Here is a 166868-nt window from a genome sequence, read left to right as displayed (position 1 = left end):
CCCTAGTCCCCCTGATAACGGAGCGTGTGCGTGGCGCCGGCGTCAAGCGCCAACGCCTCGGTCAGCCAGGGCAGCGTCTCGGTCAGCGTTTCGGCCAGGGTCCACGGCGGGTTGATGATGAACATGCCGCTGCCGTGCATGCCAAAGCCGTCCGCCGACGGTCTACGCACGGTGAGCGTGACGTCGAGCCAGCGTTTGACCGGCAGCTTTTTCAACGCGTCGGGCAGGGCGCGCATCTCGGCGCGCTGCAACAGCGGATACCAAACGGCATACACGCCGGTGGCAAAACGTTTCAATCCTTCCGCCAGCGCCACCGGCACGCGCAGATAGTCCTGCTTGTCTTCGTATGGCGGGTCGATCAACACCAGGGCGCGCCGAGGCGGTGGCGGCAGGATGGCCTTGATGCCCTCGAAGCCATCGGTCTGTTGGATCAGGCAGCGGCGGTGGCGCCCGGCGAAGTTGTCTTGCAGCAGGCGGTGGTCGCTGGGGTGCAGCTCGAATAGGCGCAGTTTGCCGCTTTGCGCCATCACGCGGTCGGCCACGAGCGGGGAACCGGGGTAGCGCGTCAGCCGGCCATCGGGGTTGAAGCCCTCGACGACCTCCAAGTACGGCCGCAGCGCCGGCGGCAGATCGTCCCGCTGCCACAGCCGGGCAATGCCGGCGGCGAACTCTGCGTTTTGGCTGGCGTAGCCTTCGTCCAAGGCGTACAAGCCGGCGCCGGCATGGGTGTCGATGTACCAGTAAGGCGCGTCCTTTTGGCCCAAGTGTTGCAAAAGCAGCACTTCAATGGCGTGCTTCAACACATCGGCGTGGTTTCCGGCATGAAAGGCGTGGCGGTAGCTCAGCATGGGTGTTTTTCTTCAATCAAACGGCCCAGATTGTAACGGAAATGCCATGTCTTTCGTGTATCCTGCATAGGTATCTTCATTAAAAGCTAATTTATCAATTCCATCGTCATAAGCTGACTGATCCGCGTCAAATAAATCTCCTTTTGCCTAAGCAAAATACATTGCCAATGTTGCGCAGATATCTTCATCGGAAGAGAATACGGCAACGTTGGACGATGGCCTATAGTTCTTGAGTTGCGACAGTAAACACCCTGACAGCAGATACTGATAAGCTGCTCAGTGTTTACAGGTTTCCTGTGGGAAACTACAATTTCGGCCCTCAGAATGTGCTGATGCTTTAGTGGCATCGTCCCGGGTTCCGCTCTCTAACGCGGTGTCGTCTGGGGTCGATGCGGTGACATGCCGTTGGCATGGAGGCCGAAAACACCTGACCCTGGCTCGAGGTGACGCATGCTTCGGGCTTGCTCTTTTTGAGAGTGTGCCGGTCAAGCCAATCCAGGCTTGGCGCACATTTCCTATCACCAACGATGCGAGTTGATAAAGATGAAAATCGAACTGAAACGTGTGAGCCTTGCCGTTGCCGCGGCGATGATGGCGTCCTCCGCCTTTGCCGCCTTCGCTCCCGCCGTCGTATACGACCAGGCCGGTAAATTCGACAAGAGCTTCAACGAGGCCGCGTACAAGGGTGCAGAGCAGTTCAAGAAGGAAACCGGCGTCGCTTACCGTGACGCGCAAATTTCCTCCGACGCGCAAAAAGAGCAAGTGCTGCGCGACATGGCTCGCAAGAATATGGATCCGATCGTCGCTGTGGGCTTCTCCTACACGCAGGCTGTCGAAACCGTTGCCAAGGAATTCCCCAAGACGCGTTTCGTGATCATCGACTCGGTCGCCAAGGGTCCGAACGTCAAGAGCATTCTGTTTAAGGAACAGGAAGGCTCCTTCCTGGTCGGCATGGCCGCCGCCATGAAGTCCAAGACCAATACCGTCGGTTTCATCGGCGGCATGGACGTACCGCTGATCCGCGCCTTCGCCTGCGGCTATGTGCAAGGCGTTAAGTACGTCAACAAGGACGACAAGGTCATCCAAAACATGACTGGCACCACCCCGTCCGCCTTCAATGACCCGGCTCGCGGCACCGAATTGGCTAAGAGCCAGTTCGACCGTGGCGTCGACGTCGTCTTCGCTGCCGCCGGCGGCACCGGCCTCGGCGTGCTGCAATCCGCCAAGGCTGCCGGCAAGTACTCGATCGGCGTCGACAGCAACCAAAACTATCTGCATCCGGGTTCCGTGCTGACCTCCATGGTCAAGCGCGTCGACATCGCCGTGCACAACACCTTCATGGACGCCAAGAACAATACCTGGAAGCCGGGTATCGAAGTGCTGGGTCTGAAGGAAAACGGCATCGACTGGGCGCTGGACGCCAACAACCGCCCGCTGATCACGCCGGATATGGAGAAGCGCATCAAGACCGCGCGTGCCGCCATCATTTCTGGCAAGATCAAGGTCGTTGACTACCGCGCCAACAACAGCTGCCCGGTACAATAAGTCCGTAGCATCACGGGAACGCAGTGATCCCGAAACGGCCACGCCTGCCCTTGGTGGCGTGGCCGTTTGATTTGTGCGGGAAAATCACAGGGCAATCAGCATTCAGGGAATACAAGAATGACCGACTTAGCCATCGAGTTGATCGGCATCTGCAAGAGTTTTGGCGCCGTCGCGGCTAACCGCGATATCGACATGAAGGTCGCCAAGGGCTCGATCCATGGCATTATCGGCGAGAACGGAGCGGGGAAGTCTACCCTGATGAGTATCCTCTACGGGTACTATCAGGCGGATACCGGCACCATCCGCGTCAATGGCAAGGATGCGCATATCCGCAACAGCCAGGAGGCGATCCGCCTCGGTATCGGCATGGTGCACCAGCACTTCATGCTGGTCGATACCTTCACAGTGTTGGAAAACATCATTCTGGGCGCCGAAGGCGGTCTCGTGCTCAAGCGTGGGATTCAGGAAGCGCGCGCCCATCTTAAAGAGCTCAACCGGGAGTACGGTCTGGAGGTCGACCCGGATGCCATCGTCGGCAAACTGGGCGTCGGTCTGCAGCAGCGGGTGGAAATCCTCAAGGCGCTGTATCGCGGCGCCGACGTGCTGATCCTGGACGAGCCGACCGCCGTGCTGACCCCGCAGGAGGCCGACCACCTGTTCCGCATTCTGCGTACGCTCAAAGAGCAGGGCAAGACGGTTATTCTCATCACCCACAAGCTGCGCGAGGTGCTGGAAGCTACCGACAATGTCAGCGTGATGCGCGGCGGCCAGATGGTTGGCAACGTGCGTACCTGCGACGTCGATCGCGCCGCGCTCGCCGACCTGATGGTGGGCCGCAAGGTCAATCTGCAAGTCGACAAGGCGCAGCGCGAGCCGGGCGAGGTGGTGCTGTCGGTCAAGGACCTGAATCTGACCGACCGCCGTGGTGTCCGTCTGTTGAAGGACATCAATCTGCATGTGCGCGCCGGCGAGATCGTCGGCATTGCCGGGGTGGCCGGCAACGGTCAATCGGAATTGCTCGAGGTGCTGGCGGGCATGGTGCAGCCGACCTCGGGCGAGATCGTCTATAAGGGCCAGAACCTCGGCACGCTCAAATATCGTCAGCCGAAGGCGGCGGTATTGCGCCGGCTCGGCATCGCCCACGTGCCGGAGGACCGTTCGCGCGAAGGGCTCGTCAAAGCTTTCTCCAACTACGAAAACGCCATCTTGGGCTATCAGTGCGACCGTTCTGTCTGCAAGGGGCCGTTCTATAGCCGCAAGGCGTTGGTGGCGCGGATGAATACGCTGATCAAACAGTTCGACATTCGTCCCGACAATCCCATGCTGCGCGTGGGTCTGCTGTCGGGCGGCAATCAGCAGAAGGTGGTGCTGGCGCGCGAAATCTACGCCAATCCCGATCTGTTGCTCGTCGGTCAACCGACCCGCGGGGTCGACATCGGCGCCATCGAGTTCATTCACAAACGCCTGATCGAATTGCGCGATGCCGGCAAGGCGGTGTTGCTGGTGTCGGTCGAATTGGAAGAAATCATGTCGCTGTCCGACCGCATCCTCGTGATGGCGGGCGGTCAGATTACCGGTGAAATGGCCGGCCAGGAAGCAACCGCTCCGGCACTTGGCCTGCTGATGGGCGGAGGAGACAAGCATTGAAGTTCGGTCAACCATCCACTTTGCCGCGTTGGGCGCAGCTGACGATTCTGCCCGCGCTTAACATTTTTGCGGCGCTTTTGGTCACGGGGCTCGTGACCTGGCTTATCGGCGAAAATCCGCTCGAGTGCTTGAAACTGCTGATTCACGGCGCTTTCGGCTATGGCGAGGGCATCGGTTACACGCTGTTCTACACGACGGACTTCATCTTTACCGGTCTTGCGGTGGCGGCGGCGTTCCACGCCGGCCTGTTCAACATCGGCGGCGAGGGGCAGGCGTATCTGGCTGGCCTTGGCATCACCCTGACCGTGTTCGCGTTCGACAAGGTGCTGCCGTTCTGGGTGCTGATGCCGCTGTGCCTGATCGCCGCCATGGCGTTCGGCGCCGCCTGGGCCTATATTCCGGCCTGGCTGCAAGCCAAGCGGGGCAGTCACATCGTCGTGACCACCATCATGTTCAACTTCATCTCGTATTCGTTGATGCTGTACTTGATCGGTCACCAATTGATCGAGCCGGGCTCGCAAAACCCCACCACCCGCGAGTTCGGCCAGAACGCGTGGATGCCGGCGATGCAGGATATCCTGGCCGGTATCGGCATCCATATCCCGAATACGCCGCTCAACGGTTCGTTCTTCCTGGCGCTGATCGCTTGCGTCGCGTTCTATCTGGTGGTTTGGCATAGCCGTTGGGGTTACGAGCTGCGCACCGTGGGCACCAACGAGCATGCCGCGCGCTACGCCGGCATGAACGTGACCAAGATCATCGTCTTGGCCATGTGCGCCTCCGGCGCGCTGGCCGGCCTGTCGGCGGTCAACGAACTATTGGGCTCGACCCACCGTATGAACGTGCTGTTTACCAACGGCATCGGCTTCGTCGGCGTGGCCGTGGCGCTGATGGGACGCAACCATCCGGTCGGCATTTTCCTGTCGGCGCTGCTGTTCGGCGCATTGACCCAAGGCGGGCTCGATCTGTCGTTCGCCAAGCCGATGATCACCCGCGAAATGGTTTTGCTGATCGAAGGTCTGGTGATCCTGTTCTGCGGTGGTCTGGAAAACCTGTTTGAGCCGATTCTGGCTATGTTCTTCAAGCGAGGGAAATGACATGGAACAGTGGATCAGTCTTCTCGGTTCGACCATCCGCGTCTCCACGCCGCTGGTATTGGCATCGCTGGCCGGCCTGTTTTCCGAGCGCTCCGGCGTGGTGGACATCGGTCTGGAAGGCAAAATGCTGACCTCGGCGTTCGCCAGCGCGGCGGCGGCCTACGTCACCGGCAATCCCTGGCTTGGCCTGATGGCCGGCATGTTCGCCGCCATCTTGCTGTCGATGATGCATGCGCTGGTGTCGGTGACCTATAACGGCAACCAATTGATCTCCGGCATGGCGGTCAACACCATCGCTTCCGGCATCACGCCGGTACTGGGGCTTGCCTGGTTCCAGCAAGGCGGCAACTCGCCGCAGCTCGACGATGTGGCCCGCTTTCAAGACATTACCCTGCCGTTCGCCGATTCGATCTCCCGCGTGCCGGTCGTCGGCCCGATCTACAGCGGCATCCTGTCCGGTCATTGCATCCTGGTCTATCTGACCTTCCTGGTGGTCTTGCCGGTGGTGACCTGGGTCGTGTATCGCAGCCGGTTTGGCCTGCGCCTGCGCGCCGTGGGAGAAAACCCGCATGCCGCCGATACCGCCGGTATCTCGGTTGCGCGTGTCCGCTACTTGGCATTGCTGTGCAATGGCATGCTGTGCGGCATGGCGGGCACGTTCCTGTCGGTCTATCAGACGGGCTCGTTCATCAAGGAAATGACCGCCGGCAAGGGCTTCTTGGCGTTGGCGGCGCTGATCTTCGGCAAATGGCGGCCTGCTTACGCCATGCTGGGCTGCCTGCTGTTCGCCTTTGCCGACTCGGTGCAGATCCGCTTGGAAGGCGTGCCGCTGCCGATCATCGGCGAGATCCCGTCGCAGTTTATCCAGGTGATTCCGTACGTGCTGACGGTACTGCTGCTGGCGGGTTTCGTCGGCCGCGCCGTGGCGCCGAAAGCCATCGGTATTCCGTTCGTCAAATCGCGCTAAGCACGCGTTGGCGATTTGCTAGCACGCTGAAGCCGGCCTCAAGGGCCGGCTTTCAGGCTGTTGATTTAGTGGTTTGTAACGGTATCGGAGGGCCCGGCAAAGCCGGGCCTCAGTTGCAGCTTACTGATTTCGCAGCCTGTCCATCGAGTCCCAATCCCCCCGCCCTTGCCTTGCAAGGGAGCCTCCGCTTCGCGGAGAAGGGTTTGTCAGCACGCTGAAGCCGGCCTCAAGGGCCGGCATTTTATTTGTGGCGTTGTCTGATTGGCGATATTGGTTGGCCGGATTTATTTGCTGCGACATCATAAAATGAGAACGTATTTCATTACCCTTGCCCACGGTGAATCATGACCAACAAGATCCAGACGCTGGCCGCCTCTCCGGCCGGCAAAGCCGCAGGCGGCACCGTGATGGCGATTTTGGTTGCCATCAGTTTTTCCCATTTGCTCAACGACATGATGCAGTCGCTGATCTTCGCCCTCTATCCGATGCTCAAGGTCGAGCATCATCTCAGCTTCGCGCAGATCGGCCTGATTACGTTGACTTACCAAATCACCGCCTCGCTGCTTCAGCCGGTGGTCGGCCTTTACACGGACAAGCGTCCGCAGCCGTATTCGCTGGCGGTCGGCATGGCGTGCACGCTGGGCGGCCTGTTGCTGTTGTCGAAGGCGGACAGCATGCCTTCCCTGTTGCTGGCCTCGGCCATGGTGGGCATGGGGTCGTCGATCTTCCATCCGGAATCGTCGCGTGTGGCGCGCATGGCGTCCGGCGGCCGGCATGGCTTGGCGCAGTCGGTGTTCCAAGTCGGCGGCAATCTAGGCACGTCGCTCGGCCCGTTGCTGGCGGCTTGGATCATTTTGCCGCGCGGGCAGGGGAGCGTGGCGTGGTTCGGCGCGGCGGCGCTGGTCGGCATGCTGGTGCTGACCGCCGTCGGCAACTGGTATCGCCATCATCAGCGCGCACAGGCCAAGAAACCGGCGGTGGCGCGACCCGATAACGGCTTGTCGCGCGTGCGCGTGCTGTGGTCGCTATTTATTCTGGCGATGCTGATTTTCTCCAAATATTTCTATTTGGCGAGTCTGACCAGCTACTACACGTTTTACTTGATCAGCAAATTCCATCTCAGCGTACAGTCGGCGCAGATGCATTTGTTCCTGTTCCTGTTCGCCGTTGCCGCCGGCACGTTGATCGGTGGTCCGGTCGGCGACCGCATCGGACGTAAACGGGTGATCTGGGGGTCGATTCTGGGGGTGGCGCCGTTTACGCTGCTGATGCCGTATGTCGGCTTGATGGGTACCGAAATCCTGTCCGTGGTGATCGGTCTGGTGCTGGCTTCCGCCTTCTCCGCGATTCTGATTTATGCGCAGGAACTGGTCCCGGGCAAGGTGGGCGCCATTTCCGGCTTGTTCTTCGGCTTTGCCTTCGGCATGGGCGGTCTTGGCGCTGCGGCGTTGGGGACGCTGGCCGATCATACCAGCATCTTTTTCGTCTATAAGGTGTGCGCGTTCTTGCCGCTGTTGGGGTTACTGACGGCCTTGCTGCCTGATTTGCATGCACGGCGCCGGGCGCCAACGGCGAATCTGGTGGCGGACTCGCGGTGAGTTCAAATGGCCCGGCGGATACCGGGCCGTTTGTTGTTCGCGGTCACTTCACGGCGGATAGCGGGGTCAACCGGCATTGGCCGGAGACTTGGCCGGCGCGGATACCGGAAATCGACATGTTGGCGCTCAGTTGACCGGATGGCAGGTCGATATGGTAGTCATTGGTCGATTGATCCAGTGTCAGGCTGAAGCCGATCTGTTGCGGTCCGACTTGGACATTGTGCACGCGGATCGGCACCAGGTCGGGGCGGCGGATCGAGCCGTTGTTTTCGTCGATGACAAACACGATATCAGACATTTTTAGCGGGATATCGCCGGAGTCGGTGAGCCGCAGCGAACGGGAGCATTTGGCGCTGATGAGCGGGTGGACGGCGTTGCCCGCCGCCAGCGGCATGAAGCGGAGCGAGCTCGCGGCATAGACGATGTTGTCGCTGCCGGTGCTTTGTCCTTGGCAGTCCTCGATGATGCGCGTTGTACCCACATCCCATTGGTAGTGCCGGTCGATAAAACCATGCACCGGCGTGCCGTCATTGCCGGCGATATGGTAGCTGCCGTCTACTGCCGCGGCAGGCGGCCCGAAGTGATGCTGCGCCCAATCGTAGAGGTTGCTGCAGTGGTCGAGCTGACCATCCTCCCCGGGCGAGTAGACAGTGAGTTGCGCTACGGGGGCGCCATTGTCCGTGTGGGTGTCCAGCGTGGCTTGCCAGTCGATGCCATCGAGCCGGAACGCCTGAATGCGATCGTGTGAGAGATTGCCGCTCTGTTTGCCTAGATAGCTGAGCCAACCGTGGTCCTGCCATACCGTCGAGCTCGCCGCTTGCGCCCAGTCGAGTTGGCGCCATTGCGCCGGGTCGCCGAGGAGCTCGGGGAGCGGTCGTCCGGCGCCGACGCTTTGCGCCAGCCATGCGCCGCACAATAGCGCGGTGAGTAAACGTAGTGAATTGTTCATACGAATCAACTTCTTGCGTTAGTGTCTGGCTGGCCGGTCAAGCCGCGATCCGGCGTTGCAAAAAGGAAAGACGGAGAGTGTAACAGGGTGCGGCCAGGGTCACCATGACAAAAATCGCCCATGCCGCAGGCACGGCATGGGCGATTCTTAGTTACTGGGTATGATGTTGCATCTCCTGCGCTCGCCGGGCGCAAAGACGGAGTTTCGAGACGTGGGAGCTGATTTCGTTGAACCGTCCTTCCTCCATGGCTTTTTGTGCCGCACGGCTAATCTGCACCTTCCATGTCTCGGAGCAAGGCAAGGCTGTGCTGTTGATGTCGCGATCATGAGCTAACGCCGGCAAACTCAGTGAGGCGAGTAGCGGCAAGATGAGGGTGTAATGAAGCGTTGTGCGCATCGTGAACCTTTCGTCTATTCGTGTTCGCTTGGCGATCCATGTGCCTGATATTTTGCGTTGGCCTGCGCGGCGCGTGCAGAGCAACCCAACAGATGCTTCCATAGCTCGGTCTCACCCTCCTCATCTTCCGTCCCCGCCTGAATAAGGTGCTGGGAAATCGCGAGTGATTTGGACGAGCAATTAAACGGCGGCGCGGCACGGTCAAAGATCGATGCCTGCGCTGGCAGACTGAGGCCAGCGAGCAGTGCCAACGCTGGGAAAAAGCGGGAATGAGGCTTCATGGGAATTCCCCTTTTATTGATCCGTTGATGTGGCGGCGTAAAAGCAGTTGACCGACTCTTTGAGTAACCGCGAGCCCGACGCGGTGTCCTGCTTGTGCAATGCCGCTGACCAATCGGCGCGCCGTTTGGCTTGCGCAGCTTCAGAGCAATCTTGAGGGTTGACGTCCTGGTGCGGGAAGGTGGCGGAATGGGCCGGCAGCCCCAAGCAGACGGCGAGGAGGAGCGGCAAGCTGCGATAAATCGGCATGGTGAAATCCCCTATGGGAGTGAATGACCTCCGTTAGGTCCATGCGATAGGTTCGTAGTTTGCAGCGGAAGACCGATCCGCTAAGGGAAAAAAGGGCTGAGGTCGGCCGGAATGCCGATCAGGCGGTAATGTGCGGGTAGGGCGTGGCCGTCAGGCGCTGGTGTTGATGATCTCGGCGATGCGACCGGCATCGGGCCGCGCGCCAAGCACGCTGACCGCATGGGTCGCTGGATCGACCTCCAACATGAAGGCGGGTTGGGATGGAATGCCGGCGGCACGCAGTTGGGCCATGAGCGTGGCGTCGGGGAATTGCAGCTGCGGCGTCGCCGCCGAGACGGTCGCCGTCGCAGGTTGGCCCTGTGAGAGCGCGACCGCCTGAGCGGAGAGGGTGACGTGCTCGTCTTGCTGGCCGCCGGTCGTTGCGGTGTCGGCGGCCGTGGCAGGTTTTGCCGTCGTGGCGGCAATCTCTGTCGTACTTAAGGGGGCCGAACTGCCGCCATATGCGGCCATGGCAACCGAAAGCGTCGTATTCATGGCATGAGCGCGGGTTAAGGGTTGTTGTCCTAACCGTTGACTCAGCAATTAATATGCCAGGCCCTAAACCTCGAACGATTCGCCGGTGGCGAAGAAGGCGCCGCCGGCGATGTAGTGCAGCGTGCGGCTTTCCTGTGAGGGAAAGTGCCAGCGGCCTTCGCTGTACAAAGCGGGGTCCGCCCAAGCGGCGGTGACTTCGGCCAGAAACAGATCGTAGCGCTGCTGCATCGCCGTTTCCGGCAGTACGCGGCATTCAAGCCAGGCGGCGCAGCCGGACAATAACGGTAGATCGCTGTCGCCGAGGAAGGTGTCGAGCCCGAGGGCGGCGTATTTGTCGCCGTCGCGGCCGGAGTGCGATCCGACTGCGAGAACTTGGCTTGCGATGGCTCTGGTCGGGATATTGAGCGCAAACCGGCCCGATGCTTCGATCAGTCCGCGGCTCCATGTGTTGCGGTCGATCACGACCGCAACCTTGGGTGGATCGAAATCGAGCGGCATTGCCCAGGCGGCGGCCATGATGTTGCGTTCGCCTTGATGCGCGCTGGTCACGATGGTGACCGGGCCATGGTTGAGCAGGCGATAGCATTTGGCCAGTTCGACGGGCTCGTGGCGGGGTGTGAGGGTCATGGCGTTCTCGCTGTCATCGATGCTTGTCCTTGCTAGGCAGGCGGGGTTTAAGGCGCATAGCCGGCTTGTTGGTATACCCGGGCGATTTCTCCTGACTCGCGCAGGTTGTCGAGCAAATTGTTCAGGCGCGTCACGAGCGCCTTAGGCGTGCGTGGATGGCAAGCCAGATACATCTCGGTGCGATTGAAGACCAGCACCGGTTGGATCTGATTCTGCAGCCCTTGCTGGCGCAGAATATACTCGCCGATCAACTGTCCCGTCGCCCAGAAAGCGATGTGGCCGCTGAGTAGCTTGCGCGGATTGAGATCGTCTTTCGATGTGGCATCCACGTTGTAACCTTTGGCGCTCAGATAACTGACGATGGCATCGCCTTGGTAGGTGCCGATCGGGCGCAGGCCGATCTGCTCGAGACGATCGAGCCGGCCGGCGGGCGCTTTGGCGAACAGCACCCAGTCGTTGAAGACCAGTGGACCGATCCACTGATATGACGCTTCGCGTTCCGGTGTGCGCGACATGGAAAACACGCAATGGTTTTCGCTGGTGCGCGCCTCGGTGATGGCGCGTATCCAAGGTTCAACGGTGATGGTGTAGCCAAGCCCCGCCTTTTGCATCAATAGCTCGACGATGCGGGTGGAGATGCCGGTGATCTTGCCGTCGGCGCCCATGCCGTTGAAGGGCTGGTACGATTCGGTCAGGAGGGTTAGCGTGGGGGCCGCAAAGGCTGTTTGAAATAAAAAGGGTATGACTATCAGCCACTTGCGCATTGTTTGGTCGCTGCCTCAAAAGGAGTGAGTAATATACACGTAATGGCGTACCCTGTCTGTGCAGCATAGGCAAGTGGATCGCTGCCGGTTCTAAGTCTAGACGGCCTTTGACCGGCAATAAGCTTTATATTTCATAAGCGGGCGGTGATTGCCCGCTTTCTGATATACCGCAAAATTTGTGCCTCATGAAGCATGCACAATGCTTGGAAACGCTCTTATTGAGGACAAAATGGACAATATTCTCGAACGGTTCTTCCGCTACGTATCTGTCGATACCCAATCCGATCCCAAGGCGGATCGCGTACCCAGCACCGATGGCCAGCTGAATTTGGCGCGCGGTTTGTTCAAGGAGCTGACCGAACTGGGATTCGAAGAGGTTACGCTCAACGAAAAGGGCTGCGTGATGGCCACGCTGCCTTCCAATGTCAATTGGCCCGTGCCGGTTATCGGCTTCATCGCCCACCTGGATACGTCGCCCGACGCCAGCGGCAAGGGCGTCAAGCCGCAGGTGGTTGAGAACTATCGTGGTGGCGATGTCGTGCTGGGCACGAGCGGCGAAGTGCTGTCGCCGGCACGTTTCCCGATGTTGAACAAGTTGATCGGCCATACCTTGATCACCACCGACGGCACGACGTTGCTGGGGTCGGACGACAAGGCCGGCATTACCGAAATCATCACCGCCATGCTGCGTCTGCGCGAGCAAAATCGTCCGCACGGTTCGATCCGTTTCGCCTTTACCCCGGACGAGGAAATCGGCAAAGGCGCGCAGCATTTCGACGTCGAGACCTTTGCGGCTGAGTGGGCATATACCGTTGATGGCGGCGGCGTCGGCGAGCTGGAGGCGGAGAACTTCAATGCCGCTTCGGCCAACATCAAGATCTATGGCAACAATGTGCATCCGGGCAGTGCCAAGGATGTGATGGTCAACGCGATGACGCTGGCGACGCGCATTCATCAAAAGCTGCCTGCAGAGGAAACGCCGGAGCGGACCGAGGGCTATCAGGGCTTCTATCATCTGATCTCGCTCAATGGCACCGTTGAGCAGGCGGAGATGAATTACATCATCCGTGATTTCGACCGCGATAGCTTCGCGGCGCGCAAGGCGCGCATCCAGGAGATCGCGCGCGAGGTGCAGGCGGGTCTGCCGAGCGATTGCCGCATCGAGGTGACGTTGAAGGACTCGTACTTCAATATGCGTGACGAAGTGGCGAAATTCCCTCACGTTGTCGAGATTGCGCGTCAATCGATGGTGGACGTGGGCGTCGAGCCGGAGATGTGCCCGATTCGTGGCGGCACCGACGGCGCGCAGCTGTCGTTCCGTGGTTTGCCGTGTCCGAACTTGTTTACCGGAGGCTACAACTTCCACGGCAAACATGAGTTCGTGACCTTGCAAGGCATGGAAAAGGCGGTGGCCGTGATCGTGCGGATTGCCGAATCGACCGCCGAGCGCGCGCGCTGAGCGGTGTGACTGGCTGTATCGACACGGGCGCCTGGGGCCTGTCTGCAAACTATTTGTGAACTGCGCTGGCCTGGTAAATGGCCAGATGCTAGGCGGGGGGCGCAGGCCTTAGTCATTCTAAGGCCAAGCCGCCCAACGACGCAGATGGCCGTTTACCAGGTCAGCCCTTCGGGGCCGGTATCCGCCGGCGCATCGCGTTGTCGCTTGCAGACAGGCCCTAAGGGCGCCCGTGTTGCGTTCAATCGTCGTAGCAGTTCTTGCCCGCCAACATCGAACAGGTCAACGGCCGGTCCGGTGCGAGCCAAGGCTGCGGCTTCTCTTGGCGCAGCTTTTGCAATGCCTGGTCCTTGCCCACCCATTCGCTGTTGGCCTGAATGTATTGTTTACAGGCATTGCGGTATTGGTCTGCCAGCGACAGGGCGTACTCATCCAACGGTGTGGCGAAGTTGTAGTTGTTCTTGCGGTAAGTCTGCAAGCCGTCGTCCAGGGTGGCGGTCAAGCTTTGCATGCGCGCCAGCCAATTTTCCGCCGCGTACTGATCCTGATTGAAATACTGCGCCGCCGATTGCCAGGAAACTTGGGTCTCGCGCCGTTTCAGCTCGACGTATTCCCGCGCCAGGGTTTGCGTTTTCAAGTCGTCCGGCTTGATGTGACTGATGGGCTTGAAGGCGCGCATTCCCTTGGGAAGCGGGCAGGTGAGCGATTGGCGTGTGGCCAGCGCCTTGAAGTACGTGGCGTCGGTGACGTCCTGTTGTTGGTCTTGCTCGGTGGTGCTGCCTGAGGCATCGCAGCCAAACAGAAGCACCGTCGATAGTGCGGCCAGCAGTGTCCGTGGATTTTTCATGGAGATACCCGCCTTTTTCCCTGTCATCATAACAGAGCGTTAGGTCGTGAGCATCATGTCATGGCGTGTTCGGCGCTCGCTCGTCCGGTTCGGTGGGGCACTGCGCCGCAGTGCTTTGTGCGGGCTGCAGCGCGTTCAGACGGCCGATCTCCTGCTCTAGAACGTCGATATAGGCAAGCAGGATGCAGGATACGGCTCGTTGCTGCTCTCCGGCCTTATCGGATGGTTCGTATTCTGTCCAAAACCGGGAGAGCGCAATGGCCTCCTGCAAATCAAGCATCAATGTTGGTTTCATGCGGGCCTCGTGGGAGGGGCTCTATGATCGGTTGGTCCAACGCTCGTTCTTGTTAGTTATATCACGCTGTCGGTGAAATGACATGTAAATATCTATTGAAATCGTCATCTGAAAAAATGTCCATAATGAACACCTTACATTAAAAACATATTATTTAAAGTGTTGTTACATGGTGGACTTCATCACCATTTGGCATTATCTTGCGTGATAGTTTCACAACGATGGCATGGCTCCTGCCGACCGAAGTAGGCGCGGCATCGATGGCAATTGCTAGCGCTAGTTATGCCAATGTGATAATAAATACGGTGATTGGTTGCCATGGAGATGACCGTGCCCGGAGCGCGTCCGCGCGAATTGGCCGATGCCACCACGATGCTGCTCCAGCTGGCGCAGGGCGAAAGCCATGCCGAGCAGCTGCTCCAGCTCCATTTGGCACGTCTCAACGCGCTGCAGCCTCAGCTTCATGCCGCGAGCCATATCTTGCGCGAAGACGCCATGCGCCAATGGGAGGCGGTGTCGTCCGGGCCGCTGACCGGTCTGCCTTGTTCGCTAAAGGAAACCATCGGCATGGCCGGCCAGCCGGTGTATGCCGGATCGAACTATATGCGCCCATGGGTGCCGACGCGGGATTCGCCGGTGGTGACGCGGCTCAAAGCGGCGGGCGCGGTGATCGTCGCGCGCGGCAATGTGCCCGAGTTTGCCATGACGGCCGAAACGACCAGCCCTCGCCACGGTGTCACGCGCAATCCGCTCGCGCCGGAACGGACCGCCGGCGGTTCCTCGGGGGGAGATGCCGCGCTGGTCGCGTCGGGCGCGGTGGCCTTTGGCATCGGCTCCGATATCTTAGGCTCGATCCGTATTCCCGCCGCCTGCTGCGGAGTCGTCGGTTTCAAGCCTTCGTCCAGTGCCGTGCCCAAGCAGCACAGCTGGCCGCAGATCGATGGGTTTACCGACAGTTGGCTCGCCATTGGCCCGATCACGCGTTCTGTGCGGGATGCACGGCTGGTGTATCAGGTGCTGGCGCAGACGGCCTTGCCAACGGTGCCTTCCCTTGAGGGGCTGCGCCTGATTCGGGCGGAGGGCTTTCCGTTGCAGACGCTGTCACCGTGCATCGACCAGGCATTGGCCGCGGCACGCAAGGCGCTGACGGTGGCTGGCATGCAAAGCGAGGGACAGTGTTTCGACGAGGTCGCCAGTTTGCAGGATTTGATCGCGCCGATGATTTTGCACGACATGCAGGCCGACTGGTATGAGGCGCTGGAGAGCGGCGGGCGCCCGTTTCATCTGCTGGCGGAGGCATGGCGCCAATTGACCGGCCGCCCCGGCATCGACCATGGACTGTTCGTCTGGCTGCTGTATGGCGCGACGCTCGGGCGTTTTGCCATCCCGCGCAGCGCCGCGCACGCAGCGCGGCTGGTTGGCCGTTTTCAGACCGTGCGCGAACTCTACCGCGACATGCTGGGGCACGACGGGATCTTACTGTTGCCGACTATGGGGTGGCTGGCGCCGCCGCATGGCGAGATGAACCGCCGCACGCTGCGCCCCGGGCTTAACCGGCAAATCAGCCCGCTCGCTTTGTGCAACTACGCGGATCTGCCCGCCATTGCCGTGCCGGCCTGGTCGTTTGCCGATCCGGTCAGCGGCCTGCCGCCCAGTCTGATGCTGGTGGCGGCGCCAGGGCAGGAGGCGCGGCTATTGGCCGTGGCGGAACGGGTGGAGCAAAGCGTCAACCCATGTTGATGCGGGCTTACGGGCGTGTTTTGAAAAAAGTGATCGGCGCCGTCGCCGGGATGTCGCTCGGCGGTGGCGATTTGAGAATGTGTTTTTTCATCTTGCCCATCACGTGCATCTCGCATGGGCGGCAGTCGAATGTCAACGTATAGGTCTCGCTGCCCGATTTGAGAATGAGCGGATCGGCGCGCACTTGCCCCATGACCCCCTTGACCCCTTTGGCTTGCTTCGGACACAGATTGAAGCTGAAACGTAGGCAGTGCTTGGTGATCATCAGGCTGACCTCGCCCGGCTCCTGGTGCGCCTCGTAGGCCGGTTCGGCCACGTCGACACCATGGCGGCGGTAAAACCGCCAAGCCAATTCGTTGTAGATGTTGGCCAGATAGCTCAGCGTGGTGGCGGGGTAGCGGGGCGGTGGCGCAACGGCCGCTTTGCGCGTGGGGCGCTGCCAAGCGGCAAGCCGCGCCGCTTCCAGGTTTTCCACCGCTTGGCGCCGCAGTCCGTTGATGGCCGATGCCGGCACGAACCAGGGCTCGCGCAGGTCGAGCCGAATGTCGTGGGCGATAAAACGGGTGTTGCCCAACTTGCCCAGCGCGTCGATCAAACCCTGTCGCGCGCGTTCCGGGTCCTTGGCGGCGGTCAACGCGGTCGACAGCTTGGCGGTGGCGCAGCAACCGTCGGTATCGGTGAGCGTCAGCACGAGGCCGTCCTCGCTCTCCGATAGCGCGACCCATACGCCGACGCGCCGTTCGGCCGACGGTTTCAATAGCGCCAGCTCCCAGGCATGGTCGCGGTTGCGGCAGATCTCCATGCCAGGCTTCAAACCGGCCAGCAGCGCGGGGTCGTTCGGCTGGCCGCGCCACAACGGCACGCCCTCGGCGTCGTGCCCGGCCTGCTTGACGGTGTTCAGCTGCATGCCGATCACTTCGCGCTTCTTCAGGTAATTGATGCCGTCGCCGTTGCTCATCGTCTCGGCCGTGGCGATTTCCAGCCAGTCCGGTCCGACTTGATGCGCGTGGCCAAGCGTCACGCCGACAAACTTGGGCGAATCGAACGCGCCGATATCCGGTTGGCGGCCGGTGGCGAAATAGTCGGTGCCGCCGCGATGAAAGGTTTTGTCTGGGTTTGGCGTGAAAAAGATCTCGCTCGTGCCGCTCGATGCCGGTGCAAGCTCCGGCCGGCGTTCGAACAGCGCGTCCAGCAGCAGCCGGTAATGGGCGGTAATGTTCTTGACGTAGCTCGCGTCCTTGTAACGGCCTTCGATTTTCAACGAGCGTACGCCGGCGTCCAGAAGCGCTTCCAAATTCGCGCTCTGGTTGTTGTCCTTCATCGACAGCAGGTGCTTGTCGAATGCCACCACGCCGCCCTTTTGGTCGGTCAGCGTATAGGGCAGGCGGCAGGCCTGCGAACAATCGCCCCGGTTGGCGCTGCGGCCGGTCTCGGCATGGCTGATATAGCACTGGCCGGAGAACGCCACGCACAACGCGCCGTGGATGAAATATTCGAGTGTGGCGCCACCGGCGAGCCGCTCGGCGATGGCGCGTATTTGCGCGATCGACAGTTCCCGCGCCAGCACCAGTTGCGAGAAGCCCGCGTCGGATAGGAAAAGCGCCTTGTCGGTATCGCGAATGTCGCATTGCGTCGAGGCGTGCAGCTCGATCGGCGGCAGGTCCATCTCCAGGATGCCCATGTCTTGGATGATCAGCGCGTCGACGCCGGCGTCGTACAGTTGCCAGACCAGACGCCGCGCCGCGTCCAGCTCGGCGTCGTGCAAAATGGTGTTGAGCGTGACGAAAACGCGCGCATGGTAAAAGTGAGCAAAACGCGTGAGTTCGGCGATGTCGGCAACGCTGTTGCAAGCGTTGTGCCGCGCGCCAAAGCTCGGTCCGCCGATGTACACGGCATCTGCGCCATGCAGGATCGCTTCGCGGGCGATTTCAACGGTTTTGGCGGGGGCTAGCAATTCGACCTGATGCGGCAACAAACTCATGGAAACATCCTGCGATGACGGCGTGGGGCGGAAGTATAACGGAATCAGCGGGTTGTGCGCGACTGCCAAGAGGGCGGCGTTGCTATTTCAGGTACGATTTGATGACCTGCAGCACGACCTCCAGGTCTTTTTGCCGCTGCGCTTCGTCAGGCTGGTCCACGAGATGAACGCTCAAATGCCCTTCGATCACGGCGGCCATCAAACCGTTGACCGCGCCGCGGATGGCGGCGATCTGCTGTAGCACGGCGCTGCATTCGGTGCCGTTGGTCAGCTGTTTTTCCAGCGCGGCGGTCTGGCCGCTCAGGCGGCGGACCCGCGCTAGCAATTTCGCTTGATCGCGTATGGTGTGCGACATGAATTTTCCTTGGCGGTGCGTGCGGCCAGCATAGCACATCGATACAGGGGGGTAGTATTTTTATACTGGTGGGGAGTATACTGAAAGCACGTCATCCTTCCAGACCGGAAACCGGTATGTTGAACTTTTCTCAGATGCTTCTCGGTGGCAATGCTTGGCTTTTCGTGCCGAGCGCCATTCTGCTCGGCGCGTTGCACGGCTTGGAGCCGGGGCATTCCAAAACCATGATGGCGGCGTTCATCGTCGCGATCCGCGGCACGGTTGGCCAGGCCATTTTGCTTGGGTTGTCCGCCACGCTGTCGCATACCGCCGTGGTGTGGCTGGTGGCGATGCTGGGGTTGCGGTTCGGCGGGCGCTGGGCTACCGAGGCCAGTGAGCCGTATTTCCAAGTGCTGTCGGCGGCCATGATCCTGCTGGTTGCCGGTTGGATGCTATGGCGCACCTGGCGCGAGCAGCATGGCCATGGGCATGACCACCCGCATGCGCATCCTCACCCGCATGATCATGGGCGCCATTCGCACCGTCATACGCAACCGGCGCGGCACGCGGGGGTGGGCAAGTATCGTTCGGTGACGGCGCAAGACGCTTTGGCCACATTCGAACGGATCGTGGGCCACGCGCAGGATGCGCATGAGCGTGCTCATGCGGAGGACATCCGCCGCCGCTTCGCCAACCGGGAGGCAAGCACTGGCCAGATCGTGCTGTTTGGTCTCACGGGCGGCCTCGTGCCTTGTCCGGCATCGATTACCGTGCTGCTGCTGTGCCTGCAATTAAAGAAAGTGGCGCTCGGCGCCACGCTGGTGTTGTGCTTCAGTATCGGTCTGGCGTTGACCATGGTCGCCACCGGTGTGCTGGCGGCGTTGAGTCTGAAGCATTTGTCCGATCGTTGGCGCGGCGCGGGCGAGTTTGCGCGCAAGGCGCCGTATTTCTCCGGCGCGCTGATCGTGCTGGTGGGGTTGTCGGTGGGGTACGCCGGGCTGAGGCAGCTGCTGTGACGTTACAGCTCGCCGGTGATCGCGCGCATCAGCTCGTTGAAGCTGGCATACGTCGGCAGAGCGGATTCATCCGCTTCGGCGGTCGAGGGCAGGCTGCCGCTGCCGAAAAACGGCACGTCGTCCGGCAGTTTTCCCTCGCGGGCTATGTAGCCCAATAAGGCGCGAATAGCTTGCGACAAGGTCAGGCCTTCGCGCTGTAGCACGCGAACAGCCTGTGCCTTGACTTCGGCATCGATGGCGGCGCTGACGGTGGTGTGCATGATAATGCTCTGCAGGGTAATGATGCGTCATTATGTGGCGTCGGTGAACGGCGGCGTGTTGATCTGCCTCTAGCTTTTTGCCGGATGGCGGCACTTTTATACGCGCATGTCGCTTTAACCTTTGTGGACGATGGCGTGGGCACGGTGTTATACTGGCTGACCACATCTGGGGGCGACCTGGTTTCGACGAGGGTTGCAAAGCGGATGAGGGCATACCGGGATTTCAGTTACCCCGTAAAACGCTGAAACTGTAATAACCGCAAACGACAACGTTTACGCTCTGGCCGCCTAAGGCCGGACTCTGCAGCGGCTCGCTGATGGGCCGTGGAGGCAACTCCCGCAGAGTCACTCTACATCAGCTCGCCTTGGTTCGGGTTACTTGATCCGGGGTTAAACTTAGGTAACTCGCCTCAAACCAGCCTGCCCGTCGGCGGGGGAGAGGTTAAACTCAAACGACACGGCTAAGTATGTAGAACTCACTGCAGAGGGCTTTCGGACGCGGGTTCGATTCCCGCCGCCTCCACCAGTTGCAACAAAAAGCCTTGTGAAAACAAGGCTTTTTTATTGTTCGTTCCACGGGAATAATCATGCGCCGCCGTTATCTGGCGCCTTGGAGAGTCCCTTGATCACACCGAAAATTCTGATTTCACGGCTGGCCGCGCGCTTGAATGCCCTGTTTGGGCGCGGCTTGGTGGCGACCATCGCCTTGTTGGTGCTTGCTGGGCTCGCGCTATCCGCCGCCGCGCTATGGTATGTCGGCTCGGCAGCACCCTCCACGCTGATCATTGTCAGCGGCCCCAAGGGCAGTGTGTTCGACCACACTGCGCAACGCTACCAGCAAATCCTCGCACGCGAAGGTGTGACCGTCCGCATCGTGCCCACCGGCGGTTCGGTCGACAATTTGCGCTTGTTGAAAGACGCGCATCAAAAAGCCGATGTGGGTTTCGTGCTGGGCGGCGAGGCGGGTGCGGTGGCCGACGGGCGGCTTGTGTCGTTGGGCAGCATCTCGTATCAGCCGCTGTTGATTTTTTATCGTGGCGAACCACGGTCGCTATTGTCGGATTTCAAGGGTGGACGGCTCGATATCGGCCGCCCGGGGACGGGGACGCGGGAACTTGCGCTGACGTTGCTCAAACTGAACGGCATCGTCCCTGGCGATGGCACGCAGATGATCGAGTCGTTGCCTGGCGACGCGGTGGATGCGCTGCGTCATGAGCGTATTGACGCCATCTTCGTCATGGGCGACTCCGCCTCGACCGATATGATGCGCGAACTGCTGCACACACCCGGCATCCGCTTGTTCAATGTCACGCAGGCGGATGCTTATACGCGGCGTGTCAGCTATTTGAACAAGCTGGAGCTGCCGATGGGTGTGCTCGATGTCGGCAAGAATATCCCGCCGGAGACGACCGAGTTGATTGGCCCTTCGGTCGAGCTGGTCGCCCGTGCCGGGCTGCACCCGGCGCTGTCCGATTTGCTGCTCGACGCGGCGCGTGAGGTGCATGGCAAGGCCGGCGTGCTGAGAAAGCAGGGCGAGTTTCCTTCCGCGGTCGAGCACGAGATTCCGCTAAGCGAGGATGCGCGGCGTTACTACACATCGGGTAAGAGTCTGCTTTATCGCACCTTCCCGTTCTGGCTTGCAGGTCTGATTGCCCGCGCGCTTGCCGTGATCGTGCCGTTGGGGTTGTTTCTGATCCCGGCGCTGAAGATGGCGCCAGCCATCTATCGCTGGCGTATCCAATCGTCGATTCATCGCTGGTATCGCGCACTGCTCGATCTGGAGCAAGAAGCGCATCGGCGGGCCGACGACATCGAGCGTCTGCGCGAGCTGGCGCACCATCTGGATCACATTGAGCGGACGGTCAGCAAAATCAGTGTGCCCGCCGCATTTGGCGAGTATTTGTATGGCTTGCGCGGCCACATCAAATTCGTGCGCGAGCGCTTGCTCGAGCGCATTGCCGCCGCGGAGGACGTGGCCTGATCTTGCCGCGCGCCCTCGACAAGTCGTTGCATCGACGGTAACTGTTCAGGTTTGCTTGGGTTGCTCGTCATGTCAACGATTCGAAGGAGATGTCGCCATGTCCCTCCATGCTCGGCGTTTTTGCGCCGCGATGGCGCTATGCGGCGCAGCCGCGCAAGCTGAACCGCTTGCCGGTTTTCAAGATATTGCCAATGCCTTGGCGCGCGGCGGTCGCGTGACGGTTGCGCTGGATTTGGCGCGATGCCAGCGCGGCAGCGGCCAGCCAGGGCCTGCGATCCGGGCGGGGCTGGCGCTGACGAGCTATATGAATTTCGGCGCGCGCATCGTTTTTTCCGACTCCCATTTCACCTTGCCGCCGGCGCAAACGCGCCCGGTGGTCGAGTTCGTCCGTTATGAGCTCGATGTTCAGGGGGGATTGGCGCTGACCAGTACCGAGTTCGAATTGCCGGGCTATGTGCAACGGCAGAAGCGTGTTCTGCGCTGCTCGCTGGGGCGCGGCGCGGCGTTCTTTGCCTCCTAGCGGATGAGGCGGGCGGGTCGGCGCGCGTGGTCATTTTCTGGTAATCTGTTCTGACATTATTTTCCTAATATTGCCATGATAAGAACAGAAAACCTCAACATCGAATCGTTCGATCCGATGCCAACTCCCGATGAAATTCATCTGCGCCTGCCGCTGTCCGACGACTTGGCCGCGCGGGTACTGGCTGGCCGGCAAGCGCTACAGCGCATTCTCGATCGCGAGGATGCGCGCAAGTTCGTGATCGTCGGCCCCTGTTCGATTCACGACCCGGTGGCGGGGCTCGATTACGCGCGCCGGCTCAAGGACCTGGCGGATGAGTTGTCCGATGTGCTGTATCTCGTGATGCGGGTGTATTTCGAGAAACCGCGCACCACCACGGGTTGGAAAGGATTCATCAACGATCCGCGCATGGACGATTCCTTCATGATCGACGAAGGCGTATTGCGCGCGCGCGAGTTTCTTTTGGAGGTCAATCGCTTGGGGTTGCCTGCTGCGACCGAAGCGCTGGACCCGATCGCGCCGCAGTATATCGGCGATTTGATTGCTTGGACGGCGATTGGCGCACGCACGTCGGAGTCGCAAACGCATCGCGAGATGTCGTCGGGACTGTCCACGCCGGTCGGATTCAAAAACGGCACGGACGGCTCGGTGTCCACGGCGGTCAATGCGATCATGTCGGCGTCGTATCCCCATAGCTTCCTTGGCATCAACGGCCAGGGACGGTCGGCGATCATCCGTACGCGCGGCAACCGCTATGGCCATCTGGTCTTGCGCGGCGGTGGCGGCCGGCCGAACTACGATAGCGTCAGCGTGGCCATGGCCGAAGCGGCGTTATCCAAGGCCGGCTTGCCCAGCAATATCGTGATCGATTGCTCGCATGCCAATTGCGGCAAACAAGCTGCGTTGCAGCCGTTGGTGGTGGGAGATGTCTTGCGGCAGATCGAGCATGGCAATAGCAGCATTGTCGGGTTGATGTTGGAGAGTTTTCTTGAGGCCGGCAATCAGCCGTTGACGGACGATTTGTCGTCGCTACGCTATGGCTGCTCGGTTACCGACCCTTGTCTGGACTGGGAGACCACCGAAGCGACGTTGCGCGAGGCGGCTCAGGTGTTGCGCGCAGGTTGTGAGTCCACTGCGGTGGTTACTCACAGATGCTGTGGATAACGCTGTGGGCAAATGCGGCAAGTACTTGTCCGATCGTCCAGGTTGCCGGGCGGTCAAATTTTGGGCATCGCGCGCGGAATAAATTGAAATACGGTATATATAGTTTATACTGTTATGGTTTTCCGACACATAGGGGTATGCGATGAAAGCAGCGAACTCGGCCGTCAAACCGGCGGCCGCTGAACCGGCGCCGGCAAAGGCCGTAGCCGCCAAGCCGACTACCAAGCCCGCGGCCGCTAAGCCGGCTCCGGCCAAAACGGTGACGACAAAGCCCACGGCCACCGCCAAGCCAGCGGCGGCGAAGCCGGCAGCAAAGCCCGTTGCGGCCAAAACCGCGGCAAAGCCTGCCACGTCCAAGCCCGCTGCCGCTAAGCCGGCGGCAAAGCCAACTGCCTCCAAGCCGATTGTCGGCAAAGCCATTGCCGCGAAGCCAGTGATTGAAACCGTGCCCGTGGCGCCGGCGCCGGCGGTGCCGGCCAAGGTTGACGCGGATGCCCGCGCCAAGAAAAAGGCGAGTGGCAAGAAGCACAAGCTGGTGCGCGATAGCTTCACCATGCCGGATGGCGAATATCAGCAGATCGCCGCGTTGAAACAGCGTGTGCTGTCCGTCGGGCATGAAGTGAAAAAGAGCGAGTTGTTGCGTGCCGGGCTCGCGGCGCTGAGTAAGTTGACCGATGCCCAGCTTGTGCAGGCGCTGTCGCAGTTGGAGAAAATCAAGACCGGCCGCCCGGCCAAGTAAGTGGGGGCCGCAGGTGACAAAAGGGGCTTTGGCCCCTTTTTCTATGGCGTATCCGGCGCGGCGGGATGCATGAGCGACTGCAGTAGCTGGTCGGTGGCGGCTTGCGCCACGATTTCTTTGCTGCTGTGGTCGTACAGAACCGAGCCGATGGCAATCATGCTAAAGAGCTCCTCCTCTGTCAGCTTGGGTGCGATCTGCGCCAGGGTGACGGCATAGAGCGCCGGAATGGCCGCCCATTTGATCTGCTCACTGGTTTTTGCCTGAATCATGAAGCTGAGAATCTGAGAGGCATTCATGGCATGCTTCGGTGAGAATGTTGCGTCAAGGCTACCATATTTTGTGCCGACAAGGGCCGTTTGCCGGGAGCGGTGCTTAAGCGGCCTGTCATCAGCGCTTTATTCTTTTGGAATATACTGGTGCCGGCACTTTTGCCGTGAAGATACATGAGGGGGGCAAATGACGATCCGCATTGCGGCTCTGGCCGGCGCCTTGCTGGCGTGGTCTGGCGTGCTCATGGCGGCTGATATGCCGACCGATACGGGTTTTGATTACTACCTATTGTCGACGCAATGGATTCCGGGCTGGTGTCAGAGCGGCACGGCCGGCAAAAGCGGCGCTGATCTGGATGCGGCGCAAGCCTGCCGGGCCGATCTGCCACCGCTGATGTTTCATGGCTTGTGGCCGGAGCGCAAGGATGGCAGCTATCCTCACGACTGCCACGCCGTGCCGCCGCTGGACGCGGCGCGCTTGACTTTCGCCAATCCCTATCGGGCCTATTTGCGTAATGCCGATGCCTTCGTCGACCATGAGTGGGGTAAACATGGCACCTGTACGCCGTACTACCAGCCAGGCAGCGAAGCGCATGACGCGACAGGCTATTATCGTCAGGTGAATCGCTATTTCGGCGATGCTTTGGCCGTGTTTGAGCAGATCAAGACGCCAACGTTGACGGAAACGGCCTCGATCGAGGAGATCAAGCAGCGCTTTGCCGACCTGAATCCGCGCTATCCGGTGACGGCGCAATTCGCGACCTGCGACAAAAATCCGCAGCAAAAGAAGTTTTTGACCGGGTTATGGCTGTGTGTCGATGCCGGCATGAAGGCGATCGCCTGTCCTGCCGGGCTGATGAAATACGAAAACTGCCAGGGTGACGTGCACACGCGTTGATGGGACGCCCAGAAGCTGAAACGGCCGCAAGCGCGGCCGTTTGTTTAGGGTTGTGTTTTTTCCAGCCCCAGGAATTTCATTCGCTCGTAGCCGGCGTCGGTGAGGACCAAAAAACGGGCCTTGTACGTCTCCACCCAGCCTTTTTCGAACAGCGACGTCATGCCTTGTTCCATGTGGTCGACTTCGGGGCTAAGCCGGCGCAGTCGCGGCGAGAACAACACCGCCCCGACCGGTTGCCCTGCCTTGGCGTTCTGCTGCGCGAAGATGTTGAGCAAGAAGCGCTCGGCGGCGGCCAATTCCGCCGCGCTCAGCGGCGGCGGCGGTTCAGGGTCCGGGCCGAAGATCTTGTCGATGATGCGTTTGAAGAGTGAGGCCATGTTCGCTTCCTGAAGAGCAAATCGATACATCTACTATGCCATTGCGGCGCGCGAGCCTTCTTGACGCATCTCAGGCTGGGCGCAAAGGCCCATTAGAACTGCAGCTTCTTGCAAGCCGGGCAACGAAACATCTGGCCGGCGATGGTGCTTTCCTCGTTGAGTCCGCGGTGCCCGCAGTGGCGGCAGGCGCGTTGTTCGCTCGGGGCGTTTGCGTTGAGCGAATCTTTTTTTCCCCACGAGGATGGCGTGATCAGCCGGCGGCTGACGGTGTTGCGATGGGTGGACATGCATGCTCCCTGATAAGGTTGTGTTCCTTTGCGCGGGGTGTGTCCGCTCTGGGGCGGCTGTGCCGAATACGCGCAGCCGCTCAAAATAGCAGGCTGCGCGTGGATTGACAATGGACAGCCCGCCGCGTGAGCGGCGGGCGAGGGGGCGAGGGGGCGTTAGACTTTCTGGGATTGCAGCAGACCGACTTGCTGCAAGAACCCCTCGACCTGGCGCGCGCTATCCTTGTCCAGGTCTTCCAGGATTGTACGTGCCAGGCTCAGGTAAATCGTTTGTCGTTCGTCGGCGGTCTTACGGGCGTAGTGCTGCTGCAACTGGTCCATGGCCTGGGTGGCCATGGACAGATCCTGCCGTAACGCCGCCTTGCGTACCGTCGCTGGAAACTCCAGCAACCAGCGCTCCATGTGCATGATGGCGCCCTCCTGACGAATTACGTCACGCGTGATCCATATGTCATGGATCATAGAGGTACTATAGCCGATGGCGGCCTGTTATGCGCATGAACACCGCGACGCGAATGGCCGCTTTAGTGCCACAACTTGCGATATTCCCCCAGCAGGCTTTGATGCAGGCGGCTGTGCTCGATGTTGGCGCCGAACTCGGTCAAGCCGAAAAAGCGCGTTTCGCCGGCCAGCAACCGTTGCGCCAATGCCACGGTGTCGGCGCCGTAGAGCAGGGTCAAGCTATGCTCGGCGTCGCCCTGCAAATCGAGCAGCGCGGCAATGGCACGGTAGACCTTGTGGCGCTCGGCCGGCATGTGGCCCAAGTGACGGATCCAGTCGCAGCCTTCGCGAATGCCGTCCTCGTCTCCCAGCGCCAAGGCGAGCAGCGTTTTGAGTTCGCCTACACGCAGTTCCTTCCAGGCGCTGTCCGCGTCGGCAGCCACGCCGATCAAGGCCGGGACCGGGCGCAGGTCGTCGAGCCCCAAGTCGTCGAGGTGGTCCCGCAACGCTTGGCATTCCGCGTCCGATAGTGCCGGCAAGCGCAACAGGTAGGGACGCAGCCGATTACCGGCGCTGTTGTTCTCCCATTCCAGTTCTTCCAGCGGATAAATCTCGGACATGCCGGGCACCAGGATGCGGCAAGCGTAGACGCCGAGGTGGGTGAAATCGGCGATGTAGATGTCGAAGCCGGCGCGGTGGATGCAATCGCTGATCCAGTGGTAGTCGTCGGCCGTGGTCTGGCTGAAATTCCAGTCGCAGAAATCGAAGTCCGGCGTGTCGCCGAAATAGCGCCAGGCGATGACGCCGCTGGAGTCGACGAAATGAATCTCCAGGTTTTGCGGATCGGCGACTTCGTCCAGATCGAAGCTGGGCTCGGGGAAGCCGTCCAGCTGCGCCAGCGCGCGGCCTTGCAACAGTTCGGTCAGCGCGCGCTCCAGCGCGATCTCGAAGCGCGGATGCGCGCCGAAGCTGGCGAACACGCCCTGATCGCGATGGTTGAGCAGGGTGACGTTCATCACCGGGAATTGGCCGCCCAGCGAGGCGTCCTTGACCAGGATGCCGAAACCGGCGGCGCGCAAGCCGCGGATGCCGGCGGCGATCTTGGGGTAGCGGGCGATGACGTCTTCCGGCACGTCCGGCAGACAAATGGCTTCGCGCAATACCTTGAATTTGACGTGGCGCTCGAGAATCTCCGACAGCGCCTGGGTGCGTGCTTCCGGCGGGGTGTTGCCGGCGGCCATGCCGTTGCTGACGTACAGGTTGCCGATGATGTTGATCGGGAACCAGGTGGTGGCGTCATCGCGCTGGCGGATGTACGGCAGTGCGCAGATGCCGCGCGCATGATTGCCTGAGTTGAGCTCGACGAGCGCGTCGGCCGGAATGCGGCCTTCCGGGTTGTACAGGGCCTGCAACTCGGCGTTGAGCAACTCGGCCGGCCAGGCATCGCCGTCCCTTAATGGGAACCAGCGTTCCTGTGGGAAAAACACGTGTTCGCGGCGGGCAATCTCCTCGCCCAGATAATAGTGCGACCAGAAGTAGTTGTTGCTGACCCGTTCGAAGAATTCGCCCAAGGCGCTGGCGCGGGCAGCCAGTTCGCTCGCGCCCTTGCCGTTGACGTAGATCAGCGGACAGTGCTTGTTGGCCAGGTGAACCGACCAGACGTTGTCGACCGAATTGAGCCAGCATTGCTCCTCGACCTCCAGGCCGAGTTCGGCGAGCCGGGCCATGAGCCGCGCGATGGTGGTTTCGAGCGCGGCATCCTTGCCCGGAATGAAGTGTTCGTTTTGCGACATGTAAGGTTTCTCTGGATGCAATCAGCGACGACCGCGATTGTTCTGTTTCTTGGCCGGCGGCCGCGGCTCGCCGGTATGTTTGGTGTGCGCCGGGTTGAAGCGCGCGTTGCGTTCGCGCGCGTCGCGGCCCTCGGCCGGCTGCCGTGGCGGAATCAATTGTTGCTTGCCGTAGCCGATCAGGTCGTCCCGCCCCATGGCCATCAGCGCGTCGCGCAGCATCGGCCAGTTGTTCGGGTCGTGGTAGCGCAGGAACGCCTTGTGCAGTTTGCGGCGCTGGGCGTCGCGCACCACGTCGACTTTCTCCGAGCTGCGCGCCAGTTTCTTCAGCGGATTGCGGCCGGTGTGCCACATGGTGGTGGCCAGCGCCATCGGCGTCGGCACGAAAGCCTGTACCTGATCGAGCCGGAAATTGTGGCGTTTGAGCCAGAGCGCCAGGTTGAGCATGTCCTCATCGGTGGTGCCCGGGTGCGCGGCGATGAAGTAGGGAATCAGGTACTGTTCTTTGCCCGCCTGGCGCGAGAAGCGCTCGAACAGTTCCTTGAATTTCTCGTAGGTGCCGATGCCCGGCTTCATCATCTTCGATAGCGGCCCGGTCTCGGTATGCTCCGGGGCGATCTTCAGGTAGCCGCCGACATGATGTGTGACGAGTTCCTTGATGTACTCCGGCGAACGCACCGCCAGGTCATAGCGCAAGCCCGAGCCGATGCTGATCTTCTTGACGCCGGGCAGCGCGCGCGCCTTGCGATAGAGCTCGATCAGCGCGCTGTGATCGGTGTTCATGTTCTCGCAGATGTCGGGGTAGACGCAGCTGAGACGCCGGCACGAGCTTTCGATCTTCTTGTCCTTGCACGCCAGCCGGTACATGTTGGCGGTCGGGCCGCCCAAATCGGTGATGTGACCGGTGAAGCCGGCGGTCTTGTCGCGGATTTCCTCGATCTCGTGCAGGATCGATTCATGCGAGCGGCTCTGGATGATGCGGCCCTCGTGCTCGGTGATCGAGCAGAAGCTGCAGCCGCCGAAGCAGCCGCGCATGATGTTGATCGAAAAGCGGATCATTTCCCATGCCGGGATGCGCGCGTCGCCATAGGCGGGGTGGGGGTTGCGCGCGTAGGGCAGGCCATAGACGTAGTCCATTTCCTCCGTGGTGAGCGGAATCGGCGGCGGATTGAGCCAAACGTCGCGCTCGCCATGCAGCTGCACCAGCGCGCGCGCATTGCCGGGATTGGACTCCAAGTGCAGGGTGCGGCTGGCGTGGGCGTAGAGCACCGGGTCGTAGGCGACGGCTTCGAAGGCCGGCAGCCGCACCACGGTGCGGTGCCGCGCATCGCGCCGCGCGGCCACTCGCTCGTGCAAGCTCATGAAACGGATCGGCTGCGCACCCGGCGCGGCCGGCTCGGCTTGCGCCGCGGGCTCCATCTCATAGGGGTTTTTGTGGGTATCGACCACGCCGGGGACGTCTACGGTGGTCGAATCGATCTCGTGCCAGTCCTCGTTGGGGCGCCAGCCATGTTGCGCCATGAAGGCCGTGCCGCGAATGTCGCGCATCTCGGACAGCTTTTCGCCGCGGCCGGCGCGATGGGCGATCTCGATGATGGCGCGCTCGGCGTTGCCGAAGACCAGCAGGTCGGCTTTGGACGTTACCAGCACCGACGGCCGCACCTTGTCGCTCCAGTAGTCGAAGTGGGCGATGCGGCGCAGGCTGGCCTCGATGCTGCCGATGAGCACGCCCACGCCCGGGTAGGCTTCGCGGCAACGCTGCGCATAAACGCTGGCGGCGCGGTCGGGCCGTTTGTCCGGGGCGGCGTGCGGCGTGTAGGCGTCGTCGGAGCGCGGCTTGCGATCGGCGGTGTAGCGGTTGATCATCGAGTCCATGTTGCCCGCGGTGACGCCATAAAACAGATTGGGTTTGCCGAGCCGGCGGAAATCCTCGGCGCTTTTCCAGTCGGGCTGGGCGATGAGGCCGACGCGGAAGCCTTGCGACTCCAGCAATCGGCCGATCAGCGCCGCGCCAAAGCTCGGATGGTCGATGTAGGCATCGCCGGACACCAGAATGATGTCGCAGCTGTCCCAGCCCAGCTGATCCATTTCAGCGCGGCTCATCGGCAGGAACGGGGCGGTACCGAAGCGCTCGGCCCAGTACTTGCGGTGGGAAAAAATCGGTTTTGGCGTGGCGTATTCTTGCGTCATGACAACTCGGGTTTTCAAGCAGACGCGCATTGTGCCAGATTTGGCCTGCGACGATAAGCAAATATAGTCTTTTTTTTCAATGCGCTATTTCGCATTGAGACGTGAGAGGGACTGTTCGGCGCACCGTTCCCGGCCCCGCTTACGGCGCCGGGTCGCTATAGCGTTGGGCGATCTCGAGAAAGTCGCCGGCAATGGCGACGAAGGCGTCGACCATGTCCGGGTCGAAATGTCTGCCGCGCTCGGCCTGGATGCGTTGCACCGCCTCGCTGTGCGCGAAGCCCGGCTTGTAGACGCGGCGAGAGATCAGCGCGTCGTAGACGTCGGCGATCGCCATCAGGCGGGCCGCGACCGGTATGTCGTCGCCGGTCAAGCCGTCCGGATAGCCGCTGCCGTCCCACTTCTCCTGGTGGCGGTGCGCGATTTCGCGCGCGAAGCGCAGGAAGCTGCTGGGCGTGTCGAGCAGTTTTTCCGCCGAGGCGATGGCGTCGCGCCCAAGCACGGTGTGGCTCTTCATGATCTCGAACTCTTCCGGCGTCAGCTTACCGGGTTTGAGCAGAATACGATCGGGAATGCCGACTTTGCCGATGTCGTGCAACGGCGCGGATTTGTAAATCAGGTCGATGTTTTCGTCGCTGAGGAAGTCGCGGAATTTCGGATGGGGCTGCAGTGCCTGCGCCAAGCGACGCACATAGTGCTGCGTGCGCCGGATGTGCTGGCCGGTGTCGCTGTCGCGCGTTTCGGCCAGCGACGCCATGGCGACGATGGTGACGTCCTGAATGACCTGTACTTCGCGCGTGCGGCGTTCGACTTCGCGCGCGAGGTACGCGTTGGTGTCGGCAAGAAAATCGTTCATCGCCTTGAGCTTTAGGTGCGTCTGGATGCGCGCCAGCACGATGGCGGGCGATATCGGCTTGGTGATGTAATCGACCGCGCCGGCGGAGAAACCGCTTTCCTCGTCTTCGATGTCGACCCGGGCGGTGAGAAAAATGACCGGGATGCCGCAGGTGCGCGGATCGTCCTTGATGAGGCGGCAGGCTTCGAATCCGCCGATGCCCGGCATCATGATATCGAGCAGTATCAGATCCGGCAGGCTGTCGTGGCGCAGTATATCCAGCGCCGCTTCGCCGCTGTTGGCGAGCAAAATGCGGTAGCGCCCCTTGAGCAGCTCGCTCATCAACGTGAGATTGATTGGGGTGTCGTCGACGACCAGAACGGTCTGGCGCTTGTCTGGCTCGGACACTTGCGTCATGTGTGATTGCTCCTCGGCGGACCGTTCGCGGGGTCCATTGTTTTAGGGCCTGTCTGCAAACTATTTGTGAACTGCGCTGGCCTGGCAAATGGCTAGATGCTAGGCGTCGAGTGCTCGTCGCGCGGTGGAGACGGCCTCTGCCAATTGTTGTTCGAATTGCGATAGCGGCGCGGCGGTTTCTCCTCCCGTCACGATCCGTTGCTCCAAATCGCGCGCCGCGGTCTGCAACGCGGCCATCCCCAGACTGCCTGCGATGCCTTTGACCGTGTGCGCGACGCGCGCGGCCGCGTTTACATCGTTTTCCGTCAAGGCTTGAGACAGCCGTAGCGCAGCATCCGCCTCGTTGTCGATGAATACCCGTAATAATTTCAAATATAGCGCTTGATTACCTCCGACGTGTTGTAAACCGCTATGTTGCTCCAGGCCGGGCGAGACTGCCGAAGGCGTGGCGGAGGGAGGGAGCCAGCGCGCCAGCGTTTGGTAGAGCTGAGCGGGGTCGATCGGCTTGGCGATGTGGTCGTTCATGCCGGCGGCGAGACAGAGTTCGCGTTCGGTGGCGAGCGCGTGGGCCGTCATGGCAATGATCGGTATGGGCCGGATGCGCGCGTCGGCGCGGATGCGCCGCGTGGTTTCAAGGCCATCCATCACCGGCATCTGTACGTCCATGAGGATGGCGTCGAAAGTTTTGGTCGTCAGCACGTCCAGCGCCGCCTGACCGTCGAAGGCTTGGGTGATGGCCGCGCCGGTGCTTTGCAGTAGTTCCACGGCGATCAGGCGGTTGATTTCGTTGTCTTCCACCAGCAGGATCCTGGCGCCGTCGAAGCGCGGTATGGTTTCGGCGTCGCTGTGCGCCACCGTGGCATGCTCGGCGCCGAAAATGCTCAGGATGACGTCCAACAGCGCGGATGGGCTGACCGGTTTTGCCAGGAAGGCGTCGATGGCGAGGTTTTCCGCCTGGCCGCGCACCTCCTCGCGGCCGAACGCGGTCACCATCACCACGCGCAGCGTCGGATCGACGGCGCGTAATTGCAAGATGGTGGCGAGTCCATCGAGCCCTGGCATCTTCCAGTCGACCAGCGCCAAATGAAAAGGCCGGTCGCTCACGGCCTCCCGTACGGCACAAATCGCCTCGATGCCCGAGGCGACGGCCTCCGTGTCGAAACCGAGCACGCTCAGTTGCTCGGCCAGAATCGCGCGCGCCGCGTCGTGGTCGTCCACCACCAGCGCCCTTCGCCCGCGGACTTCCTGCGGCAAGGTGCGGTGCGGCAGGGCATCGGCGCTCGGCAGACCAAAGCGTGCGTGGAACCGGAGGGTGGTGCCTTCTCCCTGCGTGGAGGTGACCTGGATCGTGCCGCCCATCAGCGCCACCAGCCGCTGAGCGATGGTGAGCCCCAGGCCCGTGCCGCCGTAACGTCGAGTCATCGATTCGTCTGCCTGGGTGAAGGAGTGGAATAGACGCTGGGTTTGCGCCGGCGTCATGCCAATGCCGCTATCGCGGACCTCGAAATCCAGGATCACCTGGTCGCCTTGCGGTTCGCGCCGCCGGATGGTGATGACCACTTGACCGGATTCGGTGAATTTGACCGCGTTGCTGGTCAGGTTGGTCAACACCTGAGCCAGGCGCAACGGGTCGCCCACCAGTTCCTGGGGAACGTTCGAGCCGGTGTCGAATAGAAACTCCAGCCCCTTGTCGGCCGCGGCCTTTCCCACCAGGGTGGTGACGTGGGTCAGCACGTCGTCCAGGCGAAAGGCGACAGCTTCTAAAACCAGTTTGTCGGCCTCGACCTTGGACAAATCCAAAATGTCGTTGATGACGGCCAAGAGCGATGTGCCCGCCTGATGGATCTTGGTCAGATAGTCGTGTTGCAACGGAGTGAACTCGGTGCGTTGCAGCAGGTGCGACAAACCGATGATGGCATTCATCGGCGTGCGGATCTCGTGGCTCATGTTGGCGAGAAACAGCGACTTGGCTTGGGTGGCGTCGTCGGCCAGGCGCTTGGCGCGGGCGAGTTCGGAGGCGGTTACCGTTAGATGCGCATACAGCCGGCCATTTTCCAGCAGCAACATGATCAGCACGAAGCTGGCCGACATCAATCCATAGACACGACCGGCATAGAAGCCGAGGTCGAAGCGTTTGGCATTGAAATAGGTCGAGAGCGCGATGTCACACAACCAAACGCATAGCACCACCATCAGCCATAGATCGAGCAGCGTGCCGTTACGCAGGCGCGCCAACAGCGCCAACGCCATGAGGCACATCAGCAGAATGACGCCGACCACGATGCGCAGCAGCAGCGCGTAATGCGTGCCTTGCGGCTCGATGACGATCAGCACCGGCAAGAGCGCATTCCCGCGCGTGGCCAGCGTTGCCAGGGCGGAGGCGATGGCGATGGTCGCGACGATGCTTAGCGGGATGAGGCGGTTGACCGGCCACGTCGCCTCGCGCGCGCCGTCCGCAGCCCCGCGCAGCAAGGCATAGACGATGATCAGCAGGGGAAAGCCGCTGTGCCAGAACATATACAGCCAGACGGTGGTTTGCGGGCCGGCGCCCATGAGCCCCGTCTGGCTGAACAAGCCTGGAAAGCTGGCCGTGTGGAATGCCGCCATGCAGGCGGTGAACAGGTAGCCGCACGCCAGGATCAGCAGCGCGCGGGTGCGTAGAATGCTGAATTGACCGAACAGCAGCACGGCGGTGATGACGTCGTTGACGATCAGCGCGGATTGGTAGATGGGAATGAACGCCCACACCTTGGTCACTGGTATTTTCGCGAACGGCACCAAGCCCAGGAGGATGATCAGCGATAGCGCCACCATGCCCAATGCCCATCGCCTCGCGACCGGCGTTGCCGCCACAGTCGAAATGAATGAGTGTCGCTCCTGCGCGGACACGAACGTTGCGCTCATGAATCGGCATGCCCTTTACGGAGAAAGACGCGCCTCGTTCTCGAACCGGTGCGCCGGCATCATTCCCCTTGATGCACAAGGGAATGACTTCGATGACGTTAGGGTTTTATGTAAAAATTTATAGCTTATTGTCGTTGTACTGACAAGCGTGGCGACGACGCGCCAGCGGGGTGCGCTGGCGCCATGGCATCAGAGGTGGGCAAGCAGGTCGAGCGGCGTCGCGATGTGGATGTCGGCGCCCCATTCGTCCGGGCGGTCGCTGTCGGCGATGTAGCCCCAGGCGGCCAGCGCGGTGCGCATGCCGGCATTGCGTCCGGCTTGAATGTCGCGTTCGGCGTCGCCGACATAAAGGCAGTCGCGCGGATCGAGACCGATGCGTTCGCAGGCGTAATGCATCGGCCGCGGATCGGGTTTGGCGACGCCGACCGTGTCGCCGCTGACCACGACGCGGGGCGCTACCGGGAAGGGCAGCGTGGGGATCAGCCGATCGGTGAAGCGCATTGGCTTATTGGTGATGATGCCCCACGGCAATCCGCGCTGGTCGAGCGCGCCGATCAGTTCCGGCACGCCGTCGAACAGACAGGTGCGGTCGGCGAAGCTGTGATCGTAGTGGTCGAGAAAGCGCGCGCGAAGCTCGGCAAACCCAGGATGGTCGGGGTGGATGCCGAAGCCGAGCGCGATCAGCGCCCGTGCGCCGTGCGAGGCGATGGGGCGGATCAGATGGTCGGGCTGTGCCGGCCGGCCTTCCTCTGCCAAAAGGCGATTGAGCGCCGAGCCGAGGTCAAGCGCGGTGTCGGCCAGCGTGCCGTCCAAATCGAACAAGACTGCTTGGGTCGTCATGATAGTGGGTGGTGGGCGGAAAACGCGAAGTCTACCCCTCGCGCCTTCCGCGTCACAAGCGCGCCGTCAGGCGTTTTTGCCGAGAAACAGCCGGTAAGCCGGATTATCGGTCTCCTCGACGTAGGGATAGCCCAACTGGTCGAGGAATTGTTGGAACGCCTCATGGTCCCGCGCGGGCACCTGGATGCCTACCAGCACCCGGCCATAATCGGCGCCGTGGTTGCGGTAGTGGAACAGACTGATGTTCCAGTCGGTGCGCATCGCTTCCAAAAAACGCATCAGCGCGCCGGGCCGCTCGGGAAACTCGAAATGGATTACCCGCTCGTCGCGCAGCCCCGGGGCGTGGCCACCGACCAGATGGCGGATGTGCAGCTTGGCCAGCTCGTTGTCGGTCAGGTCGATGCCTTCCAGGCCTTCGCGCGCCAGTTCGCTCAACAACTGCGTGACATCCTCGCGTTTGCTGATCTGAATGCCGACAAAGACATGCGCGGTCTTGTCGTCGGCGTAGCGGTAGTTGAACTCGGTAATGTTGCGCAGGCCGACCAGGCGGCAGAAACGTTTGAAGCTGCCGGGCTGCTCGGGAATCGCCACGGCGATGATCGCCTCGCGCCGCTCGCCAAGCTCGGAGCGTTCCGATACATGGCGCAGACGGTCGAAGTTCATATTGGCGCCGCTATTGATCGCCACCAGCGTCTGGCCGCTCGCGCTCTCGCGCTCGACGTAGGCCTTGATGCCGGCCACCGCCAGCGCGCCGGCCGGCTCGGTGATCGAGCGCGTGTCCTCGAAAATATCCTTGATGGCGGCGCAGATGGCATCGGTGTCGACCAGGATGATCTCGTCCAGGAGTTCGCGGCAGAGGCGGAAGGTTTCCTCGCCGACCAGCTTGACCGCCACGCCATCGGCGAAGAGGCCGACGTCTTTCAGTTCGACACGATGGCCCTGGCGGATCGACTGGCTCATGGCGTCGGAATCGACCGGCTCGACGCCGATCACCTTGATTTCCGGTTTGAGCCGCTTGATGTAAGCGGCGACGCCCGCTGCCAAGCCGCCGCCGCCGATGGGGACGAACACCGCGTCGATATGGCCCGGGTGTTGGCGCAGGATTTCCATGCCGACGGTCCCTTGGCCGGCGATGACGTCCGGATCGTCGAACGGCGGAATGTAGGCGGCGCCGGAGGTCTTTTCCAACTCGACGGCGTGCAGGTAGGCATCGGAGAACGAATCGCCGAACAGCACCACGTGGCCGCCGCGGCGGGTCACCGAGTCGATCTTGATTTGCGGGGTGGTGACCGGCATGACGATCGTGGCCTGACAGCCCAGCTTCTGCGCGGATAAGGCCACGCCTTGTGCGTGGTTGCCGGCCGAGGCGGTAATGACGCCGCGCGCGAGCTCTTCGGCCGTGAGTTGGGCCATTTTGTTGTAGGCGCCGCGGATCTTGAAGGAGAACACCGGCTGCAGGTCCTCGCGCTTGAGCAAAATGCGGTTGCCGCAGCGGCGCGACAGGATCGGCGCGTCCTCTAGGGGGGATTCGATCGCCATGTCGTAGACGCGCGCGGTCAAGATGCGCTCTAGATAATCTCTATTCATTTCTCTTTGTCCTGTAATTCTCATTTTGTCTCAACAGATTAACAGCATCGACCAGGGACCGAAAGCCGCATGCTGCGTCGCATCATGGCATCGGCTGTCGGGATGGCTGGCGCGCGGTGTATAATGCTTGCCGCATGACACCGGTTGCCGCCGGCTTGCGTTGCGGCCAAATGGCCGCATCTGAAGGCGATAGACCGGTCCGCAAGCGAAAGAAGACGTAATGACCCAGCCCAGCAAGGAACTCCTCGAATTCCCCTGCCGTTTCCCGTTGAAAATCATGGGTGAACGGCACGACGCGTTTGCCACCACCATCTACGAGGTGGTGCGGGTGCATGCGCCCGACTTGGCGCCGCACGATGTGGTGCAGCGCGAAAGCAGCAGCGGACGCTACCTGTCGCTGACGGTGACCGTGACGGCCACGTCGCGCGCGCAGCTCGATACCATCTATCTCGCGCTGACCAGCCATCACATGGTCAAAGTGGTGCTGTAGTGGCACGCGCGATCAAGTTTCTCGGCCTGGTGGATTACGAACCGACGCTGACGGCGATGAAGGCCTTCACCGACGCGCGCGACCCGGCCACGCCGGATGAGATCTGGGTGCTGGAGCACCCGCCGGTCTATACGCTCGGCCTCGCCGGCAAAACGGAGCATCTGTTGCGCACCGATATGCCGATTCCGGTGGTGCGCACCGATCGCGGCGGCCAGGTGACCTATCATGGCCCGGGGCAACTGATCGTCTATCCGTTGATCGATTTCAAGCGCATGCATATCGGCGTGCGCGATCTGGTGCGCCGGATCGAACAGACGGTGATCGATACGCTGGCCGAGTACGGCGTGCGCGCCAACGGCGACGTGGCGGCGCCCGGGGTGTATGTCGATGGCGCCAAGATCGCCTCGCTCGGCCTGCGCATCAAGAACGGCGCCGTGTACCACGGCCTGTCGCTGAATGTGGACATGGACCTGACCCCATTTGGCTGGATCAATCCCTGCGGTTACCCGAATCTGCGGGTCACGCAATTGAAGGACCTCGGCGTCAACGCCTCGATCGACGAGGTGGCCGAGCGGTTGCTGCCGCATTTGGCGCGACAGCTGACGGTTTGAGGAGGAGAGTGGCTTGAAGCAGGACGACATCACGGGCATCAAACAGAAAGGCGCCGACAAGACCGCGCGCATTCCGATCAAGGTGGTTCCGCTGGCGCAGAAGCTGAAAAAGCCGGAGTGGATCCGCGCCAAGCTGCCCAGCGGCGAGCGCTTCAACGAGATCAAGGCGATCCTGCGCTCGCAAAAGCTGCACACGGTCTGCGAAGAGGCGACCTGTCCGAATATCGGCGAGTGCTTCAGCAAGGGCACGGCTACCTTCATGATCATGGGCGACATTTGCACCCGCCGTTGCCCGTTCTGCGACGTCGGCCATGGCCGGCCCAATCCGCTGGACCCGCTCGAGCCGCAGCACTTGGCCGAGTCGGTGTTGGCCATGCGTCTGCGTTACGTGGTGGTGACCTCGGTCGACCGCGATGACCTGCGCGACGGCGGCGCCGAGCATTTCGCCCAGTGCATCGGCGCGATCCGCGCCCAGTCGCCGTCAACCCAGATCGAGGTGCTGGTACCCGATTTCCGCGGCCGGCTCGATCTGGCGATCGACGTGTTCGCGCAAACGCCGCCGGACGTGATGAACCACAATCTGGAAACCGTGCCGCGTCTCTATAAGCAGGCGCGTCCCGGCGCCGATTACGCCCACTCGCTGCAGCTGTTGCGCGATTACAAGGCCATGCGCCCCGACGTATTGACCAAGTCCGGCCTGATGGTCGGCCTGGGCGAGACCGACGAGGAAATCCTCGAGGTGATGCGCGACTTGCGCGCCCACAACGTCGACATGCTGACCATCGGCCAATACCTGCAGCCGTCCGACGGCCACTTGCCGGTGCTGCGCTACGTGCATCCCGACACCTTCGCGATGTTCGAGCGCGAAGCCTACGCGATGGGCTTCAAACACGCGGCGGTCGGCGCCATGGTGCGTTCCAGCTACCACGCTGACGTGCAGGCGCATGGGGCGGGGGCGTAGGCGTTTACTGATAGCCTTCCTAATCAACGCCGACGATGCCGTCGGCGTTTTTTTATGGTGCGACCACGCGAACTTGTTCCGTGCGTTAAGTGCGATTACTTTGCCATAGCCCAAGAGGGTGATTGTACGAGGAGTACGCATGAGTGGCATGGTGATCTTTCAGCCCGAGGCCGGTGATTCGGTGTCGGTTCGTCTTGACGGCGAAACGCTATGGTTGACGCAGGATCAGATGGCCGAGCTATTTGGCCGTGAGCGTTCGGTGATTACGAAGCACTTGAGAAACATATTTCGCAACAAGGAGTTAGCTGAAAGCTCAGTATGTGCAAATTTTGCACATACTGCCGCAGATGGTAAGAGTTATCGAACCTTGCACTACAACCTGGACGCCATCATCAGCGTTGGCTACCGGGTGAACTCAAAGCGTGGCACGCAGTTCCGTCAATGGGCGACAAGGGTGCTGCGCGATCATTTGACGCAAGGCTGGACGCTGGATCGTGCCAGGATGCAACGAAACGCTGCTGAGTTGGAAGCGGCGCTGGTGTTGGTGCGTAAAACCGCTCAGACGCCTGAACTGACGGCGGATACGGGGCGGGGCTTGGTCGAAATTGTGAGCCGCTACACGCAAACCTTCTTGTTGCTTCAGCGCTATGACGAAGGCCTGCTGAATGAACCCAATGGCACCCCGGGCGGCACGCTGCCAACGCCAGATGAGGCCCGCCGGGCGCTGCTCACACTAAAGGTGGATCTAATGGCACGGGGTGAAGCCGGCGATCTCTTCGGCCGCGAACGGGATGATGGACTGGCGTCCATTCTTGGTAATCTGGACCAGACCGTGTTCGGCCAGCCAGCTTATGCCACGGTAGAGAGCAAGGCTGCGCACCTCTTGTATTTCGTCATCAAAGACCATCCCTTGTCGGACGGCAATAAGCGCAGTGGGGCATTTTTGTTCGTCGATTTTTTACATCGAAATGGCGCGTTGCTGCGCGAAGGCCAATTGGTGATCAACGATATCGGCCTGGCCGCGCTTGCTTTGCTGGTGGCGGAGTCGGCACCAGCGCAGAAAGAAACCATGATCCGTCTGGTTGAGAATATGTTGGCCGGACCATTGTGAGTCCCTGCCTGTTGTTTTTCATCGCGACGTCCATGGCTTCGTTTGTGTAGGAATCCATCTCTGCCGTCTGCCGCAAAATCTGCCCGATTCCTAAGCGACATGAAGGCTTTTCCGATAACGCGGCCGGGCCGTTGACGCTAGGATGCCAGGACCCTATTGTCCGCTCGTCGTGCATCCGCATGATGGGTTAGCAGCCCAACTACACATATCTCATCGTGGCACTGTCAGTAGATGGTGCGTGCTCGTTTGGCAATGCTTCTTTATGGCGGGCCAGGCGGGGGACACCTTCGGGTGTGCCGGTTTGGTATGTGTCCGGTCTGCTAACCACGCCTTGGCTCGCCCCCTTCTAGCAGAAAGGGAGGCTGGTTTGACGAAACACATACTCAAGGAAGCCTTGCCATGATGAACAGCACAACACCTATTTCTTCTTCCCTTGCATTGCAAAGTGATCTGCGCGACATCCAACGCAATCTGAACGTGTTGATCCGGCAGTTGGATCGCCCTGGCGAACGCTACAGCAGCGCCACCACCGCCATGCTGATGGCGGCGATGGGGCAGAAGCTGACGCTGCTGAGCCACGCGCTCAACGACTAGCCCGCGCGATTGATTCGGTTCGCAGGCGGCCACGGCCGCCTTTTTTTAATGGGCTAGTGGGGCCATCGTCGCGGGAAATGCAAAACCCCGCAGAGCGTGTTGCTGTGTGGGGTGAGGGTGCGAGCAGCCCCTTAGGCGCGCATCAAGGCATCAGCATCGATCCATGCCTGCAGAGCCATCGAGGGAGTGGGTGAGAGGCGATGCTCTTCGATCGCGGCAAACGTCTTGGCACAGGGGATTAAGCCATCACGGGAGAGAATGCCTCCTTTGGCATAGCCCACTGCCATCACTTCGCCGCGATGGACAAATTCGAAGCGCATATAACTCCAGTTCCCTGCCCAGGAAACCACCGAAAAGCGCAGCTGGTAACTGCGCCAGGGTTTGAGGCCACGACGAAAAGCGATCATTGCACCGCCCAGCACCGGCCGCCAGCCCCGCTTAAGCGCTTGCCGCAAAAAACCGCATCGCGTCATGTATTCGATCAGGCCCAAATCGACAATGGTCATGTAACGGCCATTATTCATGTGTCCGTTGAAATCCAGGTCATTGGGCAATACCGTCAATGCCAGTTCGATCACATCCCCGATTTGAATACGAGATTTGAAGCAGGCGCGGATCCAGGTATACAGCAGTCGCAAGTACAAATTCATGGCAGCCTCCGGCGAGAACCCGTTCCCATCATGGTCCGTTGACAGCGCGTCCGGTCCGGGTCGCCTTACGTACGATCTCATCGGCGACCCGGCGTAACGCCGTCTGTGTTTGGGCGTCGAGAAACGCCTGGACAAAATCCTCTACCGGCAGCGCGTCAACCTCGGTAAAAACATTCGACAGATCCTGACGGCTAATGGCGCGAGTGGAGCGCATGCTGTGCGCCGGAAGCGCCAGCAAGGCTTCCAGCCGTTGCACGGCCAAGTCCAGCAATGCCTCCGGCTCAGCCAACTCATCCACCAGCCCGATGTTCAAGGCTTGCTGCGGCGTGAGAATCCGACCGAAGACCAGCATCTGCTCGGCCTGACGCACGCCCACCGCCCGGCGCAGCGGCAACTGGAAACAATCCGGTAATGCCACGCCGGCACGGACTTCATTCAGGCCGATACCCCAGTTGCCTTGTGCCATGAGGCGATAATCGGCAAAGAGCGCCAGCAGAGTGCCCGACGCAAGGCAGTGGCCGGTAATGGCGGCAATGGTCGGTATGGGGCTGCGCGCCATCGCGCAGGCAAGATCGAACACGGCGTGCCAATAGTCATGCACGGCGGCCACATCGCTTTGCAGTAGCGGAATGAGATCGATGCCGGAAGAAAAAAAACCGGGCACGCCAGACAATATCAAGCCTTGCCAACCCTCGGCCTCGGCCTGCTCGTAGGCATGCCGCAGCGCGCGCAGGGTTTCCAGATCCATGAAATGCGCCGGTGGCTTGGCAATACGTAGTTCGGCGATGTGATACGAACTCTGAAGCGGAAGAATGTCGAGCATAGGAAGCCCCCTTGCAGCAGCAAGATAGTGAAAGCAGTCAGGAAACCGCCGCGGAGGCTTCCACGGCGGAAGAAGCGCGTTCAGTCAATGATGCCGTAGCGCTTGCACCATTCGTTCACGTCCCGAAAACGGATTTCATTCAGTTTTCGATTGCTTTCCGATTGGCGAATTTCTGCAATCTTCTGCGTTTCGTGCGGCTGTATCGGGAACTCAAACGAGGTAAAGCGGGCAATCTCGGGCATATAGGTGTATTCGTCGACCAGGAACTGATAGCCCTTGCGGAAAAATGCCTGTACTTGCTTGAATTCATCGCCCGGCGCCTGAGCAAAATAGTTTTCCACCACGCTCTTGGCAAAGGCGATGTGCCGCACCTCCTCCATGTGATGTTCCTTGAACATGCTGCGCGTCAGCGGGTCGATACCCTCGTGTTGCGTTTGATAGATCGAGTTCAGTTCGGCGAACCACTCGATCAGCAGATTCCACAAAATACCGTAGACAGGGTGCAGCACCGGCAACTGCGATTCAAACTGAGAAAACTGCGGAATGCTTTCCGGATGGCTCCACAACGGTAGGTTCGCGACTTCCAGATAGCGGCGGAACATCAGCGTGTGCACGATTTCCTCGCGCGAGAAAATCATCAGGTACTCGCGAATATCCGGTGTCAGCACGTCGTGATACTGATTAACGTACCCGACGTACAGCACCGGCAGCGCCTGCTCCAGCCAGATGAAGTACGAAACGTCGCGTGAGGTTTCCAGCCACAGTACTTCGTTCTTTTGCTCAGGTGTCAGCTGATCCCAGTACGGCGTACCATACATCCATGCTGCTTGTTCGAGTTTGGGCAGATTGGCGCGGTCCACCCCGCATTGCCAATCCACAACGGAATCCAGCATCAGTAACTTGCGGTGCGAAGCCCCGATCAAGGTGCGCACCATCTTGCGGCTTGGATCGTCCATGACGATCGGATTGCTTTCTTGTAGCGTCGCTTCCATCTCGTTTTTCCTCGTGTGTGTGAAGCAATCAGTGGGAGACTCCCTCAGGACGGCTGCTGCTCTTCGCGCAACGCGCGGCGGAGAATCTTGCCGACGTTGGTTTTTGGCAGCTCGTTGCGGAATACGATATAGCGGGGTTTTTTATAACCGGTCAGTTGTTCCTTGCAGAATTGCAGCAGCTGCTCCGCGTTCAGCGCGGGATCGCGCGGCACCACGAACAATTTGACCGCTTCGCCGCTCTGCGCGTCGGGCACGCCGATACAGGCGCACTCCAGCACGCCGGGGTGCGTGGAGATCACGGCTTCGATCTCGTTCGGATACACGTTGAAACCGGACACCAGGATCATGTCTTTTTTGCGGTCGACGATGCGCACGAAGCCGGCGGCGTCCATCACGCCCACGTCTCCCGTACGGAAAAAGCCGTCGGCGGTCATCACCTGGGCAGTGTCCCGCGGGCGGTTCCAGTAGCCGCGCATCACTTGCGGCCCGCGAATGGCGATTTCTCCCGCCGAGCCGGGCGGCAGATGATTGCCGCCGTCGTCCAGAATCGCAATGTCGGTGGAGGGGATCGGCAAGCCGATGGCGCCGGTAAAGCCCTTGATGTCTGGTGGATTGAGCGTCGCGCAAGGCGAGGTTTCCGTCAGTCCGTAGCCTTCCAGAATCGGCGTTCCCGTGACCTTTTGCCAACGTTCGCTGGTGGTGGCGAGTACGGCCATGCCGCCGCCGAGCGAGATCTTCAATTGAGAAAAATCGACCCGCGCAATCCCGGGTTGATTCAGCAAGCCATTGAACAGCGTGTTGACGCCAGGGAAGAAATGCACCCGGTGCCGCGCCAGGGTTTTAACCAGCCCCGGCATATCGCGCGGATTGGGAATCAGAATGGCGTGCGCCCCCCAATGCGTCCCCATCATCATGCAGGCGGTCAACGATAGGATGTGATACAGCGGCAGGGCCGACAAAATCACCAACTGCCCCTCGACCCGGCGCAGCACGACGCCAGCCCAGGCATCGTTTTGCAGCATATTGGCAATGATATTGCGATGTGTCAGCACCGCTCCCTTGGCTACCCCGGTGGTGCCGCCGGTATATTGCAGGAAAGCGATGTCCTCGTGTCCCAAGTCCACCGGCTGCAACGGTAGCGAGTGCCCCTTCGCCAGCGCGGTTTTTAGCCAGACCGCCTGCGGCAACCGATAGGGCGGCACCATTTTTTTTACTTTGCGCACCACCAGGTTGGTCAGCGGGCCTTGCAACGGTCCAAGCAAATCCCCCAGGCGGGTCAACAGCACATGACGTACGCTGGTCTTGGCCAGCACCTCCGCCAGCGTCGAGGCAAAGTTCTCCAGCACAATGATGGCTTCGGCGCCGGAATCATTTAGCTGATGCAACAATTCGCGCGGCGTATACAGTGGGTTAACGTTGACCACCGTCATGCCGGCACGCAAGATCGCCGCCACGGCCAGCGGATACTGCAGGATGTTTGGCATCATCACGGCCACGCGGCTACCGCGCATCAGGCCGGCGGATTGCAGCCAGGCAGCCAGGGCGCGCGACTGCTGGTCCAGCTCGCCGTAGCGCATGCTGTGCCCCATGCAGCTGTACGCCTTGCGTTGTGCGTGCTGCTGAAACGACTGCGCCATCAGCTGCGTCAGTGACGCATAGGCCGCGGGGTCGATCTCCGCGGGCACGCCCGGCGGGTAGGATTTAAGCCAAATCCGGTCATTCGCCATCGCTATCCTTTCATGGTTGGTTTGTGGAAATGCGGTTGCTCACTGATTTGCCTGGGCGGTCAATCGGGCCTCGACCAACATCTGGGTACGCTGATCCGCGCCGGGTCCCGCTTGTAATTCCAGGGCATCCAACGACAACGGGCGCCCGTCGACGGAGATCGCCGCCACGCCGGCGACGGCAAGCCCCGTCGCGCGCTCGGTCAACACCAGGCGCGGCCCGTCCTCCCCCGGTTGCCAACGCTCGCCCCAGGCGGTCATGGCAATCAAAATCGGATAGAGCGCCTCTCCCTTTTCTGTCAGCCGATAGCAGACCTTGCGCCGGTCGTCCTGCGCCTCGCTGCGTTGCAGAATGCCGTTCTGGGTCAGATGCGCCAGTCTGGCCGACAGGATGTTGCTGCTGATGCCCAGGTGCTGCTGGAACTCGTCAAAGTGGCGCATGCCGCAAAAGGCATTGCGCACGATCAGTAACGACCACCATTCCCCGACGACTTGCAGGGTTTGTGCGATCGGGCAGTTCATTTCCTCGAATGAACCTTTTGTCATGACTGCCGTCCTCTTCTGTTTTATGCATTTGTAATTGTGAGAATAAATAATTAGCTTTTGTTATGCAAGCTAATTTGGGTGCGCTGTGCCGGCGCTGCGCGATGCTGCTGTTTTTTCGCTGGGTCAGAGTTCGATCAGGCACGCCGGGTTGAACTGCGGGTTGGGCTGGATCGGCATGTAGCCGCGTGGGTTGCAGATCACGCGGGTGCCGTGGAGGATGTAATCGCACGAGCTGTGGATATGGCCGTGTATCCACAAGGCGACCGGCGCGCCGACGAGGTTTTCCAGGTTGCTGGCGTAGGCGGGCGACACCACCTCGCCTTGGCGCGATGGCGGCAGGGACCGGCCGCTGGGGGCGTGGTGGGTGATGACTACGGTCGGGCCGTCGAATGGCTGCTTCAATTGCTGCGCGAGCCAGGCGCGCGACAGGCGGTGCCGCGACAGTGTGTCTTCCGGTCTGAGCGAATGTTCGTCGTCTCCCTGGCCGATCAGGCGGTAGTCGTTCATGCCGCGGCCGGCGGCTTGGGCTGCCGGAACCGGGTCGCCATAAAGCGCGAAGTCGGTCCACAGCGAGCAGCCGAGAAAACGTACGCCATCGAGGGTGATGACATCGTTCTCCAACACGTGCACCGTGCTGCCCTGTGCGGTTCGGCGCATCTCGGCCAGTGTCCGGGTGAAGTGGCCGTTATAGAACTCGTGGTTGCCGGCCACCATCAGCACCGGTTTGCCGTCCGCCTGCGCGCTGAGTGCCTGTGCCCAGCGCACGCCACGGCAATGGAGGTCGACGTCGCCGGCCAGCACGATGACGTCGGCGGCGGCGCAGGCGTCGTCTATGGCGGTAAAGGGGGTGAATTCGTTGTGCAGGTCCGAGTAGATCAGCAGCTTCATCGCGCGTGTCCTCGGCCGCGGGATGACCGCGGCGCACTTTCAGCGTAGTGCAAAATGGCGCAAGACAGGCGGCCCCTCGTGCCAGGCATCGAGGGGCGCGGGTTAGGCGGGAAGTGGCCTAGCGCTCTTCCCGGCTGTACTCGCACTCCAGAAAGTCTTTCAGGGATAGATGGTAGCGGACCGGATCTTCCGCGACATTGCGGATTGCTTTCATGGTGCGATCGAATTTCTCGGCGTGCTCGGTATCGGAACACGGACGGAAGGGACCGAGGATCGGCGGGGCGCTATGCGCTTGCACTGCATGAGCGTACAGCAGGGCAATCAGCCCCAACAAAAACGGACGGGTCATGGTGATCTCCTTAAGTAGTCATAACAGGCGACAAGGCTGTCGCAGGTTCTACTTAGGCAATCGCCTGTGCTTGAGTTTGAACGAATTTTTGGCGCGAACGGGTAGAAAAGTGATGTGCGGGGGCAGGAAGCGTGCTCGGCTAGACGTGTGAGGGAATGATCAGTTTGCGGTGACACTTGGCGTGGCAATGTCGGCGGCGGCCGGCGATGCCTACTTGGCTCGCGCCATCGGCCGTTTCAAGCGCTGATCCTTGTTGCGCAATGGGAGGGTCAGCCCGCCGCGGGCCTGTGCAGCTGGATGATCAGCAGGGAGACGTCATCTTTGGCATCGTCGCCATTCAAGTGCTGCTTCACCGCGTTCAAAATGCTGCTGCCGACGGCATCGGGCCAACTGGACTTGATGGCGCTCAGTACGCCGGCCAGGCCGAACTGTTCGCCTTGAGGCGTGCTGGCTTCGGTGATGCCATCGGAGGTCAGCACCAGCAGATCGCCCTCCTGCCAGTTCGCAACCTCCAAGGTACTGTCGAATTCGTCTTCGTCCAGAATGCCCAGCGGCGGGCAGCGTGGATCGAAGGCGTGCCGCAACTGCCCGCCAGGCCCGATCAATAGCGCACAGGGAATGCCGCCGTTCCAGACCGAAAGCGTGTGGCGGTCGTAATCGATCGAACACAGGGCGGCCGCGACGAAGCGGCCGGTGGGCAGCAGACTGTGCAGTTTCTTGTTGATGCCGCTGGCGAGCAGGCTGGTGGAAAGGTATTGCTTGACCAGTTCGTAAAAACCGTCGATGACCGGCAGGGCGCTGATGGCGGCCGTTAAGCCGTGGCCGGTACAGTCGGCAAGAAGAAAATGTTCGGTGTTGAGCGCTGCGTCGCTGCGGCAGATGATGTCGCCGTTGAAAATGCCGGCAGGGTGGAGCCGGTGCCAAATGTGCGCCTGGCCGACGAAAGAGCGGTAGGTGAGACGCTGAATCAGCTCCAGTGCCAGCGTCTGTTCGAATTCATTTTCTTCGTAGTAGCGGGCCAGACGCACCGCGTCTTGGGCGATTTGCCGCTGTAGGCTGGCGATGCGCAGAAATACCCGGATTTTCGCCAAGAGAAATTCGGGCTTGACCGGCTTGGTCAGGTAATCGTCGCCGCCGCTGGCCAATCCCGCCAGCACTTGATCCTCTTCGTCGTATGCCGACAGAAACAGGATCGGTACCCAGTCGTCGCCGAACAGTTGGCGCAGTGCGACGGTGGTCTGCATGCCATCCATCTCCGGCATGGCCATGTCCATCACGATCAAGTCAGGACGATGTTGGCGGCAGAAATCGACCGCCTGCTGCCCGCTATTGACGCCATGGCAAGTCAGGCCGGCCTGTTCGAGGTAATGCACCTGAAGGTCAAGGGTAAATTCGTTGTCGTCAACCAGCAAAATGAGCGAAGCGGGCATGGGGTCCTCAAGCCGGCGAATTTTTGTCAGGTGTGCAACGGCATTATGTAGAGTGCGTAGATTTCGTGGTGTTTCTATATCAGTTGTCATTATTGCCGACTGGGAAAAGAATGCAAGCAATTTGCGCTGATGCGGGCGGGTAAGCAAAATTAAAGCTAGGCGCGTAAAAAAACGTAAAATAATGTATAGAAAGGTGCGGCGGAATGGTCCGTCGCTTTTTTTTGGGAGGCGCCCATGAGCGCGAAACCACCGCAATTTGTCCCGCCAGCGGCGCAAGCCCTATTGGCCACCGCCTGGCAGGCGCAATGCGATGGGCGGCTCGAGGCCGCCGGCGAGGGGTACCGGCAACTGCTGGCGCAATGGCCCGGCTGGGCCGAGGCGCATCATCGATTCGGTCTGTGGCAGTACCAGTGTGGCCAAGCCGAGGCCGCGTTGGCATCGATGCGGCATGCGGTGGCCTTGGCGCCTGAGCGCGCCGAGTGGCATAACGATCTGGGTAACCTGCTGGCCGCGCTGGGACGGGACGGCGAGGCCGCCGCCGCTTTTATCGCTTCGCTGGAGCGCGATGTGCACCAAGCGCAAGTGTGGAGCAATCTGGGCGCGGTGTTGTTGCGCGGCGAGCGCGCCGAGGATGCGCTGACGGCCTTCGAAAAGGCCGTCGCGTTGGATGGCGCGCGCGCGGACGCCTGGCGCAACTTGGCGGCGGCGCACACGGCGCTGGGGCATGTGCTGGAGGCGGCGCGCTGCGAATGTCAGGCTTATGTGTTGCCGCCGTATGATGACAAGCCGTATCAAATGTTGGCCACGTCGTTTTACGTGCTGGGCCGCATCGACGAGGCCGCGGAGGTCTACCGGCAATGGCTGCGCATCGAGCCGGCGCACCCGATCGCCGTGCATATGTTGGCGGCGTGCACGGTTGAGAATGTGCCGCCACGCGCCTCAGACGCCTATTTGGAGCAGTATTTCGATCAGGCGTCCGCGCTTTTCGACAGCAAAATGTGCGATACGCTGGCATATCGGATTCCGGCATTGATGGGCGAGGCGCTGGCAAAATTGGCGTTACCCGCCGGAGGCTTGTCGGTGCTCGACGCCGGTTGCGGCACGGGCCTGTGCGGGCCTTATCTGCAGCCGTGGGCGCGCACGCTGACGGGTGTCGATCTGTCGCCCAAGAGCTTGGCGTTGGCGGCGGACAAGCAGTGTTATCACCATCTTGCCCAAGAGGAAATCGTCGCGCATTTACAGTGCCATGTCGCGGCATACGACCTGATCGCCAGTGCCGACACCTTCATTTACTTTGGCGCGCTTGCCCCCTTCCTGCGCGCGGCGGCGGGTGCGCTGACGCCCGGCGGCTGGCTGGTAGCCTCGGTGGAGGAACGTTTCGCGGATGGTCCGTTCGGGATCACGCCGAGCGGGCGCTATAACCACCGTCAGGATTATTTGCGCGCCGAACTGGCGGCATCCGGCTTCACGCTGATGGCCTTGCATCAGGTGCCGGTGCGGGTTGAGCTTGGCCAGCCGGTGCCTGGCCTGCTGCTGCTGGCGCGCAAGGCATTGCCAACGGCATAAGCGCTGGTTAAGCTTTCCCCTCTATGCTGTCCACTACGTTGGAATAAAGGAGTTTGGACTGATGAAGCAAGTCGTGGCGGTGTGGGATCTGCCCACCCGGCTATTCCACTGGGGGTTGGTCGGACTGTTTGCCGGTATGTGGTATACCGGCTCCCAGGGGGGCGATTGGCTGCGCTACCACATTTGGTGCGGGGAGGGGGTGGCGGTATTGCTCCTGTTCCGGATGATCTGGGGGTTTTTCGGCAGCCAGACCGCGCGTTTCAGTGATTTTCTTCCGCGCCCCGGCGTCATTCGCCGCTATTTGCGCGGACAACTGTCCGAGCATCAACTGCCCGGCCATAATCCGCTGGGCGGCTTGATGGTGTTGGCCTTGATCCTGGTGCTGGTTTGCCAGGTCGCCACGGGTTTGTTCGCCTCCGATGTCGACAGTTATCTCTATAACGGGCCACTGGCGCATCTGATCGACGCGGCGCGCTCGGAAAGCGTGACTGACGTGCACAAGACGCTCTTTAATCTGATCCTGCTGATGGTCGGCGTGCATGTGGCCGCAGTGCTCTATCATCGCGTGTTCAAACGGCATCATCTGATCGGCGCCATGCTCTCTGGGCGCAAGGCGTTTGATGGCGAGGTGGCGCCGCTGTATTTCGCGCCGCTGCGTTTGGCGCTGATTAGCCTGCTGGTGTCGGCCGGCGTGGTGCTGGCCTTGGTGGTGGGTGCCGGCGGCTGAGTCTCTCCGGCGCCGCCTGTTAAAAAGCCCGCGGTTTCGCGGGCTTTTGCATGTCTCGGTGGGCGGCTGGCTTAAACCTTCGGGCCGCGGAAGCTGTCGTGGCAGTTTTTGCAGCTCTGCGCCACGACGTCATATTGTCTGCGAATGGTGGCCAAGTCGGCGTTGTGCGCGGCGGCGTCCAGATCGGTGACCGACTTCAGCAGCGCGTCCTTGGCTGCCTGAAATTTGGCCGGTTGACTCCAGATTTCCGGTTTGGCGCGGCTCTTGGCGTCGATGCTGTTGGGGGCGAACAGCGTGAAGGGCTGGCCCGCGATCTGCTTGAGCGCGTCCGCGTGCATGATGAAATCGGCCTTGTTGTACGGTGCTCGGCCGCGGACGACAATGCCCATCGGTTCAAATTGCAGCAGAATTTTCTTGAATGCCTGCTGGCGTTCCGCGCCGCCCGGGCCGGCGAGCGTCGGCACGGCCAGCGTCGTCAGCAGCATTGTCAGGAGCAGTTTTTTCATGGTGTCACGATGTTGGTTGATGGTGGGCGCCGCCGATGGGCGCATTGTGAGTGCGGGTATTTTATCACAATGGAATGAGGTTGCCGGACCGCGCTGTTAAAACTTGTAAAGGCAAAATGTTATAATATAACATCGTGCTTTTTTATCCGGATTTCGCCAGATGGATGTGCAAAGCTTTGTGACCGAGGCCGAACGCCATTGCCAGGCGCGCGGCTGCAAAATGACGACATTGCGCCGCCAGGTGCTGGAACTGGTGCTGCGCCACGATGGCGTGGTCAAGGCCTATCAGGTGCTGGCGGATCTGCAGCAGGAGCGGGGCGGCAGCGCCGCGCCGCCGACGGTATACCGCGCGCTCGATTTTCTGGTGGAACAGGGGCTCTTGCACCGGGTCGAGGCGCTGAATGGTTACATCGTGTGCGACCACGTGGGCGCGACGCACGAGTCGCTGTTTCTGGTCTGCCGCGGCTGCGGCGCGGTTTGCGAGCTGGATGCAGGCTCGAGTCTGTCGAGTCTATCCGCCGCGACCGCGGCGGTGGGGTTTGTCCTGCAAGCGCAAAATCTGGTGCTGACTGGGACTTGTCAGAGGTGCTTGGTATGAACCCCGTTACGGTGAATTTGTTTACCGGATTTCTCGGCGTCGGCAAGACCACCGCGCTGCGCCACCTGATCGCGCACAAGCCGGCCGATGAAAAGTGGGCGTTGATCGTCAACGAATTCGGTGAAGTGGGCATCGACGGCGCGGTGTTGTCCGGCGGCGACGTGCCGGTGGCGGAGATCGCCGGCGGTTGCCTGTGCTGTGTTGCCGGGCCGCAGATGACCGTGACCGTGGCCACGTTGCTGCGCCGCGCCAAGCCCGATCGGCTGCTGATCGAGGCGAGCGGGCTCGCGCACGCGGCCGGTGTGATCGACGAGCTGCGGCAACCGCCGCTGGCCGAGGCGTTGACGGTGGGCGCCGTTCTGACGCTGGTCGATCCGCGCCAATTCGTCGACGGCAATTATCAGCGCCAGCCGATGTACCGCGATCAGATCACCCTGGCGGACGTGTTGGTGGCCAATAAGATCGATTTGGCCGATGTGCCGACCATGGAAGCGTTTCGGCGTCAGGCGGCGGCGCTATTTCCTCCCAAGACCCTGGTGGCCGAGGTGCGCGAGGGCGCCGTTGAGCCCGGTTGGCTCAAGCTCGACAATACGGCGCGTCGGCAGGCCTACCGGCCGCCGCTCGCACGCGACATGCCGTCCGACTGGCAATCGCAGGGATGGACGTTCGATGCGGATAGCGCCTTCGATGCCGAGCGTCTGACCGATTTTTTCGATACGTTGCCGACGCGCGTGCCGGGACTGCAGCGCGCCAAGGGCGTGTTCCGCGTCATGGACGACTGGGTTTGGCTCAATTGGACCGATGGGCAGTGGGGCGCGACGCAGGTCGCTTGGCGGCGCGATAACCGCTTCGAACTGATCGCGCCGCATATCGATGCGCACGCGGTGGAGGCTGCTTTGCGCGCCTGCCAGTGTGAGGGCTTGTCGGCCTAAAACAAGAGGCGCGCCAATTGCGCCGCGCCCAGTGCCGCGACCGCGAGCCCGGCGACGGTGCGGACGGCTTTTTGTTGCAGTTTTGTCTTCAGCGCTTCGGCGAATAACCCCATGGCGAGCAGATTGGGCAAGGTGCCCAGACCGAAGCACAGCATGACCAGCGCGCCATCGAGCGCGTGGCCGCTGGCCAGTGCCGACAAACCGGCGCTATAGACGAGCCCGCAGGGCACCCAGCCCCATAGCGCGCCGGCCATCACGGCCTGTCCTGGGTGGCGGATCGGCAGCAAACGCCGGGCCAACGGCTGCAGCCGGCGCCAAACCGGCTGTCCAAGGCGCTCGATCCGGGTGACGAAGGCGGAGAGGCCCGCCAGATAGAGTCCGATGGCGATAATCATCAGATCGGCGAGCAGATAAAGGCCGAGCTGCAACGGGTGGGCGCGCAGCAGCGCGGCGCCGGCCAATCCACCTAGAAGCGTGCCGATGAGCGTGTAGCTCGCCAGCCGTCCCGCGTTGAAGCCCAGCAGCATCACGAAGCGGCTTTTGTCGCGCGGCAGCGGCAGCGTCAGCGCGGCGACGATGCCGCCGCACATGCCGATACAGTGGCCGCCGCCGAGCAGGCCGGCCAAAAAAATCACCATCAAGCTGGTTTCGATCATCGCAGCATTCTAGCAGCACTCCCCATGGCATGGCGGTCGATATTATTTCCCATTGTCATAAAACTGATTGAAATAAATTCTTGTTGCATTTGCGTGGTTGACGGCTAGAAACAAATCAGGTGAACCTTCCGCCGCTTGCCGGCGCTTAAGGCAGGCAGACTATGACGCCACTGCTGACGCTCGAGTACCTGGGCCACACGGCCATCGTTACGATGAACCATCCGCCAGCCAATCTGATGACGGTCGACAGTCTGCAAGCACTTTCAGCGCAACTGACGGCATTGCAAGCGGATGCATCGATTCGCGCGTTGGTGCTGACCGGCGCGGGGGATACCTTTTTTTCCGCCGGCTTGTCGTTGACGTTGCTGGCAACCGGCGACCCGGTTCAGGCCGAGGCGCTGCTCGACGCCTTGATCGACGTCTGCCAGGGATTGCGCGCCTTCCACGGTGTGACCGTGGCGGCGGTCAATGGCTTTGCGCTGGGCGCCGGTCTCGAGTGTGCCTTGTCGTGCCATTTCATCGTCGCCGAACGCGGTGCCATGCTGGGTATGCCGCAGGCGCGGGTCGGGCTGATTTCCGGCGCGGGCGGTATCAAGCGCTTGACCGACAAGGTGGGGCAGGCATGGGCTCGGCGTCTGGTGCTGGCCGGAGAGAGCGTGGATGCGGAACGCGCCTGCCAAATCGGGCTCGTTGAGGAAGTGGTCGATGCCGGCTTCGCCAAGATCGTCGCGATCAGTCTGGCGGAGAAGGTCGCGCGGCAAGGGCCACAGGCGGTGGCGTTGGCGCAAGGACTGATCGATGCCGCGCCGCAGCAGTCGCGCGACGAGCACCTGCAGCAGGCGCGGTTGGCCTATCTGCAGGCGGTCGGCGGCGAGGAGCTGCGCCTTGGCGTGAAGGCCTTCCTCGACAAGCGGTCTCCGCCGTGGGACGACGACGAGGTGTGAGTCAGCGTGAACCCAGGTCGCGTTCCTGGGGCTCTCCCTCCAGCATGTATGTCAACTCCTCGCAGCGCACGATGCGTCCTGCCGCGACGGTGAAAATGGCGATGACTTTATATTCGGCGCGTGTGCCGTCGTGTTTGACGATCGTAGTGTAGTGGACGCTGACCACTTTATCCGCTTCCACGATCAACTGGTCGAAGCGAATGGAGAATGTGGCCACATGTTGCCGCAGTGTGTCCAGATGACGAGTGAAAGCCGCATAGTCGAGCAGCCGGCCGTCGACTTGTTGGCGGTAGTCGGGCGAGAAGTAATCCGCCGGATCGGCCTGGCGGCACAGAACGGCCTGTAATGCGTCGACGACAATTTGACGTAGGTCCATGAGAATGTCCTCGGTAACAGGGATGGAAACGCCATTGTCTGCCTACCGCGATTGCAATAATTTCTGTATTTTCTCAATAAATATCTTTATCGGATCAATATGTCCGTGCTCACCGTGACCCCTTTGCGGCATGCGCGCGCCCAGCGCACCGGCCAGCATAGCCATGACGCCGGGCAATTGTTCGTGGTGCGCACAGGAACGGTGCAGGTGCAGACTGGCGGGACGCGTTGGCTGGTGCCCGCGGGCTGTCTGGGCTGGGTGCCGCCGCGCTGTGCGCATGAGGCGGACTATCCGGCCGCGGTCGAGGGAGAGATGGTCTATGTCGACGCGGGTGGTTTCTGCCGTCGCGCGCCGGCGACGCTCAAGGTGGTGCGGATGACCGCGCTGACGCAGGAGGCGTTGGCACGGATATCGGACCCGGCAATGCCGTGGCGGCGGCGGGCGCTATACGCGCTCGTACTGGCCGATGCGCTCGCGCATGCCCCCTCGGTGGCGGCGGGAGTGCCTTTGCCCGTGGATCGCCGTTTGCGGCGCGTGGCCGAGGCATTGCTGGCGATGCCGGACGATGCGGCGGATTTGGCGGTTTGGGCGGCGCGGGCGGAGATGTCGCGCAGTACGTTCATCCGTCATTTTCGCGCGGAAACCGGCTTAGGCTTCGGCGAGTGGCGGCAACAGCTGCGTGTTTGGCGCGCGCTGGCGATGTTGATGGAAGGCCGGCCGGTGACGGAGGTGGCGCTGACTGTGGGGTATCGCAGTGCCAGCGCCTTCATTCAGGCGTTTCGTCGTTTGCACGGGGTGACGCCGTCGGCATTTGCCGATCGGGAATAAACGTCGAGCCGCGTCTTGTCGCCAAGACGCGGCTCGCGCGCACCCGGGTGGGTAATTATTGCTGAATCTTGGCCTTGGCCTTCAGATCGGCAATGTATTTCTCGATGTGCTGCGATTGCAGCTGTTGCTCCAGTTGCGGGCGCAGTGCGTCCATTTCCGGGAAGGCCTCGGTGCGCACGTCATCGAGCTTGATGATGTGCCAGCCGTATTGGGTCTGAACCGGCTTGCTGGTGATTTGCCCCTTCGCGAGCTTGGTCAGTGCGTCGCCAAACGGGCCGACAAAGGTCTCGGCATCGTTCCAGCCCAGGTCGCCGCCGGTCGCCTTGCTGCCCGGGTCGAGCGATTTTTCCTTTGCCAGCTGGGCAAACGGCTTGCCCTTCTTGAGCGCGGACAGAATGGCGTTGGCTTCGGCCTCGGTCTTCACCAGAATGTGCTGAGCATGGTAGCTCTTCTTCGGCGGCGTGGCGGCTTTGAGCCGGTCGTACTCGGCCTTGACGTCGCTGTCGCTGACCGGGTGGGCGGCCACGTATTGCTGGATCAGGTGATTGGCCAGCGTCATCGCTTCAGCGTTATCGATTTCGGCGCGCACGTCGGCCTGCTTGTCGATGCCTTCGCGCTTCGCTTCTTGGCTCAACACCTCGGCCGTGATCAATTGCTGCTTAACCATGTCCGGCATGCGCGGGTCGGCCTGCTGGCCTTGCGACTGCGCTTGCGCGTTCATCATCTTGGTGACGGCGTCGATGCGGGTCTGGGAAATCGGCGTGCCGTTGACTTGAATGTCGGCGGCCAACGTCGCGGCGGCGGCGAGCGCGCAGGCAAGTGCGCCTGCGATGAGTGTTTTTTTCATGGGTATTCCGAGTGCTCCGTTATTGGATTTTGGCCTGGGTGCGCAGGGAGGTGATGGCCTGATCGATCTCTTCTTCCTGCAGCTGGCGCACGATTTGCGGCTTCAGTTGATCCAGCGGCGCGGGCTTGGCCGGACGGGCTTCGACCAGCTTGACCACGTGCCACAGGTTGCCCGCCGAGATGACGGTGACTTGGCCCGCCTTCAGGCTCTTCACGCCATCAGCCAGCACCGGCGGCATATTGGTGCTGTTGAGGATGCCCATTTCCCCGCCGGATTCCTTGGCGGCCGGGTCGATCGAGCGGGCCTTGGCCAGCTGATCGAAGCGCGCGCCCGGTTTCTTCAGGTCGGCAACCACTTTCTTGGCGTCGGCTTCGCTGGTAACGACGATCTGCTGCAGGTGCATGTCGGTCGAACCGCTGATCTTGGCGGCAAAGGCGTCGTAGCGCGTTTTCACCGCGGCGTCGTCAATCGGGTGCTGCTTGATGATATCGGCGGCCAGCGCTTCTTGCAGAATGCTGTTGGAGGCCTGCGCGATTTGGTCTTGCACGTCGGCGGACTTGTCCAGGCCACGGCGTTTCGCTTCTTGCAGCGCCAGCTCCTGGTTGATCAGCGAATTCTTGATCTTTTCGCGCAGCGCCGGGGTGTCCTGCGCCTGGCCATTGCTGTTCTTGATGATCTGGGCAATGACCTGGTCGACCTTGGTTTTGTCGATCGGCGTGCCATTGACGATGGCGACGGACTCCGCCATGGCCAAGCTCGGCAGGCAGATGGCGGCGGCAATCAGAAGACTGGCCAGTTTAGTGCGTTTCATTGGTTACCCCTTGAGTTGTATTCAGGATTCGTCGGGAGCCAGCGCATCGATCGCTAGCGCATGAATCCGGGTTTGCATCAGATCGCCAAGTGTTTGATAGACCAGGCGATGCCTTGCCACGCGGCTTAAGCCGCTAAATTGCGTACTGGTAATCGTGAGATGGTAATGCCCGCCGCCGGCGCGTGCGCCGGCATGGCCCGCATGCAGCTGGCTATCGTCGCGAATATCGAGCCGCGACGGCGCCAAAGCGGCCAGGCGTTGTTCCATCTGGGCCAAGGTGTCGCTCATGCGGGAAACACCTTGCGCCAGGGCTTGACTTCCACCCCGGCATAGACGCCGGCGGCCACGTACGGGTCGGCATCGGCCCACTGGCGCGCGGCGTCCAAACTATCGAATTCGGCGACGATCAGGCTGCCGCTAAAGCCGGCGGGGCCAGGGTCGCTGGCGTCGATTGCCGGAAAGGGCCCGGCCACGATCAACCGGCCCTGCTCCTGCAGCACGGTGAGCCGCGCCAGGTGGGCCGGCCGCGCAGCGAGGCGCGCCGGAAGGGAATCTGCGGCATCGCGGGCCATGATGGCGTACAGCATGTCAGTCTTCCTTGACGTAGCGCGACAAAGCCAAGCTCTGCGCGATGGCGAACACGACCAAGAGGCCGAGCACGCCAAACATTTTGAAGTTGACCCATACCGCTTCGCTGAAGCGGTAGGCGACGAACAGATTGATTGCGCCCACCAGCAGGAAAAATGCCGACCAGGCGTAACAGAGTTTGCGCCATACGGTATCCGGCAATTCGACTTGCTTGCCGATCATTGCGCGGATGCCGTTTTTGCCCGCCATCTGCCCGATCAGCAGGCCGCCCCCCATGATCCAATACAGCACGGTCGGCTTCCACATGATGAAGTGCTTGTCATGCAGCAGCAGAGTGGCGCCGCCCAGCACGACGATCAGGGCAAAGCTGACCCATAGCATGGTGTCGACCTTGCGGTGACGGATCAGCGACCAGACGACCTGCAGGGCGGTGGCGGCAATCGCGGCGGAAGTGGCCAGGTAGATATTGCGGCTGAAGGAGTAAACCGCGAAAAAAAGCAGTACCGGAAATAGGTCGGATAAGAATTTCATTGGCGGCGCAGCAATTGGTATTCGGTGATTATGGCGGCAGCCGGTCAGCAATTCAAGCGCTGGCCCGGCTGCGCCCTGCTTAGCGGTTCGTTTCCTTGACGATGCGCATCGCGCTGGCGATCAGTCCGCCCATGTCGGCAACGTTGGCCGGCATGATCACCGTGTTGCCTTCCTTGGCCAGTTGGCTGAAGGCGGCGACGTACTGTTCGGCGACCTTGAGGTTGACCGCGGCCATGCCGCCTTCCTTGCCGATGGCGGCCCCGACCCGCGTCAACGCCTCGGCGGTGGCGTCGGCCACCAGGCGTAACGCCTCGGCTTGGCCTTGCGCTTGATTGATGGCGGCCTGGCGCCGGCCTTCGGATTCCTGGATGGCGGCCTCGCGTGCGCCGGTGGCCAGGTTGATCTGCTCCATCTTGCGTCCTTCGGATTCGGCGATGCGGGCACGTTTGCCGCGTTCGGCGGTGATCTGTGCTTGCATGGCGTGCAGGATTTCCTGCGGTGGCACCAGATCCTTGATTTCGTAGCGCAGCACTTTCACGCCCCAGCTGATGGCGGCCTCGTCCAAAGCGGCAACGACCGAGCTATTGATCTCGTCGCGTTCCTCGAAGGTCTTGTCCAGCTCCATCTTGCCGATGACGGAACGCAGTGTGGTCTGGGCTAGCTGGGAAATCGCCAGTACGTAGTCGCTTGAGCCGTACGAGGCGCGCTGCGGGTCGGTGACCTGGAAGTACAGAATGCCGTCGACCTTCAATTGGGTGTTGTCGCGCGTGATGCAGATCTGGCTGGGCACGTCGAGCGGAATCTCCTTCAGGTTGTGGCGGTAGGCAATGCGGTCGATGAAGGGAATGATGATGTTGAGCCCCGGCGCCAGTATTCCATGGAAGCGGCCCAGCCGTTCCAGAATGTAGGCATGCTGTTGCGGCACGACGCGCACGGCCTGCAGCACGAACAACAGGACGACGATGAAGAGTGCAATGGCGAATTCCATATTGTTATTGACCTTCCGTTAAGTGGCGGGAGACGTGCAGCAGATTGCCGTCACGTCCGACGATAAACCCCATTTGACCCTCGCTCGGCGCCGGATCGATCAGCCGCGCATCCCATTGCGCGCCGCGATAGAACACGCGGGCGAGGCTTGGATCGGCGGCCTGAACCGATACCACACGCACTTCCTGGCCAAGGTCCGGGTCATCCTGCGCGTGCCGTCGTACAGGCGGCTGCCGCCGCTTCCAGGCGAGGACCGCTGCGAAGGCGACGATCCCGGCGAGGCTCGCGGCAAGAAACTGCGACAATTGTTCTGCGGCAAAGAGGGCGGCAACGCCGCCCCCGGCGAGCGCGATGGCAAAAACCAGCAGATACAGCGTGCCGGTCATGAACTCGGTGCCCAGTGCAATGAGCGCGCACACCAGCCAGGGGATCGCGGCGGTATCAAGCAGCGTGTGAAGAGACATATTCTCGTTATCGAAGTTCAGTTGTTGATCATATGGACCAGGCCGTGTCACTTAACCGCGATGAATATCGGGAATGACATGGGATAGCCTCTCCTGCCAGACCTCGTCGAGCCAGACATGTTCCACAACCAGTGCCAACAACGCCCCAAGGGCGATGAGCGAGACAAATAGCGCGATCATGGTGTGCTCCCTTGCGATGAGGGGTGAAATCCCTCTTCTTCAGCTTAGGGGGCTGCTGAGACGCTGCGGCAACCTTTTGATGTCAAAGCATTCCTGGCGTCCGGCAAAACCAATACGCATAAAACCCATAAGGACCCTCTGAACAAGTTATTTGCCGCCGCGTTTGGTCAACAACAGGCCGAATGCAAGGCGCGCGACGCAGGTCGCAGTTATTCTGCGATGCCAAGGAGCGCAACGCCGTCAGGCGGCCTGTTGTTGGCCAAACCCTTCGGGGCGGCGCCTGGCGGCCGGTCTGCTTTGTTGCGCGGTTTGTGGATGGAATGACCATCCACTGCGCCCCGCGCCGCGCACCCCATTCCGCCAGGGGCCGCCGCAGCGGTAAATAACTTGTTCAGAGGGTCCTTAATAGTATAGGCAGCAGTCGCTCCTGTGGGGAAAAGGTCTTGACATTGGGGCAAAATGTTCTGAAAAACCATGCTTCTGGTATAGTGGGCGAACAGGGGGCAGACATGGTGCAATCGATTCTGGTGGCCAATCCCAAGGGAGGGAGCGGCAAATCGACCTTGGCGACGAATTTGGCCGGATTTTACGCCAGTACGGGACGTCAGGTGATGTTGGGCGATGTGGACCGGCAGCAGTCCTCATTGCGCTGGCTGTCCAGCCGCGCGCATGAGCTGCCGACGATTCAAGGGTGGGAGGTGACGGCCGGCGAACCGGCCCGGCCGCCGCGCGGCACGCAGATCATGGTGCTCGATAGCGCTGCCGGGTTACATGGCAAGAAGCTCACGGCTTTGTTGCGCCGGGTCGATCGCGTGCTGGTTCCGATTCAGCCGTCGCCATTCGATATGTGGGCGACTGAAGATTTCTTTCAGCAGATTTTGGCCGAAAAGGCGCTGCGCAAGAGCCGGGTTTTCATGGGCGTGGTCGGCATGCGCGTCGACCCGCGCACCCGTTCGGCGCGCGATCTGGAGCATTTCCTTTCCGGTCACGACATTCCGGTGCTGGGGTGGTTGCGCGACACGCAACTGTACGTGCAGGCAGCGGCGGAGGGCCTGAGTGTGTTTGACTTGCCGATGGGCCGCAGCGCGCGCGATCGCGAAGCCTGGGCGCCGATCTTGCAGTGGCTTGGGCAACAAGACGACGATTGGTGCGACAAGTGACGCCGGCGTGATTGCCGGGCGTTGTTTTTTTGCCGACAAAATCTGTTGATGTGAAGATATTTGGTCGAAAGGCGCTTGACTCGCCGCCTTCCGACGGCGTAGATTCGTCCCGTAATTGCGTGTGCGACCGGCAACCGGAAGCGCAGGGCAAGTTGCAACAAGGGAGCCATGACGGCTCCCTTTTTGTTTGGGGCCCTCTCTTTTTCCAATCCCGCATTTGGACGAGCACGAACATGAACACTGAACTGAACTACGCCGATATTTATCTGGTACCGAAAAAAACCGTCGTCGACAGCCGCAAGGAGTGCGATACCTCCGTGGTACTCGGCAAGCATCGCTTTGTGATGCCGGTTTATGCCTCGAACATGAAGAGCGTGGTCGATGCCGATACCTGCGAATACTTCGCGCGTCAGGGTTGGTTCTACACGATGCATCGCTTCGAGATCGACGTGGTGCGCTTTGTCGCCGACATGAAGGACAAGGGGCTGTTCACCTCGATCAGCACCGGCGTCAACGACGACACGCTGGTACAGCTCAATGAACTGAAAGCGGCTGGACTGACGCCAGATTTCATTACCATGGATGTCGCCAATGCCTGGTGCGTCAAGGCGGAGCGCATGATCAAAGTGATCAAGGACATGTTCCCGGAGAGCTTCCTGATCGGTGGCAACATTGCCACGGCCGAAGCGGCGCGCGATCTGGAAGCCTGGGGTTGCGACGCGATCAAGGCCGGCATTGCCGGTGGCCGCGTGTGCATCACTAAAAACAAGACCGGCTTCCACCGGCCGATGGTGTCGACGACGTTGGATTGCGCCCAGGCGGTCAAGGTGCCGGTCATCGCCGATGGCGGCGTGGTCGAGCATGGCGACGTGGCCAAGGCGATCGCCTGCGGCGCCGCCATGGTGATGGCGGGTTCGCTGTTCGCCGGTTATGACGAATCGGCCGGCAACATCGTTGAAATCAGCGGCAAGCACTACAAGGAATATTTCGGCAGCGCCTCGCAGTACAACAAGGGCGCCTATGTCAACGTCGAAGGCAAGAAGATCCTGGTCGAATACAAGGGCAGCATGCGCAAGCTCTTGATCGAGCTGATGGAGGATTTGCAGTCGTCGATCAGTTACGCCGGCGGACGCGATCTGAACGCGTTGCGCGACGTGGAGCGCATCGTCGTTCACCGTTGAGGCGTGCGAGAGGGGAAAGGGCGGTCCTTTCCCCGTTTGTTACCGGAACAGCGGCGTGATCAACGCCGCGAGTTGCTGCAGATAGTCCGCATCCACCGCGTCGAATTCCCCGACACGGACGCTATCGATATCCAATACCCCAGCCACCTCTTTGCGGGCGTCAAACAACGGCACGACGATTTCCGAGCGCGCGTCCGACGAGCAGGCGATATGCCCCGGAAACGCGTCGACGTCCGGCACGACGAGCGTTTCCGCGCGCGCCCATGCGCTGCCGCAGACACCTTTGCCATGGCCGATGCGGGTGCAGGCCAGCGGTCCTTGGAATGGACCGAGCACCAGTTGATCGTGTTTGACCAGATAAAAACCGGCCCATAGCCAATCAAAACTCATCTTCAGCATGGCGGACACATTGGCCAGGCCGGCCACCAGGTCGGTTTCGCCGCTGAGCAGCGCCTGAGCTTGCGGCAGCAACGTTTGGTAGCGCGTGGGTTTGTCGGCGTCGTGCTGGATGATCAGGTTTTCTGCCATGGTGTCATACTCAAATTGAACAGACTAAGATAATAGCGCGAGGGGCGTTTTTCGTCTTGTCGCGGCCTGCCATTTCCGGAAATAACGATAACATCAGGAATGACGAGAACATGAAGAATTTGTCGCCGCTAGCCGAGCGCCTGGTACTGCATTTCGGCGAGATGGGGCGTGACTGGGGGTTGAGCCGCACCGCGAGCCAGATCTGCGCCTTGCTGTTCCTGTCTCCGCGCCCGCTCAACGCCGATGAGATCGCCGGCAGCCTGGGGTTGTCGCGCTCCAATGTCGGCGCCGGTCTCAAGACGCTGACGGTGGCGCGCTTGATCCTTCAAGCGCCGCAGCCGGGGGACCGGCGCGAATTCTTTACCATGCCGGACGATGCGTGGGAGGTCTTGCGGCGTTTCGCCCAAGAAAAGCGCCGGCGCGAAATCGAACCGACGCTACAGTTCTTGCGCGAAGGGCTGCGCGACGAAACGGCGGGGGTGGCATCGGCCGCCGAGCGCGAGCGGATGCGCGCGTTGTACGATCTGCTCGATTTGCTCAATACCTGGTTCGACGATGTGCAGAAGCTGTCGCCGCAGACGCTGGAGCGCTTGATGCGGCTCGGCTCGCGCGTCGCGCGCGTTCTGGATGCGGCCATTCCGCCTGGACGGCACGAGTAGGGTCTGTCCGCAAAAGGTTTGCAGATAGACCCGAGTCAGGGGGGGTGTAGTAGAGCAGTCCCGAGATCACCGCCAGCGCGCCGGCGACCCCGAACGCATTGGCCACGACGAGCGGTACGTTGTGGATGATCAGGCCGTAGAACATCCAACTCGACAGCGCGACCACGCTAATGGCGAAACCGGGCAGCGAGACGGCGCCTGCGGACTGGCTGTCGAATATTTCGTAAGCCTGAAAATAGAACATCAGATTGCCGAGTGTGCCGACGCAGCTCATGTAGTATTCGAGCCAGCGCCGCAGGGATGGATGCTGTGCCATGGTCCCTCCGTTTCGCGTGGTGGCGAATGCCGTTGAGCATAGAAAAGATCGGCGTCGCGAGGTTCCCGCGACGCCGCGATGCTACTTGGTGTGCTGGCCGCCGTTGATGGCGATATTGGCGCCAGTGATGAAGCCCGCTTGGTCCGAGGCGAGGAAGGCGACCAGCGCGGCGATTTCTTCCGGTTTGCCCAGCCGTCCCACGGGAATTTGCGCGACGATCTTTTCGCGTACATCTTCCGGCACGGCCATCACCATGTCGGTGGCGATGTAACCGGGCGATACCGTGTTGACGGTGATGCCCTTGCGCGCGACCTCTTGCGCCAGCGCCATGGTGAAGCCATGCATGCCCGCTTTGGCGGCCGAGTAGTTGGTTTGACCGAACTGACCCTTCTGGCCGTTGATGGACGACACGTTGATCACGCGGCCCCAGTTGCACTCGATCATGGTTTCGATGACCGGCCGGGTCATGTTGAATACCGAATCCAGATTGGTGCGCAGCACGGCGTGCCAGTCGTCGAAATTCATTTTGCGGAAGGTGCCGTCACGGGTGATGCCGGCGTTGTTGACCAGGATGCTGATCGGGCCGATTTCGTCGTGCACCTGATCGACCATGCGGCTGCATAGGTCGAAATCGGTGACGTCGCAATGGTAGGCATGAACCTCAAGGCCCTGTGCCTTCATCTCGTCCAGCCAGGCCGCCTCCTTGCCGGGTTTGCTGTAGGTGGTGACCACGGTGTGACCCGCCAGCCCCAATTCCTTGCAAATGGCGGTGCCGATGCCGCCCATGCCACCGGTCACCAATGCAATGCGCTTGGTCATCTTTACTCTCCTCCTGGTTTACGCAACGATCTAACGCGTTGTTTCATTCGTTATAGGGAGAGAATACGGAGGGAGCAAAAAATTGTAAACGGATGGTTCTAATTATAATTTCATGATAAAAGCATAATGATTCGCCGTAAATTATATTAATTCACTGGTCAACCGTTGCAGCAGGTTGAGCCGGAAGGGCATGATCAGCCCATCTTGGGCCGCCTGTTTAACCGCACAGCCAGGCTCTGCGCGATGGGTGCAATTGTGGAACCGGCATTGGCCGATAAGCGGCCGCATTTCGGGAAAATAATGGATCAAATCGGTCGCTTGCAGATGTCTGAGACCGAATTCCTGCAGACCTGGCGAGTCGATCAAATCGCTTTGCGCATCAAGATGATAGAGCGTGGCATGGGTGGTGGTGTGGCGGCCGGAATCGAGCGCAGCGGAGATCTCCGCCGTGCGCGCGCGGGCATGGGGAAGCAGGGCGTTGGTCAACGTCGATTTGCCCATGCCGGATTGGCCGACCATGACCGAAGTCTGGCCTGCGAGCCAAGGTAGCAGCGCGGCGGTATCCAGCTTGGCCGACAGGGTGACGAGCGGATAGCCCAGCGCCTGGTAGGGCGCGAGCTTGGCCAGGTAGCCTGAACTTTCGGCCAGGTCGGCTTTGTTCGCCACGATGACCGGTTCGATGTCGGCCGCCTCGGCGGCGATCAGGCAACGGTTGAGCAGTTCTTCGCTTGGAGTGGGGACGGCGGCAGTGACGAACAGGATGCGGGTCACGTTGGCGGCGATCAATTTGGTGCGCCAGTCATCCTGGCGGTACAACAAACTACGGCGCGGCTCGGCGCTTTCGATCACCGCTTGTTCGCGGTTTTGCACCAGCAAGCGTACCCTGTCGCCGCAGGCGTAATCGACGCGCTTGCCGCGTGTCGTGCAATCGTACTCTTGTCCGTCGGCCTCGACGACGAAGCGCCGGCCATGGTTGCGAATGATCTGTCCAGTCTGATGGGCGTCGGTCATGCGGCGTCCGCCTGGAGCGCCTGGCAGCGTGCGGCGCAAATAAAATCGTTCAGGGTGAGGCCGCCGGCATCGTGGGTGCTCCAGACCACGCGCACGCGGTTGTAGTGCACCGATAGATCGGGGTGGTGGTCCTGCTGATGGGCAATCCAGGCGAGCGCGTTCACGAAGGCCATCGTGCGGTGATAGTCGCTGAAACGGTAGGTCTTAACCAGCGTCTTGTCTTCGATCTGCCAACCCGGCAGCTCGGTGAGCAGGCGTTCCATCTCGCGGGCGTCAGGCGTTTGCCGGGCAGTGTCCGGCGAGCAGTGTTGGTCGGCGAGCCTCATGACGGTTCTCCTTTCAGATGGGCGATGCGCAGCACGGCGGGCGGGTGCGAGTCGTAGAACGCCGAATACAGCGGATCGGGCGTCAATGTGGCGGCGTTATCGCGATAGAGCTTCACCAGTGCGCTGATCAGGTCGCGCGCGTCGGTTTCTCGCGCGGCGAAATCGTCGGCTTCGAACTCGTGACGTCGCGAAAGGCGGCTCATCAGCGGGGTCAGCGGAAAGGTGAAGGCCGGCAGCGCCAGGAAAAACAGCAGCAAGGCTTGTGCCGGTCCCTGGCTCGCAAGCCCGAGTCCTTGGTAGAACCAGGCGGCGTCGATCAGTCGACCGAGCAGCCACAGCGCGGCCAGGGACAGTAAAAAGGTGGTGACGATGCGTTTTAGCACGTGACGCAGCTTGAAGTGGCCAAGCTCGTGCGCCAGCACGGCTTCGATTTCCGCCGGGGTCAGATGTTCGACCAGCGTGTCGAAGAAGACGATGCGTTTGGCACTGCCGAAGCCGGTGAAATAGGCATTGCCATGGCTGGATCGCTTGGAGCCGTCCATGACGAACACCCCTTGGCTGCGGAAGCCCGTGCGGGCGAGCAGCGCTTCGATGCGCGCCTTGAGCGCCTGGTCCGCCAATGGCGAAAAGCGGTTGAAGAGCGGCGCAATGACCGTGGGGTAGACGACGACCATCAATAGGCTAAAACCGGTCCAGACGAGCCACAGCCACAACCACCAATGGCGGCCGGTAACGGTCATTAGCCACAACGCCAGCGCGATGAGCGGCAGGCCGATGATGGCGCCGATCATCAGGCTTTTGATGCCGTCGCGCACAAACAGGCCCCATGTCATCTTGTTGAAGCCGAAACGGGCCTCCAGCCGGAAAGTGGCATACAGAGACAGCGGCAGCGAGATCAGGCCGGACAGCGCCAGCACGAGGGCGATGAAGGCCGTGCCCTGCAAGACGGGGTGGTTCGCGAGGGGGCTGGCCAGCGTCCAGAGCCCATTGAGGCCGCCACCGAGCGTCAACGCCAGCAGGAGCGCGAGATCGACCGCGCCGGATACCAGGCCAAGCCTCAGTTTAGCGCGCGTATAGTCGGCGGCGCGCTGGTGCGATTCGAGCGTGATGTCGGCGGCGAATTCGGCCGGGACGGCGGCGCGGCGCGCGGCAATGTGACGGCTGTGGCGTAAGGCCAGCCATACGCGTAGAGAGAAGGTCAGTAGTACGACGACAAAAAATACCTTGGTAAAGACGGCTGCCATCCAATATCTTTTCTTGTGAGGTTTGCCGGATAGACGGCAATAGCGGAAAATGACTCGATACTAGCAAAGACGAGTAAGTATGGCACAAGATCAAAACAACCTCATCTGGCTCGACATGGAAATGACGGGCCTGAACCCCGATACCGACCGGATTATCGAACTGGCTGTCGTGATTACCGACAGCCAGCTGAATATCGTCGCCGAGTCGCCGGTGCTGGTCGTGCATCAGCCCGACAGCGTGCTCGACGGCATGGACGACTGGAACAAGGCCACGCATGGCCGATCCGGCTTGATCGAGCGTGTGCGTGCTTCCACGCTGACCGAGGCGGGCGCCGAAGCGCAGATGCTGGCGTTCCTGCAAGAGTACACGGTGCCGCGCACCTCGCCGATGTGCGGCAACTCCATCTGTCAGGACCGCCGCTTTATGGCGCGCTGGATGCCGACGCTTGAGACGCACTTCCATTACCGCAATTTGGACGTTTCGACCCTGAAAGAGCTGTGTAAGCGCTGGAAGCCTGATTTGGCGCGCGGCGTGGTGAAGAAGGGCAAGCACGAGGCGCTGGCGGACATCCTCGAATCGATTGAGGAAATGCGCTATTACCGAGACAACTTCCTGAAGTTATAAGCTTTTTGGCCCCGATAGCGGGGCCGGTTTCATTTCGGACGCTTCGCATGCCTGTGATTCGCAGCAACGACATCAATACTTCCTCTGCCTGGGCGAAACTGCACCAGCATCAGCGCGCCACGCGCCATATGCACATGCGCCAGCTGTTCGAGGCCGATCCGCATCGCTTCGAGCGTTTCAGCATCGAACTCGACGGCTTGCTGCTCGATTATTCGAAGAACCGCATTACCGACCGCACGCTGGAACTGTTAATCGACCTGACCGATGCGGCCGATCTGGCCGGTTGGATGGCACGCATGCGCGAGGGTGAGCACATCAACGTCAGCGAAGATCGCGCCGTGCTGCACACCGCGCTGCGAATGCCTGCAGAGGCATCCCTGGCGGTGGATGGCGCGGACGTGGTGCCGGCGGTGCATGCCGTGCTCGCGCGCCTACGCGACTTCAGCAACGCGGTGCGCGAGGGTGCCTGGCTCGGCGCCACCGGCCAGCCGATCACCGACGTGGTCAACCTCGGTATCGGCGGCTCCGATCTAGGGCCGTTGGTGGTGGCGGAGGCGCTCGCGCCGTACGCCAGCGAGCGGCTCAATGTGCACTTCGTCTCGAACGTCGATGGCCAGCACATTGCCCGTACGCTACGCACGCTCGATCCGCAATCCACGCTGTTCATCGTGGCCTCGAAATCCTTTACCACGCCCGAAACCCTGCTCAACGCCCATGCCGCCCGGCAGTGGCTCACCGGTGTGCTCGGCGAGGCCGCGGTGGCGCGTCACTTCGTCGCCGTGTCGACCAATTGCGAGGCGGTGGCCGCCTTCGGCATCGATCCGGCCAATATGTTCGGGTTCTGGGACTGGGTCGGCGGACGCTATTCGGTCTGGTCGGCCATCGGCTTGCCGGTCATGCTGTCGATCGGCTTCGAGCATTTCAGTCAGTTCCTGGCGGGCGGGCACGCCATGGACCGCCATTTCTTCGAAACGCCGTTCATCCGCAATATTCCGGTGGTGTTGGCGCTGCTGGGGGTTTGGTACAACACGTTCTATCGTGCGCATACTCACGCGATCATGCCTTACGATCACGGTCTGCGCCGCCTGCCGGCCCATCTCCAGCAAATGGACATGGAGTCGAACGGCAAGCGCGTCGGCCGCTATGGCGAACGGCTGGATTTCGATACCGGCCCGGTCATCTGGGGTGAGGAGGGTGTCAATAGCCAGCACGCCTTTTTCCAATTGCTGCATCAGGGGACGCGGCTTGTTCCTTGCGACTTCATCGTGCCGATGAACAGTCATTACGAGACGGGTAGTCAACATCAAGTTCTGGTTGCCAATTGCCTGGCGCAAACCCAGGCATTGATGCACGGCAAGACCGAAAGCGAGGTGTTGTCCGAGATGGCCGGCATGCCGGGCGACATGGTCGACATGCTGCTGCCGCAGAAGCTGTTCCCGGGTAATCAGCCGTCCAATACCATCGCACTGGACCGGATTACGCCCTATAGCTTGGGCATGCTGATGGCGATGTACGAGCACAAGGTGTTCGTGCAAGGGGTGATCTGGGGCATCAACTCGTTCGATCAATGGGGGGTCGAATACGGCAAGCAGCTGGCGAAGGTGATTCTGCCGCAACTGTCGCCGCAGTTGGCCCCCGCGCACGAGCACGATTGCTCGACCAACGGGTTGATTGGCCATTTCCGGAGCCGTCATGGAAAACATTGAAGCCTTGGCGCGCAGGCTCGGTGAAGCGTTGCGCGCGCGCGGCGAGACGGTGGCCACGGCCGAATCGTGCACGGGCGGCATGATCAGCGCTGCACTGACCGACATTGCCGGCTCGTCTGACTGGTTCGGCTATGGATTCGTGACCTATAGCAACCAAGCCAAGCAGGACATGCTCGGCGTGCGCGTGGAAACGCTCGCCGCGGCGGGCGCCGTCAGCGAGCGCACCGTGCGCGAGATGGCCGCCGGCGCATTGCGCCGCGCCGGCGCGCATTGGGCGGTCGCGGTGTCCGGCGTGGCGGGGCCGGGCGGCGGTTCGCCGGACAAGCCTGTGGGGATGGTGTGGTTCGCGTTGGCTGGCGCAGGGGGCGAATGCGAGGCATTCGTTTGCCATTTTGACGGCGATCGCGCGGCGGTGCGCCGGCAGACGGTGGAAAGAGCGCTCTCGCGTTTGATTGCGCGCATCGAGGCGGCGCCGTTAGTCGTCTGATCCCTTGCGGCGCTTGGCGCGCGGGTGAGCCGCGTCGTAGACCTGCGCCAAATGCTGGTAGTCGAGGCTGGTGTAGATTTGCGTGGTGGACAGGTTGGCGTGGCCGAGCAATTCCTGGACGGCGCGCAGGTCGCCCGACGATTGCAGCAGGTGCGAGGCGAACGAGTGGCGCAGCATGTGCGGATGCACGTGCTGGCTCGCGCCGCTCTTCACGCTCCAGAGGTCAAGCCGCTTCTCGATTTGCCGCGCGCCCAGACGCCGTCCGCGCTGGCCGGTAAATAGCGCGGTCTCGCCGCTTTGCGCCAGCCGTTGAGCGAGCCATGCCTGGAGTGCTTGGCGCGCTTGGCCGCCAATCGGCACCACCCGCGTTTTATTGCCCTTGCCGACCACCCGGGCGAGCCCTTGGTCGAAATCCACGTCCTCGATGTCAAGTCCGGCCAGTTCTGACAGGCGTAAGCCGGACGAGTACATCAATTCGAACATCGCCTTATCGCGGCAATCCAGCAGCGAATCCGGCGCGACGCCGTCCAAGAGCGCCGCCGCCGCATCCACCGCCAGCGCATGCGGCAGCCGCCGCCCTTCCTTCGGGGGGCGCAGTCCGAGACAGGGGTTGACGTCGTGTTGCCCGCGCGCGATCAGCCAGTCGAATAGGCCGCGCCAAGCGGATAGCATGCGGCCGAGGCTGCGGCCGGAGAGGCCGCGCGCATGCAGTTTTGCGACAAAATGACGGACGTTGGCCGCCGTCAGCGCGGCTGGCGCCGCGCCATCGGCTAATTCGGCTAACGCGTGCAGGTCGCGCTGGTAGGCGCCCACCGTGTTCGGACTCTTCCCTTCGCGCCGCAGCGTGGTCAGGAAGCCGTCGATCGCGTCAGTCCAGGGCATTCTGTGCCTGAGCCGCGGCACCGGTCTGCCGACGTGAAGCCTTGACGATGGCAGCTTCGATATCGGTCAGCGTGATGTCCCAGCATTGCATCAAATGGCGCAGCAAGGCCATCTCGGGTGGGCTGATGTCGCCGTCTGCCTTGGCGACATCCATCGCCAGCGCGCAGGTCAACAGCTGCTTGCTGTGGTCGGTGACTTCTTCCAGCAGCGCATCGATGCGTTGACGGTCGATCAGGTGGATCGTGCCGTCTTGCTCCGCTTCGTCCGAAATGTCGTCGCAGTAATCGACCAGCACCTGGGTGAACTGTTTGCGGCTTAAGCCCAAAAGGTCATAGGCCATCACCTTTTCCAGCGCGTCGAGCTCGCGCTCGTCCATTTCGCCGTCGGTGATCATGAACATGGCGATGAAACGTGCCATCGCTTGCGGAGAATTGACTCGGTAGGGTCTCATGGTTTGGCGCCTCCTGCCTTGTCCTGAAAGCGCGCCAGGAATGCCGGCGGAATCAGGGCTATTTTTCTGTTTGCATAATCGAAAAAGACGATACCCGTTTTCAATCTTGCCACTTCTTGACCGCTCTTGTCATCGACTGCCTGGTAGACAAGGTCGAAGCCATGGCGGGAGATGTCGCGGATGCCGAGTTTTACGCGCAAGGTCATGCCATGAAAGACTTCCGCCTTGTAGTTGATGGCGGCGTCCGCCATGATGATGCCATAGCCTTCGATGTCCAGTTCGCTATAGCCGTACTGCTGTAGGAAGCGCAACCTGGCCTCATGTGCATATCTTAAAATTGCATCATTTGCCATGTGGTTGCCATAATTGATATCGCCGATGCGGACATCGAGCAGCGTTTCGAACAAAACAGGGTCGGGCAGGCTAAGCGGTATTCGGGCCATTGTCGTGATCTCTCGCTAAATGGCGCTTAGTCTAATCGACAGTTTTAATCTGTATCAATCATCCGGCTGAGTGCTTTGCTAGACTGGATTTGCAGGGAGCGTAACTCCCATCAAAGGAGGGGCATCATGTACCAACGAATTTTTGTGCCGGTGGACGATAGCGACACCTCGAACCTGGCGCTGGCGGAAGCTTGCAAGTTGGCGACCGAGTGCGGCGCCCAGGTGCGCATGGTGCACGTGGTGGACTTGGCGCAGTTTGGCTGGGGCGGAACGGAGTTCCTCGATGCTTCGGAGCTGCAGAAGTCGGTCAAGGAGGCCGGCGAGCTGGTGCTCAAGCAAGCCCATGAAAAGGCGCAAGCGCTGGGTATCGCGCCGGAATGCAAGATTCTCGAGAGCTGGGGCGATAAGATCGCCTCGGTGTTGGTAGAGGATGCGACGACCTGGGGTGCCGATCTGGTGGTCATGGGAACCCACGGCTGGACCGGCGTGATGCACCTATTGATGGGGAGTGTGGCTGAAGGTGTGCTCAAGCTGTGCGATGTGCCGATCTTGCTGGTTCGCTATAACGGCAAGTGAGACCGGATGGCGAGGGCGTGAAAAAGGCGGCAGCGCATGAGGCGCCCCGCCTTTTTTCGTGCGTGGTTGGCGTAATTAGCCGAGCAGCGCTTCGACGCCGCTTTCCTGCGTCTCCATCTTGGCGCGTACGGCCTTGCGCAGGCTCTTGTACAAGTCCGGGTGGGTCTCTTTCAGGTATTCCACGATTTCGAAGTCTTCGCGGCGAACCTTGGACAGATCGATCTGCTCGACATGCACCAGACGCAGCAGTTCACGTACCGGCTTGGGCATGTTGCGGCCGCTTTCGTAGCGCGAGCCACCGGATTGCGTAACGCCGATGCGGCTCCAGAACTCTTGTTGGTTCAGGCCGAGCTTACGGCGGATTTCACGCGGATTGGTGATTTTTTCGAACAGTTTCATGTTGATGTCCTCTCATTGGCAAGTCGAATCGATTTTCTAGTCGTTGTTCGGGGTGACCGACAATCTAACACTAGCAAAATATCTAAATTGGGTATCCCAAAACTTTGTAAAAATTCAGAAGGTTTGGGGCTAAGTAATTTTACGCAATGTTAGCTGATTCTAATTGTTGAGAACAATGGAATTTTATGCCAATGTCGCAATGGCGTAAGAAAATGACATAATTTGAGACAAAAAAAGGGGAGAGGTGGCGAGCCTGACCCCCGGCACTTGCACGATGCGGCTTTGGCTGCTTCCTTCCGGACCTGACCAGGTGAACCGCGATGCAATGCGGGGAGACCCGCCATAAGAGGAAGCGAGTATAGCCAGTTGATATGAACCTGTCACGCCCTTTTTCAGTCTTGTTGAGCGGCCGGCGACACGCCGTCCGCGACGGAGCGACCATGCCGACCGATTCCTCTGCCTTGCTGACCACGCTGGTGGCCTTCGACACCACCAGCCGCCATTCCAACCTGGCGCTGATCGATTGGGTGCGCCAGTACCTCGCCGGCCTTGGCGTCGATTGTCGGCTGACCTACAACGACGATCGGACCAAGGCCAATCTGTTTGCGCTGTTGGGGCCGGCGGAACGGCCGGCGCTGATTCTTTCCGGTCATAGCGACGTGGTGCCGGTGGATGGTCAGGCGTGGTCGAGTCCGCCGTTTGTGTTGACGGCGCGGGATGGGCGCCTGTACGGCCGCGGGGCGGCGGATATGAAGGGATTTATCGCCTGCGTGCTGGCCTGGCTGCCTTCGGTGCTGGCTGTGCATGCCGCGGGACGGTTGTGGCAGCCGGTGGGGTTCGCGCTGTCTTATGACGAGGAAGTGGGGTGCCTGGGCGTGCCGCGGCTGGTGTCCGATTTGATTGCGCGCGGTGTGCCGGTGGCGGGATGCGTGATCGGCGAGCCGACGTTGATGCGGCCGGTGGTGGCCCATAAGGGCATTGCCCATTTCCGTTGCCGGGTGCGCGGGCGCGCGGCGCATTCGTCGCTGACGCCGCTGGGCGTCAATGCCATCGAGTACGCGGCGCGGCTCATCGGTCACATCCGCAAGCTGGCCGACGCCGAAGCGCAGTTTGGCCGTGCACGGCCCCTGTACGATGTGCCGTTCGCCACGCTTCAGACGGGGCTCATCCATGGCGGCAGCGCGGCCAATATCGTGCCGAGCGAGTGCGAGTTCGTCTTCGAGTGCCGCTGGCTTCCTGGCGAACCTTTGTCGCGCTACATCGACTCGGTGCGGGATTATGCCGCCACGCTGGCGGAGGAGATGCGGCGCCAAGCACCGGAGGCCGGTATCGACATCGCGCCCTTGATCGATTGTCCGCCGTTCGAGTCGCCCGAGGACGGCGCATTGATGCGGTATATCGCCGAGTTGTGTCCTGATCAGCCGCGCCAGGCGGTTGCCTACACCACCGAGGCCGGCTGCTTCAGCGCGGCGGGCTTCCCTTGTGTCGTTCTCGGTCCTGGGTCGATCGAACAGGCGCACCGGCCGGATGAGTATATCGAAGCCGAGCAGTTAACGATTTGTGATGCCTGGCTGGCGGACTTAAGGGAAATTCTCTGCCGCCTGCGGTAATACGGACAATAGTCCCTTTGCACTTGCACGGAAAAACACGCAAAATCACTTATGCCCTATAAGGGCACAGGATGCCGCCCCAAAGAGGGCGGTTAATGTTGTTGGGTTACAAAGAGATCAGTTATGAAAGAAGAAAATAAAGCCGCCTCAGCGGCCTCTCGCGACGGATTTACCTCGAGTTTCGGCGTGCTCGCCGCGACGCTGGGATCCGCCGTGGGACTGGGTAATATCTGGAAATTCCCCTATCTGACCGGCACCAACGGGGGCGCCGGGTTCCTCGTGGTTTACGTGCTGGCCACGCTGCTGGTCGGCTTGCCGGTGATGATCGCCGAGATCATGCTGGGCCGCAAAGCCAAGGCCAATGCCTATACCGCCATGAAGACCCTGTCTCCGGCCGGCCAGCCGTGGTGGCTGATCAGCGTGCTGGGCGTGCTGTCGGCGTTCCTGATCATGGCGTTTTATTCGGAAGTGGCGGCTTGGGTGTTCGCCTATGTATTCAAGGCCGCCGGTTCCGGTTTGCTGACCAGCGATCCGAAGGTGACCGAGAGCGTCTTTGGCCAGTTGATTTCCAACCCGCTGCAATCGCTCCTGTGGCAATGGCTGGTGCTGGTGCTGATGGGCTGCATATTGCTTTTGGGCGTTTCCAAGGGCATCGAGGCGGCGACCAAGAAGCTGATGCCACTGTTGTTCGTGCTGCTGGTGGTGGTCGGGGTGCGTAGCCTGATGTTGCCCGGGGCTTCCGAAGGGCTGAAGTTCCTGTTCCAGCCGGATTTCAGCAAGATAACCGGCGCAGTGGTGCTGACAGCGGTCGGCCTCGCGTTTTTCAAGTTGTCGATCGGTATGGGCACGATGATGACTTACGGCAGCTACTTCCGCGACGACCAGAATATTCCCGCCACGGCTTTCCGCGTCATGTGCGCCGACCTGTTCGTCTCCATGCTGGCGGGCATCGCCATTTTCCCCGCCGTGTTCGCTTTCGGTTTCAAACCGGCCGCCGGCCCGTCGCTGTTGTTCATTACCATCCCCGCCGTGTTCCACAATATGCTGTTTGGGCACGTGTTCATGTTTGCTTTCTTCGTGCTGACCGCCGTGGCGTCGATGGGGGCGATGTTGTCGATTCTGGAGGTGCCGATCGCGCTGATGAACGAGCATTTCAAGATGAAGCGCTCGACCGCCACCTGGCTGTCGCTGGCGCTGTTGGCGCTGGTGGGCGCTACTTGCGCGCTGTCGAACAGCAGCATGGCCGGCTTCAAGCTGTTCGGCATGACCACCTTTGATCTGTTCGATTTCATGACGTCCAACATCATGATGCCGCTCGGCGGCATTGGTCTGTGTCTGTTCGTGGGTTGGGTGTGGGGCAAACAGCGTTTCGAGCAGGAGCTGACCAATCATGGCCGGCTGCGTAATCAAGGACTGCTCGACGCGGTCTTTACCGTGCTGCGCTGGGTGTCGCCGTTGTTGATCCTGATCGTCATGCTCAAAGGCTTGCACGTTTTCTGAGTGCTGCCGGCACGACAAACCGAAGCAGCCGCATCGCGGCTGCTTTTTTTATGGCTGTGCCTGGCCGTCGGGAGCGTCCGGATCGCCGACGCTGGCGTTGTGCTTCAGCATCGGGCAAAAGCCGTTGACGTCGGACTCGGATTTCTGCAGGAAAAATACCACGGCGGTGTTGAGCGCGCCGAAGGCCCACGCGGCGAGCAGAAAGAAAGTGTAGGCGGCGCGTTTGTCGCTGAATAGCTGAGTGCCGTGCAGTTTGAGCTCGTAGGGGTCGAACAGGGCGAAGAAGGTCACCGACGCGAGACAGGCGATGACGAACGATGGCCAAAACAACAGGATCAGTTTGCGCATGGGTCTCTCCTTAGCTTGTTATGGTTTTCAGCTTAGGAAGGGAGTCCCGGGAACGCAATCGGTAATATTGCCATTGTCATGACATGAAAACGCCCTTGCCGCGCGGAACACGGCAAGGGCGGCGGGAGACGGTTAGCCGAGCGCCTTTTCGATGCGCGCCAGCGCCTTTTCCAGATTGCCCATGCTGGTGGCGAAACTGATGCGGAAGTAGCCCTCCGCGCCAAAGGCGGAGCCAGGCACCACGGCCACGTCCTGGGTTTCCAGCAGGTAGGTGCCGAGCGCCATGTCCGTCGCTTCGGCGATCTTGCCCTCGGCGTGCAGATTGGCGATGGCCGCGCGGGCATCGACAAATGCGTAGAAGGCACCGCCGGCCGGCAGGCACTTCAGGCCGCGGATGCGGTTGAAATAGTCGACGACGAACACGTGGCGCTGATTGAAGGCTTCCAGCATTGGCGTGATGCAGCCTTGATCGCCCGTGATCGCCGCTTCGGCCGCCACCTGCGAGATCGAGGTCGGATTGGAGGTCGATTGCGATTGGATGTTCTCCATCGCCTTGATCAGCCATTCCGGGCCGCCGGCATAGCCGATGCGCCAGCCGGTCATCGAGTAGGCCTTGGAGACGCCGTTGAGCAGGATGGTGCGGTCCTTGAGTTCCGGCGCGGCGTTGAGAATGTTGTAGAAGCGGGTGTCGCCCAAGAGAACGTGTTCGTACATGTCGTCCGAGGCGATCATCACCTGCGGATGGCGCTTGAGCACCTCGGCCAACGCCCGGAGCTCTTCCAGCGTATAGACCGCGCCGGTCGGATTGGACGGGCTGTTGAGTACCAGCAGCTTGGTTTTGGGCGTAATGGCCTTTTCCAGCTGGGCGGCGGTCAGCTTGAAGCCTTGTTCGATGCCGCAGTTCACCACCACCGGCGTGCCCTCGGCCAACAACACGATATCGGGGTACGAGACCCAGTAGGGGGCGGGAATGACCACTTCATCGCCACGGCCGATCAGCGCCATGCAGAGATTGAAGAAGCTTTGCTTGCCGCCCACGGAAACCAGAATCTGCTTGGTCGTATAGTCGACGCCGTTGTCGCGCTTGAACTTATCGACCACCGCCTGCTTCAGGCTGGGAATGCCGGCCACCGGCGTGTATTTGGTAAAGCCCTTGTTGATGGCTTCGATCGCCGCGGCCTTGATGTGCGCCGGCGTATCGAAGTCGGGCTCGCCGGCGGCGAGCGCGACCACGTCTCGGCCTTCGGCCTTGAGTTTCTGCGCCTTGGCGGTAATGGCAAGCGTGGGGGATTCCTTGATGGCGAGTACGCGCGATGACAGTTCCACTTTACTTTCCTTGGGTCAGATCGGGTGACGTGAGATGAAATCGTAATGCTTCGATCATACCGCCAAGACCGGGCGCGAGCTAGGGCGCGGCCGGGTGCTTTCAGCTGAAGAGGGTGCGCCCGCCCTCGAAATGGGCGGCAAAATAGCGGTTGTCCAGCCGGTCGATGCGAATCACGCTATTGGTGTGCGGGGCGTGCACGAATTTGCCGTCGCCGATGTAGATGCCCATGTGCGAGAACGGGCGGTTGAGCGTGTTGAAAAATACCAGATCGCCGACGCGCAGCTCGGCGGCGTCGATCGGGCGGGCGAGGTTGGCGATTTGCGCGGCGTTGTGCGGCAGTCGCACGCCGACGGCGTTGAGGTAGATGTAGCTGACCATGCCGCTGCAATCGAGGCCGGCGGCCGGGTTGCTGCCGCCGAATTGGTAGCCGACGTCCAACAGGCTGAGCGTGTACATCAGAATTTCTCGACCGGCGCCGTCAGCCTGTAGATGCGACAGATCGTATTGCTGCTGCCGGCCGCTTTGCGACCAGGGGCGCTGCTTGAGCGGCGGGGGACTGCTGCAAGCCGCCAAGAGCAGGATCAGCAATACGGCACAAGTGCGTCGCATCATTTTTGTTTGGCCTCCAGTTCTTCCCAGCGTGCCAGTTTTTCCAACAGCAGCGCCTCGATTTCCTCAATGCGCGCCTGCCAGGCGCGCGCCTCCAGCGGCGTGTCACGGTAACAATTGGGGTCGAGCAGTTTTTCGTTGAGCGCCGCTTGCTCGGCTTCCAGTTTTTCCAGTAAATCCGGTAATTCGGCCAATTCCCGGTTTTCATTGTAGGATAACTTCGCTTTGCCGCTACGGGGCTTGTCTTGTTTGGCTTTGGCCGGCGAGGGCTCGGCGGCCCGGCTCGGCGCCGCCGCTTGCAGGCTGGCCATGCGCGCTTTGGTGTCAAGCCAGTCCTGATAGCCTCCTGGCGCTTCTTCCAGGCGGCCGTTGCCCTCGAAGGCGATGACCTGCGTGACCACGTTGTCGAGAAAGGCGCGGTCGTGGCTGACCAGGAATACCGTGCCGTTATAGCTGGCGAGCAATTCCTCCAATAATTCCAACGTATCGATGTCCAAATCGTTGGTCGGTTCGTCCAGTACCAGCACGTTGGCGGGGCGGGTGAACAGCCGCGCGAGCAGCAGACGGTTGCGCTCGCCGCCCGAAAGAGAGTGCACCGGGCTTCGCGCCCGCGCCGGCTCGAACAGGAAATCCTCTAGATAGCTCATGACATGCTTGCGCGTGCCGCCGATGTCGAGAAACTCGTTGCCTTGGCTGATGATGTCGACCACGCTGGCATTTTCGTCCAATTGTTCGCGGAACTGGTCGAAATAGGCGATCTGCAGATTGGTGCCGCGGTGCACGCTGCCGCTGTCCGGTTCGAGCTCGCCCAGGATGAGTTTGAGCAGCGTGGTTTTGCCGATACCGTTGGGGCCGATCAGGCCGATCTTGTCGCCGCGCAGGATGCGCGTGCTGAAATGGTCGATGAGCGTGCGGCCGGCGAAAGCCTTGCTGACTTGATCAAGCTCGGCCACGAGCTTGCCGGAGCGTTCGCCGCTGTCGAGTTGGAAATTGACCTGGCCCAGGCGCTCTCGCCGCGCCGCGCGCTGACGGCGAAGCTCTTCCAGCCGGCGCACGCGGCCCATGTTGCGTGTGCGCCGCGCCTCGATGCCCTTGCGGATCCAGACTTCCTCTTGGGCATGGAATTTGTCGAATATCCGGTTTTGTTCCGCTTCGGCCGCCAGCTCGTCGGCTTTTTGGCTGAGGAAGGCGGCGAACGAGCCGGGGTAGCTCCTCAGGGTGCCGCGGTCCAGTTCGACGATGCGGGTCACGGTATGATCGAGGAAGCGGCGGTCGTGGGTGATCAAGAGCACGCTGCCGCCGAAGGATTTGAGCAGATCCTCCAGCCAGACGATGGCGTCGACGTCGAGGTGGTTGGTCGGTTCGTCCAAGAGCAGTACATCCGGCCGCGCGCATAGCGCCCGCGCCAGGGCCACGCGTTTTTTCCAGCCGCCGGAGAGTTCTCCGACCAACGTATCGGCCGGCAGGCTCAAGTGGCCGAGCGCGGCGCGGATCTGCGCGTCGAATTGCCAGCCGCCTTGCGCTTCGAGCGCGTGCTGGATGGCCGCCATCTCCGTCAACAGCGCTTCGTGCTCGGCCTGCGGCTGCTCCAGTCGCGAGGTCAGCCGATGGTAGTCGGTGATCAACTGCTTGAGTGCGCCGAGTCCCTCGGCCACCGCCTCGAAGACCGTGTGCGCCGGGTCGAGCGCCGGTTCTTGCGGCACGAAGGCCACCGAGATGTCGCCCTTGATGTTGATGCGGCCGTCGTCGAGACGGGTCGCGCCGGCAATGGCCTTGAGTAGTGAGGATTTTCCGGCGCCGTTGCGGCCGATGAGGCCGACGATCTCGCCCGGTTCGAGCGAGAAATCGACGTGGTCCAGCAAGGCGTGGTGGCCAAAGGCCAGGCAGGCTTTTTCGACGGTAATGAGTGCCATGGTGAATCGGATGCGGGAAAACCGTCCGATTGTAGCATGTCGACGGTGGAACCTTCGCGCGGGTTTGTCTCGGCTGTTACAATGCCTGCCTGGTCAAATCAGCAGAAGGACGGCCCCATGTATTTTGTCGATCGCTCGGTGGCGGTAATCAAGCCCAAACAACCTTTTCATCAATGGCTGCACGCGTTGCCGGACAACGACCTCGATCTGACGCTGGATACCTTGCGCAGCAATTGCAACGCGATCCTGCTGCCGGACTTCGACGAGCCCGAGCAATGCATCGCGTATCTGGATGAGATTTACGAGCAGTTGTTCCAAATGGAACTGGCCGGTTGGTGCGAGGATTCCGCGCTGTGGCCCCAGGACAGGTCGCTCAAGGCTTTTTGGGAATGGTTCGACGTCGAGATCCATTCTCAGGTCTTCGATAGCGTCGAGGGAGATATCACCAACCGCGACGCGGCCGACGAGCTCGAATGATTCCGGCGGCGCCGGCTTTGGCGACCGCGGCGGATTTTCGCGTGCCGCTCGCGCCGTCGCGCTTATGGGCGGCCGTGCTCGCCGCATGCCTGGCGGCCGCCTGGTTCGCGTGGCCCTTGGCCGCGCCTGGGTGGCTATTCGCGCCGTTGCCCTGGCTGGCCTGGCGTCTATGGCGGGCGGCATGCCGGGTCGAGGCCATCGAAGTGCGCGCCGGCGCGCGCTTGTCGGTTTGGCAGGACGGCGTGCGTGAAGAAGTGGCGCTCGACGACGGCAGTGTTGCCTTGCCCGGGTTGATCGTGCTTCATTATCGCCGCGCCGGGCGGCGCGCGTTTTGCGTGCTGCTCGCCGATGCGGCGCCGCGCGACGCGTTGCGCCGTTTGCGGGTTTTCGTTCGTTGGGGCGCTTTGGCGCCCACTCTTCAGGTATCACGATGATGCAAGCTCGCACCCTGCCGGAATGGCTGTCCTATCTTGAAACCCTGCACGGTAAGACCATCGATCTGGGGCTTGAGCGTGTCGGCCGCGTGCGCGACGCGATGGCGCTCAAGCCCGCCTGTCCGGTCATCATGATCGGCGGCACCAACGGCAAAGGGTCTGTCAGCGCCATGCTGTCGACCATGCTCAATCGCGCCGGCTATAAGGTCGGCACGTATACCTCGCCGCACATCCTGCACTACAACGAGCGCGTGGCCATCGATATGCGGCCGGTGGACGACGATGCGCTCATCGCGGCGTTTTGCGCCGTCGAGGCGGGGCGGGGAGAGGTGCCGCTGTCGTATTTCGAATTCGGCACGCTGGCGGCGGTGTGGCACTTTCTGCAGTCCGACGTGGACGTCATGGTGCTGGAAGTCGGGCTGGGCGGCCGGCTTGACGCCGTCAACGCGTTCGAGCCCGATGTGTCGGTCGTCGTCAGCGTCGATCTCGATCATCAGGATTACCTCGGTCCCGACCGCGAAAGCATCGGCTATGAAAAGGCGGGCATTTTCCGTTCCGGCCGTCCGGCTGTTTGCGCCGACCCCCATCCGCCGCAGCGTCTGATCGATCACGCCGCCGCCATCGGCGCGCCGTTGTATCTGCTTGGGCGCGATTTCGGCAATGTCCGTTTGGAACAGCAATGGTCGTTCCACTTGGGCGAGCGGCAGTGGCACGCGCTGCCGCTGCCGGCGCTGCGCGGCGCCTATCAGATCGGCAACGCCTCTGCCGCCTTGGCGGCGCTGGCGTTGCTGTTCGAGCGGCTGCCGGTCGATCTGGGCGCCATCAAGCGCGGGCTCCTGGAAGTCGATTGGCCCGGCCGTTTCCAGGTGCTGCCGGGGCGGCCGCAGGTCGTCTTGGATGTCGGCCACAATCCGCATGCGGTGCGTGCCCTGGTGGCCAACCTGCGTCAGCTGCCGTTTGCCGAAAATCGGTATGCGGTCTTTTCCATGCTGGCCGACAAGGATTTGGAGGCGGTGGCCGATTTGGCCGTGACGGAATTCGACGGCTGGTTCGTCGGCGGGCTCGATATGCCGCGCGGACAAAGCGGCGCACGCATCGCCGAGCGGCTGCGCGCGCAAGGGGTGAAAAATGTGCATGTTCTCGGCACGGTTTCCGACGCATGGAAAAGCGCCTTATCGGTTGCCGCAGAGAATGATAGAATCGTCGTTTTCGGGTCGTTCCATACCGTTGCCGAGGTGATGTCTGCCCGGCAGACACTTACCTGAGGATTGCATGGCCGGTCTGTCCGCTCAAGAAGAGCTGCTGCTGCTGAAAAAGCGCGCGCGCCGCCGTCTGGTGGGCGCCGTGGTGCTGGTGCTGATTGCCACCGTGGTGTTGTGGAAGGTGCTGGGCCGCGTGCAGGAGCAGCCGATGCGGCCCGAGTCCGTGCTGGTGGTCGGCGTGGCTTCCGGCGCCGCGCAGGCCGCGCCTGCGGCGCCGGTGGTTTCTTCCGCGCCGAAAGAAGCATCCCATCCCGATGTCACCGCGTTGCCCGAGTCGCTCTCCACCGTCGCCGAGCCTGTGACGCCCGCCCTCAAGCCTGGTGCGGCCGGCGCCTCTGCGCCCCATGCGAAACCCGCTCGGCAAGCTGCCGCCGAGGCCTCTCAGCCTGTGCACAAGCATGCGCAGGAATCTTCCGCGCCGCATGCCAAGCCGGCCAAACCCAAGCCGCCCGCCATCGCCAAGCCGCATAAGACCGTCGATCCGGCCGCCATCCTTGAAGGCCGCGCCGATGGCGCCGATACCGCGCCGGCCGCCGCGAAGCCCGCCGCGGATGGTAAGTTCGTGATTCAACTGGCGGCGCTGTCGGATCCTGTCAAGGCGGATGCGTTGAAAGCCAAGCTGGCCGAGCTCGGCGTGGACGCCCGTTTCAGCAAGGTGCAGACCAGCAAGGGGGCGGCGACGCGGGTGCGCGTCGGACCGTTCGCCAGTCGCGCCGACGCCAATGCCGTCTTGAAAAAATTAGCCCATGCCGGCGTCTCCGGCATTGTGGTGGGGCAGTGACGCCGTGACCACGCTCGACTTCATCGCACTGGCCATCCTGCTCGGCTCCGTCGTGGTCGGGCTGGTGCGTGGGCTGGTGGTCGAGGTGTTGTCGCTCGGCGCTTGGCTGATCGCTTTCTGGTGCGCCAAACAGTTCGCGCCCAGCATGACCGGTTTTGTGCCTAGCGCGCTGGCGGGGCACGGTCTGCGCATGGTCGCCGCGTTTATCGCCGTGTTCTTCGTGGCCTGGCTCGCGTCTTGTCTGCTGCGTGCCGTACTGACGGGGTTGTTGGATTCGGCCGGGCTTGGCGGCGTCAACCGGATTCTCGGCGCGGGCTTCGGCTTGGCGCGCGGGGCGCTGGTGCTGGTTGTGCTGACGTTGATCGCCGGTCTGACCGATTTGCCGCGCGAGCCGGTCTGGCGCAACGCGCTGCTGGCGCCGCCGTTGGAGGCCGGGGCGCTCGCCTTAAGGCCTTGGCTGCCGCCAATATTGGCCGGCAGCCTGAATTACCCGAACAGGGGTGAGACAAGCGGAATATCTTGATATCTTCAATTCAAGATTTCCGCTTTTTTTATGTGCATTCGGTTTCTGGAAGAGAGCGGATATGTGTGGAATTTTGGGCGTAGTCGGTCAGTCGGCCGTCAATCAATTGCTGTACGACGGTTTGCAGGTGCTGCAACATCGCGGTCAGGACGCGGCCGGCATCGTCACCGCCGCAGGTAAAACCTTTCACATGCATAAAGGCAGCGGCATGGTGCGCGATGTCTTCCGTACCCGCAACATGCGCTCGCTGCAAGGCACGGCCGGCATCGCGCACGTGCGTTACCCCACCGCCGGTTCGGCCACGAACCTGGCCGAGGCGCAGCCGTTCTATGTCAATTCACCCTTCGGCATCGTGTTGGCGCACAACGGCAATCTCACCAATACCGATGAGCTCAAGGCCGATATGTTCCGGCATGACCTGCGCCACATCAACACGCGCTCCGACTCCGAGGTGCTGCTCAACGTGTTCGCCCACGAGATCGCCCAGCGCGTCGAAGGCTTCGAGTTGTCGGCGGACGCGGTGTTCGGCGCGGTCGAGGCGGTGCATCGCCGGGTGCAGGGCGCTTATGCCGTGGTGGCGATGATCGCCGGCTATGGCTTGGTGGCCTTCCGTGATCCCAATGGGATTCGTCCGCTGGTGATGGGGGTGCATCGGCACGGCGACAAGACGGAAACCATGTTCGCCTCCGAGTCGGTCGCGCTCGACTGCTCCGGCTTTGAGTTGCTGCGCGACGTCGAGCCGGGCGAGGCGGTGTACGTGACTTTCGAGGGCGACATGCACGCGCGCCAGTGCGCCGGCAGCACGCGGCGCGCGCCCTGTCTGTTCGAGTTCGTTTATTTCGCGCGGCCGGATTCGGTCATCGACGGCGCCTCGGTTTATCTCGCGCGCATTGCCATGGGCGCGAAGCTGGCCGAAAAGGTGCGGCGCGTATTGCCGGCGATCGATATCGACGTGGTGATGCCGATCCCCGATACCAGCCGTCCGAGTGCACTGCAATTGGCCAACAGCCTGGGTTTGCCCTATCGCGAGGGTTTCATCAAAAACCGCTATATCGGCCGCACCTTCATCATGCCCGGCCAGGCCGTGCGCAAGAAATCGGTGCGCCAGAAACTCAACCCTGTCGCCACCGAGTTCAAGGACCGTAACGTGTTGTTGGTGGATGATTCCATCGTGCGCGGCACGACGTCGAAAGAGATCGTGCAGATGGCGCGTGATGCCGGCGCCAAGAAAGTCTATTTCGCTTCCGCCGCGCCTGCGGTACGCTTTCCCAATGTCTATGGTATCGATATGCCGACGCGGGCCGAATTGCTGGCCACCGGCCGCAGCGAGGAGGACATCGCGCGTGAAATCGGTGCGGACGCGGTGATCTATCAGGATCTGGACGCGCTGATGGAGGCGGTGCACAGTGTCAATCCGGCGCTGTCGGTGTTCGAGACGTCGTGCTTTGATGGCCAATACATTACCGGCGACATTTCGCAAGCCTACCTCGACGCCATCGAGTGCTCGCGCCTCGCGGCCAAAGCCGGCGAGGAAGAGGCCGCGTCGCAGTTTATCGATCTGAACCTGAACGTGGCGGAGCAGAATTTGATCTAGCCGCGACTAAATATTAAAGAGAAATTTCAAAGAGAAACGATGACAGCATCCAATCAGCCATTGCATCCCGAAACCCTGGCCGTGCGCGCCGGTCGCGAATTGAGCGCGTTCGGCGAGCATAGCCAGGGCGTTTATTTGTCGTCCAGCTTTACCTTCGACAGCGCGGAAGAGGGCGCGCGCCTGTTTTTGGGCGAACAGGAAGGCTATACCTATTCCCGCTTCACCAACCCGACCGTCAATGCCTTTCAGACGCGGCTTGCGGCCTTGGAGGGCGGCGAGCGCGCCATCGCCACGGCGAGCGGCATGGCGGCCATCCAAGCCGTGATGATGAGCAATCTGCAGGCGGGCGATCATTTGCTGTCGTCGCAAAGCCTGTTCGGCTCCACGCTGAATCTGTTCTCCGGCACACTGTCGCGCTTCGGCATCGACACCACTTTCGTGCCGCCGACCGACTTGGATGCGTGGCGCGCGGCCATCCGGCCCAATACCCGGCTGCTGTTCGTGGAGACGCCATCCAATCCGTTGACCGAGGTGGCGGACATTGCCGCCTTGGCCGAACTCGCCCATGCGCATGGCGCGCTCTTGGTGGTCGATAATTGTTTTTGCTCGCCCGCGCTGCAGCAGCCGTTGGCGCTTGGGGCCGACTTGGTGGTGCATTCGGCCACCAAGTTCCTCGACGGCCATGGCCGGGTGCTCGGCGGCGCGGTAGTTGGCAGCGATCGTTTGATCGAGCCGATCTATTTGCATGTGCGCACCGCCGGTCCCTCGTTGTCTCCGTTCAACGCCTGGGTGCTGCTCTCCGGGCTGGAAACGCTGTTTATCCGCATGGAGCGGCAGTGCGCGACGGCGCTGGCGTTGGCCGAGTGGCTGTCGACGCTGCCACAGGTCGAGCGCGTCTACTACCCCGGTTTGGCGAGCCACCCGCAGCACGCGTTGGCCATGCGCCAACAGCGCCTGGGGGGCGCGGTGCTGTCCTTCGTGATCAAGGGCGGGCGCGAGGCGGCGTGGCGCGTCGTCGACGGCATCGAACTGATTTCGCGTACCGCGAATCTGGGGGACGTCAAATCCACGCTGACCCATCCGGCCTCGACCACGCACGCGCGGGTAACTGCAGAGGCGCGAGAACGGGCCGGCATCGTCGAGGGGCTGCTGAGGGTCGCGGTGGGGCTGGAACATCTCGATGATTTGAAGGTGGATTTGTTGCGCGGGTTGTAACGTATGTTCCCGGCCATTTTCGTGCGCCGGTCCGTTTAAAACGCCAGCTTGTCATGCTGGCGTTTTTCATTATATTGTCATTGCGGCGGTGGACAAACGTTCGAATAAAAGCCGTCCTCTATTGACATGTGTCAAATTAAAACGTAAGTTTCAAACAACTGTTCTAAACGTGGTGAGCGATACGCGCCAATAACAAGAACAAACCAGGAGACAGCATGGACAGCACCAAGCCCGATACGACCAGCCGGATACTCGATGTTTCCGAGCGCCTGTTTGTCGAGCATGGTTTCGAAGGTACCTCGCTGCGCATGATTACGCAGCAAGCCGGCGTCAACCTCGCCGCCGTCAATTACCACTTCGGTTCCAAGGATGCCTTGTTCGAGGCGGTGTTCCTGCGGCGGCTGGCTCCGCTGATCACCGCGTGTCTGACGGAGCTCGACGTGCTGGAAAAGTCGTCGACGCCGACGGTGGAGGGGTTGGTCATGAGCTTTATCCGCCCTTGTCTGATGTTGTCGAAAGATCCGTCACGCGGCGGGGCGATGTTCGTGCGTTTGATGTCGCGCACCTTGGTGGAGAACCACCGGGTGCTGCGCGACACGCTGTCGCAGCAATACAGCGTGTTCGTCGACCGTTACAACGCGGCGTTCGAGCGCGTGCTGCCCGGTCTTTCCGCCGACGAGCGGGCGTGGCGCATGCATTTTTCCTTCAGCGTCATGTTCAATGCCTTCGCCGGCAATGACGTGCTGAAAATTTTCACGCGCAGCCAGGTGGTCAGCGCGCGCGATCCGGACATGATCGTCAAGCACCTGCTACCGTACGTGGTCAGCGCCCTGGTGGCGCCGGCGCGCGGTTGAATAGCGGTAGCGTGCGTTTATGTAGCAACGCACGGACGGACCGGGCGAATGCCCGGCCGACAATAAAATCCGGCAGATCGATGGCATGGCGCCGCGACAAGCCGGAACAAGGGTCAACACGAGGAGAAGGCTATGTTGTTATCTATTGTCGTCCTGATCGTGCTTTTGGGCGCGCTGGCGTACTTCCGCGCTCCGGTGCTCGGCTGGAGCGCTGGGGTGGCTGTCTGGCTGGCCGGATTGCCGTTTATGGCGCCGGGTGTCATGGCGGCGTCTTGGGTGTGGGGCGTGTTCATCGCCGTCGCCGTTGTGCTGAACGTCGTGCCGTTGCGCCGCTTGGTGCTGACTGGCCCGGTGTTCGCCATTTTCAAAAAAATCACCCCGGCCATGTCGCAAACCGAACAGGAAGCGATCAATGCCGGCACCGTGTGGTGGGACCGTGATCTATTTTCCGGCAAGCCCGATTGGGACCGGCTGGCGTCTTTCCCTGCGCCGAAGCTGTCGCCCGAAGAGCAGGCGTTCATCGATGGTCCGACGGAGACGTTGTGCGGCATGATCGACGATTGGGCGATCACCCACGAGGAAAAGGACCTGCCCGAACAGGTTTGGGACTTCATCAAGCGCAACGGCTTCCTGGGGATGATCATCCAGAAGAAGTACGGCGGCCTGGAATTCTCCAACTACGGTCACGCCAAGGTGGTGACCAAGCTCGCCACGCGCAGCGGCTCGGCCGCCGTGTCGGTGATGGTGCCCAATTCGCTCGGCCCGGGCGAGTTGCTGCAGCACTATGGCACTGAAGCGCAGAAAGACTTCTATCTGCCGCGGCTGGCGCGCGGCGAGGACATCCCTTGCTTCGCGCTCACGAGCCCGTATGCCGGTTCCGACGCGGGCAGCATTCCAGACTACGGCGTGGTGTGCCGCGGGTCTTATACCGATCCGCATAGCGGCGCGCGCCACGACAATGTGCTCGGTATCCGCGTGACCTGGGAAAAGCGCTGGATTACGCTCGCGCCGGTGGCCACTGTGCTCGGCCTGGCTTTCAAGTTGTTCGATCCGGATCACCTGTTGGGCGATCAGCCGGATATCGGCATTACCTGCGCGCTGGTGCCAACCGCGTATGAGGGCGTGCATATCGGCCGGCGCCATTTCCCCGGCGGCGCCGTGTTCATGAACGGGCCGACCTGGGGCAAGGACGTTTTCATTCCGATGGATTGGGTGATCGGCGGTCAAGAGTATGTCGGCCAGGGCTGGCGAATGCTGGTCGAGTGTCTGTCGGTGGGGCGCTGCATCTCGCTGCCGGCCATGTCGGTGGCTTCTGGGAAGCTGGCGAGCTTCGTCACCGGCGCCTTCGCGCGCATCCGCGACCAATTCGGCCTGCCGGTCGGCAAATTCGAGGGCGTCGACGAGGCGCTGGCTCGTGTCGCGGGCCATACTTATCAAATGGAGGCGTCGCAGGATCTGGCGTTGACCGGGCTGGACTTGGGCGAAAAACCGTCGGTGCTGTCCGCGGTGCTCAAGTATCACAATACCGAGCGCATGCGCAAAGTGGTCAATGACGCCATGGACATCCACGGCGGCAAGACGGTGGTGCTCGGGCCGCGCAATTACCTCGGCCGCGCCTATCAGGCGATTCCGATCGCCATCACGGTCGAGGGCGCCAATATTCTGACCCGCTCGATGATCATCTACGGTCAGGGCGCCATCCGTTGCCATCCGTATGTGCTGCGCGAAATGCGCGCGGCGATGGACAACAACCTGGCCGAGTTCGACGACGCCTTCACCAGCCATATCGGCTTCGTCGGCAGCAACAAGGTGCGCGCGTTGTGGATGGGCTTGACCGGCGCCGCGCTGGTCCGAAGCCCGAAAGGCGGGGCAACCGGCCGCTATTATAAGCAGGTGACCCGTTTCTCCAGCGCTTTCGCGCTATTGTCGGACATGGCGATGTTCAGCCTTGGCGGCACGCTCAAGTTCCGCGAGAAGCTGTCGGCCCGTTTGGGCGACATGCTGTCCGGGCTCTATATCGCTACCGCGGCGCTCAAGCGTTTCGAGCGCGATGGCGCGCAGAAGGAAGACCTGCCGTTGGTGTGCTGGGCGGTGGAGTCGGCGTTGTACGACGTGCAGCAGGCGATGCACGGCTTCTTGAACAATCTGCCAAGCCGCGGTCTGGCCTGGGTGCTGCGCCGCTTGATTTTCCCGTGGGGGCTGACGCTTACCCCGCCGTCGGACAAATTGGGCACGCAAGTGGCGCGCGCGGTGATGACGCCGGGCGGGGCGCGTTCGCGGCTGACGCAGGGTATCTTCGTTGCCCAGGATGAGCGCGATCCGGTTGGCGTGATGCCGATCGCCCTGCAGGCGATCCTCGATACCGAACCGTTGGAGCACAAGCTGCGCAAGTTGGCGCGCGAAGGCAAATTCAAGACCTTGACCGCACGCGAGCGTCTGGGGGAAGCCTTACAGCAGGGGTTGATCACCCAGGCCGAGTTCGACGCGCTGACCCGTGCGCGCAAGCTCAAGCGCGACGTGATCATGGTTGATGACTTTGACATGAAACTTGATAGGCACGACGAAGGTTTGCTGGAACGGCTGATTTTTTAGTGCAATGCAACATTTGCCTTGCCCGGGCCGCCGCAGTGGCTCGGGCATTTCTCCCGGAGTGGTCATGACGCAAGTTCCATCGGGGTCGCCTGTGCTGCGCGTCCAGGCGCTGCAGGATAGTTTGGATAGCTATGGCAGGGTGCGCGCCGGCTGGCTTTTTGGGCTGATCGACCAGGCGGCGATGCTGGTGGGCGAGCATCTGACCCAGGGGGCGGTGGCGGCGGTGTCCATCAACACGTTTCAGTTGCAGGTGCCGGTATATTTGAATGATACCGTGACACTTTATGCCGAATGTCTACGTAAGGGGCAGAGCTCATTGGTGCTCAAAGTATCGGCCCTGGTCGAAAGGTCAGACGGCAATACCGTCTTGGCAGCAGAAGTGATTATGACCTATGTAGCGGTCGATGATCAGGGGAAGTCTCGGCAAATTGCTTGATTTTCAGTTGTTTGATTCGTTTGACGTGGTGGTGTTGCAAAGCTGTAATATGAAACACGCGTTTGGAACAAGTGCTCGGTTTTTTAGTGGACATACTCTAATTCTCTGGTACTATCCCTGCTGAAACGCTTTGCGTTTCGCATAAAATACGACAAACCAAATATTATATGCATCGAGAGGGATAACATGAGACTCAAGCTCCTCAGCTTGTCGGTCATGGCCATGGGCGCCGCGGCGCTGTCGGGCCAAGCGCTGGCATCTGGCTATAACTTCGGTTCGCAGAGCGTGTCCGCCCAAGGTACCGCGCATGCCAACGCCGCCGAAGCCGCAGACCCTTCCACTATCTATTACAACCCGGCCGGCTTGTCCGAATTGGACGGCACGCAGATCCAGTTCGGCGTGACCGATGTTATTCCGGACTCGACCTACACCGATAACGGTTCGCACCGCTATCTGAACACAACGACACGTATTGGCCTCAGCGGCAGCACGACCAATAGCGGCTTCGCGCCAAGTTCGGTGATTGCGCCGACGATGTACCTGTCGCACAAAATCGACGATAAATTCACTGCCGGGTTGGGTATCTTCGTGCCGTTCGGCGCCAAGCTGAACTACGGCTACAACTCGATCAATCGCTACGCGCTGGAAAGCATCGGGTTGCAGACGGTCAACTTCAACCCATCGATTTCGTTCAAGCTGGACGATCACAACAGCTTCGGCTTCGGCGTATCGGCGCAGTATATGAAGGCCAATTTACAAAAGGCCGTGGATACGCAGACCGGTGTGTTTCTGGCCGGCTTCGCCCTCGGTGGCGCTACTGGTGCGGCGTTGATGGGGGTTGCGCCGACGTTGGGCGATGGACAGGTTGGGTTGAATGCCGATGGCTGGGGTTACGGCTTCAACGTTGGCTGGCTGTACAAGCTGGATGACCATACCCGCTTTGGTTTGGCCTATCGCTCCAAGATCAATACCACGCTGAACGGTACCGCCACCTGGGATTACAGCGGTGTTGGCGGCGGCGCGCTCAATAGCACCATCGTTGGTCTGTTGAATAGCAAGCATGCCACCTCGAACGCTAGTGTCAGCGTGGATACGCCGGATTCCGCCTCCGCCAGTTTCTATCACGACCTGAACGACAAGTTGGCCGTGATGGGGACGGCGACCTGGTGGGGGCACTCGGTCATGCAGAACATCACCGTGAACTTCAGCCAGCAGGGTGAAGGGGCGATGGTGATCAACCAGAACTGGAAGGATAGCTGGACTTACGCGCTGGGCATGAACTACAAGTACAGCGACAGCCTGCTGTTGCGTACGGGTGTTGCCTACGAGCAAAGCCCGGTGCCGAGCGACCAGTTGCGCGACCCGGCGCTGCCGGATAGCGATCGCACTTGGCTGTCGCTGGGCGCCAACTACAAGTTCGACAAGAACAACTCGATCGATTTCGCCTACAGCTACGTGTGGTTCAAAAACTCCAATCTGAACTACACCGACAACTGCAGCCCGGCCGGCGTGACGGCGACGGGCGGCTCTTGCACCGGCAACGGCGAAACCACGACGGGTTCGTATAAGACCCATCTGCAGTTGATTGGTCTGGCTTACAACTACAGCTTCTAATCCTTTGAACGGTTAGAGGCGTGGTGGAGGCGGGCGGCGCCGTTGGGCGCCGCCCGCCGGCAGTACGGGAGGGTTGAGGGGCCCTGCCGAGAAGCGGTGGGTTTCGCCGGCAAGTCGCGGCGGAAGACATGCCGCTGTTAAACAGCTGTATTTATTCAACGAGGAAGCCATGTCTCAAACCAAGTTCATCGTGCGTAAGGTGGCGGTGCTCGGCGCCGGCGTGATGGGGGCGCAAATCGCCGCTCATCTGGCTAACGCCCGCGTGCCGACCGTGCTGTTCGACCTGCCGGCCACGACCGGCGACAAGAATGCCATCGCCTTGAAGGCGATCGACGCGCTCAAGAAGCAAAAACCGTCGCCGCTGGCGGGCAAGGATGCCATCGGCGCCATTACGCCGGCCAACTACGACGACCATCTGTCCCTGCTGAAAGACTGCGATCTGGTGATCGAGGCCATTGCCGAGCGCATGGACTGGAAAACCGATCTGTACCGCAAGGTGGCGCCGCATCTGGGCGACAACACGATCTTCGTGACCAATACTTCCGGCCTGTCGATCAATACCCTGGCCGACAGCCTGCCGGACAACCTCAAGCCGCACTTCTGCGGCGTGCATTTCTTCAATCCGCCGCGCTACATGCACCTGGTGGAAATCATCCCGTGCCGCGGTTCCAACGCCGAGATGCTCGACAACCTCGAGCGCTTCCTGGTGACCACGCTCGGCAAGGGCGTGATCCGCGCCAAGGACACGCCGAACTTCGTCGCCAACCGCATCGGCGTGTTCTCGATGCTGGCCACCATCGCCAATGCCGAGAAATTCGGCATCCGCTTCGACGTGGTCGACGATCTGACCGGGCCGCGTCTGGGCCGGCCGAAGTCCGCGACCTTCCGCACCGCCGACGTGGTGGGACTCGATACCTTCGCCCATGTGGTCAAGACCATGCAGGACACCTTGCCCAACGATCCGTGGCATGGTCTGTTCAAGTCGCCGGAGTGGCTGCAGAAGCTGATCGCCGCCGGCGCATTGGGTGCCAAGACCAAGGTCGGCATCTATAAGAAGGAAGGCAAGCAGATGTTCGTGCTCGACCCGGCGAGCGGCGAATACGTCGGCTCGGGCGAGAAGGGCGACGACGCGGTCAAGGACATTCTCAAGAATCCCGACCCGGCCGCCAAGTTCAAGGCGCTGCGCGAGAGCCAACATCCGCAGGCTCAGTTCCTGTGGGCGTGCTTCCGCGACGTGTTCCATTACATCGCCGTGCATCTGGCCGATATCGCCCATTCCGCGCGCGACGTCGACTTCGCCATCCGCTGGGGCTTCGGCTGGAGCGTCGGTCCGTTCGAGACCTGGCAGTCCGCCGGCTGGCAGCAAGTGGTCGGCTGGATCAAGGAAGACGTCGAAGCCGGCCGCGCGCTGTCCTCGGCGGCGTTGCCCGCCTGGGCGCTGGCCGCGGACCGCAGCGGCGTGCATTTCGCCGAGGGCTCGTTCGACGCCGCCGGCGGCCGTCTGGTTGGCCGCTCCACGCTAGACGTCTATAGCCGCCAATTGGCGCCGGCGCGCGTGCTGGGCGAGAAGTCCGCTCCGCTGGGCGATACCGTGTTCGAGAACGATGGCGTGCGCGCCTTTACCACCGGCGACGACGTCCTGGTGGTGTCGTTCAAGAGCAAGGCGCACGCCATCGGCCCCGATGTGCTCGAAGGGTTGAATACCGCGCTCGATATCGCCGAGGAACGCTTCAAGGCGCTGGTGATCTGGCAAACCGAAGAGCCGTTCTCGGTCGGCGCCGACCTGCAGTCGATGATGCCGGCGTTCATGATGGGCGACTGGGACAGCATCGAGAGCATGGTGCGCCGCTTCCAGGATACCTCGATGCGCTTGCGCTACAGCCCGGTGCCGACCGTGGCCGCAACCCAAGGCTACGTCTTTGGCGGCGGTTGCGAGTTCGCCATGCACGTCGACCGTGCGGTGGCCGCGCTCGAATCCTACGTCGGCCTGGTCGAAGTCGGCGTGGGTCTGTTGCCCGGCGGCGGTGGCTGCAAGGAATTCGCGTTGCGCGCCTCGCAGCAAGCCAAGGGTGGCGATGTGCTGGCGTCGTTGAAGGATTATTTCATGGCCGTCGCCATGGCGAAGGTAGGCACGAGCGCCATCGAGACGCAGGAAATCGGTTATTTCCGGCCGACCGACGTGGTGGTGTTCAACGCCTATGAACTGTTGTACGTCGCCAAACAGCAGGCGCTGGCGCTGGCCGAATCCGGCTACCGTCCGCCGCTCAAGGTGAAGTCTTTCCCGGTTGCGGGCCGCACCGGCGCAGCATCGATCAAGGGCCAACTGGTGAACATGCTCGAAGGGCGTTTCATCAGCCAGCACGACTTCTTCATCTCCGGGCTCATCGCCGACGTGATGACCGGCGGCGACGTCGATGCCGGCACCGAGGTCGACGAGCAGTGGATTCTGGATCTGGAGCGCAAGGCCTTCATGACCTTGCTCAAGAACAGCAAGACCCAGGACCGCATTGCCAACATGCTGACCACCGGCAAGCCGCTGCGTAATTGAGGAGATAAAGCATCATGACTAAGCAAGTTCAAGAAGCCTACATCGTCGCCGTGACCCGCACGCCGGTGGGCAAAGCGCCGCGCGGCATGTTGCGCAACGTGCGTCCGGACGACCTGCTCGCCCATGTGATCAAGAGCGCGTTGGCGCAAGTGCCGACGCTCGATACCAGCCTGATTTCCGACGCAGTGGTCGGTTGCGCCTTCCCGGAAGCCGAGCAGGGTCTGAACATGGCCCGTATCGGCGTGCTGTTGGCCGGCCTGCCGGATACCGTCGGCGGCGTGACCATCAACCGTTACTGCTCGTCCGGCATCAACGCCGTGCAGATCGCCGCCGACCGTATTCGCTTGGGCGAGGCCGACGTGGTGATTGCCGGCGGCGCCGAGTCGATGTCGATGGTGCCGATGATGGGCAACAAGGTTGCGCTGAACCCGGAAATCTTCGCCAAGGACGAAAATTACGCCATCGCCTACGGCATGGGCTTGACCGCCGAAAAGGTGGCGCAGCAATGGCAGGTGTCGCGCGAGGATCAGGATGCTTTCGCGCTGGAGTCGCATCGCCGCGCGCTGGCCGCCATTCAGTCCGGCGCGTTCAAGTCGGAAATCACGCCGTTCGAGGTGACGCTGCGCCGTCCGAACCTGGCAACCGGTGAAGTGCAGATCAGCAAGAAGCTGCTCGACACCGACGAAGGTCCGCGCGCCGATACCTCGCTCGAGGGCTTGGCCAAGCTCAAAACCGTGTTCGACGCCAAGGGTTCCGTCACCGCCGGCAACAGCTCGCAGACGTCCGACGGCGCCGCGGCGGTGGTGTTGGTTTCCGAGAAGATCCTCAAGCAATTCAACCTGACGCCGCTGGCGCGTTACGTGACCTTCTCGGTCAAGGGCGTGCCGCCGGCCATCATGGGCATCGGGCCGAAAGAAGCGATTCCGCTGGCTTGCCGTCAAGCGGGCATCGCCCAGAACGATCTGAAGTGGATCGAGCTGAACGAAGCCTTCGCCGCGCAATCGCTGGCGGTGATCCGCGACCTGGAGCTCGACACCACGGTGATCAACCCGCACGGCGGCGCGATCGCGCTGGGCCACCCGCTGGGCGCCACCGGCGCCATCCGTACCGCCACCTTGGTGCATGGCATGCGCAATCAGGGCAAGCAGGGCTACGGCATGGTGACCATGTGCATCGGCACCGGCATGGGCGCGGCGGGGATTCTGGAAATCCTCTAAGCCGACTGTCCGTTACGCAACAGCCCGCCAGGCACGCGCCCGGCGGGCTGTTTTTGTGGCGTACGTTCGCGAAGCAACGCACGACCTCAGGTTGACCTTACGCCGGCAGGTGGATACGGCCCATCGTCCCGCTATCCGGGCGAAAGAACGTGGATGCGCCATGACACTTGTCGACGACGATGAGGTCTGCCGCGTCGAATTCATACCCGAGTTCCACTGACTGAGTTGAGATGATCAGTTGGCGCCGCCGGGCGGCGGATTTCATCAATCCGGCAAGCTCATTGATGGCGAAAGGGTGTAGCCCCAGTTCAGGTTCGTCAATAAGGATAGTCGCCGGCATGAATTCCTCGGGCTGCAGCAACACCGCGGCCAAACAGATAAATCGCAGCGTTCCATCGGACAAGGCGCCGGCAGGGAAGGGTTGGTCCTGGCCCAGTTCGGTCCATTCAAGCTGAATTTTCTCTTGATTGCCGACGGTGGCGCACAGATGGAAGTCATCGAAGAACGGCGCAATTAGGCGAACGGCCTTGATGATGCGCCGATAATGCTCGTCATGGTGATTCTTTAGCCGCAGAAGAAAGGCGGCTAAATTACGGGCGTCATCACGCAAATATTCATTGTCGTTGATGCTGTGTATTTGCTTGACCAGGGCGCTGGCACTGGTGTCGTGGAAGTGGAACAGACGCCAGCTGCGCATCGCCGGGACGACAAACTGCCAAATGTCGCCGTGCTTACCTCGGTCTTTATAGTGCGTCTCAAAATGCCCAGTGCCGGGAAGCCCCTCTCCATGCATCATCGACCATAGCGCCTCACACGCAAACATCATCCGGTTGTCTTGGGTCGGTTGTAGGGTGAAGCGATAACCGTAATGACCAAAATACAATTCGGCATGCAGCGCTTCCGTTCTTTTGCGGCCGAAGTGCAGCATGGCGTCGGGGCCGCCAGCTAGGCCAACGGACGTTTGCAGTTGTTGGTCCAGGATGCGGTTGACCAAGCGGAAAAAACCAATGAAATTGGACTTGCCCACGCCATTTGCGCCGATCAAAACGTTAAGCCGGCCTAGTTCGAGGTCGCATTCCTCCACGGACTTGTAGCCGCGCAGTATCAGCCGCGAGAGTTGTTCCGAACGACTAATCTGCTTGATCATGACGCCCCTAGTAATGAAACTGGCCCGGCATGCCGAGATGCAATGTTTGATACTGCCCGGGCAACGAGGCTAATTGACGTGCGCCAATGCTGGAAAAAGCCTGTAGCCATTCGCTGTACCATGCCTCGTTTGGATAAAAATACTCGCCGCCACGCTGGCTGCACAGGTTGTCGTTGACGGTCCATTCCCATGCCATGGTGGCCTGGATGTTTTGAGGCAGTCCATAGTGGGCGGCAAGACTCTCCACTTGCTGAATCACATCGTTTATGTGGCTCTGGACGCTGCGATCGATGTCTCCGACGACAAAGGCAAATTGACGGTGAGCATCCATCATGTGTGTCAACGCTGTCTCCGTCGCGGGTACGGAGAGTATTTCCAGCCACGCGCTCAAGAGCCTTGCTTGGTTACCGATGTGTTCAAGCATCTGCTTGAACACGGCAGCGCCATCGCCCCTTTTGATATCCCATAACAGCAAGGCAAAGTGTGTTTTGTGTTCCATGGCCACAAAAACCCGCTTTCTACGGATCGTGGCGGCATGCAGCTGCCAGCGCCATGCGCGCGCCGTCAAGGCTTCGGGTGGGGCGGTGATCCACGTTTTGGTCTGGCTGTTTTGCCGGCGGTGGAGCTGGTTGGCGGCATTTTGGGTGCAATTGAATAGAAACATGGCGACGGGGCGGGAGTGGTTGTTCTTTGGACAGAATAGATTGTGTGAGTGCGGGGAGAGGGGTGCAATACCTGAAGGTTCTCCGTGCCCGCCACACCACCTTGGGCGGCCGTGCGTTGCTTCGCGAACGCACGCTGCGCCGGTGCCGGATGATTTTCAGAGAGAAGCGGCTGGCTGTTTGGTTCTCACCGCTGATTAAGCACTAAGCGGAGGCGGGGGCCGTCGCGCCCCCGAACCGGAAGGCAGCGCGCTACAGCGCATCCCAGCACAGCCACAGCACGATCGGGCCGGCCAGCAGCAGCCATTTGAGGCAATAGTAGGCAAAGCGGTTCCGCGCTTTGATGCGCTTGCCGAACAGGCGCAACTGCTGCACGTAGTGGAAGGCGCGGTTCAATCCGCCGGTATGGTCGCCTTCCTGATTGGGCGAGCGCGCGGCGGCGAGCAGGATGCGCCCCAGCAGGCGATTGAGCCACGCGGCGGGGGGAAACCACATCGGCCGCTCGACGTCGCAAAACAGAATGATGCGGTTTTGCCCGCTGGCGTTCTCGGCGTAGTGCAGATAGGTCTCGTCAAACAACACCGCCTGACCGTCGCGCCAGCTGTAGCGTTGTCCGTCGACTGCGATATAGCAGTGGTCGTCGTTGGGTGTGATCAGCCCCAAATGGTAGCGGACCGAACCTGCGTAAGGATCGCGGTGCTGTACCAGCCGTCCGCCGGGGGGGAGTGCGGTGAACATGGCGGCTTTGATCTGCGGGTATTGCGCCAGCAGTGCCGTGGTGTAGGGGCAGCGTTCACGCGCCGATGGATGGTCGGCGCCATACCACTTCAGATAGAAGCGTTTCCAACCGGTTTTGAAAAAAGAGTTGAACCCAAGGTCGTCATAGCGGCTGGACGCTTTGATATCGCCAGCGCCGTACAAGCGCAGTGCTTCTTCGCGAATGCGCTCCCAGTTGGCCGTCAGCGTTTTTAATTCGGGAAATTGCGCCTCGGACAGATAGGGCTTGGCGGGTACGCGCGAGAACAGATACATCACGCAGTTGATCGGCGCCATGAGGGTCGAGTGGTCGCTCAATTGACGCCAGAAGCCGAGCCGTACCCGGCCGCGAAAATGGATGTAAATCGTCGATGCCGCGAAGGCGGCCAGAATCAGCAGCTTGCTATAGGGCATGCAATGTCCTTGGGTAAATGCATGTTGGCTACCTGCTCTTTATAACCCAATGTCATGATTGTGCCTAGCCGGTCAAGGGGGGCGCGTGGTAAAAATAATACGACCAACGGTCATTTTATTGTTTTCGCTGCCGGCCCGGCGGCCATGCTAATGACATGATGTTTTTGCCGGTGGTACTCTGTGTAGAGTTCCGACTCCAAACACTCGTTGGAGCGGGCCCAGCAAGGAGAGATGATGGGTAGCCCGTCCCCCATGTCCGAGGTCGCTGTGCTCGAAGCGGCGTTTGCCGCCATGCGCGAGGCCAGCCGCCATGACCCGTGGTCCGATTTGGCTGCGCGCCGCCAACGCCTGGCGCGCCTGGCCGCCATGCTGGTTGCGCAGCAAGACGCCATTGCCGATGCCATTAGCGCCGATTTCGGCCACCGCAGCCCGGTCGAAACCCGGCTGGCGGAGCTGTTTCCCTCGTTGGCGGGCATCCGTCATGCGCAGCGGCACCTTAAGCGCTGGATGCGGCCGCAGCGCCGCGCGGTGTCGGTGTGGTTCGCGCCGGCCAGCAATCAAGTCCTGCCGCAGCCGCTGGGTGTGGTCGGCATCGTCGTGCCTTGGAATTACCCGCTGTTTTTGGCGCTTGGGCCGCTGGTCTCTGCGCTCGCCGCCGGCAACCGCGCGATGATCAAAATGTCGGAATTTACGCCGCGTACCGGCGCGTTGCTGGCCGAATTGCTCGAACAGGCGCTCGGGCGTGACGTGGTGCGCGTGTTCAATGGCCCGGTCGAATTGGCGCAGCAATTTTGCCGTTTGCCGTTTGATCACCTGCTGTTCACCGGCTCGACGCCGGTGGGGCGCGATGTCATGCGCGCGGCGGCGGACAACTTGACGCCGGTGACGTTGGAGTTGGGCGGCAAGTCGCCGGCGCTGGTGGCGCCGGATGCCGACCTGGCGCGCGCCGCTACGGTAATTGCCGCCGGCAAGCTCATGAACGCCGGGCAAACCTGCGTGGCGCCGGATTATGTGCTGGTGCCGCGCGGCCGCCGGCAAGCGCTGATCGACGCGCTTGCCGAGGCCGCGACCCGGCTTTATCCGTCCCTGGCCGACAATGCCGATTACACCGCCATCATCAGTCCGCGCCACTACGAGCGCTTGTCTGGCTGGATCGAGGGCGCGCGCGCGGCCGGCGCAGAAGTGCGGGCGATCAACCCGCGCGGCGAGTCGCTCGCCGAGCGGCGCAAGCTGCCGTTGACGCTGGTTTGGCAGTGTCCGGACGACGCGACGCTGATGCGGGAGGAAATCTTCGGGCCGGTATTGCCGCTGGTCGAGTACGACAATCTGGATCAGGCGATCGACTATATCAACCGGCGGCCACGCCCGCTGGCCCTGTATCTGCTCAGCGACGACAAGCGCACGCAAACGGCGGTGCTGAAACGGACGGTGTCGGGCGGGGTGGTGGTCAACGAAACCATGCTGCATGTGATCCAGGACGACCTGCCGTTCGGCGGCGTCGGTCCCTCCGGCATGGGGCACTACCATGGCTACGAGGGCTTTTTGACGTTTTCCAAACTCAAGCCGGTCTACCGCCAGCCGCGGCTCAACACGCGCTGGATGTTGCTGCCGCCCTATGGCGGTTTGGCGCGCCGGTTGTTGAAGTGGATGGTGCGCTGATGCTGACCCGGCGCCAACTGATTCAAACCGGGCTCGCCGGCGGGCTCTTGCTCGCCGGCGCGGGCTGGTGGGCACGGCCCGATGGCGATCTGATTCCACAGCCAGCTTATCCGCGGGTGTTCTTGTCGGCGCATGACGCGCTGATGCTCAGCGCGGTGGCGCCGGTCATGCTGGCCGCCGCGCAGATGGACCCGGCGCTGGTGGTGCAGGGGGTGGATCAAGCCATTGCCTCGTTGCCCACCGGGTTGCAACGCGAGTTGCGCCAATTGCTGGATCTTTTGACCAGCCGCTGGGGGCGCCGCTACGTCGCCGGCGTCGCCAATCCGTGGCACCGCGCCACCCCCGCCGAGATCGATGCTTTTCTGCGCGGCTGGCAGCTGAGTCGCTGGCGCTTGCTGCGCACCGGCTATCAGGCGTTGCACGCGTTGATGGCGGCTGCCTGGTATGGCAATCCGGTCAGTTGGCCGCACATCGGCTACCAGCGTCCCGCCCGCATTATGGGAATGTTGCGATGACGGCCTTAACGCGTATTCCCGATCCGTGGGAAGAAGGACTTGCACAGGGGTGGCGGGTGACCGACGCAGCGCGGCTCACACAGGATCTGACCATGCGCGCCGACGTGGTGATCGTCGGCAGCGGCGCCGGTGGCGGCATGGCGGCCGAAGTGCTGGCCGCGCGCGGCTTATCGGTGATCATGATCGAGGAGGGCGGGCTGAAAAGCTCGCGCGACTTTCATCTTCTTGAGCGCGAGGCTTATCCCGCGCTCTATCAAGAGTCTGCGGCGCGCAAGACCGCCGATCGCGGCATTACCATTTTGCAAGGACGCACGGTCGGCGGCAGCTCCACGGTGAATTGGACATCGTCGTTTCGCACGCCGGAGGCGACGCTGGCGTGGTGGCGCGAACAGCATGGCCTAAAGACGCTCACCGACGCGGAATTGGCGCCCTGGTTCACCCGCGCCGAGGCGCGATTGGGCGTGGCCGATTGGCTGGTCGAGCCCAACGCCAACAATCAGGTGCTGGGGCGCGGCTGCCGCGCGCTGGGCATTCCCTATGGCCAGATTCGGCGCAATGTGCGTGGCTGCTGGAACTTGGGTTACTGCGGCATGGGCTGCGCCACCAACGCCAAGCAATCGATGCTGGTAACCACCATTCCTGCCGCGTTGCGACAGGGCGCACACCTGCTGACCCGGCTGAGGGTCGAATCGCTGGCATTGAATGCCGCGCGCGATCAGGTGGCCGCACTCCATTGTCTCGCTTTGGCGGACGATGGGCTGCGCCCCTCTGGACGCACGGTGACGGTCCAGGCGCGTCAAGTGGTGTTGTCCGCCGGCGCCATCGGCACCCCCGCGTTGCTGTTGCGCAGCCAGGCGCCCGATCCGCACGGCGTACTGGGGCGGCGCACCTTTCTGCATCCCGTGGCGTTGTCGGGCGCGCGTTTCAAGCAGCGCGTCGATGCCTTCGACGGCGCGCCGCAGACGCTCTATAGCGATCATTTCATGTATACCCAGGCCATCGATGGGCCGCTGGGCTATAAGCTGGAAGTGCCGCCGGTGCATCCGCTGATCCTGTCGGCGACTTTGTCCGGCTTCGGCACCGACCATGCGGCTTTGATGCGCGATTTGCCGCAGTTGCAAGTGATGCTGGCGCTGGTGCGCGACGGCTTCCACCCAGACAGCCAGGGCGGGGTGGTGCAGCTGACCCGCGATGGCGCGCCGCAGCTCGACTACCCGCTCAATGATGTGGTGTGGGATGCGCTGCGCCGGGGGTGGCTGACGATGGCTGAACTGCAGTTCGCCGCCGGCGCCGAGTCGGTGCTGACCGTGCACGAATCGGCGCGGCGAGTAGGCTCCTGGCGCGAAGCGCAGCGGCTTATCAATGCCTTGCCGTTGGAGAGCGGGCTTGCGCGCGTGGTCAGCGCGCACGTGATGGGCGGGGCGGCTATGAGCGCGGATGAGCGCGCTGGGGTGGTCGATCATCAGGGACGGCATTGGCAACTGGCCAACCTCACGATCATCGACGGGTCGGTGTTTCCCACCAGTGTCGGTGCCAATCCGCAATTGTCGGTGTATGCCTTTTCGCTGCGCGCCGCAGAGGCATTGGCGGCTCGTCTGGGCGCCGCCGGGATTCAGCAGGGGTAACGGTCGGCCAACATTTTGTAGGCCGCGGAAAACTCGGGTTGCACGTAGGGCTTGAGCAGCGCCAGCACCTGGCGCACGCCGCGGTAGCCGGACAGTTCGGTGATCGGCGCCTTGGGGCGCGACGTCTGTTCGAAGGCGAACCAAAACTTCACCACCAGCCAAATATTGGTGCCGATCGGGCCGATGTCTTCTTTTTCCATCTTGAGCAGCCCCAGACGGATGAATTCCTCGAAATGCCGTCCGAGCAGGTTTTGCAAATCGGTGTTGACGAACTGGTGGTACTCGGACTGCAGTTGCGGGTTGCGCGCGAGCAGGCCCGGCAAATCGTAGAACATGAAGCGGAACTGCCACATCGCCTGGAAGGCGGTGTCGAGATAATTGACCAGATCGTCCACCGTCATGGCGCGATTGTTGGGCGCGGCCAGACGGCTGTTGATGAAATCGCGGTACTGCAAAAAGATCTGATAGACGATCTCTTCCTTGTTGCGGAAATGGTAATACAAGTTGCCGGGGCTGATGCCGAGGTGCGCCGCGATGTGATTGGTGGTGATGCTGCGCTCGCCTTGCTCGTTAAACAGCGTCAGGCTTTCTTGGATGATGCGGTCGTAAGTCTTGATGCGCGTTCGGCTCATGGCAGTATGACAGTTCTGATTTTGGTTATTGTCGCACGTTTGGAGCCCTTGCTCTAGGCGCAAATCGCTACTGGGCGATTTGCGCCTAGAGGGTCGTCAATCGTTCAGCTTGACCGCGTGCTCGCGCGTTTCATGGAAGACGATATCCGGCCAGCGCTCCTGAGTCAGATTCAGATTGACCCGGCTCGTGGCGAGGAACGCCAGGTTGCCGCCGGCGTCGATCGACATCTGGTTGACGAGTGCCGATTCGAATTCTTCCAATTTCTTGCGGTCCGGGCAGCTGACCCAGCGCGCGCTCCAGATGTTGGTCGAGTCGAATACCGCGTCGACGCTATATTCCGCCGCCAGCCGGGAGGCGACCACTTCGAATTGCAGTACGCCCACCGCGCCCAGGATCAAATCGCCGCCATTGTGCGGCTTGAATACCTGAACAGCGCCTTCCTCGCCGAGCTGTTGTAGGCCTTTGTGCAATTGCTTGAGCTTGAGCGGGTTCTTGATGCGTACCGTACGGAACAGCTCCGGCGCGAAAAACGGAATGCCGGTATAGGCGAGCGCTTCGCCTTCGGAGAAGCTGTCGCCGATCTGGATGTTGCCGTGATTGGGAATGCCGATGATGTCGCCGGCAAACGCCTCTTCGACGGTTTCGCGCGCATGCGCCATGAAGGTCACCACGCTGGAGGCGGCGATGTCACGGTTCAGGCGCAGGTGTTTGATCTTCATGCCACGCTCGAAGCGGCCCGAACAGACGCGCAGGAAAGCGATGCGGTCGCGGTGCTTGGGGTCCATGTTGGCTTGGATCTTGAACACGAAACCGGAGAAGGGTGCCTCGGCCGGTAGCACGTGACGCACGGTGGCGTCGCGCTCGCTTGGCGGCGGCGCCCAGTCGATCAGCGCGTTGAGGATTTCGCGCACGCCGAAATTGTTGATCGCCGAGCCGAAGAACACCGGGGTCAGTTCCCCATCGAGGAAGGCCTGCAGGTCGAACTCGTTCGATGCGCCCTTGACCAGTTCGATTTCCATGCGCAGTTGTTCCATTTCCAACGGGAACAGCTCCGCCAGGCGCGGATTGTCGATGCCTTGGATGACTTCCACCTCGGTCAACAGCTTTTCGCTGCCGGCCTCGAACAGAATGACCTCGTCGGTCAGCAGGCTATACACGCCGCGGAAGGTCTTGCCCATGCCGATCGGCCAGGTAACCGGCGCGCAGCGGATCTTGAGGATGCTCTCGACCTCGTCGAGCAGCTCCAGCGAGTCGCGCACCTCGCGGTCGTACTTGTTCATGAAGGTGACGATCGGCGTATTGCGCAGCCGGCAGACGTTCAACAGCTTGATCGTCTGTTCCTCCACGCCCTTGGCGGCGTCGATCACCATCAGCGCCGAGTCGACCGCGGTCAGGACGCGGTAGGTGTCCTCGGAAAAGTCCTGGTGACCCGGGGTGTCGAGCAGATTGACCGTGTGGTCGCGGTATTCGAACTGCATCACCGACGAGGCGACGGAAATGCCGCGCTGCTTTTCGATCTCCATCCAGTCGGAGGTGGCGAATTTGCCGGTTTTCTTGCCCTTGACCGTGCCCGCTTGTTGAATGGCGCCCGAGAACAGCAGCAGCTTCTCGGTCAGCGTGGTTTTACCGGCGTCGGGGTGGGAAATGATGGCGAAAGTGCGGCGGCGGGCCACCTGTTCGGCAAGCTGGGTGAGTTCTGTGGACATGTCGTCGGCGGATGCGGCTAAAGGGCGCAATTTTACCTTATTTGCTAGATGGAATGCACCTTCTACCTACATTGCACTGTCATCCGCCAGCCAAATCATGCTGCCCATGCGGCCGGTGCGGCCATCGCGGCGGTAGGAGAAAAACTGTCCGCGTTCGATGACCGTGCAGCGGTCGCCGCCGTGGATCTCCTCGACCCCGAGCCGGTTCAGCCGTTGTCGGGCAAGCAAATAGATGTCCGCCAGATACTTGTCGCGGTCGATCTCGGTGAAGGCCTGCGCCGCCCTTGGATCGATTGCCATGAACGCTGCGCGCACTTCCGCACCCACTTCAAACGCGTCCGGGCCGATGGCCGGGCCGAGCCAGGCCATCAGTTGCTCGCCCGGCGTCGCCATGGCTTGCGCCAAGGTCTCGATCACGCCGTTGCACAACCCGCGCCAGCCGGCATGGGCCGCGCCGACGACAGTGCCTTGCCGGTCGCACAGCAGTACCGGCAGGCAGTCGGCGGTCATGACGACACAGACGGTGTCGGCTTGGCGGGTGAAGCTCGCGTCGGCTTCCGTCGGTGCGCGTACCGTTTCCGCCGCGACGGTCAGTATGCTGTGGGTCTGCACGAGCCAGGCCGGTTCCGCCGGCAACCGCTGGCGGACCAGCGCGCGATTGGCGGCGACGTTTTCCGGCGTGTCGCCGACGTGGTCGCCAAGGTTGAGGCTGGCGAAGGGGGCGGGGCTCACGCCCCCCCGGCGCGTGGTGATCAGCGTGCGCACGCGCGCCGGCGCTGGCCAGTCGGCCGTGAGCGCCTCAGTCTCGGACATAGAGCACCTCCACGTCATGATCGTCGTCGTCGTCCCATTCGCCGTCCTCCATGGCGTCGTGGCCGGCGGTGAAGGCGCTCGCGTGCTCGCCGCGCAGCGCCGCCAGCACGGCGCGCATATCGTCGGGCAGGCGTGCGCGCCAGCTCATTTCCTGACCGGTGGCGGGGTGGGTCAGCGTGAGTTGGCAGGCATGCAGCGCTTGCCGGCCAAGCGCTTTGACCGTCTGAGCGACCTCTTCGGGCATGACGTGGCGCGGATTGCCGTACAGCGGGTCGCCCGCCAGCGGGTGGCGCGCCTCGCGCATGTGCACGCGGATTTGGTGTGTGCGGCCGGTTTCGAGCCGGCACTCGACATAGGTGTGGCTCGGGTAGCGCTCCAGTATGCGCAAATGGGTGACGGCCGGCTTGCCGCCAAACTTCACCACCGCCATGCGCAGCCGATTGTGCGGGTCGCGGCCGACGGCGGCGTCGATTTTGCCGTCGCACGGTACTTGGCCATCGGCGATGGCGCGGTAGAGGCGGGTGACGGTGCGGGCTTGCATCTGGCGCACGAGTTCGGTTTGCGCGGGAATCGTGCGCGCGACCACCATCAAGCCGCTGGTTTCCTTGTCGAGCCGGTGTACGATGCCGGCGCGGGGTACTTGCGCGAGCCGGGGGTCGTGATGGAGCAGGCCATTGAGCAGCGTGCCCGACCAGTTGCCGGCCGCGGGGTGTACGACCATGCCTGCGGGTTTGTTGATGACGATGATGTGATCGTCCTCATAGACGATAGGCAGATCCATCGGCTCGGGCGTGAAGGATTGCGCTTCCTCGGTCGGGCGGATGTCGACATGAATCCGTTCCCCGCCTTGCAGCTTTGTGCGTGGCGTGGCAGGCTTGCCGTCCAACAGCACGGCGCCGTCCTTGATCCACTGCGACAGGCGGCTACGCGAGTAGTCGGTGAGCAGTTTCGCCAGGGCGGCATCGAGCCGTTCCCCCGCCATGGACAGGGGAACATCGAATTCTTGCGAGGTGGATACCTCGTTTTCCGAGTTGTCGCTATAATCCTCGGAATCAAAATAAGGATCGGTCATGAAAAGATACGTGATGGCTTGTTTGGTTGTGCTGGGATTGGCGGCTTGCGCGACGCCCGATACCTATGACGAAACACGTGGTTGGACGGTGGACAAGCTGTACACGGAGGCCCATTCCGAGCTGGATTCCGGTAATTATACCCGTGCTGAGAAATTATACGAAACGCTTGAGGCGCGTTTTCCCTACGGCCGCTACGCGCAACAGGCGCAGATGGATATCGCCTACACCTATTTCAAGGATCACGAGAGCGAGTTGGCCCTGGCGGCGTGCGATCGCTTCATCAAGCTGCACCCGTCTCACCCGAACCTCGACTATATCTACTACCTCAAGGGCCTCGTCTATCTGAACACCGACGATAGCTGGCTCGGCACCTGGGGCAGCCAAGACATGAGCGAACGCGATCCCAAGGCGTCCGGCGATGCCTTTGCCGCGTTCAACGAAGTGGTGACCCGGTTCCCCAATAGCAAATACGCGCCTGAAGCGCTGAAGAAGATGAATCAGCTGGTCGACGCGCTCGGCGGCTATCAGATGCACGTGGCGCGCTACTATATGAAGCGCGGCGCTTACGTGGCGGCGGTGAATCGCGCGCAGACCGTGGTGCGCGAGTATGGCAATACGCGTTACGTCGAAGAAGCCTTGGCGCTGATGGCCGAGGGTTACGACCGGATGGGTATGCCAAAGCTGCACGACGACACGGAGCGCGTGCTGGCGCTTAACTATCCCAAGAGTGCCTACCTGCAGCAGCCCTGGCAAGAAACCGCCATGCCCTGGTGGAAGTTCTGGCGATAATTTTCCGTATCAGTCAAAAAACAACGCACACCCATGGTGTGCGTTGTTTTTTATCTATTAGCAATAAATGATATTTCTTGCATTCGCCAATAGGCTGGCGCATTCTGCCCCTAGATGGCGCTTTCGTCGGTTTCGCCGGTGCGAATGCGCACAACTTGCTCCACTGGGGTCACGAAGATTTTACCGTCGCCGATCTTGCCGGTGCGCGCGGTGGCGACGATGCTGTCGAGGGCGCGTTCGACCAGGTCGTCAGGCAGGACGACTTCGATTTTGACTTTAGGGAGAAAGTCAACGGCATATTCCGCGCCGCGATACAGTTCGGTGTGTCCCTTCTGCCGGCCAAAGCCTTTGACTTCCGTGACGGTCAGCCCGTTGACGCCGAGTTCGGACAGTGCTTCACGCACTTCATCCAATTTGAATGGCTTGATGATGGCTTCGATCTTTTTCATGGGGGGGGCTCCAGAGCGAAATTTATAAAAATGCGGAGTGAATGTCTTCGTCTCGGACAGTATCGAGCGGGATCGCTTAAACTGCTTGCATATTACTGGTATTATGACGCGCTTTCCTGAAACTTGTCGCGGGTGCTGCATGGCTCACATAATCAAGCTGCGGGGTGGAGTCGCCCTGTCACAGTTCCGTCTGGAAAAACTTATTGCCGCGGCGCAGTCCGCCGGCCTTCCTGAAATTAATCTGACAGCAGAATATTGGCATTTGGTCGAGAGCGACACACCGCTCGACGCCACAGGCCAGGAGTTGTTAGCCCGAATCCTGACCTATGGCGAGCCGGCGCCAGACACCGAGCCCGACGGCGAATTGTTCTTGGTGGCGCCACGCTTGGGCACGCTGTCGCCTTGGGCCTCCAAAGCCACCGACATCGTCGCGCATTGCGGTCTGACGACCGTGCGTCGCGTCGAGCGCGCCACCGCCTTCCGCGTCGTCGCCGCCACGGCGCTCTCGGAGACCCAGCGCGGCGTGCTGGCCGATCTGCTGTATGACCGCATGACCGAAACGGTCCTGACCGATTTTGACCAAGCCGAACGCTTGTTTGCGCATGTGCCGCCGCAACCGCTGACCACGGTGGACGTGCTCGGCGGCGGGCGCGAGGCGCTGTTGCGCGCCAACGCCGATCTCGGCTTGGCGCTGTCGCCGGATGAAATCGACTATTTGGTGGATAATTTCCGCCGCCTCGAGCGCAATCCCAGTGACGTCGAGCTGATGATGTTCGCGCAGGCCAATTCCGAGCACTGCCGGCATAAGATTTTCAATGCCAATTTCATCGTCGACGGCGTGCCGTGTAACAAGTCGCTGTTCGGTATGATCCGCGACACGCATGCGGCAAATCCGCAAGGCACGCTGGTTGCGTATAGCGACAATGCCTCCGTTATCGAGGGAGCCGAGGTCGAGCGCCTCTATCCGCAGGCGGATGGCCATCTGTACCGCTATCATGCCGAGCCGACGCACATTCTGATGAAGGTCGAGACGCATAACCACCCGACGGCGATTTCGCCATTCGCCGGCGCCGCCACCGGCTCGGGAGGCGAAATCCGCGATGAAGGCGCGACCGGGCGCGGTTCTCGGCCAAAGGCTGGTTTGTGCGGCTTTGCCGTATCCAACCTGAACATCCCTGGTTTCGTGCAGCCGTGGGAGCTGTATCAAAAGGATCAGCCGCAATACGGCCGCCCGTCGCGCATCGCCTCGGCGCTGCAAATCATGATTGACGGTCCGATCGGTGCCGCCGCCTTCAATAACGAATTCGGTCGCCCCAATTTGGCGGGTTACTTCCGTACTTTCGAGGAGATGTTCCACGAGGAGATGCGGGGCTACCACAAGCCGATCATGGTCGCCGGCGGTTTGGGCAATATCCAGGACCGGCAAATCAAGAAAGACCGCATCCCCGCCGATGCGCTGCTGGTGCAGATCGGTGGCCCGGGGCTGCTGATCGGTCTGGGTGGCGGTGCGGCGTCCAGCATGGACACGGGCGCCAACGACGCGGCATTGGATTTCGATTCGGTGCAACGCGGCAATCCGGAAATGCAGCGCCGCTGCCAGGAATTGATCGACCGCTGCTGGCAGCTGGGCGAGGCCAATCCGATCGTGTCGATCCATGATGTGGGCGCCGGCGGGTTGTCGAACGCCTTCCCGGAACTGGTGAACGACGCAGGCCGCGGCGCGATTTTCAATCTGCGCGAGGTGCAGCTGGAAGACACCGGTATGACGCCGATGCAGATTTGGTCGAACGAATCGCAGGAGCGCTACGTGTTGGCGATTCTGCCGCAGGACCTCGACCGGTTCGGCGCGCTGGCCGAGCGCGAACGTTGTCCGTTCGCGGTGGTCGGCACGGCGACCGACGACGGCAGGCTGCGCGTGCGCGACGCGCACTTCGGCAACGATCCGGTGGACATGCCGATGGAGGTCTTGCTTGGCAAGCCGCCGCGCATGACCCGCGACGTGACGACGCGCGAATTCGAGTTCAACGTATTCGACGCCGCGCTGTTCGATTTGCGCGAAACCGCGTATCGCGTGCTGCGCCATCCGACCGTGGCCGACAAATCGTTCTTGATCACCATCGGCGACCGTACCGTGGGTGGGTTGACCGCGCGCGATCAAATGGTGGGGCGCTGGCAGGTGCCGGTGGCCGATGTGGCCGTGACCAGCATGGGCTTCAATACCCTGCGCGGCGAAGCCATGTCGTTGGGCGAGCGGCCGCCGGCAGCGCTCTTTAATGCGCCGGCATCGGGCCGATTGGCCGTGGGCGAGGCGCTGACCAATATTGCCGCCGCCGCGATCGGCAGCCTAAGCGGCGTCAAGCTGTCGGCCAACTGGATGGCCGCCGCCGGCCACCCGGGGGAGGACGCCAATCTCTACCGTACGGTCGAGGGCGTGTCGCACCTCGTGACGGAAATGGGCCTGTCGATTCCGGTCGGCAAGGATTCGCTGTCGATGAAGACGGTGTGGCGCGATGGCGATCAGGAAAAGTCGGTCACCGCGCCGTTGTCGCTGGTGGTGTCGGCATTTGCCTCGGTCGAAGACGTGACCAAGACCGTGACGCCGGATCTCAAGGACGAAAAAGATACCGATCTGATCCTGGTCGATCTGGGGTACGGCCGCTGCCGTCTGGGTGGGTCGATTTACGGTCAGGTATGGAAGCATCTGCGTGGCCGCTCGCCGGACGTCGAAAGTCCGCAGCAACTGGTGGCGTTCTTCGATACCGTGCAGTCGCTGATCCGCGACGGTTTGTTGCTCGCCTATCATGACCGTTCCGACGGCGGCTTGTTCGTGACGTTGTCGGAAATGATGTTCGCGGGTCACGTCGGCTTGAGTATCGATCTGCAGGAACTCGTTATCGAGCGCCGCAAGACGCAACGCTATATCGACGATTTCGTGCAGCCGACGCCGGAAGCCGCCACGCGTGGCCGTATCATGCGCGTGTTGTTCAATGAAGAGCTTGGCGCCGTGTTGCAGGTGAAGAAGACGCACACCGCCGACGTTATTTCGCGCTTCATGCAAGCCGGCATCGGCCGCGAGCTGTTCGTGTTGGGCCGCATCAACAACAAGGACCGGCTGATCATCAAGCACCGTGGCCAAGAATTGTTCAACGAAAGCCGGACCGATCTGCAACGTGCTTGGTCGGAAACCAGTTACCGTCTGCAGCGCATGCGCGACAATCCTGCCTGCGCCGACAGCGAGCACCTGTTGCTGTCCAATAGCAAATCGCGCGGCTTGTTCGCCAATCTGAGCTTCGATGTGCACGAGGACCCGGCCGCGCCGTATCTGCATCTGGGTGCGCGTCCCCGCGTGGCCGTGCTGCGCGAGCAAGGGGTCAATGGTCAGATCGAAATGGCGGCCGCCTTTGATCGTGCGGGCTTTGCCGCGGTCGACGTCACGATGAGCGATCTGCTGAGCGGTCGCGTTTCGCTGACCGACTTCAAGGGCATGGTTGCTTGCGGCGGCTTCAGCTTCGGCGACGTGCTGGGTGCCGGCGAGGGCTGGGCGAAGAGCATTTTGTTCAATAACCGTGCCCGTGAAGCGTTCCAGGCCTTCTTTGGTCGGTCCGACGTGTTCGCGCTCGGGGTGTGTAACGGTTGCCAGATGATGTCCAATCTGGCGGGCATCATTCCTGGCGCCGAGCATTGGCCGACGTTCCGCCGCAACGCGTCCGAGCAGTTCGAAGCCCGCTTCTCCATGGTGGAGGTGCCGCAGACGCCGTCGATCTTTCTGGCCGACATGGCGGGCAGCCAGCTGCCGGTGGTGGTCAGCCATGGCGAGGGGCGCGCGGTGTTTGCCCCCGGCGCGCAGGCGCTGGCCGAGGTGGCTTTACGCTTCATCGATCTGGAAGGGCGTCCGACCGAGACCTATCCGCTCAATCCGAACGGCTCGCCATCGGGCATTACCGGCGTCACCACCGCCGATGGCCGGTTCACCATCATGATGCCGCATCCGGAGCGCGTGTTCCGCACGGTGCAAAACAGCTGGCATCCGGACGACTGGGGCGAGAACGGTGCGTGGTACCGCATGTTCGCCTCTGCGCGCAAGTGGGTGGGTTGAGCTTGGGTGACAAGCAAAAAAACGGCATGCCTTAGGGCGTGCCGTTTTTTTATATGAAATGCGGAGCGTTAGCTCAGATTTTTGGGGCCGAACGCGCCCGGCAGTAATTGATCGAGCGTGGTGTCGACCGTTTGCGTGCCATCGCAGATCAACTTGACCTGCATGGTCGGGCCGAATTCGTTGAGCACCTGCCGGCAGGCGCCGCAAGGGGGCGTCGGCGTGGGCGTTGGCGTGTAGACACAAACGGCGACGACCTCTTGCATGTTGGCTTGCGCGCGCGCGCTGTAGACGGCGGTGCGTTCGGCGCAGTTGGTGAGGCCGTAGGAGGCATTTTCCACGTTGCAGCCGGTGAATAGACGTCCGTCCGCCGTGAGCAACGCGGCGCCAACCGCAAAGCGGCTATAGGGTACGTAGGCATGGGCGGCCGCTTGGCGTGCCGCTTTTTCCAGTTCGGGCCAATCGATCGTGCTATGGGGCATGGGGTTCTCACTCTGCGCACAATGGGGAATGGATATTCTCTCTTCACGTCGAAACTGTCAATTGCCCTGTCTCAGTCTCAAGATGCTGTGGATTGTGAAGGGGCTTGCGCCAAGGCTTTGTTGATATTTAAAAGAATATTTAAAATGTTTATTGTATGTAGCAAAGATAATCTGTCTCTGTTAGTCTAACGGACATATGCTACGCCCAGGTAGGCTGAGAGGGTGATGCGTCATTACATTGGAATAATCCGCTAATAAGAATGGGTTCGTCAGGAATGGGGAATAGCGCGGGGGCGGATGTCGCAGCGCTTGGCCGAATTGTCGGGTTGTCCGCCGAACATGTTGCCGTTTTGACGGCATATGGTCATCTTCTGTTTTCCCGGCGTCAGACGCTGGCTAAACAGCTCTTTTGGTATTTGCTCCGGCAGCACAATGCGGTTGCGCCCGATGGCGAACTGGCCGAGCGGGTGGAGGCGTTGCTGCAAACGCTCGAACGGACGCTTTCCGCCGCGCACGATGCCGGGGAGAGCGTATTGGCGCTGGCCGTGGGTCAACAGCTGCCTTTGGCCGCGCTTTCCGGGTTGGCGGAGTGTCTGACGGGTTATCTGGTCGGCGAGGCGATGGCGCTCGACGTGCCGCAGGTAGTGCGGCAGGCGCTGGAAGAGGCCTTGCGCAAGCGCATGGCGCTCGACCTGATGCTGCAGCTGCAGCAGGCGGGACAGAATGACGCCAACGCCTTGGCCGCGCGGCTGTACGCGACCTTGAGCGGCGTGAGTCTGGCGTTGATCAATGCGCAAAGCCGAGAACAGTTGTTTCAGGCTATTTGCCGCATCTGCGTCGAAGAGGGCGGCTTCGCTTACGCGTGGATTGGCCTGGTCGATACGCAGCAGGCCAATATCCGTCCCGCGGCACTGGCGGGCGATGGCGCCGAGGGTTTCATTCCCGGGGTGTGCATCGATCTGAATGGCCAAACCCCTTCCGCGCGCGCGGTGGCGACCGGCGAGGTGCAATGTGTCGACGATACCCTGGCGCAACAGAGTCTCATGCCTTGGCGCGACGCGATGCGCATCGGCGGCGTGCGCAGCATGCTGTCGATTCCGCTGCAGCTTTATGGTCAAGCCATCGGCACATTGGTGCTGTACGCGCGCCGTTGTCACTATTTCGATCACGCCACCGTCGGCCTGGTGCGCGCCATGGCTGGCGAGATCAGCCATGCGCTGGAGCGTCAGGACGCGATGGCGCGTAGCCAGAAGGCCGAGAACGACCTGGCTTACCTGATCCAGCATGATCCCTTGACCGGCTTGCCTAACCGCCAACTGATGCTGGAACGCATTGGGCAAATGGTCCAGCTTGGTCAACCCGACAGTCAGATCGGTGTCGTCACGCTGGCCATCGATAGCTTCCACGAACTCAATGCCCGCCTTGGGCATGCCTCGGGCGACATGGTGCTGCGCGAGGTCGCGCTGCGCATGAGCCAGCGCGCGCTGCCGCATGGCTCGGTCGGCCGGGTCGGCGCCGCGCGCTTTGTCGCGGTCAGTGACGTCAGCGAGCCGCTCGACCGCTTGGTGGCGGATCTGCAGGATGCGATGCGCGAGCCGATTCAGTGCCAGGGCGAGCACATCAGTTTGCGTTGCAGCATCGGCGTGGTGCAGGAACATATCGCCTCGGCCGATGCGGCGGCGCTGATGCGCTGCTCGGATCTGGCGCTGATCCGGGCGCGCGAGGCGGGCGGTGGGCGTTGCCGCTTCTACGACGAGGGAATGGACGTCGAGATCAGGCGCATGCATGCGCTGCGGGGCGATTTTGCCCGCGCGCTGGCCGATAACGAGCTCGAGTTGTTTTATCAGCCCAAGATCAACCTGGTCGATCACAAGGTCAGCGGCGTCGAGGCGCTGATTCGTTGGCGCCGCGCCGATGGCTACATGGCGCCGGGCGAGTTTTTCCCGGCCATCGAGCATACCGATCTGATGCGCGAACTCGACTGGTGGGTGATGAGCGAGGCGCTGCGCCATTCCAGCGTGTGGATGGCGCAAGGCAAACTGATTCCGGTCAGCGTCAATCTGTCGGCCATGACCTTGCGCCATGAAAGCTTTTTGCCGCGCATTCAGGCATTGATCATGCGTCACCCGATTCCGGATGGCCATTTGGAGCTGGAGGTGCTGGAAACCGTGTCGCAAAAAGAGGCGGAGGAGATCGTGCACAAGCTGGAAAGCTGTCGCGAATTCGGTATTTCCATCGCGCTCGACGATTTCGGTACCGGCGCATCCTCACTGGTGCACTTGCAGCAGCTGCCATTCGACACCATCAAAATCGACCAGCGCTTCGTGCGTAAGCTGTTGAAGGCACCAGGCAATGAGGCGATCATTCGCAGCATGATCTCATTCGCGCATTACACCGGCCGCAAACTGGTGGTCGAGGGGGTGGAAAGCCAGCCGATCTGGGACCGGTTGCTGGAGATCGGTTGCACGTCGGGGCAGGGCTACGCCATTTCTGCGCCGGTATCCGCTAGCGGTCTGATGGATTGGCTCGCAGAGCGCGAGGAGACGGTGGCGCTCAAGTCGGCCTGAACGGTGGTCCCTGCGGAGAGTCCGTGCGTTGCTTCGCGAACGCACGCTACATTCCTACCGTAGCGTGCATTCGCCGCAGGCAATGCACGTCTTCTTAGCTCAAGCCCTGATTGAGCAGATCCTCGCGCGTCAGTAAGAACACGAAGCCGTCGCCGCCGCTGGTGTCGAGCCAGACGAATGGCAGGTGGGGGAATGCGGCTTCCAGCGCGTGGCGATTGTGGCCGATCTCGACCAGCAGCACGCCGCGCTCGTTGAGGAAGTCTGGTGCGCGGCGCAGGATTTCGCGCGTGGCATCCAGGCCGTCATGGCCAGAGCCCAGTGCCAGTGCCGGCTCGTGACGGTACTCCTCCGGCAACGCGTCGACCGACTCGGCGTCGACATAGGGCGGGTTGGACACAATCAAGTCATAGCGGTCGGCCAGGCCTTCGAATAGATCGGTATGAATCAGGTTGATCCGGTCGCCTAGCGCATAGTTTTCGACATTGATGGCCGCGACTTCCAGCGCGTCGAGCGAGATATCCACCGCGTCGATCTCCGCGTCCGGATAATGATGCGCCATCTGAATGGCCAGGCAGCCAGAGCCGGTGCAGAGATCCAGGCCGCGGTGCACCAGTTCCGGGTACTCGATCCAGGGCGCCAGCGGTTCTCCCAATAGCTCATAGACGAACGAACGCGGCACGATCACCCGTTCGTCGACGTAGAAGCTGAAATCGCCTTGCCAAGCCTCGTGGGTCAGGTAGGCGGTGGGGATGCGTTCCTCGACCCGGCGCTCGATCATCTCGATCACGTCGCGGATCTCTTCCGGCAGCAGCCGGGCATCCAGGTAGGGGTCCAACTGGTCGACCGGCAGGCTCAAGCCCGACAAAACCAGATAGGCGGCTTCATCGAAGGCGTTGGTTGTGCCATGGCCGTAGGACAGTCCGGCCTGGTTGAAGCGCGATACCGCGAAACGCAGCAGATCGCGCACCGTATTGAGGTTGTTGGCTGCCTGTTGATACATCGTGCTGTTATCCATGCGTTTCCTTAGAACGGCAGCTTGGCGTCGGTCGCTTTGCCCAGCTCGCGGCGGAAATCGGCCATGATGCGTTCGAGCGCTTGCTGATCGTCGGCTTCGAAGCGCAGCACGATCACCGGCGTGGTATTGGAGGCGCGCATCAGTCCGAAACCGTCGGCGTACTCGACGCGCAGACCGTCCAGCGTGATCACTTCCTCCGCCGCATCGAAACGGGCGCTTTGCTGCAGCCGTTCGATCAGCGCGTGATTTTCGCCTTCCTTGGTCTTCAGGTTCAGTTCCGGCGTCGACACCGCGTTGGGCAACGCGTTCAAGAGCGCGCTGGCGTCCTCGACGCGCGCGAGGATCTCCAGCAGGCGGGCGCCGGCGTACATGCCGTCGTCAAAACCGTACCAGCGTTCCTTGAAGAAAACGTGACCGCTCATTTCCCCGGCGATCAGCGCGCCGGTTTCCTTGATCTTGGCCTTGATGAAGCTGTGGCCGGTACGGCACATCACCGGGGTGCCCTTGTTTTCCTTGATCCAGGGTTTCAAGAGCCGGGTCGATTTGACGTCGTAGATCACCTTGGCCTTGGGGTTGCGCTCCAGCACGTCTGCCGCGTAGAGCATCAGCTGCCGGTCCGGCCAAATGATGTTGCCGTCCTTGGTGACCACGCCTAGCCGGTCGCCGTCGCCGTCGAAAGCCAACCCGATTTCGGCATCGGTCTTGGCCAGCGCCTCGATCACGTCGCGCAGGTTTTCCGGTTTGGCCGGATCGGGGTGGTGGTTGGGGAAAGTGCCGTCAACGTCGCAAAACAGTTCGCGCACGCGGCAACCCAGGCGGCGGAACAGAATAGGGGCGAATGCGCCCGCCACGCCGTTGCCGCAGTCCACCACCACGCTGATCGGGCGGTCGAGCTTGATGTCGCTGGTGATGCGGTCGAAATAGGCCTCGGTGACGTCGGCCGTTTCGAGCGCGCCCGCACCTTGCAGCAGCCGGTCGTCAACGATGCGCTGATAGAGTGCCTGGATGTCGTCGCCCGCCAGCGTGTCGCCCGCCAATACCATCTTCAGCCCGTTGTACTCGGGCGGGTTGTGGCTGCCGGTGACCATGACGCCCGATTGGGTGCCAAGATGATGCGTGGCGAAATAAAGCATGGGCGTGGCCACGCGGCCGATGTCGATGACATCGACGCCTGCCGCGCGCAAACCGTCGGCGAGCGCCTCGGACAGTTCCGGGCCAGAGAGGCGGCCGTCGCGGCCGATGACGACGCGGGTAACTTTGCGTTCGATCGCTTCGCTGCCGATGGCTTGCCCGATCAGACGCGTGCTTTCCACCGTGAGCGTTTTGCCGACGATGCCGCGAATGTCATAGGCCTTGAAGATTTCTTTGGAGAGTTTGTTCATGACTGTCAGGTCGTATCTAAGTCGATTAATGTCATCGTCCGGCACAATGGCCGGCCGGCTGGCTATACGTCAGGCAAGCGCTCGGCTCGCCTGAATCAATTCATGTAATTTTTGTTCGGCGCCGCCGCTTTCCAATGCGGCGCGCGCGCGCTCCACGCCGCCGGCCAGACTGTCGGCCAGGCCTGCGGTGTAGATCGCCGCGGCGGCGTTGATGAGTACGATGTCTCGCGCCGCCGACGGTTGGTTGGCCAACACGGATTCGATCATGCGCGCCGATTGCTCGGCGGAGTCGGCATGCAGCGCGGTCAGCGGCGCGCGGGTAAAGCCGTAGTCGCGCGGATCCAGCACGGATTCGCGGATCGCGCCGTCTTTCAATTCGGCTATCCAGGTATTGTCGGAAAGCGTGATTTCATCCAGTCCGTCCATGCCGTGCACCACCAAGACGTGGCGGCTGCCTAATTCTTTGAGTACGCGGGCCTGAATGCCGACCAGATCGTAATGGAATACCCCCATCACCTGGTTATCCGCGCCGGCGGGGTTGGTCAACGGGCCGAGAATATTGAAGATCGTGCGCACGCCGAGTTCACGCCGAATGGGCGCCACGTGACGCATGGCGCTGTGATGGTTGGGCGCGAACATGAAGCCGATGCCGATGCGATCGATGCATTCGCCTACTGCGACGGGGGGGAGGTTGATGTTGACGCCAAGAATTTCCAACACATCGGCGCTGCCCGATTTGGACGATACCGAGCGGCCGCCATGCTTGGCGACACGCGCGCCGGCGGCGGCGGCCACAAAGGCCGAAGCGGTGGAAATGTTGAAGGTATGGCTTTTGTCGCCGCCGGTGCCGCAGGTGTCCACCAAGTGCGATCGCTGACTGACCGGCACTCGGTCGGAGAATTCTCTCATTACCGTGGCGGCGGCGGCGATTTCCAAGACGCTTTCCACTTTGACGCGCAGGCCGATCAGGATGGCGGCGGTCAATGCCGGTGAAATTTCGCCGCGCATGATCTGGCGCATCAGATCGAGCATCTCGTCGTAGAACAGCTCGTTTTGGTCGATGAGCCGGTTCAGTGCGGCTTGAGGTGTGATCATGCCTTGGGTTCCGTCTCGGGCTGCGGGCGTGCGTGCGCCCGCAGGAAGTTGTTCAGCATGGCGTGGCCATGTTCGGTCAGAATGGACTCGGGGTGAAACTGTACGCCCTCTATCGGCATCGATTTGTGGCGTATGCCCATGATCTCGCCATCTTCGGTCCATGCGGTGATTTCGAGGCACGCCGGCAGTGATTCGCGGGCAATGGCCAGCGAATGATAGCGGGTGCAGGTGATCGGCGAAGGCAAGTCGGCGAAGACGCCGCCGCCGTTGTGCCGTACCGGCGAGACCTTGCCGTGCATCAGCGTCTTGGCGTGGACGACGCGAGCGCCGAACGCTTGGCCGATGCTTTGATGGCCGAGGCATACACCCAGGATGGGCACTTTGCCGGCGAAGTGGGTGATGGCCGCCAGGGAAATACCCGCTTCATCGGGAGTGCAGGGACCGGGCGAAATCATCAGATACTTGGGTTTCTGCGCCTCGATCTCGTCGAGCGTGATCTCATCGTTGCGGTACACGCGCACGTCTTGACCCAGTTCACCCAGATATTGCACCAGGTTGTAGGTGAAGGAGTCGAAGTTGTCGATCATGAGAAGCATGAGTGATGGCGACCTTCTGAAAACGGACGTATCGTTGGGGGGTGCGGAACCGCCATTGTCATTCGATTTGGTCGTGACGGCAACCATTTCACCCAGATTTTTCCCGACGACGGCCACAGGCGGTAGTGGCCCGACTACAGCTTGGCCAAGCGTCAGGACTGTACGCTGAGCGCTCCGGCCGACAGCACGACGGTTTGCCCGGGCGAGAGCGCTTGCGCCTCCGCGGCGCTGACCAGCACATCCACCAGCTCTTGACCTACCTGGACGCTGACGCGCCACAAGACGTCGGCTGGCCGCACCGCCAGCACCGTGGCGTGCAGCAGACAACGGCCGCGATCGCCGCCGGCGCCGAGAAACAGTTCGGCGGGCGAGCCTTGGGCCGTCACCCGGCCCTGGGTGAGCTGCAGCACGTGGTCGGCCAGACTGAATACTTCAGCCAGATCGTGGCTGACCAATACCGTGGTGAAGGCAAATCGCCCCTGCATGTCGCGCAGCATCTGCCGCAATTCATGCCGCAGCGACAGATCGAGCGCCGAGAGCGGTTCGTCGAGCAGCAATAGCCGCGGCCGGCAGGCCAGCGCGCGCGCCAGCGCGACCCGCTGCCGTTGACCGCCCGATAGCGACGCGGGCCGCTGCGCCGCGTGAGGCGCGAGGCCTGTCAGGGCGAGGAGTTCCTCCACCAGCGGTTGGCCGTGGCGGCCGGCGCCAAAGGCAATGTTCTCGCGCACGGATCGCTGCGGAAACAAGGCAAAGTCCTGAAATACCATGCCGATGCCGCGCTGCTGTACCGGCAATTGCCGCCGTCCGTCGAGCCAGATTTCCTCGCCATACGATAGCTGGCCTTTGTGCGGGCGCTCCAGGCCCGCCAGCAGGCGCAGGAAAGTGGTTTTGCCGGCCCCCGAGGGACCGAACACCGCCGTGGTTTTGCCCAGCGGCAAGGCGCCTTCGGCGAGGAGATGAAAGGCGCCCGGTTCCGCCTGATAATCGAACGCGAAGCGGATCATCGGTTGGCTCCATGCCGATCGGCATAGCGCCGCAACAGATTGACGATCAGGACCACGCCGAAGGCGAATCCGCACAAAATGCCGGCGTAAACGTGGGCGGCCGGGTAATTCATCTGTTCGACCTGCTGATAGACGGCGATGGAGGCGACCTGCGTCACGCCGGGAATATTGCCGCCGATCATCAGCACCAGACCGAACTCGCCCACCGTGTGGGCGAAACTCATCACGGCGCCGGCGGCGAGCGCCGCGCGCACCCCTGGCAACTCCACCGCCAGGAAGGCGCCTAGCCGGGAGCGGCCCAAAGTCCAGGCCGCCTCGCGCAGGCTAGGCGGCTGCGCGGAGAGCGCCGCGGCCACCGGCTGCACCATGAAGGGCAGGCTGAACAATACGGAGCCGAATACGAGCCCCGGAAACGAAAATACCAATTGCAGCCCTAGCGTGTCGCGCAACCAGCCGCCCAGCCTCCCCGTCGGGGTCAACAGCAGCAGCAAATAGAACCCCAGCACCGAGGGCGGCAGTACCAGCGGCATGGAGATCAACGTTTCCACCACTGGCTTGAACGGCGAGCGGCGATGCGCCAGCCAGCCGGCAAGCGGCACGCCGATGACGAGCAAAATCGACGTCGTCAGCAGCGCCAGCCGCGCGCTGAGCCACAAAGGCGCGAGATCAGGCATCGCTCTTCTCCTCGTCGAACAACTGCATGTCGTTGGCCTTGATCAGCGCGTGCACCGCCATGCCGGGCGCGAGCGCCAAGCGCTCGGCCGAGCCGCGGGTAATCACCGCCTGTAGCGGTTGCCCCTCAAACGAAAGGTCGATGCGGCTCATCAAGTCGCCGTGCGTCACCGCCAGTACCGTACAGGGCAGCAGATTGCGGATGCTGAGCATGCCGGACAGCTCGCGCGCCAGCGCCACGTCGATCTCGCGAAAGGCCAGCGTAATCCGCTGACCCAGCTGCCAAGACGGCATGCGCGCATCCCCGAGCATCAGCGCCGTGCACGGCTGCTGCCCCATTCGGGCGTCCAGCAGTTGAATGCCGTCCGTTTGGCGCAGCGCGACGATCACCGCATCGAGACGGTTCATGGCAGGCGGTAGCCGTAGCGTTGCAGGATGGCGCGTGCCGCCGGGCTTTGCAGGTAGTCGAACAGCCGTTTGGCATCCGGATTGGTCTCGGCCGGTTTGAGCAGCGCCATGTCCTGAACGATCGGCGTGTAGCTTTGCGACGGTACCTCGACCCAATGCCCCTGATCGTGCATCTGTGTCGAGATCACTTGCGCCTTGGCGACAAAGCCGGCTTGCGCCGCGCCGCTGGCCACGAATTGGGCCGTCTGGCCGATGCTGTCGCCCGTGACGAGCCGCGGCTTGACGGTATCGGCGAGGTGATAGTAATTCAGGGCGCGCATCGCTTCGGTGCCGTATGGCGCGGTTTGCGGGTTGGCGATGGCGACCTTGCCGCTGGCGTTTTTCAGCCATTGCTGCCAGTGCGCGCCGTCGAAGCCGCTATCGAGCGACCAGAGCACCAGGGTGCCGATGGCGTAGGTCTTGGGCGCGTTCAGGGTGAAACCGGCGGCTTGCAGCTTTTGCGGGAAGGTGTTGTCGGCCGACAAAAACAGCTCGAACGGCGCGCCGGCCATGACCTGGGCGGTGAACTTGCCCGAGGACGAATACGAGGGCAGTACCGCCACGCCGGTGTCGTGGGTGAAGGCATTGGCGATGTCGGCAAACGCGTATTGCATGTTGGCGGCCACCGCGACCTTGACCGGGGCGGCGAGCGCCGTCATCGGCAAGGCGGCGAGCAGGGTGCAGAGCAGGGTTTTTTTCATGGCGGATTCCCTCGATGTCAGGCCAATGTGGCCAGAATGATGTCGGATGGGCTGATCAGCGCGGTGGCCGGTGCGCCGGGCGCCAAAGCCAGGCACTGCAGCGTGGCGGTGTCCAGCATGGCGTGCAGCGTGAGGCCGTGGGGGAGCTCGAGCGTGAGCTCGCTGTTGACCGTGCCGGGTTGAATTTGTCCGATGCGTCCGTTCAGGCGGTTTGGCAGCGCGATGCGATGCGCTTGCTGCGGGTGGGCGATCAGGATCGCCCCCGCTTTGAAGAAAGCCAATACTTCGCCGCCAGGAGCGAGTTTCATCTGGCGGCTGCTTTCGCGCGTCACGCTGACTTGCAGTTTCTCGCCTTGCGGCAGCGCCACGGTGACCAAGTCGTTGACGGCGCCTTGCGTCAGCGAGTGGATACGGCCGACGAATTGATTGCGCGCCGAGGTGTGGAGCCCCAGCCGCGCCAGCAAAGCGCCGTCCAGATTGCCATCGAGCGCGTCGGCCAATGTCTGCGACAGCCGTTCGAGCAAGGCGCCCGCGGCCAGCATCGCCTCGCCGCGCGGCGACAGCACCGTGCCGCCGCCGCCCGCGCCGCCGCTGGTGCGTACGAACAATGGCTCTCGGCTGTCGCGGTTCATGGCGTCGAGAATTTGCCATGCGCCTTTATAACTCAGACCCACGCGCCGGGCGGCGGCGCTGATCGAGCCGGTGGCCTGAACGGCGGCCAACAGCGCGAGCCGTCCGCTTTGGCGATCGTTGGCGGAGGAGGGTGTGCGGGGCATGGTATCGTTATGTATTAAAGTACATAACGATACCCTGGTTCAGTCGGTTTGGCCAGTAGCGACCAGGATGCTTTTGGCGATGGCCACGTCCTGCACGGCGAGGCCGGTCAGGTCGGCCAGAGTGATCTCATCGGCGTGCTGTCGCCCTGGCTGCTCGCCGGCGAGTACCTTCCCCAACTCGGATAGCGACGACTCGGCGAGCAAGCCGGCCTTGAGCGCGTGCGAGATTTCGCCGTAGGCCGCGCACTGTGCGACGGCATCGGCGACAACGCGGTCCGCGCGCGCCGTCAATGCGGTTTCCAGCTCTTGTTTGCCTTCGGCGTCCGCGCCCACGGCGGTAATGTGCGTGCCCGGCTGGATCCAGTCGGCGCTAAGAATGGGCGCGCGCGACGGCGTGCAGGTGACGATCAGCTGGCACTGCCGCGCCAGCGGCTCGGCGTCGCGTGTGGGATGGACACGGTAGCCGAGATCGGCGAGTTCATGGGTCATGGCGGAGAGGCTCGCCGCATGCCGGCCCCACAGCCATACCTCGCGGCAGGATGTGACGGCCTCGAGTGCTTGCAGTTGCAAGCGCGCCTGCATGCCTGTGCCGACGATGCCGATGGCGTCGATTCGCGTCGGCGCCAGCACTTCGGCGGCCAGGCGCCCCGCCAGCGCCGTGCGCAGGCTGGTGAGCCAGCCTTCGTCTTGCAGAAGCGCCATCGGTTCGCCTGTGTGGGCGTTGAACGCCATGACGAGCCCCTGGTTGCTCGGCAGGCCGCGCGCGGGATTGTCGTAAAACCCGCAGGCGACCTTGACGGCGAAGAGATCGTCACCGGTGAGGTAACCGGATTTGACGCAACCGTCGCCGTTGTCGGCCGCAAAGACGAAATGCTGTACCGGCGGCAGTTGCGCGCGCCCGGCCGAATAGGCGATCAGGCTCTCGCGGATCGCCGCCGTGGCGCGCTCTGCGTCGTAGCGGGCTAGGATTTGGGTTTTGTCGAGGATCTTCATTGCACGGCCTTGATAAATTTCTCCAGCACAATATTGCGGCCGCACAGCACCACGGCCACCTTGCGTCCCCGATACTGCGGCGCCAGCTGCAAGAGACTCGCCAAGGCCACGCCGGCAGCGCCCTCGACCATCCAGCGGTCGGTTTGTGCCAGCGCGCGCATGGCTTGGCGGATTTCCTGCTCTGAAACCAAGGCGTGCCGGTCGATGACTTGCTGGCACAGCGAGAAGGTGACCGCGCCCGGTTCCACGCCGCCGGCGGTGCCGTCCGATAGGGTATCGGTTTCCATGACGTCGATAATGCGGCCTGCTTCCAGGCAGGCGTGCATGGCAGGCGCGTTGGCGGGCCAGCAGCCGACGATCTCTGTGCGCGGCGCCAAGGCGGAGAGCGCGGCGCCGATGCCGGAGATCAATCCGCCGCCGCCTACCGCGACAAACACCGCGTCGAGATCCGGCATCTGTTCGGCTAGTTCCATGCCCACGGTGCCTTGGCCGGCAATGACCTGCAGATCGTTGTAAGGCGAGACGAACGGCACGCCGAGCCGCTGTGCCGCATCGGCGGCGGCAAGCTCCGCCGCCAGCGCGTCGCCCGCGACCAGCTCGAGCGTGGCGCCGTAGGCGCGGATGGTGTCCAGCTTGACGGCGGCCGCGCTTTGCGGCGCGTAAACCGTCACCGGAATGCCGGCGTTGCGTCCTGCGAGCGCCAGCGCCTGGCCATGATTGCCGCTTGAGGCGGTGACTACGCCGCTGGCGCGATGTTCCGGCGCCAATAGCCGCAGTTTGTTGCATGCGCCGCGGAATTTGAACGAGCCGGTGTGTTGCAGGTGTTCGCTTTTCAAGTACACCTCGCAGCCGGTAAGGCGTGATAGGCCCAGGCTGTAGTCGGTCGGCGTGACACGGACGGTCGGCCGCAACGCGTGATGGGCTTGAACGATATCGGTGAAAAGTGGCGTCATGTCGGTTCCTTCATCTCTTTCAGGTATTTATAAATCGTGGCCCGTCCCATGCCGAGGACATTGGCGGCATAGTTGGCGGCGTTGCGCCCGCGGAAGGCGCCTTCTTGCTGCAAGGCTTCCACGAGCTCGCGCTTGTGCTCGCGTTGCAGGATCGACAGGCTGAGCTGGCGCGTTCGCAGCCAGCGGTGAATGAACTGGTTGATGCGTTCCTGCCAGTCGTCCTGGAACAGCACATCCGGCTGCGCCACGACCCGGTCGCCGCTGAGGAAGAGGTTCAGCGCGGCACGCGCGCTCTCGAACACGGAGATGTCCATGTTGATGCACATCAGCCCTTCGATTCGCCCGGCCTCGTCCCGCAACGCCACACTGATCGAGCGCAGTCTGCGCCCATCCCAGTTGAGCTTCTCATAGGGGCCGATGATGTCGGTTTCCAGTTTTGCCGGCAGTTCGTCCAGCCCCGAGTCGTCGCCCACTGAGCGCTTGGAGAAATTGTTGGCGATATAGGCCACCGTGTGGCTGGCCATGTCGTGCAGCACCACTTCCGCATACGGGTAAAGCAGGGTGGCGATGGCATCGGCGGTCGCTTGATGGCGGCTTGTCATGGGGGGCTCCGAAATGGACTATTTCGTATAGATTAGATTTATTCGTCTGCTTTGTAAACAAAAAAATCTACTGTGGACTGTTTGTCTATATTGTGGGAATGGAAAAGCGCGGGGGGCGGCCCGCGCCTGTCAGAACGTGTATTGCGCCAACGTGCTGAGCTGGTTTTGCGCCAGCTGATCGAGTTCGCGCGTGCTGTCTAGCGAAGCGGTGGCCGCAGCGTGCGACGCCTCGGACATGCGCGTCGTTTGCGCCACTTGTGCCGCTATGCTTTGGCTCGCTTCCTCCTGGGCTTGGATCGCCTCGGCGATGGCGTGCATGTTGCTGGTGGTCGAGCTCGCGCTCTCGCCGATACGGCGAATGGCCTGGTCGGCCTGGTCGGCGCGGTTGACGCCGGTCTGCACCAGTTCGGCGGCGATTTGCATCTGTTCTGTCGCCTGACGGGCGCTGTCTTCCATGGTGGTGATGGTCTGTGCAATTTCCTGGGTGGATTGCGCGGTGCGTTCGGCAAGCTTGCGCACCTCGTCGGCCACCACCGCGAATCCGCGTCCCATTTCGCCGGCGCGCGCCGCCTCGATGGCGGCATTCAATGCCAAAAGGTTGGTTTGGTCGGCGATGTCGCGAATCACCTTGATGACCGACGCAACCTGGGCGCTGCAGCCGGCCAGTTGCTGGATGCTGGCCGACGAGGTTTGCACCGCGCGCGAGATGTCGCGGATATCCTCGATCGTCTTGGCAATGATGGTCGATCCTTCTTCAACCAACGCGCCGGCGGCGCTGACGGCGTCGCGTGTCAGCCGGGCCTGTTCGGTGACGCGCTCGGTGCTGGCGGCCATTTCGTCGACGCTCGCCGCCATGCTGGCCGCCGTATGGTTCTGCGTCTGTGCGGCGGTTGAGGTGTCGCCCGCGGTGTCGGAGAGACGGTGGGCGGCGGCGCTGACCAGTTGCGCGCCGTCGCGCAGGTTTTGCAGGTTGCGCTGCAGCCTGTCGAGCAGCCCGTTGAAGGCCTCTGCGGTCTGGCCGATTTCGTCGCGGCGCAGCACCTTGGCCCGCTGGGTGAAGTCGAGACTCTGGCTGACGCCGCTCAGCGTGGTTTCGATGTTGGCGAGCCCCGTGCGAATGGTGCGGAACAGATGCGCGGCCAATAGGCTGGAAAGCGCGAACCCGGCCACCAGCACGATGAGGGACAGTACAAGTCCCGTGGTGTAGGCGAGGTCGTTTTGCCGCGCGAGCCGGTCGGCTTGGTCGTAATTGTACTTGGCGTGTTTGTCGAGCGTCTTCATCAACTTCGCCATCGTGTCGGAAAACGCGCCCATCAGCAGTGGGCGGGCTTCATCGCTGTGATAGGCGCGCGACTGCGTCAAAATCCGATCGCGCAGTGCGCGCGCGTCGGCCATGGCGGCCTGGTCGTTTTGCACCATCTTGCGGTCTTCGTCGTCGCTGATGTAACGGGCCAGGTAGTCGGCCATGGCGGTGTCGAAGACCTTGTCATTGTCGCTGATGACCTGATCCTGTTCGGATTTGGTGCCGCCATCTTGCGCCATGACATGTTTGAGCGTGGCGGTGCGGATTTCGCTGGCGGCACGCACCGCGGCGTTCATCAGTTTCAAGCTGGGGAGGGTGCCGGTTTCGACGGTATTGAATCGTGTTTGCGCTTGGCGGTTTTGCCAGATGCCGTAGCCGCCGATCAGGAGCAGGGCGCAAAGCGCGGCGATGAGAGTGAGGGTGAGTTGGCGAATGATCGTCAAGGCGCGCTCCGTATTGGGCGGGTGCCGGACGGGCCGATGTGCGGCTAGCCGGCGGATCCGCGCCACGATGAATCGGCGCCGGGGGTGGCCCTGCCGATTCGTTTGGGTTATTGATCACGGTGTCATGCAAATTGAGTATCTTTTTATAATAAATGACATAAACCGTGCAATACCTCTGCGCCAAAAACGGTGTAAATATGCTATTTGGCTAATTGCCGGCGCGCCAGTGCCCGCTCTTGCCGCCTTGTTTCTCCAGTAGCCGCACGCCATCGATGCACATGCCGCGATCTACCGCCTTGAGCATGTCGTAAACCGTCAACAGCCCCGCCATGACGGCGGTCAGCGCCTCCATCTCCACACCGGTACGGCCCACGGTTTCGGTGGTGACGACCACGGTGACGCGCGATGCCGTTTCGTCCAGGGAGAATTCGGCGCTGACGTGGGTGAGCGCCAACGGGTGGCATAACGGGATCAATTGCGACGTATGCTTGCTGCCTTGGATGGCGGCCAGGCGCGCCACGCCGATGACGTCGCCTTTGCCTGCGCGGCCTTCCTGGACCAAACGCAAGGTTTCCGGCTTCATGGTGATGAAACCGGTGGCGCTGGCGCTGCGGCGTGTTTCCGGCTTGTCGCCGACATCGACCATATGGGCGAGGCCTGCGCTATCGAAATGGGTGAGGGCGGACATGGAATGAGCCTGTTGAATATAAAATCGGGTTAACATAACGCTACAGGGGCCGGCGAACAAGCGCCACCGTGCGCGCGGCCATCGAACAACGCTTTTCGGCACCTACGCGACAATCGAACGATAATGCAAAAAACCCTGGGCGTGATCGGCTGGTCCGGCAGCGGCAAAACGACGTTGATCGCCAGTGTGTTGCCACTACTGAGGGCGCGCGGCCTGCGGGTGGCGGTCATCAAGCATTGCCATCACCCGCTCGAATTCGATCAGCCCGGCAAGGACAGCCACCGCTTGCGGCAAGCCGGCGCCACCGAAGTGATGGTGCTGTCGCCCACCGGCTGGGCGGTTTTTGCCGACGTGGACCGTGAGCCCACACTGGCGGAACAGCTGTCGCACCTGTCCGAGGTGGATCTGGTGCTGCTCGAAGGCCAAAAGCGGCTGGCGCTGCCCAAGTTGGAAGTCTACCGGTCAAGTGTGGGCAAGCCGCCGCGCTATCCGGACGACCCGGACATCATCGCCGTGGCATGCGATCAAACGCTCGCTGCCGACCGGCCTGTGCTGGATTTGAACGACGCCGAGGCGGTGGCGGATTTTGTCGCCGCCTGGGCGCGAGCCAAGAATTAAAGGAAATGGACATGATCAACGTGCGCTATTTTGGCGTGTTGAAAGACGCGCTGGGCCTGGAGCAGGAGACCTTGGACTGGCAAGGCGGCACCACCGGCGACCTGCTGTCGCGTCTGCGCGCGCGCGGCGGGGACTGGGATGCGGCGCTGGCGCCGGGCAAGGTGTTCCGCCTGGTGGTGAACCAGTCCATCGTGCAGGGCGAGGCGGCAATCCCCGTCGGCGCCGAGGTCGGCATCCTGCCGCCGGTCACCGGAGGCTGATATGCGATTGTCGGTCACGGTGTCTGCGGACGTGTTCGATCTGGGGCAGGAAGAGGCCCGCTTGGCGGCCGAGGCCGGCGATGCCGGGGCCGTGGTGGCGTTCGTCGGCCGTGTGCGCGGCCAGGATGGGCCAGTGGCCCTGGCTTCGTTGTTTCTAGAGCACTATCCCGGCGTGACGGAGAGCGAGATCGCCCGCATTGCCCGCGAGGCGGCCACGCGCTGGCCGCTGTTGGCTTGCCGGGTCGTGCATCGCGTCGGCCATTTGCGGCCGGGCGAGGGCATCGTGCTGGTGCTGATGGCGTCCTCACACCGCCAAGCGGCTTTCCAAGCGGCCGAGTACTTGATGGATTATCTAAAGACCCAGGCGCCGTTCTGGAAGCGCGAGTGCTTTGCCGACGGCAGCGAGCGCTGGGTTGAGGCAAAGACTTCCGATGACGATGCCTGCCGGCGCTGGTCCTGAGCGCGCCGAGGTGGCTGGCCTGCTCCTCGCCGGCGGCGAGGGTCGGCGCATGGGCGGGGTCGACAAAGGCTGGCTGCCGCTGGCAGGCCGCGCCTTGATCGAACACGTACTCTCGCGGCTATCGCCTCAGGTGGGCGCGGTATGGCTGAGCGCCAACCGGACGCTCGACCGCTATCGTCTGCTCGGGCCGCCGGTGTTGCGCGACGACCCGGACTGGGTCGGCATGGGACCCCTGGCGGGGCTCGCGACGCTCGCGCCGCGCCTGCCGGCGTCGGTGCGGTTCGTTCAGCTTGTTCCCTGCGATACGCCGCTGCTGCCGACCGATCTGACGGCGCGGCTGGGCGATTTTCTCCGGCATCATGCCGATTGCGGCGCTTGCTATCCGCAGACGCCGGCGGGTCCCGAACCGGCTATGTTGCTCGTGCGGCGCGAAGCGTTGACGAGCCTGCCGGGTTATCTGCGTCAGGGCGGACGCAGCCTGCGTGGCTGGCTGGGGGTGTGCGTCAGCCAAGGCGTGCCCTTCGATGCCTCTCCCGCTTTTGCCAATGCGAATGATCCTGCCGCCCTTGCTCGGCTGGAAACCTTATGGCGCGCCGAGGCGGCGCCCGATTGTGGAGCTTCACCATGATGGATTACACCCTGGCGCTGGACGCGCTGGAACGCGCGCTGTCGCCGGTTGCCGGCCTGGAAACGCTGCCGCTGGCAAGCGCCGCCGGGCGCTTGTTGGCCGAGCCCTTGCCGGCGCGATGGGATACGCCCGCCTTTGATAACAGCGCCATGGACGGCTATGCGTTGGCCGATCCCGATGGCGTGTTGACGGATTTTGCCCTGGCCGGACGCACCGCCGCCGGCGATGCGCCGGCCGATGCCCTGCTGCCGGGAGAGGCGCTGCGTATTTTTACCGGCGCGCCGTTGCCGGCCGGCGCCACGGCGGTGGTTCCGCAGGAGCTCGCCCATGCCGCCGATGGCCGTGTCAGGCTCGATGCGCCGTCGCCGGTTGGCAGCCATGTTCGACGCCGTGCCGAGGAGTTTGCCGTGGGCGCCCCGTTGCTGGCGGCCGGCAGTGTATTGGGCCCGGCGGCCATCGCGCTGGCGGCCAGTCAGGGGTACCGGACGGTGTCCGTGCGCCGGCGGTTGCGCGTGGCGGTGTTTTCTAGCGGTAACGAGCTGTGCGAGCCGGGCGGTGAACTCGCGCCGGGTAAAATCTTCGATGCCAATCGTTATCAGTTGTTGGCCTGGCTTGCCTCATGGCCGGTTGATGTGGTGGATGGCGGCATTCTGCCGGACGACCTGGCTCAGACGCGCGCGCGACTGGCCGCCGTGGCGGAGGCGGTCGACGTGATTCTGACCAGCGGCGGCGCGTCGGTGGGGGAGGAAGACCATCTCAAGGCGGCGCTGTGCGAGATCGGCCAGCTCGATGCCTGGCGCTTGGCCATCAAGCCCGGGAAGCCCTTTGCATGGGGCCGGACAGGGGCGGCGCACGTGTTCATGCTGCCAGGCAACCCGGTGGCGACCTTTGTGACGTTTTATCTGCTGGTGGCGCCGGCATTGCGTAAGCTGGCCGGTGCGGCGGCGATGCGGCCGGCGCGTTTGGCGGCCCGCGCGGTCTTTGCGCGTGGCGGTGGCGAGGTGCGGCGCGAGTTCTTGCGTGGTCGCCTGGGTCTCAATAGCGCGGGCGAGCCGGAGGTGACGCCGCTTGCCGGTCAGGGCTCGGCCATGTTGAGTGCCTGCGCCGCGGCGGATTGTCTGGTGGAAGTGCCGCCGTCGACGGCGGTGTCCGCCGGTGACTGGCTGACGGTTTATCCCCTTGGGTAGGGTGTGCAGACGCGTCAGGTGTTCGGCGCAATGTCGCGCGTTGCGCGCCGATTGCGCCCTACGCGGCGTTTAGGCCGACCGGCCTAAAGCCGTCCACCCCGTTTAGCGCGGTGGCAAAGCCGTTGCGGCGGTAGCTGGCGGCAATGCGCGCGAGCCGGTTCGGATCGCGTTCCAGTGCCGCGGGCAGGAGGATGCCGATGCGGCAAGGCAGTGCCAGACGATCGACAATGTCGCGAAAGACGGCGCCGTGATTGTCGCTCACGCCGTCGATCAAGGCTTGGCTGACCGGTAAATAAGCCGTCTGTGACGGCGTCGTGCGCTCCATGAGATTGAGTAGATGCAGCGCGCGGGCGAAACGGTCGAGCACCACGGCGGTTTCGCTGGCGCGGCACAGCGCGATGACGGTGTCTTCCCGTACCGTTTGGCCGGTTGGCGCTCGAAAGCGCGTGCTGGCAAGCCAGATGTCCGGATATGGGCGAGTCAGCATGCTGTCGAGCCGATATTTGAGAAACAAGCCGGCGTAGCCGCCCTCAGCGTTAGCGACGATGGGAAAGTGGCTGAAGTAGTGCGTTTGCACCTGATTGATGAAAACGCGTAGCCGTTCGTCGCTCATGCCGCCGCCTTTTGCGGTTGCGCGCCGACTTTTCGCCCGAAATATTCCACCGGCCAGTCTTGACGCAACGCTTCCTGTCGCACCCGTTTGCATAGATTGTGATTGACGTAGCCCAGCATGACCACGACCAGATCGATGCGGCGCGGGAAGGTGCGGCGGCAATCGCCGGTCTTGCGGCCTTCCCAGTGCTCGACTTGATCGTAACCGCGCGCGGCCAATTGGCGCCGCACGGTTTCCACCGTATCACCACCGACAATCAGTGCTCTCATCGCGCCTTCTCCATGGATCGTCAGGTTCACTGCGCCTGGATTTGATCGAAGATGCCGCCATCGTTGAAGTGCTTGGCCTGCGTGGCGCGCCAGTCCCCGAACGTTTGCTGGAAGGTGAACAGCTTGAGTTTGGGAAACTGAGCGCCGTACTGGGCGGCGATCTTCGGGTCATGCGGCCGGTAGAAGTACGCTGCCGCCAGCGTTTGCCCCTGCGGCGAGTACAGATATTTCAGATAGGCCTCGGCGACCTTGCGTGTGCCGCGGGCGTCGACGTTCTTGTCGATCACCGCCACCGGCGGCTCGGCCAGGATGCTTTCCGACGGCGTGACGATTTGCACCTTGCCCGGGCCTAGTTCCTTGAGCGACAAGAGCGCCTCGTTTTCCCAGGCCAACAGCACGTCGCCCTGGCCGCGTTCGGCGAAGGTGATGGTTGCGCCGCGCGAGCCGGTGTCGAGGATCGGCACGTTCTTGTACAGTGCTTTGACGAAGGTTTTCGCCGCCGCCTCGCTGCCATGATTGCGGTGCAGCGCATAGCCCCAGGCGGCCAGGTAGTTCCAGCGCGCGCCGCCGGACGTCTTCGGATTGGGGGTGATCACCTGGATGCCGGGCCGGATCAAGTCGTTCCAGTCACGGATGTGCTTGGGGTTGCCCTGGCGAACCAGGAACACGATGGTCGAGGTGTAGGGCGAACTGTTGTTGGGCAGGCGCGTTTGCCAGTTTTTCGCCACAAGACCGTTGTCGGCGAGCGTGTCGATGTCGTAGCCGAGCGCCAATGTGGCGACGTCGGCGCCGATGCCGTCGAGGATGGCGCGGGCCTGCTTGGCCGAGCCGCCATGCGATTGGCGCACGGTCACGTCTTGGCCGCTGGATTTCTTCCAGTAATCGGCAAAGGCCTTGTCATAGCTTTGGTAGAACTCACGCGTCGGATCGTAGGAGACGTTGAGCAATGTGGTGCCGGCAATGGCGCCGGTCAGGCTCAGCGCGAGCAGCAGGGCGTGAACGCCGGGTACATGGGGTCGAAACATCGTACTCTCCGCACAGTAGGTATGACGGAGAGTTTATCTAAAATCAATATTCCCACAAAATAGTGTTTTTCTATTTTTTTAGAAATTATTGGAATAAGCGATTATTGCGATGCCGGCGTTGGCGCCGATTTGACGCGGCGCAACGGCGCGGCACCCTTCTTGCCGGACGCGTCGACCTTTTTGATCAGCGATTTCTTCGCCGGCTTTTTGCTGCTGGCGGTCGCGTGGTGAATGTGGACCGGCGGCGCGGCTTCGTCGTCGTCAAAATCCATATCGATCAGTGAGCGATCCGTGGATTTGGTCTGAATCACGGCGCTGGCGGTGTCTGGTGCTGCTGGTTTCGTCACGGGCATGGCTTGCGCCGCTCCCAGCACAATCAGCAATGCCGCCGTAATCAGTTTTTTCACGGTCGGGTCCTGTTTTTTCACCGGCCAGGCGCGTGGCGCTTGCCGGTGTCTGTCTCTACGTTTGCGCCTTTTTCCGGGGCGCTTATGCCAAAAATCAGCTTTGGTTTGAATGAATTATCGGAAACGGCAGGAATGTCGTCTGTTGGGCGAATGTGTTGATATGTAATGGAATGTACATATTGGTGTTCCGAAGGGCTCTTCGGCGGTGGAGCTTGCATTCGTTAGGCCTATCGCCGATACCGAAGAAGGGCGCACCGATGGCCGCAGCCGCAAAAGATTCCGAACGGATTCTAAAAAAGGGGGGCGGACGGCCGAGCGCTCAAGTTGCGTTTGCCGGCATCGCCGGCTTGATGAGATCAGGTTCAACATGCAGCCAGCCCCCGTTCCGGACAATGAGTCGCTGCGCCTTGCGGTGCTCGATTCGTTCGATCTGTTCTATACCCCCGCCGAAGAATGTTTCGACCGGTTGACCCGGGTCGCGGCGCAAGCGCTGTCGATGCCGATTGCCATGGTGACGCTGGTCGGCCGAGAGCGGCAATGGTTCAAATCGCGCGTCGGGGTGGGGTGGTCGGAAATGCCGCGCGCGCAGTCGATCTGCGCCCATACCATTTTGCAGGATGGCCCGCTGGTGGTGGCCGATGCCCGGCAGGATCCCCGATTTCGACAGCATCCGCTGGTGCGCGCCGCCCCAGGCATCCGTTTTTATGCCGGGGTGCCGCTTCGGCTCGCGTTCGGCTTCAAGGTCGGCACCTTGTGCGTGATGGATACGCGCCCGCGTGAGCTCGATGACGATCAATTGGCCATGCTGCACGATTTGGCGCGCGCGGTGGAGGATGCCTTGCAACAAGATCGTCAGGCCATGACGCGCGCGAGCGAGCAGGGTCTCTTGGCCTGCCAAGAGCGGCGCACGCTGCTCGACGCCGTCAGCGGCTGCTGGAACCGCGCCGGATTCGAGGCCTTGCTGCAGTCCGAGGCCGGCCATGCCCGGCAGCATGCATCGCCATTCGCGCTATTGATTTTGACGATGGAAGACGCCCCTGCGGATGAGCCGGCTTTGATGGTGGAGGCGGCCAGCCGGCTGCGGCGCGTGACGCAAAGCGCCGGCATTGTGACGCGCTTTTCGCCCGAGTCGTTCGCGCTCGTGATCGCGCCCTGCGATCGCGCCGCGTTAAGCCGGATTCAGCGCCGCGTGCGCTTGGTCATGCAGGAGAGGCCGTTTGGTCGGGGAGCGGGGCGGCCGTTGGCGGTGAATTGCGGCGGCGCGCTGGTGGCGCCGCCCGGGTTCGATGTGGCGCTGGCGTTGGTGGATGCCGATCGGCGTTTGCAGCAAGCGCGCCGGCGCGCCAGGTTATAAGACGCCAAGCGGGCGGTCTCAGGCATCCAGCCCTTGCTGGACCATTTCCGCCGCGCGGATCAGCGCGCGTGCCTTGTTCTGGGTCTCCTGCCACTCCGATGCCGGCACGGAGTCGGCGACGATGCCGGCCCCCGATTGCACGTACAACATGCCGTTTTTGATGATGCCGGTGCGAATGGCGATGGCCAGATCCATTTCGCCGTTGAAGGCGAGGTAACCGACCGCGCCGCCATAGATGCCGCGCCGGCTCGGTTCCAACTCGTCGATGATCTCCATGGCGCGAATCTTCGGCGCGCCCGACAGCGTGCCGGCCGGGAAAGTGGCGCGAATGACGTCGATGTTGGATACGTCGTCGCTCACGCGGCCCTCCACGTTCGAGACGATGTGCATTACGTGCGAATAACGTTCGATCACCATCTTGTCGGTGACCCGCACCGATCCGGTTTCGGCCACGCGGCCAATGTCGTTGCGGCCCAGGTCGATCAGCATGACGTGTTCGGCAATCTCCTTTGGGTCGGCCAACAGTTCCTCGGCCAGTCGAACGTCGTCATCCGGCGTGGCGCCGCGCGGGCGTGTGCCGGCGAGCGGTCGGACGGTGACGGTGCCGTCTTGGCGTTGCACGAGAATTTCCGGCGAGGCGCCGACCACGTGAAAGTCGCCGAAATGGTAGAAGAACATATAGGGCGACGGGTTGAGGCTGCGCAGGGCGCGATAGAGCGCGAGCGGCGACTCCTGAAATTGCATTTGCATGCGCTGGGCCAGCACTACCTGCATGATGTCGCCATCAAGGATGTAGCGTTTGCACTGATCGACCGCGTGCATGAAGGGCTCGTCGCCGAATTCCGAAATGGCGCGGCAGGCCCGGCTCGGCAGCGACAGCGGAATGTCCACCGGCGTGCGCAGTCGCGCGCGCAATTGGCCTAGGCGCGCCTGGGCCAGGGTAAAGGCGCGGGGTTGCGCCGGGTCGGCGTAGATGACCAGATAAAGCTTGCCCGACAAATTGTCGAATACCGCCACTTCCTCGGATAACAGCAACTGGATGTCGGGTGTCCCGACCGGGTCGGGTTTATCCGTGGCCGCCAGGCGCTTTTCGATATAGCGGACGGTGTCGTAGCCGAAATAACCGACCAGCCCGCAGGTGTTGCGCGGCAATCCGTTGGCCGGCGCGGCGCGGAAACGCGCCTGATAAGCGGCGATAAAGTCGAGCGGATTGCCGGTGTGTCTTTCGACGACCATGCCATCCTGCTCGACCTCGACCAACTCGCGCTCGACGCGCAGTCGTGTGCGGCAAGGCATGCCGATAAAGGAGTAGCGGCCGAAACGTTCTCCGCCGACCACGGATTCGAGCAGGTAGGAATAAGGCTGATTGGCGAGCTTCAGGTAAACCGATAGCGGGGTGTCCAAGTCGGCGAAGAGCTCCAGCACGACCGGAATGCGATTGTAGCCCTGTTGCGCCAGGTCATCGAATTCGCTCTGTTTCATGATTGGCCTTTGTCCCTGATGTTGTTATGTCGTAGGCAAGAGAAAGTGACTGCTCTTATTACGTTTTTTAAGCATTCTTGCTGAATTCAGGGGCGAAGTAAACCGCGGCCCGGGAGCCCCCGGGCCGGGAGAGGTCAGATGGCCGGCGTTGCCGGCTTGATCAGGTCGTAGAGGGTTTCCAGCGAATCGAGCGTCAGATCGGCGTTCAGACTGTCGGCATCGGCGTAACCGTAGCGCATCAAGGCGACCGGACAGCCGGCATTGCGGGCGGCCAGCACGTCGTTGGCCGAGTCGCCGACCATCAAGAGTTCGCCAGGTTGCACGCCGAAGGCTTGGCTGACGTGCAAAAGCGGCAATGCCGAGGGCTTTTTCTCCGCCAGGGTGTCGCCACCGAGGATCAGCGCGAAATCGTCGGCCAGCGCGAGTTCTTGCAAGAGCGGCTGCGCCAGGCGTTCGGATTTGTTGGTGACGACCGCCAAGGGCAAATTCAGTGCCTTCAGCAGTCCCAGACCGGTGGTGACGCCCGGATAGACCGTGGTGTGCACGGTCAGATGGTCGCGATAGTACTGCACGAAAAAGCGGTAGCCTTGCTCCCATTGGTCGTGCGGCGCCAGCGCATCGCGTTCGTCGGTGATGGCGCGGTGCACGAGGCTCGCGATACCGTCGCCGACATGCTCGCGAATGCGCGCGTGCTGCAACGCCGGCATGTCCAGGTGGGCGCGCATGGCGTTGGCGGCGGCGATCAGGTCGGGCAGCGAGTCGACCAGGGTGCCGTCCAGGTCGAAGGCGATGGCCTTGATGTGTTCGAGTTTCATGGATCAGTCAAAAGGAAGGTTGCGAATATCCACGACGGGTTCGTCGCCGAACGCGTCGCATCGTAGGTGCCTTAGTATGCGCCGCGCCGCGTCGTCCGGGCGCGATAGCGCGCCGTCGGCCTTGAGCGCGTCAAAACGTTCTTTAAGGGGGAACTGGGTCGCGTCGCTGGCGCGGATGTCGGCCTGCATGTCGGTATCGACGACCCCGGGGTAGAGCGCCGCCACGCGCGCGCCTCGCCCCGCCTGTTCCTCCGCGGCATGGCGGCTGAAGTGATCGATTGCGGCTTTGCTTGCGCCATAGACGCCCCAACCGGGATAGGCTTTGACGGCCGCGCCGGAGGATAGGTTCAAGATGCGGGCGTCTTGCGTCAACGCCGGCGCGGCGGCCAGGAAGGCATTGGCCAGCAGCAAGGGTGCCACCAGATTGATCTGTATGGCATCGATGACGGCCTGTGGCGGATACTGGCCGGCCAGCGCGATCGGCGTGACCACGCCGGCATTGTTGATCAGATCGACCGAAACGAATGGTCCTGGGCCAAGCGCCGCCAGCAGGCGCGGCATCAGTTGAGCCGCTTCGTCGGGGTGTGACAGGTCCGCCGCGACAAAGCGGAAGCGGTCGCCGAATTCGGCCGCGAGATTCGCCGGGGCATGCCGCGCCACGCCGATGACCCGCGCCGACGGATTGGCGAGGAGTTGCCGCGCCATCGCCAGGCCCAAACCGCGCGACACGCCTGTGACGATGTGGGCGCGCATCAAGCGGCTCCCGCCAGCGCGCGGCGCATGGCGTCGATGGCGGCGCGGTAATCCGGGGCGTTGTAGACCGCCGAGCCGGCCACGAAGGTGTCGGCGCCGGCGCGGGCGATGTCGGCGATATTGTCGGCCTTGACGCCGCCGTCCACCTCAAGCCAAACCTCGCCGCCGTGGGCTTGCGTCCAGCGATCGATACGTGCGCGCGCGGCGCGAATTTTATTCAAGCTTTCCGGGATGAATTTTTGGCCGCCGAAGCCGGGGTTGACCGACATGATCAGCACCATGTCGATTTTGTCCATCACATGGTCCAGATAGTGGAGCGGCGTGGCCGGGTTGAACACCAGGCCGGCTTTGCAGCCGTGGTCGCGGATCATCGACAGCGTGCGGTCGATGTGCTCCGAGGCCTCGGGGTGGAACGTGATCAAATTGGCGCCCGCCTTGGCGAACATCGGCACCAGGCTGTCGACCGGCTTCACCATCAAATGCACGTCGATCGGCGCCTGCGTATAAGGACGGATGGCCTCGCACACCATCGGCCCCATGGTCAGGTTGGGGACATAGTGGTTGTCCATCACGTCGAAGTGGATGATGTCGGCGCCGGCGTCGATAACGTTCTTGACTTCCTCGCCCAGGCGGGCGAAATCGGCGGACAGAATGCTGGGAGCGATGCGGTAGGTCGGTTGCATGGCGTTGGCGGGGACAAGATTGGGAAAGCGGTATTGTAACGCGCTCACGGGCCGTTGTTCGGATAATATAATGAGGGAAACCCCCGCGCGTGCCGCGCATCAGACAAGAGGAGAAACCATGTCCGACAAACAACTGGCCTTCCGGGTCGAACCCGAGGCTGCGTATTCGGAAGAGCAATCGGACGTCGCTACCGATGTCTACGTTTTTCATTACCACATTCGCATCACCAATACCGGCAAGATCGCCGCGCAGCTGATCAGCCGGCACTGGATCATCACCGATGCCAATGAGCAGGTGCAGGAGGTGCGAGGCATGGGCGTCGTGGGCGAACAGCCGCGCATCGAGCCGGGCCAGAGCTACGAATACACCAGTGGCGCCACGCTGGGCACGCCTTATGGCAGCATGCGCGGTTGCTATCATCTTGTGAGCGACGACGGCCAGCGCCACGAAGTGGCCATTCCCGAGATGCAGCTGGTCGCGCGCCGCGTGCTGCACTGACTTTCCTCGACAATCAACGACAAGGCTGACGATGCGCATCTCGCATAGCGGTCCGGCGCCGACCGATCGGCACGACTGGCAGACGCTGAAGACGCTGTTTCCCTACCTGCTGCAATTCAAGTGGCGGCTTTCCCTGGCGCTCGCCTGTTTGATCCTCGCCAAGGTGGCCACGGTGGTAACCCCGTTGTACCTGAAGCACATCATCGACGGGCTGTCGGTGCCGGCGACCTTGCTCGCGGTGCCGGTGGCGGCGCTGGTCGGCTACGGTTTTGCCCGCCTGATGTCCAGCTGGCTGGCCGAGCTGCGTGACGCCATTTTCGCCAAGGTGATCCAGGGTACGGTGCGCACCGTGGCGCGCGGCGTGTTCGAGCATTTGTTCCGGCTGTCGCTGCGCTTTCATCTGGCGCGTCAGACCGGCGGCATGAGCCGGGATATCGAGCGCGGTACGCGCGGCATCGGGTTCCTGCTGAACTTCGCCGTGTTCAACATCTTGCCGACACTGCTGGAAATCGCCATGGTGACCGGTATCCTGCTGTCTCGCTATCAGGGCTGGTTTGCCGTCGTCACCCTCGGCACCATTGGCGTCTATATCGCCTTTACGCTGTCGGTGACCGAATGGCGCACGGTGTTTCGCCGCAGCATGAACGACTTGGATTCGCGCGCCAACGCGCGTGCCATCGATGCGCTGATCAACTTTGAAACCGTCAAGTACTTCAATAACGAACGCTACGAGGCAGAGCGCTATGACCGCAATCTGGCCGAGTGGGAGGCCTCCGCCATCAAGAACCAGGTGTCGCTGTCGATGCTGAACGCCGGCCAGGGCGGCATCATCGCCATCGGCGTCACGCTGGTCATGGCCATGGCGGCGCGCGGCGTGGTGCGCCATACCATGAGCGTCGGCGACGTGGTGCTGGTGGCCACCTACATCACGCAATTGTATGCGCCGCTCAATTTTCTCGGCTTTGTCTACCGAGAGATGAAACACTCCCTGGCCGATATGGAGCGCATGTTCACGCTGTTGAAGTCGCACGCCGAGGTGACCGACCGGCCGGGGGCGCAGCCGCTGGCCTCACGGGCCGTGACCGTGCGTTTCAACAACGTCGATTTCGGCTACGAGCCCGACCGGCAGATCCTGCACCGGCTCAGTTTCGACATTCCTGCCGGCACGACACTGGCGGTGGTCGGCGCGAGCGGCGCCGGCAAATCGACGCTGGCGCGGCTGATGTTCCGCTTCTACGACCCGACCGACGGCGGCATCACCTTTAACGGCGTCGATACCCGCGACTTGACGCAGGATTCGTTGCGCGCCCATATCGGCATCGTGCCGCAAGATACCGTGCTGTTTAACGATACGATCTACTACAACATCGCTTACGGCCGGCACGACGCCACGCGCGACGAGGTGATCGACGCGGCGCGTTCGGCGCATATCCACGATTTCGTCATGACCTTGCCGCAGGGCTACGACACGCAAGTGGGCGAGCGGGGCTTGAAACTGTCCGGCGGCGAAAAACAGCGTGTGGCCATTGCCCGCACCTTGCTGAAAAACCCGCCGATCATGATTTTCGACGAGGCGACCAGTGCGCTCGATTCGCACACCGAAAAGGCGATTCAGCAAGAGCTGGCCGAAATCGCCGCCAATCGCACCACCTTGATGATTGCGCACCGCCTATCGACCATCGTCGATGCCGATCGGATCCTGGTGTTGGACGGCGGGAGAGTGATCGAACAGGGCACGCATCGCGAGCTCTTGGCGCGGCCCGGGCGCTATGCCGAGATGTGGCGCTTGCAGCAGGAACAGCGCGACGATGCTGCAATAATTGAGTTGAATCAATAAGCTTTATGTCCTTTTCACAGTTGACGTGGTACATTCTTTCAATCCCCATGAGAACGGCATTTAGATCGTGCCCATGGGGGTGCGTCACGTGCTTCTAGGTCCCTTACCTCGCGGCGGCTCACCCCGGAGCCGCTTGTTAAGCACGGCGCCATTCGCAACCAGCTCATATAGCTCATAGGAAGTAGTGCAATGGTTATTGCCGAACTCGAACCCAAGGCAGTCTGGGAGCATTTCCAGACTTTGTGCGACATCCCGCGCCCGTCCAAACACGAAGAACAGCTTCGCGATTACCTCAAGGGCTGGGCCGATCTCAATGGCTTGGAATCGGTCATTGATGCCGCTGGCAACCTGATTATCCGCAAGCCGGCCACCCCGGGCATGGAGAACCGTGTCGGCGTGGTGATGCAAGGGCACCTGGACATGGTGTGCCAGGCCAATAGCGGCACCGAACACGATTTCTTCAAGGACCCGATCCGCCCCGTGCTGAAAGACGGCTGGCTCGTCGCGGAAAACACCACGCTGGGCGCCGACAACGGAATCGGCGTGGCGCTCGCCATGGCGGCGCTCGTTAGCACCAACGTGCCGCACGGCCCGATCGAAGCGTTGTTTACCCTGGACGAAGAGCAGGGCATGGGCGGTGCGCTCAACCTGGAAACCGGGTTGCTGAAGGGCAAATACCTGCTCAACCTCGACACCGAGGCGTGGGGCGAATTCTTCATGGGCTGTGCCGGCGGCGTCGACGTCAACGTCGAGCGCAAGTTCGCCACCCGTGCCGTGCCGGCGGGCTATGCGGTCGCCAAATTGTCGGTGACCGGTCTGTGCGGCGGCCACTCCGGCGCCGATATCCACCTGGGCCGCGGTAATGCCAACAAGATTCTGCTGCGCGTGCTGACCGAACTGGGTCGTGAAACCGACCTGTGCCTGTCGAGCCTGACCGGCGGTACCGCCCGCAACGCGCTGCCGCGCGAAGCGTTTGCCGTGGTGGCCTTCCCCAAGGCCGACCAAGACAAACTGGCCGGCCTGCTGGACCGTTTGCAAGCGACGCTGCGCGACGAACTGATCAGCATCGACGAAGGCGTGACCCTGAGTCTCGCGGCCGATCAGGCCGCCGATGTCATGGATGCGGCCGAGCAAAAAACGATTCTCGCCGCACTGCACGCCGCGCCGCATGGCGTGAAGGCGATGAGCCAGCGCGTGCCGGGCGTGGTGGAAACGTCCAATAATCTGGGCGTGATCCGCCTCGGCGAAGGCAAGTTGTTCTGCAATTTCATGGTCCGCTCGTTGATCGACTCCGGCACCATGATGCTGGCCGACGAAATCGTCAGCCTGTTCACGCTCATCGGCGCGGATATCAGCTCCGAAGGCCAGTACCCGGGCTGGGCGCCGAATCCGCAGTCCCAGTTGCTGGCGCTGTGCCGCGACATCTACCGCCGCGACTTCAAGGCGGAATCGCAGGTGCAAGTGATTCACGCCGGTCTGGAATGCGGCATCATCGGCGCCAAGTATCCGCAAATGGACATGGTGTCCTTCGGCCCGAACATCCGCGGTGCGCACGCGCCGGGCGAGCGTGTCGAAGTCGCTTCCGTCTCCCATTGCTGGGATTTGGTGAAGGCCATCCTGGCCGAGGTGCCGGCGGCCTGACCCGCTTTGACGCATGTCCGCCAGGGCGTGTTGCCCTGACCCACAATGCTCCCTACTGGTTAGGGAGCATTGTTTTTTCAATGCAAAGGTAAAAATGGCATGTTGATTGGACCTTATGTGAACGGCGCCGCCGTGTTGGCCGGCGGCCTCTTCGGTGCGTGCCTCGGGGGCCGGGTGCCCGAGCGGGTGCGCGATACGTTGCCGTTGACCTTCGGCCTGGCCTCGATGGGGCTGGGGGTGATGCTGATCATCAAGGTGAAATTCATGCCGGCGGTGGTGCTGGCGATGGTGCTCGGCGCCATCATTGGCGAGCTGTGCTATGTCGAACGTTACCTGGGCCGCGCCGCGGGGGCGATGCGTGGTCTGGTCGACAACATTTTCCCTCCGCATGCCGGTCTATCGCACCGGGAATTCATGGACAAATACGTGGCGCTGCTGGTGTTGTTTTGCGCCAGCGGCACCGGTATTTTCGGCGCCATGCACGAGGGCATGACCGGTGACCCCTCTATTCTGTACATCAAAACCATTCTCGATCTGTTCACCGCGGCGATTTTCGCCACCTCGCTGGGTTATGCCGTGGCGGCCATCGCCTTGCCGCTGGTGCTGATCCAAGTCGCGCTGGCCATGCTCGCTTCGCTGATCATGCCGCTGACCACCCCGGCGATGATGGCCGACTTTTCCGCCGCCGGCGGTCTGCTGCTGCTGGCGACCGGCCTGCGCATTTGCGATATCAAAATGTTTCCGGTGGCCAATCTGCTGCCCGGCCTGGTGTTGGTGATGCCGCTTTCATCGCTATGGGCAGCTTATGTGCATTGAGGCGCGGATCAACGATTGATTGGCTGTGCGGACGGACGGGTGAATCGATCGGGCAAAGCAACAACACGCGTTTGCAAGGACGATGGGCGGACCTTGTGGTGTAAGGGCTGTAGGGCAAGGGGTTTATCCAATTTTATTGCCATAGACAACCAATCAAGATATTCCATTTTGAGCTTGCTAAGCACACGAATCATAATATTTATTATCGTATAAATACCTATTCGCTAGATTGTCACGCTAACGAAACACCCCGCTGATTTTATTGGAGTATGCTTTACACATACCTCTGGCGGTGCTTCCTTATTTTGCTCGGCCAGGGCGTTTCACGCCCGTTCCCGCTGTCCTTGTTTTATTCCGCCAGATCAAGCAGGAGAATGTCATGTTCAAGAAACTGTTTGATGAGTTTACCCATTCCGTGCGTCAGCAAATGAATCTGCCTGCCCAGATTCGACTGTGGAGCGGGGAGACGTTCGATCTCGGCGATCACCACGAGCCCAAAGTCGTCATCGCCGTCAAATCGCCCAGCGCATTGCCGCATCTGGTCAATCCGACGCTGGATTCGCTTGGCACGGCCTACGTTACCGGCCACGTGGATATTCATGGCTCGCTATTCGACGTGATCGATCTAAGCTATGCGCTGTCCGGCTTCACGGCGAAGGTGGGGCTTGCCCAATCGATGATGGCGCGGTTGGCATCCGCGTGGCAGCGCGGCGCGCGCCATACCCGGGCCAGTGACAAGCGCGCAATTCAATATCATTACGACGTTTCGAACGATTTCTATCGGCTCTGGCTCGACGAAAACATGCTGTATTCCTGCGCCTATTTCGAAAACGGCGACGAGGATCTCGGCAGTGCGCAAATCAAGAAACTAGACCATATCCTGCGCAAGATACGGCTGCGCCCGGGGGACACGCTGCTCGACATCGGTTGCGGCTGGGGCGCGTTGGCGATCCGCGCGGCGCAAACATACGGCGCCCGTGTTACCGGCGTAACCCTGTCGCAAAATCAATGCGATTTCGCCCGCGAACGTGTGCGCGCCTTGGGCTTGTCCGAGCAGATCAGCATCGAGATCATGGACTATCGCGATGTGCGAGGGCAGTTCGACCGCATCACCAGCGTCGGCATGTTCGAGCACGTCGGACGCGACAATCTGGCGGCGTATTTCAGCAAGATCGCGAGTCTGCTCAAACCGGGCGGATTGTGCATGAACCATGGCATCACCTTGTCCGACAGCGAATCGGTGGAAACGCCGTTCGGCGGCGGCAAGTTTATCGATACCTACGTTTTTCCCGATGGCGAGCTGCCGCATATCGGCGCGGTGTTGCAGACCATGCAGCAAGGCGGGCTCGAGGCGATCGATGTTGAGAACCTGCGCCGGCATTATGCGCGTACGTTGCAACTGTGGAGCGTAAACTACGAGCGCCACGCCGAAGCCGTCCGCCGGACGGTGGAAGAGCAGCAGTTCCGTATCTGGCGGGTGTATCTCGCCGGTTGCAGCTATGCGTTCGACCAGGATCACGTGGCGATCTTCCAAGTGCTATGCCACAAAGCCGGGCAAGCCGCGTCGATGCTAGACTGGTCGCGCCGCTACATGTACGCCCGATGAAGCGATGACGTCCGAAATACGCCACCCGCGTGGCGTTGCGCCTGACTGAGGATGACGCGCTGGAAGTGCTGGCGCCACATGAGCTCGGCGATCTCTTTGCGATGGTTGTGCGACGCAACCCAGTGCGTGTGAACCCGGAAGCCTATGGGCAGCACGTCGCCGACAAAAATTACTCGGGGCGGTGACCGACTGTGATCGTGGTGCCGGCGTCCGGCTAGCTACGGGTCAATGCGAGTCGTCCAGGCGGCGCGGCGGGAGGTTGGGGCGGAGGCGGGCCAGCTCGATGGCGGTTTCCCATTTCGCTTCGAGCCGGGTGATGCGATGGTCATGTTGACGTAATTCTTCGGCAACCGCTTTGAGGTTGCTTCCCACGCGCTGGACGTCCTCCACCAGCTTCAACGCTTCTCGGATCGCGGTGATGGCGTCACGCACGGCGCTCACGGCGTGGACTCTGCTGAGGCTGCCGCGTGTTCGCCCAGCGCTTGTCTGAGCGCTACCAATCCTTCCGCCAGCACGCGCTTGGCCTCGTCGACCGCCACGGCAAGCTCGTCGGTCATTTCCGTCAACATGGCTTCGTCATGTTCGGTGGCTTGGCGGCAACGGCGTTGCACGAGTTCGGACAAGCTGATCCCTTCCTTGCGTGATTCCTGCAGCAGAAAGGCCTTGAACTCTGGCGGACCCAGTACGGTAATGCGTTCTTGTTTCATCGGTTATCCTCGCTTTAGAGAGTTGGACAAGCAACTGTCCATTGTAATGGCGCGTTGAGAGGGGGCAATGTTGGGCGGCAAATTATAAAAGCGGATGCCGTGGTGTGACAGGATGCGCGGCACGTCATGCTGCCGAGGGCTTGACGCGCCGTGCGGCGCGGCCTAGTATGCAAACAAAAGTTTGTTTAACGGACAAAAGTTTGCCATGACAGAGCGTGAACAGGAAATTCTGGCCTTATTGCGGCAAGACCCGCTGATTCCGCAACAACAACTGGCCGATCAGTTGGGGATCAGCCGATCGGCGGTGGCCGGCCATATCATGAACCTGACGCAGAAAGGCCTGATCCTTGGCAAAGGCTATATCCTGGCGCAGCAGCGCTATGTGGTTCTGCTTGGCGGCGCCAATATGGACATCCGCGGCAGTACGCCGGCGCCGTTGCGTTTGGCCGACTCCAACCCAGGGCGGGTCAGCTGTTCGCCTGGCGGCGTGGCGCGCAATATCGCCGAAAATCTGGCGCGGCTCGGCGCCGATTGCCGCTTGATCAGTTGCGTAGGCGACGACCTGTATGGCCGTTCGCTGCTGGAAGCGACACAGCGCGCCGGCGTCGACGTGCGCCCCTGCCTGGTGCTGCCCGATGCCGCGACCTCCACCTATCTGTCGATCCATGGCCCGGACGGCGACATGTCGATCGCCATCAACGACATGGATATTCTGTCTCGGCTCGATGCCTCTCTGCTTGGGTCTCAGCGAGAACTGGTGCGTCATGCGGGACTGATCGTTGTCGATGCCAACTTGTCGGCCGAGGCCTTGGCCTGGCTGTTCGCCGAGGTGCGCGACACGCCGGTGTTCGTCGATACCGTGTCGGCGTTCAAGGCCGAGCGCATCCGCCCGTGGCTGGGGCAGATTCATACACTCAAACCCAACCGCATAGAGGCCGCGGCGCTGTCTGGCCTGCCGCTGGCCGATGCGGGAGACGTGCCGGCGGTAGCCGACTGGTTTCATCGCCAGGGCGTGCGCCAGCTTGTACTGAGCCTGGGTGCGGATGGCGTGTTCTTCAGCGATGGCGATCAACGCGGCTGGTGCCCGCCGCCACATGTCGAGATCGTCAACGCCACCGGCGCGGGCGATGCCTTGATGGCCGGGCTCGCCTGGGGGTGGCTGCAAGATCTGCCGTTGGCCGACACCTTGCCCTTGGCGCAAGCATGTGCGGCTCTTACGCTGTCCTCTCCCGCCACTAACAACCCGACCCTGTCGCTGGCTGCTGTCCAGCATATGAGCCGAACTTTGACGCAATCGGAGTAATCATGACCCAACACAGCTATTTGGATGTTCATCCGGAAGTCGCCGCCGCACTGGCGGCCCACCGCCCGGTGGTGGCGCTGGAGTCCACCATCATCTCGCACGGCATGCCGTATCCCCAAAATGTGGAAACCGCCTTGCGCGTCGAGGCGGAAGTACGCGCTCACGGGGCGGTGCCGGCAACCATCGCCATTATCGACGGCCGGCTCAAGGCCGGCCTGTCGCCGGAGCAGATCGAGCACCTGGGCCGGTCCGGTCGCGACGTGGCCAAGGTCAGCCGGCGCGATATGCCGTTCACCGTCGCGCGGGGCGAGACCGGCGCCACCACGGTCGCCTCGACCATGATCATCGCCGCCATGGCCGGCATCCGCGTGTTTGCCACCGGCGGCATCGGCGGCGTGCACCGCGGCGCCGAGACGAGCTTCGACGTCTCCGCCGATCTGCAGGAGTTGGCGCAGACGCCGGTCGCCGTGGTCTGCGCCGGCGCCAAGTCGATTCTCGACCTGGGTCTGACGCTGGAATACCTGGAAACGCACGGCGTGCCGGTGGTCGGCTATCAAACCGAAAAATTGCCGGCTTTCTTCACGCGCGAGAGTCCGTTCAACGTCGACTACCGGCTGGACGCGCCGGGCGAGATCGCCGCGGTGCTGAAGGCCAAGTGGGCGATGGCGCTCAAGGGCGGCATGGTGATCGCCAACCCGATTCCCCCGCAATACGCGATGGCGCCGGCCGCGATCGACGCCGCCATCGAACAGGCGCTGGCCGAAGCCCAAACGCAGGGCATTAGCGGCAAGGCCTCGACGCCATTCCTGCTGGCGCGCGTGTGCGAACTGACCGGCGGCGATAGCCTGGCGTCCAATATCCAGCTGGTGCTGAACAACGCGCGCCTTGGCGCGGCCATCGCGCGCGAATACTGCATGCTTCCCTGAAACGCGTGATGCCCCCACTCCCGCTTTCAAGGTGTTGCCGTTACTCCCGTAGTGGAAGACCGCGCAAGCGAAACGGCGGGAGTAGAAGCAAAACCTCAACGGCGGGAGTAAACGCTCGCCCCCACTCCCGCTTTCAAGGTGTTGCCGTTACGCCCGCAGCAGAAGCCGCGCGCACGCTTTTTATCCCAGACGATGTTGCGGATGCAGGAAGCAATCCGGCATATGGTCGTTGACCACGCCGGTTGCTTGCAGGTAGGCGTAGATGATGGTTGAGCCGACGAAGCGCATGCCGGCTTTTTTCAGCTCGCGGCTGATCTGGTCGGACAACGGCGACGTCGCCAGGTGCTCGCGCGCCGCGGGCGGGCGCACCACCGGCTGACCTTGCACATGGTCCCACAGCCAGCGGTCGAACGAGCCGTGTTGTGCCTGGATGGCCAAAAAGGCGCGGGCATTGTCGCGCGCGCTGGCCACTTTCTGCCGGTTGCGGATGATGCCGGGGTCCTGCAGCGCTTGCGCCAACGCGTCATCGCTCATGACCGCCACGCGTTGCGGGTCGAAATGATGAAACACACGCCGATAGCCTTCGCGCCGACGCAGGATGGTGATCCACGACAGTCCCGCCTGGGCGCCCTCCAGGATCAGCATTTCAAACAAGTGGCGGTCGTCGTGTTGCGGTTGGCCCCATTCCTGGTCATGGTAGGCCTGGTAAAGCGGGTCGTTGCCGCACCAGCTGCAACGGATTGGTTCGTCGGGCATGGGCGCTCCTGGCTATTTGGATGGCGTGACAGTGTCGCCGCAGTTTACCTGTTTTGCAAATGGAACGCCCCGGCGCAACCGTGCCGGAGCGCGGTCATGCCGGGGCGAGGGCGCGTGATTTAGCCGCCGTGGTTCTGCCGTTCCAGGCTCTCGCTTTCCTGATGTTTAAAGAGGCCAAAGCGCGGCAGGAACTTATCCCAGTCGATCAGGTGGCCGTCGATTTCCGGTCCGTCGATGCAGGCGTGTTTACGCACGAGCTTGCCGTCGAGATTGACCGGCACCATGCAGGCGCCGCACATGCCGGTGGCGTCGACCATGATCGAGTTGAGGCTTGCCACGGTCTTGACCCCATACGGCCGGGTCAGGTCGCACACCGCGCGCATCATCAGCGGCGGGCCGATAGTGACCACTTCGGCGATGTTGCGCCCGTTGCCGGCCTTCTGCGCATCCAGCATCTGCTGCAGCGGCGTGGTCACGAAACCCTTCACGCCGAGCGTGCCGTCGTTACTGGTGTACACCACGTCGAGCCGGTCGCCGAACTCGGCTTGCAGCGCGGCGACGCGCTCGTGCTCGCCGTTCCAGAACGCCAAGTCGGCACTGCGCACGCCGGAGATCAACGTGGCGTGGTTGCCGAGCCGTAGATGTTCGCGCAGGATCGGATACACCGGCGGTAGACCGACACCGCCCGCGGTGAACACGACCGTGCTGTCGGCATCGTACGGATGCAACGCGCTCGGCAGCCCCAAGGGGCCGGCAATGCCGGTGAAGGCCTCGCCCACCTTCATGCGGTTGATGGCGATGCTGCTTGCGCCCACACCCTGGATCACCAGCGTAATGGTGCCCTTGGCGGCGTCCCAGTCCGCCAGTGTCAGCGGAATCAGTTCGCCCTTCGGCCAGGCGAGCACACGCACGAACTGCCCGGCGCGCGCGGTGCGTGCGACCAGCGGCGCGCGCACCTCCAACTCGACAATGCCGGTGGCGACCTCCTTGCGGTCGACGATGGTGTGCGGCTCGGAGCCGAGTTCCGTGTAGCGCCGCGCCTTGGCGACCCGTTCGTGGATTTCGGCGCGATCGCAATCGATGGTGCCGATCATCTCGCGCGCCGCCGATTGTCCGTCGCCCGCCGCGCGAATGGCTGTCGAGCCGCCGCGCGTGGCGTCGCCGCCGGAGAATACGCCTTCAAGCGAGGTCTGCTGCGAACCGCTGTTGACCTCGAGGGTGGCCCAGCGCGTGGTCTTCAGCCGCGGTTCCGAGTCCTTGATGATCGGGTTGGCGTCGTTGCCGAGCGCCATGATCACCAGATCGACCGGCATCATCTCGGTTTCGCCGGTGGCTTTGGGGCTGCGCCGGCCGGAAGCGTCCGGCTCGCCCAGCGTCATCACGTCGAGCTTGGCATGAGTGACGAAATGGGTTTTTTCGTCGCCGATGAACTCGCTTGGTCCGCGCAGCACCTTGAGCGCGATATCCTCTTCCAGCGCGTGATGCAGCTCTTCCACCCGGGCCGGCATCTCGTCGCGCGTGCGGCGGTAGACGATGGTGACTTTTGCCCCCAGTCGCCGCGCCGTGCGCGCCGAGTCCATCGCGGTGTTGCCGCCGCCGATCACCGCCACGTGCTTGCCGCGCGTTTCCGGCAGCGGCGTGGCGTACTCGCCCTTCAGACCCTGCATCAAGTTGACGCGGGTGAGGAACTCGTTGGCCGACATGACGTTGAGCAGATGTTCGCCCGGCACGTTCATGAAACGCGGCAGACCCGCGCCGGTGCCGACGAACACGCGGTAGAAGCCGGCTTCCTTCAAGGCCTCGATGGTGGCGGTCTTGCCCACGACGAAGTTGGTGACGAACCGGCCGCCAAGGCGTTTGATCTTGCCGACCACATCGTCGATCAGCTCGTTGGGCAGGCGGAACTCGGGAATGCCGTAGCGCAACACGCCGCCTAGTTCGTGGAACGCCTCGAACACCGTCACCGGGAAGCCCTCGGCGGCGAGCAGGTAGGCGTTGATCAGTCCGGACGGGCCGGACCCGACCACCGCGATCGGCGGCTTGTCGCCATGCGTCCACGGATCGGCGGTCAGGGTGCCGTCGAGCCCGTTCTGCGCCTGCCGCAGTTTCTCGCGTTGCGGCAGGAACCACTCGATTTGGCCGATTTCGATCGGTTGACGCTGGTGCGCGCAGACGCCCTGGCACTGCAGTTCCTGCGGGCAGACGCGGCCGGTGACGTTGGGCAGGGGGTTGCAGCTCTCAATCAGCTGCATCGCCTCCTTGAAGTGGCCTTTGCCCAAGAGTGCGATCATTTCCGGAATGTGGATCTTGACCGGACAGCCGCCCTTGGTGTCGGTTTTGCCTTCGACATGCTCGCCCAGTTCGCAAGGCTTTTCCAGGCACTGCTTGTCGCGCAGCGCCTCCAGCCAGACGAATAGATCGACTTCGCGCGCGGAAAACCCTTCGTTCATGTAACCGAGGTAGCCTTGGTTGACCAGACCGAAATCGTCCGATCGCGCCTCGGCGCTGCGGATGTAGGGCGGGATATGGCTCATGAGCGGCCAATTGTCCGACAGCCCCTTGAACATCGGGTAGTGCGCCGACAAATGCTGGTCGAGCGCCAGCACGAACTTGCGCTTGAGTTTGAGCGGCAAGTTCCAGATGAAGCGCATCAGCAGCAGGCTGGCGTCATCCTCGGCCAGCAGCGAGCGCCATAGCGTGTGCACGAAATCGGCGCCGAGTTCCTTTTGCTGGAACTCCCACACCACCGCCTGCATGCCGTCGCCGATGAAAATGTCGCGAAACGCGTCCGGCTGGTTGAGCAGCCGGCGCTGCAACAGTTTCATCTGCCGCTTGTAGGCGCCGATGGTGTCGCTTTGCTCGAGCTCGGCGACTTGCTCGCGCGTTTGCGCCAGCGCCTCGTCCATGGCCGCGAAGCGCTGCAACTCATCGGGATGGAAGGAAGAGGGTTGTGTGCTCATTGAATCAACTCCGCGTCACAGTTGGCGATCACCCGCGCGATGCGGCTCTTGAGTTCCGGCGTGACGGCCACGCGCTCCAAGGCGCCGGGAATCAGCTGTGCCACCTCGCGGCTTTGGCCGTCGATCACGATCCGGGTCTTCTCGAACAGTTCCGGCAGCTCTTGGTAGCAGGTGTTGCAGCTGGTGCATTTGGCCTGGTGCGCCTGATCGAAGTGCAGCAGCGCGCTATCGGCGGTCGCCGGGCACGCGTCGGCCTGGGCGGCCGGGGCGGCGCTGACCGGCACGATCGGGATCTGTCCGTGCGCGGGCGGTGCCTTGCTCGACGTGGCCAGGTCCGCCATGGTGCGGGCCAGGGCATCGAGCCCGGTTTCGCGTTGCGCCACGGCGTCCTGATACTGCCGGCGCAGGGCATCGAGTTCGGCGCGGTGCGTTTCGTTGAGCACCGAGACTTGCCGGCCGGAGAGCGTCTGCAGCAGTTGCCAATTGCGCCGGCGTTCCTCCACCAGCACCACGATCGGCAGGTCGACCGCCAAGCGGATCAGCCGGCGTTTGCCGTCCACCGCGTAGATGAACGGCGTCTTGCCGTCGCGCGCTTCCGGATTGAGCTCGACGAAGGCCTCGATCGGCACGGCGTCCGCGCCGACGGGCAACGGACCGAAGTGCTTCTTGAAGCGGTTTTCGCCCAGCGCGAACTGCGCCGGCGTCAGCGCGATCTCCAACAGCTGCAGCTGGCCGTCATCGCCGAGATATTCCAGCGTGGTCTTGCTCCAGGTTTTGTCCAGATCCGGGTTGCCCTCCAGCGACAGCCGCTCGAATAGGCTGTTGCCGCGGCGCGGGTCATGCACGAACACCGGGCACATGCGGCTTTCGACCGCCAGGCGCGAATGTTCTGCCGAGGCGCGATCGGCGATGCCGTGCTCGCCCTGACACGGCGTGTAGACGTCGAGTACCGCCGGCGCGTCGGTGTATTCCAGGAAGGCCAGCGTGTTCTTCAGGAAATGACCGTGCAGCGCCGTGCTGCTGACGCAGGCGAAGATGTTGCCGTGGAAGGCGGCGATCAGCGCCAGTTCCTTGCGCTGTTCGTGCTTGCCCGGGTGCGCCTTGCCGAAACGCGCGAGGTCGGCGTCTTGCGCGGTGTAGCTCGCGGTCGACGCTTGGCCGCCGGTGTTGGAGTAGGCGCCGGTGTTGAGCACCATGATCTTCAGCGGCGTGCCGCTCACCAGGATGCGCGACAACGCGCCAAAGCCGATGTCGTAGCTGGCGCCGTCGCCGCCGATGGTCAATACCGTCGGCAGCAGCTGGATTTCATCGGCGCTGAATTGGCGCCAGTCGAGATAGCGCAGCACGCTGTCGTGGGTTTCCGGACGGTAGTCGCCGCTGAGCTCCAGCCGCGCCTGGCGCAGTGCGCGCACAAGCTCGGTCTTGCGTGCGGCGATGCCTTCGAAGATCCCCTTGGCCAGCGGTTGCACGTCTTGGAACAGGCTGTTGACCCACGGGTCGTTGTACGGGTTGAACGGGAAGGTCGACGCGTACACGCTGCTGCAGCCGGTGGCGTTGGCGATGACCGTGCCGCTTTCGCCGTCGCCGGTCGGGCCGCTTTCCAGTTCGTACAACGCTTGCTCCAGCTTCAGCACCAGCGGCTCGTAACGGTCGCGGGTCGCTTGGTCGTCGGCCGGCAGCGCGTCGCGCTTGGCTTCCAGCGCGCCGATCAACGCTTCCAGTTCATGGATGTGCGTCCGGCGGCGTTTTTCGCTCAGGGCATGGCTGGTCGACATCACCAGGCGAATGGCGGTGACTTCGCCGCAGCCGCGGCAGCCGCCGTGACCGCCAGTGATGGCGTAGTAGTTGTCGCGGTCCAGCATCAGGCGCTTGGTATCGCCGCCGGCGGCCAGCGCGTCGGTGAGGAAGCGCTCCGGTGTATCGGGCAGGCGCGACAGGAACTCGAAGCGCCGTTGCAGGCTGTCGAAGACGCGATGGTCTTGGTCGAGCGGCGAGAGCGCGCCGGGGCCGCAGACGTCGACGCACTCCAGACAGCCGGAGCACTTCCAAGGATCGACGCTGACCGCGAACAAGCCGCCGCTGCCGGGCTGAGCCTTTTCCATGGCGTCGAAGAACGGCTTGGTGCGTGCTACCGGGTAAGTGGCCAGTTGCGCGACCAGTTGCGCATAATGCGTGCGCTGTACCGGCGAGAGGTCGCCGAGCGTGTCGATCGAGCGTTCGACCAGCGTGGAGAGCGGCGCATTGTCCTTGTCGGCGCGGTAGGCGGCGCGCACGGCGTCGGTCAGCGCGAACACCTGTTCCATCAGGGTGTCGCGTTGCGCCTGCGTGACGTCGAGCCGGCGGATGCCGGCACGCAGCAGTTCATGTACGTCGTGCACCGCCGAGGGCAAGGCGGCGTCCGGGCAGACCAGCGTGCATTCCATGCAGCCGGTGCACAGCGACGGATCGAAGTCCGGCACGGTGCGGCGGAACAGACCTTTGTCCTTGGCGGCGGCGGTGGCGCTGGGCATGAACATGCCGATGCCCGGCAGTACGGGCGCCTCGCCGATCGTGCCCTCGCGGAAGGGCTTGGCCACCATGTCTTCAAAGTAATCGCGGTCGAACAGACCGCCGCACGCCGAGCTGCCGGCGCGACGGCACATGCCCGCCGATAAGGCCGGGCTCGCGAACGCCACCGCGGCCGGTTCGGCGTCGATCGCCACCAGCGCGTCGGCGCGGTAGTCGACCACGCAAGTGGCGTCGATGCCATCGCGGATCACGTTCATGTTGCCTTCGACGATCGCCTCGCCCTTGCTGCCGAATTTCTTGGCGATTTGCTTCGTCACTTTTTCCAAAATCGCCTCGCGGCTCGCGCCGGCCGTGACCTGCGGCACATGGCCCACCACCGCGCCGATGAAGGCGATGCCCATCATGCGCGTCGCGAGCGCCGGCGAGGGCGAATGCTTGCTGGCCACGCTGAAGGCATCGATGGCGAGGAAGCGGATTTCCCGTTCGCGAATGGTCCGGCGCGCCGCGGGCGGCAGCTCGCGCCAGATTTCCTCCGCCGTGGCATTCGATTGCAAAATGAAGGTGCCGCCACGCGCCAGGCCGCGCAGCGGGTTGGTATGGCTGAACACCTTGTGGTCGGGCGAAATGACGATTTCCACGTCTTCCAACTCGGCATTGGTGATCTTGATCGCCTCCGGGCTCAGCGTGATGTAGTAGTTGGTGGGCGCGCCGCTCTTTTCCGAGCCGTATTTCGGCGCGGCCTTCGAGTGCAGGTCGAGCGCGCCGGCCAGGATGTCGGTCAATAGTTTGCCCGAGGCGATGGTGCCGTAGCCGCCCACCGAGTGGAAGCGGATGCGGAAGGCGCTGTCCGGCAGCAGGCGCGGATTGGCTTCGGTTTCCAGCGCCATGAACTCGGTTTCCGGATAGGCGGCTTTCAGGCGCGCTTGCAGCTCGGCCATCTGCGGCGAAGGGTTGTCGTCGAAGAATTGGCTACCCAGATAGACGAGCGGCGACGGACGGCTGCCCGCCAGGTGGCGGAAGGCGGCGATCAGGTGGCGCGGTTGCAGATCGTGGCCACCCAGGCCGAAGATGGCGGTGGTCAGGATCGGCAGGCGTTCGATGGCGGGAATGTCCGCATAGCGAGACTGATCGGCGTTTTCCCGCGCCTTGAACAGCGCCTGGGTAACGAGGGTGGTCAGCGCGGTCTGCTCCGAGCGCTCCAATACCATGACCGCCTTTTTACCGGCGAGCGCGGCGACCACCTCGGCTTCGGGGAAGGGTTGCAACAGCTTGATCGCCACCAGGCCGACCTTTTCACCCTTGGCGCGCAGGTGCGCGACCACGGCTTCGACGTCTTCGGTGACCGAGCCCAAACCGACCATCACATAGTCGGCGTCGTCGCAATGGAATGTCTGTACCGGCGCGTAGTGGCGTCCTGTCAGGGCCGAGTACTCGGCCATCGCCTGGCGCACCATGCCCGGCACGGCATTGGCGAAGTGAGTGCGGTGATCGGCGGCCCCTGCTTGGAAGTCCGGCTGGTTTTGCACCGGCCCGGTCAAGCCGGGGTTCTGGATGTCGACCAGCGCCGGCACGCGTTGACGCGTGCCTTTCTCATGCGCGTTGCGCCACTGGCGGCGCCATTGACGATGGCACTCGGTCGGCAGCCAGCCGAGGGTTTCCGCCACGCGTTCGCCCTTCGCGTCTTTCTCGACCGCATCGGCGTGATCGGTCAGGTATTGCTCCAGCGCTTGCCGGTCGGCGTCGCGGATATCGTCGCGATGGCGCGCCAGGTATTGGCGCAGCTGGGCGACACGGCCCTTGGCGCCGAACAGAATTTCCTGCGCGAGCGTCGGACAGGGAATGCGGTCTTGCGGGTTGCCGACAAATTCGGCCAACAACGCCGGTTCCGGCAAGCAGGCCTCGCTCAGCATGTGGCTGGTGGAGAAGCCGTCCATGGTGTTGGCCACCGGAATCAGCGAATCGGCGGACACGCGGTAGGCGATGGCGGCCAAATCGGCGGCTTCTTGCGGGTTGGAACCGAACAGAATGGTGTAGCCCGCCGAGAGCAGGGCGTACGCGTCGTCGTGTCCGGCCATGACGTTGAGCGAATGGCGCGACACCACGCGTGCTGCTACCTGCAGAACGAAGCCGCCGGCCTTCTTACCGACGGTGACGTAGTGCGATTCCATCGCATACAAGATGCCCTGGCTCGACGAGGCATTGGAAATGTATTGTCCGCCGGTGAGCGCCGCGCCCAGCGCGCCGCTTTGCGCGGAGTGCTCACCTTCGGGACTGAAGAAGAACGGATGTTTGCCCCAGACGTTGACACTGCCGTCGGCGCGCGCCGCCTCAAACAACTCGGCGATTTCGGTCGAGGGCGTGATGGGGTAGCCAATGACGCCGCCGCAGACGTGATTCATCACATGCGCGACCGCACCGTTACCATTGATGACACATGAGATGCCAGGGTACTTCGCTTGATCGACTTTCATGGAGAGATTTATCCAAAGCTGAATGAGAACTTGAATTCCCCATCGATCGAACCGCCGACCGACGGAGCCTTACCCGATTCAAATATTCGGAGAGGTCAATCGGGATATCTTTCGTTTGAATCAACAAAAGGCGTGATCCGCCAAAAAGACGGTTTTGTTTGATGTGGGTCAGCCAAAGCAGGGGGTAATCTGTGGTGAAAGTGTCATGGCGTTTGTTTTGTTTATGATCGCTTGTCTTTTTTATAAGAATATCTTTTAATAAAAAAGCATGATATATACCGTTATATTTTCATCGAAGCGATAAGCGGATCGCTTTTCCATGAGAAAACCGAACGGCAGTCGCATGTTTTCGCAGATGCTGCGAAGAAGTTTCCTGACCCTGGAGTCGCTGCCGCTATTTACCGCGATGCGCAGCGGACTGACTTTCTCCTTGCCGCTCATCATGATCGGCGCGTTCGCTATCCTGCTGCGCGAGTTGCCGCTCTCTCTGGCCCCGGCGTTTTCTCCCTCCGTGCAAGCGGTATGGCGGCGCGGCTGGGCGAGCGTTGTCGATGGCACCTTCGGCATTGCCGCGCTGACCGTGCTCATCGGCTATGTCCAGGCCCGGACCGCCATGCACAATCAGCGCTATCGGACGCGTGCCGTGTCGCCCATGATTGCCATTGCCGTTGTGCTGGCCTGTTTTTTTCTCACGGCGGTGAACGATGGCGATGGCGCCTGGGCGCGGATGCTGTCGATCGACAAGGGGTTGCCGCGTGTTTTCGTACTGGCGCCGCTCGGCAGTTTTCTGTTCTTTACGTTTTTGAGGGTGGTCTTTCCGCTGCACCATCTTGATTTCATGGGTGGCGACATTCGCATGCGCGAGGTGCTGGCGGCCACGCCGGCCGCCGTGCTGACCATCCTATGCGTCGCGCTCGCGCTTGGATTCTTGCGTGGCGTCGACACGGGGGGCTTGCCGGGGGCGGGGGCGTATGAGCATGTGGTGGGCTGGCTGGATAACAGCTTGAGCGGGGCGCTTTTGTATGTGGCCGCCTGCCAGCTCTTATGGTTTGTCGGGGTGCATGGCCCCAATCTACTGATCGCCATCGAAGCCAAGGTCTGGGTGCCGGCGACGCAAGCCAATCTGGCTGCGATCGCCGCCCATCACCAGCCGACGTGGATTTTCACCAAGGAATTTTTCGACGCGTTCACGCGCATGGGCGGGTCGGGCAGCACGCTGTGCCTGATTGTCGCCTTGTTGGCTGCCGGCCGGGGGCGCGGCGCGCGGCGCTTCGCGTTGTTCGCTTTGATTCCGGCGTTGTGCAATGTCAACGAGCCGCTGCTGTTCGGTTTGCCCATCATCATCAACCCGGTCTACTTCATTCCCTTTTTGTTGGTGCCGCTGGCGCAGACGCTGATGGGGTACACGGCGATCGTCTTGGGGTGGGTGCCGCACACCGCCGCGACCATTCCTTGGACGACACCGGCGTTGTTGAGCGGCGTGCTCACCACGCGCTCGTGGACCGGTTTGGGCCTACAAGCGATGAACCTTGCCGTCGGCACGGCGCTTTACTTTCCTTTCGTGCGGCTGGCGGCAAGGCGGCGGATGAAAATGGGCGCGGCGCTGATCCGGCAGTTGGGCGTGTCGGCGGAACGTTTCGATCAAGGCGAGGTGCCGCGAACGTGCCGTCTCCCCGGCGACGAAGGCGCGATGGCGGACATGCTGGCCAACGACCTCGATCATGCGCTAGTCACCGCGACGCAGCTCGAACTGGTCTACCAGCCGCAGGTTGCCGCGCCGGCATACGAGGTTTACGGCGTCGAGGCCTTGCTGCGCTGGCGGCATCCATTGTTCGGCCCGATTTCACCCCCGCTGACGGTGGCGCTGGCCGAGGATAGGCAGTGGCACGAGCGGCTGGGCTATTACGTGCTGCGCACCGCGCTGGCGCAACGCGCGGCATGGCGCGGACAGTTGCCGGATGATCTGATGCTGGCGGTCAACGTGACGCCGAAACAATTGCTGAGCGCGACGTTCGCCGACGGCGTGTTGGCGCTTTTGGACGAGTATGGCGTGCCGCCGCACTTGCTGGAATTGGAAATCACCGAGTCAACGATGCTGATCCCCAGCGACGCCATGCTGGCCATGCTGCAGCGTTTGCGCGACGCCGGCGTGCGCATCGCGTTGGACGATTTCGGCATGGGACACACGTCGCTGCGCTATTTGTACGCGCTGCCGATCGACACCATCAAGATCGACCGCTCGCTGACCCAGTCGGCGCCCAGCGCCATCAACGAGCATGTCATCCGCAGCATCGTCGAGCTGGGGCAGGGGCTGAACATGGACGTCATGGTGGAAGGGGTGGAGGACCTGCCGCAGCTTGACCGCTGTGTTCAACTGGGCGGCCGGCGCTTCCAGGGCTATTGGTTCAGTCCGCCGCTCGGCACGGCGGACTGCGCGCGATTCATCTTGGCAAACCGTTCTGCGGCCACAACACCCCCGTCAATCCGGGCGGAATGATCGCTGAAGGGGGCGCGCTATGGGCGCTGCCAGGGGTCCAGTATGTCGACGCCGGTTGCGGCAAAGTCGGCGCCATTGCGGGTGACGACGGTCATGCCGTGTACGAGCGCGGTAGCGGCAATCAGCGCATCACGCTCGGAGCGTCGATCCGGTACGTGCAATTTGGCGCATCGCTGGGCAACGGTGGTGTCGATCGGCAGTATCCGGCCGGCAAATTCAGGCAATACGTGATGCGCGAGCCAAGCGCGTAATAGCGCACCTTGGCTCGCGTCGCGTCGTTCAATCTGCAGTACGCCGGTTTCCAATTCAAGAACAGTCATGGCGGAGAGAAAAATCGCGGAAGCATCAACACTGTCGCACCATGCGGTCACATTTTTGTCGGCCTTACCTGCTTTTACTTTGCGTAATTCGGATACAACATTGGTGTCGAGAATGAACATTATGTTAAGTCGGCCGGTAGGATGGTGATGTCTGCACGCGGCGGTTCGAACTCGATATCCTCAATGCCGGGCATGGCCAGCGCATCGGCGATGTTGCGGCGTTGTAGGGTGAGGCGCTGATAGGCTTCGAAGCTCAATAAAACATGGGCAGGCTTACCCCGGTCGGTGATGAACACTGGGCCGTCCTTGGCTGCGCGTTTGGCTTTGGTGACGTCTTGATTGAGTTCACGGCTGGATAGGGTGGTAATGGACATGATGGACCTCCCGCGCTATTCAATATTTGTAGGTATGTTACTACAATTGTCCCGTGCATTCAATGCCACGGCGCTACATGCCCTCCGCACACTCACAGACCCTAATCGTCGTTTGGCCGTATTTAAAGTCAAGCCCGCCAGGCCGGTGTGGAGCCGGCGTGGTGGGCTGATGTTGTGAGCAGCGGCCGGTTAAGCCGGCTGCTGGCGGATCAGGTAGTCGAAGGCGCCCAGGCTCGCCTTGGCCCCTTCGCCCATGGCGATGATGATCTGCTTGAATGGCACCGTGGTGGCGTCGCCGGCGGCGAAGATGCCCGGCGCCGAGGTCTGGCCGCGGGCGTCGACCTCGATCTCGCCGCGCGGTGACAGTGCCAGCGTGTCCTTCAGCCATTCGGTGTTGGGCAAGAGGCCGATCTGAACGAAGATGCCTTCCAATTCCAGCATGTGATCGCTGTCGCTGGCGCGGTCGCGGTAAACGAGGCCGGTCACTTTTTGGCCGTCGCCCAGCACTTCGCGCGTCTGCGCCGATTTGATGATCGCGACGTTGGGCAGGCTCGCGAGCTTGGCCTGCAGCACCGCGTCGGCGCGCAAGCTGTCGGCGAATTCGAGCAGCGTCACGTGCGATACGATGCCGGCCAGGTCGATGGCCGCCTCGACGCCGGAGTTGCCGCCGCCGATCACCGCCACGCGCTTGCCCTTGAACAGCGGGCCGTCGCAGTGCGGACAAAAGGCCACGCCGCGGTTCTTGTATTGCGCCTCTCCCGGTACGCCCATTTCGCGCCAGCGCGCACCGGTGGCCAGAATCACCGCGCGACTCTTGAGTACCGCGCCGCTGTCCAGATGCACTTCGGCCAATCCGCCGTTCTGCGCCGGCACGAGCTTGTGCGCCCGTTGCAGGTTGAGCACGTCGACGTCGTAGTCCTTGACGTGCTGCTCCAGCGCCATGCCGAGCTTCGGACCCTCGGTGCGGCTGACCGAGACGAAGTTTTCAATGGCCAGCGTGTCCAGCACTTGGCCACCGAAGCGCTCGGCCAATACGCCGGTGCGAATACCCTTGCGCGCGGCGTAGATCGCCGCCGCCGAACCGGCCGGTCCGCCACCGACCACCAGCACGTCGAACGGCTCGGCATCCGCCAACTTGGCGCGCGCCCTTTCGGCGCTGGCCTCGCTGTCCACCTTGGCCAAGATCTCCTCCAGGCTCATGCGGCCATTGCCGAACGGTTCGCCATTCAGGTACACCGACGGCACGCCCATGATCTGACGGGCGTCGATTTCGTCCTGAAACAGCGCGCCATCGATCATCACGCTGGTGATCGACGGGTTGGTGAGCGCCATCACGTTGAGCGCCTGCACGACGTCCGGGCAGTTATGGCAGCTAAGCGACACGAACACTTCGAAATGCAGCGGGCCGCGCAGCGCGCCGATCTGCGCCAACACCTCGGTCTCGGCCTTGACCGGATGGCCGCCGGTCTGCAGCAGCGCCAAGACCAGCGAGGTGAATTCGTGTCCCATCGGAATGCCGGCAAAGGCGATGCGCGCGGCTTCATTCGGGCGCCCGATGCCAAACGACGGCCGGCGCGCGGCCTGGCCATCGCTGTTGAGCGAAACCAACGGCGAGAGCGCGGCGATTTCTTGCAGCAGTTCGTACATCTCGCGCGATTTGGCGCCGTCGTCGAGCGAAGCGGTGAGCACCACCGGTGTCGTCAGGCGGGTCAGGTAGTTTTGCAGTTGATTCTTGATGTTGGCGTCTAGCATGGCGTTCTCCAGTAGGGGGTGGCCGGCAAGGGCAGGGGCAAAGCGCGGGCTTTGCCGCTGCCTTCGCAGCGGCTTCCGGGGCATGCCCCCGGAAGCGGGGGGATTAGATCTTGCCGACCAGGTCGAGCGACGGCGCCAGGGTGGCTTCGCCTTCCTTCCACTTGGCCGGGCAGACTTCACCCGGGTGGCTGGCGACGTATTGCGCGGCCTTCACCTTGCGCAACAGTTCGCTGGCGTCGCGGCCGATGCCGCCGGCGTTGATTTCGACGATCTGGATCTTGCCTTCCGGGTCGATGACGAAGGTGCCGCGTTCCGCCAGGCCTTCTTCCTCGATCATCACGCCGAAGTTGCGGGTGAGCAGGCCGGTCGGGTCGCCCAGCATCGGGTAGCCGATCTTGCGAATGGTGTCCGAGCTGTCGTGCCAGGCCTTGTGGGTGAAATGGGTGTCGGTGGACACAGAGTAGATCTCAACGCCCAGCTTCTTGAATTCGGCGTAGTTGTCGGCCAGGTCGCCCAGTTCGGTCGGGCAGACGAAGGTGAAGTCGGCCGGGTAGAAGAACACCACCGACCACTTGCCCTTCAGGTCGGCGTCGGAGACGTCGACGAAGTTGCCGTTATGGAAAGCGGTGGCTTTGAAGGGCTTGATTTCGGTGTTGATCAGCGAAGTCGACATGTTGTTTCTCCTATCAGGGTTTGAGCAATGTGGCGTTGGCCGCCGTATGCAGTGCATGATATTGAGAAACTATTGGTACGTATATTTGATTGTATTAAAGCTATTGATTGCCTATGGCTATACGCGTGCTCTGCGCTTGCGCCGCTCGCGCGGCAACCACTGTTGCAGCCGGAGGTAGATCAACGCGCCGAGGCCGGCAATGGCGCAGCCGAGCACGGTGTTTTCCACCCGGGCGATAGCCAGCAGCGTCGACGCCTGCGGGTAGCCGAAATCGAGCAGCACCATCACCAGCGCGGTGATCGGCACCACCGCCATCCAGTAGCTGCGATTGAGCAACAGCGCCGTGGCGGCACCCAAAGCCATGGAGATCAGCGCGAGCCAGGTGTCGTCGTGGCACCAGGTCAGTACCGCCCAGCCAACCAGGGCGCCCAAAAGCGAGCCCGCCAGCCGCTGGATCAGCTTGGCGATGCTGAGCTGAGGATCGTAGACGGTGACGATGGCGATGGTCAGCGGCACCCAGTAGGCGCGGGTTAGGCCGAGGCCGTAGCCGACGGCATAGCCGGCCAGGATCTTGCTGGCGAAGTAGAAGGTGAAGTGACCATTGCTATGCCTGCGGCGCAGCAGCCGGCTGATGGCCTCGAACAGCATCGGGCCGAACTGTTTTTCCGGCTTGCCGGCGAGTACGCGGTCGATCAGCACCGACACGATACCGGTCAGTCCGCCCAATAGCAGATACGTACCGGCCAGCGGCGAGAGCCGCGGATCGCTGTTGCCGAATAGAAACGCGATCAGCCAGTACTTGCTCATCAGTTCGACCGAGGTGCCTGTGCCTTGCAGCCAGCCGGCCATCAGCGAGAAGGCCAGCAAAAATGCCAGCGGCGCGCCTGGCACCCAGCGGCCGACATAGCCGGCGATGCCGCACAACAGCATGCCGACCGTCATGTAGACGATGGCCACGATGCGCTCAGGCGTTGGCCCGCCGTTGTCGACGAACATCGAATACAACCCGGCCACGCCGCCATAAACCGCCGGCAGGAACTCGCCGCGCCAAATGGCGATGAACAACGGCAAGCCGATGGCGACGGTCACGCGTAGCGCGCGGCGCCAATTGGGCGGCTGGTTGCGATCGAAGGTCAAGGTTTGGCGAAGCAGGGAGCGCATAAGGCGTGCACATTTCAGCAAGAATTTGTGCGGACAGTAAAGCAAAATCCCCTCGCTGGAAAGGGGGGCATTGGCCATCACAACCCTTGTGGCACATCAAACAAATCGCCCAAGCGCTGTCCTATCATGCTGCAAAGCACCCGGTTATGACGCGAGCGTTGCCGGCATCCCTTGGCGACGAGCCCGTCCAAAGCATTCGTTTTCCCCTTGAGGGTTTTTCCATGAATTATCCGATTTACGGGATGTGGGACGGCCAACGCTACGACTATCGTCGCAAAGCGCCGAAAGAGCCGGTCACCGTGGTGTCCGGCCTGCCGACGCTGTTTCCTGACAATCCTACCCGCGGCTTTATCGCCGACCGTGGCTTTCTGGTGTTCGACGGCCAGGCCAATCTCACTCAAATGTTCCTGCAGCACATGACGCGCTCGGCGCAGGAGTCGTGTGGCCGTTGCACGCCGTGCCGCGTCGGCACGCAGCGCTTGCGCGACCTGTTGCATGCCTACGCCTACGACGAAGCCCCGGCCGCCGTGCTGGACGAGATCGCGCTGTTGGCGCAGCAGGTGACCGAAACCTCGCTGTGCGGCATGGGCCAGAGCTGCGCCAAGGCGCTCTGGCAGGCGCTCACCGCCTTTCGCGACGAATTCCGCCCGTTGACGGTGGCGCAATGCGCGCAGACGCCCGGCTACTTCGGCTACACCACCGCGCCTTGCATCGAGGTATGCCCGTCGAAGGTGGACGTGCCCAAGTACATCGATGGCGTCAAGGGCGGCAAATTCGACTACGCGCTCGGCGTGGTGTTGGAGAAGTATTCGATGGCGGCCTCCTGTGGCCGCGTCTGCGTGCGTTTCTGCGAAGATGCCTGCCGCCGCAACGCCGTCGACGGTGCTGTCGGCATCCGTATGCTCAAGCGCTATGCCGCCGATACCGCCCTGTCCGGCGGCAAGTCGCTCAAGATTCCGTTGCCGGAGGTGCAGCGCAAGGAGCGCGTGGCGGTGATCGGCGCCGGCCCGGCCGGCATCACCTGCGCCTACAAGCTGCTGCTCGAAGGCTTTCAAGTCGATATCTACGACGCGCAAAAATCGGCCGGCGGCATGGCTTCGGTCGGCATTCCCAGCTACCGGTTGCCCAAGGATGTGCTCAAGGCCGAAACGGAGATCCTGATCCGCCACCTGGGCGGGCGCTTCTTCTTCGATAAGGCTTTGGGACGCGACTTCACGCTCGACGATTTGACCGCGCAGGGCTACCAGGCGGTATTCCTCGGTTATGGCGCGAGCCAGGGGACGTTGCTGGGCGTCAAGAACGAGGACCCTACCCTGGAGGGCTACGCCTCCGGCGTCGATTTCCTGCTCAAGGTGCATAAGTACGTCGAGTATGGCTTGCCGTTTGAAGTCACCGGCGACGTGGTGGTGGTCGGTGGCGGCAACGTGGCGATGGACTGCGTGCGCTCGGCCAAACGCATGGGCGCGCGCTCGGTGCATCTGGTCTACCGGCGCACGGTCGAGGATATGCCGGCCGAACGCGAGGAGGTGGTGGCGTGCGGGCAGGAAGGCATTCATTTCCACTGCTTGAGCAATCCGTCGTCGCTGGTGATCAAGGAGGGCCGCGTGGTCGGCGTCGAGCTTCTGACCATGCGCCAGACGGAGCTCGACGCGCGCGGCCGCCGCAGTGTCGAACCGGTGCCGGGCACCGAGCAGGTGATGCCGTGCGACCTGGTGATCGCCGCCATCGGCCAACAGGTCGACGGCGCCGTGCTGCGGCCCGAGGATGGCGTCACGCTCGACAAGTGGCATTGCATCACCGTCAACCCGGACACGCTGGAAACGTCCCGCCCCGGGGTATTCGCCGGCGGCGACTGCGTGCTTGGCCCGTTGACGCTGGTCAACGCGCTCGATCACGGTGACCGCGCCGCCGCGAGCATTTGTGAATATCTGCTCACCGGCGGCGTGACCATCAAGCCCGAGGCGCGCGTGCAGCAGATGCTGGCCACCAATAAGCTGCTGCTGAAGGAGCCGGTCGAGATCGCGCCGATCCCGCGCGACCGGGCGCATGTGCCGGAACTGCCGGCCGAATCGCGCGTGCGTCATTTCAAGGAAGTGGACGGTTGCCTGAGCAAGGAAGCGGCTTACGAAGAAGCCAAGCGCTGCCTGCGTTGCTACCGCGTTTATTCGCTGTCGACGGCGCGCCCGCTGGCGCACGCCGCCGCGGCCCAATAAGGAGGGTGTCATGCAAGCGTCGATCAACGGACAAAGCATTGAATTCAAGCCCGGGCAGACCATCTTGCAGGTGGCGCGCGAACACGACATCTTCATCCCCACGCTGTGCGAGCTGAACGATATCGATCATGCGCCGGGCACGTGTCGCGTGTGCCTGGTGGAAGTGCGCGCCGACGGCGAAGACGCGCCGCGCTTTCTGACCGCGTGCGACACGCCTCTGCAAGCGGGCTGGCAGGTGTTGACCCGGACGGCCCAAGTGCAGGACATGCGCCGGCTGCAGTTGGAAATGACCATGGCCGACCACCATCAGTCGTGCTCGACCTGCAAGCGCAACGGCAACTGCGAGCTCCTGGCCGCGGCCAACTCGGTCGGCCTGACCGAGGTGCGCTTCCATTACACGCAGGGCTGGGAAAACGACGAGCCGGTGGATGAGGGGCAGGCGATCATTTACGACCGCAGCCGCTGTATCCGCTGCCAGCGCTGCGTGGCAGTGTGCCGCAATGTGCAGAACATCGATTCGTTAGAGCTTGCCGGCTGGGGCAGCGCCGCCGGCATTCGCCTCAAGGGCGGCTCGGTCGAGCCGTCGCCTTGCGTGACCTGCGGCCAGTGCGTGATGGTGTGCCCGACCGGCGCGCTGTCCGAGCGCGACCAAACGCAAGAAGTGCTTGATTATCTGGCCGATCCGGCCATTACCACGGTGTTCCAGATGGCGCCGGCCATCCGCGTCGGCTTCGGCGAGGAGTTCGGCCTGCCGCCGGGGTTCAATGTCGAAGGGCAGATCATCGCCGCGCTGCGCAAGCTTGGCGCCGACATCATCCTCGACACCAACTTCGGCGCCGATGTGGTGATCATGGAAGAAGGGACCGAGCTGTTGGGCCGGCTGCGGCAGAAGAAGGGACCGACTTTCACGTCCTGCTGTCCGGCCTGGATCACCTTCATCGAAAAACACTATCCCGACATGCGGCCGATGCTGTCCTCGACGCGCTCGCCACAGCAAACTCTCGGCGTGATCGCCAAGACGTATCTGGCCGAGCGGCGCGGCATCGATCCTGCGCGCATGCGCGTGATCTCGATCATGCCGTGCACCGCCAAGAAGGAAGAGGCGCGCCGGCCGGAACACATCCACGACGGCCAAGCCGAAGTGGACGTGGTGCTGACCATGCGCGAGTTTGCCCATCTGTTGCGGCGCGAAGGCATCGACCTCAAGCATATGGCGCCATCGGCTTACGACGATCCGTACATGAGCGAATATTCCGGTGCGGGCGCGATCTTCGGCACCACCGGCGGTGTGATGGAGGCGGCGCTGCGCACGATGTACTTCGTGGTCAACGGCAAGGAGCTTGAGCACGTTGAGATCGGCCAGTTGCGCGGCTTCGAGAACGTGCGCACCGCACACGTCAACCTGGGCGGCGAATTCGGCGAGATCAAGGTGGCGATGTGCCATGGGCTCAAGGGCACGCGCGAGCTGGTGGAGGAAATCCGCGCCGGCCGCGTCGATTTCGATTTCGTCGAAGTCATGGCGTGCCCGGGCGGTTGCGTCGACGGCGGCGGCACGCTGCGCTCGAAGAAGGCCTACCTGCCGCACGCGCTCAAACGCCGCGCCACGCTGTACGACATCGACCGCCATACCAAGGCGCGCCAGTCGCACAACAACCACCAAGTGCAACGGCTGTACACCGAGTTTCTCGGCGAGCCGCACTCGGACAAAGCGCATCATCTGCTGCACACCAGCTATCGCGACCGCAGCGTGGTGCGCCCTGCCGACATGCAGGCGGTATGGGGCGAGCAGGCGGAGGAAGGCATCAAGTAGGCATCTAGGGACCCTCTGAACCCGTTATTTACCGCTGCGGCGACCCCTGGCGGGATGGGATGCGCGGCGCGGGGCGCAGTGGATGGTCATTCCATCCACCAGCCGCGCAACAAAGCAGACCGACCGCCAGGCGCCGCCCCGAAGGGTTTGGCCAACAACAGGCCGCCTGACGGCGTTGCGCTCCTTGGCATCGCAGAATAACTGCGACCTGCGTCGCGCGCCTTGCATTCGGCCTGTTATTGACCAAACGCAGTGGTAAATAACTTGTTCAGAGGGTCCTTAGGGGGGCGTCGCTTGATGCGCTGCGGGCAGGGCGCCGGCGACCTGCTCGGCGATATCCGTGCTCCAGCTATCGAGCCATTGCTGGAAATTGGCCATCGATACCGGC

The 166868-nt window shown here is 62.1% G+C and carries 163 protein-coding genes, 2 other RNA genes and 1 pseudogene; 70 read left to right on the top strand and 96 right to left on the bottom strand.

The window, feature by feature from the left end:
- Window positions 1-2: 2 nt before the first annotated feature.
- Window positions 3-848, bottom strand: coding sequence for a 23S rRNA (adenine(2030)-N(6))-methyltransferase RlmJ (gene rlmJ / locus JOZ06_RS03980; RefSeq protein ID WP_293228915.1), 846 nt, complete (start codon window positions 846-848; stop codon window positions 3-5).
- Window positions 849-1391: 543 nt separating this feature from the next.
- Here rlmJ and JOZ06_RS03975 point away from each other — a divergent pair.
- The 5 genes from JOZ06_RS03975 (at window position 1392) to JOZ06_RS03955 (ending at window position 7702) form a co-directional block, all read left to right on the top strand.
- Window positions 1392-2393 (top strand): BMP family ABC transporter substrate-binding protein, encoded by a 1002-nt coding sequence (locus JOZ06_RS03975; RefSeq protein ID WP_293228913.1) that lies wholly within the window; start codon window positions 1392-1394, stop codon window positions 2391-2393.
- 117 nt (window positions 2394-2510) lie between these two features.
- Entirely contained in the window at window positions 2511-4040 is a 1530-nt protein-coding gene (locus tag JOZ06_RS03970) for an ABC transporter ATP-binding protein (protein WP_293228911.1), read from the top strand.
- Window positions 4037-5137 carry an ABC transporter permease gene (locus JOZ06_RS03965; RefSeq protein ID WP_293228909.1) on the top strand — a complete coding sequence of 367 codons (1101 nt, stop codon included), beginning with the start codon at window positions 4037-4039 and terminating at the stop codon, window positions 5135-5137. Before JOZ06_RS03970 ends, JOZ06_RS03965 begins: the two co-directional genes overlap by 4 nt.
- Before the next feature lies 1 nt (window position 5138).
- Window positions 5139-6104: an ABC transporter permease gene (locus tag JOZ06_RS03960; protein WP_293228907.1), complete on the top strand. Its 966-nt coding sequence runs from the start codon at window positions 5139-5141 to the stop codon at window positions 6102-6104.
- A gap of 344 nt (window positions 6105-6448) precedes the next feature.
- Window positions 6449-7702, top strand: a complete 1254-nt coding sequence (locus JOZ06_RS03955) for an MFS transporter (protein WP_293228905.1) — start codon at window positions 6449-6451, stop codon at window positions 7700-7702.
- Window positions 7703-7745: 43 nt separating this feature from the next.
- On the opposite strand, the gene JOZ06_RS03950 is transcribed toward JOZ06_RS03955, so the two are convergent.
- The 6 genes from JOZ06_RS03950 to JOZ06_RS03925 all read right to left on the bottom strand — a co-directional run bounded on the left by JOZ06_RS03950 (window position 7746) and on the right by JOZ06_RS03925 (window position 11501).
- Window positions 7746-8651, bottom strand: coding sequence for a hypothetical protein (locus JOZ06_RS03950; protein ID WP_293228903.1), 906 nt, complete (start codon window positions 8649-8651; stop codon window positions 7746-7748).
- Between the two features lie 411 nt (window positions 8652-9062).
- The gene (locus JOZ06_RS03945) at window positions 9063-9329 is read right to left on the bottom strand and encodes a hypothetical protein (protein WP_293228902.1); all 267 of its coding nucleotides are present in this window, start codon (window positions 9327-9329) and stop codon (window positions 9063-9065) included.
- Window positions 9330-9342: 13 nt separating this feature from the next.
- Complete coding sequence (locus JOZ06_RS03940) at window positions 9343-9576, bottom strand: hypothetical protein (RefSeq protein ID WP_293228900.1); 234 nt, start codon at window positions 9574-9576, stop codon at window positions 9343-9345.
- Between the two features lie 150 nt (window positions 9577-9726).
- On the bottom strand, window positions 9727-10110 hold the full coding sequence (locus tag JOZ06_RS03935) for a hypothetical protein (protein ID WP_293228898.1): 384 nt from the start codon (window positions 10108-10110) through the stop codon (window positions 9727-9729).
- Between the two features lie 63 nt (window positions 10111-10173).
- On the bottom strand, window positions 10174-10737 hold the full coding sequence (locus JOZ06_RS03930; protein WP_293228896.1) for a flavin reductase family protein: 564 nt from the start codon (window positions 10735-10737) through the stop codon (window positions 10174-10176).
- A 47-nt stretch (window positions 10738-10784) separates the two neighbouring features.
- A complete protein-coding gene (locus JOZ06_RS03925; RefSeq protein ID WP_293228894.1) occupies window positions 10785-11501 on the bottom strand; it encodes a transporter substrate-binding domain-containing protein in 717 nt (238 codons plus the stop codon).
- A gap of 229 nt (window positions 11502-11730) precedes the next feature.
- Here JOZ06_RS03925 and pepT point away from each other — a divergent pair, with 229 nt between their 5' ends.
- Window positions 11731-12960, top strand: coding sequence for a peptidase T (gene pepT, locus JOZ06_RS03920; RefSeq protein WP_293228892.1), 1230 nt, complete (start codon window positions 11731-11733; stop codon window positions 12958-12960).
- A gap of 238 nt (window positions 12961-13198) precedes the next feature.
- On the opposite strand, the gene JOZ06_RS03915 is transcribed toward pepT, so the two are convergent.
- Together JOZ06_RS03915 and JOZ06_RS03910 are read right to left on the bottom strand one after the other, a co-directional pair.
- Entirely contained in the window at window positions 13199-13804 is a 606-nt protein-coding gene (locus tag JOZ06_RS03915; protein ID WP_293228890.1) for a hypothetical protein, read from the bottom strand.
- A 58-nt stretch (window positions 13805-13862) separates the two neighbouring features.
- Window positions 13863-14099 carry a hypothetical protein gene (locus JOZ06_RS03910; RefSeq protein ID WP_293228888.1) on the bottom strand — a complete coding sequence of 79 codons (237 nt, stop codon included), beginning with the start codon at window positions 14097-14099 and terminating at the stop codon, window positions 13863-13865.
- Window positions 14100-14429: 330 nt separating this feature from the next.
- On the opposite strand from JOZ06_RS03910, the gene JOZ06_RS03905 reads away from it, so the two are divergent.
- Window positions 14430-15839, top strand: a complete 1410-nt coding sequence (locus JOZ06_RS03905; protein WP_293228886.1) for an amidase — start codon at window positions 14430-14432, stop codon at window positions 15837-15839.
- Window positions 15840-15846: 7 nt separating this feature from the next.
- Here the strand turns inward: JOZ06_RS03905 and JOZ06_RS03900 are convergent, their stop codons facing one another.
- Together JOZ06_RS03900 and JOZ06_RS03895 are read right to left on the bottom strand one after the other, a co-directional pair.
- Window positions 15847-17820, bottom strand: coding sequence for a U32 family peptidase (locus JOZ06_RS03900; RefSeq protein WP_293228884.1), 1974 nt, complete (start codon window positions 17818-17820; stop codon window positions 15847-15849).
- Between the two features lie 82 nt (window positions 17821-17902).
- A complete protein-coding gene (locus JOZ06_RS03895) occupies window positions 17903-18175 on the bottom strand; it encodes a metal/formaldehyde-sensitive transcriptional repressor (RefSeq protein ID WP_293228882.1) in 273 nt (90 codons plus the stop codon).
- Between the two features lie 116 nt (window positions 18176-18291).
- Here JOZ06_RS03895 and JOZ06_RS03890 point away from each other — a divergent pair, with 116 nt between their 5' ends.
- Complete coding sequence (locus JOZ06_RS03890) at window positions 18292-19170, top strand: nickel/cobalt efflux transporter (RefSeq protein WP_293228879.1); 879 nt, start codon at window positions 18292-18294, stop codon at window positions 19168-19170.
- Window positions 19171-19172: 2 nt separating this feature from the next.
- Here JOZ06_RS03890 and JOZ06_RS03885 read toward each other — a convergent pair whose 3' ends face one another.
- On the bottom strand, window positions 19173-19430 hold the full coding sequence (locus JOZ06_RS03885; protein WP_293228876.1) for a type II toxin-antitoxin system RelB/DinJ family antitoxin: 258 nt from the start codon (window positions 19428-19430) through the stop codon (window positions 19173-19175).
- Window positions 19431-19598: 168 nt separating this feature from the next.
- On the opposite strand from JOZ06_RS03885, the gene ssrA reads away from it, so the two are divergent.
- The 5 genes from ssrA to JOZ06_RS03860 all read left to right on the top strand — a co-directional run bounded on the left by ssrA (window position 19599) and on the right by JOZ06_RS03860 (window position 23834).
- Window positions 19599-19956, top strand: a transfer-messenger RNA (tmRNA) gene (gene ssrA / locus JOZ06_RS03880).
- 96 nt (window positions 19957-20052) lie between these two features.
- Window positions 20053-21411 carry a TAXI family TRAP transporter solute-binding subunit gene (locus tag JOZ06_RS03875; RefSeq protein WP_293228873.1) on the top strand — a complete coding sequence of 453 codons (1359 nt, stop codon included), beginning with the start codon at window positions 20053-20055 and terminating at the stop codon, window positions 21409-21411.
- 97 nt (window positions 21412-21508) lie between these two features.
- Complete coding sequence (locus JOZ06_RS03870) at window positions 21509-21931, top strand: VirK family protein (RefSeq protein WP_293228870.1); 423 nt, start codon at window positions 21509-21511, stop codon at window positions 21929-21931.
- A 75-nt stretch (window positions 21932-22006) separates the two neighbouring features.
- On the top strand, window positions 22007-23095 hold the full coding sequence (locus JOZ06_RS03865) for a 3-deoxy-7-phosphoheptulonate synthase (protein ID WP_293228867.1): 1089 nt from the start codon (window positions 22007-22009) through the stop codon (window positions 23093-23095).
- A gap of 142 nt (window positions 23096-23237) precedes the next feature.
- On the top strand, window positions 23238-23834 hold the full coding sequence (locus JOZ06_RS03860; RefSeq protein WP_293228864.1) for a hypothetical protein: 597 nt from the start codon (window positions 23238-23240) through the stop codon (window positions 23832-23834).
- 41 nt (window positions 23835-23875) lie between these two features.
- Here JOZ06_RS03860 and JOZ06_RS03855 read toward each other — a convergent pair whose 3' ends face one another.
- Window positions 23876-24130 (bottom strand): hypothetical protein, encoded by a 255-nt coding sequence (locus tag JOZ06_RS03855; RefSeq protein WP_293228861.1) that lies wholly within the window; start codon window positions 24128-24130, stop codon window positions 23876-23878.
- Window positions 24131-24290: 160 nt separating this feature from the next.
- On the opposite strand from JOZ06_RS03855, the gene JOZ06_RS03850 reads away from it, so the two are divergent.
- A complete protein-coding gene (locus JOZ06_RS03850; RefSeq protein WP_293228859.1) occupies window positions 24291-25001 on the top strand; it encodes a hypothetical protein in 711 nt (236 codons plus the stop codon).
- Window positions 25002-25045: 44 nt separating this feature from the next.
- Here the strand turns inward: JOZ06_RS03850 and JOZ06_RS03845 are convergent, their stop codons facing one another.
- The 9 genes from JOZ06_RS03845 to ilvA all read right to left on the bottom strand — a co-directional run bounded on the left by JOZ06_RS03845 (window position 25046) and on the right by ilvA (window position 36666).
- Window positions 25046-25378 carry a hypothetical protein gene (locus JOZ06_RS03845; protein ID WP_293228856.1) on the bottom strand — a complete coding sequence of 111 codons (333 nt, stop codon included), beginning with the start codon at window positions 25376-25378 and terminating at the stop codon, window positions 25046-25048.
- 92 nt (window positions 25379-25470) lie between these two features.
- Window positions 25471-25665 (bottom strand): hypothetical protein, encoded by a 195-nt coding sequence (locus JOZ06_RS03840; RefSeq protein WP_293228854.1) that lies wholly within the window; start codon window positions 25663-25665, stop codon window positions 25471-25473.
- Window positions 25666-25821: 156 nt separating this feature from the next.
- On the bottom strand, window positions 25822-26073 hold the full coding sequence (locus tag JOZ06_RS03835) for a hypothetical protein (protein WP_293228852.1): 252 nt from the start codon (window positions 26071-26073) through the stop codon (window positions 25822-25824).
- A 116-nt stretch (window positions 26074-26189) separates the two neighbouring features.
- Window positions 26190-27899, bottom strand: coding sequence for a 30S ribosomal protein S12 methylthiotransferase accessory factor YcaO (ycaO, locus tag JOZ06_RS03830; RefSeq protein WP_293228849.1), 1710 nt, complete (start codon window positions 27897-27899; stop codon window positions 26190-26192).
- A 21-nt stretch (window positions 27900-27920) separates the two neighbouring features.
- Window positions 27921-30086 carry a YgiQ family radical SAM protein gene (locus JOZ06_RS03825; protein ID WP_293228846.1) on the bottom strand — a complete coding sequence of 722 codons (2166 nt, stop codon included), beginning with the start codon at window positions 30084-30086 and terminating at the stop codon, window positions 27921-27923.
- Between the two features lie 139 nt (window positions 30087-30225).
- On the bottom strand, window positions 30226-31335 hold the full coding sequence (locus tag JOZ06_RS03820) for a two-component system response regulator (protein ID WP_293228843.1): 1110 nt from the start codon (window positions 31333-31335) through the stop codon (window positions 30226-30228).
- Window positions 31336-31434: 99 nt separating this feature from the next.
- The gene (locus JOZ06_RS03815) at window positions 31435-34239 is read right to left on the bottom strand and encodes a response regulator (protein WP_293228841.1); all 2805 of its coding nucleotides are present in this window, start codon (window positions 34237-34239) and stop codon (window positions 31435-31437) included.
- 189 nt (window positions 34240-34428) lie between these two features.
- Window positions 34429-35079, bottom strand: coding sequence for an HAD-IA family hydrolase (locus JOZ06_RS03810; protein ID WP_293228839.1), 651 nt, complete (start codon window positions 35077-35079; stop codon window positions 34429-34431).
- Window positions 35080-35145: 66 nt separating this feature from the next.
- The gene (gene ilvA / locus JOZ06_RS03805) at window positions 35146-36666 is read right to left on the bottom strand and encodes a threonine ammonia-lyase, biosynthetic (protein WP_293228836.1); all 1521 of its coding nucleotides are present in this window, start codon (window positions 36664-36666) and stop codon (window positions 35146-35148) included.
- A gap of 220 nt (window positions 36667-36886) precedes the next feature.
- Here ilvA and JOZ06_RS03800 point away from each other — a divergent pair, with 220 nt between their 5' ends.
- The 5 genes from JOZ06_RS03800 to JOZ06_RS03780 all read left to right on the top strand — a co-directional run bounded on the left by JOZ06_RS03800 (window position 36887) and on the right by JOZ06_RS03780 (window position 40433).
- On the top strand, window positions 36887-37156 hold the full coding sequence (locus tag JOZ06_RS03800; RefSeq protein WP_293228833.1) for a DUF493 domain-containing protein: 270 nt from the start codon (window positions 36887-36889) through the stop codon (window positions 37154-37156).
- Window positions 37156-37767, top strand: coding sequence for a lipoyl(octanoyl) transferase LipB (gene lipB / locus JOZ06_RS03795; RefSeq protein ID WP_293228830.1), 612 nt, complete (start codon window positions 37156-37158; stop codon window positions 37765-37767). The genes JOZ06_RS03800 and lipB overlap by 1 nt, the downstream gene beginning before the upstream one ends.
- 13 nt (window positions 37768-37780) lie before the next feature.
- On the top strand, window positions 37781-38728 hold the full coding sequence (gene lipA / locus JOZ06_RS03790; protein WP_293228827.1) for a lipoyl synthase: 948 nt from the start codon (window positions 37781-37783) through the stop codon (window positions 38726-38728).
- 139 nt (window positions 38729-38867) lie between these two features.
- Window positions 38868-39839 carry a virulence protein RhuM/Fic/DOC family protein gene (locus tag JOZ06_RS03785; protein WP_293228824.1) on the top strand — a complete coding sequence of 324 codons (972 nt, stop codon included), beginning with the start codon at window positions 38868-38870 and terminating at the stop codon, window positions 39837-39839.
- 399 nt (window positions 39840-40238) lie between these two features.
- Window positions 40239-40433 carry a hypothetical protein gene (locus tag JOZ06_RS03780; protein WP_293228821.1) on the top strand — a complete coding sequence of 65 codons (195 nt, stop codon included), beginning with the start codon at window positions 40239-40241 and terminating at the stop codon, window positions 40431-40433.
- A 131-nt stretch (window positions 40434-40564) separates the two neighbouring features.
- On the opposite strand, the gene JOZ06_RS03775 is transcribed toward JOZ06_RS03780, so the two are convergent.
- The 8 genes from JOZ06_RS03775 to JOZ06_RS03740 all read right to left on the bottom strand — a co-directional run bounded on the left by JOZ06_RS03775 (window position 40565) and on the right by JOZ06_RS03740 (window position 47835).
- Window positions 40565-41083 carry a thioesterase family protein gene (locus tag JOZ06_RS03775; protein WP_293228818.1) on the bottom strand — a complete coding sequence of 173 codons (519 nt, stop codon included), beginning with the start codon at window positions 41081-41083 and terminating at the stop codon, window positions 40565-40567.
- A 28-nt stretch (window positions 41084-41111) separates the two neighbouring features.
- Complete coding sequence (locus tag JOZ06_RS03770; protein WP_293228815.1) at window positions 41112-41906, bottom strand: enoyl-CoA hydratase/isomerase family protein; 795 nt, start codon at window positions 41904-41906, stop codon at window positions 41112-41114.
- A gap of 80 nt (window positions 41907-41986) precedes the next feature.
- Window positions 41987-42898, bottom strand: coding sequence for a diiron oxygenase (locus JOZ06_RS03765; RefSeq protein ID WP_293228812.1), 912 nt, complete (start codon window positions 42896-42898; stop codon window positions 41987-41989).
- Between the two features lie 44 nt (window positions 42899-42942).
- Window positions 42943-44625, bottom strand: a complete 1683-nt coding sequence (locus tag JOZ06_RS03760; RefSeq protein WP_293228810.1) for a long-chain-fatty-acid--CoA ligase — start codon at window positions 44623-44625, stop codon at window positions 42943-42945.
- Window positions 44626-44664: 39 nt separating this feature from the next.
- A complete protein-coding gene (locus JOZ06_RS03755; RefSeq protein WP_293228808.1) occupies window positions 44665-45168 on the bottom strand; it encodes a helix-turn-helix domain-containing protein in 504 nt (167 codons plus the stop codon).
- Between the two features lie 123 nt (window positions 45169-45291).
- Window positions 45292-46056, bottom strand: a complete 765-nt coding sequence (locus JOZ06_RS03750) for a metallophosphoesterase (protein WP_293228805.1) — start codon at window positions 46054-46056, stop codon at window positions 45292-45294.
- 118 nt (window positions 46057-46174) lie between these two features.
- Window positions 46175-46405, bottom strand: coding sequence for a hypothetical protein (locus tag JOZ06_RS03745; RefSeq protein ID WP_293228802.1), 231 nt, complete (start codon window positions 46403-46405; stop codon window positions 46175-46177).
- A 269-nt stretch (window positions 46406-46674) separates the two neighbouring features.
- Complete coding sequence (locus JOZ06_RS03740; RefSeq protein WP_293228799.1) at window positions 46675-47835, bottom strand: SpoIIE family protein phosphatase; 1161 nt, start codon at window positions 47833-47835, stop codon at window positions 46675-46677.
- A 234-nt stretch (window positions 47836-48069) separates the two neighbouring features.
- Between JOZ06_RS03740 and JOZ06_RS03735 the strand changes: the two genes are divergently transcribed.
- Together JOZ06_RS03735 and JOZ06_RS03730 are read left to right on the top strand one after the other, a co-directional pair.
- A complete protein-coding gene (locus tag JOZ06_RS03735; RefSeq protein ID WP_293228797.1) occupies window positions 48070-49401 on the top strand; it encodes a tetratricopeptide repeat protein in 1332 nt (443 codons plus the stop codon).
- A gap of 61 nt (window positions 49402-49462) precedes the next feature.
- Window positions 49463-50128 carry a cytochrome b/b6 domain-containing protein gene (locus JOZ06_RS03730; protein ID WP_293228794.1) on the top strand — a complete coding sequence of 222 codons (666 nt, stop codon included), beginning with the start codon at window positions 49463-49465 and terminating at the stop codon, window positions 50126-50128.
- A 71-nt stretch (window positions 50129-50199) separates the two neighbouring features.
- On the opposite strand, the gene JOZ06_RS03725 is transcribed toward JOZ06_RS03730, so the two are convergent.
- Window positions 50200-50634: a cytochrome c gene (locus tag JOZ06_RS03725; RefSeq protein ID WP_293228792.1), complete on the bottom strand. Its 435-nt coding sequence runs from the start codon at window positions 50632-50634 to the stop codon at window positions 50200-50202.
- A gap of 160 nt (window positions 50635-50794) precedes the next feature.
- Between JOZ06_RS03725 and JOZ06_RS03720 the strand changes: the two genes are divergently transcribed.
- Window positions 50795-51232, top strand: coding sequence for a Fur family transcriptional regulator (locus JOZ06_RS03720; RefSeq protein ID WP_293228789.1), 438 nt, complete (start codon window positions 50795-50797; stop codon window positions 51230-51232).
- On the top strand, window positions 51229-52164 hold the full coding sequence (locus JOZ06_RS03715) for a GTP-binding protein (RefSeq protein WP_293228786.1): 936 nt from the start codon (window positions 51229-51231) through the stop codon (window positions 52162-52164). The genes JOZ06_RS03720 and JOZ06_RS03715 overlap by 4 nt, the downstream gene beginning before the upstream one ends.
- Here the strand turns inward: JOZ06_RS03715 and JOZ06_RS03710 are convergent.
- A complete protein-coding gene (locus tag JOZ06_RS03710) occupies window positions 52161-52820 on the bottom strand; it encodes a sulfite exporter TauE/SafE family protein (protein WP_293228783.1) in 660 nt (219 codons plus the stop codon). The genes JOZ06_RS03715 and JOZ06_RS03710 overlap by 4 nt on opposite strands.
- Window positions 52821-52981: 161 nt before the next feature.
- Here JOZ06_RS03710 and JOZ06_RS03705 point away from each other — a divergent pair, with 161 nt between their 5' ends.
- Window positions 52982-53764: an enoyl-CoA hydratase-related protein gene (locus JOZ06_RS03705; protein ID WP_293228780.1), complete on the top strand. Its 783-nt coding sequence runs from the start codon at window positions 52982-52984 to the stop codon at window positions 53762-53764.
- Window position 53765: 1 nt separating this feature from the next.
- Here JOZ06_RS03705 and JOZ06_RS03700 read toward each other — a convergent pair whose 3' ends face one another.
- Entirely contained in the window at window positions 53766-54140 is a 375-nt protein-coding gene (locus tag JOZ06_RS03700) for a nuclear transport factor 2 family protein (protein WP_293228777.1), read from the bottom strand.
- A 99-nt stretch (window positions 54141-54239) separates the two neighbouring features.
- On the opposite strand from JOZ06_RS03700, the gene JOZ06_RS03695 reads away from it, so the two are divergent.
- Window positions 54240-54968, top strand: a complete 729-nt coding sequence (locus tag JOZ06_RS03695) for an AraC family transcriptional regulator (RefSeq protein WP_293228774.1) — start codon at window positions 54240-54242, stop codon at window positions 54966-54968.
- A gap of 55 nt (window positions 54969-55023) precedes the next feature.
- On the opposite strand, the gene JOZ06_RS03690 is transcribed toward JOZ06_RS03695, so the two are convergent.
- From JOZ06_RS03690 to JOZ06_RS03655, 8 genes are all read right to left on the bottom strand, one after another.
- Complete coding sequence (locus tag JOZ06_RS03690; protein WP_293228772.1) at window positions 55024-55815, bottom strand: peptidylprolyl isomerase; 792 nt, start codon at window positions 55813-55815, stop codon at window positions 55024-55026.
- Window positions 55816-55834: 19 nt separating this feature from the next.
- Window positions 55835-56626, bottom strand: a complete 792-nt coding sequence (locus JOZ06_RS03685) for a peptidyl-prolyl cis-trans isomerase (RefSeq protein WP_293228769.1) — start codon at window positions 56624-56626, stop codon at window positions 55835-55837.
- Between the two features lie 21 nt (window positions 56627-56647).
- Window positions 56648-56914, bottom strand: coding sequence for a BolA family protein (locus JOZ06_RS03680; RefSeq protein WP_293228766.1), 267 nt, complete (start codon window positions 56912-56914; stop codon window positions 56648-56650).
- On the bottom strand, window positions 56911-57213 hold the full coding sequence (locus JOZ06_RS03675; protein ID WP_293228763.1) for a YciI family protein: 303 nt from the start codon (window positions 57211-57213) through the stop codon (window positions 56911-56913). The genes JOZ06_RS03680 and JOZ06_RS03675 overlap by 4 nt, the downstream gene beginning before the upstream one ends.
- A 1-nt stretch (window position 57214) precedes the next feature.
- Window positions 57215-57745 carry a septation protein A gene (locus tag JOZ06_RS03670; RefSeq protein WP_293228760.1) on the bottom strand — a complete coding sequence of 177 codons (531 nt, stop codon included), beginning with the start codon at window positions 57743-57745 and terminating at the stop codon, window positions 57215-57217.
- Window positions 57746-57824: 79 nt separating this feature from the next.
- Window positions 57825-58733 (bottom strand): stomatin-like protein, encoded by a 909-nt coding sequence (locus JOZ06_RS03665; RefSeq protein ID WP_293228757.1) that lies wholly within the window; start codon window positions 58731-58733, stop codon window positions 57825-57827.
- A 4-nt stretch (window positions 58734-58737) separates the two neighbouring features.
- Window positions 58738-59196 (bottom strand): NfeD family protein, encoded by a 459-nt coding sequence (locus tag JOZ06_RS03660; protein ID WP_293228754.1) that lies wholly within the window; start codon window positions 59194-59196, stop codon window positions 58738-58740.
- Window positions 59197-59247: 51 nt separating this feature from the next.
- Window positions 59248-59376: a hypothetical protein gene (locus JOZ06_RS03655; protein WP_293228752.1), complete on the bottom strand. Its 129-nt coding sequence runs from the start codon at window positions 59374-59376 to the stop codon at window positions 59248-59250.
- A 509-nt stretch (window positions 59377-59885) separates the two neighbouring features.
- Here JOZ06_RS03655 and JOZ06_RS03650 point away from each other — a divergent pair.
- Window positions 59886-60536 (top strand): ParA family protein, encoded by a 651-nt coding sequence (locus tag JOZ06_RS03650; RefSeq protein WP_293228750.1) that lies wholly within the window; start codon window positions 59886-59888, stop codon window positions 60534-60536.
- A 233-nt stretch (window positions 60537-60769) separates the two neighbouring features.
- Window positions 60770-61717 (top strand): GMP reductase, encoded by a 948-nt coding sequence (locus tag JOZ06_RS03645; protein WP_293228748.1) that lies wholly within the window; start codon window positions 60770-60772, stop codon window positions 61715-61717.
- A 39-nt stretch (window positions 61718-61756) separates the two neighbouring features.
- On the opposite strand, the gene JOZ06_RS03640 is transcribed toward JOZ06_RS03645, so the two are convergent.
- A complete protein-coding gene (locus JOZ06_RS03640) occupies window positions 61757-62245 on the bottom strand; it encodes a GAF domain-containing protein (protein WP_293228745.1) in 489 nt (162 codons plus the stop codon).
- 110 nt (window positions 62246-62355) lie between these two features.
- Here JOZ06_RS03640 and JOZ06_RS03635 point away from each other — a divergent pair, with 110 nt between their 5' ends.
- Window positions 62356-62904: a MarR family transcriptional regulator gene (locus JOZ06_RS03635; RefSeq protein ID WP_293228743.1), complete on the top strand. Its 549-nt coding sequence runs from the start codon at window positions 62356-62358 to the stop codon at window positions 62902-62904.
- A gap of 397 nt (window positions 62905-63301) precedes the next feature.
- Here the strand turns inward: JOZ06_RS03635 and JOZ06_RS03630 are convergent, their stop codons facing one another.
- The 4 genes from JOZ06_RS03630 to JOZ06_RS03615 all read right to left on the bottom strand — a co-directional run bounded on the left by JOZ06_RS03630 (window position 63302) and on the right by JOZ06_RS03615 (window position 66620).
- Window positions 63302-64039, bottom strand: coding sequence for a beta-ketoacyl-ACP reductase (locus tag JOZ06_RS03630; RefSeq protein ID WP_293228741.1), 738 nt, complete (start codon window positions 64037-64039; stop codon window positions 63302-63304).
- Between the two features lie 141 nt (window positions 64040-64180).
- On the bottom strand, window positions 64181-65050 hold the full coding sequence (gene rsgA, locus JOZ06_RS03625) for a ribosome small subunit-dependent GTPase A (protein WP_293228740.1): 870 nt from the start codon (window positions 65048-65050) through the stop codon (window positions 64181-64183).
- Window positions 65047-65376 (bottom strand): 4a-hydroxytetrahydrobiopterin dehydratase, encoded by a 330-nt coding sequence (locus tag JOZ06_RS03620; protein WP_293228739.1) that lies wholly within the window; start codon window positions 65374-65376, stop codon window positions 65047-65049. The genes rsgA and JOZ06_RS03620 overlap by 4 nt, the downstream gene beginning before the upstream one ends.
- Entirely contained in the window at window positions 65373-66620 is a 1248-nt protein-coding gene (locus JOZ06_RS03615; protein WP_293228737.1) for a M48 family metallopeptidase, read from the bottom strand. Before JOZ06_RS03615 ends, JOZ06_RS03620 begins: the two co-directional genes overlap by 4 nt.
- 79 nt (window positions 66621-66699) lie before the next feature.
- On the opposite strand from JOZ06_RS03615, the gene orn reads away from it, so the two are divergent.
- From orn to pncC, 3 genes are read left to right on the top strand one after another with little or no spacing between them, the layout of a single operon-like run.
- Window positions 66700-67245, top strand: coding sequence for an oligoribonuclease (gene orn / locus JOZ06_RS03610; protein WP_293228735.1), 546 nt, complete (start codon window positions 66700-66702; stop codon window positions 67243-67245).
- Window positions 67246-67292: 47 nt separating this feature from the next.
- Window positions 67293-68951 carry a glucose-6-phosphate isomerase gene (gene pgi, locus JOZ06_RS03605; RefSeq protein ID WP_293228733.1) on the top strand — a complete coding sequence of 553 codons (1659 nt, stop codon included), beginning with the start codon at window positions 67293-67295 and terminating at the stop codon, window positions 68949-68951.
- A complete protein-coding gene (gene pncC, locus JOZ06_RS03600) occupies window positions 68938-69438 on the top strand; it encodes a nicotinamide-nucleotide amidase (protein WP_293228730.1) in 501 nt (166 codons plus the stop codon). The genes pgi and pncC overlap by 14 nt, the downstream gene beginning before the upstream one ends.
- On the opposite strand, the gene xerC is transcribed toward pncC, so the two are convergent.
- The 3 genes from xerC to JOZ06_RS03585 are packed head-to-tail and all read right to left on the bottom strand — an operon-like array spanning window position 69427 to window position 71214.
- Window positions 69427-70320 carry a tyrosine recombinase XerC gene (gene xerC / locus JOZ06_RS03595; RefSeq protein WP_293228727.1) on the bottom strand — a complete coding sequence of 298 codons (894 nt, stop codon included), beginning with the start codon at window positions 70318-70320 and terminating at the stop codon, window positions 69427-69429. The genes pncC and xerC overlap by 12 nt on opposite strands.
- Window positions 70307-70771 (bottom strand): hypothetical protein, encoded by a 465-nt coding sequence (locus JOZ06_RS03590; RefSeq protein WP_293228724.1) that lies wholly within the window; start codon window positions 70769-70771, stop codon window positions 70307-70309. The genes xerC and JOZ06_RS03590 overlap by 14 nt, the downstream gene beginning before the upstream one ends.
- On the bottom strand, window positions 70768-71214 hold the full coding sequence (locus JOZ06_RS03585; RefSeq protein WP_293228721.1) for a thioesterase family protein: 447 nt from the start codon (window positions 71212-71214) through the stop codon (window positions 70768-70770). The genes JOZ06_RS03590 and JOZ06_RS03585 overlap by 4 nt, the downstream gene beginning before the upstream one ends.
- Before the next feature lie 126 nt (window positions 71215-71340).
- On the opposite strand from JOZ06_RS03585, the gene JOZ06_RS03580 reads away from it, so the two are divergent.
- The gene (locus JOZ06_RS03580) at window positions 71341-71790 is read left to right on the top strand and encodes a universal stress protein (protein ID WP_293228718.1); all 450 of its coding nucleotides are present in this window, start codon (window positions 71341-71343) and stop codon (window positions 71788-71790) included.
- Between the two features lie 75 nt (window positions 71791-71865).
- Here JOZ06_RS03580 and JOZ06_RS03575 read toward each other — a convergent pair whose 3' ends face one another.
- Together JOZ06_RS03575 and ffs are read right to left on the bottom strand one after the other, a co-directional pair.
- The gene (locus JOZ06_RS03575) at window positions 71866-72189 is read right to left on the bottom strand and encodes a helix-turn-helix domain-containing protein (protein ID WP_293228716.1); all 324 of its coding nucleotides are present in this window, start codon (window positions 72187-72189) and stop codon (window positions 71866-71868) included.
- A 243-nt stretch (window positions 72190-72432) separates the two neighbouring features.
- An RNA gene (gene ffs, locus JOZ06_RS03570) (signal recognition particle sRNA small type) lies at window positions 72433-72531 on the bottom strand.
- A 98-nt stretch (window positions 72532-72629) separates the two neighbouring features.
- Between ffs and argE the strand changes: the two genes are divergently transcribed.
- Together argE and JOZ06_RS03560 are read left to right on the top strand one after the other, a co-directional pair.
- The gene (gene argE, locus JOZ06_RS03565) at window positions 72630-73799 is read left to right on the top strand and encodes an acetylornithine deacetylase (RefSeq protein WP_293228714.1); all 1170 of its coding nucleotides are present in this window, start codon (window positions 72630-72632) and stop codon (window positions 73797-73799) included.
- Window positions 73800-73922: 123 nt separating this feature from the next.
- Window positions 73923-75299, top strand: coding sequence for a sodium-dependent transporter (locus JOZ06_RS03560; protein WP_293228712.1), 1377 nt, complete (start codon window positions 73923-73925; stop codon window positions 75297-75299).
- Window positions 75300-75347: 48 nt separating this feature from the next.
- Here JOZ06_RS03560 and JOZ06_RS03555 read toward each other — a convergent pair whose 3' ends face one another.
- The 4 genes from JOZ06_RS03555 to JOZ06_RS03540 form a co-directional block, all read right to left on the bottom strand.
- Complete coding sequence (locus JOZ06_RS03555) at window positions 75348-75647, bottom strand: hypothetical protein (RefSeq protein ID WP_293228710.1); 300 nt, start codon at window positions 75645-75647, stop codon at window positions 75348-75350.
- Between the two features lie 132 nt (window positions 75648-75779).
- Complete coding sequence (locus JOZ06_RS03550) at window positions 75780-76973, bottom strand: pyridoxal phosphate-dependent aminotransferase (protein ID WP_293228707.1); 1194 nt, start codon at window positions 76971-76973, stop codon at window positions 75780-75782.
- A 100-nt stretch (window positions 76974-77073) separates the two neighbouring features.
- On the bottom strand, window positions 77074-77586 hold the full coding sequence (locus JOZ06_RS03545; protein ID WP_293228704.1) for a C40 family peptidase: 513 nt from the start codon (window positions 77584-77586) through the stop codon (window positions 77074-77076).
- A complete protein-coding gene (locus tag JOZ06_RS03540; protein WP_293228702.1) occupies window positions 77583-79496 on the bottom strand; it encodes an ATP-binding cassette domain-containing protein in 1914 nt (637 codons plus the stop codon). The genes JOZ06_RS03545 and JOZ06_RS03540 overlap by 4 nt, the downstream gene beginning before the upstream one ends.
- Before the next feature lie 117 nt (window positions 79497-79613).
- On the opposite strand from JOZ06_RS03540, the gene JOZ06_RS03535 reads away from it, so the two are divergent.
- The 13 genes from JOZ06_RS03535 (at window position 79614) to JOZ06_RS03475 (ending at window position 95043) form a co-directional block, all read left to right on the top strand.
- Window positions 79614-79973 carry a hypothetical protein gene (locus JOZ06_RS03535; protein ID WP_293228699.1) on the top strand — a complete coding sequence of 120 codons (360 nt, stop codon included), beginning with the start codon at window positions 79614-79616 and terminating at the stop codon, window positions 79971-79973.
- Window positions 79970-80407 (top strand): protein YgfX, encoded by a 438-nt coding sequence (locus JOZ06_RS03530; RefSeq protein ID WP_293228696.1) that lies wholly within the window; start codon window positions 79970-79972, stop codon window positions 80405-80407. Before JOZ06_RS03535 ends, JOZ06_RS03530 begins: the two co-directional genes overlap by 4 nt.
- Window positions 80407-81672 (top strand): bifunctional tetrahydrofolate synthase/dihydrofolate synthase, encoded by a 1266-nt coding sequence (folC, locus tag JOZ06_RS03525; protein WP_293228923.1) that lies wholly within the window; start codon window positions 80407-80409, stop codon window positions 81670-81672. Before JOZ06_RS03530 ends, folC begins: the two co-directional genes overlap by 1 nt.
- Window positions 81673-81679: 7 nt before the next feature.
- Window positions 81680-82450: an SPOR domain-containing protein gene (locus JOZ06_RS03520; RefSeq protein WP_293228694.1), complete on the top strand. Its 771-nt coding sequence runs from the start codon at window positions 81680-81682 to the stop codon at window positions 82448-82450.
- Entirely contained in the window at window positions 82416-82973 is a 558-nt protein-coding gene (locus tag JOZ06_RS03515) for a CvpA family protein (protein WP_293228692.1), read from the top strand. Before JOZ06_RS03520 ends, JOZ06_RS03515 begins: the two co-directional genes overlap by 35 nt.
- Window positions 82974-83034: 61 nt before the next feature.
- The gene (gene purF, locus JOZ06_RS03510; RefSeq protein WP_293228690.1) at window positions 83035-84567 is read left to right on the top strand and encodes an amidophosphoribosyltransferase; all 1533 of its coding nucleotides are present in this window, start codon (window positions 83035-83037) and stop codon (window positions 84565-84567) included.
- Between the two features lie 39 nt (window positions 84568-84606).
- Window positions 84607-85782 (top strand): O-succinylhomoserine sulfhydrylase, encoded by a 1176-nt coding sequence (locus JOZ06_RS03505; RefSeq protein WP_293228687.1) that lies wholly within the window; start codon window positions 84607-84609, stop codon window positions 85780-85782.
- 215 nt (window positions 85783-85997) lie between these two features.
- Window positions 85998-86636, top strand: a complete 639-nt coding sequence (locus JOZ06_RS03500; protein ID WP_293228684.1) for a TetR/AcrR family transcriptional regulator — start codon at window positions 85998-86000, stop codon at window positions 86634-86636.
- A 132-nt stretch (window positions 86637-86768) separates the two neighbouring features.
- Window positions 86769-89228 carry an acyl-CoA dehydrogenase gene (locus JOZ06_RS03495; RefSeq protein ID WP_293228681.1) on the top strand — a complete coding sequence of 820 codons (2460 nt, stop codon included), beginning with the start codon at window positions 86769-86771 and terminating at the stop codon, window positions 89226-89228.
- A gap of 64 nt (window positions 89229-89292) precedes the next feature.
- Window positions 89293-89664, top strand: coding sequence for a hotdog domain-containing protein (locus tag JOZ06_RS03490; protein WP_293228678.1), 372 nt, complete (start codon window positions 89293-89295; stop codon window positions 89662-89664).
- Window positions 89665-89850: 186 nt separating this feature from the next.
- The gene (locus JOZ06_RS03485) at window positions 89851-91278 is read left to right on the top strand and encodes an OmpP1/FadL family transporter (RefSeq protein ID WP_293228676.1); all 1428 of its coding nucleotides are present in this window, start codon (window positions 89851-89853) and stop codon (window positions 91276-91278) included.
- A 169-nt stretch (window positions 91279-91447) separates the two neighbouring features.
- On the top strand, window positions 91448-93826 hold the full coding sequence (locus tag JOZ06_RS03480) for a 3-hydroxyacyl-CoA dehydrogenase/enoyl-CoA hydratase family protein (RefSeq protein WP_293228674.1): 2379 nt from the start codon (window positions 91448-91450) through the stop codon (window positions 93824-93826).
- Between the two features lie 14 nt (window positions 93827-93840).
- A complete protein-coding gene (locus JOZ06_RS03475; protein WP_293228672.1) occupies window positions 93841-95043 on the top strand; it encodes an acetyl-CoA C-acyltransferase in 1203 nt (400 codons plus the stop codon).
- 97 nt (window positions 95044-95140) lie between these two features.
- On the opposite strand, the gene JOZ06_RS03470 is transcribed toward JOZ06_RS03475, so the two are convergent.
- The 3 genes from JOZ06_RS03470 to JOZ06_RS03460 all read right to left on the bottom strand — a co-directional run bounded on the left by JOZ06_RS03470 (window position 95141) and on the right by JOZ06_RS03460 (window position 98022).
- The gene (locus JOZ06_RS03470) at window positions 95141-96190 is read right to left on the bottom strand and encodes an AAA family ATPase (RefSeq protein ID WP_293228669.1); all 1050 of its coding nucleotides are present in this window, start codon (window positions 96188-96190) and stop codon (window positions 95141-95143) included.
- Window positions 96191-96197: 7 nt separating this feature from the next.
- Entirely contained in the window at window positions 96198-96854 is a 657-nt protein-coding gene (locus tag JOZ06_RS03465; protein ID WP_293228666.1) for a hypothetical protein, read from the bottom strand.
- A 250-nt stretch (window positions 96855-97104) separates the two neighbouring features.
- Complete coding sequence (locus JOZ06_RS03460) at window positions 97105-98022, bottom strand: aspartyl/asparaginyl beta-hydroxylase domain-containing protein (RefSeq protein WP_293228664.1); 918 nt, start codon at window positions 98020-98022, stop codon at window positions 97105-97107.
- Window positions 98023-98274: 252 nt separating this feature from the next.
- Here JOZ06_RS03460 and JOZ06_RS03455 point away from each other — a divergent pair, with 252 nt between their 5' ends.
- From JOZ06_RS03455 to JOZ06_RS03445, 3 genes are read left to right on the top strand one after another with little or no spacing between them, the layout of a single operon-like run.
- A complete protein-coding gene (locus JOZ06_RS03455) occupies window positions 98275-99681 on the top strand; it encodes a coniferyl aldehyde dehydrogenase (protein ID WP_293228662.1) in 1407 nt (468 codons plus the stop codon).
- Window positions 99681-100196, top strand: a complete 516-nt coding sequence (locus JOZ06_RS03450) for a hypothetical protein (protein ID WP_293228660.1) — start codon at window positions 99681-99683, stop codon at window positions 100194-100196. Before JOZ06_RS03455 ends, JOZ06_RS03450 begins: the two co-directional genes overlap by 1 nt.
- Complete coding sequence (locus tag JOZ06_RS03445; RefSeq protein WP_293228658.1) at window positions 100193-101821, top strand: GMC family oxidoreductase; 1629 nt, start codon at window positions 100193-100195, stop codon at window positions 101819-101821. Before JOZ06_RS03450 ends, JOZ06_RS03445 begins: the two co-directional genes overlap by 4 nt.
- Here JOZ06_RS03445 and JOZ06_RS03440 read toward each other — a convergent pair.
- The 4 genes from JOZ06_RS03440 to rluD all read right to left on the bottom strand — a co-directional run bounded on the left by JOZ06_RS03440 (window position 101809) and on the right by rluD (window position 106045).
- A complete protein-coding gene (locus JOZ06_RS03440) occupies window positions 101809-102453 on the bottom strand; it encodes a TetR/AcrR family transcriptional regulator (RefSeq protein WP_293228656.1) in 645 nt (214 codons plus the stop codon). The genes JOZ06_RS03445 and JOZ06_RS03440 overlap by 13 nt on opposite strands.
- Window positions 102454-102549: 96 nt before the next feature.
- The gene (locus tag JOZ06_RS03435) at window positions 102550-104160 is read right to left on the bottom strand and encodes a peptide chain release factor 3 (protein ID WP_293228653.1); all 1611 of its coding nucleotides are present in this window, start codon (window positions 104158-104160) and stop codon (window positions 102550-102552) included.
- Between the two features lie 66 nt (window positions 104161-104226).
- Window positions 104227-104973, bottom strand: a complete 747-nt coding sequence (pgeF, locus tag JOZ06_RS03430; protein WP_293228650.1) for a peptidoglycan editing factor PgeF — start codon at window positions 104971-104973, stop codon at window positions 104227-104229.
- Window positions 104960-106045: a 23S rRNA pseudouridine(1911/1915/1917) synthase RluD gene (gene rluD, locus JOZ06_RS03425; RefSeq protein ID WP_293228647.1), complete on the bottom strand. Its 1086-nt coding sequence runs from the start codon at window positions 106043-106045 to the stop codon at window positions 104960-104962. The genes pgeF and rluD overlap by 14 nt, the downstream gene beginning before the upstream one ends.
- Between rluD and JOZ06_RS03420 the strand changes: the two genes are divergently transcribed.
- A complete protein-coding gene (locus tag JOZ06_RS03420) occupies window positions 106044-106835 on the top strand; it encodes an outer membrane protein assembly factor BamD (protein ID WP_293228644.1) in 792 nt (263 codons plus the stop codon). The two genes, rluD and JOZ06_RS03420, sit on opposite strands and share 2 nt — an antisense overlap.
- A 110-nt stretch (window positions 106836-106945) precedes the next feature.
- Here JOZ06_RS03420 and JOZ06_RS03415 read toward each other — a convergent pair whose 3' ends face one another.
- Window positions 106946-107284, bottom strand: coding sequence for a P-II family nitrogen regulator (locus JOZ06_RS03415; RefSeq protein WP_293228641.1), 339 nt, complete (start codon window positions 107282-107284; stop codon window positions 106946-106948).
- Between the two features lie 139 nt (window positions 107285-107423).
- On the opposite strand from JOZ06_RS03415, the gene purL reads away from it, so the two are divergent.
- Entirely contained in the window at window positions 107424-111380 is a 3957-nt protein-coding gene (gene purL, locus JOZ06_RS03410) for a phosphoribosylformylglycinamidine synthase (protein WP_293228639.1), read from the top strand.
- Between the two features lie 68 nt (window positions 111381-111448).
- Here purL and JOZ06_RS03405 read toward each other — a convergent pair whose 3' ends face one another.
- A complete protein-coding gene (locus JOZ06_RS03405) occupies window positions 111449-111859 on the bottom strand; it encodes a cytidine deaminase (protein WP_293228636.1) in 411 nt (136 codons plus the stop codon).
- 350 nt (window positions 111860-112209) lie between these two features.
- On the opposite strand from JOZ06_RS03405, the gene JOZ06_RS03400 reads away from it, so the two are divergent.
- Window positions 112210-114426, top strand: coding sequence for a bifunctional diguanylate cyclase/phosphodiesterase (locus tag JOZ06_RS03400; protein WP_293228633.1), 2217 nt, complete (start codon window positions 112210-112212; stop codon window positions 114424-114426).
- A gap of 94 nt (window positions 114427-114520) precedes the next feature.
- Here the strand turns inward: JOZ06_RS03400 and prmB are convergent, their stop codons facing one another.
- From prmB to moaC, 14 genes are all read right to left on the bottom strand, one after another.
- The gene (gene prmB, locus JOZ06_RS03395; RefSeq protein ID WP_293228921.1) at window positions 114521-115426 is read right to left on the bottom strand and encodes a 50S ribosomal protein L3 N(5)-glutamine methyltransferase; all 906 of its coding nucleotides are present in this window, start codon (window positions 115424-115426) and stop codon (window positions 114521-114523) included.
- A 23-nt stretch (window positions 115427-115449) separates the two neighbouring features.
- Window positions 115450-116823 carry a phosphomannomutase/phosphoglucomutase gene (locus JOZ06_RS03390; RefSeq protein ID WP_293228630.1) on the bottom strand — a complete coding sequence of 458 codons (1374 nt, stop codon included), beginning with the start codon at window positions 116821-116823 and terminating at the stop codon, window positions 115450-115452.
- A 69-nt stretch (window positions 116824-116892) separates the two neighbouring features.
- Window positions 116893-117918, bottom strand: a complete 1026-nt coding sequence (trpD, locus tag JOZ06_RS03385) for an anthranilate phosphoribosyltransferase (RefSeq protein ID WP_293228628.1) — start codon at window positions 117916-117918, stop codon at window positions 116893-116895.
- Window positions 117915-118514 (bottom strand): aminodeoxychorismate/anthranilate synthase component II, encoded by a 600-nt coding sequence (locus tag JOZ06_RS03380; protein ID WP_293228625.1) that lies wholly within the window; start codon window positions 118512-118514, stop codon window positions 117915-117917. Before JOZ06_RS03380 ends, trpD begins: the two co-directional genes overlap by 4 nt.
- A 152-nt stretch (window positions 118515-118666) precedes the next feature.
- Window positions 118667-119518 (bottom strand): ATP-binding cassette domain-containing protein, encoded by an 852-nt coding sequence (locus tag JOZ06_RS03375; RefSeq protein WP_293228622.1) that lies wholly within the window; start codon window positions 119516-119518, stop codon window positions 118667-118669.
- The gene (gene modB, locus JOZ06_RS03370) at window positions 119515-120192 is read right to left on the bottom strand and encodes a molybdate ABC transporter permease subunit (RefSeq protein WP_293228619.1); all 678 of its coding nucleotides are present in this window, start codon (window positions 120190-120192) and stop codon (window positions 119515-119517) included. Before modB ends, JOZ06_RS03375 begins: the two co-directional genes overlap by 4 nt.
- Window positions 120185-120598, bottom strand: a complete 414-nt coding sequence (locus tag JOZ06_RS03365) for a TOBE domain-containing protein (protein ID WP_293228617.1) — start codon at window positions 120596-120598, stop codon at window positions 120185-120187. The genes modB and JOZ06_RS03365 overlap by 8 nt, the downstream gene beginning before the upstream one ends.
- Entirely contained in the window at window positions 120595-121338 is a 744-nt protein-coding gene (gene modA / locus JOZ06_RS03360) for a molybdate ABC transporter substrate-binding protein (protein WP_293228615.1), read from the bottom strand. Before modA ends, JOZ06_RS03365 begins: the two co-directional genes overlap by 4 nt.
- A gap of 17 nt (window positions 121339-121355) precedes the next feature.
- Window positions 121356-122114, bottom strand: coding sequence for a TOBE domain-containing protein (locus JOZ06_RS03355; protein ID WP_293228613.1), 759 nt, complete (start codon window positions 122112-122114; stop codon window positions 121356-121358).
- Between the two features lie 39 nt (window positions 122115-122153).
- The gene (locus JOZ06_RS03350) at window positions 122154-123107 is read right to left on the bottom strand and encodes an ornithine cyclodeaminase family protein (protein WP_293228610.1); all 954 of its coding nucleotides are present in this window, start codon (window positions 123105-123107) and stop codon (window positions 122154-122156) included.
- Window positions 123104-124060, bottom strand: coding sequence for a threonine/serine dehydratase (locus JOZ06_RS03345; RefSeq protein ID WP_293228607.1), 957 nt, complete (start codon window positions 124058-124060; stop codon window positions 123104-123106). The genes JOZ06_RS03350 and JOZ06_RS03345 overlap by 4 nt, the downstream gene beginning before the upstream one ends.
- Window positions 124057-124662, bottom strand: coding sequence for a PAS domain-containing protein (locus JOZ06_RS03340; RefSeq protein WP_293228604.1), 606 nt, complete (start codon window positions 124660-124662; stop codon window positions 124057-124059). The genes JOZ06_RS03345 and JOZ06_RS03340 overlap by 4 nt, the downstream gene beginning before the upstream one ends.
- Window positions 124663-124791: 129 nt before the next feature.
- Entirely contained in the window at window positions 124792-126408 is a 1617-nt protein-coding gene (locus JOZ06_RS03335; RefSeq protein WP_293228601.1) for a methyl-accepting chemotaxis protein, read from the bottom strand.
- Window positions 126409-126616: 208 nt separating this feature from the next.
- Window positions 126617-127096 (bottom strand): cyclic pyranopterin monophosphate synthase MoaC, encoded by a 480-nt coding sequence (gene moaC, locus JOZ06_RS03330; protein WP_293228599.1) that lies wholly within the window; start codon window positions 127094-127096, stop codon window positions 126617-126619.
- A gap of 123 nt (window positions 127097-127219) precedes the next feature.
- Here moaC and mobB point away from each other — a divergent pair, with 123 nt between their 5' ends.
- From mobB to glp, 5 genes are read left to right on the top strand one after another with little or no spacing between them, the layout of a single operon-like run.
- Entirely contained in the window at window positions 127220-127714 is a 495-nt protein-coding gene (gene mobB / locus JOZ06_RS03325; protein WP_293228596.1) for a molybdopterin-guanine dinucleotide biosynthesis protein B, read from the top strand.
- Window positions 127715-127725: 11 nt separating this feature from the next.
- Window positions 127726-127974, top strand: coding sequence for a MoaD/ThiS family protein (locus JOZ06_RS03320; RefSeq protein ID WP_293228593.1), 249 nt, complete (start codon window positions 127726-127728; stop codon window positions 127972-127974).
- A 1-nt stretch (window position 127975) separates the two neighbouring features.
- Window positions 127976-128434, top strand: coding sequence for a molybdenum cofactor biosynthesis protein MoaE (locus JOZ06_RS03315; protein ID WP_293228590.1), 459 nt, complete (start codon window positions 127976-127978; stop codon window positions 128432-128434).
- Window positions 128406-129062 (top strand): molybdenum cofactor guanylyltransferase, encoded by a 657-nt coding sequence (locus tag JOZ06_RS03310; RefSeq protein ID WP_293228587.1) that lies wholly within the window; start codon window positions 128406-128408, stop codon window positions 129060-129062. Before JOZ06_RS03315 ends, JOZ06_RS03310 begins: the two co-directional genes overlap by 29 nt.
- The gene (gene glp / locus JOZ06_RS03305) at window positions 129059-130249 is read left to right on the top strand and encodes a gephyrin-like molybdotransferase Glp (RefSeq protein ID WP_293228584.1); all 1191 of its coding nucleotides are present in this window, start codon (window positions 129059-129061) and stop codon (window positions 130247-130249) included. The genes JOZ06_RS03310 and glp overlap by 4 nt, the downstream gene beginning before the upstream one ends.
- A 58-nt stretch (window positions 130250-130307) precedes the next feature.
- On the opposite strand, the gene JOZ06_RS03300 is transcribed toward glp, so the two are convergent.
- From JOZ06_RS03300 to JOZ06_RS03285, 4 genes are all read right to left on the bottom strand, one after another.
- Window positions 130308-130862, bottom strand: coding sequence for a hypothetical protein (locus tag JOZ06_RS03300; RefSeq protein ID WP_293228582.1), 555 nt, complete (start codon window positions 130860-130862; stop codon window positions 130308-130310).
- Window positions 130859-131131, bottom strand: coding sequence for a DUF2325 domain-containing protein (locus JOZ06_RS03295; protein ID WP_293228579.1), 273 nt, complete (start codon window positions 131129-131131; stop codon window positions 130859-130861). The genes JOZ06_RS03300 and JOZ06_RS03295 overlap by 4 nt, the downstream gene beginning before the upstream one ends.
- Window positions 131132-131157: 26 nt before the next feature.
- On the bottom strand, window positions 131158-132156 hold the full coding sequence (locus tag JOZ06_RS03290; RefSeq protein WP_293228577.1) for a sulfate ABC transporter substrate-binding protein: 999 nt from the start codon (window positions 132154-132156) through the stop codon (window positions 131158-131160).
- 101 nt (window positions 132157-132257) lie between these two features.
- On the bottom strand, window positions 132258-132563 hold the full coding sequence (locus JOZ06_RS03285) for a hypothetical protein (RefSeq protein ID WP_293228574.1): 306 nt from the start codon (window positions 132561-132563) through the stop codon (window positions 132258-132260).
- A 367-nt stretch (window positions 132564-132930) separates the two neighbouring features.
- Between JOZ06_RS03285 and JOZ06_RS03280 the strand changes: the two genes are divergently transcribed.
- Entirely contained in the window at window positions 132931-133917 is a 987-nt protein-coding gene (locus JOZ06_RS03280; protein ID WP_293228571.1) for a GAF domain-containing protein, read from the top strand.
- 18 nt (window positions 133918-133935) lie between these two features.
- On the opposite strand, the gene trpE is transcribed toward JOZ06_RS03280, so the two are convergent.
- From trpE to rpe, 4 genes are all read right to left on the bottom strand, one after another.
- Complete coding sequence (gene trpE, locus JOZ06_RS03275) at window positions 133936-135402, bottom strand: anthranilate synthase component I (RefSeq protein ID WP_293228919.1); 1467 nt, start codon at window positions 135400-135402, stop codon at window positions 133936-133938.
- Window positions 135403-135533: 131 nt separating this feature from the next.
- Window positions 135534-136214 (bottom strand): phosphoglycolate phosphatase, encoded by a 681-nt coding sequence (locus tag JOZ06_RS03270; protein ID WP_293228569.1) that lies wholly within the window; start codon window positions 136212-136214, stop codon window positions 135534-135536.
- A gap of 3 nt (window positions 136215-136217) precedes the next feature.
- The gene (locus JOZ06_RS03265) at window positions 136218-136967 is read right to left on the bottom strand and encodes an SDR family NAD(P)-dependent oxidoreductase (protein ID WP_293228567.1); all 750 of its coding nucleotides are present in this window, start codon (window positions 136965-136967) and stop codon (window positions 136218-136220) included.
- The gene (gene rpe / locus JOZ06_RS03260; protein ID WP_293228917.1) at window positions 136967-137650 is read right to left on the bottom strand and encodes a ribulose-phosphate 3-epimerase; all 684 of its coding nucleotides are present in this window, start codon (window positions 137648-137650) and stop codon (window positions 136967-136969) included. The genes JOZ06_RS03265 and rpe overlap by 1 nt, the downstream gene beginning before the upstream one ends.
- Before the next feature lie 118 nt (window positions 137651-137768).
- On the opposite strand from rpe, the gene apaG reads away from it, so the two are divergent.
- From apaG to JOZ06_RS20645, 6 genes and pseudogenes are all read left to right on the top strand, one after another.
- On the top strand, window positions 137769-138149 hold the full coding sequence (apaG, locus tag JOZ06_RS03255) for a Co2+/Mg2+ efflux protein ApaG (protein WP_293228565.1): 381 nt from the start codon (window positions 137769-137771) through the stop codon (window positions 138147-138149).
- 31 nt (window positions 138150-138180) lie between these two features.
- The gene (locus tag JOZ06_RS03250; protein WP_293228562.1) at window positions 138181-139986 is read left to right on the top strand and encodes an ABC transporter ATP-binding protein/permease; all 1806 of its coding nucleotides are present in this window, start codon (window positions 138181-138183) and stop codon (window positions 139984-139986) included.
- 189 nt (window positions 139987-140175) lie between these two features.
- On the top strand, window positions 140176-141627 hold the full coding sequence (locus JOZ06_RS03245) for an aminoacyl-histidine dipeptidase (RefSeq protein ID WP_293228560.1): 1452 nt from the start codon (window positions 140176-140178) through the stop codon (window positions 141625-141627).
- A gap of 99 nt (window positions 141628-141726) precedes the next feature.
- Window positions 141727-142443 carry a DUF554 domain-containing protein gene (locus JOZ06_RS03240; RefSeq protein ID WP_293228558.1) on the top strand — a complete coding sequence of 239 codons (717 nt, stop codon included), beginning with the start codon at window positions 141727-141729 and terminating at the stop codon, window positions 142441-142443.
- A 379-nt stretch (window positions 142444-142822) separates the two neighbouring features.
- A complete protein-coding gene (locus JOZ06_RS03235; protein WP_293228555.1) occupies window positions 142823-144049 on the top strand; it encodes a cyclopropane-fatty-acyl-phospholipid synthase family protein in 1227 nt (408 codons plus the stop codon).
- A gap of 26 nt (window positions 144050-144075) precedes the next feature.
- Window positions 144076-144234, top strand: a pseudogene (locus tag JOZ06_RS20645) (nucleotidyltransferase family protein); the annotation flags it as partial.
- A 40-nt stretch (window positions 144235-144274) separates the two neighbouring features.
- Here the strand turns inward: JOZ06_RS20645 and JOZ06_RS03230 are convergent.
- Together JOZ06_RS03230 and JOZ06_RS03225 are read right to left on the bottom strand one after the other, a co-directional pair.
- Entirely contained in the window at window positions 144275-144490 is a 216-nt protein-coding gene (locus tag JOZ06_RS03230; RefSeq protein ID WP_293228553.1) for a hypothetical protein, read from the bottom strand.
- Entirely contained in the window at window positions 144487-144756 is a 270-nt protein-coding gene (locus JOZ06_RS03225; protein WP_293228551.1) for a hypothetical protein, read from the bottom strand. The genes JOZ06_RS03230 and JOZ06_RS03225 overlap by 4 nt, the downstream gene beginning before the upstream one ends.
- 205 nt (window positions 144757-144961) lie before the next feature.
- Here JOZ06_RS03225 and JOZ06_RS03220 point away from each other — a divergent pair, with 205 nt between their 5' ends.
- Together JOZ06_RS03220 and JOZ06_RS03215 are read left to right on the top strand one after the other, a co-directional pair.
- Window positions 144962-146059, top strand: a complete 1098-nt coding sequence (locus JOZ06_RS03220) for a PfkB family carbohydrate kinase (protein ID WP_293228549.1) — start codon at window positions 144962-144964, stop codon at window positions 146057-146059.
- A gap of 2 nt (window positions 146060-146061) precedes the next feature.
- Window positions 146062-146985 carry a pseudouridine-5'-phosphate glycosidase gene (locus JOZ06_RS03215; protein WP_293228547.1) on the top strand — a complete coding sequence of 308 codons (924 nt, stop codon included), beginning with the start codon at window positions 146062-146064 and terminating at the stop codon, window positions 146983-146985.
- Window positions 146986-147165: 180 nt separating this feature from the next.
- On the opposite strand, the gene JOZ06_RS03210 is transcribed toward JOZ06_RS03215, so the two are convergent.
- The 3 genes from JOZ06_RS03210 to JOZ06_RS03200 form a co-directional block, all read right to left on the bottom strand.
- A complete protein-coding gene (locus tag JOZ06_RS03210) occupies window positions 147166-147741 on the bottom strand; it encodes a DNA-3-methyladenine glycosylase I (protein WP_293228544.1) in 576 nt (191 codons plus the stop codon).
- 119 nt (window positions 147742-147860) lie between these two features.
- Window positions 147861-150701 (bottom strand): sulfide/dihydroorotate dehydrogenase-like FAD/NAD-binding protein, encoded by a 2841-nt coding sequence (locus JOZ06_RS03205; protein ID WP_293228541.1) that lies wholly within the window; start codon window positions 150699-150701, stop codon window positions 147861-147863.
- Window positions 150698-155680 (bottom strand): 2-oxoacid:acceptor oxidoreductase family protein, encoded by a 4983-nt coding sequence (locus JOZ06_RS03200; protein WP_293228539.1) that lies wholly within the window; start codon window positions 155678-155680, stop codon window positions 150698-150700. The genes JOZ06_RS03205 and JOZ06_RS03200 overlap by 4 nt, the downstream gene beginning before the upstream one ends.
- 319 nt (window positions 155681-155999) lie before the next feature.
- Here JOZ06_RS03200 and JOZ06_RS03195 point away from each other — a divergent pair, with 319 nt between their 5' ends.
- On the top strand, window positions 156000-158177 hold the full coding sequence (locus JOZ06_RS03195; protein ID WP_293228538.1) for an EAL domain-containing protein: 2178 nt from the start codon (window positions 156000-156002) through the stop codon (window positions 158175-158177).
- 17 nt (window positions 158178-158194) lie between these two features.
- Here the strand turns inward: JOZ06_RS03195 and JOZ06_RS03190 are convergent, their stop codons facing one another.
- The 5 genes from JOZ06_RS03190 to JOZ06_RS03170 all read right to left on the bottom strand — a co-directional run bounded on the left by JOZ06_RS03190 (window position 158195) and on the right by JOZ06_RS03170 (window position 162457).
- Complete coding sequence (locus tag JOZ06_RS03190) at window positions 158195-158617, bottom strand: type II toxin-antitoxin system VapC family toxin (protein WP_293228536.1); 423 nt, start codon at window positions 158615-158617, stop codon at window positions 158195-158197.
- Window positions 158617-158871, bottom strand: a complete 255-nt coding sequence (locus JOZ06_RS03185; protein ID WP_293228534.1) for a type II toxin-antitoxin system Phd/YefM family antitoxin — start codon at window positions 158869-158871, stop codon at window positions 158617-158619. Before JOZ06_RS03185 ends, JOZ06_RS03190 begins: the two co-directional genes overlap by 1 nt.
- 189 nt (window positions 158872-159060) lie before the next feature.
- Window positions 159061-160623, bottom strand: coding sequence for an alkyl hydroperoxide reductase subunit F (ahpF, locus tag JOZ06_RS03180; protein WP_293228533.1), 1563 nt, complete (start codon window positions 160621-160623; stop codon window positions 159061-159063).
- 103 nt (window positions 160624-160726) lie between these two features.
- Window positions 160727-161296, bottom strand: coding sequence for an alkyl hydroperoxide reductase subunit C (gene ahpC, locus JOZ06_RS03175; protein ID WP_293228532.1), 570 nt, complete (start codon window positions 161294-161296; stop codon window positions 160727-160729).
- A 117-nt stretch (window positions 161297-161413) separates the two neighbouring features.
- Window positions 161414-162457, bottom strand: coding sequence for an FUSC family protein (locus tag JOZ06_RS03170; RefSeq protein ID WP_293228530.1), 1044 nt, complete (start codon window positions 162455-162457; stop codon window positions 161414-161416).
- A gap of 221 nt (window positions 162458-162678) precedes the next feature.
- On the opposite strand from JOZ06_RS03170, the gene JOZ06_RS03165 reads away from it, so the two are divergent.
- Both JOZ06_RS03165 and JOZ06_RS03160 read left to right on the top strand, forming a co-directional pair.
- Window positions 162679-164670: an FAD-dependent oxidoreductase gene (locus JOZ06_RS03165; RefSeq protein ID WP_293228528.1), complete on the top strand. Its 1992-nt coding sequence runs from the start codon at window positions 162679-162681 to the stop codon at window positions 164668-164670.
- A 10-nt stretch (window positions 164671-164680) separates the two neighbouring features.
- On the top strand, window positions 164681-166480 hold the full coding sequence (locus tag JOZ06_RS03160; RefSeq protein ID WP_293228526.1) for a [FeFe] hydrogenase, group A: 1800 nt from the start codon (window positions 164681-164683) through the stop codon (window positions 166478-166480).
- Window positions 166481-166868 lie beyond the last annotated feature (388 nt).

The organism is Paludibacterium sp., assembly GCF_019232825.1.
Classification (GTDB): Bacteria; Pseudomonadota; Gammaproteobacteria; order Burkholderiales; family Chromobacteriaceae; genus Paludibacterium.
This window is presented reverse-complemented; position numbering and strand designations above follow the sequence as displayed.

Bases quoted from the DNA above. Each gene is read 5' to 3' on its own strand.
- JOZ06_RS03890 (WP_293228879.1), top strand. From the start codon at position 18,292: ATGTTGAACTTTTCTCAGATGCTTCTCGGTGGCAATGCTTGGCTTTTC.
- JOZ06_RS03440 (WP_293228656.1), bottom strand. From the start codon at position 102,453: ATGAGCCGAACGCGCATCAAGACTTACGACCGCATCATCCAAGAAAGC.
- JOZ06_RS03420 (WP_293228644.1), top strand. From the start codon at position 106,044: ATGAAAAGATACGTGATGGCTTGTTTGGTTGTGCTGGGATTGGCGGCT.
- JOZ06_RS03545 (WP_293228704.1), bottom strand. From the start codon at position 77,586: ATGATGCGACGCACTTGTGCCGTATTGCTGATCCTGCTCTTGGCGGCT.
- JOZ06_RS03750 (WP_293228805.1), bottom strand. From the start codon at position 46,056: ATGAAGCTGCTGATCTACTCGGACCTGCACAACGAATTCACCCCCTTT.
- JOZ06_RS03390 (WP_293228630.1), bottom strand. From the start codon at position 116,823: ATGAACAAACTCTCCAAAGAAATCTTCAAGGCCTATGACATTCGCGGC.
- JOZ06_RS03190 (WP_293228536.1), bottom strand. From the start codon at position 158,617: ATGTTCATTCTCGACACCAATGTTGTATCCGAATTACGCAAAGTAAAA.
- JOZ06_RS03630 (WP_293228741.1), bottom strand. From the start codon at position 64,039: ATGACCAAGCGCATTGCATTGGTGACCGGTGGCATGGGCGGCATCGGC.
- JOZ06_RS03785 (WP_293228824.1), top strand. From the start codon at position 38,868: ATGAGTGGCATGGTGATCTTTCAGCCCGAGGCCGGTGATTCGGTGTCG.
- JOZ06_RS03970 (WP_293228911.1), top strand. From the start codon at position 2,511: ATGACCGACTTAGCCATCGAGTTGATCGGCATCTGCAAGAGTTTTGGC.
- JOZ06_RS03250 (WP_293228562.1), top strand. From the start codon at position 138,181: ATGCGCATCTCGCATAGCGGTCCGGCGCCGACCGATCGGCACGACTGG.
- JOZ06_RS03650 (WP_293228750.1), top strand. From the start codon at position 59,886: ATGGTGCAATCGATTCTGGTGGCCAATCCCAAGGGAGGGAGCGGCAAA.
- JOZ06_RS03530 (WP_293228696.1), top strand. From the start codon at position 79,970: ATGATTCCGGCGGCGCCGGCTTTGGCGACCGCGGCGGATTTTCGCGTG.
- JOZ06_RS03940 (WP_293228900.1), bottom strand. From the start codon at position 9,576: ATGCCGATTTATCGCAGCTTGCCGCTCCTCCTCGCCGTCTGCTTGGGG.
- JOZ06_RS03340 (WP_293228604.1), bottom strand. From the start codon at position 124,662: ATGACAAGCCGCCATCAAGCGACCGCCGATGCCATCGCCACCCTGCTT.
- JOZ06_RS03220 (WP_293228549.1), top strand. From the start codon at position 144,962: ATGACAGAGCGTGAACAGGAAATTCTGGCCTTATTGCGGCAAGACCCG.
- JOZ06_RS03760 (WP_293228810.1), bottom strand. From the start codon at position 44,625: ATGGCGAATGACCGGATTTGGCTTAAATCCTACCCGCCGGGCGTGCCC.
- folC (WP_293228923.1), top strand. From the start codon at position 80,407: ATGCAAGCTCGCACCCTGCCGGAATGGCTGTCCTATCTTGAAACCCTG.
- xerC (WP_293228727.1), bottom strand. From the start codon at position 70,320: ATGCCCTGGACTGACGCGATCGACGGCTTCCTGACCACGCTGCGGCGC.
- JOZ06_RS03460 (WP_293228664.1), bottom strand. From the start codon at position 98,022: ATGCCCTATAGCAAGCTGCTGATTCTGGCCGCCTTCGCGGCATCGACG.
- JOZ06_RS03900 (WP_293228884.1), bottom strand. From the start codon at position 17,820: ATGAGTTTGTTGCCGCATCAGGTCGAATTGCTAGCCCCCGCCAAAACC.
- JOZ06_RS03835 (WP_293228852.1), bottom strand. From the start codon at position 26,073: ATGCACATGGAGCGCTGGTTGCTGGAGTTTCCAGCGACGGTACGCAAG.
- glp (WP_293228584.1), top strand. From the start codon at position 129,059: ATGATGGATTACACCCTGGCGCTGGACGCGCTGGAACGCGCGCTGTCG.
- JOZ06_RS03555 (WP_293228710.1), bottom strand. From the start codon at position 75,647: ATGCGCAAACTGATCCTGTTGTTTTGGCCATCGTTCGTCATCGCCTGT.
- modA (WP_293228615.1), bottom strand. From the start codon at position 121,338: ATGAAAAAAACCCTGCTCTGCACCCTGCTCGCCGCCTTGCCGATGACG.
- JOZ06_RS03765 (WP_293228812.1), bottom strand. From the start codon at position 42,898: ATGGAAGCGACGCTACAAGAAAGCAATCCGATCGTCATGGACGATCCA.
- JOZ06_RS03350 (WP_293228610.1), bottom strand. From the start codon at position 123,107: ATGAAGATCCTCGACAAAACCCAAATCCTAGCCCGCTACGACGCAGAG.
- JOZ06_RS03705 (WP_293228780.1), top strand. From the start codon at position 52,982: ATGACGCCACTGCTGACGCTCGAGTACCTGGGCCACACGGCCATCGTT.
- JOZ06_RS03780 (WP_293228821.1), top strand. From the start codon at position 40,239: ATGATGAACAGCACAACACCTATTTCTTCTTCCCTTGCATTGCAAAGT.
- JOZ06_RS03935 (WP_293228898.1), bottom strand. From the start codon at position 10,110: ATGAATACGACGCTTTCGGTTGCCATGGCCGCATATGGCGGCAGTTCG.
- JOZ06_RS03720 (WP_293228789.1), top strand. From the start codon at position 50,795: ATGGATGTGCAAAGCTTTGTGACCGAGGCCGAACGCCATTGCCAGGCG.
- JOZ06_RS03770 (WP_293228815.1), bottom strand. From the start codon at position 41,906: ATGCTCGACATTCTTCCGCTTCAGAGTTCGTATCACATCGCCGAACTA.
- JOZ06_RS03270 (WP_293228569.1), bottom strand. From the start codon at position 136,214: ATGAAACTCGAACACATCAAGGCCATCGCCTTCGACCTGGACGGCACC.
- JOZ06_RS03615 (WP_293228737.1), bottom strand. From the start codon at position 66,620: ATGGCAGCCGTCTTTACCAAGGTATTTTTTGTCGTCGTACTACTGACC.
- JOZ06_RS03235 (WP_293228555.1), top strand. From the start codon at position 142,823: ATGTTCAAGAAACTGTTTGATGAGTTTACCCATTCCGTGCGTCAGCAA.
- JOZ06_RS03690 (WP_293228772.1), bottom strand. From the start codon at position 55,815: ATGAAAAAAACACTCATCGCAGGCGCACTTGCCTGCGCGCTCGCCGCC.
- JOZ06_RS03675 (WP_293228763.1), bottom strand. From the start codon at position 57,213: ATGCTGTACGCCATCATGGCCCGCGATGCCGCAGATTCCCTTCCGGCG.
- JOZ06_RS03375 (WP_293228622.1), bottom strand. From the start codon at position 119,518: ATGATCCGCTTCGCGTTCGATTATCAGGCGGAACCGGGCGCCTTTCAT.
- JOZ06_RS03295 (WP_293228579.1), bottom strand. From the start codon at position 131,131: ATGAGAGCACTGATTGTCGGTGGTGATACGGTGGAAACCGTGCGGCGC.
- JOZ06_RS03660 (WP_293228754.1), bottom strand. From the start codon at position 59,196: ATGTCTCTTCACACGCTGCTTGATACCGCCGCGATCCCCTGGCTGGTG.
- JOZ06_RS03745 (WP_293228802.1), bottom strand. From the start codon at position 46,405: ATGACCCGTCCGTTTTTGTTGGGGCTGATTGCCCTGCTGTACGCTCAT.
- trpD (WP_293228628.1), bottom strand. From the start codon at position 117,918: ATGATCACACCTCAAGCCGCACTGAACCGGCTCATCGACCAAAACGAG.
- JOZ06_RS03670 (WP_293228760.1), bottom strand. From the start codon at position 57,745: ATGAAATTCTTATCCGACCTATTTCCGGTACTGCTTTTTTTCGCGGTT.
- JOZ06_RS03310 (WP_293228587.1), top strand. From the start codon at position 128,406: ATGACGATGCCTGCCGGCGCTGGTCCTGAGCGCGCCGAGGTGGCTGGC.
- ahpF (WP_293228533.1), bottom strand. From the start codon at position 160,623: ATGCTAGACGCCAACATCAAGAATCAACTGCAAAACTACCTGACCCGC.
- JOZ06_RS03955 (WP_293228905.1), top strand. From the start codon at position 6,449: ATGACCAACAAGATCCAGACGCTGGCCGCCTCTCCGGCCGGCAAAGCC.
- JOZ06_RS03885 (WP_293228876.1), bottom strand. From the start codon at position 19,430: ATGCACACCACCGTCAGCGCCGCCATCGATGCCGAAGTCAAGGCACAG.
- JOZ06_RS03415 (WP_293228641.1), bottom strand. From the start codon at position 107,284: ATGAAAAAGATCGAAGCCATCATCAAGCCATTCAAATTGGATGAAGTG.
- JOZ06_RS03910 (WP_293228888.1), bottom strand. From the start codon at position 14,099: ATGAAACCAACATTGATGCTTGATTTGCAGGAGGCCATTGCGCTCTCC.
- JOZ06_RS03355 (WP_293228613.1), bottom strand. From the start codon at position 122,114: ATGCCCCGCACACCCTCCTCCGCCAACGATCGCCAAAGCGGACGGCTC.
- JOZ06_RS03915 (WP_293228890.1), bottom strand. From the start codon at position 13,804: ATGAAAAATCCACGGACACTGCTGGCCGCACTATCGACGGTGCTTCTG.
- JOZ06_RS03950 (WP_293228903.1), bottom strand. From the start codon at position 8,651: ATGAACAATTCACTACGTTTACTCACCGCGCTATTGTGCGGCGCATGG.
- JOZ06_RS03620 (WP_293228739.1), bottom strand. From the start codon at position 65,376: ATGAGGCTCGCCGACCAACACTGCTCGCCGGACACTGCCCGGCAAACG.
- prmB (WP_293228921.1), bottom strand. From the start codon at position 115,426: ATGTATCAACAGGCAGCCAACAACCTCAATACGGTGCGCGATCTGCTG.
- JOZ06_RS03445 (WP_293228658.1), top strand. From the start codon at position 100,193: ATGACGGCCTTAACGCGTATTCCCGATCCGTGGGAAGAAGGACTTGCA.
- JOZ06_RS03715 (WP_293228786.1), top strand. From the start codon at position 51,229: ATGAACCCCGTTACGGTGAATTTGTTTACCGGATTTCTCGGCGTCGGC.
- pepT (WP_293228892.1), top strand. From the start codon at position 11,731: ATGGACAATATTCTCGAACGGTTCTTCCGCTACGTATCTGTCGATACC.
- JOZ06_RS03695 (WP_293228774.1), top strand. From the start codon at position 54,240: ATGTCCGTGCTCACCGTGACCCCTTTGCGGCATGCGCGCGCCCAGCGC.
- ilvA (WP_293228836.1), bottom strand. From the start codon at position 36,666: ATGAATAGAGATTATCTAGAGCGCATCTTGACCGCGCGCGTCTACGAC.
- JOZ06_RS03755 (WP_293228808.1), bottom strand. From the start codon at position 45,168: ATGACAAAAGGTTCATTCGAGGAAATGAACTGCCCGATCGCACAAACC.
- JOZ06_RS03490 (WP_293228678.1), top strand. From the start codon at position 89,293: ATGACGCAAGTTCCATCGGGGTCGCCTGTGCTGCGCGTCCAGGCGCTG.
- JOZ06_RS03480 (WP_293228674.1), top strand. From the start codon at position 91,448: ATGTCTCAAACCAAGTTCATCGTGCGTAAGGTGGCGGTGCTCGGCGCC.
- argE (WP_293228714.1), top strand. From the start codon at position 72,630: ATGCCGACCGATTCCTCTGCCTTGCTGACCACGCTGGTGGCCTTCGAC.
- JOZ06_RS03825 (WP_293228846.1), bottom strand. From the start codon at position 30,086: ATGACGCAAGAATACGCCACGCCAAAACCGATTTTTTCCCACCGCAAG.
- JOZ06_RS03475 (WP_293228672.1), top strand. From the start codon at position 93,841: ATGACTAAGCAAGTTCAAGAAGCCTACATCGTCGCCGTGACCCGCACG.
- JOZ06_RS03435 (WP_293228653.1), bottom strand. From the start codon at position 104,160: ATGTCCACAGAACTCACCCAGCTTGCCGAACAGGTGGCCCGCCGCCGC.
- JOZ06_RS03680 (WP_293228766.1), bottom strand. From the start codon at position 56,914: ATGAGCGACACCTTGGCCCAGATGGAACAACGCCTGGCCGCTTTGGCG.
- JOZ06_RS03470 (WP_293228669.1), bottom strand. From the start codon at position 96,190: ATGATCAAGCAGATTAGTCGTTCGGAACAACTCTCGCGGCTGATACTG.
- purL (WP_293228639.1), top strand. From the start codon at position 107,424: ATGGCTCACATAATCAAGCTGCGGGGTGGAGTCGCCCTGTCACAGTTC.
- JOZ06_RS03165 (WP_293228528.1), top strand. From the start codon at position 162,679: ATGAATTATCCGATTTACGGGATGTGGGACGGCCAACGCTACGACTAT.
- JOZ06_RS03380 (WP_293228625.1), bottom strand. From the start codon at position 118,514: ATGCTTCTCATGATCGACAACTTCGACTCCTTCACCTACAACCTGGTG.
- ycaO (WP_293228849.1), bottom strand. From the start codon at position 27,899: ATGTCGCAAAACGAACACTTCATTCCGGGCAAGGATGCCGCGCTCGAA.
- JOZ06_RS03635 (WP_293228743.1), top strand. From the start codon at position 62,356: ATGAAGAATTTGTCGCCGCTAGCCGAGCGCCTGGTACTGCATTTCGGC.
- JOZ06_RS03725 (WP_293228792.1), bottom strand. From the start codon at position 50,634: ATGAAAAAACTGCTCCTGACAATGCTGCTGACGACGCTGGCCGTGCCG.
- JOZ06_RS03465 (WP_293228666.1), bottom strand. From the start codon at position 96,854: ATGTTTCTATTCAATTGCACCCAAAATGCCGCCAACCAGCTCCACCGC.
- JOZ06_RS03855 (WP_293228861.1), bottom strand. From the start codon at position 24,130: ATGAATGCCTCTCAGATTCTCAGCTTCATGATTCAGGCAAAAACCAGT.
- JOZ06_RS03520 (WP_293228694.1), top strand. From the start codon at position 81,680: ATGGCCGGTCTGTCCGCTCAAGAAGAGCTGCTGCTGCTGAAAAAGCGC.
- pgeF (WP_293228650.1), bottom strand. From the start codon at position 104,973: ATGTCCGAGACTGAGGCGCTCACGGCCGACTGGCCAGCGCCGGCGCGC.
- JOZ06_RS03265 (WP_293228567.1), bottom strand. From the start codon at position 136,967: ATGCGCGCCCACATCGTCACAGGCGTGTCGCGCGGTTTGGGCCTGGCG.
- JOZ06_RS03865 (WP_293228867.1), top strand. From the start codon at position 22,007: ATGATAAGAACAGAAAACCTCAACATCGAATCGTTCGATCCGATGCCA.
- JOZ06_RS03455 (WP_293228662.1), top strand. From the start codon at position 98,275: ATGTCCGAGGTCGCTGTGCTCGAAGCGGCGTTTGCCGCCATGCGCGAG.
- rluD (WP_293228647.1), bottom strand. From the start codon at position 106,045: ATGACCGATCCTTATTTTGATTCCGAGGATTATAGCGACAACTCGGAA.
- rsgA (WP_293228740.1), bottom strand. From the start codon at position 65,050: ATGACCGACGCCCATCAGACTGGACAGATCATTCGCAACCATGGCCGG.
- JOZ06_RS03815 (WP_293228841.1), bottom strand. From the start codon at position 34,239: ATGAGCGCAACGTTCGTGTCCGCGCAGGAGCGACACTCATTCATTTCG.
- JOZ06_RS03820 (WP_293228843.1), bottom strand. From the start codon at position 31,335: ATGACGCAAGTGTCCGAGCCAGACAAGCGCCAGACCGTTCTGGTCGTC.
- JOZ06_RS03345 (WP_293228607.1), bottom strand. From the start codon at position 124,060: ATGACGCCACTTTTCACCGATATCGTTCAAGCCCATCACGCGTTGCGG.
- apaG (WP_293228565.1), top strand. From the start codon at position 137,769: ATGTCCGACAAACAACTGGCCTTCCGGGTCGAACCCGAGGCTGCGTAT.
- JOZ06_RS03585 (WP_293228721.1), bottom strand. From the start codon at position 71,214: ATGGCCCGAATACCGCTTAGCCTGCCCGACCCTGTTTTGTTCGAAACG.
- JOZ06_RS03930 (WP_293228896.1), bottom strand. From the start codon at position 10,737: ATGACCCTCACACCCCGCCACGAGCCCGTCGAACTGGCCAAATGCTAT.
- JOZ06_RS03200 (WP_293228539.1), bottom strand. From the start codon at position 155,680: ATGAAAGTCGATCAAGCGAAGTACCCTGGCATCTCATGTGTCATCAAT.
- JOZ06_RS03655 (WP_293228752.1), bottom strand. From the start codon at position 59,376: ATGATCGCGCTATTTGTCTCGCTCATCGCCCTTGGGGCGTTGTTGGCA.
- JOZ06_RS03860 (WP_293228864.1), top strand. From the start codon at position 23,238: ATGAAAGCAGCGAACTCGGCCGTCAAACCGGCGGCCGCTGAACCGGCG.
- JOZ06_RS03300 (WP_293228582.1), bottom strand. From the start codon at position 130,862: ATGAGCGACGAACGGCTACGCGTTTTCATCAATCAGGTGCAAACGCAC.
- JOZ06_RS03365 (WP_293228617.1), bottom strand. From the start codon at position 120,598: ATGAACCGTCTCGATGCGGTGATCGTCGCGCTGCGCCAAACGGACGGC.
- JOZ06_RS03405 (WP_293228636.1), bottom strand. From the start codon at position 111,859: ATGCCCCATAGCACGATCGATTGGCCCGAACTGGAAAAAGCGGCACGC.
- JOZ06_RS03225 (WP_293228551.1), bottom strand. From the start codon at position 144,756: ATGAAACAAGAACGCATTACCGTACTGGGTCCGCCAGAGTTCAAGGCC.
- JOZ06_RS03730 (WP_293228794.1), top strand. From the start codon at position 49,463: ATGAAGCAAGTCGTGGCGGTGTGGGATCTGCCCACCCGGCTATTCCAC.
- JOZ06_RS03845 (WP_293228856.1), bottom strand. From the start codon at position 25,378: ATGGCCTCACTCTTCAAACGCATCATCGACAAGATCTTCGGCCCGGAC.
- JOZ06_RS03245 (WP_293228560.1), top strand. From the start codon at position 140,176: ATGGTTATTGCCGAACTCGAACCCAAGGCAGTCTGGGAGCATTTCCAG.
- JOZ06_RS03515 (WP_293228692.1), top strand. From the start codon at position 82,416: ATGCCGGCGTCTCCGGCATTGTGGTGGGGCAGTGACGCCGTGACCACG.
- rpe (WP_293228917.1), bottom strand. From the start codon at position 137,650: ATGCAACCGACCTACCGCATCGCTCCCAGCATTCTGTCCGCCGATTTC.
- rlmJ (WP_293228915.1), bottom strand. From the start codon at position 848: ATGCTGAGCTACCGCCACGCCTTTCATGCCGGAAACCACGCCGATGTG.
- JOZ06_RS03485 (WP_293228676.1), top strand. From the start codon at position 89,851: ATGAGACTCAAGCTCCTCAGCTTGTCGGTCATGGCCATGGGCGCCGCG.
- JOZ06_RS03575 (WP_293228716.1), bottom strand. From the start codon at position 72,189: ATGAAACTGTTCGAAAAAATCACCAATCCGCGTGAAATCCGCCGTAAG.
- JOZ06_RS03640 (WP_293228745.1), bottom strand. From the start codon at position 62,245: ATGGCAGAAAACCTGATCATCCAGCACGACGCCGACAAACCCACGCGC.
- JOZ06_RS03500 (WP_293228684.1), top strand. From the start codon at position 85,998: ATGGACAGCACCAAGCCCGATACGACCAGCCGGATACTCGATGTTTCC.
- JOZ06_RS03205 (WP_293228541.1), bottom strand. From the start codon at position 150,701: ATGAGCACACAACCCTCTTCCTTCCATCCCGATGAGTTGCAGCGCTTC.
- JOZ06_RS03215 (WP_293228547.1), top strand. From the start codon at position 146,062: ATGACCCAACACAGCTATTTGGATGTTCATCCGGAAGTCGCCGCCGCA.
- JOZ06_RS03505 (WP_293228687.1), top strand. From the start codon at position 84,607: ATGACAGCATCCAATCAGCCATTGCATCCCGAAACCCTGGCCGTGCGC.
- JOZ06_RS03290 (WP_293228577.1), bottom strand. From the start codon at position 132,156: ATGTTTCGACCCCATGTACCCGGCGTTCACGCCCTGCTGCTCGCGCTG.
- JOZ06_RS03210 (WP_293228544.1), bottom strand. From the start codon at position 147,741: ATGCCCGACGAACCAATCCGTTGCAGCTGGTGCGGCAACGACCCGCTT.
- JOZ06_RS03240 (WP_293228558.1), top strand. From the start codon at position 141,727: ATGTTGATTGGACCTTATGTGAACGGCGCCGCCGTGTTGGCCGGCGGC.
- JOZ06_RS03775 (WP_293228818.1), bottom strand. From the start codon at position 41,083: ATGAATTTGTACTTGCGACTGCTGTATACCTGGATCCGCGCCTGCTTC.
- JOZ06_RS03740 (WP_293228799.1), bottom strand. From the start codon at position 47,835: ATGCCCGCTTCGCTCATTTTGCTGGTTGACGACAACGAATTTACCCTT.
- JOZ06_RS03590 (WP_293228724.1), bottom strand. From the start codon at position 70,771: ATGAGACCCTACCGAGTCAATTCTCCGCAAGCGATGGCACGTTTCATC.
- JOZ06_RS03735 (WP_293228797.1), top strand. From the start codon at position 48,070: ATGAGCGCGAAACCACCGCAATTTGTCCCGCCAGCGGCGCAAGCCCTA.
- purF (WP_293228690.1), top strand. From the start codon at position 83,035: ATGTGTGGAATTTTGGGCGTAGTCGGTCAGTCGGCCGTCAATCAATTG.
- mobB (WP_293228596.1), top strand. From the start codon at position 127,220: ATGCAAAAAACCCTGGGCGTGATCGGCTGGTCCGGCAGCGGCAAAACG.
- JOZ06_RS03195 (WP_293228538.1), top strand. From the start codon at position 156,000: ATGAGAAAACCGAACGGCAGTCGCATGTTTTCGCAGATGCTGCGAAGA.
- orn (WP_293228735.1), top strand. From the start codon at position 66,700: ATGGCACAAGATCAAAACAACCTCATCTGGCTCGACATGGAAATGACG.
- JOZ06_RS03800 (WP_293228833.1), top strand. From the start codon at position 36,887: ATGACCCAGCCCAGCAAGGAACTCCTCGAATTCCCCTGCCGTTTCCCG.
- JOZ06_RS03560 (WP_293228712.1), top strand. From the start codon at position 73,923: ATGAAAGAAGAAAATAAAGCCGCCTCAGCGGCCTCTCGCGACGGATTT.
- moaC (WP_293228599.1), bottom strand. From the start codon at position 127,096: ATGTCCGCCCTCACCCATTTCGATAGCGCAGGCCTCGCCCATATGGTC.
- JOZ06_RS03850 (WP_293228859.1), top strand. From the start codon at position 24,291: ATGACGATCCGCATTGCGGCTCTGGCCGGCGCCTTGCTGGCGTGGTCT.
- JOZ06_RS03320 (WP_293228593.1), top strand. From the start codon at position 127,726: ATGATCAACGTGCGCTATTTTGGCGTGTTGAAAGACGCGCTGGGCCTG.
- modB (WP_293228619.1), bottom strand. From the start codon at position 120,192: ATGCCTGATCTCGCGCCTTTGTGGCTCAGCGCGCGGCTGGCGCTGCTG.
- ahpC (WP_293228532.1), bottom strand. From the start codon at position 161,296: ATGTCGACTTCGCTGATCAACACCGAAATCAAGCCCTTCAAAGCCACC.
- JOZ06_RS03535 (WP_293228699.1), top strand. From the start codon at position 79,614: ATGTATTTTGTCGATCGCTCGGTGGCGGTAATCAAGCCCAAACAACCT.
- JOZ06_RS03665 (WP_293228757.1), bottom strand. From the start codon at position 58,733: ATGGAATTCGCCATTGCACTCTTCATCGTCGTCCTGTTGTTCGTGCTG.
- JOZ06_RS03840 (WP_293228854.1), bottom strand. From the start codon at position 25,665: ATGTCCACCCATCGCAACACCGTCAGCCGCCGGCTGATCACGCCATCC.
- JOZ06_RS03160 (WP_293228526.1), top strand. From the start codon at position 164,681: ATGCAAGCGTCGATCAACGGACAAAGCATTGAATTCAAGCCCGGGCAG.
- JOZ06_RS03540 (WP_293228702.1), bottom strand. From the start codon at position 79,496: ATGGCACTCATTACCGTCGAAAAAGCCTGCCTGGCCTTTGGCCACCAC.
- JOZ06_RS03870 (WP_293228870.1), top strand. From the start codon at position 21,509: ATGTCCCTCCATGCTCGGCGTTTTTGCGCCGCGATGGCGCTATGCGGC.
- pgi (WP_293228733.1), top strand. From the start codon at position 67,293: ATGCCTGTGATTCGCAGCAACGACATCAATACTTCCTCTGCCTGGGCG.
- JOZ06_RS03315 (WP_293228590.1), top strand. From the start codon at position 127,976: ATGCGATTGTCGGTCACGGTGTCTGCGGACGTGTTCGATCTGGGGCAG.
- JOZ06_RS03185 (WP_293228534.1), bottom strand. From the start codon at position 158,871: ATGTCCATTACCACCCTATCCAGCCGTGAACTCAATCAAGACGTCACC.
- JOZ06_RS03495 (WP_293228681.1), top strand. From the start codon at position 86,769: ATGTTGTTATCTATTGTCGTCCTGATCGTGCTTTTGGGCGCGCTGGCG.
- JOZ06_RS03895 (WP_293228882.1), bottom strand. From the start codon at position 18,175: ATGTCGCACACCATACGCGATCAAGCGAAATTGCTAGCGCGGGTCCGC.
- JOZ06_RS03810 (WP_293228839.1), bottom strand. From the start codon at position 35,079: ATGACGACCCAAGCAGTCTTGTTCGATTTGGACGGCACGCTGGCCGAC.
- JOZ06_RS03975 (WP_293228913.1), top strand. From the start codon at position 1,392: ATGAAAATCGAACTGAAACGTGTGAGCCTTGCCGTTGCCGCGGCGATG.
- JOZ06_RS03710 (WP_293228783.1), bottom strand. From the start codon at position 52,820: ATGATCGAAACCAGCTTGATGGTGATTTTTTTGGCCGGCCTGCTCGGC.
- JOZ06_RS03170 (WP_293228530.1), bottom strand. From the start codon at position 162,457: ATGCGCTCCCTGCTTCGCCAAACCTTGACCTTCGATCGCAACCAGCCG.
- JOZ06_RS03685 (WP_293228769.1), bottom strand. From the start codon at position 56,626: ATGAAACGCACTAAACTGGCCAGTCTTCTGATTGCCGCCGCCATCTGC.
- pncC (WP_293228730.1), top strand. From the start codon at position 68,938: ATGGAAAACATTGAAGCCTTGGCGCGCAGGCTCGGTGAAGCGTTGCGC.
- JOZ06_RS03945 (WP_293228902.1), bottom strand. From the start codon at position 9,329: ATGAAGCCTCATTCCCGCTTTTTCCCAGCGTTGGCACTGCTCGCTGGC.
- JOZ06_RS03960 (WP_293228907.1), top strand. From the start codon at position 5,139: ATGGAACAGTGGATCAGTCTTCTCGGTTCGACCATCCGCGTCTCCACG.
- JOZ06_RS03925 (WP_293228894.1), bottom strand. From the start codon at position 11,501: ATGCGCAAGTGGCTGATAGTCATACCCTTTTTATTTCAAACAGCCTTT.
- JOZ06_RS03580 (WP_293228718.1), top strand. From the start codon at position 71,341: ATGTACCAACGAATTTTTGTGCCGGTGGACGATAGCGACACCTCGAAC.
- JOZ06_RS03450 (WP_293228660.1), top strand. From the start codon at position 99,681: ATGCTGACCCGGCGCCAACTGATTCAAACCGGGCTCGCCGGCGGGCTC.
- JOZ06_RS03645 (WP_293228748.1), top strand. From the start codon at position 60,770: ATGAACACTGAACTGAACTACGCCGATATTTATCTGGTACCGAAAAAA.
- JOZ06_RS03280 (WP_293228571.1), top strand. From the start codon at position 132,931: ATGCAGCCAGCCCCCGTTCCGGACAATGAGTCGCTGCGCCTTGCGGTG.
- JOZ06_RS03700 (WP_293228777.1), bottom strand. From the start codon at position 54,140: ATGGACCTACGTCAAATTGTCGTCGACGCATTACAGGCCGTTCTGTGC.